This is a genomic window from Rhodococcus sp. NPDC003322, assembly GCF_053589555.1.
The window spans coordinates 456,281-686,966 of the sequence record NZ_JBSFSC010000002.1 but is presented as its reverse complement, the minus strand read 5'-3'; the positions used below and the strand labels follow the sequence as shown (position 1 = coordinate 686,966).

The 230,686-nt window shown below is 68.7% G+C and carries 191 protein-coding genes, 1 tRNA gene and 1 pseudogene (2 of these 193 cut by a window edge); 119 read left to right on the top strand and 74 right to left on the bottom strand.

Annotation, left to right across the window (positions count from 1 at the left end):
• The 5 genes from ACWDUM_RS09500 to ACWDUM_RS09480 all read left to right on the top strand — a co-directional run.
• Positions 1–647, top strand: partial view of an ABC transporter substrate-binding protein gene (locus ACWDUM_RS09500; RefSeq protein ID WP_450114932.1) — the 3' portion only. It extends 634 nt beyond the left edge of the window; the window shows 647 of its 1,281 coding nt (coding positions 635–1,281); the start codon falls outside the window, past its left edge; the stop codon is at positions 645–647.
• A 110-nt stretch (positions 648–757) separates the two neighbouring features.
• Positions 758–1,846, top strand: coding sequence for a carbohydrate ABC transporter permease (locus tag ACWDUM_RS09495; RefSeq protein ID WP_450133780.1), 1,089 nt, complete (start codon positions 758–760; stop codon positions 1,844–1,846).
• Positions 1,843–2,883, top strand: coding sequence for a carbohydrate ABC transporter permease (locus ACWDUM_RS09490; protein WP_450134190.1), 1,041 nt, complete (start codon positions 1,843–1,845; stop codon positions 2,881–2,883). Before ACWDUM_RS09495 ends, ACWDUM_RS09490 begins: the two co-directional genes overlap by 4 nt.
• Entirely contained in the window at positions 2,880–3,083 is a 204-nt protein-coding gene (locus tag ACWDUM_RS09485; protein WP_450114934.1) for a hypothetical protein, read from the top strand. Before ACWDUM_RS09490 ends, ACWDUM_RS09485 begins: the two co-directional genes overlap by 4 nt.
• A gap of 179 nt (positions 3,084–3,262) precedes the next feature.
• The gene (locus tag ACWDUM_RS09480) at positions 3,263–5,467 is read left to right on the top strand and encodes a transglycosylase domain-containing protein (RefSeq protein WP_450133779.1); all 2,205 of its coding nucleotides are present in this window, start codon (positions 3,263–3,265) and stop codon (positions 5,465–5,467) included.
• 102 nt (positions 5,468–5,569) lie between these two features.
• On the opposite strand, the gene ACWDUM_RS09475 is transcribed toward ACWDUM_RS09480, so the two are convergent.
• The 4 genes from ACWDUM_RS09475 to ACWDUM_RS09460 form a co-directional block, all read right to left on the bottom strand.
• Positions 5,570–6,517 (bottom strand): DUF1254 domain-containing protein, encoded by a 948-nt coding sequence (locus tag ACWDUM_RS09475; protein WP_450133778.1) that lies wholly within the window; start codon positions 6,515–6,517, stop codon positions 5,570–5,572.
• Positions 6,518–6,596: 79 nt separating this feature from the next.
• A complete protein-coding gene (locus tag ACWDUM_RS09470; protein ID WP_450133777.1) occupies positions 6,597–7,025 on the bottom strand; it encodes a hypothetical protein in 429 nt (142 codons plus the stop codon).
• Positions 7,026–7,148: 123 nt separating this feature from the next.
• Complete coding sequence (locus ACWDUM_RS09465) at positions 7,149–9,755, bottom strand: LuxR C-terminal-related transcriptional regulator (RefSeq protein WP_450133776.1); 2,607 nt, start codon at positions 9,753–9,755, stop codon at positions 7,149–7,151.
• Positions 9,756–9,899: 144 nt separating this feature from the next.
• Positions 9,900–10,529, bottom strand: coding sequence for a TetR/AcrR family transcriptional regulator (locus ACWDUM_RS09460; protein ID WP_450133775.1), 630 nt, complete (start codon positions 10,527–10,529; stop codon positions 9,900–9,902).
• A 92-nt stretch (positions 10,530–10,621) separates the two neighbouring features.
• Here ACWDUM_RS09460 and ACWDUM_RS09455 point away from each other — a divergent pair, with 92 nt between their 5' ends.
• From ACWDUM_RS09455 to ACWDUM_RS09445, 3 genes are read left to right on the top strand one after another with little or no spacing between them, the layout of a single operon-like run.
• Positions 10,622–11,854 carry an acyl-CoA dehydrogenase family protein gene (locus ACWDUM_RS09455; RefSeq protein ID WP_450133774.1) on the top strand — a complete coding sequence of 411 codons (1,233 nt, stop codon included), beginning with the start codon at positions 10,622–10,624 and terminating at the stop codon, positions 11,852–11,854.
• A complete protein-coding gene (locus ACWDUM_RS09450; RefSeq protein WP_450133773.1) occupies positions 11,851–12,924 on the top strand; it encodes a phosphotransferase family protein in 1,074 nt (357 codons plus the stop codon). The genes ACWDUM_RS09455 and ACWDUM_RS09450 overlap by 4 nt, the downstream gene beginning before the upstream one ends.
• Complete coding sequence (locus ACWDUM_RS09445) at positions 12,924–13,685, top strand: SDR family oxidoreductase (protein ID WP_450133772.1); 762 nt, start codon at positions 12,924–12,926, stop codon at positions 13,683–13,685. Before ACWDUM_RS09450 ends, ACWDUM_RS09445 begins: the two co-directional genes overlap by 1 nt.
• A gap of 39 nt (positions 13,686–13,724) precedes the next feature.
• Here ACWDUM_RS09445 and ACWDUM_RS09440 read toward each other — a convergent pair whose 3' ends face one another.
• Positions 13,725–14,534 carry a TetR/AcrR family transcriptional regulator gene (locus ACWDUM_RS09440; RefSeq protein ID WP_450133771.1) on the bottom strand — a complete coding sequence of 270 codons (810 nt, stop codon included), beginning with the start codon at positions 14,532–14,534 and terminating at the stop codon, positions 13,725–13,727.
• A 105-nt stretch (positions 14,535–14,639) separates the two neighbouring features.
• On the opposite strand from ACWDUM_RS09440, the gene ACWDUM_RS09435 reads away from it, so the two are divergent.
• Positions 14,640–15,647: an ABC transporter permease gene (locus tag ACWDUM_RS09435; RefSeq protein WP_450133770.1), complete on the top strand. Its 1,008-nt coding sequence runs from the start codon at positions 14,640–14,642 to the stop codon at positions 15,645–15,647.
• Between the two features lie 66 nt (positions 15,648–15,713).
• Here the strand turns inward: ACWDUM_RS09435 and ACWDUM_RS09430 are convergent, their stop codons facing one another.
• The 6 genes from ACWDUM_RS09430 to ACWDUM_RS09405 form a co-directional block, all read right to left on the bottom strand.
• Positions 15,714–16,157, bottom strand: coding sequence for a hypothetical protein (locus tag ACWDUM_RS09430; RefSeq protein ID WP_450133769.1), 444 nt, complete (start codon positions 16,155–16,157; stop codon positions 15,714–15,716).
• Positions 16,158–16,244: 87 nt separating this feature from the next.
• Entirely contained in the window at positions 16,245–17,861 is a 1,617-nt protein-coding gene (gene abc-f, locus ACWDUM_RS09425) for a ribosomal protection-like ABC-F family protein (protein ID WP_450133768.1), read from the bottom strand.
• A gap of 309 nt (positions 17,862–18,170) precedes the next feature.
• Positions 18,171–19,265: an inositol-3-phosphate synthase gene (locus ACWDUM_RS09420; protein WP_450114947.1), complete on the bottom strand. Its 1,095-nt coding sequence runs from the start codon at positions 19,263–19,265 to the stop codon at positions 18,171–18,173.
• Positions 19,258–19,818, bottom strand: a complete 561-nt coding sequence (locus tag ACWDUM_RS09415) for a PadR family transcriptional regulator (RefSeq protein WP_450114948.1) — start codon at positions 19,816–19,818, stop codon at positions 19,258–19,260. Before ACWDUM_RS09415 ends, ACWDUM_RS09420 begins: the two co-directional genes overlap by 8 nt.
• A gap of 141 nt (positions 19,819–19,959) precedes the next feature.
• The gene (locus ACWDUM_RS09410) at positions 19,960–20,745 is read right to left on the bottom strand and encodes a DUF1707 SHOCT-like domain-containing protein (RefSeq protein ID WP_450133767.1); all 786 of its coding nucleotides are present in this window, start codon (positions 20,743–20,745) and stop codon (positions 19,960–19,962) included.
• 5 nt (positions 20,746–20,750) lie between these two features.
• On the bottom strand, positions 20,751–21,605 hold the full coding sequence (locus tag ACWDUM_RS09405) for a DUF1707 SHOCT-like domain-containing protein (protein WP_450133766.1): 855 nt from the start codon (positions 21,603–21,605) through the stop codon (positions 20,751–20,753).
• A 146-nt stretch (positions 21,606–21,751) separates the two neighbouring features.
• Here ACWDUM_RS09405 and ACWDUM_RS09400 point away from each other — a divergent pair, with 146 nt between their 5' ends.
• The 3 genes from ACWDUM_RS09400 to ACWDUM_RS09390 all read left to right on the top strand — a co-directional run bounded on the left by ACWDUM_RS09400 (position 21,752) and on the right by ACWDUM_RS09390 (position 26,617).
• The gene (locus ACWDUM_RS09400) at positions 21,752–22,177 is read left to right on the top strand and encodes a DUF5318 domain-containing protein (protein ID WP_450114951.1); all 426 of its coding nucleotides are present in this window, start codon (positions 21,752–21,754) and stop codon (positions 22,175–22,177) included.
• 612 nt (positions 22,178–22,789) lie between these two features.
• Positions 22,790–24,979 (top strand): transglycosylase domain-containing protein, encoded by a 2,190-nt coding sequence (locus ACWDUM_RS09395; RefSeq protein WP_450114990.1) that lies wholly within the window; start codon positions 22,790–22,792, stop codon positions 24,977–24,979.
• A 24-nt stretch (positions 24,980–25,003) separates the two neighbouring features.
• Positions 25,004–26,617: a glycosyltransferase family 87 protein gene (locus ACWDUM_RS09390; protein ID WP_450114991.1), complete on the top strand. Its 1,614-nt coding sequence runs from the start codon at positions 25,004–25,006 to the stop codon at positions 26,615–26,617.
• A gap of 302 nt (positions 26,618–26,919) precedes the next feature.
• Here ACWDUM_RS09390 and ACWDUM_RS09385 read toward each other — a convergent pair whose 3' ends face one another.
• Together ACWDUM_RS09385 and ACWDUM_RS09380 are read right to left on the bottom strand one after the other, a co-directional pair.
• Complete coding sequence (locus ACWDUM_RS09385; protein WP_450133765.1) at positions 26,920–29,268, bottom strand: arylsulfatase; 2,349 nt, start codon at positions 29,266–29,268, stop codon at positions 26,920–26,922.
• Between the two features lie 213 nt (positions 29,269–29,481).
• Positions 29,482–30,849 carry a glycosyltransferase family 87 protein gene (locus ACWDUM_RS09380; protein WP_450133764.1) on the bottom strand — a complete coding sequence of 456 codons (1,368 nt, stop codon included), beginning with the start codon at positions 30,847–30,849 and terminating at the stop codon, positions 29,482–29,484.
• Positions 30,850–31,020: 171 nt separating this feature from the next.
• Here ACWDUM_RS09380 and rpsF point away from each other — a divergent pair, with 171 nt between their 5' ends.
• From rpsF to dnaB, 5 genes are all read left to right on the top strand, one after another.
• Entirely contained in the window at positions 31,021–31,308 is a 288-nt protein-coding gene (gene rpsF, locus ACWDUM_RS09375; protein WP_450114954.1) for a 30S ribosomal protein S6, read from the top strand.
• 85 nt (positions 31,309–31,393) lie between these two features.
• On the top strand, positions 31,394–31,909 hold the full coding sequence (locus tag ACWDUM_RS09370; protein WP_450133763.1) for a single-stranded DNA-binding protein: 516 nt from the start codon (positions 31,394–31,396) through the stop codon (positions 31,907–31,909).
• Between the two features lie 48 nt (positions 31,910–31,957).
• Positions 31,958–32,200: a 30S ribosomal protein S18 gene (gene rpsR, locus ACWDUM_RS09365; protein WP_007537290.1), complete on the top strand. Its 243-nt coding sequence runs from the start codon at positions 31,958–31,960 to the stop codon at positions 32,198–32,200.
• 17 nt (positions 32,201–32,217) lie between these two features.
• Positions 32,218–32,673 (top strand): 50S ribosomal protein L9, encoded by a 456-nt coding sequence (gene rplI, locus ACWDUM_RS09360; protein WP_450114956.1) that lies wholly within the window; start codon positions 32,218–32,220, stop codon positions 32,671–32,673.
• A gap of 558 nt (positions 32,674–33,231) precedes the next feature.
• Positions 33,232–35,475, top strand: coding sequence for a replicative DNA helicase (dnaB, locus tag ACWDUM_RS09355; RefSeq protein ID WP_450133762.1), 2,244 nt, complete (start codon positions 33,232–33,234; stop codon positions 35,473–35,475).
• Positions 35,476–36,120: 645 nt separating this feature from the next.
• On the opposite strand, the gene ACWDUM_RS09350 is transcribed toward dnaB, so the two are convergent.
• Together ACWDUM_RS09350 and ACWDUM_RS09345 are read right to left on the bottom strand one after the other, a co-directional pair.
• Positions 36,121–37,158, bottom strand: coding sequence for a zinc-dependent alcohol dehydrogenase family protein (locus ACWDUM_RS09350; protein WP_450133761.1), 1,038 nt, complete (start codon positions 37,156–37,158; stop codon positions 36,121–36,123).
• A 30-nt stretch (positions 37,159–37,188) separates the two neighbouring features.
• Positions 37,189–38,082, bottom strand: coding sequence for an aldo/keto reductase (locus ACWDUM_RS09345; protein WP_450133760.1), 894 nt, complete (start codon positions 38,080–38,082; stop codon positions 37,189–37,191).
• Between the two features lie 428 nt (positions 38,083–38,510).
• On the opposite strand from ACWDUM_RS09345, the gene ACWDUM_RS09340 reads away from it, so the two are divergent.
• The 3 genes from ACWDUM_RS09340 (at position 38,511) to ACWDUM_RS09330 (ending at position 41,826) form a co-directional block, all read left to right on the top strand.
• Positions 38,511–39,434 carry a helix-turn-helix transcriptional regulator gene (locus ACWDUM_RS09340; protein WP_450133759.1) on the top strand — a complete coding sequence of 308 codons (924 nt, stop codon included), beginning with the start codon at positions 38,511–38,513 and terminating at the stop codon, positions 39,432–39,434.
• A complete protein-coding gene (locus ACWDUM_RS09335; protein WP_450133758.1) occupies positions 39,434–39,835 on the top strand; it encodes a (R)-mandelonitrile lyase in 402 nt (133 codons plus the stop codon). The genes ACWDUM_RS09340 and ACWDUM_RS09335 overlap by 1 nt, the downstream gene beginning before the upstream one ends.
• Positions 39,836–40,350: 515 nt before the next feature.
• On the top strand, positions 40,351–41,826 hold the full coding sequence (locus ACWDUM_RS09330) for a glyceraldehyde-3-phosphate dehydrogenase (protein ID WP_450133757.1): 1,476 nt from the start codon (positions 40,351–40,353) through the stop codon (positions 41,824–41,826).
• Between the two features lie 93 nt (positions 41,827–41,919).
• Here ACWDUM_RS09330 and ACWDUM_RS09325 read toward each other — a convergent pair whose 3' ends face one another.
• Positions 41,920–42,213 (bottom strand): cupin domain-containing protein, encoded by a 294-nt coding sequence (locus ACWDUM_RS09325; RefSeq protein WP_450133756.1) that lies wholly within the window; start codon positions 42,211–42,213, stop codon positions 41,920–41,922.
• 540 nt (positions 42,214–42,753) lie between these two features.
• Positions 42,754–46,026: a protein kinase domain-containing protein gene (locus ACWDUM_RS09320; RefSeq protein WP_450133755.1), complete on the bottom strand. Its 3,273-nt coding sequence runs from the start codon at positions 46,024–46,026 to the stop codon at positions 42,754–42,756.
• 2,023 nt (positions 46,027–48,049) lie between these two features.
• On the opposite strand from ACWDUM_RS09320, the gene ACWDUM_RS09315 reads away from it, so the two are divergent.
• The 7 genes from ACWDUM_RS09315 (at position 48,050) to ACWDUM_RS09285 (ending at position 55,728) form a co-directional block, all read left to right on the top strand.
• Entirely contained in the window at positions 48,050–48,970 is a 921-nt protein-coding gene (locus tag ACWDUM_RS09315) for a helix-turn-helix domain-containing protein (protein ID WP_450133754.1), read from the top strand.
• A 232-nt stretch (positions 48,971–49,202) separates the two neighbouring features.
• Complete coding sequence (gene oxdA / locus ACWDUM_RS09310; protein WP_450133753.1) at positions 49,203–50,264, top strand: aliphatic aldoxime dehydratase; 1,062 nt, start codon at positions 49,203–49,205, stop codon at positions 50,262–50,264.
• A gap of 47 nt (positions 50,265–50,311) precedes the next feature.
• Positions 50,312–51,862, top strand: a complete 1,551-nt coding sequence (locus ACWDUM_RS09305) for an amidase (protein ID WP_450133752.1) — start codon at positions 50,312–50,314, stop codon at positions 51,860–51,862.
• Between the two features lie 57 nt (positions 51,863–51,919).
• Positions 51,920–52,546, top strand: coding sequence for a nitrile hydratase subunit alpha (gene nthA, locus ACWDUM_RS09300; protein WP_450133751.1), 627 nt, complete (start codon positions 51,920–51,922; stop codon positions 52,544–52,546).
• A gap of 53 nt (positions 52,547–52,599) precedes the next feature.
• Positions 52,600–53,253: a nitrile hydratase subunit beta gene (gene nthB, locus ACWDUM_RS09295; protein WP_450133750.1), complete on the top strand. Its 654-nt coding sequence runs from the start codon at positions 52,600–52,602 to the stop codon at positions 53,251–53,253.
• A 102-nt stretch (positions 53,254–53,355) separates the two neighbouring features.
• A complete protein-coding gene (locus ACWDUM_RS09290) occupies positions 53,356–54,612 on the top strand; it encodes a GTP-binding protein (RefSeq protein WP_450133749.1) in 1,257 nt (418 codons plus the stop codon).
• A 246-nt stretch (positions 54,613–54,858) separates the two neighbouring features.
• A complete protein-coding gene (locus ACWDUM_RS09285) occupies positions 54,859–55,728 on the top strand; it encodes an alpha/beta fold hydrolase (protein ID WP_450133748.1) in 870 nt (289 codons plus the stop codon).
• A gap of 704 nt (positions 55,729–56,432) precedes the next feature.
• On the opposite strand, the gene ACWDUM_RS09280 is transcribed toward ACWDUM_RS09285, so the two are convergent.
• From ACWDUM_RS09280 to ACWDUM_RS09270, 3 genes are all read right to left on the bottom strand, one after another.
• Complete coding sequence (locus tag ACWDUM_RS09280) at positions 56,433–57,260, bottom strand: LuxR C-terminal-related transcriptional regulator (RefSeq protein ID WP_450133747.1); 828 nt, start codon at positions 57,258–57,260, stop codon at positions 56,433–56,435.
• A 203-nt stretch (positions 57,261–57,463) separates the two neighbouring features.
• Entirely contained in the window at positions 57,464–58,225 is a 762-nt protein-coding gene (locus tag ACWDUM_RS09275; RefSeq protein WP_450133746.1) for an alpha/beta fold hydrolase, read from the bottom strand.
• On the bottom strand, positions 58,194–58,850 hold the full coding sequence (locus tag ACWDUM_RS09270; RefSeq protein WP_450133745.1) for a TetR/AcrR family transcriptional regulator C-terminal domain-containing protein: 657 nt from the start codon (positions 58,848–58,850) through the stop codon (positions 58,194–58,196). Before ACWDUM_RS09270 ends, ACWDUM_RS09275 begins: the two co-directional genes overlap by 32 nt.
• Positions 58,851–59,067: 217 nt before the next feature.
• Here ACWDUM_RS09270 and ACWDUM_RS09265 point away from each other — a divergent pair, with 217 nt between their 5' ends.
• Positions 59,068–60,219, top strand: a complete 1,152-nt coding sequence (locus ACWDUM_RS09265) for an FAD-dependent oxidoreductase (RefSeq protein WP_450133744.1) — start codon at positions 59,068–59,070, stop codon at positions 60,217–60,219.
• 74 nt (positions 60,220–60,293) lie between these two features.
• Positions 60,294–60,809: a hypothetical protein gene (locus ACWDUM_RS09260; protein WP_450133743.1), complete on the top strand. Its 516-nt coding sequence runs from the start codon at positions 60,294–60,296 to the stop codon at positions 60,807–60,809.
• Positions 60,810–60,902: 93 nt separating this feature from the next.
• Here the strand turns inward: ACWDUM_RS09260 and ACWDUM_RS09255 are convergent, their stop codons facing one another.
• The 4 genes from ACWDUM_RS09255 to ACWDUM_RS09240 form a co-directional block, all read right to left on the bottom strand.
• The gene (locus ACWDUM_RS09255; protein ID WP_450133742.1) at positions 60,903–61,190 is read right to left on the bottom strand and encodes a hypothetical protein; all 288 of its coding nucleotides are present in this window, start codon (positions 61,188–61,190) and stop codon (positions 60,903–60,905) included.
• Between the two features lie 120 nt (positions 61,191–61,310).
• Positions 61,311–63,713, bottom strand: a complete 2,403-nt coding sequence (locus tag ACWDUM_RS09250) for a tyrosine-type recombinase/integrase (RefSeq protein WP_450133741.1) — start codon at positions 63,711–63,713, stop codon at positions 61,311–61,313.
• The gene (locus tag ACWDUM_RS09245; protein ID WP_450133740.1) at positions 63,710–64,981 is read right to left on the bottom strand and encodes a tyrosine-type recombinase/integrase; all 1,272 of its coding nucleotides are present in this window, start codon (positions 64,979–64,981) and stop codon (positions 63,710–63,712) included. The genes ACWDUM_RS09250 and ACWDUM_RS09245 overlap by 4 nt, the downstream gene beginning before the upstream one ends.
• Positions 64,982–65,400: 419 nt before the next feature.
• A complete protein-coding gene (locus ACWDUM_RS09240; RefSeq protein ID WP_450133739.1) occupies positions 65,401–66,909 on the bottom strand; it encodes an aldehyde dehydrogenase family protein in 1,509 nt (502 codons plus the stop codon).
• Positions 66,910–67,186: 277 nt separating this feature from the next.
• Here ACWDUM_RS09240 and ACWDUM_RS09235 point away from each other — a divergent pair, with 277 nt between their 5' ends.
• Positions 67,187–68,176, top strand: a complete 990-nt coding sequence (locus ACWDUM_RS09235) for a helix-turn-helix domain-containing protein (protein WP_450133738.1) — start codon at positions 67,187–67,189, stop codon at positions 68,174–68,176.
• Between the two features lie 28 nt (positions 68,177–68,204).
• Here the strand turns inward: ACWDUM_RS09235 and ACWDUM_RS09230 are convergent, their stop codons facing one another.
• Positions 68,205–69,458: an acyl-CoA dehydrogenase family protein gene (locus tag ACWDUM_RS09230; RefSeq protein ID WP_450133737.1), complete on the bottom strand. Its 1,254-nt coding sequence runs from the start codon at positions 69,456–69,458 to the stop codon at positions 68,205–68,207.
• A 172-nt stretch (positions 69,459–69,630) separates the two neighbouring features.
• Between ACWDUM_RS09230 and ACWDUM_RS09225 the strand changes: the two genes are divergently transcribed.
• Positions 69,631–70,236: a hypothetical protein gene (locus tag ACWDUM_RS09225; protein ID WP_450133736.1), complete on the top strand. Its 606-nt coding sequence runs from the start codon at positions 69,631–69,633 to the stop codon at positions 70,234–70,236.
• 186 nt (positions 70,237–70,422) lie between these two features.
• On the opposite strand, the gene ACWDUM_RS09220 is transcribed toward ACWDUM_RS09225, so the two are convergent.
• A complete protein-coding gene (locus tag ACWDUM_RS09220; RefSeq protein ID WP_450133735.1) occupies positions 70,423–70,887 on the bottom strand; it encodes a PadR family transcriptional regulator in 465 nt (154 codons plus the stop codon).
• A 459-nt stretch (positions 70,888–71,346) separates the two neighbouring features.
• Positions 71,347–72,264: an alpha/beta hydrolase fold domain-containing protein gene (locus ACWDUM_RS09215; protein WP_450133734.1), complete on the bottom strand. Its 918-nt coding sequence runs from the start codon at positions 72,262–72,264 to the stop codon at positions 71,347–71,349.
• A gap of 186 nt (positions 72,265–72,450) precedes the next feature.
• On the opposite strand from ACWDUM_RS09215, the gene ACWDUM_RS09210 reads away from it, so the two are divergent.
• Positions 72,451–72,594: a hypothetical protein gene (locus ACWDUM_RS09210; protein ID WP_450133733.1), complete on the top strand. Its 144-nt coding sequence runs from the start codon at positions 72,451–72,453 to the stop codon at positions 72,592–72,594.
• A gap of 123 nt (positions 72,595–72,717) precedes the next feature.
• Here the strand turns inward: ACWDUM_RS09210 and ACWDUM_RS09205 are convergent, their stop codons facing one another.
• The 3 genes from ACWDUM_RS09205 to ACWDUM_RS09195 form a co-directional block, all read right to left on the bottom strand.
• Positions 72,718–73,479 (bottom strand): SDR family NAD(P)-dependent oxidoreductase, encoded by a 762-nt coding sequence (locus ACWDUM_RS09205; RefSeq protein ID WP_450115290.1) that lies wholly within the window; start codon positions 73,477–73,479, stop codon positions 72,718–72,720.
• Between the two features lie 71 nt (positions 73,480–73,550).
• Positions 73,551–74,735, bottom strand: coding sequence for an acetyl-CoA C-acetyltransferase (locus ACWDUM_RS09200; protein WP_450133732.1), 1,185 nt, complete (start codon positions 74,733–74,735; stop codon positions 73,551–73,553).
• Positions 74,736–74,763: 28 nt separating this feature from the next.
• Positions 74,764–75,903, bottom strand: coding sequence for an acyl-CoA dehydrogenase family protein (locus ACWDUM_RS09195; RefSeq protein WP_450133731.1), 1,140 nt, complete (start codon positions 75,901–75,903; stop codon positions 74,764–74,766).
• Positions 75,904–76,004: 101 nt separating this feature from the next.
• Between ACWDUM_RS09195 and ACWDUM_RS09190 the strand changes: the two genes are divergently transcribed.
• The 3 genes from ACWDUM_RS09190 (at position 76,005) to ACWDUM_RS09180 (ending at position 78,386) form a co-directional block, all read left to right on the top strand.
• Complete coding sequence (locus tag ACWDUM_RS09190; RefSeq protein WP_450133730.1) at positions 76,005–76,583, top strand: TetR/AcrR family transcriptional regulator; 579 nt, start codon at positions 76,005–76,007, stop codon at positions 76,581–76,583.
• A 402-nt stretch (positions 76,584–76,985) separates the two neighbouring features.
• Entirely contained in the window at positions 76,986–77,693 is a 708-nt protein-coding gene (locus ACWDUM_RS09185) for a hypothetical protein (protein WP_450133729.1), read from the top strand.
• A gap of 408 nt (positions 77,694–78,101) precedes the next feature.
• Positions 78,102–78,386, top strand: coding sequence for a hypothetical protein (locus tag ACWDUM_RS09180; RefSeq protein ID WP_450133728.1), 285 nt, complete (start codon positions 78,102–78,104; stop codon positions 78,384–78,386).
• A gap of 21 nt (positions 78,387–78,407) precedes the next feature.
• Here ACWDUM_RS09180 and ACWDUM_RS09175 read toward each other — a convergent pair whose 3' ends face one another.
• From ACWDUM_RS09175 to ACWDUM_RS09145, 7 genes are all read right to left on the bottom strand, one after another.
• A complete protein-coding gene (locus tag ACWDUM_RS09175) occupies positions 78,408–79,361 on the bottom strand; it encodes a DUF808 domain-containing protein (protein ID WP_450115296.1) in 954 nt (317 codons plus the stop codon).
• Positions 79,362–79,464: 103 nt separating this feature from the next.
• Positions 79,465–80,361 carry an STM4011 family radical SAM protein gene (locus ACWDUM_RS09170; RefSeq protein WP_450133727.1) on the bottom strand — a complete coding sequence of 299 codons (897 nt, stop codon included), beginning with the start codon at positions 80,359–80,361 and terminating at the stop codon, positions 79,465–79,467.
• 2 nt (positions 80,362–80,363) lie between these two features.
• Entirely contained in the window at positions 80,364–81,728 is a 1,365-nt protein-coding gene (locus ACWDUM_RS09165; RefSeq protein WP_450133726.1) for an STM4012 family radical SAM protein, read from the bottom strand.
• Positions 81,725–82,594, bottom strand: coding sequence for an STM4013/SEN3800 family hydrolase (locus tag ACWDUM_RS09160; RefSeq protein ID WP_450133725.1), 870 nt, complete (start codon positions 82,592–82,594; stop codon positions 81,725–81,727). The genes ACWDUM_RS09165 and ACWDUM_RS09160 overlap by 4 nt, the downstream gene beginning before the upstream one ends.
• Positions 82,578–83,672 (bottom strand): STM4014 family protein, encoded by a 1,095-nt coding sequence (locus tag ACWDUM_RS09155; RefSeq protein WP_450133724.1) that lies wholly within the window; start codon positions 83,670–83,672, stop codon positions 82,578–82,580. Before ACWDUM_RS09155 ends, ACWDUM_RS09160 begins: the two co-directional genes overlap by 17 nt.
• Positions 83,669–84,616 carry an STM4015 family protein gene (locus tag ACWDUM_RS09150; protein WP_450133723.1) on the bottom strand — a complete coding sequence of 316 codons (948 nt, stop codon included), beginning with the start codon at positions 84,614–84,616 and terminating at the stop codon, positions 83,669–83,671. The genes ACWDUM_RS09155 and ACWDUM_RS09150 overlap by 4 nt, the downstream gene beginning before the upstream one ends.
• A gap of 376 nt (positions 84,617–84,992) precedes the next feature.
• Positions 84,993–86,396, bottom strand: coding sequence for an outer membrane protein assembly factor BamB family protein (locus ACWDUM_RS09145; protein ID WP_450133722.1), 1,404 nt, complete (start codon positions 86,394–86,396; stop codon positions 84,993–84,995).
• A 159-nt stretch (positions 86,397–86,555) separates the two neighbouring features.
• On the opposite strand from ACWDUM_RS09145, the gene ACWDUM_RS09140 reads away from it, so the two are divergent.
• Positions 86,556–87,380 carry a class II glutamine amidotransferase gene (locus ACWDUM_RS09140; RefSeq protein WP_450133721.1) on the top strand — a complete coding sequence of 275 codons (825 nt, stop codon included), beginning with the start codon at positions 86,556–86,558 and terminating at the stop codon, positions 87,378–87,380.
• A gap of 156 nt (positions 87,381–87,536) precedes the next feature.
• Positions 87,537–88,328, top strand: coding sequence for a hypothetical protein (locus ACWDUM_RS09135; protein WP_450133720.1), 792 nt, complete (start codon positions 87,537–87,539; stop codon positions 88,326–88,328).
• Between the two features lie 51 nt (positions 88,329–88,379).
• On the opposite strand, the gene helR is transcribed toward ACWDUM_RS09135, so the two are convergent.
• The gene (helR, locus tag ACWDUM_RS09130) at positions 88,380–90,578 is read right to left on the bottom strand and encodes an RNA polymerase recycling motor ATPase HelR (protein ID WP_450133719.1); all 2,199 of its coding nucleotides are present in this window, start codon (positions 90,576–90,578) and stop codon (positions 88,380–88,382) included.
• A gap of 279 nt (positions 90,579–90,857) precedes the next feature.
• Positions 90,858–91,532, bottom strand: coding sequence for a TetR/AcrR family transcriptional regulator (locus ACWDUM_RS09125; protein ID WP_450133718.1), 675 nt, complete (start codon positions 91,530–91,532; stop codon positions 90,858–90,860).
• Between the two features lie 161 nt (positions 91,533–91,693).
• Between ACWDUM_RS09125 and ACWDUM_RS09120 the strand changes: the two genes are divergently transcribed.
• From ACWDUM_RS09120 to ACWDUM_RS09080, 9 genes are all read left to right on the top strand, one after another.
• Positions 91,694–92,920 carry an oxygenase MpaB family protein gene (locus tag ACWDUM_RS09120; RefSeq protein ID WP_450133717.1) on the top strand — a complete coding sequence of 409 codons (1,227 nt, stop codon included), beginning with the start codon at positions 91,694–91,696 and terminating at the stop codon, positions 92,918–92,920.
• A 184-nt stretch (positions 92,921–93,104) separates the two neighbouring features.
• The gene (locus tag ACWDUM_RS09115) at positions 93,105–93,947 is read left to right on the top strand and encodes a mycofactocin-coupled SDR family oxidoreductase (protein WP_450133716.1); all 843 of its coding nucleotides are present in this window, start codon (positions 93,105–93,107) and stop codon (positions 93,945–93,947) included.
• Between the two features lie 20 nt (positions 93,948–93,967).
• Complete coding sequence (locus ACWDUM_RS09110; RefSeq protein WP_450133715.1) at positions 93,968–95,737, top strand: flavin-containing monooxygenase; 1,770 nt, start codon at positions 93,968–93,970, stop codon at positions 95,735–95,737.
• A gap of 196 nt (positions 95,738–95,933) precedes the next feature.
• Positions 95,934–96,374, top strand: a complete 441-nt coding sequence (locus tag ACWDUM_RS09105; protein WP_450115313.1) for a helix-turn-helix transcriptional regulator — start codon at positions 95,934–95,936, stop codon at positions 96,372–96,374.
• Positions 96,375–96,384: 10 nt separating this feature from the next.
• Complete coding sequence (locus ACWDUM_RS09100; RefSeq protein WP_450133714.1) at positions 96,385–96,795, top strand: VOC family protein; 411 nt, start codon at positions 96,385–96,387, stop codon at positions 96,793–96,795.
• A gap of 1 nt (position 96,796) precedes the next feature.
• Entirely contained in the window at positions 96,797–97,426 is a 630-nt protein-coding gene (locus tag ACWDUM_RS09095; protein WP_450115315.1) for a glyoxalase, read from the top strand.
• Between the two features lie 58 nt (positions 97,427–97,484).
• A complete protein-coding gene (locus tag ACWDUM_RS09090; RefSeq protein WP_450133713.1) occupies positions 97,485–99,944 on the top strand; it encodes an ATP-binding cassette domain-containing protein in 2,460 nt (819 codons plus the stop codon).
• 141 nt (positions 99,945–100,085) lie between these two features.
• Positions 100,086–100,508, top strand: coding sequence for a YciI family protein (locus ACWDUM_RS09085; RefSeq protein WP_450115317.1), 423 nt, complete (start codon positions 100,086–100,088; stop codon positions 100,506–100,508).
• 4 nt (positions 100,509–100,512) lie between these two features.
• Positions 100,513–101,814, top strand: a complete 1,302-nt coding sequence (locus ACWDUM_RS09080; protein ID WP_450133712.1) for an RNA polymerase sigma factor — start codon at positions 100,513–100,515, stop codon at positions 101,812–101,814.
• A 33-nt stretch (positions 101,815–101,847) separates the two neighbouring features.
• Here the strand turns inward: ACWDUM_RS09080 and ACWDUM_RS09075 are convergent, their stop codons facing one another.
• Complete coding sequence (locus tag ACWDUM_RS09075) at positions 101,848–103,065, bottom strand: CoA transferase (protein WP_450133711.1); 1,218 nt, start codon at positions 103,063–103,065, stop codon at positions 101,848–101,850.
• 16 nt (positions 103,066–103,081) lie between these two features.
• The gene (locus ACWDUM_RS09070; protein WP_450133710.1) at positions 103,082–104,083 is read right to left on the bottom strand and encodes a MaoC family dehydratase; all 1,002 of its coding nucleotides are present in this window, start codon (positions 104,081–104,083) and stop codon (positions 103,082–103,084) included.
• A gap of 174 nt (positions 104,084–104,257) precedes the next feature.
• Here ACWDUM_RS09070 and ACWDUM_RS09065 point away from each other — a divergent pair, with 174 nt between their 5' ends.
• The 3 genes from ACWDUM_RS09065 to ACWDUM_RS09055 are packed head-to-tail and all read left to right on the top strand — an operon-like array spanning position 104,258 to position 106,627.
• Entirely contained in the window at positions 104,258–105,424 is a 1,167-nt protein-coding gene (locus tag ACWDUM_RS09065) for an acyl-CoA dehydrogenase family protein (RefSeq protein ID WP_450133709.1), read from the top strand.
• 11 nt (positions 105,425–105,435) lie between these two features.
• The gene (locus ACWDUM_RS09060) at positions 105,436–106,170 is read left to right on the top strand and encodes a GntR family transcriptional regulator (protein ID WP_450115322.1); all 735 of its coding nucleotides are present in this window, start codon (positions 105,436–105,438) and stop codon (positions 106,168–106,170) included.
• 40 nt (positions 106,171–106,210) lie between these two features.
• Positions 106,211–106,627 carry an MmcQ/YjbR family DNA-binding protein gene (locus ACWDUM_RS09055; protein ID WP_450133708.1) on the top strand — a complete coding sequence of 139 codons (417 nt, stop codon included), beginning with the start codon at positions 106,211–106,213 and terminating at the stop codon, positions 106,625–106,627.
• On the opposite strand, the gene ACWDUM_RS09050 is transcribed toward ACWDUM_RS09055, so the two are convergent.
• Positions 106,618–107,292, bottom strand: a complete 675-nt coding sequence (locus ACWDUM_RS09050) for a GntR family transcriptional regulator (RefSeq protein WP_450133707.1) — start codon at positions 107,290–107,292, stop codon at positions 106,618–106,620. The genes ACWDUM_RS09055 and ACWDUM_RS09050 overlap by 10 nt on opposite strands.
• 129 nt (positions 107,293–107,421) lie before the next feature.
• On the opposite strand from ACWDUM_RS09050, the gene ACWDUM_RS09045 reads away from it, so the two are divergent.
• Complete coding sequence (locus ACWDUM_RS09045; RefSeq protein ID WP_450133706.1) at positions 107,422–108,273, top strand: fumarylacetoacetate hydrolase family protein; 852 nt, start codon at positions 107,422–107,424, stop codon at positions 108,271–108,273.
• Between the two features lie 116 nt (positions 108,274–108,389).
• Here the strand turns inward: ACWDUM_RS09045 and ACWDUM_RS09040 are convergent, their stop codons facing one another.
• The gene (locus tag ACWDUM_RS09040; RefSeq protein ID WP_450133705.1) at positions 108,390–109,235 is read right to left on the bottom strand and encodes a transglutaminase-like domain-containing protein; all 846 of its coding nucleotides are present in this window, start codon (positions 109,233–109,235) and stop codon (positions 108,390–108,392) included.
• Between ACWDUM_RS09040 and ACWDUM_RS09035 the strand changes: the two genes are divergently transcribed.
• The 7 genes from ACWDUM_RS09035 (at position 109,230) to ACWDUM_RS09005 (ending at position 117,765) form a co-directional block, all read left to right on the top strand.
• The gene (locus ACWDUM_RS09035; RefSeq protein WP_450133704.1) at positions 109,230–109,706 is read left to right on the top strand and encodes a hypothetical protein; all 477 of its coding nucleotides are present in this window, start codon (positions 109,230–109,232) and stop codon (positions 109,704–109,706) included. The genes ACWDUM_RS09040 and ACWDUM_RS09035 overlap by 6 nt on opposite strands.
• Positions 109,707–109,967: 261 nt before the next feature.
• The gene (locus tag ACWDUM_RS09030; protein ID WP_450133703.1) at positions 109,968–111,671 is read left to right on the top strand and encodes a cutinase family protein; all 1,704 of its coding nucleotides are present in this window, start codon (positions 109,968–109,970) and stop codon (positions 111,669–111,671) included.
• A gap of 250 nt (positions 111,672–111,921) precedes the next feature.
• On the top strand, positions 111,922–113,454 hold the full coding sequence (locus tag ACWDUM_RS09025; RefSeq protein WP_450134189.1) for an FUSC family protein: 1,533 nt from the start codon (positions 111,922–111,924) through the stop codon (positions 113,452–113,454).
• A gap of 114 nt (positions 113,455–113,568) precedes the next feature.
• Positions 113,569–114,309, top strand: a complete 741-nt coding sequence (locus ACWDUM_RS09020; RefSeq protein ID WP_450133702.1) for a class I SAM-dependent DNA methyltransferase — start codon at positions 113,569–113,571, stop codon at positions 114,307–114,309.
• A 66-nt stretch (positions 114,310–114,375) separates the two neighbouring features.
• On the top strand, positions 114,376–115,788 hold the full coding sequence (locus ACWDUM_RS09015; protein ID WP_450133701.1) for an ethanolamine ammonia-lyase subunit EutB: 1,413 nt from the start codon (positions 114,376–114,378) through the stop codon (positions 115,786–115,788).
• Positions 115,785–116,567 (top strand): ethanolamine ammonia-lyase subunit EutC, encoded by a 783-nt coding sequence (eutC, locus tag ACWDUM_RS09010; protein ID WP_450133700.1) that lies wholly within the window; start codon positions 115,785–115,787, stop codon positions 116,565–116,567. Before ACWDUM_RS09015 ends, eutC begins: the two co-directional genes overlap by 4 nt.
• 70 nt (positions 116,568–116,637) lie before the next feature.
• A complete protein-coding gene (locus tag ACWDUM_RS09005) occupies positions 116,638–117,765 on the top strand; it encodes an NDMA-dependent alcohol dehydrogenase (protein WP_450133699.1) in 1,128 nt (375 codons plus the stop codon).
• 60 nt (positions 117,766–117,825) lie between these two features.
• Here ACWDUM_RS09005 and ACWDUM_RS09000 read toward each other — a convergent pair whose 3' ends face one another.
• Positions 117,826–118,407, bottom strand: coding sequence for a TetR/AcrR family transcriptional regulator (locus ACWDUM_RS09000; protein ID WP_450133698.1), 582 nt, complete (start codon positions 118,405–118,407; stop codon positions 117,826–117,828).
• Between the two features lie 72 nt (positions 118,408–118,479).
• Between ACWDUM_RS09000 and ACWDUM_RS08995 the strand changes: the two genes are divergently transcribed.
• Entirely contained in the window at positions 118,480–119,298 is an 819-nt protein-coding gene (locus tag ACWDUM_RS08995) for an acyl-CoA thioesterase (RefSeq protein WP_450133697.1), read from the top strand.
• 103 nt (positions 119,299–119,401) lie between these two features.
• On the opposite strand, the gene mihF is transcribed toward ACWDUM_RS08995, so the two are convergent.
• From mihF to ACWDUM_RS08980, 3 genes are all read right to left on the bottom strand, one after another.
• Complete coding sequence (mihF, locus tag ACWDUM_RS08990; RefSeq protein ID WP_450113206.1) at positions 119,402–119,713, bottom strand: integration host factor, actinobacterial type; 312 nt, start codon at positions 119,711–119,713, stop codon at positions 119,402–119,404.
• Between the two features lie 131 nt (positions 119,714–119,844).
• The gene (locus ACWDUM_RS08985) at positions 119,845–120,624 is read right to left on the bottom strand and encodes an enoyl-CoA hydratase (RefSeq protein WP_450133696.1); all 780 of its coding nucleotides are present in this window, start codon (positions 120,622–120,624) and stop codon (positions 119,845–119,847) included.
• Between the two features lie 193 nt (positions 120,625–120,817).
• Complete coding sequence (locus ACWDUM_RS08980; protein WP_450133695.1) at positions 120,818–120,979, bottom strand: hypothetical protein; 162 nt, start codon at positions 120,977–120,979, stop codon at positions 120,818–120,820.
• Positions 120,980–121,074: 95 nt separating this feature from the next.
• On the opposite strand from ACWDUM_RS08980, the gene pepN reads away from it, so the two are divergent.
• The 6 genes from pepN to ACWDUM_RS08950 all read left to right on the top strand — a co-directional run bounded on the left by pepN (position 121,075) and on the right by ACWDUM_RS08950 (position 130,387).
• Positions 121,075–123,564, top strand: coding sequence for an aminopeptidase N (gene pepN / locus ACWDUM_RS08975; RefSeq protein WP_450133694.1), 2,490 nt, complete (start codon positions 121,075–121,077; stop codon positions 123,562–123,564).
• A gap of 193 nt (positions 123,565–123,757) precedes the next feature.
• Entirely contained in the window at positions 123,758–124,930 is a 1,173-nt protein-coding gene (locus ACWDUM_RS08970; RefSeq protein WP_450133693.1) for an LLM class flavin-dependent oxidoreductase, read from the top strand.
• Entirely contained in the window at positions 124,927–126,141 is a 1,215-nt protein-coding gene (locus ACWDUM_RS08965; RefSeq protein WP_450133692.1) for an SfnB family sulfur acquisition oxidoreductase, read from the top strand. The genes ACWDUM_RS08970 and ACWDUM_RS08965 overlap by 4 nt, the downstream gene beginning before the upstream one ends.
• Before the next feature lie 167 nt (positions 126,142–126,308).
• Complete coding sequence (locus ACWDUM_RS08960; protein ID WP_450133691.1) at positions 126,309–127,523, top strand: acyl-CoA dehydrogenase family protein; 1,215 nt, start codon at positions 126,309–126,311, stop codon at positions 127,521–127,523.
• Positions 127,520–128,932: an LLM class flavin-dependent oxidoreductase gene (locus ACWDUM_RS08955; protein WP_450133690.1), complete on the top strand. Its 1,413-nt coding sequence runs from the start codon at positions 127,520–127,522 to the stop codon at positions 128,930–128,932. The genes ACWDUM_RS08960 and ACWDUM_RS08955 overlap by 4 nt, the downstream gene beginning before the upstream one ends.
• 105 nt (positions 128,933–129,037) lie before the next feature.
• Positions 129,038–130,387, top strand: a complete 1,350-nt coding sequence (locus ACWDUM_RS08950) for a styrene monooxygenase/indole monooxygenase family protein (protein ID WP_450133689.1) — start codon at positions 129,038–129,040, stop codon at positions 130,385–130,387.
• Positions 130,388–130,463: 76 nt separating this feature from the next.
• Here ACWDUM_RS08950 and ACWDUM_RS08945 read toward each other — a convergent pair whose 3' ends face one another.
• The 3 genes from ACWDUM_RS08945 to ACWDUM_RS08935 all read right to left on the bottom strand — a co-directional run bounded on the left by ACWDUM_RS08945 (position 130,464) and on the right by ACWDUM_RS08935 (position 134,694).
• Positions 130,464–133,754: a protein kinase domain-containing protein gene (locus tag ACWDUM_RS08945; RefSeq protein WP_450133688.1), complete on the bottom strand. Its 3,291-nt coding sequence runs from the start codon at positions 133,752–133,754 to the stop codon at positions 130,464–130,466.
• Positions 133,755–134,057: 303 nt separating this feature from the next.
• Positions 134,058–134,186 (bottom strand): hypothetical protein, encoded by a 129-nt coding sequence (locus ACWDUM_RS08940; RefSeq protein ID WP_450133687.1) that lies wholly within the window; start codon positions 134,184–134,186, stop codon positions 134,058–134,060.
• Positions 134,187–134,370: 184 nt separating this feature from the next.
• A complete protein-coding gene (locus ACWDUM_RS08935; RefSeq protein WP_450133686.1) occupies positions 134,371–134,694 on the bottom strand; it encodes a hypothetical protein in 324 nt (107 codons plus the stop codon).
• A 277-nt stretch (positions 134,695–134,971) separates the two neighbouring features.
• Between ACWDUM_RS08935 and sfnG the strand changes: the two genes are divergently transcribed.
• The 4 genes from sfnG (at position 134,972) to ACWDUM_RS08915 (ending at position 138,738) form a co-directional block, all read left to right on the top strand.
• Positions 134,972–136,084 (top strand): dimethylsulfone monooxygenase SfnG, encoded by a 1,113-nt coding sequence (sfnG, locus tag ACWDUM_RS08930; protein ID WP_450133685.1) that lies wholly within the window; start codon positions 134,972–134,974, stop codon positions 136,082–136,084.
• Positions 136,085–136,143: 59 nt separating this feature from the next.
• Positions 136,144–137,331, top strand: coding sequence for a winged helix DNA-binding domain-containing protein (locus ACWDUM_RS08925; protein ID WP_450133684.1), 1,188 nt, complete (start codon positions 136,144–136,146; stop codon positions 137,329–137,331).
• Between the two features lie 27 nt (positions 137,332–137,358).
• Positions 137,359–138,528, top strand: coding sequence for an amidohydrolase family protein (locus ACWDUM_RS08920; protein WP_450133683.1), 1,170 nt, complete (start codon positions 137,359–137,361; stop codon positions 138,526–138,528).
• Positions 138,529–138,665: 137 nt separating this feature from the next.
• A tRNA-His gene (locus ACWDUM_RS08915) sits at positions 138,666–138,738 on the top strand.
• Positions 138,739–138,802: 64 nt separating this feature from the next.
• Here ACWDUM_RS08915 and ACWDUM_RS08910 read toward each other — a convergent pair.
• Positions 138,803–140,281: an alanine/glycine:cation symporter family protein gene (locus tag ACWDUM_RS08910; RefSeq protein ID WP_450133682.1), complete on the bottom strand. Its 1,479-nt coding sequence runs from the start codon at positions 140,279–140,281 to the stop codon at positions 138,803–138,805.
• A gap of 134 nt (positions 140,282–140,415) precedes the next feature.
• On the opposite strand from ACWDUM_RS08910, the gene ACWDUM_RS08905 reads away from it, so the two are divergent.
• The 26 genes and pseudogenes from ACWDUM_RS08905 to ACWDUM_RS08780 all read left to right on the top strand — a co-directional run bounded on the left by ACWDUM_RS08905 (position 140,416) and on the right by ACWDUM_RS08780 (position 172,065).
• Positions 140,416–142,038 (top strand): long-chain fatty acid--CoA ligase, encoded by a 1,623-nt coding sequence (locus ACWDUM_RS08905; protein ID WP_450133681.1) that lies wholly within the window; start codon positions 140,416–140,418, stop codon positions 142,036–142,038.
• Positions 142,039–142,148: 110 nt separating this feature from the next.
• Positions 142,149–142,574, top strand: a complete 426-nt coding sequence (locus tag ACWDUM_RS08900; protein ID WP_450134188.1) for an Rv3143 family two-component system response regulator — start codon at positions 142,149–142,151, stop codon at positions 142,572–142,574.
• A gap of 354 nt (positions 142,575–142,928) precedes the next feature.
• Positions 142,929–143,315 carry an NADH-quinone oxidoreductase subunit A gene (locus ACWDUM_RS08895; protein WP_450113192.1) on the top strand — a complete coding sequence of 129 codons (387 nt, stop codon included), beginning with the start codon at positions 142,929–142,931 and terminating at the stop codon, positions 143,313–143,315.
• 105 nt (positions 143,316–143,420) lie between these two features.
• Positions 143,421–143,975, top strand: coding sequence for a NuoB/complex I 20 kDa subunit family protein (locus tag ACWDUM_RS08890; RefSeq protein WP_450133680.1), 555 nt, complete (start codon positions 143,421–143,423; stop codon positions 143,973–143,975).
• A complete protein-coding gene (locus ACWDUM_RS08885) occupies positions 143,972–144,703 on the top strand; it encodes an NADH-quinone oxidoreductase subunit C (protein WP_450133679.1) in 732 nt (243 codons plus the stop codon). Before ACWDUM_RS08890 ends, ACWDUM_RS08885 begins: the two co-directional genes overlap by 4 nt.
• A complete protein-coding gene (nuoD, locus tag ACWDUM_RS08880) occupies positions 144,703–146,013 on the top strand; it encodes an NADH dehydrogenase (quinone) subunit D (RefSeq protein ID WP_450133678.1) in 1,311 nt (436 codons plus the stop codon). The genes ACWDUM_RS08885 and nuoD overlap by 1 nt, the downstream gene beginning before the upstream one ends.
• Positions 146,010–146,717 (top strand): NADH-quinone oxidoreductase subunit NuoE, encoded by a 708-nt coding sequence (gene nuoE, locus ACWDUM_RS08875; protein ID WP_450133677.1) that lies wholly within the window; start codon positions 146,010–146,012, stop codon positions 146,715–146,717. The genes nuoD and nuoE overlap by 4 nt, the downstream gene beginning before the upstream one ends.
• Positions 146,714–148,051 carry an NADH-quinone oxidoreductase subunit NuoF gene (gene nuoF / locus ACWDUM_RS08870; protein ID WP_450133676.1) on the top strand — a complete coding sequence of 446 codons (1,338 nt, stop codon included), beginning with the start codon at positions 146,714–146,716 and terminating at the stop codon, positions 148,049–148,051. Before nuoE ends, nuoF begins: the two co-directional genes overlap by 4 nt.
• Positions 148,048–150,474 carry an NADH-quinone oxidoreductase subunit G gene (locus ACWDUM_RS08865; RefSeq protein ID WP_450133675.1) on the top strand — a complete coding sequence of 809 codons (2,427 nt, stop codon included), beginning with the start codon at positions 148,048–148,050 and terminating at the stop codon, positions 150,472–150,474. Before nuoF ends, ACWDUM_RS08865 begins: the two co-directional genes overlap by 4 nt.
• On the top strand, positions 150,471–151,763 hold the full coding sequence (gene nuoH / locus ACWDUM_RS08860) for an NADH-quinone oxidoreductase subunit NuoH (protein WP_450133674.1): 1,293 nt from the start codon (positions 150,471–150,473) through the stop codon (positions 151,761–151,763). The genes ACWDUM_RS08865 and nuoH overlap by 4 nt, the downstream gene beginning before the upstream one ends.
• Positions 151,760–152,332, top strand: coding sequence for an NADH-quinone oxidoreductase subunit NuoI (nuoI, locus tag ACWDUM_RS08855; protein ID WP_450113184.1), 573 nt, complete (start codon positions 151,760–151,762; stop codon positions 152,330–152,332). Before nuoH ends, nuoI begins: the two co-directional genes overlap by 4 nt.
• 44 nt (positions 152,333–152,376) lie before the next feature.
• Complete coding sequence (locus tag ACWDUM_RS08850) at positions 152,377–153,183, top strand: NADH-quinone oxidoreductase subunit J (protein ID WP_450134187.1); 807 nt, start codon at positions 152,377–152,379, stop codon at positions 153,181–153,183.
• Positions 153,180–153,479 carry an NADH-quinone oxidoreductase subunit NuoK gene (gene nuoK, locus ACWDUM_RS08845; RefSeq protein ID WP_450113183.1) on the top strand — a complete coding sequence of 100 codons (300 nt, stop codon included), beginning with the start codon at positions 153,180–153,182 and terminating at the stop codon, positions 153,477–153,479. Before ACWDUM_RS08850 ends, nuoK begins: the two co-directional genes overlap by 4 nt.
• Position 153,480: 1 nt before the next feature.
• The gene (gene nuoL, locus ACWDUM_RS08840) at positions 153,481–155,391 is read left to right on the top strand and encodes an NADH-quinone oxidoreductase subunit L (protein ID WP_450133673.1); all 1,911 of its coding nucleotides are present in this window, start codon (positions 153,481–153,483) and stop codon (positions 155,389–155,391) included.
• Positions 155,392–155,393: 2 nt separating this feature from the next.
• Entirely contained in the window at positions 155,394–156,986 is a 1,593-nt protein-coding gene (locus tag ACWDUM_RS08835; RefSeq protein WP_450133672.1) for an NADH-quinone oxidoreductase subunit M, read from the top strand.
• Entirely contained in the window at positions 156,983–158,575 is a 1,593-nt protein-coding gene (nuoN, locus tag ACWDUM_RS08830; RefSeq protein WP_450133671.1) for an NADH-quinone oxidoreductase subunit NuoN, read from the top strand. Before ACWDUM_RS08835 ends, nuoN begins: the two co-directional genes overlap by 4 nt.
• 688 nt (positions 158,576–159,263) lie before the next feature.
• Complete coding sequence (locus tag ACWDUM_RS08825; protein ID WP_450133670.1) at positions 159,264–160,313, top strand: 3-oxoacyl-ACP synthase III family protein; 1,050 nt, start codon at positions 159,264–159,266, stop codon at positions 160,311–160,313.
• Between the two features lies 1 nt (position 160,314).
• On the top strand, positions 160,315–161,208 hold the full coding sequence (locus ACWDUM_RS08820) for a 3-oxoacyl-[acyl-carrier-protein] synthase III C-terminal domain-containing protein (RefSeq protein ID WP_450133669.1): 894 nt from the start codon (positions 160,315–160,317) through the stop codon (positions 161,206–161,208).
• Between the two features lie 37 nt (positions 161,209–161,245).
• Complete coding sequence (locus ACWDUM_RS08815; protein WP_450133668.1) at positions 161,246–162,907, top strand: fatty acid CoA ligase family protein; 1,662 nt, start codon at positions 161,246–161,248, stop codon at positions 162,905–162,907.
• Positions 162,904–163,215, top strand: coding sequence for a hypothetical protein (locus ACWDUM_RS08810; RefSeq protein WP_450133667.1), 312 nt, complete (start codon positions 162,904–162,906; stop codon positions 163,213–163,215). The genes ACWDUM_RS08815 and ACWDUM_RS08810 overlap by 4 nt, the downstream gene beginning before the upstream one ends.
• The gene (locus tag ACWDUM_RS08805) at positions 163,212–164,252 is read left to right on the top strand and encodes an NAD-dependent epimerase/dehydratase family protein (protein WP_450133666.1); all 1,041 of its coding nucleotides are present in this window, start codon (positions 163,212–163,214) and stop codon (positions 164,250–164,252) included. Before ACWDUM_RS08810 ends, ACWDUM_RS08805 begins: the two co-directional genes overlap by 4 nt.
• 37 nt (positions 164,253–164,289) lie before the next feature.
• A complete protein-coding gene (locus ACWDUM_RS08800; protein ID WP_450133665.1) occupies positions 164,290–167,385 on the top strand; it encodes an amino acid adenylation domain-containing protein in 3,096 nt (1,031 codons plus the stop codon).
• On the top strand, positions 167,382–168,101 hold the full coding sequence (locus ACWDUM_RS08795) for a formyltransferase family protein (protein WP_450133664.1): 720 nt from the start codon (positions 167,382–167,384) through the stop codon (positions 168,099–168,101). The genes ACWDUM_RS08800 and ACWDUM_RS08795 overlap by 4 nt, the downstream gene beginning before the upstream one ends.
• Positions 168,098–170,263, top strand: a complete 2,166-nt coding sequence (locus ACWDUM_RS08790; protein ID WP_450133663.1) for an MMPL family transporter — start codon at positions 168,098–168,100, stop codon at positions 170,261–170,263. Before ACWDUM_RS08795 ends, ACWDUM_RS08790 begins: the two co-directional genes overlap by 4 nt.
• A gap of 435 nt (positions 170,264–170,698) precedes the next feature.
• A pseudogene (locus ACWDUM_RS08785) lies at positions 170,699–171,046 on the top strand (transglycosylase family protein); the annotation flags it as partial.
• A 182-nt stretch (positions 171,047–171,228) separates the two neighbouring features.
• Positions 171,229–172,065, top strand: a complete 837-nt coding sequence (locus ACWDUM_RS08780; protein WP_450133662.1) for an NAD-dependent epimerase/dehydratase family protein — start codon at positions 171,229–171,231, stop codon at positions 172,063–172,065.
• A gap of 7 nt (positions 172,066–172,072) precedes the next feature.
• Here ACWDUM_RS08780 and ACWDUM_RS08775 read toward each other — a convergent pair whose 3' ends face one another.
• Both ACWDUM_RS08775 and ACWDUM_RS08770 read right to left on the bottom strand, forming a co-directional pair.
• Complete coding sequence (locus ACWDUM_RS08775) at positions 172,073–172,993, bottom strand: alpha/beta hydrolase (protein WP_450133661.1); 921 nt, start codon at positions 172,991–172,993, stop codon at positions 172,073–172,075.
• A gap of 82 nt (positions 172,994–173,075) precedes the next feature.
• Positions 173,076–174,587, bottom strand: a complete 1,512-nt coding sequence (locus ACWDUM_RS08770) for an acetyl-CoA hydrolase/transferase family protein (protein ID WP_450133660.1) — start codon at positions 174,585–174,587, stop codon at positions 173,076–173,078.
• A 166-nt stretch (positions 174,588–174,753) separates the two neighbouring features.
• Here ACWDUM_RS08770 and ACWDUM_RS08765 point away from each other — a divergent pair, with 166 nt between their 5' ends.
• Positions 174,754–175,221, top strand: coding sequence for an FABP family protein (locus ACWDUM_RS08765; RefSeq protein WP_450133659.1), 468 nt, complete (start codon positions 174,754–174,756; stop codon positions 175,219–175,221).
• A 247-nt stretch (positions 175,222–175,468) separates the two neighbouring features.
• Positions 175,469–176,272, top strand: a complete 804-nt coding sequence (locus ACWDUM_RS08760) for an SDR family oxidoreductase (RefSeq protein WP_450133658.1) — start codon at positions 175,469–175,471, stop codon at positions 176,270–176,272.
• A gap of 22 nt (positions 176,273–176,294) precedes the next feature.
• Here ACWDUM_RS08760 and ACWDUM_RS08755 read toward each other — a convergent pair whose 3' ends face one another.
• Entirely contained in the window at positions 176,295–177,362 is a 1,068-nt protein-coding gene (locus tag ACWDUM_RS08755; protein ID WP_450133657.1) for an MBL fold metallo-hydrolase, read from the bottom strand.
• Between the two features lie 150 nt (positions 177,363–177,512).
• Between ACWDUM_RS08755 and ACWDUM_RS08750 the strand changes: the two genes are divergently transcribed.
• The 3 genes from ACWDUM_RS08750 to ACWDUM_RS08740 are packed head-to-tail and all read left to right on the top strand — an operon-like array spanning position 177,513 to position 181,668.
• On the top strand, positions 177,513–177,917 hold the full coding sequence (locus tag ACWDUM_RS08750; protein ID WP_450133656.1) for a VOC family protein: 405 nt from the start codon (positions 177,513–177,515) through the stop codon (positions 177,915–177,917).
• A gap of 50 nt (positions 177,918–177,967) precedes the next feature.
• A complete protein-coding gene (locus tag ACWDUM_RS08745; protein ID WP_450134186.1) occupies positions 177,968–180,106 on the top strand; it encodes a thiamine pyrophosphate-dependent enzyme in 2,139 nt (712 codons plus the stop codon).
• A 38-nt stretch (positions 180,107–180,144) separates the two neighbouring features.
• Positions 180,145–181,668: a hypothetical protein gene (locus ACWDUM_RS08740; RefSeq protein ID WP_450133655.1), complete on the top strand. Its 1,524-nt coding sequence runs from the start codon at positions 180,145–180,147 to the stop codon at positions 181,666–181,668.
• Between the two features lie 7 nt (positions 181,669–181,675).
• On the opposite strand, the gene ACWDUM_RS08735 is transcribed toward ACWDUM_RS08740, so the two are convergent.
• Positions 181,676–182,359: a rhomboid-like protein gene (locus ACWDUM_RS08735; protein ID WP_450133654.1), complete on the bottom strand. Its 684-nt coding sequence runs from the start codon at positions 182,357–182,359 to the stop codon at positions 181,676–181,678.
• Between the two features lie 34 nt (positions 182,360–182,393).
• Positions 182,394–183,836, bottom strand: coding sequence for an ABC1 kinase family protein (locus tag ACWDUM_RS08730; RefSeq protein WP_450113214.1), 1,443 nt, complete (start codon positions 183,834–183,836; stop codon positions 182,394–182,396).
• A 125-nt stretch (positions 183,837–183,961) separates the two neighbouring features.
• Between ACWDUM_RS08730 and ACWDUM_RS08725 the strand changes: the two genes are divergently transcribed.
• From ACWDUM_RS08725 to ACWDUM_RS08710, 4 genes are all read left to right on the top strand, one after another.
• Positions 183,962–185,416, top strand: a complete 1,455-nt coding sequence (locus tag ACWDUM_RS08725) for a DUF4185 domain-containing protein (RefSeq protein ID WP_450133653.1) — start codon at positions 183,962–183,964, stop codon at positions 185,414–185,416.
• Positions 185,417–185,445: 29 nt separating this feature from the next.
• Complete coding sequence (locus ACWDUM_RS08720) at positions 185,446–185,931, top strand: hypothetical protein (RefSeq protein WP_450133652.1); 486 nt, start codon at positions 185,446–185,448, stop codon at positions 185,929–185,931.
• 414 nt (positions 185,932–186,345) lie between these two features.
• Complete coding sequence (locus tag ACWDUM_RS08715) at positions 186,346–186,792, top strand: hypothetical protein (RefSeq protein ID WP_450133651.1); 447 nt, start codon at positions 186,346–186,348, stop codon at positions 186,790–186,792.
• Between the two features lie 335 nt (positions 186,793–187,127).
• A complete protein-coding gene (locus tag ACWDUM_RS08710; protein ID WP_450133650.1) occupies positions 187,128–187,745 on the top strand; it encodes a hypothetical protein in 618 nt (205 codons plus the stop codon).
• Positions 187,746–187,996: 251 nt separating this feature from the next.
• On the opposite strand, the gene ACWDUM_RS08705 is transcribed toward ACWDUM_RS08710, so the two are convergent.
• From ACWDUM_RS08705 to ACWDUM_RS08685, 5 genes are all read right to left on the bottom strand, one after another.
• On the bottom strand, positions 187,997–188,443 hold the full coding sequence (locus ACWDUM_RS08705) for a hypothetical protein (protein WP_450113146.1): 447 nt from the start codon (positions 188,441–188,443) through the stop codon (positions 187,997–187,999).
• 71 nt (positions 188,444–188,514) lie between these two features.
• The gene (locus ACWDUM_RS08700) at positions 188,515–190,455 is read right to left on the bottom strand and encodes an ABC transporter ATP-binding protein (protein ID WP_450133649.1); all 1,941 of its coding nucleotides are present in this window, start codon (positions 190,453–190,455) and stop codon (positions 188,515–188,517) included.
• Positions 190,452–192,185 carry an ABC transporter ATP-binding protein gene (locus tag ACWDUM_RS08695; RefSeq protein ID WP_450133648.1) on the bottom strand — a complete coding sequence of 578 codons (1,734 nt, stop codon included), beginning with the start codon at positions 192,183–192,185 and terminating at the stop codon, positions 190,452–190,454. Before ACWDUM_RS08695 ends, ACWDUM_RS08700 begins: the two co-directional genes overlap by 4 nt.
• 19 nt (positions 192,186–192,204) lie before the next feature.
• Positions 192,205–194,910 carry a cation-translocating P-type ATPase gene (locus ACWDUM_RS08690; protein ID WP_450133647.1) on the bottom strand — a complete coding sequence of 902 codons (2,706 nt, stop codon included), beginning with the start codon at positions 194,908–194,910 and terminating at the stop codon, positions 192,205–192,207.
• Between the two features lie 106 nt (positions 194,911–195,016).
• Positions 195,017–195,487 (bottom strand): alpha-isopropylmalate synthase regulatory domain-containing protein, encoded by a 471-nt coding sequence (locus ACWDUM_RS08685; RefSeq protein ID WP_450113142.1) that lies wholly within the window; start codon positions 195,485–195,487, stop codon positions 195,017–195,019.
• Positions 195,488–195,788: 301 nt separating this feature from the next.
• Between ACWDUM_RS08685 and ACWDUM_RS08680 the strand changes: the two genes are divergently transcribed.
• From ACWDUM_RS08680 to ACWDUM_RS08670, 3 genes are all read left to right on the top strand, one after another.
• Positions 195,789–196,523, top strand: coding sequence for a hypothetical protein (locus ACWDUM_RS08680; protein ID WP_450133646.1), 735 nt, complete (start codon positions 195,789–195,791; stop codon positions 196,521–196,523).
• A 170-nt stretch (positions 196,524–196,693) separates the two neighbouring features.
• Positions 196,694–197,371 (top strand): hypothetical protein, encoded by a 678-nt coding sequence (locus tag ACWDUM_RS08675; RefSeq protein WP_450133645.1) that lies wholly within the window; start codon positions 196,694–196,696, stop codon positions 197,369–197,371.
• Between the two features lie 504 nt (positions 197,372–197,875).
• Complete coding sequence (locus tag ACWDUM_RS08670) at positions 197,876–198,046, top strand: hypothetical protein (RefSeq protein ID WP_450133644.1); 171 nt, start codon at positions 197,876–197,878, stop codon at positions 198,044–198,046.
• 73 nt (positions 198,047–198,119) lie between these two features.
• Here the strand turns inward: ACWDUM_RS08670 and ACWDUM_RS08665 are convergent, their stop codons facing one another.
• The gene (locus tag ACWDUM_RS08665) at positions 198,120–199,127 is read right to left on the bottom strand and encodes an NAD(P)H-dependent glycerol-3-phosphate dehydrogenase (protein ID WP_450113138.1); all 1,008 of its coding nucleotides are present in this window, start codon (positions 199,125–199,127) and stop codon (positions 198,120–198,122) included.
• 93 nt (positions 199,128–199,220) lie between these two features.
• On the bottom strand, positions 199,221–199,877 hold the full coding sequence (locus ACWDUM_RS08660; RefSeq protein WP_450133643.1) for a YdcF family protein: 657 nt from the start codon (positions 199,875–199,877) through the stop codon (positions 199,221–199,223).
• A gap of 309 nt (positions 199,878–200,186) precedes the next feature.
• Here ACWDUM_RS08660 and ACWDUM_RS08655 point away from each other — a divergent pair, with 309 nt between their 5' ends.
• The gene (locus ACWDUM_RS08655) at positions 200,187–200,852 is read left to right on the top strand and encodes a hypothetical protein (RefSeq protein WP_450133642.1); all 666 of its coding nucleotides are present in this window, start codon (positions 200,187–200,189) and stop codon (positions 200,850–200,852) included.
• 157 nt (positions 200,853–201,009) lie between these two features.
• On the opposite strand, the gene ACWDUM_RS08650 is transcribed toward ACWDUM_RS08655, so the two are convergent.
• Positions 201,010–203,235 carry an MMPL family transporter gene (locus tag ACWDUM_RS08650; RefSeq protein ID WP_450133641.1) on the bottom strand — a complete coding sequence of 742 codons (2,226 nt, stop codon included), beginning with the start codon at positions 203,233–203,235 and terminating at the stop codon, positions 201,010–201,012.
• Between the two features lie 162 nt (positions 203,236–203,397).
• Here ACWDUM_RS08650 and ACWDUM_RS08645 point away from each other — a divergent pair, with 162 nt between their 5' ends.
• Entirely contained in the window at positions 203,398–205,143 is a 1,746-nt protein-coding gene (locus ACWDUM_RS08645) for a cholesterol oxidase substrate-binding domain-containing protein (RefSeq protein ID WP_450133640.1), read from the top strand.
• A gap of 62 nt (positions 205,144–205,205) precedes the next feature.
• On the opposite strand, the gene ACWDUM_RS08640 is transcribed toward ACWDUM_RS08645, so the two are convergent.
• Complete coding sequence (locus tag ACWDUM_RS08640; protein WP_450133639.1) at positions 205,206–205,481, bottom strand: hypothetical protein; 276 nt, start codon at positions 205,479–205,481, stop codon at positions 205,206–205,208.
• Between the two features lie 182 nt (positions 205,482–205,663).
• On the opposite strand from ACWDUM_RS08640, the gene ald reads away from it, so the two are divergent.
• The 3 genes from ald (at position 205,664) to ACWDUM_RS08625 (ending at position 208,332) form a co-directional block, all read left to right on the top strand.
• Positions 205,664–206,764, top strand: coding sequence for an alanine dehydrogenase (gene ald / locus ACWDUM_RS08635; RefSeq protein WP_450133638.1), 1,101 nt, complete (start codon positions 205,664–205,666; stop codon positions 206,762–206,764).
• Positions 206,765–206,839: 75 nt separating this feature from the next.
• Positions 206,840–207,640, top strand: coding sequence for a crotonase/enoyl-CoA hydratase family protein (locus ACWDUM_RS08630; protein WP_450133637.1), 801 nt, complete (start codon positions 206,840–206,842; stop codon positions 207,638–207,640).
• Between the two features lie 80 nt (positions 207,641–207,720).
• A complete protein-coding gene (locus tag ACWDUM_RS08625) occupies positions 207,721–208,332 on the top strand; it encodes a ribonuclease H family protein (RefSeq protein ID WP_450133636.1) in 612 nt (203 codons plus the stop codon).
• A gap of 19 nt (positions 208,333–208,351) precedes the next feature.
• Here the strand turns inward: ACWDUM_RS08625 and ACWDUM_RS08620 are convergent, their stop codons facing one another.
• The 3 genes from ACWDUM_RS08620 to ACWDUM_RS08610 all read right to left on the bottom strand — a co-directional run bounded on the left by ACWDUM_RS08620 (position 208,352) and on the right by ACWDUM_RS08610 (position 211,311).
• Positions 208,352–209,284, bottom strand: coding sequence for an amidohydrolase family protein (locus tag ACWDUM_RS08620; RefSeq protein WP_450133635.1), 933 nt, complete (start codon positions 209,282–209,284; stop codon positions 208,352–208,354).
• A gap of 308 nt (positions 209,285–209,592) precedes the next feature.
• Positions 209,593–210,594, bottom strand: coding sequence for an oxidoreductase (locus ACWDUM_RS08615; protein ID WP_450133634.1), 1,002 nt, complete (start codon positions 210,592–210,594; stop codon positions 209,593–209,595).
• Positions 210,595–210,651: 57 nt separating this feature from the next.
• The gene (locus ACWDUM_RS08610) at positions 210,652–211,311 is read right to left on the bottom strand and encodes a TetR/AcrR family transcriptional regulator (protein ID WP_450133633.1); all 660 of its coding nucleotides are present in this window, start codon (positions 211,309–211,311) and stop codon (positions 210,652–210,654) included.
• A gap of 239 nt (positions 211,312–211,550) precedes the next feature.
• On the opposite strand from ACWDUM_RS08610, the gene ACWDUM_RS08605 reads away from it, so the two are divergent.
• From ACWDUM_RS08605 to ACWDUM_RS08595, 3 genes are all read left to right on the top strand, one after another.
• On the top strand, positions 211,551–213,347 hold the full coding sequence (locus ACWDUM_RS08605; protein WP_450133632.1) for an acyl-CoA dehydrogenase: 1,797 nt from the start codon (positions 211,551–211,553) through the stop codon (positions 213,345–213,347).
• Positions 213,348–213,462: 115 nt separating this feature from the next.
• On the top strand, positions 213,463–215,013 hold the full coding sequence (locus ACWDUM_RS08600; protein WP_450133631.1) for an AMP-binding protein: 1,551 nt from the start codon (positions 213,463–213,465) through the stop codon (positions 215,011–215,013).
• A 124-nt stretch (positions 215,014–215,137) separates the two neighbouring features.
• Positions 215,138–216,604 (top strand): aldehyde dehydrogenase family protein, encoded by a 1,467-nt coding sequence (locus tag ACWDUM_RS08595; protein WP_450113124.1) that lies wholly within the window; start codon positions 215,138–215,140, stop codon positions 216,602–216,604.
• 76 nt (positions 216,605–216,680) lie between these two features.
• Here ACWDUM_RS08595 and ACWDUM_RS08590 read toward each other — a convergent pair whose 3' ends face one another.
• Positions 216,681–220,175, bottom strand: a complete 3,495-nt coding sequence (locus ACWDUM_RS08590; RefSeq protein WP_450133630.1) for an indolepyruvate ferredoxin oxidoreductase family protein — start codon at positions 220,173–220,175, stop codon at positions 216,681–216,683.
• A 159-nt stretch (positions 220,176–220,334) separates the two neighbouring features.
• On the opposite strand from ACWDUM_RS08590, the gene ACWDUM_RS08585 reads away from it, so the two are divergent.
• Complete coding sequence (locus tag ACWDUM_RS08585; RefSeq protein ID WP_450113122.1) at positions 220,335–220,850, top strand: Lrp/AsnC family transcriptional regulator; 516 nt, start codon at positions 220,335–220,337, stop codon at positions 220,848–220,850.
• Here the strand turns inward: ACWDUM_RS08585 and ACWDUM_RS08580 are convergent.
• Positions 220,829–221,233 carry a WhiB family transcriptional regulator gene (locus ACWDUM_RS08580; RefSeq protein WP_450113121.1) on the bottom strand — a complete coding sequence of 135 codons (405 nt, stop codon included), beginning with the start codon at positions 221,231–221,233 and terminating at the stop codon, positions 220,829–220,831. The genes ACWDUM_RS08585 and ACWDUM_RS08580 overlap by 22 nt on opposite strands.
• Positions 221,234–221,408: 175 nt before the next feature.
• On the opposite strand from ACWDUM_RS08580, the gene ACWDUM_RS08575 reads away from it, so the two are divergent.
• Positions 221,409–222,356, top strand: coding sequence for a DNA-3-methyladenine glycosylase family protein (locus ACWDUM_RS08575; RefSeq protein WP_450133629.1), 948 nt, complete (start codon positions 221,409–221,411; stop codon positions 222,354–222,356).
• A gap of 149 nt (positions 222,357–222,505) precedes the next feature.
• Positions 222,506–223,921, top strand: a complete 1,416-nt coding sequence (locus ACWDUM_RS08570; protein WP_450133628.1) for an MFS transporter — start codon at positions 222,506–222,508, stop codon at positions 223,919–223,921.
• Here ACWDUM_RS08570 and ACWDUM_RS08565 read toward each other — a convergent pair.
• The gene (locus ACWDUM_RS08565) at positions 223,809–225,728 is read right to left on the bottom strand and encodes a GAF domain-containing protein (RefSeq protein ID WP_450133627.1); all 1,920 of its coding nucleotides are present in this window, start codon (positions 225,726–225,728) and stop codon (positions 223,809–223,811) included. The two genes, ACWDUM_RS08570 and ACWDUM_RS08565, sit on opposite strands and share 113 nt — an antisense overlap.
• Before the next feature lie 116 nt (positions 225,729–225,844).
• On the opposite strand from ACWDUM_RS08565, the gene ACWDUM_RS08560 reads away from it, so the two are divergent.
• Positions 225,845–227,245, top strand: a complete 1,401-nt coding sequence (locus ACWDUM_RS08560) for an FAD-binding oxidoreductase (RefSeq protein ID WP_450133626.1) — start codon at positions 225,845–225,847, stop codon at positions 227,243–227,245.
• 21 nt (positions 227,246–227,266) lie between these two features.
• Here ACWDUM_RS08560 and ACWDUM_RS08555 read toward each other — a convergent pair whose 3' ends face one another.
• The gene (locus ACWDUM_RS08555) at positions 227,267–227,860 is read right to left on the bottom strand and encodes a helix-turn-helix domain-containing protein (protein ID WP_450113116.1); all 594 of its coding nucleotides are present in this window, start codon (positions 227,858–227,860) and stop codon (positions 227,267–227,269) included.
• A gap of 140 nt (positions 227,861–228,000) precedes the next feature.
• On the opposite strand from ACWDUM_RS08555, the gene ACWDUM_RS08550 reads away from it, so the two are divergent.
• Positions 228,001–229,152 (top strand): lipase family protein, encoded by a 1,152-nt coding sequence (locus tag ACWDUM_RS08550; RefSeq protein ID WP_450113115.1) that lies wholly within the window; start codon positions 228,001–228,003, stop codon positions 229,150–229,152.
• Positions 229,153–229,221: 69 nt separating this feature from the next.
• On the opposite strand, the gene ACWDUM_RS08545 is transcribed toward ACWDUM_RS08550, so the two are convergent.
• Together ACWDUM_RS08545 and ACWDUM_RS08540 are read right to left on the bottom strand one after the other, a co-directional pair.
• A complete protein-coding gene (locus tag ACWDUM_RS08545; RefSeq protein WP_450113112.1) occupies positions 229,222–229,965 on the bottom strand; it encodes an SDR family NAD(P)-dependent oxidoreductase in 744 nt (247 codons plus the stop codon).
• A gap of 42 nt (positions 229,966–230,007) precedes the next feature.
• Positions 230,008–230,686 carry the 3' portion of a 3-oxoacyl-ACP reductase gene (locus ACWDUM_RS08540; RefSeq protein WP_450133625.1) on the bottom strand. The gene runs 245 nt beyond the window's last position, so 679 of the gene's 924 nt are visible here — the last part of the coding sequence; the start codon falls outside the window, past its right edge; the stop codon is at positions 230,008–230,010.

Sequence of the window (230,686 nt, the reverse complement as noted above, 5' to 3'; positions counted from 1 at the left end):
TCATCAACTCGTGGGGCGGTGCGGTCGTCGCCGACGACGGCAAGACCCCCGAGGTCGAGTCGCCCCAGTCGAAGGCCGGCCTGCAGGCCCTGGTCGACGCCTACACCGGCGGCCAGATCGCGAAGCGGTCCACCTCGTTCACCGAGGAGGAGACCAACCTCGCGTTCGTCGGCGGTGAGTCCATGTACGCCTACAACTGGCCGTACATGTACACCAACGCCGAGAAGGACGGCTCCGCGGTGAAGGGCAAGGTCGCGGTCGCGCCGATCGTCGGCCCGGCCGGTGCCGGTGCGTCCACCCTGGGTGGCTACAACGACGGCATCAACGTCTTCTCGCCGCACAAGGCCACGGCCCGCGACTTCATCGCGTTCATCCAGAACGATGAGAACCAGATGGCGTTCGCGGACGCGTCGTTCCCGCCGGTCCTGAAGTCGGTCTACGACGATCCGGCGCTCGTCGCGAAGTACCCGTACCTGCCGGCGCTGAAGGCCGCACTGGAGAACGCGCAGCCGCGTCCGGTCACCCCGTACTACAGCGCGATCTCGAAGGCGATCCAGGACAACGCGACCGCCGCGCTGACCGGCAAGTCGACCGTCGACCAGGCCGCCGCCAACATGTCGGCCGCGATCACCAACGCCGCGAAGTAGTTCACGTGACCGGACCGTCGGGCTCCAGGAGACCTGAACGGTCCGGTCACCCCGGGCGGTCGCGCCGGTTCGGCGGACCCGTCCGAGAAAAGGAAATCAGGTAGTTCACGATGGCCGACTCCGCCGAGCCGAGCGCCCAGAGTGGGGACGCCGTGACCGAAGTGATCGACTTCGGTCGCGGCGCCGCCAGAGCCCCGGGTCGCTCCGCGGGCTCCACTCCTGCGTCGGGTGCCACCCCCACCGACCCGCCGCCGAAGCGTCGACGCGATTGGCGGGCGCTGTACCTGATCGCCCCGACGATGGTGATCCTCGCGATCGTCATCGTGTACCCGGTGGTCAAGGCCATAGTGCTGTCCTTCCAGCGCAATCCCGGCGTCGATCCCGACACGGGACGGTTCGTCAAGGGCGGCTTCGCCGGGTTCGACAACTACCTGCTGTGGCTGACCGGCAACTGCGGCGCCGGTCGCGGTACCTGCCCGCCCGGCACCCTCGGCGCCGACTTCTGGCCCGCCGTCGGGGTCACGTTCCTCTTCGCGGTCGCCATCGTCGGCATCTCGACGCTTCTCGGCCTGTGGATGGCCACGGTCATGAGCCGCAGCTTCGTCGGCCGGTCGTTCCTGCGGGCCAGCGTGCTGATCCCGTGGGCCATCCCGACCGCGGTCACCGCGAAGCTGTGGTTCTTCATCTTCTCCGAGAACGGTGTCGCGAACAGCCTGCTCGGTACCGACATCGCGTGGACCACCGATCCGTGGGCGTCCCGGTTCGCGGTCATCGTCGCGGACGTGTGGAAGACGACCCCGTTCATGGCGCTGCTCATCCTCGCCGGCCTGCAGATGATCCCGCAGGACGTGTACGAGGCCGCCCGTGTCGACGGCGCCACCGCCTGGCAGCGGTTCAAGTCGATCACGCTGCCCCTGGTCAAGCCGGCGCTGATGGTCGCCGTCCTGTTCCGCACCCTCGACGTGTTGCGGATCTACGACCTCCCGGCGATCCTGTCCGGCACGTCGGGGTCGACCCCGGTCACCAGCGTGTCGATCCTCACGGTCGCCGACATCCGGCAGGGCAACCTGCAGAGCGCGTCGGCGCTGTCGACGCTGATCTTCCTCGGAATCTTCGCGGTGGCGTTCCTGATGGTGAAGTTCCTCGGCGCGAACGCCGTGCGCACCCGGGACGAGCAGCGCAAGGGCGGTGATCACTGATGGGTCGGCACAGCGTTCCCGAGGATGCCCACGGACAGGGCGAAGGCGCAGGCGTTCCCGAGGCCTCGGCCCCGTACGAGCGGTTCACGTCCGAGGTCCCGAACGATTCGCTCCAGACCACGGTGATCCCCGCCGTGACCGTGCTCGACGACCCCGCTCCCCCGGAGGAGGCGCTCGCCGAGCCCGCCGACCGTCAGCGACTCCGGCGTCCCGTCGGCCCCGCGGTCCGCAACTACATCGGGGTGATCGTCATCCTGCTGTGGGGCCTGGCCCCGTTCTACTGGATGGTTGTCACCGCCTTCCGGGATCAGGCACACACGTTCGACACCACGCCGTGGCCGACCCACCTCACCCTCGACAACTTCCGCGACGCGCTCGCCACCGACAAGGGCAACGACTTCCTCGGGGCGATCGTCAACAGCCTGATCATCGGCGCGGTGACCACCGCCGTCGCGTTGCTGCTCGGTGTGTTCACCGCGTACGCCCTTGCCCGGATCGACTTCCGTGGCAAATACCTGGTTACCGGCATCATTCTCGGCGCGTCGATGTTCCCGACGGTCGCGCTGGTCACGCCGTTGTTCCAGCTGTTCGGTGACCTCGGGTGGATCGGCCAGTACCAGGCGCTGATCATCCCGAACATCTCGTTCGTGCTGCCGTTGACGATCTACACGCTCACCTCGTTCCTGTCGGACCTGCCGTGGGAACTCGAGGAGGCGGCGCGGATCGACGGTGCCTCGCGCGGACAGGCGTTCCGCCTGGTGATCGTCCCGCTCGCCGCGCCCGCGCTGTTCACGACTGCGATCCTCGCGTTCATCGCCACCTGGAACGAGTTCATGCTCGCCAGCCTGCTGTCGACGGAGAAGACCGAGCCGGTGACCGTGGCGATCGCCAGGTTCGAGGGCCCGGACGCGTTCAGTCAGCCGTACGCGGCGATCATGGCCGCCGGCACGCTGGTGACGATCCCGCTGGTGATCATGGTGCTGATCTTCCAGCGCCGCATCGTCTCCGGCCTGACCGCGGGCGGCGTGAAGTCGTGACCGACGCTCGGCGGCGGGCCCGGCGGCGGCAGCAGCTGGAGATGCTCGTCGGCGTGCTCGGCTTCTTCACCGTGATGGCGTTCGTCGCGGCGGTGGTCGGCATCGTTCGCGGTGAACCGGGGCTGACGCAGTCCCTGGTGCTGCTCGGGTGCCTGATCGGGTTGCTGTCCGCGGTCGCCGCCTGGCGGCGCAACCGCTGATCTGCGCTGCGCGCCGTGAGTCCTCCGGTTCGCCACGGGGCCGGAGGGGCCGACGGCGGCGGGTGCCGAATCGGACACGCTGATCGTTCGGTGATGGACCTCGCGGTCGGGTGATGCCACGATGCGGGAGGGCGGATGTTTGCTGCCCGTCTGCCAGCTGACCCCTCGGGAGCGTACGTGTGAGTCCATCGTCCGGTGCCACCTCGAGTCCGAAAACGCCCCCGGACGAACCGGAGGGGGGCGGTCCGGCGGGTTCGGGTGGCCGCGCGGGCAAGCCTCGCCGCCGTCGCCGGCGGCTGGCGTGGGTGGTGCTGGCGGTGGTGGCCCTGCTCGTCGTGTTGCCCGCGGCGGCCTTCGCGATCGCGTACTCGCGGGCGGTGGTGCCCAGGCCGGCGGACATGCGCACCAACCAGGTGTCCACGATCGTCGCCGCCGACGGCTCGCCGATCACGAAGATCGTTCCCCCCGAGGGAAACCGCACCGAGGTCTCGATCGGCGACATCCCCGAGCCGGTGCGGATGGCGGTGCTCTCGGCGGAGGACCGCAAGTTCTACACCAATCCCGGATTCTCGATCAGCGGCTTCGTCCGCGCGGCCCGCGACAACGTGCTGGGCAAGGACAGCGCCGGTGGCGGGTCGACCATCACCCAGCAGTACGTGAAGAACACCCTGGTCGGCTCCGACCGCAGCGTGGTCCGCAAGATGCGTGAACTGGTGATCTCCTCGAAGATGGCCCGCCAGTGGTCGAAGGACGACATCCTGGCCGCCTACCTGAACACCATCTACTTCGGTCGCGGCGCGTACGGCATCGCCGCGGCGTCGAAGGCGTTCTTCGACAAGCCGGTCGGCGAGCTGACGGTCTCCGAGGGCGCGGTGCTGGCGTCGGTGATCCGCAGCCCGTCCTCGCTCGACCCGGAGAAGAACCCCGAGGCGACCGAGGCGCGATGGAACTACGTGCTCGACGGCATGGTGTCGATGGGTGTGCTCAGCCCCGCCGACCGGTCCGCGCAGGTGTTCCCGGTCGTGGCGCCGCTGGCCAAGCTCGACGACGCGGGCGCGGCTCGCGGACCGGAGGGGCTGATCCGGGCGCGGGTGCTGGCGGAACTGACGGCGTCCGGGATCAGCGAGCAGGAACTGAACACCGAGGGCCTGCAGATCACCACGACGATCGACCCGGCCGCGCAGGCGGCGGCGGTGGACGCGGTCGCCGAGACCCTCGACGGGGAGCCGTCCGAGCTGCGTACCGCGGTCGTCTCGATCGACCCGAGAACCGGTGGCGTGAAGGCGTATTACGGTGGCGCGGACGGTGCGGGCTTCGACTTCGCGCAGGCGCCGTTGCAGACCGGGTCGGCGTTCAAGGTGTTCGGTCTGGCCGCGCTGCTCGAGGAGGGGCGGGGCCTGCAGACGACGTTCAATTCGGCGCCGCTGACGGTCGGCAACGTCACGATCAACAACGTCGAGGGCGAGTCGTGTGGCACGTGCACGATCGCGGAGGCGCTCAAGCGGTCCCTGAACACCAGCTTCTACCGGCTGACCCTCTCCCTGGACGGCGGAGCGCAGAAGATCGCGGACGTCGCGCACGCCGCCGGGATCCCGCTGGAGATCCCGGGCGTCGCGGGCACCACCCTGAGCCAGGACGGCGGGCCGCCCGAGAACGGAATCGTGCTGGGCCAGTACCAGTCCCGGGTGATCGACATGGCGTCCGCGTACGCGACGATGGCCGCGTCGGGGGTGTACCGGGCACCGTACTTCGTGCAGCACGTGGTCACCGCCGACGGGCGGGTGCTGCTCGACCGCGCCCCCGACCCAGGCGAGCAGCGGATCCCGGCGCCGGTCGCGGACAACATCACCCAGGCGATGACCCCGATCGCGTCGTACTCGCGGGGGCACGCGCTCGCGGGCGGGCGGCCGTCGGCGGCGAAGACGGGCACCGCGCAGCTCGGGGACACCGGGATGAACAAGGACGCGTGGATGGTCGGGTACACGCCGTCGCTGTCGACGGCGGTGTGGGTGGGCACCGAGCAGTCGCAGCCGATCGTCACCCAGTGGGGTGGGTCGGTTTACGGGTCGGGCCTGCCCGCGGACATCTGGAAGTCGACGATGGATGGCGCCCTCGACGACACCGACTGGGAGTCGTTCCCGTGGCCGAAGCCGATCGGCGGGCAGGCGGGTGTCCCGGCGTGGTCGGGTGCCACCTCCGGCGGCAGTGCGGCGACGACCGGTGCGGGAGCGCCCTCGCCGGTGCCGGTGGCGGAGCCTGCCCCGGCGCCGGAGGTGGCGTCGCCGCCGCCGATCACCCTCCCGATTCCCGTCCCGGTCGTCCCGCCGCAGCTGCCGCGGTCGGTGGAGATCCTGCCCGGCGTCGTCATCCCCCTCCCCGGCTGACCCCCGTTTCCGCATGAACGGAAGCGTTCGGTCGATCGGATCGACTGAACGTCCCGTTCATGCGGCGCGGTCGGGTCGCCCCGAGGGGCTCCGGCGGCCGGGTCAGGCCTGCGCGGGCACGAGGTCGGGCAGCCGCCAGCTGCCGTCGCGCACCGCCGCCCGCGGCCGGTACAGCCGGACGAGGAAGTTCCATCCGTCCGTGGTCGGGATTGCATTGGGGGTCCCGTTGGGGAAGTCCCCGAACCGCACGGTCACCGAGCCGTCCGGGTTCGGTGCCCCGGTGATGTTGTTGACGCTGTAGGCGCCCTGCGGGTTCTTCTCGAAGAAGCCCTCCGCGTTGTAGACCGAGATCGACCAGAAGCCGTCCACCGGGACGTCCCGCAGGGTGATCTCGTGGTTGCCGCCCGAGGCCTCGGGGACGACGCCGATGTAGGAGGCCTCGTCGCTGGGCAGACCGCCCCAGCCGGCGGCGGTACCGATCAGGTGCCGCACCGGGTCGACCTGATCGGGGCGGCCGAACATCGAGTCGAAGCCGGTGAGCCCGGCGGCCAGCGTCAGCAGCGCCTTCCGGGTGGTGTCCATGCCGCCGGTGTCGTAGTCGGGCATGGCGAAGGGCTGCGCGGAGCCGGCCGTGATCGCGAGGCCGTCCTGCAGGGACGCGACCGCCTGCAGGTCCTCGGGCAGCGCGGGGTCGACGAGCGTCCGCACCGCGACCACGACGTGGCGGGTGCCGAAGTCGGCGGCCCGCAACTCGTGGGTGCCTGCGTCGTGGAAGATCGCACCCACGTAGTGGTCCTGATTGACCACCATCGCCGACATGTAGCGGTCGCCGTGCTCCGGGATGGTCACGGTCGCACCCTCGGCGAGGTCGACGACGGCGAAGCTGTACAGGGTGTCCCGGTTCAGCCGGATCACGGTCTGGTGGTCGATCGACGCGGGCTCGCGGTTGTGCGAGAACGTGTTGATCCCACCGGCGTCGCGTTGCAGGTCCGCGAACATGCGGTCCGTCTCGGCTCGTACGAAGTTGTCGACGCTGACATGTATTGCCATCACTTCACTCCTCTGCGGGCGTTGCCTCATTGTGGTCGGCGTTGTCGTCTCCGGCCCGTTCTGCCGGACCGTGTCGCGTTCAGCAGCCGAGCGAGGCGCCGAGGTTCTGCTGCGCCGCGATGATTGCGTCGATGTCGCCGCTCAACTGCCGGGCGGCCTGGGGGACGGTCAGGTTCGGGTCGAGTCCGGACACCGCCGCGTCGTAGTTCTCCCAGGCGTCGGTGAGCGCGTCGAGGCGGTCCTCCCCGACCGCGTCGACCGCGGAGGTGAGTTCCGCGTACGCGTTGCCGACGGCTCCGCGGGTCTCGGCGATCTCCCCGATCGTGGGGGACGAGTTCAGTTCTGCCTGCGCCTCCGCCACCGAGCCCACGAATGCGGTGTAGGCATCACAGGCTGCGGCGGTGTTCTCGGCCGGTGTTGCGTCGTCGTCACTGCCGCACCCGGCGAAGGTGAGAGTGAGCGCCGTCGCGATGAGCGCGGTCGCGGCGGAACGGGTACTGCGGGACATGCGGGCTCCTGGATAACCAAGTAGTAGCTGACCCGTCACACGCTGCCAGGAGATGACTCGGACCGACAGCGTCCGCACGGGAAATCATCCACAACTGATTACTCGACCGTGTCGGGCATCCGGTCAGACGTGGATGCGCACCGCCTCGCGGCGCGTGGTGACCCCAAGCTTGCGGTAGATCGAGCGCTGGTGGGTGCGGACGGTGTTCACCGACACGTAGAGCTTCGCGGCGATCTCCGCGGAGGTCATCCGCGTGCACAGGAACCCGAAGATCTCACGTTCTCTCGCGGTGAGGGACATGCCGTAGGCAAGCCGCCGTGGCACCTCGGACGTGGGTGGGGCGAGACGGGTGGCGATGAAGTCCTCGTGCCGGGTGCCCCACACGGCGTGCTCCGCGAGGAAGGCACGAAACTGCTTGCTCCCGTTGCCGAACGGGCGTGCTGCGCCTTCCGGCGTGGCGACGTCGAGGGCCTGTTCGAGCTGCCGGTGCGCGCGGTCGCGGTCGCCTCGATCCCACGTCATGCGGGACGCGGTGACAAGCCCACTGGCCCGGACGAAGGACGTCGGCACCCCGCGGATGCGCCGCAGTGCGCCCGCGGCCTCGTCCGGTTTCCCCGCGCGCCGGTAGAGATCGGCGACATGGGCGGTGACCACCGGAAGGTCCCCCACCGTGGACAACGGTTGCACCAGGCGCAGTGCGGTTCCCATGTCACCGGTCATGGCCGCCAGTTCGGCGGCTGCGATGGCGCGGTACGCCGGCCACGGGACACCGTGAACGTCGTCCCGGCTCACGTGGTCCATGTGGTACTCGGCCTCGTCGACCGCGCCGAGATCGTGGGCGGCGGCGACGGTCAGCGCGAAGTACACGCGGGCGAGCGCGGCGTAGGAGCCGTCGTGTCCGCCCGCCAGGGCCAGAGCACGGAAGTGCGCCCGGGCGGCTGCCAGGTCGTTCTGCCAGTAGTCGACGAATCCTCGCGCGAAGTGTTCGATGCCGCCGTCGTAGTGAAACCACTCCGACTGCGGGTCGGGGGCCCTGTCGTCGTCGAGTTCGGCGGCGCGCCGCGCCTGGGTGAGGCGTCCGCTGAACGCGAGCGCGAACGTGAGGTTGGCTCCCGCACGGCGGGCGAGCACATGGTGGCCAGAGGTTCGGGCCTCGTCACGGGCGGACGTCAGGAAGCGCACCGCCGCAGCCGGATCCCGCCGCAGACGCAACTCGACCCATCCGAGCAGGAACAGGCCGTGGGTGTTCGCGTGGTGCGCTGCGGCCCCGGTGCCGAGTGCTGCCCGTACCCGGTCGGCCGCGGCAGCGAGATCGGTCGCGTCGTCGGCGAGGAACAACTCGGCGAACGCGCGGGTCGCGGCGACGTGTGCCGAGTCGTCGTCGCGGGTGGCCGCGCAGGCACGATCGAACAGCAGTGCCGAGCCGGCCGTGTCGCCGAGCACGTCCAGACAGCACGCGCGGACCAAGAGCACCTCCGGAGTGCTGTTCCACTCCGGCGGAAGCGCGAGGCAGCGTGCGTTGAGATTCGCTGCATCCGACTCGATCACCAGCCGGACCCAGTGGTGCCGGATGATCTCCACGGCCCGGTCCGGCGCGCCGGCACGGGTCGCGTGGACCATCGCTTCGATCGGAAACGTCGCCGCGAGCCGCCCGGCGGCAGTCAGGTCGAGTTGCCGCGACCGGCTGTGATTTCGTCGGCGCAGCGCGATTCGGCAGTGTCGGGCGAAGACGTCGTGCCAGCGATAGACGGTGTCGTCGTCCCCGTTGACGTACCGGTCGAGGAACAACCCCCGGCGCACGCACTCCTCGAGCAGCGCCGGGCTCTCGTGGTTTCCGCTCAGGGCCTCGGCCAGATCGGCGTCCAGGCGGGAGCAGGTCGTCGTGGCGAGGACGAAGTCGGCGAGTTCCGGTCGGAGCTGTTGCAGCACCGACTCGACGACGTAGCCGGTCAGGAGATCGTCTGCGGCATCGGGCAGTTGGGCGGATGTCCCGGGGGTGTGCCGGTCGGCGGTGAGCAGCGCCAACCGGACCGCGACCGGCCAGCCACCGCTCTCGGTGTGCGCGACCGCTGCGGTGGATTCCGAGATCCGTTGGCCGGAAACGACTACGGCGCCTGCGATCTCCTCGGGGGTGAAGGCGAGGTCGCGGGCGGTCAGCAGACTCGCGCGCCCGTCGACGACGTGCCGGTTGAACCAGGTGTCGAGTTCGCCGGCGCCGGCGAGGACGAAGCGAAACAGCCTGCCGGACCGTTCGGTCGTGGTCTCCACGACCTCCACCACGTCGGACGGGTCGGCGAACTGGGCGTCGTCGACCACCACGACGATCGGCTCGGTTCGGGTGAGGGCCAACCGTGTGAGCTGGTCGACCACCGTGGCCGGGTCGGGCGTTTCGGTGAGCGATCCGGGGAGGTCGTCGAGGATCGACGGTTGCCGCTCGGCGAGACGCAGCAGCGCCGACACCAGTCCCTCGGTGAACTGGCGACCCTCGAGGTCGTGTCGGGTCAACGACAGCCAGGCCGTCGGTCGTGGGGTGTGGTGTTCCCACGCCGCGAGAGCGGTCGTCTTCCCGTATCCCGGTGGGGCCACGACGAGGGTGATCGGCGAGCGGGCCACGGCCTCGTCGAGGAGCGTGTGCAGTCTCGGTCGTGCCGCGACGTGTGACGCCTGTTCCGGTGGTGCAACGAGAAACCAGGGCGCGCGGCTCCAATGCCCGTGCAGCCGCGTCCCCATGTCGCTGGAGCTTAGCCAACCGCCGCGCCGACGGCCGTGAACCTCGCGTGCGCGGGTCGCATGTCGTGGCTCGCCGGTCGGTGGGACGCCACCCGGGACGGTGGGCCTCGACGTCGAGCGGCGGATCGGACGGGTCCGCCTCGCCTACCCGCGAGGGGACGCCCCGGGCGCGCGGCCGGGGGCCGTGGTGGGGAGGGGCAGCGCCTCGAGCGCCCGGTCGACGACCTCGTCGACGCTGAAGACCGGATCGGTGGTGCGGTCGACGGCGAGGCTCTCGACCATCGACCACCAGGCCCGCAGCAGCATGCGGGTGACCGGGGACGGTTCGGTGCCTGTCGCCTCGAGGGTGCGCTCGACCATGGTGTTCTTCAGGTTCTCGCGGATCTCGTGGATCTGCGGGTCGGAGCCGAAACTACCGTGGAAGAACGACTGGTAGTTCGCGCCGTGCCGGTCGACGAACGAGACGAACGCGTGGACGACGGCCCGCAGCGGCTCCCCCGACGCGTCCTTGGGATCGGCGATCGCGGCGCGCAGCAGGCGTCGGGCGGCCGCGCCCACGACCGCGACGTAGTAGTCCTGCTTGGTCGGGAAGTACCGGAACAGCAGGCTGCGGGAGATGCCCGCCCGCTCGGCGACCTGGTCGATCGACAGCGCGTGGATGGGGCGGGTGGCCAGTTCTTGCAGGCCGATGGCGACGAGTTGCCGCTTGCGTTCCTCCGGGGGGAGTCGCCGCCGCGTGGTGGCGGGCCCGGGAGCCGCGGTTTCGGTCGACACGAGAAGACACCGTCCAGGATCTTGATTGCCGGGCAAGTCTACGTCTAGCCTAACTGAGCAATGCTCAGTTAGGCACCGGTATGGAGGCTGGCATGGATTTCGCCCAGAGCGCGCGGTCGAGGGAGTACCTCGACCGGCTGCGTGAATTCATCGCGACCGAGGTGGCCCCGGTCGAGGCGCGCCTGCGGGCCGAACGGGTGGCACCGTTCGCGCAGCGCGCCGACGTCTCCGGTGCCGCGATGTGGCGGGTCTCCGACGAGTTCCGTGCGCTGCAGGCCAAGGCCCGCGCGCAGGGCCTGTGGAACCTCTTCCTCCCCGACGCGGTTCTCGGCGCCGGGCTGAGCAACGTCGAGTACGCGCCGCTCGCGGAGGAGATGGGTCGCTCCCAGTTCGCCTCCGCGGTCTTCAACTGCGACGCCCCCGACACGGGCAACATGGAGGTGCTCCACCACTACGGCAGTGTCGCGCAGAAGGAACGCTGGCTGAAGCCGTTGCTGGACGGCGAGATCCGCTCGGCCTTCTGCATGACCGAACCCGCCGTCGCATCGTCCGACGCCACCAACATGGCCGCGACCGCCGTGGTCGAGGGTGACGAGGTGGTCCTCAACGGTCGCAAGTGGTGGAGCACCGGCATCGGCAGCCCCGACTGCAGGATCCTGATCTTCATGGGGCTCACCGATCCGGAAGCGCACAGGTACCAACGACATTCGATGGTCCTCGTGCCGATCGACACCCCCGGGGTCAAGGTCGAGCGGATGCTCTCGGCGATGGGCTTCTACGACGAGCCCGGCGGGCACGGCGAGGCGTCGTTCACGAACGTCCGGTTGCCGCTCGATGCGATCATCGCCGGTCCCGGACGGGGATTCGAGATCGCCCAGGGCCGGCTCGGGCCGGGGCGGGTGCACCACTGCATGCGGCTGGTCGGGCTCGCGGAGGCCGCACTCGAACTCGCCATCCGCCGCGGCACCGAACGCGTCGCGTTCGGCAAGCCGCTGATCAACCTCGGCGGCAACCGGGAGCGGGTCGCCGACGCCCGCATCGCCATCAACCAGCTGCGGTTGCTGGTGCTCAACACCGCGTGGCTGCTCGACACGCAGGGCATCGCCGGTGCCCGGTCGGCGGTGTCCGAGATCAAGGTCGCCGCACCCCGGGTGGCGCAGCAGGTGATCGACTTCGCGATCCAGATCCACGGCGGCGGTGGGCTGTCCGACGACTTCCCGCTCGCCGGCGCCTGGACGGCGGCGCGGGCGCTCCGCCTCGCGGACGGCCCGGACGAGGTGCACCAGGGCCTGGTCGCCCGTTTCGAGCTGGGGAAGTACCAGTGACCGGGGGCCTCCCGGACAACGCCCGCACCGTTCGCGACGAGGACGCATTCGACGTCGCAGCGGTTGCGAAGTGGTTGCGTGAAAACGGATCCGGCGATCTCGACGGAGTTCCGGAGGTGCGTCAGTTCGCCGGTGGTGCGTCGAACCTGACCTACCTGCTGCGCTACCCCGACCGCGACCTGGTGCTGCGCCGACCGCCGGCCGGGGCCAAGCCGTCGTCCGGGCACGACATGGTCCGCGAGTACCGCATCCAGTCGCTGCTCGCGCCGGTGTACCCGCATGTGCCTGTGATGGTGGGGCTGTGCACCGATCCGTCGGTGCTTGGCAGCGACTTCTACGTCATGGAGCGCGTCGAGGGTGCGATCCTGCGGTCCGCTCCCCCGGCCGACCTCGGGCTCACCCCCGAGAACACGCGCGAGCTGTGCCTGCGGGTGATCGACCTGCTGATCGAACTGCACGGCGTCGATCCGGCAACGTCGGGCCTCGACGAATTCGGGCGCGGTACAGGCTATGTGGCGCGGCAGGTGGCCGGCTGGACGAAGCGTTACGCCGCCGCGCGCACCGACAACGTCCCCGATTTCGCGCGGGTGACGTCGTGGCTCGCCGACCATCAGCCGGCCGACGTGGCCTCCGCGGTGATCCACGGCGACTTCCGGCTCGACAACGTCGTGCTCGGCGAGGACCTGCGGCCCCGCGCCGTGCTGGACTGGGAACTCGCGACGATCGGCGACCCGCTCATGGATCTGGGTGCGAGCCTGGCGTACTGGGTGCAGGCCGACGACCACCCGATGATGCAGGCCACCAAGCGGCAGCCGTCGGATCTGCCCGGCATGCTGACCCGCCGCGAGATCGTCGAGTACTACGGGCGGCGGACCGGCCTGCCGATCGACAACTGGCCCTACTACGAGGTGTTCGGCCTGTTCCGGCTCGCGGTCATCGCCCAGCAGATCTACTACCGCTACCACCACGGGCAGACCACGAACCCCGCGTTCGAGCACTTCTGGATCGCCGTGGGATACCTGGACACTCGCTGCAACGAACTGATCGACACCATGACGGAGGGCACGTAGTGGGAAACCGCGCGACGCGTTCGAACATCCTCATCACCGGCGCGAGCTCGGGCCTCGGACGCGGCATGGCGCGCGAGTTCGCCGCGCGCGGACGCAACCTCGCCCTCGCCGCGCGCCGCACCGAGCGGCTGGAGGAACTGCGCGACGAACTGCTCGCCGCGCACCCGGGGATCACCGTCGCGATCCGCAGCCTCGACGTCGACGTGCACGAGGACGTGTTCACCGTCTTTCGTGAGTTCGACGAGGAGCTCGGCGGCCTGGACCGGGTGATCGTGAACGCCGGGCTCGGCAAGGGACAACCGTTGGGTACCGGCTACTTCCACGCCAACGCCGCGACCGCCCGCACCAACTTCCTCGGCGCGCTCGCGCAGAGCGAGGCGGCGCTGGAGCTGTTCCGGCCGCGGAACGCCGGGCACCTGGTGCTGATCTCGTCGGTGAGCGCGATGCGGGGCATGCCGCGCAACCTCACGACGTATGCGGCATCGAAGGCCGGGGTCGCGGCGCTCGGTGAGGGCATGCGCGCCGACCTGGCGAAGACCGGCATCGACGTGAGCACCATCTTCCCCGGCTTCATCCGCTCGGAGATCAACGAGAAGGTGAAGAAGGTGCCGTTCATCGTCGACACCGAAACCGGATGCCGCGCACTGGCGGCGGCCATCGAGAAGGAGCCGAACAAGGCATACGTTCCGACCTGGCCGTGGCTGCCGATCTCGATGGCGATGAAAGTGCTGCCGCTGTCGGCGGTCTCCAGAATGGCCTGACCCGTGAGTTCTTCCGGCCCGCACGGGGGCCGGAAGGACTCACCGGTCGGTGCCCACCGCGCGGACGAAGTTGTCGGCGAGGATCGCGCAGGTCTCGTTCAGCCCGGGCATGGTGAGCGCGGGGTGGGACTCGGTGGCCGGCCGCAACAGGACGTGCAGCATCAGCGGCGCCACCATCTGCTGCACCAACAGCACCCGAGGCAGGTCGCGTATCGCGCCGGCCGCGACCAGTTTCTCGAGCCAGGCCAGTACCGAGTTCAGCGGCGAGTGGGGCATCACGTACTCGACCAGTTCGGCCACCATCGGGTCGTGCGGGCGGGCCAGGATCTCGGCGAGGATGGCGGGTGCGATGCGGGGCTCCCGGGTCCACTGCCGGATCATCTGCCGGTAGATCCGGCCCACCGCGGCGCGCAGATCCGTCTGCGGATCGACGTCGGTGCTCAGGTCCAGGGTCGGACCGTAGGCCTGGAAGATGGCCTGCAGCAGTCCCGCCCGGTTCCCGAAGGCCAGATACAGGGTGTACACCGAGCAGTGCGCGGCGCTCGCCACCGCCTCCAGTGTCAACGCGGCCAGGCCGCGTTCGCCGATCAGCCGGGCGCCGGCCTCCATCGCCCGGTCGCGGGCCGGTCGCTGCCCGCCCGGATCGACGCCACTCGCGAGCACCGCCGCGTCGAGGGGGCCGCGGGTGCCGCCGAGCCGGCGCAGCAGCGTGCTGCGCGAGATGCCGGCCCGTTTGGCGATCTCGACCAGCGGCACCGCCCCGACGTCCCGGCCGGTCTCCTCCGCCGCCCGCAGGGCCGCGTCGACGAGCTCGTCGGGCACCCCACCGGCCGCATTCCCTTCCACCACATCCGAACTCTATTTCACCGCCCTCGGATCTCGTTCTGACATTGTGCTTGGTGTAGCTTGTATCCGAGTTTCAAACGGTTCGGATCTCCACGGAAGGTGACGCACATGTCGGATGCAGGGTCGCGGCCAACGCGAAACCCGTGGGCGGTGCTCGCCGCCCTGGTCGTCGGCCTGTCGGCCGTGGTGATCGCGATGCTCGCGGCGTTCGCGCTCCCCAACATCCACGGCGGACCGCACGCCATGCCGCTCGGCGTGACCGGCCCGCAAGCCGCGGTCCAGGCGGTCCAGGAGCGGCTCGACGGCGACTCCTGGGAGGTCACCGCCTACCCGGACCGGGAGGCACTCGCGGACGCGATCCGTGAGCGGTCCGTCGCCGGCGGGATCAGCGTCGGGGCGGACGGCGTCGGGGTGCTCACCGCCGGCGCCGGCGGTGCCACCGCCGCGTCGGCGATCACCGCCGTCGGCACCACCCTCGCCCAGCAACAGCACCTCCAGGTCACGGTGGAGGACCTGGTCCCCTTCCCCGAAGGTGACCCGCGCGGCTCCGGGCTCACCTCCGCCGCCCTGCCCCTCGTCTTCGGCGGGATCATCCCGGCGGTCGCGTTGACCCGATTGTTCCCCGGACGGGCCAACCTGCGGATCCGTCTGATCGGCGTGCTCGGGTTCTCGGTGGTCGCCGGCGCCGCGATCACCGCGTTCCTGCAGTACGGGACCGGCTCGCTGACCGGCAACTACTGGCTCACCGCGGTCGGCCTGGCCCTCGGGGTGGCGGCTCTGGCCTGCACGATGCTCGGGCTGGAGGCGCTGTTCGGCTTCGTCGGTCTCGGGATCGGTGCGGTGGTGATGATGTTCCTGGGAAACCCGCTGTCCGGGATCGGCACCGGTGACCACTGGCTGCCCGACGGCTGGTCCACGCTCGGACAGTTGCTGCCGCCGGGGGCCTCTGGAAGCCTGTTGCGCGCCAACGCCTTCTTCGACGGAGCCGGTGCACTCCGGCCCGTCCTCGTGCTCACCGCATGGACGGTCTTCGGCCTCGCACTCTCGGCCATCGCCGCCCGCCGCGGCGACAAGGCGTCCACGGCGCCGGCCGATGCACTGACCGACCAGCACTGAGTGCGAAAGCGCCTGCGGCGGTGGGTCTCTCCGATGACACCGCCGCCGCGGCGCTTGTCGGTCCCGTTACGACAGCAACGCGTCGACGCTCACCACGGTCAGCGCCACCAGTGCGAACACCTTGACGACCTCCAGTGCGACGTACACGTGGTGGGCGCGGGACCGGGGCAGCTCGCCGCCGGCGAGCACCTTGTTCGATCGTCTCGTCAGCGGCGGCCGCACTCCGAGGACCTGCACCAGCAGCACCACCGTGGCCAGGCCGAGCAGCCACCACATCGCGGCGGTCGGCGGGGTCGGCGAGGCGAGGGCCGCGACCCACAGCACCACGAGGACCACCAGCTCGGTGACGTTGAGGGCGCGGAACACGAGCCGTCCGATGCCCAGACCGATGGGCACCGTCACGCCCGGCGCACGGAACTTGAGCGGCGCCTCGAGGAACGAGATCGCGAACACCGCGCCCAGCCAGAACGCGGGTGCGAGCAGTTGCAGTGACGTCCAGACGGTGTCCATCACGGGGCTCCTCGTGCGGCGTGGTGTGACGGCCGCCGTGCGCCGCCGCCCCGAGCGTAGCCGGGTGACCCGGTCCGGCAGCGCGTTTCAGGGCACCATCGCGAGGCGGTGCCCGCGGAACCGCCGCCGCATCCGTCGATCGTGCGTGACGACCACGACGGCACCGGGGAACGCGTCGAGCGCGGTCTCCAGATCCTCGACCAGCGCAGGTGCCAGGTGATTTGTCGGTTCGTCGAGCAGCAGCAGGTCGGCATCGGAAGTGGACAGCAGCGCCACCTCGAGCCGCCGGCGCTGCCCGAAGGACAGTTCGGCGAGCGGGCGGTGCAGGTCGTCGGGCCGGAACAGTCCGAGCGAGAGCAATTCCGCCTCCACACGGTCCGGATCGCCCGGGCGTTGCCCGGCATACGTCTGGAGCAGCGTCGCCGAGCCGGGCCACCTGCGTGCCCGCTGCCGCAGATACCCGATCCGGGCGGGAGCCAGCACCCGGCCGGTGTCGGGAACGATCTCGCCCGCAATCACATTCAGCAGCGTGGTCTTCCCCGCGCCGTTCGGGCCGGTCACCAGCAGCCGCCCACCTGGGTGCAGTTCCAGTTCCGGCACCCACAGCCGGGAACCGACACGGACGTCGTCGAGACGTACCAGCGGACCGCCGGGTGCCTCGGTGGTCTGCGTGGACAGCGGCGGCGTGAAGCGCAGCCGGTCCGGTGGCGGCGCGACCGCATTCGTCGTCAGTCGTTCGATCCGCTCCTTGGCGTTGCGGATCCGCCCCATCGCACCGTGGTCGCGGCCACGGGCCCGGAATGCCCCGTGCCCGAACCCGGCCTTCTCCTGCTTGCGGGGAATCGCCGCGAGCCGCGACGCATTGGTCTCGACGAGGCGCGCGTTCCGGACGAGTTCGATCCTCCATTCCGCGTGGGCCTGCCGCATGCGTTGTCGCTCAGCCGCTTTCGTGGCGAGGTACCCGTCGTAGCCGTCGCCGTAGCGGCGCACCGCACGGTCGGCGACCTCGACGATCAGCGACGTCAGGCGGTCGAGGAAGTCTCGATCGTGGGTCACGGCGACCACCGTGCCGCGGTGCGCGAGCAGACGCTGCTCCAGCCAGGCGACGGCGGCGTCGTCGAGATCGTTCGTCGGCTCGTCGAGAAGGAGCAGATCGGCGTTCGCCGCGAGGCTCGTGGCCAGCGCGAGCCTGGCCTGCTGCCCGCCCGACAGTGTGTCGAACGGGCGCGCGCGATCGAGGTGCGGCAGGCCCAACGCGTGCAGGCCGGCCGCGACGCGCTCGTCGATCGTGTAGCCGTCGAGGCTTTCGATAAGGGCTGTCGAACGGGTGTATTCGGACATGAGGGCGTCGAGGTCGCCGGGGGCCGGGTGGGCAAGGTCCCGCTCCAGGTCACGGATCCGGGCCTCGAGCGCCCGGACGTCGCAGAGGACGTGATCGATGGCGTCCTGCACGGTCGCGTCCACCGGCAGGCCCAGGGACTGCGCGGCGTACGCGATTCCGCCCGGCGCGACGACACGGACTTCGCCGTTGTCGGGGCTGGTGCGTCCGGCGAACAGCGAGAGCAGCGTGGATTTGCCGGAGCCGTTGTCGCCGACGACGCCGACCTTCGCTCCCGGCGGAATGGTCAGCTCCACGCCGTCGAGGACGAGCCGGTCGCCGAATCGCTTCGAGACCGTCCGGAGGGAGAACTGTGACGCGGGCATGGGTGTGCTCCTTGCGCCCCGGCAGAACCGGAGAGATCGGGGAAAGGTGTCCTCGCGCAATGGACCCCACCGAACGCGGTGGCGGTGGATGCGCGCTCAGGACTCGCCGCGGAGCATGCTCGACGCGACGTCCCGATCTACTGATTCAGAGTGCCCACGAAAGTCACCGTAGCACCGGATGATCCGTGCACCCAGTGATTATCCGGGCCGGTCTCGCCCGGAAACACCTGTGGCGGTGGATGAGTCCGAAGAACTCACCCACCGCCACAGGGGTCGAGCGTGTGTGACGACCACAGGCCGTCGCGAGGGCTACGCCTCGATGATGAAGGCCTCCAGCTCGGCGCGAGCCTTGTCGTCGGCCATCTGGACCGGCGGGGACTTCATCAGGTAGGCGGAGGCAGGGTAGACCGGTCCACCGAGGCCGCGGTCCTTGGCGATCTTCGCGGCGCGGACGGCGTCGATGATGATGCCGGCGGAGTTCGGCGAGTCCCAGACCTCGAGCTTGTACTCGAGGTTCAGCGGGGCGTCACCGAAGGCACGACCCTCGAGGCGGACGTACGCCCACTTGCGGTCGTCGAGCCACTCCACGTAGTCCGAGGGACCGATGTGGACGTTGCGGTCGTGGACCTTGCCTGCGAGCGAACCGGTGAGGTTCGACGTCACGGCCTGCGTCTTCGACACCTTCTTGGACTCCAGGCGCTCACGCTCGAGCATGTTCTTGAAGTCCATGTTGCCGCCGACGTTGAGCTGGTAGGTGCGGTCCAGCACGACACCGCGGTCCTCGAACAGCTTCGCCATGACACGGTGGGTGATGGTGGCGCCGACCTGGGACTTGATGTCGTCGCCGACGATCGGGACGCCGGCGTCCTTGAACTTCGCGGCCCACTCCGGGTCGGAGGCGATGAAGACGGGCAGCGCGTTGACGAACGCCACACCGGCGTCGATGGCGCACTGTGCGTAGAACTTGTCGGCCTCCTCGGAGCCCACCGGCAGGTAGGAGACGAGGACGTCGACCTGGGCGTCCTTGAGGGCCTTGACGACGTCGACGGGCTCGGCGTCGGAGACCTCGATGGTCTGCGAGTAGTACTTGCCGATGCCGTCGAGGGTCGGGCCGCGCTGGACGGGGACGTCGAGCGGCGGGACGTCGGCGATCTTGATGGTGTTGTTCTCGCTGGCGAGGATCGCCTCGGAGAGGTCGAACCCGACCTTCTTGGCGTCGACGTCGAACGCGGCGACGAACTGCACGTCGCGCACGTGGTACTGCCCGAACTTCACGTGCATCAGGCCGGGGACGGTGGAGTTCTCGTCCGCGTCCTTGTAGTAGTGGACGCCCTGGACCAGAGACGAGGCACAGTTCCCCACGCCCACAATGGCCACGCGCACCGCGGTGCTGTTCTCACCCATGGTCGGGTTCTCCTTCTTTCTTGGGTAACGCTGTTGGTGTTTGCTCGGCCGCGATCAACTCGTTGAGCCACCGCACCTCCCGCTCGCTCGACTCGAGTCCGAGCTGATGGAGCTGGCGGGTGTAGCGGTCGAGTGATCCGCTGGCCCGTCCGATCGCGTCGCGGAGCCCCTCTCGGCGCTCCTCTACCTGACGGCGCCGACCTTCGAGGATCCGCATCCGCGCCTCGGCGGGGGTGCGGCTGAAGAAGGCGAGATGCACCCCGAAGCCGTCGTCGGTGTAGTTCTGCGGTCCGGTGTCGGCCACCAGTTCGGTGAACCGCTGCCGGCCCTTGTCGGTCAGTTGGTAGACGCGGCGGGCGCGGCGCTTGACCGTCCCGTCCGGGCCGACGTCCTCGGCGATCAACCCGTCGGCCTGCATGCGGCGCAGCGTCGGGTAGAGCGATCCGTACGAGAAGGCGCGGAACGCGCCCAGGAGGCCGGTCAGCCGCTTGCGCAGCTCGTATCCGTGCATGGGCGACTCGAGGAGCAGCCCGAGAATTGCCAGCTCGAGCATCCGTGTCCCACCTCCCGTCGTCCAAACCTAACCGTGTGATGCGACCTCCAACTATATCGCACCGATATAGTTGGGCACGGCGACACGAGTAGGTGTGACGAAAAGTACGTGCCTCGGATGGGGTGCCGGAGGACGCGTGGGTCAGTCGTCCGCGCGATACACGGAGCGGACCTCGCCGTCGATGCCGGCGGTCAGGTGGCCGGTACGCCCGGACACCTGGTTCGACAGGTGGATCGACACCACCGGATTCCCGTCGCCGTCGTCGACCGACAGGTGCGTCGAGTCCGGCTCCGGGACGCCGAGCGTCTGCGGGGCTCCGAGCAGCAGCCCGCCGACCCTGCGCATGTCCAGGTCGTCGAGGTTGACCGGCACGGTGTCCCGGTCGCGCCCCGGAGAGGTGCCGCTGTCCGAGAGCCCGTCCTCGTCGAAGCGCAGATCCCGCGACATTCCCGGAGCGCCCGGGACGGGGATCTCGATCGACGCGTAGTCGGCGAAGACGGTCATGCCGTCGACCAGCGCGTCGCCGTAGCCGTCGTGCAGCTCGGACACGATCCGGGCCAGACCGGCCGCCGACAGCAGGGTGCCGGGACGCGCGTCGCGCGCCTCGGTGTCGGCGCCGGTGATCCGGGCCGCGACGACGGCACCGCCGACCACGACGACGGCGGCGGCCACGAGTCCGGCGATCCAGCGGCGGGCGTGTTCGGCCCGCGGCACCGGCAACCGGTCCGTCATCTGACCGCGAACCTGCAGGTCGCGGACCAGGCCGTCGAGTTCGGCGAGGGTCCGCGCCCGATCGGACGCGTCCGCCCGCTGCCGGTACTCCTCCGCGGACAGCTGCCCCTCGGCGTAGGCGGTGTCGAGGAGTTCGCGGACACCGGCGCGGTCGCTGTCGCGGGCCCGCAGGCGGGGGGCCGGATTGCTTCGCATCGCGGCTACCGGTCGCCGTAGGACACGCGGGTCCGGTCGCCCTCGGGGGTGAGGGCCAGATATCCGCTCATGCCGGTGTCGTCGTTGCTGACGTAGATCGTCACCTCGGGTCCGTCGTCAGCGCTCATGCTCACGTGGGAGATGGTCCCGTTCGGGACGTGCACGCTCTCTGCGGCCCCGGCCAGGTATCCGGCCAGCGCATCGAGATTCACGGTGGCGAGGTCGAGTCGGGGCAGGTCGGGGTCGCGGCCCGTGTTCGGGCTGCCCGACTTCGCGAATCCGCCCCGGAACGACCAGTCCTGGCTGCGGCGCGGCTCGCCGTCGAACACGCGCTCGGCGATGACGTACTCGTCGTAGAAGGTCACGTCGTCGACCAGGGTGTCACCGAACTTCGCCAGGTAGGCGTCCCGAAACTTCCCGACCCCGGTGGCGGTGAGCGGGTCGATCCGCTCGACCACGATCGGCGCGACATCGGCGTACGGATCCTGCGGGACGGCCGGGGTGTCCGGCGCGGCACGGGCGACGGGGGCCGTCGGCGTCGGCTCGGCGTCGTCGGTGCCGGAGAGCATCACCACCGCGGCGACCGCGGCTGCGGTGACCACGGCGGTGCCGACCGCGAGCGTGCGGACCGGGACCGGACGGCGCGGGGCCGGCCGGGAGATCGTGGTGTGTGCGGGCAGTTGGAGGTCGGCGATGGTGGCGTCGAGGTCGGCCAGCGTTTTCGCGGACATGGCCGCGCGGGTGCGGTCGCGGTGCTCGTCGTCGGTGAGCTGGCCGTCGCCGAGGGCGGCGTCGAGGAGCCCGCAGGTCTGCACCCGATCGGTGTCGCGTGCCCGCAGGGTGGTCTGTCGCTGTGCCACGACGGCAATGATAGGAAGCCGCCCGCCGCTGTGTGGATCGTCACTGCGGTCACACCTGCTCGTCGTCGGCGTTTCCCCCGGCGTGTCGTGGGGAATCGGCAGGACGACCCGAGACCCGACGGTCCTGCCCACGTACTCTGGTCAACGTGCGATTGCAGCGGCAGGTGGTGGACTACGCCCTCCAGCGGCGATCCCTGCTGGCCGAGGTGTTCTCCGGCCGGACCGGGGTCACCGAGGTGTGCGACGCCAGTCCCTACCTGTTGCGGGCCGCGAAGTTCCACGGGCGACCATCGGAGGTGACCTGCCCCATCTGCCGGAAGGAGCAGCTCACCCTCGTCTCGTGGGTGTTCGGCGACAAGCTGGGCCCGGTCTCCGGATCGGCCCGGACGGCGGAGGAACTGGTTCGGCTGGCGGCCTCTCAGGAGGAGTTCTCGGTGCATGTCGTCGAGGTCTGCCGGACGTGCAACTGGAATCACCTGGTGCAGTCGTACGTCCTCGGCTCGGTACCCGCGCCGAAGCGGACCCGAACCCGCTCGACCCGCAGCCCGAGCCGGCGCATGGCGAGTGAGTGAGCCGCACCGACGACCTTGACCGCAGCCCGAACGGCTGAGACCGAGTGACACAGCCGTGTCCAACGCGAGTATCTGGAGAGTCCCCACGTGAGTTCCCCCTACAACGATCCGCAGGGTGGTCGACCCACCGGAGCGCCACGTCCCACCGGCCCGCAGCCGGGTGGGCGGCCTCCGGGGTACTCGCAGCCGAACCAGCCGCCGCCCGGCTACGGCCGTCCGGGACAGCCCGGACAGCCGGGGCCGATGCCGCCGCGCTACGTCACCGGTCCCGGCGGCAGGCCGCAGCCCCAGCCGGGCCAGCCCCAGCCGGGCCAGCCCCAGCCGGGCCAGCCCCAGCCGGGCCAGCCGCGGCCCGGTCAGCCGTATCCCCCGCAGGGCGCCCCGCGGCCACAGCCGCAGCGGCCCGCCGCGCCCCGTTCCGGGCAGCCGAACCCCGCACAGCCCAATGCGGCGGCGCAGGCCCGTCCCCTCGCCCAGCCCCGCCCGTCCACACCGTCGCGCCCCACCCAGGCGGGCAGCGGCGGTGGCCGTCCCCCGGCGGGCCCGCCGCCGACCGGCCGCTCCGGCGGATCCGGTGGCACCGGCGGGCAGCCACCCCAACCCCCGAAGAAGATGAAGTCGAAACGCTGGAAGATCGTCCGCCGCACCCTCTACAGCCTCGTCGCGCTCGGCATGGTCGTGCCGCTGCTCGCGTTCATGGTCGCCTACGTCACCCAGGACGTCCCGCGCCCCGGTGACATGAAGACCAACCAGGTCGCCACGATCTACGCCAGCGACGGCAACACGGTGCTGAGCACGATCGTGCCGCCCGAGGGCAACCGGACCGACGTCTCCATCGACCAGATCCCCAAGCACGTGCGCGACGCCGTGCTCGCGGCGGAGGATCGCGACTTCTACTCCAACCCCGGCTTCTCGATCAGCGGCTTCGCCCGCGCCGCACGCGACAACGTGCTCGGCAAGGACAGCGCCGGCGGCGGTTCGACGATCACGCAGCAGTACGTCAAGAACGCGATGGTCGGATCCGAGCGGTCGATCACCCGCAAGATGCGGGAGCTGGTGATCTCCGCGAAGATGGCGCAGCAGTGGTCGAAGGACGACATCCTCGCCGCCTACCTGAACACCATCCCGTTCGGGCGCGGCGTGTTCGGCATCGCGGCCGCCTCGCAGGCGTACTTCGACAAGCCCATCGAGGAGCTCACTGTGGAGGAGGGCGCGGTCCTGGCCGCGACCATCCAGCAGCCGTACGGCCTGGACCCGTCCACCAACCCGACCGGCGCCGAAACCCGCTGGGGCTACGTCCTCGACGGCATGGTCGGCGCCAAGACGCTCGACTCCGGGCAGCGCTCGGGGATGGTGTACCCGCACGTCGTCCCGCTGTCCGAGGTGGACACCGGCGCCGTCGGCAGCGGCCCGGCCGGCCTGATCCGCAACCAGGTGGTCAAGGAACTCGAGGCCAACGGCATCAACGAGCAGGTCCTCAACACCGAGGGCCTGCAGATCACCACCACCATCGACGACCAGGCGCAGCAGGCCGCGGTGGACGCCGTCACCACCAACATGGAGGGTGAGAACGAGGAACTGCGGACCGCGGTCGTCTCGATCGACCCGAAGACCGGTGGCGTCAAGGCCTACTACGGCGGCGCCGAGGGGTCGGGCTACGACTTCGCGCAGGCCGGCCTGCAGACCGGCTCGTCGTTCAAGGTGTTCGGTCTGGCGTCGGCGCTGAACGAGGGCATCCCGCTGTCGAAGATGTACGACAGCAGCTCGCTGACCCTCGGCGGCGTCACCATCACCAACGTCGAGGGCGAGTCCTGCGGCACCTGCACCATCGCCGAGGCGCTCAAGCGGTCGCTGAACACCAGCTTCTACCGGCAGATGCTCTCGATCGAGAACGGCCCGGAGAAGATCGCCGAGATCGCGCACAAGGCGGGCATCCCGGAGGACATCCCGGGTGTCGCGGGCACCAGCCTGCAGGAGTCGAACGGCAAGTCCGAAAACGGCATCGTGCTCGGCCAGTACCAGTCCCGCGTCATCGACATGGCGTCGTCGTACGCGACGCTCGCCGCGTCCGGTGTGTACCGCACGCCGCACTTCGTCCAGAAGGTCGTCACCGCGGACGGCACGGTGCTGCTCGACCGGGGCGGCGCCTCCGTCGGTGAGGCCCGGCTCAAGCCGGCCGTCGCGGACAACGTGACCGCCGCGATGCAGCCGATCGCCGCCTACTCGCGGGGCCACGGCCTCGCCGGCGGCCGCCCGTCGGCGGCGAAGACCGGCACCGCGCAGCTCGGGGACACCGGGCAGAACAAGGACGCCTGGATGGTCGGCTACACGCCCTCGCTGGCGACCGCGGTCTGGGTGGGCACCGAACAGGGCCTGCCGCTGCAGAACTCGTGGGGCGGCCTGATGTACGGCTCGGGTCTGCCGTCGGACATCTGGAAGGCGACGATGGACGGTGCGCTCGAGGGCACCGACGTCGAGTCGTTCCCGACGCCGGACGCGATCGGCGGGCAGGCCGGTGTGCCCGCGTACACCGCGCCGTACACCCCGCCGAAGACCACCGCCGCTCCCCCGTCGAGCACGTCCGTGCCGCAGCTCACGCTGCCGCCCATGGAGGTCACGCAGACGCCGGTGGAGATCCTGCCGGGCGTCACCATCCCGATCCCCGGCCTCAAGCCGGCGCCCACCACCCAGGCACCCGCGGCGACGACCGCCGGTCCGCTGCCCGGGCAGCCGACCACAGGGGAGGACGAGGTCGCGCAACCGGGCGCGCGGCAGGCCGTGCCGCGGGGACAGGGCGGCTAGCCGGTCGGTAACGTCGCGTCGGTGGTGGAGGACTCAGGGGACAGCACAGCGGAGGGTGCGGCGGACCGGGCGTTGGGATCGCCGGCCGTGCTCGCGGACGACCGGCGGTCCGCGGACCGGGACCTGCCCGGCCGCACCGACCCGCTGACCGCGCAGGCGTCGTCGGTGCTCGGCGGGCCGGTGGGCCGCCGGGCCCTGATCGGGCGGCAGCGGTTCTGGACCCCGCTGCGGGTGATCCTGCTGCTGGCGGTGATCTTCCTCGGCCTTGGCTGGTCGACGAAGGCGGCGTGCATCCAGCAGGCCCCGAACGGGCCGGACGGCGCGCTCGGACTGGACTGGAGCGGCAGCCGTCAGTACACCGCGCTGTGCTACTCGGACACCGTGCCGTTGTACGGGGCCGAACGCCTCGACGAGGGTGCGTTCCCGTACAAGAAGTCCTGGGAGGAACCGGCTCCCGACGGGTCGGTGCAGACCCGGTACATGGAGTACCCGGTGCTGGCCGGGTTGTACCAGTACGCGTCGATGACGGTCGCGAAGGCGTGGCACGCGACGCCGTGGCTGCCCGGGGCGCTGCAGGTCGTGCTCTACTTCAACGTCGTCGCGTTCGGCCTGGCGCTGGCCTGGCTGGTGACGGTGTGGTCGACGGTGCTGCTGGCAGGCCGCCGGGTCTGGGACGCGGCGCTCGTCGCGGTCTCGCCGCTGGTGGTGGTGCACGCGTTCACCAATTTCGATCCCCTGGCAACGGCGTTCGCGGGTACCGGACTGCTCGCCTGGGCGCGGCGGCGGCCGGTCCTGGCCGGGGTGCTGCTCGGGCTGGGCGGCGCCACCAAGCTGTACCCGCTGATGCTGCTCGGTCCCCTACTGGTGCTGTGCCTGCGCGCCGGTCGGCTCCGCGACTGGTGGCGCGCGACGGCCGCGGCCGCGGCGGCGTGGCTGCTTGTGAATCTGCCGATCGCGCTGGCCTTCCCGAACGGGTGGCGCGAGTTCTTCCGGCTCAACTCCGAGCGCGGCGCCGACCCGGATTCGTTGTACAACGTGGTCTCCTCGTTCACCGGGTGGGCCGGATTCGACGGCGTGCTTGCCCGCGGTGAGAGCCCGACGATCCTGAACACGGTGTCGCTGCTGCTGTTCGTGGCGGTGTGCGTCGGCGTCGGGTGGATCGCGTTGACGGCGCCGCGCAGGCCGCGGGTCGCGCAACTGTGCTTCCTGGTCGTCGCCGGGTTCCTGTTGACCAACAAGGTGTGGAGCCCGCAGTACTCGCTGTGGCTGGTGCCGCTGGCGGTGCTGGCGCTGCCGCACCGCCGGATCCTGTTGGCGTGGATGACGATCGACGCCCTGGTGTGGGTGCCGAGGATGTACTACTACCTCGGCGTCGGCAACAAGGGGCTGCCCGAGCAGTGGTTCACCGCCACCGTCGTGGTCCGGGACCTGGCGGTGCTCGCCCTCTGCGCCATGATCGTTCGGCAGATCTACCGGCCCGCGGAGGACCTGGTGCGCGGTGCCGGGGTGGACGACCCGGTCGGCGGCGTCCTCGACGGCGCACCCGACGCGCCGCCGCACTGGTTGCCGCGGTGGCTGCGTCCGAGGACCACGTCGATCGCCTGGTCGGTCGCGGGCCCGCAGGCCGTCGCGCGCTGACCCGACCTCTCCTGCCTTCGCGGCGATCCGTCCGGGCCGCGCGTTCGAGGCGCGACACGGATGTTCAATCCACGCGGCTTCGCCACGTCGTTGTTAGTGTTTAACGCTCAATCACTGCTACAAAGGAAAGGAGGTGTACACGAATGCTTCTCGGAACTCTCGGGCTGGCCGTCAACGGCCTGCTGGAACTGCTGGGCGGTGTGCTGGGCGGTCTGCTCGGCGGCCTCGGCAGCGTCCTCTGACGACATGCGTCGAATCGAGCCCCCGCCGAAACCCCGACCCTCGGCGGGGGCTCGTTCGGGTCAGTCGGTGAGGAACCAGCCTCGCACCGTTGCCTCGTGGTCGAGATACCGCTCGCCGGAGACGTCGACGACGACCTTGTCGATGGTGCCGCCCGTGAACGGGAACGGCGACCGGTAGTCGGGGGTCACGGGCGATGCGCTGTCGCGGCCGGCGCAGATGCCGTCCCCGACGGCACAGAACGGGCCGGGTTGGGTGACGAGGTGGTCGGTGGCGACCCGCTGGTCGTCGAGGTACAGGTTGAGGGTGCCCGAGAATCCGGGCATGGCCGGGTCCGTGTTCTTCCCTTCGGCGACGAATTCGGCTGTGCAGATGTGTCTTCCGGGTTCGATGGGCCGGTCGGCGACCACTTCCTGCAGGTGTGTACCCACCCAGTTGAACGTGTAGTGCAGCCGGTTGTCCTTGACGTACAGGCTGTGACCGCCCGCCGTCCCGCCGTGCGCGTACAACACCCCCTCTGCGTCGGGGGCGGCGACATCGACGCCCGCGGCGATCGTGAACGAGCGGCCGACGATCGAGACGCCGGCCGGCTCCGGCACGTCCGCGCTGCCGGGGTAGTAGACGTACTGGTCCCGGGCGACGCCGGCCCGCGGCCGGTCGGCGAGGATCTGTTCGAGGGTGTTGCGGTCGTCGAGCGGGAGGCCGTTGTAGCGGCCCGCGTAGTAGAACCACATCCCCTTGAGCGCTTCGAGCCGATCGGGTTCGTCGGCCGCGAGGTCGGTGGACTGGGACCGGTCCAGATCCAGGTGGTAAAGCTCCCAGCGGTCGTGGTCGAAGTGGCCCCAGCCCGACAGCGGCGGATGCTGGGAGCAGGCGAGCCACCCGTCGTGGTAGATCGAACGCTGGCCGAGCATGGTGTAGAACTGCGTCCGTTTCCCGGGCACTCCGGGATCGGTGAGTGACGCCGCGAAGCTCTCGCCCTCGATCGGAATCTGTGTGTGGCCCTTCAATGTTTCCGGCGGATCGATGTCGAGCAGCTCGTACAGGGTGGGAACGACGTCGACGGCGTGCACGTACTGCTGCCGTGGTTGTTCCTGTGCCGGGATCTTCGCCGGCCACGACACCAGGCACATGTCGGCGACGCCGCCCTCGTAACCGGCCCACCGCTTCCAGTACGGGAACGGGGTGTCGAACGCCCACGCCCAACCGGTGTTGTAGTGGTTGTACGACACCGGCCCGCCGAGTTCGTCGATGTGCGGCAAGGTCTCCTCGGCGGAGTCGAGCATCCCGTTGAAGAAGCGCCACTCGTTGAACGACCCGTTGGGCCCGCCCTCCCCGCTGGCGCCGTTGTCGGAGATCACGACCACGATCGTGTTGTCGAGCTGCCCCGACTCCTCGAGATGGTCGATCACCCGGCCGATCTGGTCGTCGGCGTAGGAGATGTACCCGGCGAACACCTCGGCCATGCGGATGAACAGGCGTCGCTCGTCGTCGGTGAGCGAGTCCCACGGGCGGACGGTGTCGAGCATCGGCCACGGCTGTCCGTCGGGTCCCGTGGCGTCCGGCTCGCCGTGCGGGTTGATCGGCGAGAGCTCGGTGTCCTCGGGGAGCAGGCCGAGTTCCTTCTGGCGCTGCAGGATTCGAGGTCGGATGGCCTCGTAGCCCTCGTCGAACACGCCCCGATACCGGTCGGCCCACTCGGCGAACACGTGGTGCGGGGCGTGCCCGGCCTGCGGGGCGAGATACAGCAGGAACGGCTTCTCGGGTTCGATCACCTTGGCGTCGCGGATGAACTGAATCGACCTGTCCGCCAGGTCTTTCGACAGGTGGTATCCGTCCTCCGGGGTGCCGGGGGCGTCGATGGGGTGGTTGTCGTACACGAGGTCGGGGTACCAACTGCTCGACTCGCCGCCGAGGTATCCGTAGAAGCGTTCGAACCCGCGGCCGAGCGGCCACCGGCCCTTGAACGCCGACATCCCGGTCTCGTCTCCCGGCGTCAGATGCCATTTGCCGACGCAGTAGGTGTTCCAGCCGTGCTCGGCGAGCACCTCCGACAGCAGGCCGCTCTCGAACGGGATCCGGGTGGAGAATCCCGGGTACCCGGCGCTGAGCTCCGCGACCGTCGCCATCCCGTTGGTGGTCGCGTTGCGGCCCGTCAGCAGCGAGGCCCGCGTCGGGGAGCACAGCGCGGTGGTGTGGAAGTTCGCGTACCGCACCCCTCGTTCGGCGATGCGCCGCATGGTCGGGGTCGCCACCGGCCCGCCGAACACGTCCATCGTGCCGTACCCGACGTCGTCCCAGACGATCATCAGCACGTTCGGTGCACCCTCCGGCGCCCGGGGCGCGAGAAAGGGCTCCCAGTCCGGCTCGGAGTCGCGAATGTCGATGTTGATCTTGCCCCGATAGGCCATGGCGGCGCTCCTCGGTCGGCTGACGCGTGGCCCGACGACCGCGGTACCCCCGCTTGGGGCACACCTCGGCACGCTCGGGCCGTGGACGTCCAAGTCGCGTACACCGTCGAAGTGGGGCACCGCGAATCCGAGCCTATCGCCGCCCCCGGAGCCGCGACAGTGTGAACCTCACGTCGAGGGTATCGAATGACCGCCGCCGCCTGGGGGATTCGGTCATCCGGTGCGCGCGGTGGTCGTGGGGGTCGGCTCGGCGTCGGGAACGGGCTCGGCCACGGGGGTACGGGGCCGGGCCCGCAGGAAGAGGACGTAGAACACGACCAGCAGCGCGGCGCGACCCCAGACACCGATCTCGACGAACACCTCCTCGGTGGAGGCGTCCGCGCCGGCGCCGAGCGCGGCGAAGTACCGGAACACGCCGACACCCATCGCCAGGTCGGCGAGCAGGTAGGCGCCGACCAGCGTCCACGGCACCCGCAGCAGCACCAGGAACGGGATCAGCCACAACGTGTACTGCGGCGAATGCACCTTGTGCAGCAACATGAATCCGCACAGCATCGCGGCGCTGACCGCCACCCACGGGTAAGTGCCCTCCCGCCGGTGGCGCCGCCACCCCAGCCACACCGCCACGGCGAACGCGGCGAAGATCAACAGCGGCGACGCCACCGACACGAAGTGGGCGTAGTCGCTGTCCGGGCCCTCCCCCGAGGTGAACAGGTGCCGAACTCCCCAGTACCACACCGAATTCGTGGTGATGTCCGCCTGGCGGTCCGACTGGAACGCGAACGATGCGAGCCACCCCTGCCACCCCAGCGCGGCGAACGGCAGGTTGATCGCCACCGTCGTCGCGATCGCGGCGCCGGCGACGGCGAGCGCTCCCTTCGGGTCGTACCGGCCGGGCACCGTCGCCGGCAGTTCCCGTCCGCCGATGCCGCCGGTGAACACGTACGCCATCAGCGGCAGCACGAACGCGCCCGGATAGATCTTCAGGCAGAACCCGATCGCCAGCAGCACCGCCGCCAGGGCGCCCCGGGTCCGCAGCGGCACCCGGTCGAATACGGCGACCACGAACACCGCGGCGGTGGCCGCGGCGACCACGGGCAGTTCCCAGTTGTGGAAGGCGTACAGCACCAGCGGCGGTCCCGCCGACCACAGCAGCGCCGACCACCCGGCCAGCCTGCCCAGCATCCACGCGGTCGCGAGCCCGAACGGCGTCAGGATCAGCGCCGAATGCAGCAGGAACTCGGCGTCGGTGTGCGAGCCGACGCCGCCGAGCCACATCAGCAGCCCGCTGAGCACCGGATACTCCACCGTGCCGCCGGTGAGGACCCCCGTGTCGGTGATGCCGCCGGTCAGGTAGGGGAAGACGTGGTTGTCGATGTCGCGGCCGATCCACAGGAACTGGATGTCCGAGTAGCAGACGGACGAGTCCTTGATCCGGTCGAAGACCAGGCTGCGGCCGAGGGCGTCGAACGGGGCGCCGGCGCAGCGCGCCTTGTTCAGGTAGGCCAGGGCCAGCGTCAGGCCGCACACCAGGGTCACGGCGACGGTCGTGGTGGTGCTGGCCCGGGCCGGTGTCCGCATGCGCCCCACCCTAGGTGCCCGGGCGCCGGGACTCGGTTCCGCCGCGTCCGGGGGTGCGATTTCGCAGGTCAGGGGCACCTCGTGTACCCTGCAAAGGTTGCTGACGCAACGACCCTCCTGTCACGGAACGTCCGTGACCGTTTCACAGTCCATAGGAGGTGATGAGGTCTTATGCGTCATTACGAACTGATGGTCATTCTCGACCCCAGCCTGGACGAGCGCACTGTCGCCCCGTCGCTGGATACGTTCCTCAATGTTGTCCGCAAGGACGGCGGCTCCGTCGACAACGTCGACATCTGGGGCAAGCGTCGCCTCGCCTACGAGATCGCCAAGCACAGCGAAGGCATCTACGCGGTGATCGATCTGAAGGCGACCCCGGACACGGTCAACGAGCTGGATCGCCAGCTCGGCCTGAACGAGTCGGTGCTGCGCACCAAGGTTCTGCGCCACAACAAGTGATCCTGTCCGCGCCGGGCCCGACGGCTGTCGTATCGACGCCCTAGGCTCGGGGCATCTGGATTCCACACACTGCAGGAGGAACCACATGGCAGGCGACACCGTGATCACCGTCGTCGGGAACCTGACGGCCGATCCCGAGCTCCGCTTCACCCCCGCGGGTGCCGCGGTCGCGAACTTCACCGTCGCGTCCACGCCCCGCACGTTCGACCGCCAGAGCAACGAGTGGAAGGACGGCGAAGCGCTGTTCCTCCGCTGCAACATCTGGCGTGAGGCAGCGGAGAACGTCGCGGAGTCGCTGACTCGCGGTTCGCGGGTGATCGTGCAGGGCCGGCTCAAGCAGCGGTCCTACGAGACCCGTGAGGGCGAGAAGCGCACTGTCGTGGAGCTCGAGGTCGACGAGATCGGCCCCTCGCTCCGGTACGCCACGGCCAAGGTCAACAAGGCCAACCGCGGTGGCGGTGGCGGCGGTGGCGGCTTCGGTTCCTCGGGCGGCGCGGGCGGTGGACGCCCCGCGGCCGGGCCGGCCGACGACCCGTGGGGCAGCGCCCCGCAGGCGTCCGGTTCCTTCGGTGGCGGTGGAAACGACGAACCGCCGTTCTGACCCTCCGGGGTCGGACGCGATGAACATTGAGAAGTACGGAGAAGGACAATGCCGAAGCCGCCGTTGCGCGACAAGGTGATGAAGAAGAAGGTCTGCACCTTCTGCAAGGAAAAGAACGTGCAGATCGACTACAAGGACACGACGCTGCTGCGTAAGTACGTCAGCGACCGCGGCAAGATCCGCGCGCGCCGTGTCACCGGCAACTGCGTCCAGCACCAGCGGGACGTCGCGGTTGCCGTGAAGAACTCGCGTGAGGTGGCCCTGCTTCCTTACGTCTCTACGGCTCGCTAAGGAAAGGGAGGGAAGACATGAAGCTGATCCTCACTGCTGACGTGGACAACCTCGGTGCGCCCGGCGACACCGTGGAGGTCAAGGACGGCTACGGCCGCAACTACCTGCTGCCCCGCGGCCTGGCGATCGTCGCCACCCGTGGCGCCGAGAAGCAGGTCGAGGGCATCCGTCGTGCCCAGGAGGCCCGCGCGGTGCGCGGCCTGGACCACGCCAAGGAGCTCAAGGCCGCCATCGAGGGCATCGAGGGCATCTCGCTGTCCGTCAAGACGGCCGGCGACTCGGGCAAGCTGTTCGGTTCGGTTACGGCCGCCGACGTTGCCGGCGCCATCAAGGCCGCGGGTGGCCCCGTGGTCGACAAGCGGATCGTCGAGCTGCCGAAGGCCCACATCAAGGCCGTCGGCAAGCACCTGGTGCTGATCAACCTGCACCCGGACGTGACCGCCAAGTTCCACCTGAACGTGGTTGCCGGCTAGTCCGTCACCCGTTCGACAGCAGGGCCCCGCAGACCCCGGTCTGCGGGGCCCTGCTGTTTGTAATTCAGGCTCGGTTTCACGCGAAACCGGCAGGTGTACGGGGTTGTGACAGACACCTAAACGAGCGTCCGACAGGTGTTATCTGTCACTGTGTGCCATTTCACGTTGCGAAAGGGAGTGAAATGCGCAACACGCCCGACCTCCGATCGGCGACGACACGCCGGACGAGTCTTCCTCCACAGGTGTGTGAACAGAAAAATGCGATCTGACCTGCAGTCTTGGGATGTGTGATCTTCGTTATCCTCATGTTGTCCCCAGGTGGTGAACAACCCGTTGCTGGCGATTCCACAATTCATCCACAGCTGTGTACACAAGCCGTGTTGATCCGGGCGGTCGCTGTGCATAACGTCGTCGCGGGCGTGTCCGCGAGGCGGTCCGGGACGGGTCTTCCGGCCCGACCGGAGAACCGTGTCGGTGTGGGCGCGTATCTATTTCGTATGGTGCCGGTTGCACGTCTTCTGCAGCGGGCTCGTACTTGCGGGAGAGGACGGTTATCGCGTGGCGGTTGTCGACGATCGTGGGCACTCGGACTACCCGGAGCCGGACGAGCCGCCCCGGGAGGACTTCGGGCGCCAGCCCCCGCAGGACATGACCGCGGAGCAGTCCGTGCTCGGCGGCATGCTGCTGAGCAAGGACGCGATCGCGGACGTGCTCGAGAAGCTGCGCCCCGGCGACTTCTACCGGCCTGCCCATCAGAGCGTGTACGACGCGATCCTGGACCTGTACTCGCGCGGTGAGCCCGCCGACCCGGTCACCGTCGCCGCCGAACTCGAGCGCAAGGGTGAGCTGCGCCGCATCGGCGGTGCGCCCTACCTCGTGACGCTCACCCAGGCGGTGCCCACAGCGGCGAACGCCGGGTACTACGCCGAGATCGTCGCGGAGAAGTCGATCCTGCGACGGCTGGTCGAGGCGGGCACCCGCATCGTCCAGTACGGGTACGCCGGCGCCGACGGTCAGGATGCCTCGGAGGTCGTCGACCGCGCCCAGGCCGAGCTGTACGACGTCACCGAGCGCCGCACCGCCGAGGACTTCGTGATCCTCGAGGAACTGCTGCAGCCGACGATGGACGAGATCGACTCCATCGCCAGCCGCGGCGGCATCTCGCTCGGTGTCCCCACCGGCTTCAGCGAGCTCGACGAGATCACCAACGGCCTGCACCCGGGACAGATGATCATCGTCGCGGCCCGACCCGGCGTCGGCAAGGCGCTCGCCCTCGACACTCCCCTGCCCACCCCGACCGGCTGGACCACGATGGGCGAGGTCGCCGTCGGCGACCGGCTCGTCGACGCGCACGGCAGGCCCACCACCGTCGTCGCCGCGACCGAGGTGATGACGGGCCGGCCCTGCTACGAGGTCGAGTTCTCCGACGGCACCGTCCTCGTCGCCGACGAGCAGCACCAGTGGCTGACGGAGGTCGACGGGGCCGCCGCCGTGCGGATCACCGGCGACATCGCCGCCACCGCCGACGCGGGGCACGTCGTGGCCAACACGCGGGCGTTGCAGCTGCCGCACGAGGAGCTGCCGGTGCCGCCGTACTCGCTCGGCGCCTGGCTCGGCGACGGGACCGTCGCCGCGTCGGCGGTCGATCCCGAGGTGGTCATGCGGATCGAGGCCGAGGACGACGCGGACCTCACCGCGATCGGCGACGGCGGCGAGCACCGGATTCCGCCGCGCTACCAGCGCGCGTCCGAGCCGCAGCGGCGCACGCTGCTGGCCGGTGTGCTGGACACGGTCGCGGACGTCGAAGCGGACGGCACCGTGCGGGTGTCCGCGCCGAACGCCGACTTCGCCGCCGACCTCGCCGAGCTGCTCGCGGGCCTGGGCTACGAGTCCCGGGTCGACGGCGCGACGGTGACCTTCGCGACCGAGGACGACGTGTTCGGTGGGCCGCGGAAGGCGCTGCTGCACAAGAAACTTCGCGGACATCACGCGGCGCGGTGTGGGATCCGCCGGATCGTCGCCGTCCGCCGCGTCGACAGTGTCCCGGTGCGGTGCGTCGAGGTCGACAACGCCGAGCACCTGTACCTCGCCGGCCACGCCATGGTGCCGACGCACAACTCCACGATCGGCATGGACTTCATGCGCTCGTGCTCGATCAAGCACGGCATGGGCAGCGTCCTGTTCTCACTGGAGATGAGCAAGACCGAGATCGTCATGCGTCTGCTGTCCGCGGAGGCGAAGATCAAGCTGTCGGACATGCGGTCCGGCAAGATGACCGACGACGACTGGACCCGCCTGGCGCGGCGCATGAGCGAGATCAGCGAGGCGCCGCTCTACATCGACGACTCCCCCAACCTGACGATGATGGAGATCCGCGCAAAAGCACGGCGGCTCAAGCAGAAACACGACATCAAGCTCGTCGTCCTCGACTACCTCCAGCTGATGACGTCCGGCAAGAAGGTCGAGTCCCGGCAGCAGGAGGTCTCCGAATTCTCGCGTAGCCTCAAGCTTCTCGCGAAGGAGCTCGAGGTCCCGGTCGTCGCGATCTGTCAGCTCAACCGTGGCCCCGAGCAGCGTACCGACAAGCGCCCCCAGGTCTCCGACCTCCGCGAGTCCGGCTCCCTCGAGCAGGACGCCGACATGGTCATGCTGCTGCACCGCCCCGACGCCTTCGAACGCGACGACCCCCGCGGCGGCGAGGCCGACATCATCCTCGGCAAGCACCGAGGCGGTCCGACGGCCACGATTACCGTTGCGCACCAACTGCATTACTCCCGCTTCGTGGACATGGCGCGGGGGTAGGGGACGGCGACAGGAGGTGTAGGTTCTGCATCTAGCTGGCCATTTCCGGACCTATATGTCTTGCACTTGTCATGAATCCAGGCTGGTCGCGTTTCGGAAAGGCGCAGGCACCGAGTGTCAACCGAGTTTGGACTTCTTCCGGATTCGAAGGCAACTTCCGCGCTGCACGGGCGATGAGCGCGATTACTCAGCACCACCGAGCGCCGAACGCTCTGCCAGACAACGGCGTGCCTGACGGGCAGTCATCGAACCGACACGGAGGACAACGAACCGGCGGCACCTGAGTGCCTACTTCTCAGGCTGGCTTGATCTCGCGCTGGTACGCAGCCCATTTCGTCCGGGCTCGATTCGTAGTGAAGCAGGCCCGTTCAACTCGATGAGCAGAATCGGAATCGCCTCGTTGTGTACCCGTATGTGACGCAGTATGAGCGCGATCGCGCTGCGGACGTCTGGCTTCTCCCTGGCGGCCAAGCCGACTGCTCCGAGTATCGACACCCCCTTCCGTCCGCCATCTTGACTGCTGCGAAGTTCATGCAGGCCGTTGTCAGCCCGAGGGGACTGTGTGGGAGACATCGTCGTTCACCTGAGCTAGGCGGGGACAGCCCCGGAGGTGAGGTGCACGGTGCACTTCACCTCCGGGTCGGGTCACGGTCGGACGAGCACCTTGAGTGCCTCGCGGGAGTCCATCAGCCGGTATGCCTCGGCGACGTCGTCGAGAGTGGTCTCGGCGTCGAAGACCTGCCCCGGATCGATCTCGCCGCTGAGCACCTGCGGGATGGCGGCCTCGATATAGGCGCGGACCGGCGCGGGGCCGCCGTTGAGGGTGACGTTCTTGCCGAACAGTGACCCGAATCCGATCGGTGCGTCCTCGTACTGGGGTACTCCGACGCGGGAGATCACGCCGCCGGGCCGGACGACGCCATAGGCCTGCTCGTAGGCGGGCATGTGCCCGACGGCCTCGAGCACGACGTGCGAGCCCTCGCCGCCGGTGAGTTCGAGGACCTTGGCGATGCCCTCCTCTCCACGCTCGGGGACCACGTCGGTGGCGCCGAAGCGGCGCCCCAGGTCGGTGCGGTCCGGGTGCCGTCCCATGAGGATGATCTTCTCGGCACCAAGCTGTTTCGCGGCGAGCACGGCGGACAAGCCGACCGCGCCGTCACCGATCACGGTGACGGTCTTGCCCGGGCCGACGTTGCCCATGTGCGCAGCGTGGTACCCGGTGAGGTAGACGTCCGACAGGGTCAGCAGCGACGGCAACAGCTTCTCGTCGACGTCGGATGGGATGGGAACGAGGGTGCCGGACGCCTGCGGGACACGGACCTTCTCCGCCTGCGCACCGCCGACACCGTTCGCTCCGTACCAGCCGCCATGTCGGCAGGCGGTGTGGAAGCCCTCCTCGCAGAACGGACAGGTGTTGTCGGCGAACGCAAACGGGGAGATGACCAGGTCTCCCTGCTTCAGACCGGTCACCGCATCGCCGACTTCCTCGACGACACCGATGAATTCGTGCCCCATCGGGGACCCCTCGTCACCGGCCGGCATCGAGTGGTAGGGGTGCAGGTCGGACCCGCACACGCAGGTGAGGGTGACGCGGACGATCGCGTCGGTCGGCTCGAGGATGGTGGGGTCGGGTACCTCCTCCACCCGCACGTCACCGGCGCCGTACATGAATGTTGCTCGCATGAAGAAGGTTTCCTGTTCTGGTGGATCTGGTCAGGCTTCGGGGATGGCGAGGCCGAAGTTCTCGAGCGTGATCGCCTCGGGCTCGGGGCCGCCGCGGACACCGGTGTCGAGGGCGTCGATCGCGGCCAGCTCGGTGTCGGTGAGTACGAAGTCGGTGACGTCGAAGTTCTCGGTGATGCGTCGCGGGGTGACCGATTTGGGGATGGCGGAGCGGCCCTGCTGCAGGTGCCAGCGCAGCATCACCTGAGCGGCGGACTTGCCGTGCGCGTCGCCGATCGCGCGGAGCGTCGGGTCGTCGAGGGTGCTGCCGCTGTGGCCGTCGCGGTAGAAGGTGATGCCGCCGATCGGCGACCAGGCCTGGGTGAGGATGCCGTGCTCGGCGTCGGCGGCGAGCACGTCGGGCTGCCGGAAGTAGGGGTGCACCTCGACCTGGTTGACGGCGGGAACCACGGCGGCCGCCCCGAGCAGCCGGTCGAGGTGGTCGGGCATGAAGTTGCTGACACCGATCGATCGGACCCTGCCGTCGGCGAGCAGTGTCTCGAGCGCCCGGTAGGCCTCGACGGTGAGATCGAACCGGGTCGGGAGCGGCTGGTGCAGGATCAGCAGATCGATCTGGTCCACGCCGAGCTTGCCGGCACCCTTGTCGAACGCGTGCAGGGTCGCGTCGTAGCCGTAGTCACTGATCCAGACCTTGGTCTCGATGAAGAGGTCGGAGCGGTCCAGTCCGGACCGGCGGATCGCCGCACCGACTTCACGCTCGTTGCCGTAGGCGGCGGCGGTGTCGATGTGTCGGTATCCGGTACGCAGCGCGGACTCCACGGCGGTGATCGTCTCGGCCGGGGGTGTCTGGTAGACGCCGTAGCCGAGGGCGGGCATGGTGACGCCGTTGTTCAGCGTCAGGGTGGGGACGGGATTCACAGGCATGCCTTCCACGGTAGGAACGGTGGGCGGAATCAGGGAGGGTCTGCTGTTACCTCGTTCGCGGGAAGTTCGCCGCGCCGGGCATGACGAGCCCGACGGCGGCCGCGAGCGCCCCCTCCATCAGTGCCACCGAGGCAAGCATGGCCGCCGGGTACGAGTCCGTTGCGGCGAGGACAAGGCTCGGTCCGAGTGCTCCGCCGAGTTGGTGGACCGAGTTCAGGACGCCGGGTGCGGGTGAAGTACACGACGAGGATGATCGCGAGGATCGAGGACGAGCGTGGTGAGCCGCTCGCCGTCGTGCCGCGCGGTGGCATGCGGGTGTGGGTCATGACGTCCAGGCAGAGCCCGGTTGCGCTGCTCGGGGAGTGCCGGTCGTGCCCGGTACTGCCAGTACCTCCCATGTGCGGTGCTCCGGTCGTACCGTCGAAGGCATGGATCTGAAGGCGGAGACGGGTGAGTTCCTCGCCTCGAGGCGTGCCCGGATCACACCTGACAAGGCGGGACTGCCGGCATACGGCGGGAACCGCCGGGTGCCGGGACTTCGACGCGAGGAGGTGGCGATGCTCGCCGGGGTGAGCGTCGACTACTACACCCGGCTCGAGCGCGGCAATCTCAGCGGTGTGTCCGAGTCGGTGCTCGAGGCGTTGGCGGAGGCGTTGCAGCTCGACGAGGCGGAACGCGGCCACCTGTTCGACCTCGCGCGGGCCGCGAACGCGTCCGGGGCCGCACGGTCCCGGGCGCGCCGGAAGTCACCGGCGACGCTGCGCCCCGTCGTGCAGCGAATCCTCGACTCGATGGAGGGGCTGCCCGCGTTCGTGCGCAACGGTCGGCTCGATGTGTTGGGGGCGAACTTGCTGGGCCGTGCGCTGTACGCGCCGATGTACGACTCGCCGGAGAGGATCGCACACCAGCCCGTGAACACCGCGCGGTTCCACTTCCTGGACGGCGATGCGGCCCAACAGTTCTGGGGAGAGCGGTGGGAGAAGACGGCGCACGACGCCGTCGCCATCCTGCGTGCCGAGGCAGGGAAGAACCCCTACGACAAGGAGCTCATCGCTCTCGTCGGGGAACTGTCCACGCGCAGTGAGGATTTCCGCCGGATGTGGGCGTCGCACGACGTGCGCTACCACCGCAGCGGAACGAAGGTCTTCCACCATCCGGCGGTGGGGCGGCTCGAACTCGCCTACGAGGCGCTGGAACTTCCCGCGGACGCAGGTCTGCAACTCAACGTCTACACCGCCCTGCCCGGGTCGCCGTCCGATGACGGACTCAAGCTCCTCACCTCGTGGGCGGCCACGACGCTGGCAGCAGCCCCGGCCACGGTCGAGTCAACCGAATCTCGAAAGGTCAACTGATGCAGAAGCTGTCGAAACCTGCCACGATCAAGAACCCGCCCGAGCAGTTCACCGGGGACGTGTGGCTCGACCCGATTGCGGTACCGCAGGACGGGGATCAGCGGATGGTTGTTGCCCGTGTGCGGTTCGCGCCGGGTGCCCGCACGGCATGGCACTCGCACGCGCGTGGACAGACACTGCATGTGACGTCGGGCATGGCCCTGGTGCAGTCCCGAGGCGGCGACGTCGTCGAGGTGCATCCTGGCGAGACGGTGTACTGCCCTCCCGGGGAGGAGCACTGGCACGGTGCCACCCCCGACGACTTCATGGAGCACCTCGCGATGCTCGAGAACGCCGATGACCCGGACGCCACCACGACATGGCTCGACCACGTCACCGACAGGGAATACCTGCGCCGCTGAACCTGGGTCGGGGGCGGTGTGACACCAACAATCGAGTGGACGCGGAGGCTGCCCCGCACCTCTGGTTCCCTATGTTGTTCCGCCGCCGTCCGTCCCTCTGCTCCCTGCCCTGTCCACTGGACGAGCCGGCGAGGTGGTCGATGTTGGGCTCCACGTACCCGGAAGGGCTACGAGTTCGTCGCCGATGGACGACTTGAGCCGGACGGGGGCAAGGTTCAGCAGGCGTTGCATTGCTGCCCTCACAACCGAGGTGTAGCCCGGATGAAGCGGCACAGAACCCGGGGCTGTCCTTCCCGTGAGGCGACCGGGTCCACGCCCGCGGGACGGTTTCGGTGACCGACTTGTCGACCCGAAGGAGTGCTTCCATATGCTTGGTGTCGCGCACGTCGTAATCGGCGTCCGTCGCGGACTGTTCCACCGATTCAGAACGCTGACCGGCGAGTGACGTGCGTCTCGTCTGGGGCTGCATCCAACCCACGGACGTGTCACACGAGCCGGAAAGGCAGAGGAGCGCAGTGAGCACACCGGAATTGGCACAGTGGAACTCCGAGGAGGCTCTTGCGGAAGCAATGATCCCGATCATCGGCGGCCTACACCGCACGCACTCGGTGACCATCCTGCTTCACAGCCGCTCCCTGGTGAACAAGTCGGTCATCAAGATCATGCGAACCCATCGTTTCGCCCGGCAGATCGAAGGCGAGGAGCTGTCCGTCGAGGAGACCTTCCCCTTCCTCGAGGCACTGACACACCTCGATCTCCGGCCGTCCAAGATCGATCTCGGACTGCTGGTGATGGCGTACCGCGCCAACGGCAACGGAGCGTCGATCCCGGAGTTCGTTGCACAGAGCCTTGCCGAACTGGTCAGCACCACGCCGACGTCTCCGCAGCCGCAGGATGTGATCCTCTACGGATTCGGACGTATCGGTCGACTCGTGGCTCGGTTGCTCATCGAGAAGGCCGGCTCGGGTAACGGACTGAACCTGCGTGCCGTGGTGGTCCGGAAGGGCGGCAGTGACGACCTGATCAAGCGTGCCTCGCTGCTGCGTCGTGACTCTGTCCACGGGCAGTTCAACGGCACGATCAAGGTCGACACCGAGAACAACACCCTGATCGCCAACGGCAACGTCATCAAGTTCATCTACAGCAACGATCCGACGAGCGTCGACTACACCGAGTACGGCATCGACAACGCCATCCTGATCGACAACACCGGGATCTGGCGCGACCGCGACGGGCTGGCGAAGCACCTCCGCCCGGGTGTGGCCAAGGTGGTGCTCACCGCACCCGGAAAGGGTGACGTCCCCAACATCGTGCACGGTGTCAATCACCGCGACCTCGACCCGACCGAGCGCATCGTGTCGTGCGCATCCTGCACCACCAATGCCATCGTCCCGCCGCTGAAGGCCATGGACGACGAGTTCGGCGTTGTGCGAGGCCACGTCGAGACCGTGCACTCCTTCACCAACGACCAGAACCTGCTGGACAACTACCACAAGGCCGACCGGCGTGGCCGATCGGCGCCCTTCAACCTCGTGCTCACCGAGACCGGTGCCGCATCGGCGGTCGCGAAGGCGCTTCCCGAGCTGAAGGCAAAGATCACCGGCAACTCGATCCGCGTACCCACCCCGGACGTCTCCGTCGCGATCCTCAACCTTCAGCTCACTCGTGAGACCACCAAAGATGAAGTGCTCGAACATCTTCGTCAGGAATCGCTGACAGGCGCGCTGAGTCGGAACCTCGACTACACCGCTGCGACCGACGCCGTGTCCAGCGACTTCATCGGATCACGCGCGGCGTGCATCATCGATGCGAACGCGGCGATCGTCGACGGCGACACCGCCATTCTCTACGTCTGGTACGACAACGAGTTCGGCTACTCGTGCCAGGTTGTGCGCACCGTCCAGTACCTCTCGGGTGTGGAGTACCCCATCTATCCCACGGCGGACTCCGCTGCCGCTGAGCCGGTCGGTGTGCCTGCCACTGCACAGTGACATCGGCCCCGCGAGGGGGCGGCCCCTCGCGGGGGCGGCTCCCCGCGAGGGGGCGTCTGTGGGGTCTGTGGTGGCGGGGAGAGGTTGTGGTCTTCACGTCCGGTATTCGTCGTCGGTGACGTGGCCGAGCCAGGTCACCACTCGACCGTCGGTGTCGGCTTTCTGGATGGCCAGGTGTGCCATGAAGTGGTCCGGTTGTGGCGCGCCGTGCCAGTGCACTTCGTTCGGTTCGATGCTGACGACGTCGCCCGGTCGGATCTCCTGGGCTTGTCCGCCGTGGCGGTCCACGAGGCCGATGCCGTCGGTCACGTGCAGCGTTTGGCCCTTGGGATGGGTGTGCCAGGGCGTGCGGGCACCGGGCGTGAGTCGGACATGGGCGCACCCCACCGCGGACCGATCGTCAGGATTGCGAACACCGTCGATGTAACTGCTCCGGTGAACCACTCTGCGGGTCCGACGGCAGTGCGACCATCACTTTTCGTCAACTTCATAGTTTCGGGTGTCGCCCTGAATAGTGGCAAGCCTCGACTGCGATGCTGCTGTTCGACCCTCGGCTCCGGATGACTCGGTGTCGCGGGCGCGGTGTTCCGCGCTCCAGGAGGCGAGGAGCCGGAGTCGTTCGGCTGAGGGGGAGTCGGGTTCGGCGGTGTAGATCAGCATTACGTGGCCGGGTTCGACGGGCTCGGCGCACATTCCGTGATCGAGGCGGTCGGACACCCGGCCGCCGCTAATGGGTTGCTGATGGCATTGGAACGGACTTCCTTCCCTGCCGCCTGGTTCGATGCCGATGACGCGTCGCCCACGTTGAACGCAAGGCATGCTTCCCGCGGTAAGCGGAGGGCGGCGTGATCCGCCGTCGCTGAAGTCGGGACTCGTACGAGCTTCTTGGAACACGTGAGTGACAAAAACCCTAGTGCGGGCTTCATCTCAATGTTGTCGGTGCTCGACAACCCACGCCGCGATCTGGGCCCGCGAGGTGAAGCCCAGTTTGGTCAAGATGTGCTCTACATGGCCGTCGACGGTGCGTTGGGAGATGACCAGATTGGAGGCGATCGTCCTGTTGGTCAGCCCCTCGGCGACGAGGTCGGCCACCTGCCGTTCCCGCTTTGTCAGCTCCGGCAACGGTTCCGCGGTCGGCGAGGCGGACTCGGGGCCCTGGCCGAGAGCGTAGGCGATGGCGGCGTCGAGATCGAGCGACTGGCCTTCGCGGTGTGCGGCTTCGAACGCCCGCTGGCCAAGGGCTCTGCGGGTGGATCGTTCACACTCGTCGTGATCGACGATCAGATTCGGGAACACCACCGAGGAGGCGTCCGTCACCTGACCCATAGCCTGTGCGGCGCTCAGGAGCACGGCAGCACGCAGGGCGTCGTCCTCGGCGGATGCGATCCACGCCATGGCCTCAATGCACTGTGCGGCGAGGAACGCGTCTTTCCGAGGGCGGACGAGGGCAAGTGCCTCCTGCAGCAGCCGAAGCGCACGGTCGCGGTCGCCCTGGCGCCACAGGTCGACCCCGGCGGCCCACAGTGCGTGTGACCGAAACACCGATTCGCCGTGGGATTCTGTGAGTGCGAGAACCTTCTCATGACATTTGAGGGCCCCGGTGGTGTCCTCATTCAGTCCGTAAGCCCACCCAAGTGCGATCAGTGCCCATACTTGCGCAATGAGATCGCCATGTGCGGCGAAAATGTCGTGAATGCCCTTCAAATGTTCGCTCGCGCGGCCGACTTCGCCGCTGAAAAGCTCTTGGTGTCCCCAGGTGAATTCTGCGAATGCACGAGTAAGTGGGTCCGTGGACTGTTCGATGAGCGCCTTGGCTTCGGTGACCAGGGCAGCCGCCGCAGCAAGATCTCCCTGGACCATCGCCATCACGCAATCGCGGTACATGGCCCTTGCACGTACCAAGGGTGCGGGCGCAGGACGGAGGGTGCGGGCGCGGGCGGTCCAGTGCCGTCCCTCGCCGAGTCTGCCGAGCGCGAGCCAGAACGGTTGCAGCGCCGTCGCGAAGGTCAATGCATCATCGGACCCCGCACTGTCGGTGAGGGCAAAATCGAGAGCCTCTCGGAGGTTGGGTTGCTCGCGGTCCAGGCGGTCGATCCAGTCGAGCTGCCGGGCACTGATCCACCCGGCCTCCGCGTCGAGCGCCAGCTGCCTGTACCAGTGCAGATGCCGGTTCGTCAGGTTCGACAACTCGCCGGATTCCCGCGCCTTCTCACGGCCGTAGTCGCGCAGGGTTTCGAGCATCCGGAACCGCACCGCGGTTCCCGACTCCTCCCGGATCAGGATGGACTTGTCGACCAGGGCGGCCAGCACGTCGATCAGATCGTCTGATTCCAAGTCGCTCCGGCACACCTGTTCGACGGCATCGAGTTCGCAGCCGCCGGCGAACACCGACAACTGCACCCAGAGCTGCTGCTCGGTCGGGGTGCACAACTCGTAACTCCAGTCGACACACAGACGCAGCGCCTGCTGACGGGTCGGCGCGTGCCGGCTGCCGCGCGCGAGCAGCGTGAAGCGGTCGGTGAGCCGCTGCAGGATCTGATCTGGAGACAGGGCCCGCAACCGCGCGGCCGCGAGTTCGACGGCCAGCGGTAGCCCGTCCACGCGAGCGCAGATCCCCGCGACGGTGGCCGCGTTGCCGGAGTTGAGTTCGAATCCCGGCAGTGCGGCGGCGGCGCGTTCGACGAACAAGCTGACCGCGTCATATCGGAGCATTCCTTGCAGCTGCGGTTCGCGGTCCGGATCGGGAAGCGTCAGCGGAGGCACCCTCAGCACCGCTTCACCTTCGATGTTCAAGGCCTCGCGGCTGGTGGCAAGGATCCGCAGACCCGGGCAGGCAGACAACAGCGTCGCGGCCAGCAACGCCGCCGCGTCGACCACCTGTTCGCAGTTGTCCAACACCAGCAGCAACTTCCCCGTCGCCAGGAAATCCACCAGGACCTCCCGCAGCGGCCGCGTCGACCGCGAGCGCAGCCCCAGCACGTCGGCGACCACCCCCTCGAGCAGGGCCCCGTCGCGCAAGTCCCCCAGCGTGACCAGCCACACCCCGTTCGCGAATGCCCGCCGCCTGTTCGACGCAACCTGCAACGCCAGCCGTGTCTTGCCCACTCCGCCGATCCCGGTCAACGTCACCAACCGGGAAACCGACAGCAGCCGCTTCGTCTCCGCCAGCTCGGCGCGGCGGCCGACGAACGTGGACAGCTCCGCCGGAAGATTCCCCTTCACGCCCGTCGAGGGACCGGCAGGTGAGCGGCCGGTGGTCAGGGGCACTGCCGGACCACCAACGTGGTCCCGGGCCTCCGGTTCTGCTCGCAGTGCCATCTGGTCGACCGGGAACCCGCTGTTCGCCTGCAGTCGTTGAAGCTGTTCGCCGAGGGCACCGGCAGTCGGCCTCTCGTCAGGTGTGCGAGCCATGGCGTGCTCGATAACCGCAGCCACACCGTTGTCGACACCGCTCACGCGAAGGTCGGGCACAGGCTCCGTGGTGATCCGCAGGAACTGCGCCACCACCTGCTCCCCGCTGCGACGCTCGAAGGCGGCGTGCCCGGTCAGCGCGGCGAAAAGAGTGGCGCCGAGCCCGTACACATCCGCGGCGGGCGTCGGCGGATCCCCACCGAGCACCTCCGGTGCAGTGAACGCCGGGGACCCGCTGACCGTCCCGGTCGCGGTCTCGAACCCACCGGTGATGTGCGCGATACCGAAATCCGCCAGGAGTGGCTCGCCGTAGTCGGTGAGCAGGATGTTCGCGGGCTTGACATCGCGGTGAACGACACCGGCCCGATGCGCGGTCTCGAGTGCCCCGGCCATCTTCACCCCCACCCGCAGCACCTCCGCCGCGCTGAGCGGACCATGAAGCCGGATCCGATCGTCGAGGGATCCCTGCGGGTAGTACGGCATCACCAGGTAAGGCCGACCCGAATCCGTGATCCCGACCTGCAACGCCCTCGCGATATTCGGGTGGCCGGTCAGCCGGCCCATCGCCTTCTGCTCCCGGAAGAACCGCTCCCTGTTCTCGTCGTCCAGCTCGGCGGTGAGCACCTTCACCGCCACCATCCGCTCCAGCACCGTCTGAATGCAGCGATACACCGCACCGAAACCACCGCGACCGATCTCCTCGGCCTCATCGAAACCGACTGCACGCAACTCGTCCTCGACCGCCACGGCGACGTCACGTTGGGTTCGGAACGGATCACTGTCGGTCATCAGGTACGCACTTTCCGCCCACGCGGCACCCCGGGTCGGCATGCCCACAACTCCGGACGATCTCCTCCAGGATATCGCCACGCCGGACGGCGGCATCCGATGCAATGCCGCCATCGCCACCGCGGTCGAGATCAGGGTGTCATCGCCCAACAACGCACGCAGGAGTGCTCATCATCAGCGTGCGGTATCCCGAATTGGGGGAGGATCGTGACGGTCTGAGTGTGCGGCTGGGGCGAAAAACCGTACGCGCATTCTGTCGTTCACGGACTTCCGTCGCCGTCGGGACTCGGGTGTCGTCGATCTCGGCACGGCGACCGCGTCCCGGGAACGCTTCGTGTCGACGTTTCACGGAGTAGCCCACCTCCGTCGCCGTCGCCGTCGCCGTCGCCGTCGCGAGTATGTGGCGTAGAAGGGCCGCGACCACTGAGGGGCGGCGGCGGTCCGACCATCTTGTGTGCAGGTGGTTGCGTGGCCGTCGAAGCGACTGCACCCGCGGTCTGCTCCGGCGGCCCCTTGCATCGGCCACGCACCCACATTTCTCGGATGTTCCTTGCACGTGCCCGAAGGCTCCGGCCCCGTCACAGTTCAAACATCGTACGAAGTAGGAGGCGATCGCGACCTTTCCGGTTCGGTGCCGATGGCGCTAGCGTGGGGTGCGCGTTCCCCAGGACCGCTCACACGGAGTGTTGTGGCATGGAACGGAAGATGCCAGCGCTTCAGCGTGGATGTGGTGGCGGCGCAGAGTCTCGCGGCGGCTGCGCAGATACTCCGCCTCCGCTCTGTCCGCTCCATTCACTGCTGTTGGGCTCGGCGGTGTTCGAGCGCAACAGTCACCCGGGCGGGGAGTGGTCTCGCTGCGCAGTGCTCGCGCCCACCTGGCGGACCTGCCATCCATCCTGCAGAACGGGGGCTGCGGTCTCATCGCAGTCGATGAGGATCCGCTCGTACACCAACTGCAATGGAGCGGTGGGTTGGAAGTAGCGCCCGCCAACGGTCTCGACTGTTTGCAGCGGGACGCGCAGGATCCGGTACTGACACCGGGCCAGCGCCACAACCGTGTCGGATCCGATCACCCCAACCCCACCGGATAGTCGGTATCGACCAACCACGTGCTCCCGCAGCAATTCCCGCACTGGACGCTCGGCCTGCGTGTGAGCGCCGGACCGGCGTCAACCGCCTCCGAATCAGGCAGGGAGCTGCCCCCATTTGCTGCGAGGTATCCAATAGGGCTACACCGGCGACGCGATGGCGCTGAACCAGCGATCCAGGAAGTGGCGGCGGCGAGTAGGTTGCCGGCCGCCGACCGACTGCGTTGCATGCGTAGGAAAGCATCTGGACGGGAGTCGCATCAGCGGTGAGATCAGTGATTGGAATCTGTTCATCGGCAACATTATTGGATCTCCTTGTCATGGCAACGCGAGCGAGGACGGTCTCTCATGTGTACGTCTCCAAGGGCGAACCGTTTTGTAGCAATATCTTCCGAGCAACCCACGACGGATCATACTGCGCACGAATAGATCTGAGCATTCTGGCGATGGGCGCCCGCGGTCAACACCGCAGGATTCTTGGATGTTGACTACGGGCCACCGCACGGCATCGCGAGCGTGCCGTCAGCTAAGGCCGAGGGGCGTCTATCGGGGACCGTTGCTCGGCATCGGTGAAGTGCAGTGCTTTCGCACCGCGGCGGCGAGCACGGCCGGGTCGACGCTGAGTTTCCGAAACGTATGGACGACCGGTCGGCAGGTTCGACCTGACCGGTCGGTTCCTTGGGCCGTGTCGGCTCCGGTGCCGGCTGGGTGGGTTCCGGCGTCTCTCGAAGCCGTTAAGACCAAGCCACGCAGGCGGTTCGGATGTCGTCGCGACCGTAGGGGCGGCGCCATGAAGCTTTGCGCCCCGACATCTACCGGTAGCCCGATGAGCGCCCTATACTGCGACTCGGGTCGAACCATGCATTCACGCTTCATTCGTCATACGAACATTCGAGGTACCCATGACTACCGAGTGCGATCCAAGCAACCCGGAAGTGGCAAACGAAGCATCCCAGTGGTCATCGCTATTACGTAACCACTTTGTCGCACTCAGCTTATCTGGTATTGATCGCGATTCGCAGTTTACCGGAAAGGTGCAAACATTTGAACTTTCGCATCTAAGGGTATCGAGAGTTCAATCAACCGAGCAGCGCATCACTCGCAGCGACATCCTCATCAACTCTGACTGCGCCGACTATCTTCAAATTGGAATGGTTCGACGCGGACGAGCTCAAGTTTCACAAAACGGACGTGAATGCCAGTTGGAACCTGGAGATTTCGTCTTCTATGAAACCGCTTGCCCCTTCGACTGGAGAGTGAACGGAAGCTCCAGTGACGGCCTTTGGGATTTGGAAGTTTTTACGTGGCCACGGCGATCTTTGTCCTTCACCGACACTGAGGTGGGCCGCCTGACGGCACTGGCATTCAAAGGGAGTGACGGAACATCTGGATTGCTTGGCCGATTTCTGCATGATCTTGCCGCCACCGGCGTCGGGACCAGTAGTCCAATCGTCGACGAGGTCGGAGATCTAGTGAGCGCAGTTCTGCGCACCGCGATAGCGCCGGAGCAATGCACACAAGCCGACTACCTATTCCGGTCGGCCACATCATATATCGACACCAACCTCGGCGACTCGTCGATGTCGCCCACCACAATTGCTGCGGGAATGAACGTATCAGTGCGGCACCTTCATAGAGTCTTTGCGGAACACGGAGCGACTGTCGCAGGGTTCGTGCGAAATCGACGTATCGAGCAATGCCGCCGAGAGATTGCCGGCGAACTGGGCCCGGGATTGACCATCAGTCGTGTGGCCCGGAAGTGGGGTTTCAACGACCTGTCTCTGTTCAGTCGGACATTCAAAAAGGCATACGGAATGAGTCCGCTCCAGTACAAGATCGCGGTCGGTGGACGTTGACTGATCCAATCACTCAAGGGCCACCGGGAGACAGCCGCCGAGAATTGTTCTCGGCGCCGTTGGTCAGTCCCTTCGCCATTCCGAACAGCCGCCCGTTCCCACTGTCGGCACGCATATCCAAGTAGGCGTCACGCATAGACAACTCAGACGCCGAGCCGCGCGATAGTTTGTGTCTCATCCCACAGGACCTGCCCGATTAGCAGGCCCTTACGACAGATGAGGAGTCGCGCAGATGGAATCTGCGATCAGTGAGCACCTCCGGTGCCCCCGTACGTTGAGTCGACGCGTTCCCGACTCTTACGAGCCGGCGTTCCCGCTGTGGGTGGGTCGGCACGACCATACGCTCCAGCAGGTTGCGATGGGGTTCTTCGGTGTTCAGTTCCGCGGCGAGGAGAGTCGCGCGAAAGCGCTGAGCGCCCTTCGTCAGATCGTCACCACCTTCGGGATCGAAGATGGTCCGCTGAACTACGACTTGACGCACCACGTTGACGCTGAAGGCTACGAAAACCTGATGGCTGCGGGCTACTGGAGGGACAACGCCGCTTACGACCGATGGGCGCGCTGCTCGGAGGTGGCCAATTGGTGGGAGTCCGAGGACCGTCTGACCGATGGTCTCGGCTTCTTCCGGGAGACCCTGAAGCCTCGTGACGAACAGATCGAGACGCTGTACACATTCCAGGACAGTGTTCCCCCGGGAGTCGGATCCGTCATGGATTCGATCAGCGGGGACATTATGGAGCATGGTTACTGGGGATCCATGAGGGACCGAATCCCGGTCTCTCAGACCGACTGGATGGAGCCGTCAGGTGCGCTAAAAGTAGTTGCCGGCGATCCAGCCTGGGGTGGGCGGGTAACCATCCAGGGGCACGACAACCTGACGCTCATCAGGTCCGGACAGGACTGGTCGGAAACTGTAGGCGACGAGCGATCGTTGTACCTGGACAAGCTTCAGCCAGTCCTTGTGGCAGGCATGGATTTTCTCCGTGACAACGGCCCCGAGGTGGGCTGTTACAGCAACCGTTTCGTACGAAACATTGATCTGGACGGCGAGTTCCTCGACGTGACGTACAACTTGGGTCACTGGACAGGACTCGACAAGCTCGAGCGTTGGTCGGAATCACACGCCACACATCTCCGGATCTTCAGCGATTTCGTCAAGATCGCCACCGACCTAGGCAATTTGCGATTCCACCACGAGGTTTCGGTCTTCGATGCGGGCGATCAGTGCTACGAGTACATCAACTGCCACCCGCAGACGGGCATGCTGCGTGATGCAGCACTCCTCACGCCCTGAGCGCGCTCGGCGTATCTAGCCAGAAGATCATTTTCAAGGAGTCCTCCATGACAGTCATTCGCCCGACCCCAGACGAGATTGATAGTGCTGCAGTGTATTACGGCATGAGTCTCGATGAATCAAGCCGAGAGGAGTTCGCTGGCCTCATCGACGGCGCACTGGCTTCCTACGATGTGGTCGACGACCTGTACGCGCAAGCGACAACGCCCGCACCCGAGCGGTCGTACACGAGGCCAGCGCCCGGAGAAAACGGCTTGGGCGCATGGTATGTGAAGACAAACATCACGTCGGCCGTCGAAGGACCCCTGTCTGGGCGCCAGGTTGCCGTGAAGGACAACGTCGCGGTGGCCGGTGTTCCGATGATGAACGGGTCACGGTCGTTGGAAGGGTTCGTGCCGTCGCGTGACGCGACAGTCGTGACGCGACTGCTCGAGGCCGGAGCGACCATTGCCGGAAAGGCGGTCTGCGAAGACCTCTGCTTCTCCGGCTCCAGTTTCACACCCGCCACTGGCCCGGTACGCAATCCGTGGGACCGTGGCCGCGAGGCAGGCGGATCATCGGGAGGCAGTGCCGCTCTCGTTGCCAACGGCGATGTCGATCTCGCGATCGGTGGCGACCAGGGTGGATCCATTCGGATCCCGGCCGCGTTCTGCGGTGTGGTCGGCCACAAGCCGACTTTCGGCCTCGTGCCCTACACGGGCGCGTTTCCGATCGAGCGAACCATTGATCATCTCGGTCCCATTACCCGTTCCGTTTCGGACGCGGCGCTTATGCTGTCCGTCCTTGCCGGCGGCGACGGCAACGACCCTCGCCAGCGCGATGACCTGGTTGTCGACGACTATCTGACCCACCTGGGCTCCGGGGTGGATGGGATGCGTATCGGTGTTGTCGCCGAAGGTTTCGGCCACGCGAACTCGCACCCGGGCGTCGACGAGATGGTCCGGGCCGCGGCGCAGAGGTTCGCGGAAGCAGGAGCCACCGTAGAGTCGGTCAGTATTCCTTGGCACCATCACGCATTTCACGTATGGAATGTGGTCGCGACCGACGGTGGCGCCTATCAGATGCTTGACGGCAACGGCTACGGAATGGGCGTCGACGGATTCTACGATCCCGAGCAAATGGCGTACTTCGGTCGCCGCAGAATCGAGTACGCGGATGACGTTTCCGAGACCGTCAAGTTCGTTGCCTTGTGTGGCCATCATGGTGTCAACACACTGAAGGGCGCAAGTTACGCCAAGGCGCGCAACCTTGTCCCGGCGGCGCGCGCTGCCTACGACGCCGCGCTGGAACTGTTCGACGTCTTGGTCATGCCCACGATCCCATACTTGGCTACGGAATTTCCGTCACCCGATGCCGACCGCGCCACTTATGTGTCCAAGGCGCTCGGAATGATCGCCAACACCGCTCCCTTCGACGTGACAGGCCACCCTGCCCTGTCGGTTCCGGCTGGCCTCGTCGATGAGCTCCCGGTCGGAATGATGATCATCGGCAAGCACTTCGACGACGCCACAGTTCTACGCGTCGGACACGCATTCGAAGAGATCCGCGGCCAGTTTCCTGCTCCGGCAGACGCCAGTGAACTCGTGTCGGCGCCCTAGCCGAGCGCTCACTTCCGTCGATCCAAGAGTTGTCAGCCCCAACAAGAAGGTGAACACATGTCCATTCTGATCGAACATGACCAGCACACCGGCGTCCCGGGTGTACCCGAGCAGGCCCCCGCGCGGGACCGTGCATGGGCACTGTACGAGGCGCTCAAGGGCAAGGGGCACATACCCGAAGGGTACGTGGAGGGGTGGAAGAAGACCTTCGAAGAGGACTTCTCGCCTCGGAGGGGCGCCGAGATCGTTGCACGCGCTTGGACGGATCCCGACTTCCGTGAGCGTCTGCTGACCGACGGTACCGCAGCGGTCGGCGAGTACGGGTATCTCGGTCCTCAGGGCGAGTACATCGTCGCCCTCGAAGACACTCCGACGCTCAAGAATGTCATCGTCTGTTCGCTCTGCTCGTGCACTGCTTGGCCGATCCTCGGACTGCCCCCGACCTGGTACAAGGACTTCGAGTACCGGTCCCGAGTCATCCGCGAACCGCGCAACGTGCTCGCAGAGATGGGGACCATCCTTCCTGAAGGCGTAGACATCCGCGTCGTCGACACCACTGCCGAAACTCGGTATCTGGTGATCCCGGTGCGTCCGGCCGGCACGGAAGGGTGGACCGCGGAGCGGCTGCAGAGCATCGTGACCAAGGACTGCCTGATCGGTGTGGCGGTCCCCCAGGTTCCGTAGCAGTCACGAAAACGATACCCAGGCAACATAATTCTGAATCTAAGGACCAGAAAATGGATGGAGTTCACGACCTCGGAGGCAAGCAGGGCTTCGGTGAGGTCAACCACAAGATCAATGAGTATGAGGGCGGGAAGACGTACTCGAACCCGTTTCATCACGATTGGGAGCATCTGCCCTACAGCGTGATGTTTGCCGCCGTTGCTGAAATGGGCGCATTCAGTGTCGACGAGGTACGCCACGTCGTCGAGCGCATCGCCCCGGTGCATTACCTCGCGACCCCGTACTACGAACGCTATGTCATCGGTGTCGCCACGCTCTTGGTTGAAAAGGGCTTCCTGACTCACGCGGAACTCGAAGCACTGGCAGGCGGACCGTTCCCGCTGGCGTTGCCGCTCACCTCTCCCGGGCGCCCGGCCCGTACCGACAGGCAGGAGTTCAGCGTCGGCGACAAGGTTCGTGTGCGTGACGAGTTCTTCGCCGGCCACATTCGGATGCCGGCCTACTGTCGCGGCCGAACCGGCGTGGTTCGCCACCGCACCGCGGATGCGTGGCCGTTCCCGGACTCGATCGGTCACGGACGCACCGACGGAGGTGCCGAACCGACGTACAACGTCGAGTTCACCGGTAAGGAACTCTTCGGCGAAGACACGGACGCGGCAAGCATCATGGTCGACCTGTTCGAGGGGTACCTGGAGCCCGCCTCCTGAAACCGCCCACCAGAGATCGGTGGCGAGTACCGCCGCGCACTGCGTACCCGCCACCGATCTCCAACCATGCACTTCCACAGACCCGCTAGGGATACACCCAAAATGGCTGACAGCAGGCTCCCCGTCACAGTGCTTTCCGGCTTCCTCGGGGCAGGCAAGACCACTCTCCTCAACCAAATCCTTCGCAACCGTGAAGGGCGCCGTGTCGCGGTCATCGTCAATGACATGAGCGAGATCAACGTTGACAGCGCTGAAGTCGAGCGTGAGATCTCGCTGAACCGCTCGCAGGAAAAGTTGGTCGAGATGACCAACGGCTGCATCTGCTGCACGCTGCGCGAGGATCTTCTCGCCGAGATCAGCAGACTGGCCATGGATGGGCGATTTGACTACCTGCTGGTCGAATCTTCCGGCATCTCCGAGCCCCTCCCGGTGGCCGAGACCTTCACGTTCATCGACACCGACGGCCAGGCATTGGCGGATCGCGCGCGACTCGACACCATGGTCACCGTCGTCGACGGGTACAGCTTCCTGCACGACTACCGAACGGGTGGTGCAGTCGACGCCGAGGCACCCGACGACCAGCGCGACATCTCCGACCTGTTGGTCGACCAGATCGAGTTTGCCGATGTCATCCTGGTCAGCAAGACAGATCTCATCTCCAGCGGCCAACTCATAGAGCTCGAAGCCGTACTCCGGACTCTCAACCCGATCGCCCGTATCCTCCCGATGTCACACGGTGATATTCCGCTCGACGCGATCCTGAACACCGGGCTGTTCACACTGGAGAAGGCCGCTCAGGCACCGGGATGGTTGCAGGAACTGCGCGGCGCACACCTGCCTGAAACCGAGGAGTACGGAATCGGTTCGACCGTCTACCGCGAGCGCGCGCCATTCCATCCGCAGCGACTTCACGATCTCCTTACCGCCCCATGGACCAACGGGAATCTGCTGCGCGCCAAGGGGTACTTCTGGAATGCCGCTCGCTACACCGAGATCGGCAGCATTTCTCAGGCCGGCCACATCATCCGACACGGGTATGTGGGCCGCTGGTGGAAGTTTCTTCCAGATAGCTATTGGCCCGAAGACGACTACCGCCGCAACGGTATTCGTGAAAAATGGGAAGAAACTGTGGGTGACTGTCGCCAGGAACTTGTCTTCATCGGTCAGGGAATCGATTCCGACATGCTTCGGGAGGATCTCGATGCATGCCTGCTGACCACCGAGGAAATCGAAGCAGGACCTGACGTCTGGACCCGATGGCCGGATCCCCTCGGTGCTGGATACGCAGACTCTGTCGCCAGTCCCACCGCCCAAACCCACCTGTCGAATCCCCTCCTCGCAAACCCAGTGGCCAGGTGACGCGCAAGTACTTGATGCAAAGCCACCTCGGTACAGTCGGGCGGGGGTCGACTGACAGTAGCTACGCCGCCTGCACGAGTCGCCATCCAAAGAACATCTCGCTGGAATCAGCTATGGACCAGCAGATTTGATCTGTCCTCGCACCATCTCAAGTCACGAGGCCTGGGCGGAGCAAACGCTCGTGTCCATCGAGGACGCGGAACCCTCAGAGCTGACAACCGCTTGCTCAAGCGTAGGAAAGAGTAGATGAACGCTTCTATTGCCCATGCCACCCATCGCTACCTGGACGTAGACGGAGTCCGGGTCTTCTACCGTGAGTCGGTTCCCAACCGGGCCGATGCGCCTGTGTTGCTTCTGCTCCATGGCTTTCCATCTGGGTCGCACCAGTTCCGCCGTCTCATCGATGTCCTGGGCTCACAGTATCGGCTCATCGCACCGGACTATCCTGGCTTTGGCCATACCCATGCGCCGAATGGCTTCGTCTATTCGTTCGACAGGCTCGCCGATACGGTCGAAGGGCTTATTCAGCAGTTGGGCATTGACCGTTTCGCGATGTATGTCTTCGACTTCGGCGCACCTGTCGGCTTTCGTCTTGCCGAGCGCCATCCTGAGTGGATCTCCGGTCTGATCGTGCAGAACGGCAACGCGTACGAAGATGGGCTTCCTGACGAAACCCGGGAGCTTCTCACATTGACTTCGGAATCCCCTGGGGCCGAGGACATCCTCAGTGGTCTATTCACTGTCGCTGGCACCCGCACCCAGTACCTGGCTGGTGTGAAGGACCCTGACACCATCGCACCCGACGGCTGGACGCTCGACCAGCACTTTCTGGATCTTCCGGGTCGCAAGGATGCCCAAATGGCGCTTTTCTTCGACTACCACACCAACTTGGAGCGTTACAGCTGCTGGCAGGCATGGTTGCGCAGTTCCAATCCACCCACCCTCATCACGTGGGGCCGTAACGACCCCTACTTCTCCGAGCCCGGCGCTCGGGCCTACTTGCGCGACGTACCAGAGGCGGAACTCCACCTGCTCGATACGGGTCACTTTGCGCTGGAGACTCATTTGCCGCAGGTCGCGTCGACCATCGCCGGCTTCCTGGACCGCATCTGGTAGCAGACGACCACTCTCGTCTCTCGACCTGGATCTCGGATCCGTCCGCTAGGAAGTCCATAGGGTGCACTTGCCGTATATGCGCGGTCCAGCCCTAGATGTGATGCCCAGGGAGGTTGTTCCGTCCCTCGCGGCGAGTCGACCTGACAGGTGAAGGCCTCCGGTTGTGGAGTGGAGCTGTCCAGGAACCGCTTCACAACCAGGAGGCCTTCGTGTCTCACGCTGACGCGGGCGCTGACAAGTCGATCGGGATGGACATTGACTGAGAGTGGGGCGCTCGGATGAAGCAACGCCGCGCCCATCACAAGGCCGATCACGCCGGCGAGCACGCGAAGCCACGTGGGCACGGGCATCGACATGATGACAATCGCCACGAAAAGCAATTGTGATCGTGAACCACGAAACAAGCGATACAGCAGTACCCACTCGTGTCATTCCGGTATCGGCAAGGACCGTTCGAGTATGTGCTGCACGCCTGCGCCAAATTGCACGCTCACGAACAGCAGAGCGCCCAGGCCAAACAACGTGACGGCAGCCTGTGTACCACCTTCGTCTCTGGGGGATGAACTGGATTCCTGAGACGTGGAACGAGGCTCGATTGTCCTCGTGCACATTGTGGTCGTTGGTTGTCATCGTTCTCCTCATCAATCCAACGTCCCTGCGAGGACTTGTAAGTAGATGGGGCCCTTATCCTGCGATATGGAGATTCAAGGCAGAAGCATGAGCTTCCGCGCGGCAATTACTGCCTCGTAGCGTGATCTGGAATCGAGCTTGCTCATGGCACTTCGCAGATAGCTCTTCACTGTCTCGGTGCTCAGGGACAGTCGACGGGCTGTTTCCTTGTTGGTGCAACCACGTGCGACATGTGCCAGCACGTCGATCTCGCGGGGACTCAAGTGCACTTCAGAGCCCCCTACTTTCCGGTCCTGTCGAAGAGAGGCGAGATGTTCAGAGAGTCGGTGCAGATGTGATCGAACAGTCGGATCAGCAACCAGATGAGCAAGTGATCGAAGTTCGGCATGGATGTCACGGAGTTGCTCGACCGTTGCGTTGACCGGTTCCGAGGGTTCGAGTGTCCTGAGCATTCTGAGCCGTCGATCGACCTCGTCGCGGATCGCGATCTCTGTACCGATCCGCCGGGCTGCTCCGAGAGCGCCCCTTGTAATGAGGTCGTCGAACTTGATGTTCTCGCGGCTTGCGACGTAGAGGACGGCTCGGGTCTTTGCTTGGACCACGACCGGTACAGCAAGGATGGCGCGCAGACCCTCGGCTACGACTGGACGGTCGTAATGGTGGGTGATTCTGGTCGAGCGACTGTAGTCGCTGACCGCTGCCGGCATCCGACTTGCTACTACCCGCCCACCGAGGCCTGTGCCAGGTGGGACCTTCAATTCCCGCAGCAGATGAGTTCGGGTTCCGATGAACTCGCTCAACTGCAGGACATCGTCGTGAACCTCACCAGCAAAAGTGACCGCGCCATTCGCAGCGAGAGTGCGGAGTTCCTTGCCGAGCGCATCACGGTCTCGAGGCCGCATAAGGGTGGGTTCATTTACCGGACTACGGCTCGGGTCAGTGGATGCGCGGTGCAACGTCGAAGGATGACCACGGAGGACAGGCCGCAGCGATCATGCTCAGGATGGCAATGGTGGGGCCGCCGAGGCACCCTCCAAAGAGGATCGCGGCGAGCCACACGGCCCCGCTGAGTCCGGAGGTGAGCAGAACAGACGCGCCAGCGGTGTCACCGTTCGAGGAAGGTGAGGATGTGAGGGAGGGTTCGCTCGGGATGGTCAAAGGCGGGCACATGACCACCCTCCGGGATAACGGTGAGGGTGGCGCCTGGGATCAGTTCAGCGAACTGGCTCCCCGCGCGCGGGGAGATGATCTGGTCGTCCGCACCCCAGATCACCAGCGTGTCCGCGGTGATGCGCGGCAGGCGTGCGGGCAGGGCGGGGTCGGTTAGCCCGTATGCGGTGAGCAGATCAACCATGGTGCTCATCCGTTCCGCCCACTCGGAGCCCGGGGGGAAATCGGGAAAGGTCGGCGCGTGATCGGGCAGGCCGCTGGCATCCATGAGAACTAGATGCGAGATGCGGTGTCCGCGGTCGCGCAGAGCGATCTCCGCCGCCAACCATCCGCCCATGGAGCTTCCCACCACCCGAAGATCGTGCAGATCGAGGTCGTCAATGAGGTCGAGGTACATTTCCGCGAGACGGCTCACTCCGACAAACCAGTCGGGGCGGGATGTCCCCGCCCAGCCCGGATGGGTGGGCTGCAGCACCCGGTAGCTGTCTTTGAAGGCGTCCCGGATGGTCTGGACGCTCTCCGGGCCCCCGCCTCCGTGCAGCAGCAAGATCGGTGCCCCAGAGCCGTCCTCGTCAAGCTCAAAGCTCACGTCCGGGTACGGGTGGAAGGTTGTCTTCAAAGTGTGCTCCATCGGTTGAACGGTGATCAAAGCGAGAAGGTCGACGTCAGCGATCGTCGACGGCGAGAATGCCGTCAAGTAGGACGTCGACGATCCATCTATTGCGCTCGGATGGCTCGTCGCGGAAAAAAACATCCACCCCGACGCGGACCAGGTTTGGGTGGCGGGACGGGTCGGCGGCGGTGAGAGTCGCCTTCAGATCGTCCAGATTCTGACCCGAGTCCTGCGCCCTCCCACCACGTTCTGCCGCCAATGCGGTGGCATGCTGCAAAAGCAGATCGACCGACCGGGCCGCGACCTCGTCCTCGACGCCAGCGGCATGCAGCAACTGCATCAGCAGCTCCACCAGGTCAAGGTAGTGCGGCCCGTCAGGCCAGACCAGCATTGCCGACTTTGCGAGCTCGGGAAACTGAGTGAGCAAGGATGCATACTCGCCCAGGAGTCGATGTATGCGCTCTCGCCATGACTCTGGAGGCTCCCAGGAAACATCCAGATCGGCCAGGACCTCATCGAGTAGAAGAGCGTTGAGCTCAGTGATGTTTCGGATGTAGACGTACAGCGACGCCGGGCCCGTATCCAGCCGCTGAGCCAGCAGACGCAATGTGAGCTTCGGGCCCTCGGAGTCTCGGACGATATCCATCGCCGCATGGACGATGCCCTCCCGTGTGAGCGCCGGTTTGGCCGGCCGCTCACGCCGACCCACCACACTTCGACCCCTCTGCGCGCTTCTGCGAGGGGGTGTCACGGGCAAAGAATCGCCGTCAGGGGTCGGGGAGGAGATATCGGATGCCACGAGCATCACAGTATCACGAACTTGATCGTAACGAACATGTTCGTTACGGTTGAGCTAGTGGACGCCCGAGGAGGAATTCAGGTCAGATACGGCCGGGGTTCGTAGGGCACTGTGGACGGGAGGCGTTATGGCTGAGCATTACCCCATCGTCATCATCGGCGGCGGACTAGGGGGTCTGGTCGCCGCTCGTGTTCTCCACATCAACGGAACGGATGTGCCCCTGTTCGACCTCGAGACCGACCGCTACGCTCGCACCCAGGGCGGGATGCTGGACATCCACGACCACAACGGTCAGCTCGCCATCCGCGCCGCCAACCTGTGGGATCAGTTCACTCCACTGGTGAACATCGGAGGAGACGCTACCCGCGTCTCCGATCATCACGGAACGGTGCTGCACGACGACGCCGGCGACGGGGAAGACACCACCCGACCCGAGATCGACCGCGGCCAGCTTCGCGACATGCTCATCGACTCCCTACCGCCCGACGCGATTCGGTGGGGCCACAAGCTCACCAGCATCTACCGCGTCGGAGACCGCTGGAACCTGCAATTTGACGGCGGTCGTACCGTGACGGCGGATCTGGTCATCGGCGCCGACGGCGCCTGGTCCAAAACCCGCCCGCTGCTGACCGACGCCACCCCGGAATACTCCGGAGTCTCCTTCATCGAAGCCGACCTCTGGGACGCCGACGCCACCCACCCCGCGGAGGCGGCCGCGGTGGGTGATGGGATGCTGTTCGCCCTGCGGGGAAGTGCGGGGTTCCTCGCACACAAGGAGACCGACGGCAGCCTGCACGTCTACCTCGGGTTCCGAAACGCAGACTGGATCGACGAACTCGACGTCACCGACACCGCCGCAGCGAAAGATGTGGTCCTGTCCCACCTCGAGGACTGGGACGATGCCCTGCGGGGTCTGATCGCCCACGCCGACACCCCGCTCATTCCGCGGCGCATCAACGTCCTCCCCGTAGGACTGCGCTGGGACCGTGTACCCGGGGTCACCCTGCTCGGCGACGCCGCCCACGTGATGAGCCCATTCGCAGGAGAAGGCGCCAACCTCGCCATGTACGACGGAGCCCAGCTCGCGCAGGCCCTGCTTCGTCACCCCGAGGACACCGAACATGCCCTCCTCGAATACGAGTCGGACATGTTCACCCGCGCCGCCGAAGCCACCTCACAGTCCGCGCAGGGGCTGGACGTCATCTTCGCCGAGGACTCCCCGCAGAGCCTGATCGCGATGTTCTCGCAGATGGGCCCCGACAGCGAGCACACCGACTGACGCCGCCCCCCAGCCTTAGTCAGTCCCCAAGTGAAATGGGCTCCTTCTTCTTCCCCGCCACGACTCCTCCTGGAATGGAACCAGCCCAGAGCTCCAGTAGCAGCGCGGACGTCTTCGTATCCGGTGCGGTCATCGCCGCGGTCTTGGGTGCGGTTATCAACATTGCTCTGGCCGTGTACAAGGACAGAGCGGAAAAGCGAGCGCGTTTGCGCGAGACGTTCGCCGGAGCATGCGAGGCCGCGATGCAGTACAAGGAGTTCCCGTATGCCATCCGCCGGCGTCGTGCCGACGAACCAGCGGCGGAACGAGTGCGGCTGTCGGAGGAGATGCGTGCCGTGCAGGCCAAGCTGTCGTACTACGAAGTCTGGACCGAAGGGGAATCCGAGAAGGTCGGCGTGGCGTACAAAGACCTCGTCAAGAACCTACGGGGTTTGGCGGGAAGCAACGAAGCGTGGAAAGCAGATCCGATCCGAGACGACGCCGACATGAACACTTCCTCGAGTGTCATCGATCTATCTGCTCTCAAGCCGTATGAGCAGGCATACGTGGAGGCGGTGCGCACTCACTTCAAGCCATTCTCCCTTCGTTGATCGGTGGTTTCGCTATGGCGACGTAAAGGAGTCCTGTTGGGACACCCTATGCAGAGGGATCCTCGTCCATCCGTCTTGTGAGACGGCAGGAGGTCATTGGCGTGACTCGGTTCTGCGGCGTGGAACGAGTTGCGCAGCAGCAGCAATTGCGGCTGCGCCGGTTCCCAGTGCGATGAGGGTGGCGGTGGGTGGGATGAGGTCGAATGTCGGTGGCGCGTTGTAGACCCCTGGCCAGGTGAGATCGAGCGAGGAGGGAGGCGGTGTGTCCGCGTCGACGGCGGCAGCCTCGACGACAGGCGGTGAGGTGGTCATCAAATGTGCTGATACGAATCCGGTGAGTGCGCCGGCCGCCGCGAGGGTGATCCAGGCGGCGGCAGTCACGACACGATGGGAGAGCGGCCGTGGGACTTGTCCTTCATGGCGGTGACGCTATCGCGGGCACCAACTTGGGTTGGGCCAACTCAGACGTGTACGTGTGCCCACGTTGCTCGCCGGGTTTGGTCAGCTCCTCCCTGTCCCAGTCGGAATACCCAGCGGCACAGGCCCTATCAATTTTCGCTCGGCCGAACGGTCGAGCGCTGCGAGTTTGCGGACTGCTGCGTCCCTGCTGGTTTCGAGTCCTTGGATCTCACCGAGCCAGCCGTTTGTTCGTGCTTCGTCGATGCGTTCGCGGAGGTTGGCGATGATGGCGATAAGTCGCGGGCGGGCTTGTGGGTCAACACGAAGCATCGGGCAGCGGATGCAGGCGTGCTCGTGATTACAGGGCGATCCGTAGGGGCGCCCGCAAGTGCCGAGTTCGAGTTTCCGGGCGGCGAAGTGTTGCTCGAACTCTGTCCACTCTGTAGCGGTGGGCTCGCGGTACTCGGCGGCTGGGCGCAGTTCGCGTCGCCGATCGAGGAATCGACGGTAGGACCGGATCAGATCGTCCTGGAACACCGCCAGATAGGACTGGGTTGTGGTGATGCTGGCATGGCCGAGGATCCGGGCGGCCAGATGGACCGGCAGCCCACCCGTCACGGCTTCGGTGGCGAACATGCGCCGGAAGTCGTGCGCGGTCATCCGTAGTGGCCCTCCGTCGACGCCGCGGATATCAGCGTGCTCGAGCGCCGATTGCAGCAGCCGATTGACACTCGCCTGGCTGATCACCGTACGGCGGTGGTTCCTCCTCCGCTGGAACAGAAACGGCAGGTCCGCGCTCTCCTCAAGTTCGTATCTGTCGATGCGGGAGATCAGGGCGATTGAGCCGTCGTTGTCGTCGCGCAGGCGAGAGATGACGGTAGCGAGGACACTAGCGAGCTCGGGACTGACCAGCAGGATTCGTTCCTCGTTGCTCTTCGATGGCACCACTTGCAGCAACGGAAGGTGCTCACCGGTGTCCGGGAGTCGGTAGGAGGTCAGCGCCAGCTGCGTGATCTCGACGAGTTCTTCGACCCTGACTCCGGTGTGGCGCAGGGTCTCGACGATCGCCCACGACCAGAATGCCTCGTCCTCGAGGTAGGTGAGGTCGAACATGCGCCCGTCCGACAGGTCCTCGAGAACCACGACGGGATGACGACTGCGACGCAACCCACGAGGTTCGCCCCTAGGTCGGTTGGGTCCACATCGACGGTACTGCCTATCCCGAAACTTGAACACGGCGTTGACCTCGGTGCGCAGGGCGGCCGACAGCAGTTCTGCGAATAGTGTTCGGCGATCGTCTACCGCGTCGGCGAGCTCGATCAGCCGAGGTAGTCGTTCGCGCACCCGCTGATGCATGCGAGCGGTCACCCGCTGCTTGTTCTTGGTGTATCCGTCGGTCTCTGCGCGGCTGACCGGGCAAGGCACAGCCCACTGCGCCCAGGAGGGATCCTGCAGTGCCCATTGGCTGATGTCGAGATAGAACGCACGGATCGGAACGAAGATGCCGAGCTGGTCCAGTCGAGGCCGGGTTGTTCCATCGGACCGGACGACAGTCTGGACGCGCTCCTTCCATGCGCTTGCCTGCTGAGCCGATAGGGCGAGGGTGTCGATGCCGGGGTTGTGAGTTTCGATGTCCACCCAGAACTTCGACAGAGTCCGACCAAGGTTGTCGAAGGACGCGTAGTCGAGTTGAGGACGGCGCTCCGACAGGTAGCGAATGATGACGTCGCGAATCGGGCGACAGGCGATGGGATAGCGGTCGACGATCTCGGCTGCGGTGCGCTGGCCCTTCATGCGTGCGATCGTCAGGGGGACGTCCGGGATCTGTGCGATGCCTCGCACCAGGTCCCAGGCCACGTGGACACCTGACGGCGGTTTGTTCTCGACTCGACTCCGGTAGGAGTCGTAGAAGTTGAAGAAGTCCTGCGGCTCCAGTTGGTCGAGGTCACGGCCACTGCTGAGCACGATTGCCGACAGGACGGCCGTAGCGATGCTGCGCTGGTACCGGGATACCTCCATCGCGGCGGCGTTGTCGACCGCCGCTGCGAAGAGTTCCGGGCAATGGGCGATACGGGCGCGGCGGTACAGATCCTTGGGGTTGTACGTGCGGAGGAACCAGTGGCTGGGAAGCACGATCCGCGACAGCACGAGGGCGGCTACCCCAGACTGCACCAGGATGCGCTGATAGGCCGGGGCACGCCGAGGCGTGCCGGCGTCGACGTGCTCGAACCAGGCGATGTTGTCGTCGCAGCCGGCCTCGGTCCAGCGCTCCTGCCATCCGTTCCCGCGGTGACCGGCAAGCCACCCCAGAATTGCTTGCGCTCCGATCAGCGCCTGTTTGTGCTGTGTGTCGTTCCGGTCCGGCCAATCGGCGACCGACGTGAGGATGTCGAGCACTTCGGCGATCGACGCGTCGTCGTGCGGCCCCCTGTGCAAGGCGATCTCGTCACGCGGGCCCTCGGAGGCATCTTGGACTGTCCGCCACACGTCGGTCTCCGTGCTCATCGAACCTCCCTTCCGAAGAGGATCTTCAAGTCCTCGGCGGCATAACCACTCTCAGCTACAGAAGGTGTGGCTTCCTGATCTCGACGATGGGTGAGATGGTGCAGCACGCGTCGAGCGACGGCGACCTCGTCCTCGTACAAGTAGGTTTGGGCGGTCGTCTCGAGGTTCCGGTGGCCGAGGATTGTCTGAACGTCGCGCAAGGTCAGGCTGGGATCACGGGACATCCGCAGGGCCGCGGTATGGCGGAGGTCGTGCATGGACCAGTTCGTGTGCAGCCGAGTGTTGATCCGACGGAACACGGCGCGTAGTGCCTCGTAGTTCAGTGGCTGGTGCGCGGGCCCGGATCCGTTGTCTCGTCGCCGCAGCGTCACCCAGATCGCCGCGGTTGGTTGCGGTTCGTTGAGGTACAGGCGAAGCCAAACCAGGGATTCCGAACTGGTCGGCAGCCACTGCTCGGCTCGGCTTCCCTTCCGAACCACGCGAACGAGTTGATCGCCCCAGTTGATGTCGGGCTGTCTGAGACCGAGGAGTTCCGATGCCCGGGCCCCGGTTGAGACGGCCATCGAGAGAAGAGCGCGGTCGCGGTGCGATCCCAATGCTGCGAACACGTCGTTCCACTGCTCGTCGGACAGGCTCCGAGGATGTTTGCGCGCAACTTTCGGGTTGTAGCGCAGGGGATCACCGACAAATCTGGTCAGCGGATCGTGGTGTGTGTTGCGGCGGCCGGTCACCGGTTGGAAGGGGTTGATCAGCGGTCCCTCACCGCGATCGATCCAGTACTCGTAGAAGCTACGGATGACCGCATTTCCATGCCGCACCGTTGCAGGTGTGTAGGAGTCGTCGAGATAGGGCTTGCGGGTGATCGGATTGACCGTTCCCGCGGTTGCCGAAGACATCGTCCTGGGATGGCGTCGAGGCTTTGTCGCGCGATTGAGCAGTAGCACGAAATCACGGGCGTCGTCGGGGGTTACTCGATCCCATGGACGATTCAGGACCACCAGCCACCGCCACCACCGAAGGAGAGCAAACGCGTAGCTGCGGACACTCAGTGGACGGTTTCGGACGACGAAGTCTGAGAGAAATTGTTGGACCGGGAGTACCGGTTCTCTCGCATCGTCCACAACCAGCCACGGAACTGGCCCTTTCGCTGGTTCGACCCGGCCCCACCGGGGCAGCCCCGTGTCCGAGCCGCCGTTGAACTGCGTCACTTCGACCCCTTCCTCGCATATCCAGTTGAAGTCAGGTGTGTCTACCGCCGTGGTTGTCACGCACGGGCGATACTCTGCGGCGTGTCCTCCCGTAGTCCGGTCAACAGGCTTGTGTCGTCACCTCGTGTTACTGGTCCCTTGGGTAGCCTGGCTGGACTCAGATGGATGTAGGCGCGATAGAGCCAACGCCTGGATTTGCTTCACAGTCTCCGAACTGAGTGGCCCTCGTCGCGCTTTCACCGTGACGAGGGCAAGTACGCGGTTCCAGTACTTGTGACCCTTCAGGCCGAAACGGACCCAGATCTCCTCGACTGGCGGTCCTCCATAGGGCAACCACTCGACGGCGAGGTTGACGACAAGATCGTCCTCGATCCGGCTTCTCGGAGAAGTCATCTGGCTACTACGTGATGGGTGCATGCCGTTGGTCGCAGACTCCAGAGGCAGGGGCCACACGCGGCCCCTGCCTCTGGGTGGAACTGCTATCCCTTCTTCAGAATTACGGTCTTGTTCTCGGTGTACGCGTCGAGAGCGGACGAACCGTGTTCGCGACCCCACCCGGACTGCTTGTAGCCGCCGAACGGTAGGGCGGGATCGAGGATGTGGTAACTGTTGACCCACACGGTTCCGGCCTTGAACTTCGCCGCTACGCTGTGTGCCTTTGCAACGTCAGAGGTCCAGACGCCGGCAGCAAGGCCGTAGTCGGTGTCATTGGCGGCACGAATCACGTCGTCGACGTCGTCAAAGGGCGAGACCGTAACGACGGGTCCGAAGATCTCCTCCTTGACCACACGCATCGTGGGCTTGGTGTCGACCAGCACTGTGGGTTCGACGAAGTAGCCCGCCTCGCCCTTGCGCCCGCCACCGGTGACTGCGGTGGCACCCTCGCTGCGGCCAATGTCGAGGTAACCGAGCACACGGTCAAGCTGCTCTTGCGAGACGAGGGGCCCGATCTGGGTATCCGGAGCCAGGCTATCTCCAACGTTGAGTTGCTTTGCCGCGTCAGTGATCCCGGCGACAACCCGGTCATACACCGACGACTGAACAAAGAGCCGGGATCCGGCTTCGCAAGCTTCGCCCTGATTGAAGAAGATCGCGTTCGCAGCCCCGGCGATCGCGGCATCGATGTCCGCATCAGCGAAGATCACATTCGGTGACTTACCACCAAGTTCGAGAGTGACCTTCTTGAGGTTTCCCTGGGCCGCAGCAATGATCTTCTTGCCCACCTCCGTGGATCCAGTGAACGAGACCTTGTCGACTCCGGGGTGTGCAGTGAGCGCCGCCCCAACTTGGTCGCCGTATCCGTGCACGATGTTGACGACGCCGGGGGGGACCCCTGCCTCGAGCAGCACTTCCCCGAGCAGCGCCGCGGTGAGCGGAGTCTGTTCGGCCGGCTTCAGGACTACGGTATTACCCGCGGCCAGGGCTGGGGCGAGCTTCCAGGCAGCCAGCATCAGCGGGAAGTTCCAGGCGACAATCGCGGCCACCACGCCAACCGGCTCACGGACGGTGTAGGCGAAATAGTCCCCGGGCGTCGCCACTGCCGAGACCGGGATGGTGGTTCCTTCGAGTTTGGTGGGCCAGCCCGCGAAGTAGCGAAACCAATCGACGGTCAGAGGGACGTCAACGAGCCGGGCGTAGGAGGCGGGCTTTCCGCTGTCAAGAGCCTCGAGGATGGCAAATTCCTCGAGCCGTTCCTCAAGGAGATCAGCGACTTTCCACATGATCTTGCCTCGCTGAGACGGACTCAGCCGGCTCCACGGCCCGTCGAGCGCACTTCGCGCAGCCGCGACAGCCCGGTCGACATCGACAGGGGATCCCAGGGCGATCTGGGCCAACGAAGTCCCGTTGGATGGGTTAGGGGTGGTGAATAGCTCCCCGGATGCAGACATTTCCTGCCTGCCATTGATCAGGTTCAGCACCGGGCTCGCCAGGAAAGACGAAACTGCCGGCAGCTGGAATTCGGATGAAATTACTGAACTCGCAGACATTCCCTGCTCCTCTACTTCTTGTTGCCGGACGGATGCGGCAAGCATGATAAATGCAACGGTTGGCGGCGAATTCTATTAATTGGATACCACGCCATCAACCGTCCACGGATTTCTAAAACCGTGAGATAATCATTCGCTCAACGATGTGATAATGCACCCAAATTCACCGTTGGAGTGCGTGAACTCATTGCATTTCCCCTACCTCTTGACAACGTCGACGGATGCGTCGACTGTGTGGTCAGTGCTGAACCACGCATTGTGATTTCGGAGGAATACCGTGCCTTACTGGTCGACTTCTGGCCTGGACGTCAAGGATCAGGCCCGTTACTGGGGCGACGTCATCTGTGAGGCATTCACCCCACTCACCCCAGTACGCGGGCAAGCGCAGATTGATCACAGCGCGACCCCGGCCGGCGTACCGGGCTGGGTGCGGTCCGAACCGCTGACCCACACCAACAGCGCTGAGATCGCCTCCTGCACTCAGTTGTTGACACACGGCCCCGCTGAGATTCGGCGCGCTCCCATCGATGCGCTCTTCGTCAACTTGCAGCTTGCTGGGACCTGCTACGGGGAGCAGGATGACAGGCGGTGTGTTGTCCGGCCGGGCAGTTTCGCGGTCTTCGACACAACCCGCCCTTACACGCTGGAGTTCCGCGAGCCACCCGAGCAAGACAGTTGGCGGGTGTTGTCTTTCCGGATTCCGCAGGAACATCGGTTGTCGGCGATTCGTGTCGACGATGCCATGTCTCGCGCCATCGACACGGCCACCGGTCCCGGTTCCGTCGTCGGAACGATGATGAATGTGCTTTGGCGAGATCGGCCCATCCTCGATGCCGACGCATTGCAAACACTCGAAACAGCCTTCACTGACGTCCTTTCCGCGGTTGCGTCGACGTATGCGGGGCGCAGCGTACGGGTGGACGAGGACCGGGGAGATTCTGCCGTGCGCCGGATCGTTCAGCACTACATTCGCACCGCACTTCCACTGGGGCGAGTCACCGCCGAGGCCGCTGCTCGAGAAGCATCGATCTCTGTGAGGACTCTGCACCGGGTGTTCCAGTCGGTCGGTACAACCTTCTCCGCCTGCGTCCGAGACGAGCGCCTTCGAGGAGCGATGAGCGATCTTCAGACCGCACCGAGCGAAGTCACGCTGGGAAAGATCGCTGCACGATGGGGATTTTGTGACAGTTCTCATCTGACGCGTACTTTCCAGCGCAACCTCGGTTGCACACCATCGCAATATCGTGAGGCGAATCGCTCGTCATGAACCCATGGCGAGGGCTGTCAGCCGCACCCTAGCTCGACACGATTCCCGCTGCGGACTGCATCGGGTCGTAGTCATGCCGCTTGATCAGTGCGTGGAGCTGGCGGCGTCGGACACCCATGTTGCCGCCGTCATAGACGGGGAAGCAGAGCACGTCCTCCATGATCGCTGCGATCGGAGTTTGATCGCCGTAAGCATTCACTCCCACCACTCGCATGGCGTCGTACACCGTCTGTACTGACAGCTCGGATGCGAACACCTTGACCATGTGTCCGATTTCCTCGTCCTCGGCGCCGGTCTTGTCGTACAGGTCGCATCCCTTCCACGTGAAGTACCGTGCTGCCTCGATCCGAGTCTTGATATCCACCAACATGTAACCGACATTCTGGTATTCGATGATTGGCACCGGCCCGGACCGCTTGTCGGTCTTACAGAAGTCCAGCGCGTACTCGAAAGCTGCCCGCATCCGCCCGACGCACGCCGCACCGATGATCACCGATGACCAGTTGAAGGTCCTTCGAGCGATTTCCATCCCATCGCCAGGCGCGCCAATGATGTTGCCGGCCGGAACCCTGACATCGGTGAAGGTGATCCTCGGAGACGCGGTTGCGCGGTGCCCCATAGTGTCGATGAATGACTCGACCTTCACACCAGGAGCATTGCCCGGGACGACGATGACCGCGGCCGACTCCTTCGGAGGCAGGCTCGGGTCGGTTCGGCACAGGACGGAAATCAAGTCCCCGCCCTTAGCATCCCAGCCCGATCCATTGGTAGTGAAATGCTTGTCGCCGTTGATAACCCATTCGTCGCCATCCAGCCGGGCGAAAGTCTGGATGCCCACCGAGGAGTCCGTGGAGTCCAGGTTTGCGGCACCATGCGTCTCGGTGAATGCCCACGCTGCCAGCAACGGCTGATCACCCGCGAACGGTGGCAGGAAGCGAGCCTTCTGCTCCTCTGTGCCGAAGTCGATGATCGGCTTCAGCCCAAGCCCCGTAGCAAGCAACGCGCTCGGCACATTGATATCAACAACCGTCATTTCTTCGGCAGCGATGGAGAAGTCGAGGGCGGACATCGCCGTTCCTCCGTACTCGACGGGCAACAACGCCTTCAGGAATCCTGCATCAACCATCTCCTGGTAGAAGGGTTTGATGGCAGCGAACCGCTGCTCGGGAGCGGGGTACGGTGCGATTACGCCTTCGACCAAGGAGAGCCGCTCCTCAGCGAACGATCGCGCTGCCTTCTGTAGAACCGCTTGCTCGGGGCTCAAGTCGAAGTCGATAGCCATTTGGTCATAACCTCCATCGTGGATTGCTGTGACGCCCGGCACATCCGGATATCGGGTCCCAATAGTGGCCTTTGCAGTGGTCGTAGGTCTTGGACTGATGCGTCGCACCTTTGGACGGTTGCGTCAACGTTTCGTACGGACACCGTGGCCGGAGTCATTGCGTGAGCGGCCCGTGGGTCACACCGGTGGCGAGAGCCTGTGGCCGAAGCTTGGCTCCACCACTTCGATAGCCTCCCCGCGTGGATCCACCCCCAAACCCCGCAAGTTGCGGGTGGACGGCGTCGAGACCCACATCGTCAGCTCTCGGGTGTACGCGGAGACCGAGGGGCCGTCGACCGGGCTCCGTACACGACCCCGCCTCGGTTTCCATGAGCTGGGCTCCCGTCTGCGCGAGCGTGGCCACCTGACCGGCGAGCTCGACCACTTCTTCCTCGCGCAGCTGAAGCTCTTCGACCTCCTCGACGGCGCCTTCTCGCAGCGCCTGGTGGACGCGAAGATCAAGGGTCGCCGGGCCGCGTTCGACCGCTTCGACCGTCGCGAGATCAGCCCCGACTACTTCCTCATGGACGGCGAGCCGTGGGCCGACCCGGCCGCGATCGAGGCCGCCGCCCCCGACGACTCCGACGGTGTGCTCCAGGGCATCGGCTCGAGCCGCGGCGTCGCGGTCGGTACCGCCCGCGTGATCCGCGACCTCAAGGAGATCGGTCGTGTGCAGGAGGGTGACATCCTCGTCACGAACAGCACCGACCCGGCCTGGACTCCTGTGCCGAGCGCCTGACGCTTCCGTGTTACCGAGTTGCGGGGCCCGAGATTGTTCTCAGGCCCCGCCGTTCGGCATTTGTGGTCCAATGTCAATGGGGTGGTCGCCGACCTGTCCGAATACCCTCTCTCATCGAATGATCACTGGGGCAAGGTATTCCGACATTCTGGCGTTCGATGCGGAGTCATCGCATCGTGTCGGGGACTACTCGGAGGTCTCGGGGCCGTCCTCGCTGCCCGCGGTGTGCTCGTCGGCGAGGATGCGGTAGATCGCGCGCCGCGCCTCGGTCAGCACGTCGGCCGTGGCCTGCGCCTGCTCGGCGGTGCCGGCGAAGGCCGCCTGCCGGACTGCGCCGGTGAGCTGGTGCATCAGGTCGCGCAGTTCCTGGGTGGGGCGTCCGACGCCGGCCCGGATCTCGTCCCACGGGGTGCCCAGCGCGTCGCGGTGCTCGCTGACGTAGGTGGTGCCCGCCTCGGTGAGCCGGGCGTTCTTCCGGCCGGCGACCTTCTCGATGAGGACGAGTCCCTCGTCCTCGAGCTGGGCGAGTGCGGGGTAGACCGAGCCGGGGCTGGGCTTCCACACGCCGTTGCTTCGCTCGGCGATCTGTTGGATCAATTCGTACCCGTGCATCTCGCCCTCGGCGAGCAGCACCAGCACTGCGGTCCGCACGTCGCCGCGCCGTCCTCGGCCACCGCGGCCTCGGCCGCGGCCGAGGCCGACCCGCTCGTTCTCCGGCCCGCGTCCGCCGCGGCGGCCGCGGGGGAACTCACCTCGGGGGCCGCGGTCGCACCGCGGCCCGTGGTCGCCGTGGGGACCGAAGTCCCCTCCTCGGCCGTGGCCGCCGCCCTGCCCGCTGCGTCGGCCGTGGCCGCCGGCCTCGGGTCCGCCGTTCCGGCGTCCGTGCTCGCGGCCGGTTCGTCCCGGGCGGTCGTGGCGTCCTCGACCGCTGATCTCGTGTCGGTTGAAATCCTGGATGTTCTCCATGGTGGTTGTTGCCTCTCGTTGATGTTCGTGGATGTCGGTGGCGAGGTCGCTTTCCGACTCTCAGCTCTTCCGATGGCTCAACGATATATCGGCAATAGTTCGAAAGCAAGCATGACGTGCGTCACCCTGACGTTCGCTGCGTCTCTACGGCTGGGTGATTCGCTCGAGCAGCCATGAGTTGATGCCGCCGAGCGCCGTCCTGGCCATGGTCGTGGGGTGGCCGGTGAACCCGTGGGGTGCCTCGGGATAGATCCGGAGTTCGACCTCGTTACCGGCGGCGGAGAGCCGGCCTGCCATCGCGAGGTTGTCTTCCAGCAACACGTCTTTGCTCCCGACCACCAGCAGTGCCGGGGGAAGTCCGTGGAGGTCGCCGTAGACGGGGGAGATGTCTGGGGTGGTGCGGTCTGCCACGTGACCGGCGTAGGCATGGATGAAGTACTCGTCTGCGATCCGACGTCCGGCGGGGGTCTGCGCGCTCAAGTCGTAGGTGCCGAATTGGAGTGCGGCGCCGGTGAACCCGTCGACGGCGCCTCTGTCCCTCAGCCGGAGCAGGGTTGCCAGCGCGAGTGTCGCTCCAGCCGAGCGCCCGCCGATGGCCAGTCGGGAGGATCCGAAGCGGGCCTGTGTGTGTTCGACGAGCCAGAGTGCCGCCGTCTCACAGTCGTCGGGTGCGGCCGGCCACGGGTGCTCCGGTGCCAGCCGGTAGTCGACGCTGACGACGGCGATGCGGAGAGCATCGGCGAGCTCACGGTTCCGGACGTCGTCCCGCGCTGCGGAGTCCATGTAGAAGCCGCCGCCGTGGATGTCGAGGTAGACGCCCCGCACGCGCCCGTCGGTGGGTGTGCAGATCCGTACCGGCACCCGAGCTCCCGCGGCTGTGACCACCTCCTCAAACGCCGGGGGGTCGGCGGGCGAGGGCGCGGACCTCGCCGCGCGCACCTCCCACAACTCCTCGAGAGTGCTGGGGCCGCGGCCGGCCGGCCGCGAGGCGTAGAAGTCGCGAGCCTCATCGACCTGCTCCGCAGGCACGTCGGCCGACAGCACATCCAGCGCGAACCGCACGCGTCCTCCTCATTTCTCGGGCCCGGAACGCAGACGCTGTCGCCGCGCCGCTTTCGGCATTCTCAAACCCTTTGGCGGCAGACGATATCGGGCTCGTCACGCGGTTGCCCGCCGGAGATCCTGTAACGGATCGTTGCTCGCGGGCGACGATTTTGGTGAATCGCAAACGAATGGGGAGGAAATCGAATGGGTTCTGCTGTTGACACCTTGGAGTGGATCCGCGAGGGGTACCTGGCCGGTGATCCACTGCGATCGGCGCTCTTCGTCGGGGCGTCGTTCATCACGATGCCGCTACAGCTGCTCGCAACGCTGCTGGGTCGGCCTTTCTGAGCAGCTCAACTCTCGGACCACGTAAGCCGCTCTTCCCCGGGGCCGGTTCCAGGCCCGGGGAAGAGCGGCAGGTGGTTTTGTGGCCGGATCCCGGACGCACCGGCCCGGGTCGCGGAGTATGCGCTACTTCGGTGCCATGCGGATGGCGCCGTCGAGCCGGATGGTTTCCCCGTTGAGCATGGGGTTGTCGATGATGTGGGCGGCCAGTGCGGCGTACTCGGTGGCCTTGCCCAGTCGGGAGGGGTGGGGGACCTGTTCGCCGAGCGAACGCTGGGCCTCTTCCGGCAGTCCGGCCATCATCGGGGTTTCGAAGATTCCCGGGGCGATGGTGACGACGCGGATGAGGTGGCGGGCGAACTCCCGGGCGAGGGGGAGTGTCAGGGCCGCGACACCGCCCTTGGAAGCGGCGTAGGCGGGCTGGCCGATCTGGCCGTCGAACGCGGCGACGGAGGCGGTGTCGATGATGACGCCGCGCTCACCGTCGATCGGTTCGGTGGCCGAGATCTTCTCCGCGGCAAGGCGAATCACGTTGAACGTGCCGACCAGGTTGATGCGGACGACGCGCTCGAAATCCTCGAGCGGCAGTGCGCCGTTCCGGCCGAGAACCTTGCCGGGGGTGGCGACGCCGGCGCAGTTCACGGCGACCCGCAGGTCGCCCAGGCCGGCCGCGAAGTCGACGGCCTTGGCGATGTCGTCGGCGGAGGTGACGTCGGCGGCGACGAAGTGCGCGCCGTCGCCGATCTCGGCGGCGGCGTCGTGGCCGCTGGAGGTGGGGAGGTCGATCAGGACGACCTGGGCTCCGCGCGCGTGCAGTTCGCGTGCGGTGGCGTTGCCCAGGCCGGACGCGCCGCCGGTGACGATCGCGACGGCTCCGTCGATGTTCATGGTGCTCCTCTGATGTGGATGCGTGTGCGCGCTCCTGTCACGGAGAGCGCTGTGCCCGAGGTGGTTCGGTGTCAGCGGACGTGCAGGATGAGGGCGTCGCCCTGGCCACCGCCGCCGCAGAGTGCGACCGCGCCGGTGCCGCCGCCGCGGCGGCGGAGTTCGAGCGCGAGGTGCAGGGCGATGCGGGCACCGGACATGCCGAGCGGATGGCCGAGCGCGATCGCGCCGCCGTTGACGTTGACACGCTGCGGGTCGAGTCCGAGCTCACGGGCGGAGGCGACGCCGACCGCGGCGAACGCCTCGTTGATCTCGACGAGATCGAGATCGGTCGGGGCGATGCCCTCCCGCTCGCACGCCTTCGCGATGGCGCGGGACGGCTGCGACTGCAGTGTCGAGTCGGGCCCGGCGACCACGCCGTGGGCGCCGATCTCCGCGATCCAGCTCAGCCCGAGCTCCTCGGCCTTGGCCTTGCTCATCACGACGACCGCGGCCGCGCCGTCGGAGATCTGCGACGCCGACCCGGCGGTCACGGTGCCGTCCTTCGCGAACGCGGGCGGCAGCTTCGACAGGGTCTCGGTGGTGGTGTCGGGGCGGATGCCCTCGTCGGTGCTGAACAGGATCGGGTCGCCCTTGCGCTGCGGGATCTCCACGGGCACGACCTCGTCGTCGAACAGGCCGTCCTTCCACGCGCGGGCGGCGTTCTGGTGGGATGCCGCGGAGAACGCGTCCTGCTCCTCGCGGGAGACCGCCCGCTCGTCGATGTTGGCGTACTCGGTGAGATTGCCCATGCCCTGATCGGTGAAGATGTCGTGCAGGCCGTCGAACGCCATGTGATCGCGCATCGTGACGTCGCCGTACTTGAACCCGGTGCGGCTCTTCTCGAGCAGGTGCGGTGCCTGGCTCATCGACTCCTGGCCGCCGGCGACGACGACGTCGAACTCCCCGGCGCGGATCAGCTGGTCGGCCATCGCGATCGCGGTGACACCCGACAGGCAGACCTTGTTGATGGTCAGGGCCGGAACATCCATCGGGATACCGGCTTTGACCGCGGCCTGCCGCGCGGGGATCTGGCCGGCACCGGCGGTGAGGACCTGGCCCATGATGACGTAGTCGACCTGATCCGGGGACACGCCGGCCTTGTCGAGCGCGCCCTTGATGGCGATGCCGCCGAGGTCGGCGCCGGAGAAGTCCTTCAACGATCCAAGGAGGCGACCCATCGGGGTGCGGGCGCCGGCAACGATCACAGAGGTGGGCATGGGTCTCTTTCGGTGGGTGGAGAGAGGGTCAGCCGGCGAGGTGGCGGCTGATCACGAGGCGCTGAATCTGGTTGGTGCCCTCGAAGATCTGGGTGATCTTCGCTTCGCGCATGTACCGCTCGACGCGGAAGTCGCGAGTGTAGCCGTAGCCGCCGAGCACCTGGACGGCGTCGGTCGTCACCTTCATCGCGGCGTCGGTGGCGACGAGTTTGGCGACCGAGGCGTTGCGGGAGTAGGGCAGTCCGGCGTCGCGCCGGCGGGCCGCGTCGAGATAGGTGGCGCGAGCCGAGTCGACGGCGGCGGCCATGTCGGCGAGCAGGAATCCGAGGCCCTGGTGGTCGATGATCTTGCGGCCGAACGTCGTCCGTTCCCGGGCGTAGGCGACCGCTTCGTCGAGGGCGGCCTGGGCGAGCCCGACCGCGACGGCGGCAATGCCGAGGCGACCGGAATCGAGCGCGCTGAACGCGATCTGCAGGCCCTGGCCCTCGGCGCCGATGCGCCGCTCGGTGGGCACGAAGGCGTCGTCGTAGTGGGCGGAGGTGGTGGGCACCGCGTGCAGGCCCATCTTCTCCTCGGGCTTGCCGAAGCTCAGGCCCTCGGTGTCCTTCGGGACGAGGAAACACGAGATGCCCTTCGAGCCCTCGCCGGTGCGGGCGAACAGGTTGTAGAAGTCGGCGATCCCGCCGTGGGTGATCCACGCCTTGGCGCCGTTGACCCGGTATCCGCCGTCGGTCGCGGTGGCCTTGCACGCGAGGGCCGCGGCATCGGATCCGGCCTGCGGCTCGGAGAGGCTGTAGGCGCCGATCGTGTTGCCGCCGAGCATCTCCGGAAGCCACTGCTGCTTCTGCTCGTCGGTGCCGAACGCCATCAGTGGATGACAGGCCAGGCTGTGGACGCTGACCGCCACCGCGACCGAGGCCCAGCGGGCGGCGATCTCCTCGAGCACCTGCAGGTACACCTCGTAGGGCTGGCCCCCGCCGCCCCACTCCTCCGGGTACGGCAGGCTCAGCAGTCCCGCCTCGCCGAGCGTCGCGAACACGCCCTCGGGGTAGGTCTCGGTCTTCTCGTGTTCGTCGACGATCGGTGTCAGGACCTTGTCGGCGACGTCGCGGGTGAGCTGGATCAGATCCCGCGCCTCGTCGGTGGGCAGCAGGCGGTCGACGGCCACGGCTTCTCCTCGCAGATGACACGGAAGGTAGTACTGAATTACGGAGCACAGTACTGCTCACTCGAGGGTACTGCAAGCGGTCCGGCAGTACTATCCACCGTATGGAGACCCGCTCGTCCTTCGCGACTGCACGACGCACAGAACTGTTCGACGCCCTGGTCGAGCTGTTTCTCGCCGAGGGCTTCGCGCATCTGACGCTCGACGCGATCGCGGCCCGGCTGAAGTGCTCGAAGTCCACCCTCTACACCCTGGCCGGGAGCAAGGAACAGCTGGTCACCGCCGCGACGGTGCACTACTTCAAGCGTGCGACCGAGCGCATCGAGGCGAGCGTGGCCGGGACCGCCGGCCCCCGCGAACGCATCGCCGCATACCTGACCGCGGTCGGCGAGGCCCTCGCGGACGCGTCGGACCAGTTCATGGCCGACCTGGACGCGCTCGCCCCCGCCCGTGAGGTGTACGAACGCAACACCCGCATCGCGGCCCGCCGTGTGCACGAGCTGATCAGCGACGGCGTCGCGACCGGCGACTTCCGGCGGGTGCACGCCGCATTCGCCGCGGACCTCGCCGCGACGATGATGGTGCGGATCCAGCAGGGTGGCGTCCGGGCAGACACCGGGCTCGACGACGCGAGCGCCTACCGCGAACTCGCCTCCATCCTCACTGCCGGCGTCAGCGCCTGACCGACCGGGAGCTGCGCGAGTCGCCGGGGCCGGACGCCGTCACATCTTCGGCGAGCCCACGCCGACCGCCGGTGCGATGGCGTCCCGACCTCTCGGGCGAAGGCGACCGGCCCGTGCCGATTCGGCGAGGACAGCCGCCAGAACTCTGCCGGAAGCGGTGGGCGATCGCGTCGAGGCTCTCGTCCCTGCGGACGCCACGGTCGAGGCATTCCCACAACGTCATCGCGTCGCAGGTGCTGGTCGGCATTCCCTGGCCGTAGATCGGGTTGAAGCTGCACAGACCGTCGCCGAGCACGATCAGTCCACCCGGGAAGCGGTGCATCCGTTCGTAATACCGGCGGGTGTTGGCTCGGAACCTCCATCGGGTCATGGTCGCGCGACACGGATATCTACGATGGGCAGGTGGCGCGGACGACACGGGACGCAACCCTCCCTCAGGTGGTGACCTATGACGGACTGCCCGCGTCCGCGGGCGGTGCGCACTCGCTTCGCGCCAAGCATCCTCACGAGGCATTCCGGCGTCTGCAGGGTTTCGTCGACGCCTGCGCCGAACCGGTGTCGCCATCGTGGGCGTTCGAGGTCGCTGCGGGCGGAGCGCCCGCGGTGACCGAACAGCTGGTGGCGGTCGCCACCGAGCGTTTCGGCGGACCCCGCTACCGCGCCCGAACCCACTCGAAGTGGAACGTTTCACCCGAATCCGTGAACCACGCGCTCGATGCGCTCGTCGTCGTCGGACCCGACGCGGTAACGACCCACGGGCGTTCCCTGGCCGCGCTGACCTACCGCACACCCGTGCGCCTCGTCGATCCGGACGCCCGCGCCCCGTATCCCGACATCACCCCCGACGCGTTCGGGGGTTTCGCCGTGGACGGGTACGGACGGCTGCTGGGCGGCTCGGGCATCCGCGCAACCCTCGGTACCGCGGCTTCCTCGCTCTCCCTGTGGCTCAACCTGCCCGCCGACGAACGGCTGTCGCCAGGTGCTCGCCATCTGCAGGACCATCTCCCGTTCCGGCTGTCCGCGAAGCACTGGCGCCTGTGGCGCCCCACCCGGAGCGGCGACTCGTACCGCGCCACCAGAATTCCCTCGCCCGTGCACGATCGGGCCTGAACCACCGACACATCCGACGTGGGGTCCTGCCCGCCCGTTGCATTCGCCGTTGTGAGCGGTTGCGGCCGGCGCCGACATGGCGCCTGGCATTCGGCCGATCGGCCGGTGCTCGGCGGCTACGCTGGCATACGGCAGGGTCGGGGCGGATCCCACGGTGGGAGGGCAGCCATGCACCGGACAGCTATTCCTCGTCTGCTCGTCGCCGGAGCCGTTGCGTTCGGGTCCGTCCTGGTGTCGTCCCTCGGCCTGGCCGCCGCGTCGGCGAACCCACCTCCGGGCCCACCGGCATCGACGACGGCCTTTCAGATCCCGGTCACGTTCCTGTCTGGCTGCGGCGTCGGGTTCAGGTGCTACGTTCCGCCGCTGGTGTCCCTGACCCCGTCGGCGACGACAGGTCCGCCTGGTGAGGTGACCTTTCGGCTGGCGCGCCCGACGACGTACGTGATCGACTCGTACGACTGCATCGGCGTGACCGTGAACTGGCGGAACCTGACGACCGGGGCCACCGGCTCCGCCGAGGTCCGACGCGTCCCGCTCGACTACCGCGGCCCGATCGCGCCGGAGGACTGGTGTCGGTACACCCCTGCGACGGTGTACACCGGCGCCGGCGTGGTCGTCGCGACCGCGTCCTCCTACCGGACCGGGGACCACGTCCCCGTCAGCCCGGGGGCCGCCGTCTTCCAGGTCCCTTAGGTTCAGGTCTCCACAGACCGGTCAGTGCGCCGCGTCCTTCTTCTTCCGCTTCGGAATCAGGTGCATGACCAGCACGACGATCGCGCCGACGACGAGTCCGACGAGGGCGGACGCCACGGTCCCCGCGGTCCAGGACAGCACGCCGCCGAAGCCGCCGTGCACGAGATCGCCGAACCAGTGCTCGAGATCGTGGAGGCGATCGGCGGGCCAGTGGAATCCGGCCTCGCCGACGTTGACGATGAGGATGTGGCCGCCGACCCACAGCATCGCGGCGATACCGACGACGGTGAGCGTCGCCATCACCTTCGGCATCGCGGCGACGAGGCCGCGACCGATCCGCTGACTGAACGTCGACTTGCGCTGCGCGAGCGCGAGGCCGACATCGTCCATCTTCACGATCAGGGCGACGACGCCGTATACCAGGATGGTGATGAGGATCGCGACGACGATGAGCACCAACAGGCGGGTGAGGAACGGTTCGTCCTCGACCGACGACAGGGATATCACCATGATCTCGGCGGACAGGATCAGGTCGGTGCGGATCGCGCCGCTGACCATCGTCTTCTCGTGCTCGGGCCCGCCCTGCGCCTCGGCCGTGCCCTCGTCCTCGTGATGACCGCCGGTGAGTGCCTCGTAGACCTTCTCGGCGCCCTCGTAGCACAGGAACGTGCCGCCGGCGATCAGCAGGTACGGCAGGGCCTGGGGAAGGAACTGGCTCAGGAGCATCGCCACCGGCAGGATGATCAGCAGCTTGTTGCGGATCGACCCGATCGCGATCTTGCGGATGATGGGCAGTTCGCGTTGGGGGGAGAAGCCGTGCACGTAGCGGGGCGTGACGGCGGTGTCGTCGACGACCACGCCCGCTGCCTTGACGCTGGCCTTGCCGGCCGCCGCTCCGATGTCGTCGAGCGACGCCGCGGCCGCTTTCGCGATCGCTGCGACGTCGTCCAACAGGGCGACGAGACCACCAGCCACGGGAACCTCCCAGTTCGGATGTGCAGAGCCGGTCGAAACCACACGGTCGCGGGCCGACACCGAACGGTACCGAACCTGTGGACACCGCTGCCCGGCCGACCAGTCAGCGAGGTGCGGGCGCGTCGGGGAGCGGCAACCACACCGGCTCCGCCGACAACCAGACCGGCTCCGCCGGGATCCGTTCCAGCACGCCGCCCGCGAAGACGTCGTACAGCGGAAGCTGCTCGGCGTGCACGTACCCGATGTGGCAGTCGCACACGTCCAATGGACAGGGCCGCGGCCGCAACGCCTGCTCGAAGGTGCCGTCGTAGAGGTTGCCGATCTCCTCGGGGACGAAATGGCAGCGCCGGACGGTGCCGCCGCCGTCGACGGACACCACCGAGTCCCCGGTACGGCACGCACGCCCGCGCGTCCGGTGCGGATGCCGGCTGAACTCGAAGAGCGGGTCGATCCCGGCCCAGTCGGCCGCGTCGGCGTCGGTGTATTTGTGTCCCTCGGCGGCGTTGACCCACAGGTAGACCGAACCGGGCAGGTCGGCACGCAGCCGACGGGCGGCCGCCAGATGTTCCGGCAGTCCCACGACACCGACACTGAACCGCACGCCGAGCGCGGTGAGCTCGGTGGTCTTCGCGAGGAACCGGTCGTGCGGGGTCTGCCCGGGGTGATACGTGCACCACAGCGCGACCGCGTCGCGGTCGGCGTCGGCGAGCCAGCCGGTGCGGCAGCTGAGGTTGGTCTGGATCGCCACCCGGCGAACGTGCGGCAGCCGGGACAGTTCCACCAACGCCCGCCGGTACCAGGACCGGACCAGGCCCTCGCCCCACGGGGTGAACAGGATCGACAGCTCCCGGTCCTGGCCTGCCACCCACGCGCAGAAGCGCTCCAGTGCGGCGCGGTCGGCTCGCAACTGCTCGGGGGTGTCCCGACGTTTGGCGAACGGGCAGTACGGACAGTCGTAGTCGCACGAGGCCAGGGGACCCCGGTACAGGAGGGTCAGCACCGTCAGCGGCCCTCGTACTCGGCCATCGCGGCCCGCACCTGCGGGGAGAACAACTCCGGCCCGAGGGCGTCGGAGTACGCCAGGCCCAGTGGGGTCAGCCGGAGCCGGTCCCCGTCGGCGTCGAGCCATCCACGGTCGAGCCACCCGTGCAGCTCGGCGCCGAAATGCTCGTGCGGGTCGGACCCGAATCGGGAGCGGTAGTCCGCCAACGGTATTCCCGACACCTGCAGTACCGACTGCAGCAGGTGCCGTCGTCGGGACTCGTCCTCGGTCATCGTGTGGCCCACCACGGCGCGGCGGAAGTTGTCGACGGTGCCCGACACGTAGTCGTCGATGATGGCCCTCACCTCGTGCGCACCGACCGCGTAGTCGAACGAGTAGTGCAGCGCTCTCGTATATGACCTTGCGCCACAGCCGAGTCCGATCATGCCGTCGGTCTGGCAGGCGTAGTCGTTCGGACCGAGATCCGGTGCGTCGGCGCGCCGGAACATGCGCATCGACTCCTGGACGTAGCCCGCCGAGAGCAGGTGGTCACGGCCGCGGCGGTAGAGGTCCAGTCGGTGGGCGTCCCAGTCCGGGTCCGGGCCGCCGCCGCGGCGCGCCAGTCCGGTCAGCGGTCGCACGTAGAGCGGGTACAGGTACAACTCCTCCGGACGCCAGGCCAGCGCGGCATCGAGGGAGGCGGCCCAGGATTCTGGTGTCTGGCCGTCGATCCCGTAGATCAGATCGATGTTCAGGACCGCGATCGCGGCGTCCCGGACCCGCTGCAGGGCAGCGTCGACGTCCGCGCGGCGTTGCGGGCGGACCGCCGCCCGAGCCTCGGTGTCGTCGAAGCTCTGCACGCCGAGGCTGAGCCGGGTGACACCGCGCTCGGCGAGCACCGCGAGCCGGTCGGCGGTGGCCGTCGACGGTGACGCCTCCACCGACAGCGGGATCGCCCGCAGGTCGGCGCCCATGCCTTCGGCGATGTCGCACAGCCGGTTCAGTTCCGCCGCGGTCAGGTAGGTGGGGGTTCCGCCGCCGAACGCCGCGGTCGCGAACTGCGCCTGCGGTGCCAGGGCCTCGCGCACCGCCTGCGCCTGCCGCTCCAGGGCGTCGAGGTATCGGGTGGTCAGCTCGTCCGGTGCGCCGACCCGGGTGAAGAGGTTGCAGAAGCCGCAGCGCACCTCGCAGAACGGCACGTGCAGGTACAGCGACAGCGCGTCCTGAGGTTCGTTCGCCCACAGTTCGGTCAGGGCCGGGCGCGGGTGCAGCGGCCGATACGCCGTCTTGTGCGGGTACGCGTACACGTAGTTCTGGTACGGCGGAAGGTAATCCGCGGTGACGGTGTCCGGCGACACCGGAAGGGGCAGGTCGACGGCGGTCATCTCGGTCCCTCGAGGAAGAAGTGGGCGTAGGGCACCGTCCACACCACGGGGTGTCCCAGGCGATGCCCCGTGTATCCGTCCTCGCCGTACGTGGTGCCGTGGTCGGAGCACACGATCGCGAAGCAGCGGCGCCGGCTCGACACGGCGGCGAACAGCCGTCCGATGTGCCGATCCACGTACTCCAGCGCGGCCGCGTGCGTTGCCCGGGTGTCCCCGTGATCCGCAGTGGCTCCCTCGCTGAAGAACCAATTCGGTTGGTGCAGAGCGGATACGTTGACGAAAAGGAACAGTCGACGGTCGGCGGGAAGCCGGTCCACGACTCGCGCGGCCAGATCCACCTGAGCCTCGAACGACGTGGGTGACGTCACCCCGAGTTCGGGAGACCAGTGCGCCTCGTCGAACAGGTCGGGCAGCACCGAACCCAGCGCACCCCGGCGGTTGAAGAAGCCGACACCGCCGATGCAGACGGTGTGGTAGCCGGCGGCCGCGAGACCTTCGACCAGGTTCGATTCGGCGAATACGAAGGTCCCGGCGGCAGTGGACTCGCTCCCGCCGAATTCCGCCGCGAACAGGCGCGGGTGCGGCCCCTGTCCCACCGGAGTGGGGAGGAATCCCGCGAACATCGCCTGGTGCGAGGCGTAGGTGAAGCTGCCGGGGGCATGGCGCTGCTCCCACCGGCCGCCGGGCAGATGCCGTGCCAGGTTCGGGATCCGCCCCGCGGCCGCGAGCTCGCAGGCCACGTCGTAGCGCAGGGTGTCCAGCGTGATCAGCAGGATGTCGTCCGAGCCGACGACGGCGTTCATGTCGGGCTGCGGCGCAGTCGATTCCGGGTGTGCGGCGATCACCGTGTCAGGCTGCGGCATCATCGGCCCATCCTTCGATCGCGGCCAGTTGCGCCCCGTACGTGTCGAGGCCGTCGGCGCGACCCGGGAGCCCGCTCAGGCCCGGGAGCAGGTCACCGAAGGCATTGACCTCACCCACCGCCGCACCGCGCCAGTCCGCGGAGGGCAGCAGGTCCACCCCCACACACAGGGTGCGCGGGAACCGGGCGGCGGCGCGTTCCGCGACGCCGAGTGCCTGTTCCCAGCCGAACCCCGACGAGTCGAATCCTGCTCTCGCGGAGTCCAGGTCGCCGCGCTGCCCGCCCAGGTGCAGATTGGTCATCGGGTGCGCGCTGGTGCGGAGCACCGCGTGTGTGGCGCGCCCGGCCACGACCACTATTCGCAGGTCCGCGGCGCGGCCCCGCAGCGACGGTTTCGGCAGCCACGCCTCGATGTGCAGGTTTTCTCCGGCCAGAGCGTCCACGAGGGCGCCGACCTCGGCCTCTCCACCGAGTCGGCGCACGCGCAGGGAGTTGTAGACCCCGTCGGCGGCGATCTCCACGCTGCTGCGGGCCTGCACCCGGCCGCCCGACGCGGTTTCCACCGCGACCACCCCGGCCGCGGAGGATCCGTGCGCGGGTTTGACGAAGAACCGTCGCAGCCCGGCGGCCGCGGCCGACTCCCGCACCTCCGGCCAGTTCCGCGGGGCCGACGCGGCGCCGCCCGAGGTGGGGGAAATCGGCACCGGGACATCGCCGTCCGCGAGGACGGCGTGGCACCGCCGCTTGTCGAACAGCACGGCCAGATCATCCGGGTCGGTCAGCGGTCGCCCGCCACGCAGGGTTCCGACCGCGGCGAGCAGCGACGCGTACCACCGGGGGCCGTCGGCGATGCGAGTCGGGTCGCCGGGTCCGCGGAGCAGTGCGTCCACGTCCGGATCCTCGCCCGGCGAGTCGAGTCGCACCAACTCGTCGGGGTCGAACCGAGCGCCGCCCTCACCGAGCACCGCACGCCAGGGCACCACCCGCGGGGTCGGCATGCCGCCGCGGGCCGCGGCGTCCAGCAGCATCGTGACGCGACGGTTGTCCGGGTTGCCCACGACCGCCAGGCGTGGACCGCTCATTCGCCGACCGCGACCGACCGGTAGATCGTTCCGTCGTACTCGTCCTCGTCGGCGTTCCCGGCGTCGAGATCCAGCCGCACGCCCGACGGCTCGAGTGCCGCCCGCAGGCGGTCCCGCATGCCGTCGCTCAGGTAGTTGTGATGCAGGTCGAGCGATTCGAGGTGGGTGAGCGACTGTCCGCCGAGCAGCGCCTCGGCACCCGCGTCCAGCAGCACACCCTTGGACAGATCCAGGGTGCGCAGCCGCGGGACGATCGGCGCGGTGGCCACCGCCGCCGCAATCGCGTCCTGCTCGTCACTGTTGGAGAGCGCGAGACGGGTCAACCTCGGGAGCTTCTCGCCGGCGAGGATCGGGGCGAGGTCCTCGGCGGTGGCGTCGGCCCCGTACTCCTCTGTCCCCAGCCACAATTCCAGGTCTGTCAGGGCCGGCAGGTCCGAGGCCGCCACCGCCCGGACCACGTCGGCGGGCAGGCCGCCCGACTCGATCGTCAGGCTGCGCAGGTTCTCGTGCCGGACCGGGCTCAGCGCCAGTTGCGTGCCGCCGCGCACGCCCAGGCGCTCCAGCCGGGGAAACGCGGTCAGCAGGGCGGTGACGTCCGACTGCACGATCCACGAGATCTCGCAGTCCTCGCTGGTCATGTCGCCGATGAACAGGGCCCGCAGCGAGGGGAGTTCGGCGGCCGCGGCGACGAGAGCAGCGACGACGTCGGCCGAACTGCTGTCGTAGGGGTCGGACCAGCCGCCGACGACGATGGCTTGCACGCTGGACGGATCGACCGCTGCCCGGAACTTCGCGAACGCCTCCGGCCACTCGAGGGGCGCCTCATAGGTGGGAACGGAGATCCGCCAGGCGACCGGGCCCGCGGTGGGGATGGTCGGGGCGGTGTCAATGGGGAACTCCGCGACCGGAAGGCCGTGGAACTCGTTCTGCAGCTCGCTGATCACCGGGGCGCTCCTGGTCTCGGGTGGGTTCGACGGGCATTATGCCCGACTTCGGAGGATCGAGATGAACCCCCGTCGGGGTAACCCGGCAGGGGGCCGAAAGTCACATCTGGGGTGCAGATCAACGCGCACTGCCTCTGAAACCCGTAGTCGCGCAAGTGGACAACGAGCTGCTAGTCGTCATCCTTCTCCTCCACGACACGAGCCAGGCCTCTCCGTTGCGGAATCACCGTCGTCTGCACCGTAGTGACTGTGTCCGACAGCATCGAGAGTGGGCGCCAGGGGAGCGAGCGCGGCGCGGAGCCGGTCGGGTAGCCCGCCCGACACCTGGACCAGGCCGGTGGCGGTGGTGGCCTGCAGTGACGCCGCCGCAGCGCGGCTACCTCCAGATGGCGATGTGATCCAGCCACGACACCATCAGGCTGCCGGCCGCACCCGAGACGTGAACCTGCCGGGGGTCGACGCCGTCCGGTAGCGGAAGCGACCACATGATCGTCCCGTCGCTCGCGCGGATCGAATGAGTGCCCGTGTAGTCGCCGAACACGAAGTACTCGCCGTCGGTCGCCCCGCCGCGGATCCAGTAGGCGTCCTCCCACGGCGTTTGCCACAACTGATCGCCGGACGCCAGGTCGAGGCCCGTGATCGTCTTCGACACCGGGGAGGTGACCACCGCGGTACCGCCGACGACCGCTGCCAGCGCGGTGTCCCTCCCCGCGGATTCCTCCTTCACCAGAGCCGAACTGCGCCAGAGTTCGTCGCCGGTCGCGGGATCGTATGCGCCGTCACCGAGGAACATCGGCGGTGTCACCGACGGCTTGCTTGGGTACATCTGCGGGGAGTACGCGGGGATCGGGACCGCGCGGACGAGCGAGCCGTCGGCTGCGAGGAGGTCCTGCGTGCCGACCGACCCGGACCGTGCGCCACGAGCGGCGAGATACAGGCCGTCCCCGACCGGCTGGAGTGAATCGCCGGCGAACGTGAACGGCTCGGCCCCGGACGCAAGGTCGAAGACCGTATAGACGTACTGGGGATCTCCCGGGCCCCGTTCCTGCGCGATGATCGCGCCGGTGGCCGGTACCGCGTACACCGATGCGTTCTCACCGAGATCGTCGAAGGTGCGCCGGAAGTTCGCAGTGAGGTTGGTGACGGTACCGCTGGTCAGTACCGGCTTGGCGGATGCACCGTCGGTCACGGACCCCGAAACGTAGACGGTGTCGCCCACCACCTGGGCGCCGTTCAGATCGAAGTCGGTCCCGAGCTCGGCAAGCAGGGTTCCTGAGGTGGTGTCCACGAATGCGATCCGGCGCCGCTCCCAGCAGGCGATGACCGGCGCCTCGACCTTCTGGGTGCACTGGCTGACATCGCCCACTCGCGTCTTCCACGCGGGTGATCCATCGGCGGGGCGGACTCCCACGAGGGTGATCGCACCGACCGGGCGGCCGGACTGCCCCGCGACCTCCGGAAGCGGGTAGGCGGTCGCAGCGATCAGAATGCCGCCGGCGTCGAGGAGTCCGCCGTAACCGTAGTGGGAATCGAGCTGGTACGGCATCTGCAGCAGGACGTCTCCGGGGTTGTCGGTGAGCCGTCCGACGTCGAGTGTCCACGCGTGTTGCGGCGGGTCACCGAGGGGAGTGTCGATCACATCGTGCTCGGCATCGGCGCGCGGCGCGTTCTCGACCGGGGAGCGGTCCGAGAGCAGGCCGGTGACGATCGCCCCGATCGCAACGACGAGTGTGAGACCGAGCGTGACGAGTTTCCAGTGTTCCCTCACTGCTGAGCTCATCGACCGACGGTAGCCGACGACGGGGTACCCGCTGTCCGCGGATGCGGCGGCGGAAAAGTGATTCGCTGCAGCCCGCGTTGCGTGGTCTCGGTATCGGTGAACGAGAAGGTGTTGACACACCCCGCTCGGTGGGCGTTTGAATGGAGTATGTGCAGGTGGATGGCGTACTCCGGCGATCCGATTCTCGTCGAGGACCTGCTCTTCCGGCCGGTCCATTCGCTCATCGACCAGAGCCTGCACTCGCAGATGGGGGCGACGACCACGAATGGTGACGGGTTCGGGATCGGCTGGTATGGGGAGGGCGCCAGGCCTGCGGTGTTCAAGTGTGTCGAGCCGGCGTGGAACGAACGCAATCTCAAGGAGATCTCTCACCAGATCCGGACGCCGCTGCTGTTCGCCCACGTGCGGGCGTCGACGGGATCCGCCGTGCAGCGCAGCAACTGCCATCCCTTCCGCCGGGACAACTGGTTGTGGATGCACAACGGGGAACTGCGCGGCTTCGCCGAGATGAAGCGCGACCTGGCGATGGCGGTGGACCCGGCGCTCTTCCCCGCGATCGAAGGGTCGACCGACTCCGAGATGCTGTTCTTCCTCGCGCTGACGTTCGGCCTCACCGACGATCCGTTCTCCGCGGTCGCCAGGGCGGTCGGATATGTCGAGGATGTCGGCGCCCGGTGCGGTGTCGAGGACCCGGTGCAGGCGACGATCGCCACCACGGACGGTGTCTCGGTGTGGGTGTTCCGGTACTCGACCGAGCAGCGGACGCGGTCGCTGTTCTACTCCACCGCGATCGAGAAGGTCCGAGCTCTCCACCCGGAGGTGGAGGTGTTGCGCCACTACGGCGACGACACCAGGTTCGTGGTGTCCGAACCGCTCCGTGACCTCGAAGGCCTGTGGCAGGAGGTGCCCGAGGCGCACGCCGGGGTCATCCGGTCCGGCCGCGACGAGTTCCGGCCGTTTCAGCCCGTGGCACCCGCCCGCTGAGCGGCTGCTGCGGTCAGCTCACCAGGGTCCGCCGGCGTGAGGCATTCGGGCCTGGTTCGGCGACATCGCCGCCCGGTCACTCCTTCTGCCACGGAAAAGGGCGTGTGGGAAAGGAGTGTGTGGGAGCATCCCGTGACGAAATTGGAGGGGTGACCCATGGGCCGCAAGATCATTCGAAAGGCGGGCATCGTCGCGACCACGCTGGTCGCGGCCACCGCGCTGAGCGGCTGCCTTGCCCCCGACACCCCTCCCGGCTGGTCCAGCTACACCATCGAGAAGGGCGCGCACACCGCGGTGGTGGGCCGCCCGGCCGGCGTGTCCGGGCCCCTGGCGGGATTGGTGAGCCCCGGCGGGGCGTCGCGCACCTACGACTTCATCCTGACCCCCACCGCGGAGTACGTCCTCACCTCGCCGACCCAGCCCGAGGACCAGTTCGACTGGAACAAGCTGCCCGGTTTCTCGGATTGCGGTGACATCGATCTGGCGCGCAACGGTGCCATGTTCGGCTGGCGGTGGCGCACCGACACGGCGCCGCGGGTACTCGAACTCGTGCCCTACGCCAACGCCGACGGCGTGCATCAGTACCCGGACGTCGCGCTGGTGACCCTCTCCCACGACGACCTCGCGGCCAACGAGCCCCTGCGGTACTCGATCCAGATCGACGGCTCCGTATACCGTTTCGCCATCGACGGCACCATCCGGGGTCGCGAGATCCACGAGACGGCAACGCTTTCCCGCTCCTGCCCCGACAACCCGACCAGCACCGCCAAGTGGTTCGCCGGTTTCTACTTCGGAGGCACGTCGACCGCCCCGTCGAAGATCTACGGCTACGTGCGCGAGCCCGCCGACGGAGCGGCCTCCGGCGGGGAGGGTGGGACCGGGTCCGCCGGCTCTGCGGACCCGGGCGTCGGAAGTGCCGAAGTCGGTTCGAGCCTGCTACGCCAGTAGTCCGCCCCGCCCGTCCGGTCGTGACCCGGCGAGTCCGTCACCCGAGTTCCGTCAGGGTGAGCCGATTGCGGCGAGGCCGGTCAGGGACTGCGGTAGTGGTCCCCGGTGTAGGACGCCGAGACGTTGGGTGGCGCGCGTCAGGGCGACGTAGAGTTCCGCCGCGCCACGGGGTCCGGCGAGGATCCGTTCCGGCTCGACCACCAGGACGGCGTCGAACTCGAGGCCCTTCGTCTCCGCAGCTGACACCGCGCCGGGCACTCCCGGTGGTCCGATCACGATGCTGGTTCCTTCGCGGCCGGTCTCGTCGCGGATGAACTCCTCGATGGCGGTGGGCAGTTCGTCCGCCGTGGCGCGCTTGGACCAAGGCGCGACGCCGCACGCGCGGACCGATTCAGGGGGCTGGACGCCGGGTGCGAACTCGGCGAGCAGTGCGGCTGCGACGGTCATGATCTCCGCCGGGGTGCGGTAGTTCACCGACAGTGACCGGTAGACCCAGCGGCCGGGCACGTACGGGTCCATCATCGTGGCCCACGAGGTCGCTCCGGCGGCGGACCGGCGTTGGGCGAGATCACCGACCACCGTGAAGGACTTGCCCGGACATCGTCGCATCAGCACCCGCCAGTCCATTTCGGACAGTTCCTGGGCCTCGTCGACCACGACGTGCCGGTACGTCCAGTCCCGGTCCGCGGCAGCGCGTTCGGCCAGCTCCCGGGTGTCGCGCTCGAGGAAGCGCTCCGCCAGACCTTCGGCGTCCAGCACGTCGGTGGCGAACAATCGGAGGTCGTCGTCCTCCATGTGATCGGCGCGGCCGACCAGGCCGTCCAACACGCGTGCGGCGTATTCGGTCCGGGCTCTCCGCTCGCGCTCCTCGGCCGGGTCGACCGTCTTCTCTCGGCCCAGCATGTCGGCCAGTTCGTCGAGCAGGGGCACGTCCGACACCGTCCACGCGTCGCCGTCCGCCCGCCACAGTGACCGGTCGGCACCCGCCGCCTGCAGTCGATCCGTGGACGAGAACAACTGTGCCAGAAGTGTTTCCGGAGAGAGTGTCGGCCAGAGCTCGTCGAGTGCGGCGGCAAACCCGTCGTTGTCCGCGAGCTCGGCGACCAGCTCCGCCCGTAGCTGTTCCCAGGCGCCGCTGTCCTTCCGGGACAGCCACCCCCGCCCGATGCGGCCGATGGCGCGCTCGGTGAGCACGTACGTGACGATCTCGCCGAACACCGCGCGGGCCTCGTTGTGCGGCAAGCCGCTCGCGCGCGCCTCCTCCCGGGCCCACTCCGCGGTCTCGGCGTCGATCCGCAGCGCGACGCCCGACAGCTCGATCGGCAGCGGATCCTCCGGAAGTCGCTGCCGGTCGGCGATCGCCGCCGCCAGCACCTCCAGGATCGCCAGCGAGCCCTTGAACCGGGCGGCGTCGGGGACGTCCTCGGCGGTGACGTGCAGGCCGGGAACCAGGTCGCCGGTGGTCGTGAACACGACATTGGTCTCGCCCAGCGACGGGAGCACGCGGCCGATGTGGTTGAGGAACGCCGGGTTGGGGCCGACCACGAGGACTCCGTGGTGTTCGATCTGCTTCCGCTGGGTGTAGAGCAGATACGCGACGCGGTGCAGCGCCACCACGGTCTTGCCGGTGCCCGGCCCGCCCTCGATGACCAGCACGCCGGGGTGGTCGAGTCGGATGATCTCGTCCTGTTCGGCCTGGATGGTCGCCACGATGTCGTGCATCCCGTCGCCGCGCGGCGCGTTGACCGCCGCGAGCAGGGCGGCGTCGCCCCGGCCGCCGCGCTCGCCGCCGTCGGGGCGGCCGAGGACCTCGTCGGTGAAGTCGACGACCTGCCGCCCGCGGCTGTGGAGCTGACGGCGCCGTCTCATGCCTTCCGGGTTCGCGGCGGTGGCGACGTAGAACGCGCGTGCGGCAGGCGCCCGCCAGTCGAGCAGCAGTGGCTCGAACTCGTTGGCGTCGTCGAAGATGCCGATCCGGCCGATGTAGGACCGTTCCCCCGAGGTGGCGTCCAACCGGCCGAAGCACAGTCCGTTGTCGGCCACATCCAGTCGCTTCGCCTCCGCGGCCAGCGCCCGCACCTCGTCGTCGCGGGCCACGAGTGTCCCGCCGTTCGTGAGGTCGACCGGTCCCCGCAACGCCGCGCCGTACCTGTTCTTCACTCGTGCGCGCTCGGCGTCGAGCCGTGTGTAGAGCCCGGCGACGTAGCCCTGCTCGGACCGCAATTCCTCGTCGTATCCCTGAGTTGTCACTCGCCCCCACTTTCGCTGCTTCGACGATCCCGCTCTCACTCGGACACGTCGGCCTGTCTCGCCCGACCGTGCCGAGTGCGCACCGTCGGCACCGGTCGTGGCGGTATCGACGGTCGGTCGTCCTCGGTTAGGTCAGCGATTCTGCGGCACAACCGGGGCCTTGCCGCAAGCCCCCCGGTGCGCTATATGTTGAAAGTGGAAGGGAGTTGGTACTCCCTGGTCTCGTCCCCGGATCCACCAGTCACACGGCAGTGCGTGCTTGATTGCGGATGTTCGACGTCAGGCCGACGCGGTCGGCGGCTCCAGCATGGGCACGAGGAATTGCCTTGCCACCATGGATAATTGGCTCTCGTCGTCGAGGTCGATGATGCGACTGGGCATGGTGAGGAACGACGCCGACACTCGAACCATCATCTCCGCCACCAGGTTTGTGTCCAGATCGGGTGACACGTTGCCCGCGCGCTGCTCACGGTGGAGCTGGCCCGTGACGAACTGTTGCACCGCGGCGAGCGTTCCGCCGTCGCCGCCGACGACGGAACCGGCAAGTGCCGGTTCCGTCTCGATGAGTCCGCCGATCAGGGGGTTGCTCCGAATGGCGCGCAGAGAGCTCACGAAGCCGAGCACGACTCGATCGGCGGCGGTCCGTGCCTGTGCGATGTCGTCGAGGAATCGGGTGAAGTAGCGGCGGAACTCCCGGAGGACGACCTGGTCGACCAGCGCGTCCTTGGTCTCGAACTTCCGGTAGATCGTGATCCGGGACATGCCGGCCCGCTTGGCCACCTCGTCCATGGATGAACGTTGGATCCCCATCCGGCAGAACTGCTCGTAGGCGGCGTCGAGGAGGCGCGTTCGAGTGTGGTCGCCGTCGTCGGCCTGCTCGACGGCGTCGGAGTACGCCCGTTCGAGCAGGGACTTCGCGTTCGCGGCGACGGGCGCGGACGACGTGGGTTTCACGATCACCTCCTGAAAGTGCCGACGCTACGCCTCGTTTCACCGAGCCTTCGCCGACCGGACATGTTGTGACGTCCGCCACAACATGCTAGACAATGTTACAGAGTTACAGCGCATGTTTCATTGCATCATCAATCATTCAGGCGTTGGACGGGGGAGCCGAGATGGAGTACCTGAGCAGGAGAAACCTACTGAAGGCCGGCGGGGCGCTTGGCGCGCTCGGCGCATTCGCGATGGCCGCACCGGCCAGCGCACAACCGTGGAGGTGGTCACCGGCCGGCTCGGTGGTGGGCGCGGGCAGTGGGGCGGACCCGCGGCAGGTCTGGGACACCGAGGCCGATCCCCTCGTGGCCTCGCTCCTCGACCGCGGTGACGTGCCGAAGGTGAACGAACTCCTGCGGAAGTGGACCCGGAACGGGCAACCGCTGCCGGACGGCCTGCCCGCCGATCTGCGCGACTTCATGGAACGGGCGCGGCAGCTCCCGGCCTGGACGGATCAGGGCAAGCTCGCCACCGCGGTGAAGTTCAACGAGAAGCGCGGGCTCTATCTCGGCGTCCTGTACGGCTTCGCCAGCGGGATGATGAGCACTGTCATCCCCAAGGAGGCGCGTGCGGTCTACTACTCCCAGGGCGGCGCGGACATGAAGGACCGCATCTCCAAGACCGCAAAACTGGGTTACGACATCGGGTCTCGTAACGCGTACCAGCCCGATGGCTCGATGATCGTGACCGCCGTCAAGACCCGCCTCGTCCACGCCGCGGTGCGCCACCTGCTTCCGCAGTCCCCGCACTGGGTCGGCGCCGCACCCGAGGACATTCCGATCAGCCAGCACGACATGATGGTCACCTGGCACAGCCTGCCCACCACCGTCATGCGGACCCTGCGGAAGTGGAAGGTGCCGATTCCCGCCGCCGAGGCCGATGCCTTCCTGCACTCCTGGCAGGTCAGCGCGCACATGCTCGGCATCGAGGACCAGTACATCCCCGGCTCGTGGGATCAGGCCGAGTCCCAGGCGACCCAGGTGCTCGATCCGGTGCTCGCCCCGACCCCCGAGGGGATCAAGCTGGCGGACATCCTCCTCGACCTCGGCTCGGGGCTCGATGCCACGCTGCTGAGCAGGCCCATCCTGGGTGCGCTGACCCGGTTCACTCTCGGCAATCAGATCTCCGACTGGCTGCGGATCCCTCGGGAGCCGGTGTGGGGGCCCCTGCTGGACGTGGCGTGGCCGCCGTTCATCGCGGTACGGGAGGGGCTGCTCCCGCTCCCTCTCGCCCCGCAGGCGTACTGGACCTTCGACGAACTGCTCCGCCAGTTCGTGCTGGTCTACATGGCGGAACTGAAGCCCATCAGCATCGAGATCCCGCAGGCCAACAACCCGCACTACAACTGACCCGTTCGCCGTCGAACCGCCTCCGGGGTAAGCGATTCTGCGACCGGGGCGGCCTCGCGGCCCGGCCGGCCCGGTGGGTGTGATGCCGGTCGCCCTCGGATCCCACTGGCCGGGACGGCGAGGCGGCTGCAGGTGTGACCGTCGTTACTTTTCGGCCAACACGTTGGCGATCGAAAGGAGCGGCATGGCCGGGCGGGTAGCGGGGAAGGTGGCCTTTGTCACCGGTGCGGCACGGGGGCAGGGGCGCAGTCACGCGCTCAGGCTCGCGGAGGAGGGTGCGGACATCATCGCCCTCGACCTGGCCGAGGGCATCGACACCGTCACCCCGTTCTATCCGGCCGCGACCGAGGACGATCTCGCCGAGACCGCCCGCGGGGTCGAGCACCTGGGGCGCCGCATCGTCACGGGGAAGGTCGACGTCCGTGACTTCGAGGGCGTCTCCGGTTTCCTCGACCGCGGTGTGGCCGAGCTGGGCCGCGTCGACATCGTGGTGGCCAATGCCGGCATCTTCATCAGTGGTGAACCGGCACACCGGATCACGGAGGCCGAGTGGGACGACGTGCTCGACGTCAACCTCAAGGGCGTGTGGCACACGTGCAAGGCCGCGGTCCCGCACCTGATCGAGCAGGGCGACGGGGGATCGATCGTCATCACCAGTTCGACGGCCGGGATCAAGGGCACGCGGAATGCCGGCGCCTATGCGGCCAGCAAGCACGCAGTGGTCGGGCTGATGCGCACCCTCGTCAACGAACTCGGCGGGTATCGCATCCGGACGAACACCGTCCACCCGGGCGCAACGGACACCGACATGATCATGAACGACCGCTGCTTCAACCTCTTTCTGCCCGGCGTCGACCATCCGACGAAGGAACAGGTGGCTCCGCTGTTCGCCGGAGCGAACGCGATCCCCGTTCCCTGGGCGGATCCGATCGACGTCTCCAATGCCGTGCTCTTCCTGGCCTCGGACGAGGCGCGCTACGTGACCGGAACCCAGCTCAGGGTCGACGCCGGGTTCACCACCCGCTGAGAACGCACGGAAGAGTGAACATGACAACACAATTGGATTCCCTCGCGGTCGACACGGTTGCCGATGCGGCGCAGGAGTGGCTGTCCCGGTTCGCGGACCTGCTCCGCACAGGAGTCGGTACGGAGGCGTTACTGCATCCCGACCTGTGGTGGCGCGACCTGCTCGCCTTCTCCGGCGACCTGCGCAGCCTGCACGGCGGCACGCGGATCGACACCCTGCTCGCGTCCGCGGTCGGCCAGCAGGTGCACGGTGAGCGGCTGGATCCGGTGGCGCCCCCGGCAGAGGTGCCTAGCGGTTCGGGCGCGCCGACGATCCAGCTGCTGTTCCGGTTCGACACTCGGCTCGGCCACGTCCGTGGCGTGGCCCGGCTCGTTCGCGAGGACGGCGGCTGGCGGGCGCGGAACATCCTGACCTCGCTCGACTCCCTGGCGGGCCACGAACCGGCGATCGGCGAGCGGCGGCCCGAGGGCACGCCGGCCGCGGGGGAGGAGCCGGAGTACTGGGCGGCGCGCCGGACCCGCGAACTCGACTGCCGCGACGGGGATCCGGACGTCCTGGTGATCGGTGCCGGGCACTCGGGTCTGGCGCTGGCCGCCGAACTCGGGGCGCTCGGTGTCCGGACCCTGCTGGTGGACCGGGCGGAGCGGGTCGGGGACAACTGGCGCGGCCGATACGACTCGCTGGTGCTGCACGACCCGGTCTGGTCGAACCACCTGCCGCTGATGCCGTTCCCGCCGAACTGGCCGGTGTTCACGCCCAAGGACAAGATGGGCGACTGGCTCGAGATCTATTCCCGTGCCATGGAACTCAACGTGTGGAACCGAACCCGGATCGCGGCGGCGGTCTTCGACCCGGCCGAACGCCGCTGGACCGTCGAGGTGGACCGCGACGGCACCCGGCGCACCCTGCGCCCGCGACACGTGGTGCTCGCCACCGGGCTCAGCGGCACCGAACCGGTGATGCCCACGTTCGAGGGAGCCGACCGGTTCGCCGGGGAGCTGCTGCACTCGAGCGGGTACCGGACCGAGCCGGCGCGGCGTGGCACCCGCACGGTGGTCATCGGCACCGGCAACAGCGGCCACGACATCGCGCAGGACCTGCACGAGTCGGGTGCGCACGTGACGCTGGTGCAGCGCGGGCCGACACACGTGGTGAGCGCGCGATCCATGTACCAGGGCGACGGGATCCGCAACGCGGAACACAAGCGGACCGACATCGGCGACCTGATCGCCGCCTCCTCGGCGCGTCGCGATCCGCAGTACCTGGCGGGGCTGCGCGCGTGGGTGAACATGCTCGCCGACGCGGACCGGGAACTGCTCGACGCGTTGACCGCCCGCGGGTTCGACCACAACGGCGGCCCGGACGGCACCGGCGCCTCGACGCTGTTCCTGACCCGCAACGGCGGCTACTACATCGACGTGGGTGCCGCGCCCCTGGTCGCGGACGGCCGGATCGGCCTGGTCTCCGGGGCGATCGAACGGCTCGACACCGACGGCCTCGTCATGTCGGACGGCACCCGTGTACCGGCCGACACCATCGTCTGCGCGACCGGGTTCCGCGGCATCCTCGACACCGCCCGCCGCGTTCTCGGCGATTCCGTCGCCGACGCCTGCGGACCGGTCTGGGATCTCGACGACGAGGGCGAACTGCGGTCGGTGTGGCGGCGGTCCGGTCACGACCGGTTCTGGATCCACGGCGGAAACCTGGCGCTGGTCCGCACCTACGGCAGGTACCTGGCGTTGCAGATCAAGGCCGACCTGGCCGGGATCGAACTGCCCGCGCTCGGCTGACCGCTCCGCATCACGGGCGTATTGCCGCGCTGCCGAGAGTTGCGTCTGCGCAAGTGAATTCGCAACCTTCGCCCGCGCGCGCCGCTCGATTCGGTCCCGGAGGTCCTCGACCGGGACCGGATCGGGCGGCGTCGACGGACGGGCCGGATGCGGGTCGCGCTGGACAACTCCGGTGGGAGGCGGAACGATCGCGGGGGTGACCAGCAGACCCGACGAAGCGCAGTATCTGCGCGACCTCGCCCGGCTGCGCCGGGTGCGAGACCGGATCGACCGCGAGTACGCGCAGCCGCTGGACGTGGAGGCGCTGGCCCGCGACGCGCACATGTCGGCCGGGCACCTCAGTCGCCAGTTCCGCCGCGCGTACGGCGAGCCGCCGTACGCCTATCTGATGACACGGCGCATCGAGCGCGCGATGGCGCTGCTGCGTCGCGGTGACCTCAGCGTCACCGAGGTCTGCTTCGCCGTCGGCTGCTCGTCGCTGGGCACGTTCAGCACCCGTTTCACCGAGCTCGTCGGTGTCCCGCCCAGCGTCTACCGGGAGCAGGAGCGCTCCGCGGCGGAGATGCCGTCGTGCGTCACGAAGCAGGTCACCAGACCGATCAGGAATCGAGAAGCGTCCACCGCGAGCCGCGCATAGCGTGATCGCCATGAACATCACCATTCACTCCGCCTTCCTCCCGCACAACGACCGCGACGCCGCCCTGGGCTTCTACCGCGACATCCTCGGTTTCGAGGTCCGCAAGGAGGTCGGCTACAACGACATGTACTGGATCACCGTCGGCCACCCGGACCAGCCCGACACCTCCCTGGTCCTGCACCCGCCGGCCGCCGACCCCGGCATCACCGACGACGAGCGCCGCATGATCACCGAGATGATGGCCAAGGGGACGTACGCGATCCTCACCCTCGCCACCCCCGACCTCGACGCCACCTTCGCGAAGCTGGAGGCGAACGGCGCGGACATCGTCCAGGAGCCCATCGAACAGCCCTACGGCATCCGCGACTGCGCCGTGCGGGATCCCGCGGGCAACCTGCTTCGCATCAACGAGGTGAACTGACATGGCAACCACCCAGTCACAGACGATCATCAAGTCCCTCACCCTCGAGGTTCCCGATCCGGCGGCCGCCGAGGCGTTCTACGCCGCCCTCGGTGTCGGCGACCATGTGGCGGTTCGTGCCGCCGAGACCCCGACGACCGGTTTCCGCGGGTACACGCTGTCGCTCGTGGTGTCCCAGCCGAGCAACGTCGACGCATACGTCGCCGCTGCCCTCGACGGAGGCGCGACGGAACTGAAGCCGGCCCGGAAGAGCATGTGGGGGTACGGCGGTGCGGTACAGGCACCGGACGGCGCGATCTGGACGATCGCCAGTTCGTCGAAGAAAGACGTGGGACCGGCGGCCCGGCAGTTCGAGGAACTCGTCCTGCTACTCGGGGTGGAGGACGTCAAGGCGAGCAAGCAGTTCTACGTCGACCGCGGACTGGTGGTGCAGAAGAGCTTCGGCCGCAAGTACGTTCAGTTCGAGCCCTCGCCCGCCGGCGTCACTCTGGCACTGAACGGGCGCCGGGCGTTGGCGAAGAACGCGGGGGTGTCCCCGGAGGGCAGCGGCTCGCACCGGATCGCCGTCGGCAGTACCGCCGGGCCGTTCACCGACCCGGACGGGTTCGCGTGGGAGACCGCCGCGGGATGACGGTGGCTTCGGGTAGACAGGAAGGTCGACCGCACCGAACGCGACAGAGGGAGACACGATGACCAAGGCCGCGAGCACGACGTCACCGCCGTCACACGCCGCCGACAGCCACGATCTGATCCGCGTGCACGGTGCGCGGGAGAACAACCTCAAGAACGTCAGCGTCGAGCTGCCGAAGCGGCGGCTGACGGTGTTCACCGGTGTGTCCGGCTCGGGCAAGAGTTCGCTGGTGTTCTCCACGATCGCCGCGGAGTCGCAGCGGATGATCAACGAGACCTACAGCGCGTTCGTGCAGGGCTTCATGCCGACCCTGGCGCGGCCGGACGTCGACGTGCTCGAGGGCCTGACGACGGCGATCATCGTCGACCAGGAGCGGATGGGTGCCAACCCGCGTTCCACTGTCGGCACCGCGACCGACGCGAACGCGATGCTGCGCATCCTGTTCAGCCGGCTGGGGAAGCCCCACATCGGCTCGCAGCAGGCGTTCTCGTTCAACGTCGCGTCGGTCAGCGGGGCGGGGGCGATCTCGGTGGAGAAGGGCGGCCGGACCGTCAAGGAGCGTCGCAGCTTCAGCGTCACCGGGGGTATGTGCCCGCGCTGCGAGGGCATGGGCAAGGTCTCCGACTTCGACCTGACCGCGCTGTACGACGACAGCAAGTCGCTGAACGAGGGTGCGCTGACCATCCCCGGCTACAGCATGGAGGGATGGTACGGCCGCATCTACCGGGGCTGCGGCTTCTTCGACCCCGACAAGCCGATCGCCAAGTTCACCAAGAAGCAGTTGAACGATCTGCTGTACAAGGAACCGACCAAGGTCAAGGTCGACGGTGTCAACGTGACATTCGAGGGCCTGATCCCGAAGATCCAGAAGTCGTTCCTGTCCAAGGACCGTGAGGCGATGCAGCCGCACATCCGGGCGTTCGTCGACCGCGCGATCACGTTCCAGACCTGCCCCGACTGCGAGGGCACCCGGCTGAGCGCGGAGGCGAGGTCGTCGAAGATCGGCGGAGTCAGCATCGCCGACGTCTGTGCCATGCAGATCAGCGATCTCGCCGAGTGGGTGCGCGGCCTCGACGAGCCGTCGGCCGCGCCGCTGCTCAAGTCGCTCGGGGAGACGCTCGACTCGTTCGTCGAGATCGGGCTCGGCTACCTCAGCCTCGACCGTCCTGCCGGCACGCTGTCCGGGGGAGAGGCGCAGCGCACCAAGCTCATCCGGCATCTCGGGTCCTCTCTCACCGACGTCACCTATGTCTTCGACGAGCCGACCATCGGCCTGCACCCGCACGACATCGCGCGGATGAACGACCTGCTGCTGCAGCTGCGGGACAAGGGCAACACCGTGCTGGTCGTCGAGCACAAGCCCGAGGCGATCGCCATCGCCGACCACGTCGTCGACCTCGGCCCGCGGGCAGGCACCGAGGGCGGTGAGATCGTGTTCGAGGGCACCGTGGACGACCTGCGGTCGAGCGGCACCCTCACCGGCAAGCACCTGGACGATCGGGCGTCGCTCAAGACGACGGTGCGTACCTCCACCGGTGCGCTCGAGGTACGCGGCGCCGACACCCACAACCTTCGCGGCGTCGACGTGGACATCCCGCTGGGCGTGCTCGCGGTGGTGACCGGTGTGGCCGGTTCGGGCAAGAGCTCCCTGATCGACGGTTCGGTCTCCAAGAGGGAGGGCGTGGTGTCGATCGACCAGGGGGCGATCAAGGGTTCCCGGCGCAGCAACCCCGCCACCTACACCGGACTCCTCGACCACATCCGTAAGGCATTCGCGAAGGCCAACGGCGTCAAGCCCGGGCTGTTCAGCGCCAACTCCGAGGGTGCGTGCCCCAACTGCAACGGCGCCGGCGTGGTCTACTCCGACCTGGCGATGATGGGCGGGGTCTCCGCCCCCTGCGAGGTGTGCGAGGGCAAGCGCTTCCAGGCCGAGGTGCTCGACTACACGTTCGGAGGCAGGGACATCGCCGAGGTGCTCGGGATGTCGGTCGCGCAGGCCGAGGAGTTCTTCAGCGGCAGGAGGACGACCGAGCATCGCAGCGACGAAGGAGCGAGGAGCGGAGGGAGGACGGGCCGCGCAGAAGGCGCTTCGGGCGAGGCGAAGATACCGGCCGCGCACAAGATTCTCGCGCGCCTGGCGGACGTGGGCCTCGGGTACATCAAGATCGGTCAGCCGCTGACCACGCTGTCCGGTGGCGAGCGGCAGCGCCTCAAGCTCGCCACCCACATGGGGGAGAAGGGGGACGTCTACATCCTCGACGAGCCGACCACCGGTTTGCACCTCGCCGACGTCGAGAACCTGCTCGGCCTGCTCGACCGGCTCGTCGACTCGGGCAAGTCGGTCATCGTCATCGAGCACCACCAGGCGGTCATGGCGCACGCCGACTGGATCATCGACCTCGGCCCGGGCGCCGGACACGACGGCGGGCGCATCGTCTTCGAGGGCACCCCCGCCGACCTCGTCGCCGGCCGCTCCACCCTGACCGGCAAGCACCTCGCGGAGTACGTCGGCGCCTGATCGGGACGTCGGGTGCGCACCGGGTGCCGGTGCGCACCCGAGCGTCGAAAGTTTTTTTCGGGGCCTGTCGATCCGCCCGCTGTTCGTTCGACGTCCCGGATGAGAGGGTCGATTCGCGACCTGAGAACGAAGGAGCGAACCATGAAGTACATGCTCATCATGCGTGTGACCGACGAGGCGATCGAGGCATCGAAGGACATCCCGTTCGAGCAGATCATCGAGGACATGGGCCGGTTCAACGAGTCGATGATGAAGGCCGGGGTGTTGCTGAGCGGCGAGGGCCTCTCCGACGCGGAGGAGGGGTTCGTCGTCGACTTCTCCGGGGACACCCCGCTGGTCACCGACGGCCCCTACGGGGAGACGAAGGAGCTGTTCAACGGTTTCTGGATCCTCGAGGTCGCGTCCAAGGAGGAGGCCGCCGAGTGGGCCAAGCGGGCACCGCTCGGGCCGGGAACGAAGCTCGAGGTGCGCCGCGTGACCGGCCCCGAGGACTTTCCCCAGGACAACGAGTGGATCCAGAAGGAAGAGGGCTGGCGCGAGGAACTCGAGGGCCGCAAGGCGTGACCGAATGAGCGATGCCCCGATGGAGCGCCGCCCGGACCCGGTGGAGTCCGCGCGGCGCTCGGTCGCGGCCGTCTGGCGGATCGAGTCGGCGCGCATCGTCGCCACACTCACCCGGATGGTCGGCGACTTCGCCCGCGCCGAGGACCTCGCACAGGACGCGCTCGCCGACGCGCTCGCGCAGTGGCCCGAGTCCGGGATCCCCGCGAACCCCGGCGCGTGGCTGACCGCCGTCGCGAAACGCAAGGCCATCGACGGCTGGCGCCGACAGGAGCGGTACGACGAGCGGCTCGCCGCCATCGCCCGCGATCTCGAAGCGGAGGAGACCCGCGCGACGGACGTGGCAGCCGAATTGCCCTGGGACCCGGACCGGATCGACGACGACGTGCTCCGGCTCGTGTTCGTCTCGTGCCATCCGGTGCTCTCGCGGGAGGCCCGCGTCGCGCTGACGCTGAAGGTGGTCGGCGGCCTGTCCAGCGAGGAGATCGCGCGGGCGTTCCTGGTGCCGACGTCGACGGTGCAGCAGCGGATCGTGCGGGCCAAGAAGACGCTCACGGCGGCGAAGGTGCCGTTCGCGGTGCCGGACCGGTCCGAGTTCGGTGACCGGCTCGGCGCGGTCCTCGGGGTGCTGTACCTCGTGTTCAACGAGGGTCACGCGGCGAGCGCGGGGGACGAGTGGATTCGCCCCGACCTGTGCCGGGAGGCGCTGCGGCTCGGACGGGTGCTCGCCGAACTGGTGCCCTCGGAGCCGGAGTCGCACGGCCTCGTCGCGCTCATGGAACTGACCGCGGCGCGTTTCCCGGCGCGACTGGATGCGCACGGCGACCCGGTCCTGCTCGCCGATCAGGATCGGCGCCGCTGGGACCGTGGCGCCATCGTGCGCGGACGCGCGGCCCTGGCCCGTGCCGACGCGCTCGGCCGCGGCCGCGGTGCCTACTCGTTGCAGGCGGCGATCGCGGAGTGCCACGCCGTCGCCGCCTCCGTCGACGAGACCGACTGGGAGCGAATCGTTCTGCTGTACGAGGCGCTGGGACGCCTCGCCCCGTCACCCGTCGTCGACCTCAACCGTGCCGCGGCGGTCGCTATGGCCACCGGGCCCGGCGCGGCACTCGAGATCGTCGACGGCCTCGTTGCCGACGGCCGCCTCGCCGGGTACCGGCTGCTGCCCGCGACCCGTGCGGAGCTGCTCGTCCGCCTGGGCCGGAACGCGGAGGCGCGGGCCGAGTTCGAGGCGGCAGCCCGGCTCACCGGCAACGCCCGCGAGCGAAAGCTGCTGTCGGAGAGGGCCGCGTCGCTGCAGGTCGACTGACCGCGGCACCGCTGCCGGTGGGCCGGTTCCGCGTCACGGCGCCTGGATCACGCCCGAGGCGCGCAGCCGGGCGACCTCGTCCGCGCTGCATCCGAGCAGGTCCGTCAGCAGGGCGGCGGAGTCGTCACCCACCGCGGGTGCGGGCCCGGTGGCGTAGTGCTCCCCGTCGAACGCCGCGGGATGCCCGGCCGCGAGATAGGTGCCGATCCGTGGTTGCTCCAGCTGCTCGAACAGCGGATTGCGATCCAGCTCGCCGCCGGTCGCCACCTCCGTGAAGGTGCGGTAGCGCCGGTGCAGCACCGAGGTCGTCGCGAGCAGTCCGGAGATCTCGTCCGCGGTGCGGTCGGCGAACCAGGCCCGGAGCAGTGCGGTGATCACCTCACGATGGCGGAAACGGTCTGCCTCCGTGGAGAAGTCGGCGCCCAGTGCCTTCTCCACGGCGGCGACGGCGTCCGCGGTTCCCGTCACGGACAGCAGATCACGGAAATGCCGCGAGGTCAGGGCGACGACCATGAAGCGGGCGCCGTCGGCGGTGACGAAATCGACTCCGTACGTGCCGTACACGAAGTTGCCGGTGCTCTCGCGGCCCCCGCCGGTGACCTGCGGTTCGGTCAGGTACCCGAGCGTGCCGGCGGTCGCGAGCGCGACGTCCTCCAGGGTGAGGGTGATGCGTGCTCCCGTGCCCGTCCGATCGCGTTTGCGTGCCGCCGCCGCGATCGCCAGGGCGGCGTACAGCCCGCACGCCATGTCCCAGGCCGGGAGCACGTGATTGACCACCCCGGCGTGGTCGAGGGGCCCGGTGATCTGCGGGAAGCCGATCCCGGCGTTGACGGTGTAGTCGACGCCGGGGGTGCCGTCGCGGTTGCCGAGCAGTTCGAGGGTGATCACGTCGGGGCGCAGTGACGCGAGGGTCTCGTGGCTCATCCAGCTGCGGCCGCCCGCGTTGGTCACCAGGATCCCGCCCTCGGAACCCGGCGCTGTGACCAGGCGCTGGATCAGCTCCTGCCCCTGCTCGCTGCGCATGTCGCATGCGAGGGAACGTTTTCCGCGGTTGAGTCCGGTCCAGTAGATGGATTCGCCGTCGTCGGTGAGCGGCCAGCGGTGGTAGTCGGCGGCGCCGCCGATCGGGTCGACGCGGATCACCTCGGCGCCGAGCTGGGACAGGGTCAGTCCGCACAGCGGGGAGGCGACGAAGCTCGACACCTCGACCACACGGAGGCCCGAAAGCGGCCGGTTCGCGGTGGTGTTCACGAAAGTTCCTCTCGCGTCAGGCCATCAGGGCGGTGAAGTGCCAGTCGAGCACCGGTCGTGGCTCGTCGGTGTCGTGCGCGTGGACCAGTGACCGGAGTTCGAGTACCCCGGCCCGCGAATCCGGGAGCGCGGTCGCGGACAGGACGTGGAGTTCGCTGGTCAGCGTGTCGCCCTCGTGCACCGGACCGGTGTGATCGCACGACTGCCAGCCCAGCACCGTCACCAGGTTCGGCAGGGCCCGTGTCGCCTGGCTCAGGGCGAGGCCGATCGTGTGCCCGCCGTACACCAGCCGGCCCGCCTGCCCGACCCGCTCGTCGTGGTGGGTGGCCGCGATGTTGAGTGTCAGGCGCGCGAGTTCCGGTGCGCTGGAGACGACGTCGCCGCTGCTGGTCCGGACGAGCCCGGCCAGCTCGGGGGTGAAGTGCCGTCCCGGCACCCGGTCGCGGTACACCGCGAGGTCCCAGCCGTCCGGTGCCCGGTGGTCGCGTCCGGCGTCCGACCCGATCTGCGCGAGGTCGTCCGCGTGCACCACCCGGCCCGGGTCGGCGTCCGGTCCGAGCGGGAGCATCGCGCACCGGTGGAAGTCCAGGACGGTACGGCCCTCCTGGTCGGTGGTCCGCATGCGCAGGGCTGCCAGCCCGGTCGGTGCGCGGCCGGGTTTCGCGGTGTTCTCGCGCAGGCCGACGACCTCGGTGCGGGTGTGCAGGGTGTCCCCGAGGTGGGGGAAGCGGTGCAGGCGCAGGCCGCGGTAGAAGAGGTTCGCCTTGACGTGATGGGTGACCAGCGTCGACTGGCCGATCGCCAGGTCACACACCAGTCCGGGGTGCGCCACCGGGGCCGGCGATCCGGTGACGGCGGCCGACAGGTGGGCGTCGAGCGGCATCCGCAGCCGGTCACCGAGGATCGCCTGGTGGGAGGCCGCGAGTCCGCCGGTGAGGGTGACGGCCGGGGCGTCGTCGAAGACCTGCCCGACTGCGAGGTCGTCGAAGTACGGTCCGCCGACCGCGACGGCGGTCACCGCGCGCTCCGGAAGGTCATGGTCACGGGTTCGTCCCTCTCGTTCGACATTTGTCCGGCCAAATTCTCGCAATCGTTAGTACCGTACCGAGGGTGTTTGAGGCAATGCCTTGACTCGGCTCGGAATGGCGCGCAAATATGGCCGTACAAATTGGGCGGACCGCAGGACGGATTCATGACTTCTTCGAACGCGTACAACCTCGATGCCGAGGAGGCATTCCTGGTCGAGACGGTGCGGGCCTTCGTCGATCGCGACGTCAAACCCACCGTGCAGGAGGTCGAGCACGCGAACGAGTACCCCGAGAAGTGGATCGAGCAGATGAAGCGCATCGGCATCTACGGGCTCGCGGTACCGGAGGAGTACGGCGGCTCCCCGGTGTCGATGCCCTGCTACGCGCGGGTCACCGAGGAACTGGCGCGGGGCTGGATGAGCCTGGCCGGCGCGATGGGTGGCCACACCGTCGTCGCGAAGCTGCTCACCCTGTTCGGAACGGAGGAGCAGAAGCGGCAGTATCTGCCGCGGATGGCCACCGGCGAGGTCCGCGCGACGATGGCGCTCACCGAGCCCGGCGGCGGATCGGACCTGCAGAACATGGCCACCACCGCGAAGGCGGACGGGCACGACCTGGTGATCACAGGCGCCAAGACGTGGATCTCCAACGCCCGCCGGTCCGGCCTGATCGCGCTGCTGTGCAAGACGGATCCGAAGGCGCAGCCACGGCACTCGGGGATCTCGATCGTCCTCGTCGAACACGGCCCGGGACTGACGGTCTCGCGGGATCTGCCCAAGCTCGGGTACAAGGGCGTCGAGAGCTGCGAGCTGGCGTTCGACAACTACCGGATCCCGGCGACGGCCATCCTCGGGGGCGAGCCCGGCAAGGGCTTCGGTCAGATGATGAAGGGTCTGGAGACCGGCCGGATCCAGGTCGCGTGCCGCGCTCTCGGGGTCGCCGCCGCGGCGCTGGAGGATTCGCTCGCCTACGCGCAGCAGCGGGAGAGCTTCGGCAAACCGATCTGGAAGCACCAGTCGATCGGCAACTACCTGGCCGACATGGCGACCAAGCTGACCGCCGCCCGCCAGCTCACCCGGTATGCGGCCGAGAAGTACGACGCCGGGGACCGTTGCGACATGGAGGCGGGCATGGCCAAGCTGTACGCGTCGGAGGTCGCGATGGAGATCGCCCTGAACGCGGTGCGCATCCACGGCGGCTACGGCTACTCCACCGAGTACGACGTGGAGCGGTATTTCCGGGACGCGCCGCTGATGATCGTCGGCGAGGGCACCAACGAGATCCAGCGCAACGTCATCGCCGGGCAGTTGGTGGCGCGCGGCGGGATCTAGAATGAACCGCGATGAATGATTCGGGGCCGGCGTACCGGGTGCTGTCGGACAGGTTGCGGCGTGAGATCGCGTCGGGTCGGTACCGGGGCGGCGTCCGGCTGCCCACGGAATCGGAACTGTCCCAGGAACACAACCTCAGCAGGCAGACGGTGCGCCGCGCATTCCAGGACCTGGTCGCCGAGGGCATCGTCTACCGCGTGCCCGGACGCGGGACCTTCGCGACCGAGCCGGACGGACGGTACCTGCGGCAGCTCGGGTCCATCGAGGACCTGATGAACCTGTCCGCCGACACCACCATGGAGGTGCTCGAACCGCTCCGCCGCCGGGTGGACATCGAGACCGCCAGCCGCCTGCGTCTGGACACGGACGTGGTGTACCGCATGATGTTTCGCAGGCTTCACGACGGGATTCCGTTCGTCGTCACCACCGTCTCGCTGCCCGAACGCATTGCCCGTCTGGTGATCGACGCACCGGAACTGCAGCCGGGAGCCTCCAGTGCGTGGACCATCATCGGCCTGCTCGAACCTCTCCTCTCCAGCCCGATTGTCGAAGCCGCGCAGTCGATCACGGTGGCGCCCGCGCCACCCGCGGTGGCCGGGCAACTGGACTGCGCCGACGGGCACCCGATGCTGCGGGTCGACCGCCTCTACAGCGACGGTGACGGGCTGGCCGACGAACTCGCCGTCAGCTACTTCCTGCCCGAGCACTACACCTACCGGGTCACCCTGCGGCGCACCGGGCACTGAGCGTGCCCGAAGTCTTCCGATCCGGCGTAGGCTGCCGGCCATGTCGGCACGGCGCCGCGCACGCATCGAGGACGTGCACGAGTTGGCCTCGGCGATGCCGCATGTCACCGTCGAGCACGGCCCGCGGGGGAATCCGATCTACCAGGTCGGCGGAAAGTCGTTCGTCTTCTTCCGAACTCCGCGACCCGACGCGGTCGATCCCGCATCCGGCGCGCGCTACACCGACGTCATCGTGGTCTGGGTGCCGTCAGAGTCGGACAAGCTTGCGCTCGTGCAGGATCCGCGATCCCCGTTCTTCACCACCGCGCATTTCGACGGACATCCGTCGGTCCTGGTCCGGGCCGGCCGGATCGGCGAGCTGACCCGCCGCGAACTCGCCGAGGTGATCGAGGACGCGTGGCTCTCCCGTGCCTCCGCCCGGCGACGCGCCGACTGGTTGGCGGCACATCAGGCCTGAGCGCTGCCGGCGACGGGTCGGAGCGCGGCGGAGGTCCGCTCGATGTGCGTGGCCAGCCGTTCGGCGGCGAGGTCGGCATCCCGGGCGAGGGCGGCGTCGACGAGTCCGCGGTGCTCGGCGGCCACGTCACGGCCGGGATCGTCGCCGAGGTGCCCCGACCAGTGCCGGTACAGCGCGGCGGACTCGCGCAGCGAGAGCGCGACCTCGAGCAGGCGGGAGTTGCCGCAGCCGTCGAGCAGGGCGCGGTGGAAACGTTCGTGGGCGTCGTCCCACTCGGGGTTCGCCTCGCCGTCCGGGGTGGCCGGGGGCGTCGCCGCGAGCAGGTGGTGGGCGGCGACGACTGCGGATTCCCAGTGCACGTCTCCGCGCTCGACGGCGCGGCGGAACACCAGGGACTCGAGTTCCCGGCGCGCCTCGGTGAGTTCGTCGAGGTCCGTCAGGGACAGCGTGACGACGCGAAAGCCCTGTTGCGGCAGGGAGATCGCGAGCCCCTGTTCGGCGAGTCGGGTCAGGGCCTCGCGGACCACCGACTGGCTCACCGAGTACTTCTCGGTGAGCTCCACGAACCGCAGCCGCTGTCCGGGCTGCAGCCGTCCGCGCATGATGTCGGCCCTGATCTGCTCGTACACCGCGCCCGCGCGGGTCGTCGGACTGGCGGTTCCCATGGCACGACCCTAGCGGCTCACGTCATTCCCGAGAAATAACGTTATTTTATTGCTTTGTCGACCATCTGGGTGCAGGATGGTGCCACGCCGCAGGACCGCGCGGCGACCACTGCACCGAGGAGACGTGTCATGCGGGTTGCGAACATCGACGGACGACTGGCCCTGGCCGTGGCCGGCGGACACATCGACGTCGAGGCGGCCAGCGGCGGCCGGTTCGGCGCCGACCCGCAGGCCGTCTACGAGGACTGGGCCGCCTTCGTCGAGTGGGCCGCGACCGTCGACGCCGCCGCGCACCCGCGCATCGCGGTCACCGAACGCACGGTGTGGGGTGCGCCCGTCCCCCGGCCGCGTCAGGTGTTCGCGATCGGCCTCAACTACGCCGAGCACGCCGCGGAGTCCAACATCGCGCTGCCGCCGGTGCCCGCCGTGTTCACCAAGTTCCCCACCTCGATCACCGGCCACGAGCAGCCGGTCGCCCTGCCCACCGAGACCGTGGACTGGGAGGTCGAGATGGTCGCCGTCATCGGCACCCGCTGCGACCACGTCGGCGAGGCGGACGCCTGGGACCACATCGCGGGAGTTGCCGTCGGACAGGACATCTCCGAGCGGACGCTGCAGCTCAAGGGTGCGGCCCCGCAGTTCTCGCTCGCCAAGTCCTTCCGCGGGTTCGCGCCGATCGGACCGGAACTGGTCACCGTCGACGAACTGCCCGACCGGGACAACCTGGAGATCGGCTGTGCCCTCGACGACGGGGAGGTACTGCAGAAGGGCCGCACCTCCGAGATGATCTTCACGATCCCGGAGTTGGTGGCGCACCTGTCGTCGGTGTGCCCGCTGCTGCCCGGCGACGTCATCTTCACCGGCACCCCCGACGGAGTCGGCATGGCCCGCACCCCGCAGCGTTTCCTGGCCCCGGGCCAGACCCTGGTCAGCTGGATCGAGGGGGTCGGCACCCTCCGAAATCCCCTGATCGCGGGTTGACGGGTTCCGGCATCGCCGCCGGCGGCGGCGCGAGCCGCCGTCCATCGACGAGCAATCGTCCGATCATGCGGCTCGGCCGGTGTCGGAGCCGGGATTCTCTGCTGGTGCGCGCCGGGTCAGAGCTCGGTTGGGAGGCCGGTGTCATAGAGCGACAGCACATTTGTGGTGCTGCGGAGTGCGTCGACCACGCACCGTGCCGGTGAGGTGAACAGCTTCGGATAGTCGACCTCCCCCCGGGAGCGGTCAACCCGCCAGGCGAGTTGTTCCGATTCGAGCGAGAACTGCGCATCGACACCGTCCTTGTTGCCGCGTGGATCCTGGCGATGCCAGGCGCCGTTGAGGTGGACCGCCACCAGCCCGTGCAGGACATGTCCATCTCCGTGAGCGAGACGCTGGTAGCACAGGCCGGTCGGAATGCCTTCCGCTCGCAAGAGCGCCGTCAGCAAGTGCGACTTTGCGTAGCAGAGCCCCACGCGCTGCGCGAGAACCTCACCGGCGGTCAGCGTCACCCGTGGGTCCTGGACGTCGTATGAGTGCGCCACCTCGTCTCGCACCCATTCGAATGCAGCCTTGGTGAATGAGATGTCGCTGCCTGCCTGCTGCCGCACCGTCAGTGCAAGCTCCTGGACGGCTCGGTCCTGCGGATCGATGAACTCGTCACCGCCCAGATAGGCTTCGGGAGGCGCTGTTTCGAGTACTACTTCGATGGTGGTCATGTCGAGAACATTGTGCGGGCCGTGCGGAGCAGTCAAATCCTTTTGACGAGGCATTGCGAGAGTGAACGACGCTCCTTGGAAAAACTGTGCCTGCTGCACCGGCTCCACCGAATCCACTTCCGCCGCAGTGTGATTGTGGACGAAGGTCGCCAAGGGTCCGGGATCACGGGCGGCGGGGGCGGGGGATAGCAGGCCCGCGTCCGTGCCGCTGAACTCGGCGTCGCCGACCGGGTCACCTTCGTGCACTCCGACGCCTCCGGCTTCGTCGCGGGCGAGCCGGTCGATCTCGCCGCATGCGTCGGTGCCACCTGGATCGGAGGCGGCGTGGCCGGCACCGTCGAGCTGCTGAGCAAGAGTCTCCGTCCCGGCGGCCTGATGCTGATCGGTGAGCCGTACTGGCGTCACGAAGTGCCCGACCAGGAAACCGCCAGAGCCTGCGGTGCCAGTGGCAAGGACGACTTCCTCGTGCTGCCGGAGCTGATCGAGCAATTCGGCGATCTCGGGTTCGACGTCGTGGAAATGGTGCTGGCCGATCAGGACAGCTGGGACCGGTACCAGGCGGCGCAGTGGCTCAACCTCCGCCGTTGGCTCGACGACAATCCTGACGACGAGTTGGCCGCCGAGGTGCGGGCCGAGCTCACCACCGAACCCGCCCGCTACACGCGGTACCAGCGTGAATATCTCGGCTGGGGAGTTTTCGCACTGATGGGCCGCTGACAGTCCGACGAGCGCGGGTCCGGGCAACGTGCTTGCCCGGACCCGCGGTCGATCACCAGGTCGAGCAGGCCTGGCACAAGCGGCCGGCGGACCGAAGCGAGCGCGGCGGCAGGTGGACTCACAGCGGGTTCACAGGGCGGACATGCCGGGCGTCGCCGTAACATTCGGGTCGTCCGGTGCGACACCCCTCTTGACGTGACGTGAGCGCATGGCACGGGGTGGTCCGCGCGTCGTCCGAGAGTTACGGAGTGGGGAGCGGACATGACAATTCGTGGATTCATCGCGCGGCATCGCGTCGCCAGAACCGCGGCCGCCCCGGTGGCGCTCGGCGTCGCCGCGGCCATCACCGCCTGGTGGGCGTTCGCGCCGCCGACGACCACGATCGACACCGAGCTGACGGCGTCCACGACGGAGTGCCACGACATGGTCACCGTGTCGATCGCCGGCCGCAACGACACCCCGGGGGACACGGTCCCCAGGCTCGTCGACGCGAACGGCGCCGCGCTGCCCGCCGCCCTGTCCTCCGACTACAGCAGCCACTGGGTGGACCCGGTCGTCAACGCGCCGAACGCGATCAACACGCCGCTCAACCCGCAGGCGTACGCGTCGGTGTACATCGCCTACCCCGCGAACATGGACAACTACGAGTCCGCGGTCCAGACCGGCGTCGCCAACACCGAGACCGTGATGCGGGAGATCCGCAAGTCCTGCCCGAACACCCGCTTCTCCGTCGTCGGCTACAGCGAGGGCGCCGATGTCGCCCGCCGGGTCGCGCAGAACATCGGCCACCAGGACGGGACCGACGGCTACGAGATCGTCGACCCCGCGAACGTCGTCGGGGTCGTGATCTTCGCCGACGCCGGCCGTGCCGCCGAACAGGGCCCGTTCCCGGGCGCACAGAACCCGTTCAGCAACCCGGACGGGTTCGACACCGTGTACCAGACCGGCACCACACCCGCCTCGGGTGCGGGCGCGGTGACCGGTACCGGTGGCGCCGACTTCGGCGCGCTCGCGGGCAAGGTCGCATCGTTCTGTTCCGACGGCGACCTCACCTGCGCTGCGCCGCAGAACATCTCGCTGCTGCAGCTGGTGGTCAACGTCGGTCGGCAGCTGAACATCGACAGCCTCGAGAAGGACGGCCTGACCCCGGCGACCGGGCAGGACGTCGCCGTCACCCTCGGCAAGATCGGGTTCGACGCGTTCAACGTGATTCGCTCGCAGCCGAATTGGATGCAGAGCGACCAGACGTTCCTCGATGTGCTGCTGCAGGTGTCGGATCCGGCGTACGACCCGAGCAAGGCCACCACAACGCTGCCCGTCGAGTCGGTCGCCGACTCCATCGATGCCGAGAAGATGTCGCCGCTCGCGTACCTGCCGCAGAAGCTCTTCAACGAGGTCGTCAACCTGATCGTCACCAACCAGAACACCATCCCGGTGGTGCTCAGCGACCCGTACCAACTCACCCTCGGTCCGGACACCGGTCATCACTTCGACTACTGGCGCGACTCCGCCGACGGAAAGCCGCTGACCTCCGCCGAGTACGCCGCGCAGTGGCTCACCAAACTCGCGGAGCAGGCGCGGGACGGGGTGCCGCTGCCGACCACCACCACGACCGCTCCGACCACGACCGCGCCGACCACGACGGCTCCGACCACGAAGTCCTCGGCGCCGACGACGAGCGCAGCCACCAAGGCGACGGCCACCACCCCGTCGACGCAGTCGGCGATCCCGGCCGGTGGGGCCGCGGCCGACCCGGTCCTCGCCGAGAGCGTGCAGGGCCCGGATGCCGTCGCGGCGACGCCGGAGCCGACCGCGGGCGCCACGGCCACGGACGCCCCGACCGGCGCCGCGACGACGGATCCGGCGACGACGACCGACAGCGCGGCCCCGAGCTCGGCGTCGACGGCCGCGGCCACGTCGTCGGCCTTGGTGACGACGACTCCGGCCGCGCAGCCCACCCGCTGACGCCGGAGCTCTCCCGCACGCATGAACGGAACCGTTCAGTCGACCTGATCGACCGAACGGTTCCGTTCATGCCGTCGGGCGGGGTGCTGTCGGGGGTTGCGGGAGCGTGACGTGCGCCTCATCGGGCGGGTGTGGATTCGAGTGCCGGCCTGCCCACTTCCTAACCTGAATGGTTGTGTCGGGAGAATCGGGAATGCAGGTGGCGACCATCGACCTGCCTGTCCCCACTCCCGCCTCCCCGTTGTCGGCGATGCTGGCCGTGCCGCGTCAGGGCCGTCGGTGGCCGGGCGTCGCGCGCGCGGCGGTAACGGTGGCGGTGCCCGGTCTCACGGGCGTCGCCCTCGGCGCCGGGCCGGTCGCCGCGGTCGCCACCCTCGGTGCGTTCGCCGTCGTCTACGGCGAGGGCCGGCCGTACCGGGTGCGCTGGCGGATGGTGGCGATCGTCGGTGCCGTGCTGGTCGCGTTGGCAGGGACCGGTGCGGTCGTCGGGTCGGCGGTGCACCACGCCGCGACCGCGGGCGGCTCCGCGCTGTGGCCGATGGTGTTGGTGGCGACCATGACGGTCGTGGTGGCGTCGTGCGCGTTCGTCGTCGACGCGCTCCGACTCGGCGCCCCCGGCGCGTTCCTGCTGCTGTTGTCCCTGGAGATCGCGTCCGCACTCCCGGCAGCCGGGGTGTCCGTCGCGGAGACCGTGGCGTGGACGGCGATCGGTGCGGGCACCGCGCTCGTCGTCGCGATGTCCGGAGTCCTGGTCCGCCCGCGCACACCTGAGCGGGCCGCGGTCGCCGCCGCGGTGCGCGCGGTCGACGCCGTGCTGGAGGACAACTCGCCGACGAACCGGCGGGCGGCGGTGCACGATCTGCATGCGGCGTGGCAGTGCCTGCACGACGCCGGGCTCGCCGGCTCGGACGATCCACTGACGCGGACGCTGCGGGCGGCGCACGCGCGGTGCGCGGCGGTCGTGCACGATGCCCCGCACGACGAGGCCACCCCCGAGGACGACCTGCATCCGCAGACGCCGCTGCGCCGCCCGTCGGTCCGCTACCGCCTCGCCCGGGCCGCGCACCCCCGGGGGCGTTCGGCGACCGTCGTGGCACGGCTGCTCGTCGCCTGTCCGGCGGCAGGGGCGATCGCCGTCGTGTTGGGGGTGGGCCGACCGGACTGGGCGGTGATCACCGCCGCGATGATCCTGCACCAGGGCCCCGACCGGATCCTCGGCACCTACCGTGCGGCCCATCGATTCGTCGGCACCGTCCTCGGGCTCGGGTTGCTCGCGGGCCTGTCGCTGTTCGACCTGCGCGGGGCAGCGCTGGTCGTGGTGCTCGCATTGACGATGGCGGGTATCGAGGCGTTCCTGGTGCGCAACTACGGTCTCGCGATGGTGTTCATCACCCCGCTCGCGATGATCCTCGGCGTCCTCGGGGCCCCGGGCGATCTGGTCGGGGTCTCTCGGGACCGGTTCCTCGAAACCGTCGTCGGGGTCGTTGTCGCCCCGGCCGTGATGTGGGGGGTGCTGCCCCGCGCCCACCGCCGGATCCTCGCCGACGCGGACGCGCAGGTCGCCGACACCATCGCCCGGATCACCCGCGCGGCCGACGACCGGGAGCAACCCGAGCTGCGTCGCGACCTCGAGTTCGACCTGCATGCGTCGACGACGGCGGCGATCACCGCCGCCCACACCGAGCCGGACTGGACTCGCGACCGCTGGCCCGGGCATCGCCGACTGCACGAGCACGGCTATCGGATCCTGACCTCACCGCATCGGTCCGCCGCGGACACGTAGGCGGTCCGTCGGGGACTCGCGGTGACCCTCCGACATTCTGCGCTTCCCCGCGGACCGGCCGGTGGGGAGCGAGAATCGGGCTGTCGTTGGCTACCCGAACGAATGAGGTGTTCGATGCAGAGTCAGTTCGATGAACTTGCCGATCTGTACGAGGACATGGCCGGCTGGCCTTTCCGCCGGTTCCTGGAGATTCCCAACTTCCTCGCCGCCCTCGGTGATCTTGCCGGCCGTGACGTCCTCGACTTCGGTTGTGGGAACGGCATGTACGCCCGGCTGCTGAAGGAGCAGGGCGCACGCCGGGTCGTCGGCTACGACGTCTCGGATGGCATGCTCGAGTATGCGAGGGCCCGAGAAGTGGAGAACCCACTGGGCATCGAGTTCGCCTCCGATCTCGGCGACGACCTCGCCGGTCGGTTCGACCTGGTTCTGGCCGTATACGTGTTGCCGTACGCCACCACCCGGCAGGAACTCCATGCGATGTGCGCGCAGATGGCGAAACCGTTGCGGCCGGGCGGCCGCCTCGTCACCCTTCCCATTCATCCCGACTACGTGCGAGACCCCGCATACTACGAGCGATTCGGATTCCGGCTGACGCCGATCGGTCCGGATGTCGACGGCGGTGAGGTACAACTCGACCTGTTCGGTCCGGGTGGTGCGGGGGACGAGGACACCGTCACCGCCTACGTCTGGACGAAGGACAGCATCGACGAGGCGATGCACGCCGCCGGTTTCGCACTCACCCAGTGGGTCGACTACGGGCGTTACCGGTCGGCCGCCGCAGATGCCGAGGCGGAGCTGCTCCGTGCGTACTGGGAGCGCCCACACGCCGCGATCGTGAACTGCCGCCTAGGCTGACGTCACGATCTCGTCGGGCTCGGGTCGTATCGAGGCACCGGGCACAACGCGGGAGGTGACGGTGCGATGACGGTGTATCGCCAGCAGTTGGCCGGCGTGACGTACGAGTTCGCGGGACTGGTGGATCTGCTGGCGAAGGCGACGCCGCTGCGGTCGGGTGACGAGCTGGCGGGATGCGCGGCGTCGTCGGATGCCGAGCGGGCCGCGGCGCAGTGGGCGCTGGCCGAGGTCCCGCTGGCCACCTTCCTCGCCGAGACCGTGGTCCCCTACGAGACCGACGAGGTCACCCGGCTGATCCTCGACGGCCACGACACGGCCGCGTTCGCGCCGGTCGCGCACCTGACGGTCGGCGGCCTGCGCGACCACCTGCTCGCGACCGCCGCCACGCCCGATTCCGCGGTTGCTCTCGGCGCGCTCGCCTCGGGATTGACTCCCGAAATGGTCGCGGCCACAAGCAAGATCATGCGCAATCAGGACCTGATCGCCGTGTCCCGCGCGTTGACGGTGACGAGTGCGTTCCGGACCACGATCGGGTTGCCGGGGCGGCTCGCGACGCGGCTGCAGCCGAATCATCCGGTCGACGATCCGCGTGGCGTCGCGGCCGCGACGCTCGACGGGTTGTTGATGGGGTGCGGCGACGCGGTGATCGGTATCAACCCGGCCGGTGACTCCCCGCACGCCGTCGCGGATCTGCTGCACCTGCTCGACGACGTGCGCACCCGGTTCGACATCCCCACCCAGTCGTGCGTGCTCACCCACGTCACCACGACGATCGACCTGATCGAGCGCGGCGCGCCGGTCGATCTGGTGTTCCAGTCCATCGCAGGCACCGAGGGCGCCAACCGAGGCTTCGGTGTCGACCTGGCGGTGCTCCGGGAGGGCGACGAGGCCGGGCGGTCGCTGCGCCGCGGCACCGTCGGCGACAACGTCATGTATCTCGAGACGGGGCAGGGCTCGGCGCTGTCGTCCGGGACCCACCTCGGCACCGGCGGCAGGCCCGTCGACCAGCAGACCCTCGAGGCCCGCGCCTACGCGGTGGCACGCGAGCTGAAACCGTTGCTGGTCAACACCGTTGTGGGCTTCATCGGCCCCGAGTACCTGTACGACGGCAAGCAGATCATCCGCGCCGGGCTCGAGGACCAGTTCTGCGGGAAGCTGCTCGGCCTGCCGATGGGCGTGGACGTCTGCTACACCAATCACGCCGAGGCCGACCAGGACGACATGGACACGCTGCTGACGTTGCTTGCGGTGGCGGGCACCGCGTTCGTGATCACGGTGCCCGGCGCCGACGACGTGATGCTCGGCTACCAGTCGCTCTCGTTCCACGACGTGCTCTACGCGCGGCAGATCGCGAACCTGCGACCGGCACCGGAGTTCGAGGAGTGGCTGCGTCGTCAGGGCATGGCCGACGCGGCCGGGCGGGTGCTGCCGGTCGATGTGGCCGCGTCCCCGCTGCGGGCGCTCGGTGGTGTGTCGTGACCGACCACCTCGGCGGTGCCGAGACCGATTACTGGGCGCTGCTCCGCACGTACACGCAGGCGCGGATCGGGTTGGGGCGCACCGGTAATGCGCTGCCCACTCGCCGGCACCTCGAGTTCGTCGCCGCGCATGCCGCGGCGCGCGACGCGGTGCACCTGCCGTTGGACGTGGCGTGGGTGTCCGACCGGTTGCGCGCCCTCGGGTTCGGCGAACCGCTGTCGGTCGCCAGCGCCGCGCCGGATCGCGCCACCTACCTGCGCCGCCCCGACCTGGGGCGGGTACCCGGCGAGCCGATCGTCGCGCCGTCGGGTGGTCCCTACGACCTCGGGATCGCCCTGTGCGACGGGTTGTCCTCGACCGCGCTGAGCGCGCACGGACCGGACCTGGCCGCCGCGATCGTCGCCGCGCTGCCGGGACTGACGGTCGCGCCGCCGGTGATCGCCACCCAGGCCCGGGTGGCACTCGGCGATCACATCGGGGAGGCGCTCGGTGTCACGACCATGCTGGTGCTGATCGGGGAGCGTCCCGGCCTGTCCGTCGCGGACAGCGTCGGTGTCTACCTCACCCACCACCCGCGACCGGGCCGCAGCGACGCCCAGCGCAACTGCGTGTCCAACGTCCACCCGCCCGACGGGCTGGGCTACGAGCACGCCGCGCGGGTGGTCGCCGCGCTGGTCGACGGCGCGCGGCGACTCGGCGCGTCCGGGGTGGCGCTGAAGGACACCTCGCGGGACCCGGCCCTCACCGACGGAGTTCGGGAGGGCCGATCCGGCGATTAGCCGGACACCCGTCTGTATACGTGTCTAGGCTGGCATTCCCGACTGTCGACGAGAGCAGGTGTGTGCAGCGATGAAGACCAAAGGCGCGTTGATCTGGGAATTCAATCAGCCGTGGTCGATCGAGGAGATCGAGATCGGCGACCCCCGCAAGGGGGAGGTCAAGGTACAGATGGAAGCGTCGGGCATGTGCCACTCGGACCACCACCTGGTCACCGGTGGCATCCCGATGGCCGGCTTCCCGGTGCTGGGCGGTCACGAGGGTGCAGGCATCGTCACCGAGGTCGGCGAGGGTGTCGAGGACCTCGCCCCGGGCGACCACGTCGTGCTCTCGTTCATCCCGTCGTGCGGCAAGTGTCCGTCGTGTCAGGCAGGCCTGCGCAACCTGTGCGACCTGGGGGCGATGCTGCTCGGTGGCGCGTCGGTCAGCGACGGCTCGTACCGGATCCAGGCCAGGGGGCAGAACGTCTACCCGATGACCCTGCTCGGCACGTTCTCCCCGTACATGGTGGTGCACCAGAGTTCGGTGGTGAAGATCGATCCGTCGATCCCGTTCGAGGTGGCGTGCCTCGTCGGTTGCGGTGTCACCACCGGCTACGGGTCGGCCACCCACACCGCGCAGATCAAGCCGGGCGAGGACGTCACGATCGTCGGCCTCGGCGGCGTCGGCATCTCGGCGCTGCAGGGCGCGGTGAACTCCGGTGCCCGCCACATCTTCGCCATCGACCCGGTGGAGTGGAAGCGCGAGCAGGCGCTGAAGTTCGGTGCCACCCAGGCGTTCGCGAGTGTGGAGGAGGCGGCAGGCGCGATCGCCGAGACCACCGCAGGTGGCATGTCCAAGAAGACCATCGTCACCGTCGGCGAGGTGCACGGCGAGGACGTCGACCTGTGGATGGGCATCACCTCGAAGGCCGGCACCGTGGTGCTGACCGCGATGGGCAGCCTGCTCGACAACAAGGTCACGCTCAACCTGTCGATGCTGACCCTGCTGCAGAAGAACCTGCAGGGCAGCATCTTCGGCGGCGCCAACCCGCACTACGACATTCCGCAGCTGCTGTCGATGTACAAGGTCGGCAAGCTCAACCTCGACGACATGGTCACCCGCCAGTACCGACTGGAGCAGATCAACGACGGATACCGGGACATGTTGGAGGGACGCAACATTCGCGGCATCATTCGCTACACCGACGCGGACCGCTGATCCGCGGGGTGCCGTCGGACGGGCGTTCCGGCGGCACCCCGATACTTCCGGAAGGGAGTGTCACGGTGCCAGCACCGTCCGGCACAGGGATTCGAGTTCGTCGACGGTCGCGTCCAGGGGCGTCGAGCTGCCCTGTGCCTGCGCCAGCATCAACGCGCCCTCGAGCGCCCCGATGATCAGCACGGCGAGCGACGCCGCCCGCGCGGGTTCGGCGCCCTCGCCGACGAGTTTCGCGGCGATCGCGTCGCACCAGGTGCCGAACGCGGTGCCGGCGATCTCCCTGGCGCCGGGCTCGGTGCCCAGCGCCGCCGCCGCGATCGGGCATCCCGACGCGTAGCCGCTGGATTCGAGGCCGCGGCCCCAGATGTCGACCAGGGTGCGGATGGCTTCGACGGTGTCGTGGGCGTCGAGGATCCGGCCGATCCTGTCGTCGATCCAGTCGGCCGCGGAGCGGGTCGCGTCCTCAACGAGCTGCGCCTTGCCGCGCGGGAAGTGATGGTAGATCGACCCGCGAGGGGCGCCGCTGTGCGACAGGACGTCGGCGAACGACGTCGCGGCAACACCGCGTTCGCGCATCAGGGTGATGGCGCTGTCGATCATCGCGGCCCGGGGGCCGGTGGTGGGGTCCTGTCGTCTCGGCACTGCTCGCCCTTCTCGTTCGCTCCTGTTCTATGTAGGGTGTCATACATAGTTTCCGATCGCCAGGAGTTTGACGTGACACGGACCGCCAACCCGACCCATCAGTTCGACGCCGCCCTCGACCTCGTCGCCGAGGCCGACGGCACCTTCACCGGCCGGACCGCGGCCGAGTACGCCAACATGGTCGGCCCGTTCGGTGGCGTCACCGCGGCCACGCTGCTCGCCGCCGCGCTGCGGCATCCGGAACGGCTCGGCGACCCGGTCTCGCTCACCGTCAACTTCGCAGGCCCAGTCGCCGACGGCCCGTTCACCATCGACGCGCGCCCCACACGCACCAACAACTCCACGCAGCACTGGTCGATCGAGATGACCCAGGACGGCGTCGTCGCCACCACCGCGACCGCGGTGTTCGCCGTTCGCCGCGACGGCTGGTCGTCGACCGAGATCACCCCACCCGTCGCCCCGGCGGCGGAGGAGGTCGAGCCCGCACCTGCGCTCGACTTCATCCGGTGGATCGGCAACTACGAGATGCGGTTCGTCGAGGGTGGCCTGGACAGCGTCGGAACCGAGCGGGACGACTCGACATCCACCCTGTGGGTTCGGGACCAGCCCGCGCGGCCGCTCGACTTCCCCGCCCTCACCGCGCTGTGCGACGTCTTCTTCCCGCGCGTGTTCCTCCGCCGCGGCCAGATGAGCCCGGCCGGCACGGTCTCTCTGACCGTGTACTTCCACGCCGACGCGGACACCCTCACTGCGCACGGCGAGGACGCGGTGCTCGCGACCGCCCGCGCCCAGCACTTCGGCAGGGGCTACTTCGACCAGTCCGGCGAACTGTGGGGCAAGGGCGGTGCGCTGCTCGCCACCACCCACCAGCTGGTGTACTTCAAGGCCTGACCCGGTCGCGCCGACCGGCACACCGGAAAGGGTGCGCCGCCCCCGAAACGCACCACTGCCCGGCGTCCGAGTGGACGCCGGGCAGTGGTGGGAAGTCGTCGGCTCAGGCCAGCTTGGCCAGCAGGTCGGCCCGCTGACGGGCACCGAGGCCGGCCACGCGGCGGGTCTCCGCGATGCCGACGGACTCGGCGATGTCGCGAGCCTTCACCTTGCCGACCTTCGGCAGGGACTCGAGCAGGTACAGCACCTTCGTCTTGCCGACGAGTTCGTCGGTGTCGGCCTTGTCGAGGACCTCGACCAGGCTGATCTTGCCGGACTTGAGGTCCTCCCTCAGTTCGGCGCGAGCCTTCCGGGATGCGGCCGCCTTCTCCAGGGCGGCGGCGCGCTGTTCGGGGGTCAGGGTGGGCAATGCCATGAGATGTGCCTTTCTCGCGGTTCCCGGGGGAGAACCCCAGGCTGTTCCCGGGGGAGAACCCCAGGCTAGAGCGGCGGCGACCGTGAATCACGGTACCCGGCGCTCCCGCGTGTCGTGATGCGCGGACTGGGTCACTTACCGTGCCACACCGGGGTCCGTTTCTCCAGGAAGGCCGTCATTCCCTCCTGAGCATCGCAGGTCACGGCGTTGGTGGCCATGGTCTCCGTCATCGCGGTGTAGGCCTGGTCCTGCGGCAGGTCGATCTGCCGGTAGAACGCCTGCTTGCCGATCTGCAGCGTCAGCGGGCTGGCGCCGGTGATCCTCGTGGCCAGGGCCCGGACCTGCGCGTCGAGTTCCTCGGGGGCGACGACGAGGTTCACCAGACCCCAGTCCGCCGCGGTGTGGGCGTCGATGGTGTCGCCGGTCAGCAGCATCTGCATCGCCCGTTTGCGTCCGACGGCGCGGCTGAGCGCGACCATCGGGGTCGAACAGAACAGCCCGATCCGCACGCCCGGCGTCCCGAACACCGCGGTCTCGGACGCGACCACCAGGTCGCAGGACGCCGCGAGCTGGCAGCCGGCCGCGATCGCCGGGCCCTGGACGGCGGCGATCACCGGCTGCGGGATCTGCTGGACGGTGTCCATCATCTCGACGCACGCATCGAAGATCTCCCGCTCCTCGTCGAGGGTGCGGTCGACCATCTCCGACAGGTCGTGCCCGGCGGAGAACACCGGTCCGTCCGCGGCGATGACGACGGCCCGTACCGTTGCGTCCGCGGACAGCTCGGTCAGTGCCGCGGTGACCTGACGCATCGTGCTGGTGGCCAACGGGTTTCGCTGCTTCGGCCGGTTCAGGGTGATGGTGCCGATGCCGGTCTCGGCGTCGACTTCGGTCCGGACTGCGTCGTCCATGGCGCACCTCTTTCGCGATCTGTCGGTCGAGTTCGATGCTACGACCGCGCCGCCGCCACGCGATGCCCCCGGAAAGGGGCAGCGCTCAGGTTCGCGGGGTGTCCCCGGTGGCGACGTGCATGACGCTCCCACTCCGCGATCGCAGGTGGTTGTCGATGCCACGTCGCCCGCGATCCCGAGGCGTTCCCGCCGATCAGCGGCCGAACAGTCCGCGCAGGAAGCCGCCGGACGAGGCCGGCCGTTCGCAGGTGCAGCGCTTGTCGGCGGGGACGTGGCGCATGACCTCGTCGACGTGGTTGCCGCAACCCTTCCAGGTGGTCTTGCCGCAGTTGGGGCAGGGGGTGGGCTGGCACATGGTGGTGTCCTCTCGGTCCGGTTCCCGATCGATAATACCCATAGGGGTATATGTGCGCCCGGTCTCGCTGCCGATCACCTGGCAGGATCGACACCGTGAGCACCGCGAACCTGACCCGTGCCGAGACCGCAGCCCGCGCCGCCGCGGTCACCGTCCGCTCCTACCGCGTGGATCTGGACCTGTCGTCCGCCCCGGATCACGACCGACCCGGCTTCCTGACGGTCACGACGGTGGAGTTCGACGCCACCGCCGACCAGACCTGGCTCGACTTCATCGGACCGTCGGTCGACTCGGTCACCGTCAACGGGGAGCCCGCCGAGGTCGAGTACGACGGAGCCCGCATCGCCCTGCGCGGGCTGGCCGCGTCGAACACCGTCGTGGTCCGGGCGACCGGCGCCTACAGCCGGTCGGGTGAGGGGCTGCACCGCTTCCTCGATCCGGTCGACGGGCAGACCTACCTCTACACCCAGTACGAGCCTGCCGACGCCCGTCGGGTCTTCGCCTGCTTCGAACAGCCGAACATGAAGGCGCCGTTCACCTTCGCCGTGACCGCGCCACCGGGGTGGGAGGTGATCTCGAACCGCCCCGCCGCGCTGTGGGAGGAGTCCGACGAGCGGCGGTTCGTGGAATTCTCGCCGACCCTGCCGATCTCCACCTACATCACGGCGGTCGTCGCCGGACCGTACCATCGCGTCGACTCCGTCTGGAGCTCAGGCGATCTCACCGTTCCGCTGGGGGTGCTGTGCCGGGCCTCGCTGGCGCGACACCTCGACGCCGACACCGTGCTGGAGGTCACCCGGCAGGGGCTCGACTTCTTCCACGAACAGTTCGACTACCCGTATCCGTGGGGCAAGTACGACCAGGTGTTCGTGCCCGAGTACAACCTCGGCGCGATGGAAAACCCCGGCTGTGTGACGTTCACCGAGGCGTACGTCTTCCGCGGTGCCGCGACGGCCGCCCAGTACGAGGGCCGGGCCAACACCATCCTGCACGAGATGGCGCACATGTGGTTCGGCGACCTGGTGACGATGCAGTGGTGGGACGACCTGTGGCTCAAGGAGTCCTTCGCCGACTACATGGGCGCACTCGCCGGCGCCGAGGCCACGCAGTGGACCGACGCGTGGGTGGCGTTCGCGAATCGGCGCAAGGCGTGGGCGTATTCGCAGGACCAGCTGCCGACCACCCATCCGATCGTCGCCGACATCGTCGACCTCGAGGCGGCGAAGCTGAACTTCGACGGCATCACCTACGCCAAGGGGGCGAGCGTCCTCAAGCAGCTCGTCGCCCACGTCGGCCGGGAAGCGTTCTTCGAAGGGGCGCGCCGCTACTTCCGGGCCCACGCGTTCGGCAACACCACCCTCGCGGACCTGCTCGCGGAACTGTCCGCGACATCCGGCCGTGACCTGCAGGCCTGGGCGAGCGCCTGGCTGCAGACGAGCGGGGTGTCGACGTTGACGCTCGAGCGACGGCACAAGCGGTACGAGATCGTGCAGACCGATCCGCGACCGCACACCCTCGGCATCGGGCTCTACGACTTCGACGAATCCGGATCGCTCGTGCTCACCGAACGACTGAGTGTCGACATCAGCGGCGCGAGAACGCCCGTCGACCTGACCGAGACCCCGCTGGTGCTCCTCAACGACGGCGATCAGACCTACGCCAAGGTCCGGCTCGGTGGGTTCTCCCTCCGCACGGTCGAGGCCTCGCTGGACCGCATCGTCGACCCACTGGCCCGCGGCCTGGTGTGGTCGGCGTTGTGGAACGCCACCCGGGACGGGGTCCTCGATCCCGGGCGTTACCTGGCGATGGCCCGGGCATTCGCGCCGGCCGAGACCAACATGGCGTTGCTGACCGCGACGCTGGCGAACGCCGCGTACGCGGTCGGCCACTACGTGCCCACCGCGGACCGGGACCGGTGGCGCGGTGACTGGCTCGAATCATGCTGGGCGGCACTGCAGGCGGCAGATCCCGGATCCGGTTCGCAGCTGGCGTGGGCACGTGCGGTCGCCGCCGCCGCGATGGTCGACGGTCGACGGGCCGCCGACATTCGCGCCACGCTCGACGGCACCGCCCCCGCGCCGAGCGGGCTGGCCCTGGACCCCGACCTGCGGTGGTCGCTGTGGACGGCGCTGTCCGCCACCGGGCACGCCGAGGCCGCCGACCTGGACGCCGAACTGGCCCGCGACGACACCGCGTCCGGGCGCACCGCGCATGTCCGCGCGCTGGCGGCCCGCCCCGACGTCGAGGTCAAGGCACAGGCGTGGACCCGGGCACTGACCGACACGACCCTCACCAACGACCATCTCGACGCGACCATCGGCGGCTTCCGGGCCGGGGACCGGCGTGACCTCGTCGCCCGCTTCGACGACGAGTACTTCGCGGTGATCACCGGCATCTGGGCGGACCGCAGCATCGAGATCGCCAAGCGCATCGTCGTCGGCCTGTTCCCCGCGTCCGAGACCCTCGACGCGGTCGACGCCTGGCTCGCCGCTCATGCCGATGCACCGGCGGCGTTGCGGCGCCTCGTGGTCGAACAGCGCGACCACCTGGCGCGAGACCTGCGGGTGCGGGCGGCGCGGCACTGAGCGCACCAGCGCTGCGGCACTGAGCGCACCCGCGCTCACCACCCGTGCACACCCCCGTTGGCGCGTGCACACATCCGATCGGCGTGCAGAACCGCGGCGCGCTCGCGAACCGATGTGTGCACCGCGCGGGGATTGGAATCGTCCCGATCGCAACCATGGTCGTCGCCGCTTCTCGTCCCTAACCTTCAGGGTCATGTCTTTGGCGTTCCACTGGTTCCTGCCCACTTACGGCGACAGCCGGCTCATCGTCGGCGGGGGCCACGGCACGCCCGCCGGCGCCGCAGGGGGTGATCGGCGGGCGAGCATCGGCTATCTGTCGTCGATCGCCCGTGCGGCGGAGGACTTCGGGTTCACCGGTGCGCTCACCCCGACCGGAGCCTGGTGCGAGGACGCCTTCCTGACCACCGCGATGGTCGCCAGGGAGTCGGAGCGCCTGGCGTTCCTCGTCGCCTTTCGCCCGGGACTGGTCAGTCCCACGCTGGCCGCGCAGATGGCGGCGACGTTCTCCCTGCACGCGCCGGGCCGGATCCTGCTCAACGTCGTCACCGGTGGTGAGGCGCACGAGCAGCGGGCCTACGGCGACCACCTCGGCAAGGACGACCGCTACGCCCGCGCCGACGAGTTCCTCTCCATCGTGCGGCGACTGTGGTCGGGCGAGACGGTCACCCACCACGGTGAGCACCTCCGCGTCGACGAGGCGGCGCTGGCGACGCTGCCGAATCCGGTGCCGCCGCTGTACTTCGGTGGCTCGTCCGCCGCGGCGGGCCCGGTCGCCGCCGAGCACTCCGACGTCTATCTCACCTGGGGTGAGCCGCCTGCGGCGGTCGCGGAGAAGATCGCGTGGATCCGCGACCTCGCGGCGACCCGTGGTCGACCGGTCCGGTTCGGTATCCGGTTGCACGTGATCACCCGCGACACCGCGGCGCAGGCGTGGGCGCAGGCCGACAAACTGGTCGCTGCACTCGGTCCGGACACCGTCGAATCCGCGCAGGCCGGGCTCGCCCGCAGCGAGTCCGAGGGGCAGCGCCGCATGCTCGCCCTGCACGAGGCCAACCGGCGCAGCGGCGACTGGCGCGACGCCCGCAATCTCGAAGTGGCACCGAACCTGTGGAGCGGTGTCGGGTTGGTTCGCGGCGGCGCTGGCACCGCCCTCGTCGGCAGCCACACCGAGGTCGCCGACCGGATCGCCGAGTACGCGGCGCTCGGCATTGACGAGTTCGTGCTCTCCGGCTACCCCCACCTCGAGGAGCTGTACTGGTTCGGCGAGGGGGTGCTGCCGATCCTGCGCGAGCGCGGCCTGTTCACCAGCGGTCCCGGTGCGGCCGGGGCCGGGAACGTGCCCTTCCTCGCGGCCGGTGCGTCGTGACCGTCGCGCCCGCGGCCGGCCGGATCACCGGAGTCGACGAGGCCCTGCGCGTCGCGGCAGGGCTGGCGGACCAGTTCGCCGTCGACGCCGCCCGTCGGGACATCGAGAGGGAACTACCTCACGACCAGATCCGGCAGCTCACCGCATCCGGATTGCTCGCGGTGACGGTCCCGCGCCAGTTCGGTGGTGTCGACGCGCCCTTCGAAGTGGTCGCCGAGATCTTCCGGCTGCTCTCGGCTGCGGATCCAAGCATCGGCCAGATTCCGCAGTCCCACTTCACCTTTCTCGAGGCGCTGCGAACGCAGGGCGGCAACGAGCAGCAGCGATTCTTCTACGGCGAGGTGCTCGCCGGGGCGTTGCTCGCGAACGCGCAGAGCGAACGCGGGCCGCACCCGATCAATGTCGACACCACGGTGCTCCGTCGGCGGGGGACCGACTACGTCCTGTCCGGGCGCAAGTTCTACAGCACAGGTGCGCTGTTTGCGGACTGGATCATGGTGCGGGCCAGCTTGTTCGACGGACCCGGCAGCCCCGATGCCGCGACCGGGAAGGCCATCGCGTTCGTGCCCCGCGACGCCGACGGGGTGACGGTCGTCGACGACTGGGACGGCATGGGGCAGCGCACCACCGCCAGCGGCACCGTCACCCTCGACGACGTCGTGGTCCCGGCGTCCTCGGTGGTGCCGTACACGCCGGTGTTCGCCGGCCCCACCACCTACGGCGCGCAGGCCCAACTAGTGCACGCCGCGATCGACGTCGGAATCGCGACCGGAGCCCTCGCCGAGGCGACCGTACAGGCCGGCAAGGCCCGACCCCACTTCGAGGCGAATGTCGAGCGGGCGGTGGACGATCCGCTCCTGGTGCAGCTGGCAGGGGAGGTGACCGTGACGGTGCGGGCGGCCCAGGCGCTGCTCTCGGTCGCGGCACGTTCGGTGGACGCCGCGAGGGCGAATCCGAGCGCGGAACGAACGGCGGCCGCGTCGATCGACGTCGCGACGGCGAAGGTGGCGGCGGCGCGTGCGGCGGTGGAATCCGCGAACGTGCTGTTCGAGCTCGGCGGCACACGCAGCGCGTCCGGTGCGGCGAACCTGTCGCGGTACTGGCGCGACGCCCGTACCCACACCCTGCACGACGCCACCCGGTGGAAGCTCCAGCACATCGGCCGCTGGACGCTCTCCGGCACCCACCCGCCGCGACACGGCGTGATCTGACCCTCCGGCTGAAGGTGCCCTTCGTGCGGTTGATCCGCTCGAACGGCACCTTCAGCCGTTCCTTTTTCCGGGGCTGGGGAGGGTTCGATTCACGGCGAGTACAACGGGTGCGACTTCGCTGCGGGTGGCCAAGGGTTGGGGGCACACAGCGGAAGGGGAACACAGTCGTGAGCAGTGCAACGATCGAGCCGGCGGTGACGGACCGGGAACTGAGGGAAGTGTTCGCGCCGATCTTCGAACGGATCGGGGAGGGCGCGGCCCTGCGCGAGCGTGACCGCCGACTGCCGTTCGAGCAGGTCGAGTGGCTGCGCCAGGCGCGCTTCGGTGCGCTGCGGGTGCCGGTGGAGCACGGTGGTTTCGGTGTCTCGGTGCGGCAGCTGTTCGATCTGCTGATCGATCTGGCGACCGCGGAATCGAATCTGCCACAGGCACTTCGGGTGCACTGGAGCTTCGTCGAGGATCAGCGTCTCGCCGGCGACGACCGGGCCCGGCGCTGGCTGCACGCCGCCGCCGCCGGAACGCTCGTCGGCAACGCGATCACGGAGCCGGGAGTGGGTGCCGCGGACCGTTACCGGACCACCCTCACCCGTCGTGGGGAGGGGTGGGCACTCGACGGCGTGAAGTACTACAGCACCGGCAGCCTGTACGCGGACCACATCCTCGTCGCCGCCGACCGGGACGGCGAGCGGGTCTCCGTCCTGGTCGACGCCGCGCAGGACGGCGTCACCCGGAGTGACGACTGGGACGGGTTCGGGCAGCGGCTGACAGCCAGTGGAACAACGACATTCGAGAACGTCGCGGTGCCGGAGGACCGAATCCTCGGACCCGGGTACGGCGCGCCGGGCCGCACCTATGCGACGTCCTACCTCCAGTTGGTGCAACTCGCCGTGCTTGCCGGTATCGCCACGCGCGCCGAGACCGACACGATCGACTGGGTGCGCGGGCGCACCCGCACGTTCACCCATGCCGCCGCGGACCTGCCCCGCCACGATCCGCTCGTGCAGCAGGTGATCGGCCGGGTCTCGGCCGCCGCGTACGGCGCCCGGGCCGCAGTCCTCGCCGTCGCGGACGAACTCGACATCCTCCTCGACGCCGGCGGCCAGGACCCCGAGCTGCTCGACCGTGCCGAGGCCGCGGCCGCCAAGGCGCAGTCGGTGGTGATCGGCCTGGTACTCGACGCCACCACGGAGTTGTTCGAGGTCGGCGGAGCCTCCATCGGCGCGGCACCGCTCGGACTGGATCGGCACTGGCGCAACGCCCGAGTCATCTCCGCGCACAATCCGCTCATCTACAAGCAGCAGGCCGTCGGCGCGCATCTGCTCAACGGGGACCCGTTGCCGTATGCGTGGAGCGCGGGTCGCAGGCCGGGGGTGTCGGCATGACCCGCCAGATCCGCTTCAATGCGTTCGACATGAACTGCGTCGCCCACCAGTCGCCCGGACTGTGGCGCCACCCGCAGGACCAGTCGCACCGGTACACCGACCTGCGCTACTGGACCGAACTGGCGAGACTGCTGGAGCGGGGCCTGTTCGACGGCCTGTTCATCGCCGACGTGCTCGGCACCTACGACGTGTACGGGGGCACCGACGAGGCCGCGCTGCGGCAGGGGGCGCAGATTCCGGTCGCGGACCCGCTGCTGCTGGTCTCGGCGATGGCCGCCGCCACCGAGCACCTGGGGTTCGGGATCACCACCGGCACCGGATTCGAGCACCCCTACCCGTTCGCCCGCAGGCTCTCGACCCTCGACCACCTCACCCGCGGACGCATCGGGTGGAACGTCGTCACCGGCTATCTGCCCTCCGCGGCACGCAACTTCGGCGCCGACGACCAACTCGACCACGACGACCGGTACGACCATGCCGACGAGTACCTCGAGGTCCTCTACAAACTGTGGGAGGGCTCGTGGGAGGACGACGCGGTGGTCCGCGACACCGCCGCCGGGGTATACGTCGACCCGGAGAAGGTGCACCACATCGGGCACCGCGGAACGCATTTCACGGTTCCCGGCATCCATCTGTCCGAGCCGTCGCCGCAGCGGTCCCCGGTGATCTACCAGGCCGGGGCCTCGCCGCGTGGGGTCCGGTTCGCGGCGGAGAACGCCGAGGCGATCTTCATCGGAGGCCCGTCGAAGTGGGTCCTCAAGGACACCGTCGCGCGGATCCGGCGCTCCCTCGCCGATGCGGGCCGGGACCCGTACTCGGCGCGGATCTACGCCCTGTCGACGATCATCACCGACGCTACCGACGAGGCCGCCGCCGCGAAGCACGAGGAGTACAAGCGGTACGCGAGTGTGGAAGGCGCACTGGTGTTCACGTCCGGATGGATGGGTATCGACCTGTCCCGATACGACCTGGACGAACCGATCGGCAATGTGGAGTCGAACGCCATCCGTTCCGCAGTCGCCGCGTTCCAGGAGGCCGACGACGACGGCCGGGAGTGGAGAGTCCGCGACATCGCGGAGTGGGCCGGCATCGGCGGGCTCGGGCCTCGCTTCGTCGGGTCCGGGGACACCGTTGCCGCCACCCTGCAGGAATGGGTGGACGAGACGGACGTGGACGGGTTCAACCTGGCCTACGCGATCACGCCGGGTTCCTTCGAGGACGTCGTCACACACGTCGTGCCCGCACTGCAGGCCCGCGGCGCGTACCCGGCGATCTACCGGGAGGGAACGTTGCGCCACAAGCTGTTCGGCCAGGGCGACCGGCTGCCGGACAACCACCGCGGCGCGCGGTACCGGCTCGGCGGCGACCTGTCCACCGTCACCGAGCGATTCAACGCGTACGTCGGCTGAGCCGACCGCGCACGACCGTCGGCTGAGCCGACCGCGCACGACCGTCGGCTGAGCCGACCGCGCACGACCTCTGCCGACCCAACATCAACTGCACCAGGAGATCTCATGGCACGCACCGCAGCAATCGTCGGGGCGGGGCTGGCGGGAACCACCGCCGCGCTCGGCCTGCAGAACATCGGCTTCGACGTCACCCTCTACAGCGACCGCGACCGGGACTCGTTGCGCAACGACGTCCCCGCAACGGGAACCGCCGTCTACTTCGGCAAGTCGCAGGAGTCGGACTCGGAGATAATCGAGGACCTCTACGCCGACGGCCCGCACTCGACCGGAATGAGCGCCCGCCTCCACACCGGGGTCGGCGACACCTACGGCGAGGTTCTCGAGTTCGACCCCGACTTCCGGTACATCGCCAGGGGCGTGGACGTTCGGCTGCGCGCCGACGACCGGTTGGGCCGATTCCTCGAGCGGGGCGGACGATTCGAGGTCCGCGCGATCGACATCGACGGACTCGACGCCATCGCGGCCGAGCACGATCTCACGCTCGTCGCCACCGGCAAGGGCGGGCTGTCGGGCCTGTTTCCCGTCGACACCGACCGGACCGTCTACACCGAGCCGCAGCGGCACCTGCTGATGGTGACGTTGCAGGGACTGGATCAGGGGCCGGACACCTGGGGCCACCGTGGCGGCGGCGCTCACAACCAGTTCAACCTGCACACCGACTTCGGCGAGGCCTGGTTCGGGCCGTACCTGCACAAGGACGCCGGGCAGGCGTGGAGCTTCCTCGGGTTCGCGAAACCGGGATCGCCGTGGGTGGAGAAGTTCGCCTCCGTGACCGATGTCCACAGTGCGCGTCGGGTGGTGATCGACCTGTACCGCGAGTACTTCCCGAAGGACGCCGCCGAGGTCGAACAGCTGCGCGTGATCGAGGCGGACCCGCACTCGTGGCTGCGGGGCGCGGTCACCCCGACGGTGCGCCGCGCCGTCGGCCGTACCGCGGGTGGTCACGTCGTGGCGGCAATCGGCGACACCGCGATCTCGTTCGACCCGGTCGCCGGCCAGGGCGCGCAGAACACCGTCGTCCAGATCGCCGCGCTCGTCGCGGCGGTCCGGGACCACGAGGGCGCCTTCACCGAGGAGTGGCTCACCGAGCAGTTCGACCGGCACTGGAACACCCGCGGGCATGCCGCGGCGGAGGTCACCCGCCTGTTCTTGGGCGATCCGAAGTACGCCGAGTACGCCGACCTGTTCTTCCCCGCGGCGACGGTGAGCGAACCGGTGGCCGCATCGCTGTTCCGGTTCCTGTCCGAGCCGGACGCGCTGGTCGCGCTGAAAAGTAGGGAGGACGTGCTCGCCTACATCGGTGAGGCGGCGGGCGAGCCGGCCGAGGACGTGCTGGCGCGCTTCGCGCCGACCTCCGGTTTCGCGGCCACGCCGCGCGGCAGGGTGTCGGTCTGACCCGGGACCTCCCGGTCCACCCCGCGGCCGAAGGGCAGCAGATCGTTCCTGGTCCCGGGAGGACGCGCTCCTCTGGTCAGTGTTGTCGGTGTTCGACCGTCCAGGCCGCGATCTGTGCCCGGGAGGTGAAGCCCAGCTTGGTCAGAATGTGCTCGACGTGTCCGTCGACGGTGCGTTGGGAGATGACCAGGCGGGCGGCGATCGCCTTGTTGGTCAGCCCCTCGGCGACGAGGTCGGCAACCTGCCGTTCCCGCTTGGTCAGCTCGGTCGAGGTGCCGGGGGTGGTCGGTGCCGTGGTGGGTTCCTCGCCGAGGGCGTAGGCGATGGCGGCGTCGAGATCGAGCGAGCCGCCTTCGCGGTGCGCGGCCTGGAACGCCTGCTGACCGAGCGCCCGGCGCGCGGTCCGCTCGTATTCATCGTGATGGACGAGTAGATGCGGGACCATCACGGTGGAGGTGCCCGCCGTCTGCCCGAGGACCTGCGCGGCACCCAGCAGCACCGCGGCGCGCCGTGCGCTGCCCGCGTCGACCGTGATCCAGGCCAGCGCCTCGAGACACTGCGCGGCCAGCAACGGGTCCTTCCTCTGCCGGATCAGGACGAGTGCCTGCTGCAGCAGTCGCAGCGCACTGTCACGATCACCCTGGCGCCATGCGGCGACCGCGGAGGCCCACAGCGCGTACGACCGATACACCGATTCGCCGTGGGACTCGGTGATCGCGAGGATCTTCTCGTGACACTCGAGTGCACTCGCCGTGTCCTGTCGGAGTTCGTGCGCCCATCCGAGGGTGAGGAGCACGCATACCTGTGTATAGAGATCACCCCGCGCGGCGAACTCGTCGAGGGCGCGGTCCAGGCGCGCGCACGCGGTGGTGAGGTCACCGATGAAGAGCTCATGGCCGCCCTCGATGAATTCGGCGTACGCGTGCACGACCGGGTCCGGGGTCTGTTCGGCGAGGGCTCGGGCCTCGGTGGCCAGTGCGGCTCCCGCGGCGAGGTCTCCCTGGAGCTCGGCCAGTGCCATATCCCGGAACGACGCCATCGCCCGCACCGCGGGCACACCAAGCGGCCGGATCGCGAGGGCGCGGTCGAGCCAGTACCGTCCCTCGCCCAGCTGTCCGCGTGCAAGCCAGAACGGCTGCAGGGCACCCGCGAAGGACAAGACACCGTCGGATCCCGAGTCGTCGGTGAGGGCGAATTCGAGAGCCTCGCGGAGGTTGGGTTGTTCGCGGTCGAGACGGTCGATCCAGTCGAGCTGCCTTGCACTGATCCACCCGGCCTCCGCGCCCTGCGCCAATTGCCGGCACCAGTGCAGGTGCCGCCGTCGCAGGTCCGGCAACTCGCCGGATTCGTGCGCCTTCTCGCGGCCGTAGTCGCGCAGGGTTTCGAGCATTCGGAACCGCGCCACGGTGCCCGACTGCCCCCGGATGAGGATGGACTTGTCGACCAGGGCGGTCAGGACGTCGATCAGGGCGCCGTCCTCCTCGTCCCACGGGCACACCTGTTCGGCGGCATCGAGTTCGACGCCGCCGGCGAACACCGACAACTGCGCCCAGAGCCGCTGCTCGGCCGGGGTGCACAATTCGTGACTCCAGTCGACACACAGGCGCAGCGTCTGCTGCCGGGTCGGCGCGCCCCGGCCGCCGCGCGCGAGCAGCGTGAAACGGTCGGTCAGCCGCGCCAGGATCTGCTCCGGTGAGAGCACCCGCAGCCGGGCCGCCGCGAGCTCGATCGGCAGTGGCAGCCCGTCCAGGCGGGCACAGATCCTCGCGACGGTGGCCACGTTGTCGGTGGTGAGCTCGAATCCCGGCAGTGCGGCTTCGGCGCGGTCGGTGAACAGGCTGACCGCGTCATAAGCGCGGACTTCTTGCAGCGACGGCTCGCGGTCCGGATCGGGGACGGTCAGGGGAGGCACCCGCAGTACCGCCTCCCCTCCGATGCCCAGGGCCTCGCGGCTGGTGGCGAGGATGCGTAGTTTCGGGCAGGCGGCCAGCAGCGTCCCCGACAGCTGCGCCGCCGCATCGACCACCTGCTCACAGTTGTCGAGGACCAGCAGCAGCTCCCGCGGCGCCAGGAAATCCACCAGAACCTCCCGCAGCGGCCGCGTCGACTGCGGACGCAGCCCCAGCACGGCAGCGACCACCCCCTCCACCAGGGCCCCGTCACGCAACTCGCCCAACGTGATCAGCCACACCCCGTCCGCGAAGGACCGCCGCGCGCCCGTGGCGACCCGCAATGCCAGCCGCGTCTTGCCCACCCCGCCGATCCCCGTCAACGTGACCAGTCGGGACGACCCAAGCAGCCGCTTCGCCTCGGTCAGCTCGCTACGGCGGCCGACGAACGTCGACAACTCCGTCGGGAGATTCCCCTTCTCGCCCGCCGCGTCCCGGGAGGACGGGCGGATGGGCGAGCGACCGGTGGTCAGCGGCATCGGCGCCGGCGGACCGCCCGTCTGCTGTCCGGTGTCCGGTTCGGCGCGCAGCGCCATCTCGTCGACCGGGAGCCCGCTGCGGGCCTGCACCTGTTGAAGCTGTTCCGCGAGGGCGGTCACCGTGGGCCGCTCGTCCGGTGCGTGGGCCATGGCCTGCTCGATCGCCGCCGCCACGTCGTTGTCGATGCCGTTTTCGCGAAGGTCGGGGACCGGCGCGGTGGTGATCCGCAGGAACTGGGCGACCACCTGTTCGCCGCTGCGGCGCTCGAACGCGGCGTGTCCGGTCAGGGCGGCGAACAGCGTGGCGCCGAGCCCGTACACGTCCGCGGAGGGTGTCGGTGGGTCCCCGGCGAGCACCTCCGGGGCGGTGAATGCCGGAGACCCGGTGATCGTGCCGGTCGTGGTCTCGAACCCGCCGGTGATGTGGGCGATGCCGAAGTCCGTCAGGAGTGGCTCGCCGTAGTCGGTGAGCAGGATGTTCGCGGGCTTGACGTCGCGGTGCAGTATCCCGGCCCGGTGCGCGGTCGCCAGCGCTCCGGCCATCTTCACCCCCAGCCGCAGCACCTCCGGCACGGTGAGCGGGCCGTGCCGTCGGATCCGGGTGTCGAGGGAGCCCTGCGGGTAGTACGGCATCACCAGATACGGCCGGCCGCTGTCGGTGGTCCCGACCTGCAGTACCCCCGCGATGTTCGGGTGCCCGGTCAGCCGGCCCATCGCCCGCTGTTCCCGGAGGAACCGCCCGAGGTTCTCCTCGTCCAACGTGGCGGTGAGCACCTTCACCGCAACGGTCCGCTCGAGAACTGTTTGCGTGCAGCGGTACACCACGCCGAAGCCGCCGTGCCCGATCTCCTCGGCCTCGTCGAAACCGGCCGCACCCAGCTCACTGTCGACCGTCGGGGACGCGTCACGTCGGGTTCGGAACGGATCGCTGTCGGTCATCGGGTACGTGCTCTCCGCCGCCCCGCGGCCCCCGACACTCCGGGCGGACATGCTCACAACTCGGGTGGTACCCGTTCAGAATATGCCCGCTCAGCCGTGGGGCCCTGACCCTGAGCACTTCACGCCAGCGCCTCGACCGCGCCCGCTCGGTGGCCCGGCGCGCGTCCGGCGGCTCGATCGCATGGCGCAATGCAGCCGCGTCGGGGATCCCACTCGATCCCCGACGCGGCTGCTTCGACAGTGGTCGCGGCAATGACACACGACCTCCGATCGAGCGCGGCTCCGCCGGTCCTGCCGTGTCGGTCAGCTGAACGCAGCCAGCGCGCCGATCAATCCGAGTGCCGCTCCCACGCCGCCGATGACGGTGCCGAGGCCGCTGACGACCGGTTGAATCTGCTTGATGAGCTTGAGGTCGGACTCAGAGGAACCCATTCTTTTCTCCCTTGGTGATTTCCATCGGCGTGGTGCCGTGGTCGTGGTGCCTCGGCAAGGTCGAGGCTTGTCCGGCAGGCCGGCATTTCGCGTACCTGCCGCGGTTCGTGGCGCCCGCCGCCCGTCGGTGCGGCACCGCCATCTGTGACGGCGCCTCGTCGGGCCGGCCGGCGTGACGGTCGCGCTACTCGTTGGCGGCCGCGGAGGAACGGAACCGCGCAGTTCTGTCCAGCGCTTGCCACGCGAGGTCGTAGCGTTTGACGGCTACTTCGTCGGCGTCCCCCAGCAGTGCGTCCAGCAGGGAACGCGGATCGCACCGCCAGGCGTGCGCGGCGTTCGCGACGACGAGGTTGGTGAACAGGCCCGACCAGGCCAGCGCACGCACCCAGTCGCCGATCTCACCGCGGTGGATACGTTCGACGGCGTCGTCGACGAAACCGTCCGCGACGAAATCGCGGGCGAACATCGCGGTGACGTAGTCGCTGCAGGTGAGCAGGTGGTCCTTCATCGGTGCGGGCACCTTCCTCTGAATTCGATACAAAGGGGTCCGCACGGCCGACGGGCGCCGCGAACGATGTCGGAGCATCGACTACCGGCTTCGGAATGTGCGGTGGATCACATCCTGTGTCGCTGTGGAGCCGGTGACATGCGGGAAACTACCTACGTCCATACCTGTTCTTCCGGCCCGAGTGCCCTGCAGCTGCGTCGGGCAGGCGCATCGCCGTTGCAATCCCGGTGATCGCAACGGTGGGGCTCGGCCGGTGGCGCGGCTTCAATCGGTAGCCATGTCAACCGAACGCATCGCCGACCAGACCACGTTCGCCTACTGGGTGCCCAATGTCAGCGGTGGCCTTGTCACCTCGGACATCGAGCAGCGAACCAGCTGGGACTACGAGTACAACGTCAAGCTCGCCCGCACCGCCGAGAACAACGGCTTCGAGTACGCCCTGAGTCAGGTCCGCTACGAGGCCAGCTACGGCGCCGAGTTCCAGCACGAGTCGACCAGCTTCAGCCTCGCGCTGCTGCTGGCCACCGAGCGGCTGAAGGTGATCGCGGCGGTGCATCCGGGCCTGTGGCAGCCGGCCGTGCTGGCGAAGCTCGGCGCCACCGCCGACCAGCTGTCCGGCGGCCGGTTCGCGGTGAACGTCGTCAGCGGCTGGTTCAAGGACGAGTTCACCCACCTCGGCGAGCCGTGGCTCGAACACGACGAGCGCTACCGGCGCAGCGCCGAGTTCCTGCAGGTGCTCCGCAAGATCTGGACCGAGGACGACGTCGACTTTCGCGGCGACTTCTACCGGATCCACGACTTCACCCTCAAGCCGAAGCCGGTGAACACGCCCGAGCGGCCGAATCCCGAACTCTTCCAGGGCGGCAACTCCACTGCCGCGATCGCCAACGGTGGCCGCTATGCGGACTGGTACTTCAGCAACGGCAAGGACTACGACGGCATCACCGCGCAGATCGACGAACTGCGCGACGTGGCCCGCGCCCACAAGCGTGAGACGAAGGTCGGCCTCAACGGCTTCATCATCGCCCGCGACACCGAGAGGGAAGCCCGCGACACTCTCCGCGAGATCATCGAGAAGGCGAACAAGTCGGCTGTCGAGGGCTTCCGCAGCGCGGTCCAGCAGGCCGGTGCGTCGACCGGCGACCAGAAGGGCATGTGGGCGGACTCGACCTTCGAGGACCTGGTGCAGTACAACGACGGTTTCCGCACCCAGCTGATCGGTACACCGGAGCAGATCGCGGAGCGCATCGTCGAGTACCGGCGTCGCGGCGTCGACCTGATCCTGGCGGGCTTCCTGCACTTCCAGGAGGAGGTCGAGTACTTCGGCGCCAAGGTGCTGCCGCTGGTGCGGGAGCTGGAATCGGCCGATCGGGAGCCCGCGGCCGTCTGACGCCCTGGCGGAATCCGTGTCCGGGCCGGACTGTCCGACCGTCGCGGCACAATGGGCGCGTGTCCACCCATTCCCTTCGGTCCGTCGACCCCGCACAGCGCCGTGCGCGGCTCGCTCGCCGTCACCGCCTCGCGCCCGGAGCGGGCGCCGCCGATGTGGTCGATGCCGCCCGCAGCCTGGTCTGCCTGCACGGAACCGACCCGGCGACGATCTACCTGTCCGCCCGAGCACGCGTGGACGGGATGACGGTCCCCGACCTGGACCGCGCGCTCTACGAGGACCGGTCGCTGGTCAAGCACCTGGCGATGCGGCGCACCCTGTTCGTGTTCCCGCGGGCGGCACTGCCGTTCGTTCAGGCCGGTGCGAGCAACCGGGTCGCCGACAACGAACGCCGTCGCCTCGTGCGGGAAGTGGAGAAGGCGGGGCTGTTCGACGACGGGGAGGCATGGCTGCGGGAAGCCGGCGACGCGGTGCTCGATGCGCTGTCTGGCGGTGAACCGTTGTCGTACACGACGCTTCGCGAGAAGCTCCCGCTGTTGAACGGCTCCATGTCCTACGGTGAGGGCAAGAGTTGGGGTGGCCAGGTGTCGATCGGGCCGCGGGTGCTCACCGTCCTGTCCGCGGAGGGCCGGATCGTGCGCGCGACGAACGACGGGCCGTGGAGGGTGTCCCGGAACCGTTGGGCCATCACCGAATCGTGGCTGGGTGACCCGATCGAGACCGTGACCGATGCGGAGGGAGCCGCCTGGCTGGTCGCAGAGTGGCTGCGCGCGTTCGGGCCCGGCACCGAAGCCGACCTGAAATGGTGGCTCGGCTCGACACTGACCGTGGTTCGAAAGGCGTTGTCCGCGTTGGATCTCGTCGAGGTCGACCTCGACGGGCAGGTCGGATACCTGATGGCCGACGACGCGGAACCGGTCGAGCCGGTCGAGCCATGGGCCGCCCTGCTGCCGGGTCTGGACCCGACGACGATGGGCTGGCGCGAACGGGACTGGTACCTCGGCCCTCACAAGGAACCGTTGTTCGACTCGAACGGCAACGCCGGCCCCACGGCCTGGTGGGACGGGAGAATCGTCGGCGGCTGGTGGCAGGACGACGCCGGCCGGGTGGTGGTCCACCTTCTCGAGGACGTCGATCCCGCCGCGCGGCGAGCGCTCGATGCAGAGGCCGAGGCCCTGACCGAGTGGCTGGGCGGGGTCCGCGTGATGCTGCGATTCCCGTCGCCGCTGGCAAAGCAGTACGCCTGAGGTGACGATGCGGCGCAGAATGCAGGGATGACCCCTGCCGATGCCTCGGTGACGGAGATGGTGGACTCGGCCGACCTGGTCGACCACCACTGTCACGGCGTCGTGGTCGAGGACCTCGACCGGGCCGGGTTCGAGGCGCTGCTCTGCGAGGCGGACGCGCCGGGGCCGTGGCACGGCAGCCTGTTCGACACCCGCGTCGGGTTCGCGGTGCGGCACCTGTGCGCACCACGGCTCGATCTTCCCGCCGGGGTCCCGGCCGACGACTACCTGTTACGACGGGCGGAACTCGGCTCCGACGAGGTGTCGAGAAGGCTGCTGCGCGGAACCGGGATCGGCGACTTCCTGGTCGACACCGGGTATTCGGCGCAACGACTGACCACACCTGGTGAACTGGCGGCGCTCACCGACGGGACGGCCCGTGAGGTCGTCCGGCTCGAAACCGTCGCCGAGCAGGTGATCGGGCCGACGACGGCGGCGGGATTCGCCGATGCGTGCCGCGATCGGCTGGAGCTCGCCGTCGAGGGCGGTGCAATCGCGTTCAAATCGATTGCCGCATATCGTGTCGGGCTCGACCTCGCGCCGGAGCGTCCGACCGGGGCGGAGGTCGCGGCCGCTGCCGGACGGTGGGCGGGTGCGATCGACCGCGGGGCCCCGGTCCGGCTGGCCGACGAGACCCTCACCCGGTTCCTCGTCTGGAGCGCAGTCGAACTCGGTCTGCCGATCCAGTTCCACACCGGCTACGGGGATGTGGACGCCGAGCTGGGACGCGGCGATCCGCTGCTGCTGACCCCGCTGCTCCGGGCCACGTCTGGTCTGGGTGTGCCGCTCATGTTGCTGCACACCTATCCGTTCCACCGCCACGCCGGGTACCTGGCGCAGGTGTTCGACCACGTCTTCGTCGACGTCGGGCTCGCGATGCAGAACGTCGGCGGCCGCGGCGGGCGGGTGCTTGCCGAGCTGACCGAACTCGCGCCCTTCGGTTCGATCCTGTTCTCCACCGACGGCTACGGTCTGCCCGAACTGTTCCACATCAGTACCGCGTACTTCCGGCGTGCGCTGGCCGAGGTGCTCGGTGCCGGAATTGACGACGGATCATGGTCTTTCGCCGATGCCGAACGTATCGCGGCGATGATCGGAGCCGGAAACGCGCGGCGGGCGTATCGGCTTCGGGCGCAGTCGGCCTCGTCTCACTGGTGAGGCCGACCACGCCGCCCGTGGCGGCGGTCGCTGCCCGGGCCAGGTGTGGGGCCCGCCGGAAAATCGGTGGCACCAGCCGCCATACAGCCGCTAACGTCCCGGGTGTCCGCATCGTTCGTCTGATCGAGCGGACCAACCCTGCTGTAGCTCAAGTGGCCAGAGCGCCGGTTTGTGGTACCGGAGAACGCGGTTCGAGTCCGCGCAGTGGGACCGACGGGCGCGGCCCCGACCACAAGGGGCCGCGGCACGCCGGACCGGTTGTCGGGGCCGCCGATCAGCCGTTGCGGGCCACCTCGACAGCTCCCGGCGTGTGCCACACCGAGTCGGGCAGCTCGCCGGGCAGGTCGGGGTTGTCGCGGTCCGTGAACACCGGGTCCCGGCCGGCGCTCGTCTGCCGGTCGTAGTCGCGGAAGGCGCCGAACGCCCACTTGCCGAGCAGGACGATCGCGACCAGGTTGGTGATCGCCATCAGGGCCATTGCGACGTCGGCGACCGCCCACACCGCGGACAGTGCCAGCACCGAACCGATTCCCACGGAGGTGAGGACGACGAGGCGGAAGGCGAACAGCGTCCGCGGTCCCGCGCCGAGGAAGTACATGTTGACCTCGGCATACGAGTAGTTGCCCAGCACCGAGGAGAAGGCGAAGACGAACACCAGCACCGTCATCAGCCACACCGACCACGAGCCCAGTTCGTGCTCGACCGCGGACTGTGTCAACGACGCCCCCACCGCCGAGCCGGTGGTACCCGGGTCGTACACCTCCGGTCCCGCCATCAGGATGATCATCGCGGTGGCGGTGCACACGATCATGGTGTCGACGAAGACCCCGAGCGACTGCACGAATCCCTGCTTCACCGGGTGGGACACGGTCGCGGTCGCCGCCGTGTTCGGCGCGCTGCCCATCCCGGCCTCGTTGGAGAACAGGCCGCGTTTGACGCCGTTGAGCAGGGCGGCCGCCACGCCGCCGGCAACACCCGCGGCGGCCTCACCGATGCCGAACGCGCCGCCGACGATCATTCCGATGACCTCGGGGACGCGGCCGATGTTCATGACGATGATGACGACGGCGAGCAGGGCGTACAGGCCGGCCATGATCGGCAACACCACTTCCGCCACCTTCGCGACGCGCCGGATGCCGCCGAACAGGACCGGCGCCGCGAGCAGCATCAGCACCACGGCAGTCCACTTCTGGTCGACGGTGTGTGCCTGCGAGAGGACGTCGGCAATCGTGTTGGCCTGCACCATGTTGAACGCGATACCGAAGGTGACGACGAGCAGTACCGCGAACAGGATGCCGCCGGCACGCGAGCGCAGTCCACGTTGAATGTAGTAGGCGGGTCCGCCGCGGAAAGCGCCGTCGGGGCCACGCACCTTGAACATCTGCGCCAGGGTCGCCTCGACGGCGGCGGTGGCCATGCCGATGAGGGCGACGCACCACATCCAGAACACCGCACCCGGCCCGCCGAGCGTCAACGCGATCGCCACGCCGGCGATGTTGCCGGTGCCGACCCTCGATGCCAGCCCCACGCAGAACGCCTGGAACGACGAGATCCCGCCCTCGGCGCCCGAGCGGGACGAGCCGAGCTGACGGATCATCGCGGGGAACCGGCGGAACTGGATGCCGCGGGTTCGGATCGTGAAGTAGAGGCCGGCTCCGACCAGCAGATAGATGAGGACGTACGTGTACAGCACGTTGCTCAACGGGTCGATGAACCGCTCCTGGATGAAGTCCATTCCGTACAGATAGGGCACCGCGCGAGATCAGTCCAGGTGACCCGCCGTGGTCCCGGCGACGGGACGGTTCGTGACGCAAGCGATGGGCCGCGTGCGGCGAGTGTGTGCGGTAGGTCACAATGGGCGCGAACCGATCAATTGAGGAGCGATTCATGTTGAGCACGATGCAAGACGCCCCGCTGTCGATCGCCCAGCTGCTACGGCACGGCAGCACGGTGCACGGCAGCGCGGAGGTCGTGACCTGGACCGACGCCGGTGCGCGTCGGCGCAGCTACGCCGAGGTGGGCCGCCGGTGTGCGGCGCTCGCACACGCGCTGCGCGGGCTGGGCGTCACCGGCGATCAGCGGGTCGCGACGTTCATGTGGAACAACGCCGAGCACCTCGAGGCGTACCTGGCGGTCCCGTCGATGGGCGCGGTGCTGCACACGCTCAACATCCGGCTGTTCCCGGAGCAGCTGGTGCATGTGGCCAACCATGCGGAGGACCACGTGATCATCGTCGACGCGACGCTGATCCCGCTCCTGGCCCCGCAGCTGCCGCAGCTCTCGACGGTCAAGCACGTGATCGTCACCGGTGAGACCACCGCCGGACTGGAGGCACCGGACGGGGTGCAGGTCCACACGTACGAGGCGCTGATCTCCGGGCAGCCGACGGAGTTCGACTGGCCGGAGCTGGACGAGCGGTCCGCGGCCGCCATGTGTTACACCTCCGGCACCACCGGTGACCCGAAAGGCGTTGTGTACTCACACCGTTCGATCTACCTGCATTCGATGCAGGTGTGCATGACGGACGGTCCGGCGCTGAGGCAGGGTGACCGGGCGCTGGCCGTGGTGCCGCAGTTCCACGCGATGTCCTGGGGGCTGCCGTACGCGGCGTTCATGATCGGAGCCTCGCTGATCATGCCGGACCGGTTCCTGCAGCCGGCGCCGCTGGCCGAACTGATCGCCGCCGAGCGTCCGACATACGCGGCCGCGGTCCCGACGATCTGGCAGGGGCTGCACCTGCACCTGGAGGAGCACCCGCAGGACATCTCCTTCATGAAGGACGTCCTGATCGGCGGGTCCGCCGTGCCGCCGGCGCTCATGCACGTGTTCGAGAACGAGTACGACGTGCAGGTGCTGCATGCGTGGGGCATGACCGAGACCTCGCCGCTCGGGTCGGTGGCGCGTCCGCCCGCGGGCACCGAGGGCGACGAGCGCTGGCGGTACCGGTACACCCAGGGCAGGTTCCCGGCGTCGGTGCAGGCGCGCCTCGTCGACGACGTCGGGGGCGTGGTCCCGAACGACGGCACCGCCATCGGTGAACTCGAGGTGCGCGGGCCTTGGATCACCGGGTCCTACTATGGGGTCGACGCGCCGGATAAGTTCGACGACGGCTGGCTGCGCACCGGCGACGTCGGGTCGATCACCCCGGACGGGTACCTCACCCTCACCGACCGCACCAAGGACATCATCAAGTCCGGTGGCGAATGGATCTCGTCGGTGGACCTGGAGAACGCCGTGATGGGGCATCCGGACGTCCTCGAGGCCGCCGTCATCGGCATCCCCGACGAGAAGTGGGACGAGCGACCGCTGGTGGCCGTTGTGCTGCGGGAGGGGACGCCGACCACGATCGACGCACTGCGCGAGTACCTTTCGGGCAAGGTCGCCAAGTGGCAGGTCCCCGAGAACTGGACCGTGATCTCCGAGGTGCCGAAGACCAGCGTCGGCAAGTTCGACAAGAAGCGGCTGCGGACGCAGTTCCAGGACGGCGGCCTCGACATCACCCGAATCTGACATCACGCCCGAACCGGATCTCGCCGGAATCCGACCGAGAATCCGCGGTACGCGCGGGCCGCGCCTGAACGGGCGCGGCCCGCTTCGCGCGTAGCATCCCCCACGTGTCCGTGCCGCCAGCGCAGTCCGGAGGCGTCCCGCGCGGCGCCCCGCACCTCCGGGTGCTCGTCTACAGCGACGACGTGAACACACGCAGGCAGGTCGTGACGGCACTCGGCCCCCGTCCGCACCCCGATCTTCCGGAGATCGAATGCGTCGAGGTCGCCACGGCCCCGGTGGTGGTGCAGCACCTGGACGCCGGCGGGGTGGACCTGGCGATCCTCGATGGCGAAGCCACTCCCACCGGTGGCATGGGCCTGGCCAAGCAACTCAAGGACGAGATCGACCACTGTCCGCCGATCCTGGTGCTGACCGGTCGCGCGGACGACGCCTGGCTGGCGCGGTGGTCGCGCGCCGAGGCGAGTGTCCCGCACCCGATCGACCCGATCCGGCTCACCGGGGAGGTCGTCGCGCTGCTCCGCGCGCGACTGGGCTGACGATCGCTGCTGCTGCGCGCAGCCTGTGCCGGCGGTCCCCGGACCGCATCCGCCACGCACCTCCACCGGCCCCGGAGTGTCGTGGCTCACACGCGCGAGCGGCCGGGGGTATGTTCGGCTCCAAGGAGAGGACGTGACCGGGTCACGTGTCCGGTCGCCCAGCTCCGAGCGTTGCAGTGCAGCTCGTGCAATGGATGCGTCGGACCAGGGGAGCGGTCATGAGGCGGATCGGGCAGGACGGACGGCAGGGTCGGCGGGACGCCGACCGTTGTCCGGCTGCCGTCCGCGTGTCCGCTCTCCGCCTCGGGGGCGAGGTCCGACGGACACTCCCGCAGGGAGGGGAGGCCGGTCTCGGTGAACGTGTACATCCCGATCCTGGTGCTCGGCGCGATCGCGGTCGTGTTCGCGCTGTTCTCGGTCCTGGTGGCGTCGATCGTCGGGCCGCGCCGCCGGAACCGGGCGAAACTCCAGGCGTACGAGTGCGGTATCGAACCGACGTCACAACCGGACCGGCACGGCAGCGGCATCGGTGGGGCGTCCGGGCAGCGGATCCCGGTGAAGTACTACCTGACCGCGATGCTGTTCATCATCTTCGACATCGAGATCGTCTTCCTGTACCCGTGGGCGGTGTACTTCGACGCGCTCGGCACGTTCGGTCTGGCGGCCATGGCGCTGTTCGTGTTCAACGTGTCGGTCGCCTACGCCTACGAGTGGCGACGAGGCGGCCTCACCTGGGACTGACCGCACCCCGGCCGCCGACGTCGGTCGGATGGCGCTGCGGCGCAGTCGGATCGGTTCGTTCGGGAAATCGTTCGGGAAACCGGACGGAGAGCTGAGGCGAGGATCATGGGTCTCGAGGAGAAGCTGCCGAGCGGGTTCCTGCTGACGACGGTCGAGTCGATCGCGGGATACGCGCGCAAGGGATCGCTGTGGCCGGCCACGTTCGGCCTCGCCTGCTGTGCCATCGAGATGATGGCCACCAGTGCCGGGCGGTACGACATCGCCAGGTTCGGAATGGAGGCGTTCCGCGCCTCGCCCCGGCAGGCCGATCTGATGATCGTGGCCGGCCGGGTCAGTCAGAAGATGGGCCCGGTGCTGCGCCAGGTGTACGACCAGATGGTCGAACCGAAATGGGTTCTGGCCATGGGCGTCTGTGCCTCCTCCGGGGGCATGTTCAACAACTACGCGATCGTGCAGGGTGTCGACCACCTCGTTCCCGTCGACATCTACCTCCCCGGCTGTCCCCCACGACCGGAGATGCTGCTGAACGCGATCATCAAGCTGCACGAGAAGATTCAGCAGATGCCGCTCGGTGTGAACCGGAAGGAAGCGGTGCGGGCAGCGGAGGCGGCGGCGCTGGCCGCGACCCCGACGATCGAGATGAGGGGGCTGCTGCGGTGAGTTCGGACTTCGACTCAGAGGCGACGACCGGACCGGAGGGCAGTCCGCCCCCGGACGAGGCGGCGGTGCCCGACGTGATCGACGTCCGGCAGGGCATGTTCGGTGTCCGCGGCACCGGCGACACCTCCGGATACGGTCGGCTGCAGCGTCCGGTCACCCTGCCTCCCAGCACGACTCGACCGTTCGGGGGATGGTTCGACGAGGTCGCGGACGAGCTCGACGCGACGCTGACGGCGGCCGGTGTGGCACCGGCGGACGCGATAGAGAAGGTCGTGGTGTTCCGCGACGAGCTCACCTTCCACGTCCGTGCCTCACACCTGCCTGCGGTCGCACGGGCGCTGCGTGACGCCCCCGCCCTGCGGTTCGAGCTGTGCCTCGGGGTCAGCGGTGTGCACTATCCGCAGGACAGTGGCCGGGAACTGCACGCGGTGTACCCGCTGCTGTCGATCACCTGGGGTCGCCGCATCCGGCTCGAGGTCGCGGTTCCGGACGCCCATCCGTACGTGCCGTCCCTGTATTCGATCTACCCCACCAACGACTGGCACGAGCGGGAGACCTACGACTTCTTCGGAATCGTGTTCGACGGTCATCCCGCACTGACGCGGATCGAGATGCCCGACGACTGGGTGGGGCACCCGCAGCGCAAGGACTACCCGCTCGGCGGCATTCCCGTCGAGTACAAGGGCGCGCAGATCCCGCCACCCGACCAGCGGAGGGCGTACAGCTGATGAGCGACGTGAGCAGCGATCCCGCGGGCACCGTCTACAGTGCCGGCGGACAGGACTGGGACGAGATCGTCGGGGCGGCAGCCCAATCCGGAGACGAGCGGATCGTGGTGAACATGGGTCCGCAGCACCCCTCCACGCACGGCGTGCTGCGCCTGATCCTGGAGATCGAGGGCGAGACCGTCACCGAGGCACGGTGCGGAATCGGATACCTGCACACCGGAATCGAGAAGAACCTCGAGTACCGCAGCTGGACGCAGGGAGTCACCTTCGTCACCCGGATGGACTACCTGTCGCCGTTCTTCAACGAGACCGCCTACTGCCTGGCGCTGGAGAAGCTGCTCGGCATCACCGACCTGATTCCCGAGCGCGCCACCGTGATCCGGGTGCTGCTGATGGAACTGAACCGGATCTCCTCGCATCTGGTGGCACTGGCGACCGGCGGCATGGAGCTCGGCGCGGTGACCGCGATGCTGTTCGGGTTCCGCGAGCGGGAGCTGATCCTGGACGTGTTCGAGAAGATGACCGGCCTGCGGATGAACCACGCCTTCATCCGGCCCGGCGGGCTCGCCCAGGACGTTTCCGACGCGGCGCTCGCCGCGGCACGTGAACTGCTCACGATCCTGCCGAACCGCCTGCGGGACATGGAACTCATGCTCAACGAGAACCCGATCTGGAAGGCCCGCACCCAGGGCATCGGCTACCTCGACCTGACCGGGTGCATGGCCCTCGGTATGACCGGTCCGATCCTGCGTGCCACCGGACTTCCCCACGACCTGAGGCGTTCGGAGCCGTACTGCGGATACGAAACCTACGACTTCGACGTCGTCACCGACACGGGCAGTGACTGCTACGGGCGGTACCTGATCCGGGTCCGGGAGATGCGCGAGTCGCTGAGGATCGCGCAGCAGTGCCTAGACCGGTTGCGGCCCGGACCGGTGATGATCGACGACAAGAAGATCGCCTGGCCCGCGGACCTGGCGCTGGGTCCGGACGGGCTCGGCAACTCGCCCGAACACATCGAGCACATCATGGGGACCTCGATGGAGGCGCTGATCCACCACTTCAAACTCGTCACCGAGGGCTTCCGGGTGCCCGCCGGGCAGGTGTACGTCGCCGTCGAGTCCCCGCGCGGCGAACTGGGCGTGCACATGGTCAGCGACGGCGGAAGCAGGCCGTACCGGGTGCACTACCGTGACCCCTCGTTCACGAATCTGCAAGCGGTGTCGGCGATGTGCGAGGGCGGCATGGTCGCCGACGTGATCGCCTCGGTGGCCAGCATCGACCCCGTCATGGGCGGAGTGGACCGATGACCGCGCCGCACGGCTACCCGCCGCAGGTCCGGGCGCGGCTCGAGGTGGACGCCAAGGAGATCCTCGCGCGCTACCCGCAGTCCCGTTCGGCACTGCTGCCGCTGCTGCACCTGGTGCAGTCCGAGGACGGCTGTGTCACTCGCGCCGGTGTCGAATTCTGCGCCGGGCAGCTCGATCTCACCGCCGCGGAAGTGTCCGCGGTCGCGACGTTCTACTCCATGTACCGACGCACTCCCACCGGCGACTACCTGGTCGGGGTGTGCACGAACACGCTGTGCGCGATCATGGGCGGTGACGCGATCCTCGACCGGCTGCGCACCCACCTGGGCGTCGAACCGGGCCAGAGCACCGACGACGGCGTCGTCACCCTCGAACACGTCGAGTGCAACGCCGCCTGCGACTACGCCCCGGTGGTGATGGTCAACTGGGAGTTCTTCGACAACCAGACCCCGGAGTCGGCAACCGACCTGGTCGACACGCTGCGGGCCGGTGGTCGGGTGACCCCGGTCAGGGGCGCCCCGCCGTGCACGTTCCGGGAGACCGAGCGGATCCTTGCCGGATTCCCCGACCCCCGGCCCGCGGCCGTGGACGCCGGCGTGGCCGGAGAGGCCACCGTCGCGGGGCTCCGGATCGCCCGCCAACGCGGCCTGAGCGCACCGGAACCCGGCCCGTGCGGCACCGAGCGGGAGGGGGAGTCGTCGTGACCCTGACCCCGGTCCTGAGCCGCTACTGGGACGAGCCACGGTCGTGGACGCTGGAGACCTACCTCCGCCACGACGGCTACCGCGGACTGCGTGCCGCCCTGGCTCAGGAGCCGGATGCGGTGATCGACACGGTCAAGGCATCGGGCCTCCGCGGGCGCGGCGGCGCCGGATTCCCCACCGGGACCAAATGGTCGTTCATCCCGCAGGGCTCGGCGGGCGCGGGCGCCCAGAACGGGACAACTGCCGGTGACAAGCCGCACTACCTGGTGGTCAACGCCGACGAGTCCGAGCCGGGTACCTGCAAGGACATGCCGCTCATGCTGGCCACGCCGCACGCTCTGATCGAGGGTGTCGTCATCGCCGCCTACGCGATCCGGGCCCGGCACGCCTTCATCTACGTCCGCGGTGAGGTGGTGCCGGTGCTGCGGCGGCTGCAGTCCGCGGTCGCCGAGGCGTACGCGGCAGGGTATCTGGGACGCGACATCCTCGGCAGCGGTTTCGACCTCGACGTGGTGGTGCACGCCGGTGCAGGCGCCTACATCTGCGGTGAGGAGACCGCGCTTCTCGACTCGCTCGAGGGCCGCCGTGGGCAACCCCGGCTGCGGCCCCCGTTTCCCGCGGTCGCGGGCCTCTACGCCAGCCCCACGGTGGTCAACAACGTCGAGTCGATCGCCAGCGTGCCTCCGATCCTGCTGCACGGCGCCGACTGGTTCCGGTCCATGGGCGGTGAGAAGTCGCCGGGATTCACGTTGTACTCGCTGTCCGGGCATGTCACCCGGCCCGGCCAGTACGAGGCGCCGCTCGGGGTGACGCTGCGGGAACTGCTCGAGTACGCGGGCGGCGTGCGGGCCGGGCACCGGCTCAAGTTCTGGACCCCCGGCGGTTCCTCCACACCGATCTTCACCGAGCAGCACCTCGACGTGGCCCTCGACTACGAAGGTGTCGCCGGTGCCGGCTCCATGCTCGGCACGAAGGCGCTGCAGATCTTCGACGAGACCACCTGCGTGGTGCGCGCGGTCCTGAGGTGGACGCAGTTCTACGCCCACGAGTCGTGCGGCAAGTGCACCCCGTGTCGGGAGGGCACCTACTGGCTGGTGCAGGTGATGGAACGGATGGAAGCCGGCCAGGGCACCGCCGCCGACCTGGAGACGCTGCTGGACATCGCCGACGGGATCGCCGGAAAGTCGTTCTGCGCGTTGGGGGACGCCGCCGCCAGCCCGATCAACTCCTCGCTGAAGTACTTCCGTGACGAGTACCTCGCGCACTTCCGACGTGGCGGTTGTCCGTTCGATCCGGCACGGTCCGCGCTGACCGAGGGAGTGGGGGCTCGATGAGCGTGAGCGAGAACGTCTCCGCGCCCGCCGATCTGGTGACGGTTTCCATCGACGGAGCCGAGGTCCGGGTCCCCAAGGGCACCTTGGTGATCCGGGCGGCCGAACTCGTCGGGGTCCAGATCCCGCGGTTCTGCGACCATCCCCTGCTCGACCCCGTCGGTGCCTGCCGGCAGTGCCTCGTCGAGGTGGAACTGCCGGGCCGCGAGCCGGGATCGCCGCCGGTCCGGTTGCCGAAGCCGATGGCGTCCTGCACCACCGTTGTCTCCGACGGCATGACCGTGTACACCCAGCTCACCTCGCCGGCGGCCGACAGGGCGCAGCGCGGAGTGATGGAACTGCTGCTGATCAACCATCCCCTGGACTGCCCGGTGTGCGACAAGGGCGGCGAATGCCCACTGCAGAACCAGGCGATGTCCAACGGCCGCAGCGAATCCCGATTCGACGGCACCAAGCGCACCTACCCGAAACCGATACCCCTGTCCAGCGAGGTGCTGCTGGACCGGGAACGCTGCGTCCTGTGCGCCCGTTGCACCCGGTTCTCTCAGCAGATCGCCGGTGATCCGTTCATCGAACTGCTCGAACGCGGCGCGTTGCAGCAGGTCGGGATCGGTGAGGGCGAACCGTTCGAGTCGTACTTCTCCGGCAACACGGTGCAGATCTGCCCGGTCGGCGCGCTGACCGGAGCCTCCTACCGGTTCCGGGCCCGCCCCTTCGACCTGGTGTCGACGCCGAGCGTGTGCGAGCACTGCTCCTCCGGGTGCGCCCAGCGGACCGACCACCGGCGCGGCACCGTCCTCCGTCGCCTCGCCGGCGACGACCCTGAGGTCAACGAGGAGTGGAACTGCGACAAGGGCCGGTGGGCGTTCACCTACGCAACCGCCTCCGACAGGCTGACCACTCCGCTGGTGCGCGGGCCCGACGGGCAACTGGCGCCGACGTCCTGGTCGCAGGCCCTCGCTGTCGCCGCCCGCGGGTTGCGAGAGGGCGGTGCGGTCGGGGTGCTGACCGGCGGCCGGGTCACCGTCGAGGACGCGTACGCCTACGCGAAGTTCGCACGGGTCGCTCTCGGCACCAACGACGTCGACTTCCGCATTCGACCGCATTCCGACGAGGAGACGCGCTTCCTCGGTGCACACGTCGCGGGCCGCCGGATGGACGTCACCTACGCCGACGTCGAACGTGCACCCGTCGTCGTGCTGGTGGCATTCGAACCGGAGGAGGAGTCGCCGATCGTGTTCCTCCGTCTGCGCAAGGCGGTGCGCCGCAACGGGTTGGCGGTGTACTCGATCGCGCCCTACGCGAGCCGCGGCCTGCAGAAGCTGTCCGGACACCTGCTGCAGACCGGTCCCGGCGGCGAGGTCGACGCGCTCCACGCGCTGCGCGGCAACGACCTGCTCAAGGCTCCGGGGGCGTTGATCCTCGTCGGTGAACGCGCGGCCGGGCCGGCGGGGGCACTCACGGCGGCAAGCGAACTCGCCGATCTCACCGGTGCCCGACTGGCGTGGATCCCGCGCCGTGCCGGCGAACGGGGCGCACTGGAATCCGGTGCCCTGCCGAACCTGCTGCCCGGCGCCCACCCCGTTGCCGACGCGACGGCCCGGCACCGGGTCGCGGCGCGCTGGAATGTCGACGACCTCCCGTCCGTACCGGGCCGTGACACCGCGGGCATCCTCGACGCCGCCCGGGCCGGGACGTTGGGTGCCCTGCTGGTCGGCGGCGTCGAGCTCGACGACCTCCCCGACCCCGGTGCCGCCCGCACCGCGGTCGAGGCCGCCGGCTTCGTGGTCTCGCTCGAACTGCGACGCAGCGCGGTCACCGACCTCGCCGACGTGGTGTTCCCGGTCGCGCCGGTGGCGGAGAAGGACGGCACCTTCGTCGACTGGGAGGGACGCGACCGCCCGTTCGCGGCGGCCCTCACCGGGATCGGTGCCATGCCGGATCACCGGGTGCTGCATGCCCTCTCGACAGAGATGGGGGAACCGATCGGGCTGCCCGACGCGGCCACCGCCCGCGCGGAGATCGGTGTGATCGGACGGTGGGACGGCGAACCGGTCGCAGCCCCCACCACCGCCCCGGCACACCACCGCCTGCCCGGTCCGGGCCAGGCGGTGCTCGCCGGGTGGCGCCAACTCCTCGACGCGGGCCGGCTACAGGACGGTGAACCGCACCTCGCCGGCACCGCACACGTCCCGGTCGCGCGACTCTCCGCGGGCACCGCCGTCGAGATCGGTTGCCGGGACGGCGACTCGATCACCGTCAACACCGATCGGGGCGCGGTCACCCTGCCCGTCGTCGTCACCGACATGCCGGAGCGGGTGGTGTGGCTGCCGCTCAACTCGCCGGGCAGCGCGGTCCACCGCGACCTCGGTGTCACGGTCGGCGCGCTGGTGCGGATCCGGCCCGCGGTCGGGGGTTTGCGATGACCACCGCACCGATCCTCGCCGCCGGCACCGACCTCTCCGCGTTCGGGCGCGATCCGTGGTGGCTGGTGGTCGCGAAGGCGGTGGCCATCTTCGCGTTCCTGATCCTGACGCCGCTGATCGCGCTGCTCGTCGAACGCAAGGTGATGGCGTGGATGCAGATGCGCGTCGGACCCAACCGCGTCGGCCCCCGCGGCACCCTCCAATCCCTCGCCGACGGCATCAAACTCGCACTCAAGGAGGGCATCGTCCCGGCCGGAGTGGACAGGCCGGTGTACCTGCTCGCACCGATCATCGCCGTCGTCCCGGCGATCATGGCTTTCGCGGTGATCCCGTTCGGTCCGGAGGTGTCGATCCTCGGCCACCGAACACCGCTGCAGCTCACCGACCTTCAGGTCGCGGTCCTGTACGTCCTCGCGGTCACGTCCGTCGGCGTGTACGGCATCGTGCTCGCCGGATGGGCGTCGGGTTCCACCTACCCGCTGCTCGGCGGCCTGCGGTCGACCGCGCAGGTGATCTCCTACGAGGTGGCGATGGGGTTGTCGTTCGCCGCGGTGTTCCTCGACGCGGGCACGATGAGCACCTCGGGGATCGTGTCGTCCCAGTTCGGCACGTGGTACGTGTTCCTCCTGCTGCCGTCGTTCCTCATCTACGTGACATCGATGGTGGGGGAGACGAACCGGGCGCCGTTCGACCTGCCCGAGGCGGAGGGCGAACTGGTCGGCGGATTCCACACCGAGTACTCGTCGCTGCGGTTCGCGATGTTCATGCTGGCCGAGTACATCAACATGGTCACCGTCTCCGCGCTGGCCACCACACTGTTCCTCGGCGGCTGGCACGCGCCCTGGCCCATCAGCCTCTGGGACGGGGCGAACTCGGGCTGGTGGCCGGTGCTGTGGTTCGTCGCGAAGGTGTGGGGTTTCCTCTTCGTGTTCATCTGGCTGCGCGCGACGCTGCCGCGGCTGCGCTACGACCAGTTCATGAACCTCGGCTGGAAGGTGCTGATCCCGGCGTCGCTGCTGTGGGTGATGCTGGTCGCCGCCGCGCGGGCACTGCGGCTCGAGGGGTACGACGCGGCGACCGTCACGATCGTGGTCGCCGGGGTGATCGTCACCCTGGCGCTGCTCGCCGTGCTGTGGCGGACGCTGCGCAGTCGCAGGAGCGCCGCGGCGGCGGCCCCACCATCCCCGCCGCAGCCCGCGTTCGACCCGATGGCCGGCGGGTTCCCCGTGCCGCCGCTGCCGGGCCAGACACTGCCCGAGTTCGACCGTGCCGCGGGAGGTCCCCGATGACCAGGTTCCTCGATTCCCTCGCCGGATTCGGCGTCACCTTCTCGACGATGTTCAAGAAGCCGAACACCGAGTTCTATCCCGAACAGAAGCCCGCGACCGCGCCCGGCTACCACGGTCGGCATCAGCTCAACCGTCATTCCGACGGGCTCGAGAAGTGCATCGGCTGCGAACTGTGCGCGTGGGCGTGCCCCGCCGACGCCATCTACGTCGAGGGCGCGGACAACACCGAGGAGGAACGATTCTCGCCCGGTGAGCGCTACGGCCGGGTGTACCAGATCAACTACCTCCGGTGCATCGGCTGCGGGCTGTGCGTCGAGGCATGCCCGACCCGCGCGCTCACCATGACGAACGCGTACGAGGAACTCGTCGACGACAACCGCGCCGACCTGATCTTCGGCAAGGACCGGCTGCTCGCCCCCCTGCAGCCCGGCATGACGGCTCCGCCACATCCGATGGCGCCCGGCGCCACGGACGAGGACTACTACCGCGGCACCGTCACCGGGGCCACCGCGGGCGGCACCGACGATTCCGCCGCGAGCGGCACCGACGAGACCGAGGCGCAGTCGTGACCCCGGCCGCCCTCGCCCAGCCGCTGACCCACACCACCGAGATCATGGCGGAGCCGCTGACGCGCACCTCTGGCGCCGAGGCGGTGCAGTTCTGGATCCTCGGCACCGTGTGCGTGCTCGGCGCGCTGGGGGTGGTGTGCGCGACGAAGGCCGTGTACTCGGCGATCTTCCTGGCGATGACGATGATCATCCTGGCGTTCTTCTACATCGCCCAGGACGCACTGTTCCTCGGTGTCGTTCAGATCGTCGTCTACACCGGCGCGGTGATGATGCTGTTCCTGTTCGTACTGATGCTGATCGGTGTCGACTCATCCGACTCGCTGGTGGAAACCATTCGCGGACAGCGGGTCGCGGCCGCAGTGGCGGGGCTCGGATTCGGGGTGCTGCTGATCGGCGGGATCGGCAGTGTCACCGTTGGCGCATTCGCGGGGCTGCCCGACGCGAACGCCGCCCCCGGCGGCGGTCTCGGCAACGTGCCGGGCCTGGCGGAGCTGATCTTTCTGCGCTACGTCTGGGCGTTCGAACTGACCGGCGGACTGCTGATCGTCGCAACCATCGGCGCGATGGTGCTCGCGCACCGCGAGCGCCTCGAACCGAGACCGGACCAGAAGTCCATGTCGGAGCAGCGGTTCCGCGACGGTGGCCAGGTCACACCGCCGCCGAGTCCCGGCGTCTATGCCCGGCACAACGCGGTCGACATGGCGGCCCTGCTGCCGGACGGGTCACCCGCTCCGGGATCGGTCAGCGGCGTCCTCACCCCGCGGCACGGTGAGCGAGGCGCACCGGGCAAGCGGGAGGCGGCGCCCAGCAGCGTGTGGGGCCAGGGCGGCGAGAAGGAGGGAGAACTGTGAACCCGGAGAACTACCTGTACCTGTCTGCGCTGCTGTTCACCATCGGTGGTGCCGGGGTGCTGTTGCGCCGCAACGCCATCGTGGTGTTCATGTGCATCGAGCTGATGCTCAACGCGACCAACCTCGCGTTCGTCACCTTCGCCCGCATGCACGGCAATCTCGACGGGCACGTCATCGCGTTCTTCACGATGGTGGTCGCCGCCGCAGAGGTCGTCGTCGGACTGGCGATCATCATGGCCATCTTCCGCACCCGCCGGTCGGCCTCGGTCGACGTAGCCAACCTCCTGAAGTTCTGAAATGGCAGGGGGAATCTGGCTACTCATCGCCCTGCCGGCCGCCGGTGCCGCAATTCTGCTGCTCGCGGGCCGCCGCAGCGACCGGTGGGGGCACCTGCTCGGCTGCGCGACCGCGATCGCGTCCTTCGCGGTGGCGGTCGCGCTCTTCGTCGGCATGCTCGGGCGCGACACGGACGACCGCGCCGTCCACGAAACCCTGTTCAGCTGGGTGCCGGTCGCCGGGCTTCAGGTGGACTTCGGGCTCCAGCTCGACCAGCTGTCCGTGTGTTTCGCGCTGCTCATCACCGGTGTCGGCTCCCTGATTCATGTCTACTCGGTCGGGTACATGGCTGCCGATCCCGGCCGACGCCGGTTCTTCGCGTACCTCAACCTGTTCCTCGCGGCGATGCTGCTGCTGGTGCTGGCCGACAACTACCTGGGCCTGTACTTCGGTTGGGAGGGTGTGGGCCTGGCGTCGTACCTGCTGATCGGATTCTGGCACCACAAGCCGGCCGCGGCGGCGGCCGCGAAGAAGGCGTTCGTCGTCAACCGGGTCGGCGACACCGGTCTCGCGATCGCGCTGATGATCATGTTCGCGACCTTCGGAACCGTGTCGTATTCGGGGGTTTTCGCCGGTGTCGGTGACGCGGGCGAGGGGACCGTCACCGCGCTCGGGCTGATGCTGCTGCTGGCCGCGTGCGGTAAGTCCGCTCAGGTACCGCTGCAGTCGTGGCTGGGGGACGCGATGGAAGGCCCGACTCCGGTGTCGGCGCTGATCCACGCCGCCACGATGGTGACCGCGGGCGTCTACCTGATCACCCGCTCGAACGCGATCTTCGACCTGGCCCCCGCCGCCCGAGCGGGCGTGGTGATCGTCGGCGCGGTGACCCTGCTGTTCGGCGCGATCATCGGCTGCGCGAAGGACGACATCAAGAAGGCGCTCGCCGCGTCGACGATGAGCCAGATCGGTTACATGGTGCTCGCGGCCGGTCTCGGCCCGGCGGGGTACGCATTCGCGATCATGCACCTGCTCACCCACGGCTTCTTCAAGGCCGGACTGTTCCTCGGCGCCGGGTCGGTCATGCACGCAATGAACGACGAGGTGAACATGCGTCGCTACGGCGGATTACGCGTCGTCATGCCGATCACGTTCGCGACCTTCGGGCTCGGCTACCTGGCGATCATCGGGATTCCGCCGTTCGCCGGCTTCTTCTCGAAGGACAAGATCATCGAGGTCGCGTTCGGTGCGGGCGGCGCGGAGGGCGTGCTGCTGGGCGGTGCGGCACTGCTCGGTGCGGGGATCACCGCGTTCTACATGACCCGGGTGATGCTGATGACGTTCTTCGGGAAGCGGCGATGGGAGGCGGGAGCGGAGCCTGCGGAGCGACCAGGAGTCACAGTCGCTCATCCCCACGAGGCGCCCGCCGTGATGACGTGGCCGATGATCCTGATCGCGATCGGCTCGGTGTGCTCCGGGTTCCTGCTGGCTTCCGGTGACGCTCTGGTGAACTGGCTCGCCCCGGTCGTCGGTGAACACCACGACGAGCTGCCGGTGCCGGTGTGGACGATCACCGTGACCACCCTGGCCGTCGTGCTGGCGGGGATCGCGGTCGCGGTTCGGCAGTACGCGGGGGTGCGGATACCCACCGAGGCACCGGAAGGGGTGTCGGCGTTGACGGTTGCCGCGCGCCGCGATCTCTACGGCGACGCCGTCAACGAGGCGGTCTTCATGCGACCCGGGGACGGGCTCACCCGGGCACTGGCGACGGTCGACGACCGTGGCGTCGACGGTGCCGTCACCGGGGTCGCCGCGGGTGTCGCCGGGCTGTCGACGCGAGTCCGCAAGCTGCAGAACGGTTTCGTACGGACCTATGCAACCTACATGTTCCTGGGTGCGGCCGCGACGGTCGCGATGCTGGCGTTGGTGAGGTGATCGTGGACGACTTCGCATGGCTGAGCGCACTGTGGTTGACGCCCCTCGTCGGTGCCGGGGTGGTGGCCTGCCTCCCGACCCGCAGCCGGGACTCGGCCCGTTGGGTCGCGTTCGCCGCCTCGCTGGTGGTGCTGGGACTCGCGATGGTTGTCGCGGTCGGGTTCGATCCCGGCGGCGACCGCTTCCAGTTCGTCGAATCCCACTCGTGGATACCCGCGTTCGGAACCCGCTACGAACTCGGCCTCGACGGCATCGCCCTGGTGCTGGTGCTGCTCACCGCCGTGCTGGTGCCGGTCCTGCTGCTCGCGGGCTGGAAGGACGGTACCGGGGAGACCGGCGGCTCCCAGGCGGGCCGCGGTCGGCGGCCGGTGCACGCCCACGTCGCGCTGGTCCTCATCGTCGAGGCAATGGTGCTGATGTCGTTCCTCGCCCTCGACATCCTGCTGTTCTACGTCTTCTTCGAGGCGATGCTCATCCCGATGTACTTCCTGATCGGGGGTTTCGGCGATGCACGGGGGCCCAGGGCAGCGGTGAAGTTCCTGCTGTACAACCTCTTCGGGGGACTGATCATGCTCGCCGCGGTGATCGGCCTCTACGCGGTGACGGCGGGGGAGTCGAGCCCGTTCGAGTCCGGCACCTTCGACTTCCGCGCGATCGCCGACGCGGTGTCGAGCGGAACCCTGACGATGGACGCACCGGTCGCGAACGCGCTGTTCCTCGGCTTCATGTTCGCGTTCGCGGTGAAGGCGCCGCTGTGGCCGCTGCACACCTGGCTGCCGGATGCCGCCGTGCACTCCACCCCGTCCACCGCGGTGCTGATGATGGCGGTGGTGGACAAGGTCGGCACCTTCGGCATGCTGCGGTACTGCGTACACCTGTTCCCCGACGCCACGGCCACATTCGCGCCCCTGATCGTCACCCTCGCGGTGATCGGCATCGTGTACGGCGCGCTCGTCGCGATCGGTCAGACCGACATCATGAGGCTGATCGCGTACACCTCCATCTCCCACTTCGGGTTCATCGTGCTCGGTGTGTTCGCGCTGACCAGCCAGTCCCAGGGGGGCTCGACGCTGTACATGGTGAACCACGGCCTCTCCACCGCGGCGCTGATGCTGGTGGCAGGGTTCCTGATCGCCCGCCGCGGGTCGCGTGCAATCGGTGATTACGGTGGCGTGCAGACCAGCGCACCGGTGCTCGCCGGCACGTTCCTCGTCGCAGGCCTGGCGACCCTGTCGCTGCCCGGGCTGGCCCCGTTCATCAGCGAATTCCTGGTGCTGATCGGCACGTTCACCCGGTACCCGGCGGTCGCGGTGATCGCGACGAGTGCGCTGGTGCTCTCGGCGGTCTACATCCTGTGGCTGTATCAACGGGTGATGACGGGCCCCGTGCGGCACCGGGTCGCGGACCTGGTGCCGCGGGAGATCGCCGTGGTGGCGCCGCTCGTCGTGCTGTTGCTGGTGCTCGGCTTCTATCCGAAGCCCGCTCTCGACGCAATCACCCCGGCGGTCACCGACACCCTGACCGCGGTGCACCAGCACGATCCGGCACCGACTGCCGGGGTGGTCGAGGCAGAGCAGGGAGGTGGGCAGCGGTGATTTCCCCGGAGCGTACGGCGGTCCTGGCTCAGACGACGCTGCCCGTCCCCGACATCGAGTACGGCAAGCTCGCGCCGATGCTGATCGTGTTCGCCGTGGCGGTCCTCGGGGTGATCGTCGAGGCGTTCGCGCCGGTCCGGGCGCGGTATGGCGGTCACCTCGTGCTCGGCCTCGGCGGCCTCACCGCCGCGTTCGTGGCGGTGGTGCTGCTACGCGACACCCGGGGTACCGCCGTGGCAGGTGCGGTCGTGATCGACGGACCGACCCTCTTCCTGCAGGGCTCGATTCTGCTGGTTGCGATCCTGTCCGTGCTGCTCATCGCGGAGCGCGGACTGGACCGCAGCGGCGTCCGGTCCGACCCGGCGGCCGATGCTGTCGCGGACGCGTTCACGCCGCAGGCGTCCGTGGTGCCGGGCAGCGTCGCCGAGAGGGAGGCGACGAAGGCGGGCGTCACCCGCACCGAGGTGTTCCCGTTGACCCTGTTCGCGGTTGGCGGCATGCTGCTGTTCCCGGCGTCGGGTGACCTGCTCACCATGTTCGTGGCACTCGAGGTGCTCTCGCTGCCGCTGTACCTGCTGTGTGGCCTGGCCCGCCGACAGCGAGTGCTGTCGCAGGAGGCCGCGCTGAAATACTTTCTGCTGGGTGCGTTCTCGTCGGCATTCTTCCTGTACGGCGTCGCCTTCCTGTACGGGGAGGCGGGCACGGTACGGCTGTCGGGCATCGCGGAGTCCACCCGTTCGGGCGGTACCGCGCTGGCCCTGATCGGCACTGGCCTGCTGTCGGTGGGGCTGCTGTTCAAGGTCGGCGCGGTCCCCTTCCACACCTGGGTGCCCGACGTCTACCAGGGTGCACCCACCCCGATCACCGCGTTCATGGCCGCGGCCACCAAGATCGCGGCGTTCGGGGCGATGTTGCGGATCTTCTACGTGGCGCTGCCCGGGCTGCGGGACGACTGGCGGCCGCTGTTGTGGGCGGTGGCCATCCTGACGATGGTCTTCGGGTCCGTGCTGGCGGTGACCCAGACCGACGTCAAGCGGATGCTCGCCTACTCGTCGATCGCGCACGCCGGGTTCATCCTCACCGGTGTGGTCGCGGCGGACCGGGCCGGGTTGTCCGCGACGTTGTTCTACCTGGTGGCGTACGGGTTCGGCACCGTCGCGGCCTTCGCGATCGTCGGCCTGGTCCGGGGGCCGGCGGGGGAGGCGACACACATGTCGCAGTGGGCCGGATTGGGGCACCGCTCGCCATTGATCGCGGGCACCTTCGCGCTGCTGCTGCTCTCGTTCGCCGGGATCCCGCTGACCGCCGGATTCACCAGCAAGTTCGCCGTGTTCTCGGCCGCGGCCGGGACAGGGGCGGTGCCACTGGTGGTCGTCGGTGTGGTGTGCAGCGCCATCGCGGCCTTCTTCTACGTGCGGGTGATCGTGCTGATGTTCTTCTCGGATCCCCCGGCTGTGCGGCCCGAGGTGGTCGTGCCGAGCCCGCTGACGACGATCGCGGTCGCGATCGGTGCGGCGGTGACCGTGTTGCTCGGGATCGTGCCCCAGCCGGTGCTGGATCTGGCGGAAAGGGCAGCCGCATTCCTCTGACGCCCGGCGTCGGTGCGTTGCTGACGCCCGGCGTCGGTGCGTTGCTGTTGCGGTGCGTCGGCGTGTCCCGCTTGTGAGTGCCGGTCGAGCCGAAACCGTCATGACGCGAGCGTCATTCACCTTCCTTCGGATCGTCGGCTCCGTTCGGGCGGATTTGTTACTCGCGGGTAAGTTTGTCCGACGTCACCACACCACAGAGGCTCGTTGATCTCAAGGCCGAGCGGACCAATTGTGACCTGATTCATATCGGGGCGCGGTTTGGATGGGTTGGCGTCCAACATGATTCAAGAAGCAACCACTTTGCCGATGCGAAGCCCGTGGGGAGTGTGGGGCGTGTCGCGCGGCGAAAGATCCTGGTGGTCGACCGTATCGGCGAGGCGAGGAGCGGCCCCGGCTGTTGCTGCGCGGTGCCGCGGCCCGGAGCGCCGGGACGATATGTCTGTAACTATCTGTTGATAGACAAATCCCAGGGTTCTCGGCCGTTGCGCTCCGCAGGACTCGGCGCGCGCTGTACATTCCCTCACACAGCCTCGTCCCGGTGTGGCATTCGCTGCGTGGTGCTCGGGGCCGATCGATCGTTGTTGGCGCGCGTGATGTCGAAACATATTTGGGGACTTGATAATTACGCGAAATCGGGACTCTGCATGCAGGGCACCGGCCGAGCGTGGGACCGACCGGAGGAGCTGTGGTGATCCATTCACGATTCGAGGCGATCGGCGCTCACCTGCCGAGCGCCGTACTGACCACCGAGGAGTTGATGGGTCGGCTCGCCGAACCCCCGTCGTTCAATTTCGAGGCGGTGACCGGGGTCCGGGAGCGTCGGGTCCGCTCCACCGACCCCGAGGACTTCGAGGACTCCTTCGCCCTCGCGACGAAGGCGGCACGCGACTGCCTGGCGAGGTCCCGCTACGCCGCCGCCGACCTCGACGCGATCATCTCGGTGTCGATCACCCGGAGCAAGGAGGAGTCGAAGATCTACTTCGAGCCGTCCTTCGCCTCCATGATCGCCAAGGAGCTCGGCGCCACCCGGGCCATTCACTTCGACCTGTCGAATGCGTGCGCCGGCATGCTCAGCGGCACCTACATCCTCGACCGCATGATCCGGTCCGGCGCCGTGCGCAACGGCATGGTGGTCAGCGGTGAGGCGATCACCCCGATCGCCGAGACGGCGGTCGAGGAGATCGTCGGGGGCTACCACCCGCAGTTCGCCTCCCTCTCGGTCGGCGACTCGGGCTGTGCGGTCGTCCTCGATCGGTCCGAGGGTGAGGACGACCGGATCCACTACGTCGAGCTGATGACCGCGTCCGAATACGCGGACGCCTGCCTCGGGATGCCGTCCGACCGGACGGGAGGCGTCGCGCTCTACACCGACAACCGGCGCATGCACAACGAGAGCCGCTTCATGCTGTGGACCGACACCCAGCGCAATCACCTTGCCGCGCAGGGGCGAACCTTTGCCGACGAGGAGTTCGACTACATCATCCACCACCAGTTCGGCGCGTCGGCCGTCACGGCGCTGAACGCACTCGGCGAACGGGAGTTCGGTACCGCGATGCCCGAATCGCTCAACGTCGTCGAGAAGTACGGCAACACCTCGACCACCAGTCACTTCATCGTCCTGCACGACCAGCTGGGACAGAAGCGGATTCCTGCGGGATCGAAGGTCCTGATGGTTCCCGCCGCGTCCGGCATCGTCACCGGTTTCCTGTCCGCCACGATCTCGTCCCTGGAGGTATGACATGGGCGTCGTCATCACCGCAACCGGTGTCAGCCACGGCGCCGACACCGCCGGCATCATCGTCAACTCCGCCCGCGCCGCACGGGCGGCACTCACGGCCGCCGACGCGCCGCCCGACTCCGTCGGGGTGCTGATCAACACCGGCATCTACCGCGACTCGAACATGGTCGAACCCGCCATGAGCGCGCTCATCCAGAAGGAGGCCGGCATCGGCCTCGAGTACGGGGAGCACGACCCGCGGTCGTTCTCCTTCGACCTGATGAACGGGGCATGCGGCGTCCTGAATGCCGTCCAGGTCGCGTCGGCGTTGCTCGGCACGGGCAGCACCGGCCGAGTCCTGGTCGTCGCGGGCGACACCCACCCGTCCCTCGCCGGCCCGGACGCTCCGGCCGACTTCCCCTACGCCACTGCGGGCGCCGCGCTGCTCCTCGAGCTCGCGGAGGGGCCGGACGGCTTCGGCTCGGTTCACGTCGAGCTCGCCGACGGACCGGCCGCCGTCGAGGGCTTCGTCGACACCGCGACGATGGGGACCACCGGGCGATCCGCGATGACCGTCCGGCGCAGCGACGACTTCGAGCGCCGCCTCCTCGATGTCGCGGTCGCGGCCGGCTCCCGCGCGCTGACCGGTGACGCCGACCCGGACACGACGGTGCTGATCGCCTCTCGGCCGACGCCCGGGTTCCGCGCGGAACTGTCCGCCAAGCTCGGCATCCGGGTTCTCGACGACGGAACCGGTGACCACGTCACCGGTGACACCCACACCGCGACGCTCCCGCTCGCCTACCACCACGCGGCGGCTTCCGGCCGGCTCGACGGCGTTCGCCACGTGCTGATGGTCGCTGCAGGCGCCGGCCCCAGTGCCGCCGCCGCGCTGTACCGGATCCCCGGGTGGTGATGGGCGTGGGCCTCGTGATCCGGGGAGGCGTGCGCCGATGAACGCACCCACCGACACCGGATGGGTCGACCGGCTGCGGGAACACGCCCGGCGTCGTCCCGCGGCGCCGGCGGTCACATACGCGGACACCGCCGAGCGCGACGTGATGCCGGTGTACACCGACATCACGTTCGCCGAACTCGACGCCTGGTCCGACGCCCTCGCCCAGCGGTTCACCGACGACGGCATCGGGGCAGGAACCCGGACCGTCGTGCTGGTCAACCCCGGTCCCGAGCTGTACGCGGTGCTGTTCGGTCTGTTCAAGGCAGGCGCGGTGCCGGTGGTCATCGACCCCGGGATGGGGCTGCGCCCGATGCTGCGCTGCCTGGCCGCGGTCGACGCCCAGGCGTTCATCGGGATCCCGCAGGCGCACGCCGTGCGGGTGCTGTTCCGCCGCGCCTTCCGAGGGGTGGAGGCGCGGGTGACGGTCGGCCGCCGCTGGTTCTGGGGCGGCCGCACCCTCACCCAGCTCGGCCGGACCCCGGCCGGTCGGGTGCGCCGCACCACGGCGCCCGATGCCGACGTGACGGCGATGATCGCCTTCACCACCGGCTCCACCGGCCCGGCGAAGGCGGTCGAACTCACCCACGGCAACCTCGCCGCGATGCTCGAGCGGACCCAGGCACTGACCGGGGTCACCGACGAGGAGACGGCTCTGGTGACCCTGCCGATGTTCGGTGTCCTCTACCTGCTCCTCGGGACCAGAATCGTGCTGCCCCCACTGATTCCGAGCCGGGTCGGGGCCACCGACCCGGAGCATGTCGTGGACGCCGTCAACCGGTTCGGGGTGCACACGCTGTTCGCCTCGCCCGCGGTCCTGGCACCGCTGCTCGCGCACAGCCGGGACCGCCGGACCGCCCTGCCGACCGTCCGCGCGGTCTTCTCCGGGGGCGCCCCGGTGCCCGACGCGGTGGTCACCGGGCTGCGCGAGATCCTGCCCGCCACCGCGGAGGTGCACGCGGGATACGGTGCGACCGAGGTGATCCCGATGTCGTCGATCGAATCCCGCGAGCTCGCCGACGGCCTCGTTGATCTCGCCCGCGCGGGTGCCGGGACATGCATCGGGCGGCCCGACGCCGGTGTCGAGGTCCGGCTGGTCGCGGTCACCGACGAACCGATCCGGCGGTGGGACCAGACCGAGGAGCCGCGGGACGGGGTCGGCGAGATCGTCGTGGCCGGCCCGAACGTCAGCCGCCGCTACCACTGGCCCGACGCGGCCAACCTGGTCGGCAAGATCGCCGACGGTGATCGCATCTGGCACCGCACCGGGGACGTCGGACGGATCGACGAGAATGGTCGAATCTGGTTCTGCGGTCGCAAATCCCAGCGAGTGCAGACGGATGGCATCACGTTCCATCCGGTCCAGGTCGAACAGATCTTCAACGCCGTCGACGGGGTCGGCCGGACCGCACTCGTCGGCGTCGGCACCCGCCCCGCGCAGCGTCCGGTGCTGTGCGTGGAACTGCTGCCCGGTGCCGAACCCGCAGTGGTGGTGGACGCACTGCGCACCCACGGCGCGCGGTTCCCGCTCACCGCGACGATCGACACCTTCCTGGTCCATCCGGGGTTTCCCGTCGACATTCGGCACAACGCGAAGATCGGCCGCGAAAAGCTCGCGGACTGGGCGGGAAAACGGCTTCGGAAGGAGCGCCGCCGATGAAGAGCCCTCTGCTCCGGGTGATTCCGGTCCTCGGCTGGCTGTACCTCGCATACGGGGCGCTCGGGACCGCGGCCGGTTCACCGCTGCGACACCCGGCCGCGCGGGCCGCCTGGTGGATCGACGCCTTCCTCAGCGTCGTCGTGCACGCCGCGCAGATACCCGCTGCGCTCCGCGCCGACCGGGGACGCCGTTCCCCGGCCGCCACCGCCGCCCTGACGATGGCATTCGGGATGACTTGGTGGAAGACCCAGCCCGCCGAACCGGGAGGCCCTGTACCGGGAGGCCCAGTCGAGGAGAAGGCTCCGTGAAGGTACTCGTCACCGGTGCATCCGGATTCCTCGGCGGTCGCCTCGCTCGCCGCCTCGTCGACGACGGCGAGCACGACGTGTCGATCCTGGTGCGGCGCACCAGCAATCTCGCCGACCTCGGCGACACCTCACAGATGCGGATCGTCCACGGCGACCTCACCGACCCCGACTCGCTCGTCGCCGCGACGCGCGGAATCGACATCGTCTTCCACAGCGCCGCCCGCGTCGACGAGCGCGGCGTGCGCGCCCAGTTCGTGCGCGAGAACACCACCGCCACGGAGGTGCTGCTCACCGCGGCCCGGGACAGCGGGGTGCAGCGGTTCTTGTTCATCTCCAGCCCCAGTGCCCTGATGAGCTACGACGGCGGCGACCAGATCGAGATCGACGAGACCGTCCCGTATCCGACCCGATTCCTGAACCTGTATTCCGAGACCAAGGCGGCCGCCGAACGGGCGGTCCTCGCCGCCGACGCCGACGGGTTCACCACCTGCGCGCTTCGCCCGCGCGCGATCTGGGGCCCCGGTGACCGCTCCGGCCCGATCGTCCGGCTGCTCGGCCGGGCCCAGGCGGGCACGCTGCCGAACCTGTCCGGGGGCCGCGACGTCTACGCCTCGCTGTGTCACGTCGACAACATCGTCGACGCCTGCGTCAAGGCCGCCGCCTCGGACCGCGTGGGCGGCCGGGCCTACTTCGTCGCCGACGCCGAGGTCACCAACATCTGGCCGTACATGGCCGAGGTGGCACGGCAGTTCGGCTTCGTCATGCCCGAGCGGGAAGCGAACCTCCGGGTGGTCACGGCGGCAGTGCGAGTGCTCGACCTGGTGTGGAAGATCCCGTACCTGGCGATCCGGTACTCGCCGCCGCTGTCGATGTACGTGCTGGCCCTGATGACCCGCTCGTCGACCTTCGACACCGCAGCCGCCGAACGCGACTTCGGATACGCGCCGGTGATCGACCGGGCTCGGGGCATGGCCGAGTTCCGGGCCTGGGTGAACGACCAGGGTGGCCTCGCCGAACTGACCCGCGACCTGAAGTAGCCGCTCGATCTGCCGTGACAACCGCCGAAGGACTGCCGTGACATCGACCATCCCCACGTTCGAGCGCCCCGTCTCCGCCACCGAGCGGTTGTACCTGGCGACGCGGCCGCTCGCCGCGCCGTTCGCAATCCAGTTGGTGGTCACCGGTTCCGGCGACCTCGACCAGGACGAGCTGACCGCGGCGGTCACCCGGGCCTGCGTCGCGTGCCCGGGTGCGCGACTGCGCCGGGACGGCGACCGGTGGGTCGACTCCGGTGTTCCCGCACGGGTGACGGTGGTCGACGGTGGCGTCGACTTCGACGCCCTCGACGACGACCCGGTGCTCACTCGTGACCTCGGCGCCGACGGTCGGGCCACCACCGAGGTGGTGCTGGTGCGCGGCGGCGGTGCCGCCCTGACACCCGGCGGCGGTGCCGCCTTCACGCGCGGCGGCGGTGCCGCCCTCACACCCGGCGGCGCCACCACCACGGTCGTCTTCCGCGCGTTCCACGGCGTCATGGACGCCCGCGGGCTCTGGTTGTGGGCGGCCGACGTCTTCCGGGTGCTGCATGGTCAGGACCCGATCGGTGCCCCGGATCCCACCGCCGACCACGACCTCGTCGGCAGGCTCGGAAGCCCCGGCAAGCCGACCACCCTGCTGCCCAGCTATCGGTCGCCGCTGGGCGCGTCCGGCCCGGTGCCACGCGAGCGCCCGTTCCTGTGGCGACACCGGACGGTGCCCGGGACCGCCGCCGCGGCGGTCGCCCGGATCTCGGCGGTGCTGGCCGATGCGGCCGGAGCGACGATCCGGATCATGGTCCCGGTCGACCTGCGCCGGCACGACCCCGCCCTGCGTTCGACCGCGAACCTCGCGCTGCCCCTGTTCCTCGACGTCGCACCGGGTGAGTCGTGGTCGCAGGTGCACGCGCAGATCCTCACCCGCATGGCCGGGCGCAGCGAGCTGAACGAGATGGACAACGGCGGGCTGGCCCGGCTTCCCGCGTCCCTGACCCGCGCGGTCCTGCGGGGCGTGCACCGGCTCGGTGCCCGCACCAACCGGAACCTGGTGTCCGCCATCGTGTCCCATGCCGGTCAGGTGTCCACCGCCGAGCTGTCCTGCCCCGGTTTCACAGCCACCGGGGTGCGCGCGATTCCGGTGCACACGGGGCTGGTGCCGGTATCGTTCGTCGTGCTCGAGTGCGACGGCACCACCGAGATCACCGTGTCCTGCCGGTCCGGTGCCGGGGTCGACGAGCGCCTGACCGCCCTCCTCGACGCGGTCGCCGCGGAGTTGACGGGCACGGGCGATGTGGGCGAACCGGTCCTCACCCCGGCCGTGCCCGCCGCGCCGGCCGCCGCGGGCACCGACACGGCGGACGAGCGGTTCCGCCTGCACGCACGCTCCGTGCCGGACGCGGTCGCGGTCAGTGGCCCCGACGGGGAGTGCACCTACCGGGACCTCGACGCGCGCGCCGACGCGATCGCCGCCGCTCTCCGCGACCACGGCGTCACCCCGGGCGCTGTCGTCGCGATCCTCGCCGGGCGCACCCTCCTCGGTGTGGCGGGCCAGCTCGGGATCCTGCGGGCCGGCGCCGCGTTCCTGCCGCTCGATCCGAAGCACCCCGCGGAACGGCTGTCGTCGGTGGTCGCCGACTCGGGTGCCACCCTTCTGCTCGCCGAGCGCGTGCACGCCGGTGCCGTCCCGTCCGCCGTCCCGGTCGTGCTTCTCGACGACCTGCCCGAGCGGGTGGAACATCTTGTGCGCGTGCCGATTCGCGGTGACGACGTCGCGTTCGTGACCTACACCTCCGGTTCGACCGGCCGGCCCAAGGGCGTCCTGGTGCCGCACGCCGGCGTCGTCAACTTCGTCGACTCGGCCACCGACTGGTACCGGCTCGGGCCGCAGACCCGGTTCGCGCACCACCACACCCCGGCCGCCGACATGGCCTGCGCGGCGTTCTTCGGTGCCCTCCTGACCGGGGGCACCGTCACGCTCGTACCCGAGGACACCTCGCACCTGTCCCTCCGGTCGATGCTGTGCGAGTCCGGGGCCAACACCTTCCTGTTCACCCCGAGCCTGCTCGAGGTGGTGACGCGGCTCGACATCGACCCGCCCACGCCGCGCACCGTCATCATCGGCGGGGAACAGTTGCCGCCGGCCCTGGCGGCACGCGCCCGACGCTTCTTCGGCGCGGACGCGCGGCTGCTGAACAGTTACGGGCCAACGGAACTGAGCATCGTGTGCACCTCCCACGTGATCGGGGAGGACCCGGACCCGGATGCGGTGTCGGTCCCGATCGGCGCGCCGGCGGCGGGCACGGACGCCTATCTGCTCGACGCCCGCCGTCTGCCGGTGCCCGCAGGCGAGATCGGCGAACTGTACTTCTCCGGCCCCCAGGTGGCGCGCGGCTACCTCGGTCGCCCCGAACTGACCGCGGAACGGTTCGTCCTGCTGCCCGGCGGCGTACGTGCCTATCGCACCGGCGATCTCGCCCGGGTCCTGCCGGGTGGTGACCTGGACTTCGCCGGTCGCGTCGACGAACAGGTCAAGGTGCGCGGGAACCGGGTCGAGCCGGGCGAGGTGCGGGCCGTGCTCGAGGGGTGCCCCGGCGTCGATCGTGCGGCAGTGGTCGGCCGACGCGGGCAGCACGGCAACGTCCTGGCCGCGTACGTGATCGCGTCGGACGGGCTCGAGGAGACCGCGGTGCGGGACTTTCTGGCCGAGCGTCTGCCCGCGTACATGGTTCCCGCCGTGATCCGGCAGGTCGACGAGCTGCCGCTGACCGCGAACGGCAAACTCGACGTGTCCCGGCTGCCGGACGTCGACGCCCCCGCGCCGGGGGGACCGCCGCAGCAGCCCGCGGAGAACGAGCCGGGCGACGAACGCGACCCGGACCTGGACCGCATCGCCGCCATCTGGGTGAAGGTGTTGTCCGTCGACCGCGCGGTCGTGACGCCCGACGCGGACTTCTTCGCGCTCGGCGGCGACTCCCTGGCCTCCCTCGAGATGCTCTCGCAGGTGTCGCGGACCGTCGTCGGTGCCGCGGGGGAGGCCAGGTTCGTCGCCCGGCTCGACGGACTGGTGCAGCGGATGACGCTCGCCCACGTGCACGCGGCCGCGACCGCTGCGCGCGACGGCCGGGATCCGTCGTGATCTTCATCGGCGGCGGCGCGCTGCTGTGGCGGGCGGTGCGCAGCGCGCAGGCATGCGGACACCGGGTGGATCTGGTCTGCATCGGACCCGACGAGGCGGCGCCCGACGGCGTCCCGGTGCTGCGCGGCACCGACGTCAACGCGCAGGCCACCGCCCTGGTGGCGGCCTGTACCGACGGGGTGGTGTGGTCGATCAACAACCCGACCATCCTGCGGGCGCCGATCGTGGAATCCGGTCTGCGGATCCACAACATCCACAACGGACCCCTCCCCGGCTACCGAGGGCTCCCCGAGATCGCGATCGTGCACGCACTGCTGGCCGGGGAAACCCGTTACGGTGCAACGCTTCACGTCGTCGAACTGGGGATCGACACCGGTGGCGTCCTCGCCGTCGAGGAGTTCGAGATCGGTGTCGACGACACCTTCCAGGACGTGATGATGGCCGGCCTGCGCGCCTGCCACACGGTGTTCGAACGCAACCTGTCCGCCGTCGTCGAGGGCACGCTCACGCCGCTGCCCGCCTCCGGGGCCCGGCCCGGCTACCACGGCCGCCGCGATCTCGCGGGCCTCGCGGCGCATCGCGACAACCCCCGATACCCGCGCGCCGCCGCCCTCGGCGTCTTCGCGCCGCACTATCCCGAACTCGCCGCGGCGCTGGCCGCGGGTGAAGCGGTCGACCCGGGACGGGTCGGCACCGCCGAGGAGGCCCGGGCGTGACCCGATGGGCGGCGGTCGTCCTGCGGTGGCCGTGGCTCGTCCTGCTCCTCACCGTGGGCGTCGTCGCCGTCGCGGGCACCTGGGGTTCCGCCGTCCACGACAGGCTCGGTGCCGGCGGGTACGCCGATCCCGGAAGCGAGTCCGCCCACGTCGAGGCACTCGTCGACGACCTGTTCGGCCGTCAGAGCCCGGATGTCGTCGCCGTCTACACCGCCCCGGCGGGTTCCACGCTCGACCAGATCGCACCGCAGGTCCAGGCCCGGCTCGACACCATCGAGGACGGCCTGCTCGACCGGCCCGTCGTGACCCCGTGGAACACCCCCGCGGCGGCGCCGTACCTGCGCTCGGCCGACGGCACCCGGGCGTTGGCGCTGGTCTTCGCGGCGGGTGACGAGAACCAGCGGCTGGCCTCGTACCCCGCCGTCGCGGAGCATCTGACCGTTCCCGGGGTGCCGACCGAGCTGACCGGGTTCGCGGCGGTGGCCGACGAGATCAACAGCCGGTCGGCGCAGGACCTGCTGCGCGCCGAATCGTTGTCGCTGCCGATCACGCTGGTCGTGCTGGTCCTGGTGTTCGGCGGTCTCGTGGCCGCCGCCCTGCCCGTCGCCGTCGGCGTGCTCGCCATCCTCGGTGCCCTCGCGTGCCTGCGGGTGGCCACGTCGTTCACCGAGGTGAACGTGTTCGCGGTCAACGTCGTCACCCTGCTCAGCCTCGGCCTGGCGATCGACTACGGGCTGTTCGTCGTCAGCCGCTACCGCGAGGAACTGGCTGCTCAGCGCGACATCGGCGCCGACGCCGACCCCGCTGCCGCGCTCACTCGCACCCTTGCCACCGCCGGGCGCACCGTCGGGTTCTCCGCCCTGCTCCTGGTCTTCGCGTTCGCGGGCACCCTCGTCTTCCCGCAGGCGACGCTCCGGTCGCTCGGACTGGGCGCGATGTCCGCGGTCGCCGTTGCGGCGACGATGTCGCTCACCGTCCTGCCCGCCGCCCTCGCGCTGCTCGGGCCCCGCGTCGGCGCGGGAAGCTGGCGCCGGGACGCCTTCGACCGGGGACAGGCGCGTGCCGAGCGGTTCTGGGGGCGCGTCACCCGCGCCGTTCTCGCCCGGCGCCTGCTCGTCGCCACCTCGATCACCGCCCTGCTGCTGGTACTGGCCACGCCGGTGCTTGGCATCAAGCTCACCGACATCGACCACACCGCACTGCCCGCGGACCACCCGGCCCGCACCACGGTCGAACGGGTCGCCGCGGAGTTCCCGGCCGTGGGCAGCGGCGTCGTCGCCGTGGTCCGGGGTGACGACGGCCGGCCGCCCTCCCCGGTGGTGGTCGACGGGCTGCGCCGCCAGATCGCCGCCGTCGGCGACGTCGCGGGTGTCGTCGTGGCCGGAACGCGGGACGACGTCACCGTCCTCAGGGCGCAGCTGGAGGTACCGGACCGGTCGCAACCGGCGATGGCGGTGCTCGACGAGATCCGGGCGATCGAGGTGCCGGACGGCGCCCGGATGATGCTCGGCGGGCAGACCGCCCTCACCGCCGACGGGGTCGACGCGATCGTGGACCGGTTCCCGGTGATGGTCGCGATCATGGCGCTGGCCACCTTCACGCTGCTGCTGATCGGGTTCGGATCCGTCCTCCTGCCGATCAAGGCGGTGCTCGTCGCGGCGCTGAGCCTGGGGGCGACCTTCGGGATCCTGACCTGGGTGTTCCAGCACGGTCACCTGGCGGGCCTGCTCGGCGTCAGCACCGGGCCGCTCGCCGCGGGAATGACGGTGCTCGTCGTCGCGGTCGTGTTCGGCCTGTCCACCGACTACGAGGTGTTCCTGATCTCCCGCATGGTCGAGGAGCACCGTCGCGGAGCCGACACCGACGGAGCCGTCCTCGCGGGCGCGGCACGCACCGGCCGGGTCGTCACGGCGGCCGCCGCGCTGCTGATCCTCGTCACCGGCGCGTTCACCCTGTCCGCGCTCACTCCGATGCGATTCCTCGGCGTCGGCATGATCATCGCGCTGGTCATCGACGCCACCCTCGTCCGGATGCTGCTCGTCCCGGCGCTGGTCGCGCTGATGGGCCGCGCGAACTGGTGGGGGCCGGGGGCGCTGCGGCGACGCACCCAGGATCCACCCTCGGGACGGTCGCCCGTCGCGGCCGCCGACGCGGAACGGTGAACCAGCTCACGTGACCGTTCCGAGACCGCATTCGTGCTCTTGTGCTTGAGTTCGCAAGCTTCGAGGGCCCGAAACAGGGCCCGACAGTGTGATCTGCCTCACAATTACGTAACGATAACGAACGACTTTGCGAAACATCACGAAACGGGCTCATCCTGGGAGAATCAGGTGTAAGAAACCCCGATTCGGGGCGTCCGGCAGGGCCTGTGACGCCGAAAACCCATGGTTTGCAAGGTTCCTCGTCCTCCGTATCGTCGGTGACGGCTCAGAGATCAAGAGCCGCTGCCGGACCGCCGCCGAGCCTGCCCCTGCGGATCCGGCCCGAGTACCAGAACCCCCTGGGGCAACGACGAGGCCCATCGCGCACCGAATGCGGTCGCTCCACAACGTCCACCGGACGCCTCGTCGAACGCGGCCCGTGAAAGGAACATCTCGATGACCACCACCCGTATTCAGACCACCACCTCCAAGGCGAAGAAGGCCCTCGGCTGGGTGGCCGTGACGGGCGCGCTCGTCGCCGTCCCGATGGGACTCGCTTCCGGCACCGCAAGCGCTGCCGGCCACAACTGGGATGCCGTTGCGCAGTGCGAGAGCGGCGGCAACTGGAACACCAACACCGGCAACGGATTCTCCGGCGGCCTGCAGTTCACGCAGAGCACCTGGGCCGCCTACGGAGGGTCGGGTCAGGCGCACAACGCCAGCAAGGCCGAGCAGATCGCCGTGGCCGAGAACGTGCTCGCGGGCCAGGGCCCCGGCGCGTGGCCCGTGTGCGGTCAGTACCTCTGAGCCGCAACACAAGTGACTCCATGACGTACCGCTGACGGCGGCGCGCGAAACGGTCGTCTCCCTCACTCCACGAGTGGGGGCGACGGCCGTTTCTGTTGTCCGGTAACGGGCAACATGATTCGATGAGCAGACCGTGCCCCGGTAGGCGGGGTCGGTCGCCGCACAGTCGAGGAGTGTCGATGCGAATCTTCGTGGCCGGTGCAGCAGGCGTCATCGGGCGAGTGCTCGTTCCCGAGCTGATTGCGGCCGGGCACGAAGTGTGGGGAACCACTCGCCATGCCGAATCCGCTGCCTGGCTCGAATCAACGGGGGCGCATCCGGTTTCGTTGGACATCTACGACACGCCCGCAGTGGAGTCGGCGGTGGCGGATGCGGCGCCGGACGCGATCGTGCACCAGCTGACCGCGTTGTCGGAGTCCGACCGCGCGGCCAACGCCCGGATCCGCACGGTCGCGACCCGCACCCTCGTCGATGCGGCGCGGTTACACGGTGTCACCCGGATGGTCGCGCAGTCCATCTCGTTCGTGTACCCACCCGGAGTCGAGCCGGCCACCGAGGCCGACCCGATCGACCCGGCGCGGACCGTGACCCTCGACGGGGTCCGGGCGCTCGAGTCCGCGGTCGGCGAACTCCCCGGGGGCGTCGTGCTGCGATACGGCACCCTGTACGGCCCCGGAACCTGGTACGCCCACGACGGGATGATGGCCGAGAAGGCACGTGCCGGGGACCTGCCCACCGGGGACGAGGTCAGCTGTTTCCTGCACGTGCAGGACGCGGCCGCCGCCGTGCTGGCCGCGCTCGACTGGCCGCCCGGCATCGTCAACGTCGTCGACGACGACCCTGCGCCCGCCGACATCTGGGTGCCCGCATACGCGCGTTCGGTCGGGGCGCCCGCCCCGACCACGCAGACCGCCGCGGGCATCGGCCGCCCGGTGTCGAACGCCCGGGCCCGCGCACTCGGCTGGACCCCGCGGTACCACAGCTGGCGGGACGGATTCGTCACCGCCAATCGCTGACCGCGGGTCAGGAACGGCTGCGTTCGGCGTCGCCCAGAGCCGCGGCCAACGCTCTCATCTGTTCGTTCCGGTAGGCGCGGGAGATGGCCGACCGGCCCTCGATCAGGTCGAATCCGTGGTAGGCGCCGGGGACCACGTGCAGCGTGCACGGCACTCCGTCGTCGTTCAGGCGCGCGGCGTAGGCGATGTCCTCGTCGTGGAACAGGTCGTGCGTGCCGACCCCGATCCACGCCGGGGGCAGGCCGACGAGGTCCTCGTACCGTGCGGGAGCGGCGAGTGGTGGCACCTCACCGCCTGCGGCCGGCCCCAGGTAGGAGCGCCAACCGTAGCGGTTGCTGGCGGCGCTCCACACGCGCAGTGATCGCTCGTCGACGTCTGTTCGCTCCGTGGTCCGGTCGTCGAGCATCGGGTAGGACAGCAGTTGGAACGCTGGTTCGATCTCACCGCGGTCCCGGGCCAGCAGTGCCAGCGCCGCGGCCAGGCCGCCGCCGGCGCTCTCGCCGGCGATCGCGATCCGGGTGGCGTCGACGTCCGGTTGGTCGGCGAGCCAACGCAACCCGGCGTAGCAGTCCTCCAGCGGCGTCGGGAACGGGTGTTGTGGTGCCAGCCGGTACTCCACCGAGGCGGCAACGGCGCCCAGCCGTCCGGAAACCTTGCGGCACAGGTGATCACCCATCGCCGCGCTGCCGATCAGGTAGCCCCCGCCGTGGATGAACAGCAGGCCCGGCGCCGGTCGGGGCACCGACTTCGGCCGGAACACGCGGACGGTGACGTTCTCGTCGACGTGGACGATCTCACCGCCGCGCGGAGGCACCGCCCCCGCCCGCTGCGTGAGCCACCGGATCGGGCCCGCGGTGCGCGGGGTGACCACGGTGCGCGGCAGGAACCGCGCGAACCGCAGCGCGGGATCGAAAGTGTTCTCGGACATCGGCCCCCGTCCTTCCGTCCCGACCGCTCGAGACGATCGGAATGGTAGAGGACGGGCGGACTCTCCGGGAGGCTCCCGGCTGCTAGGGCAGCATCGACCCCGTCGCGTTGAACCGCTCGTGGAACGAGAACGCCTCGCCAAGCAGGTGCGGGGTGTGCCCGACGCCGGGCTGCGCCTGCGCCCGCGCGAGGTAGTCGTGCAGCGCCGGACGGAAGCTCGGGTGGGCGCAGTGGTCGATGATCACCTGCGCGCGCTTGCGGGGGGACAGGCCACGCAGATCCGCCAGACCCTGCTCGGTGACGAGCACCTGGACGTCGTGCTCGGTGTGGTCGACGTGCGGGACCATCGGCACGATCGAGGAGATCGCGCCGCCCTTCGCGGTGGACGGGCTCAGGAACAGCGACATGTATCCGTTGCGGGCGAAGTCGCCGGACCCGCCGATGCCGTTCATGATCTTCGTGCCCATCACGTGGGTGGAGTTCACGTTGCCGTAGATGTCGGCCTCGAGCATCCCGTTCATCGCGATGATCCCGAGCCGGCGCACCACCTCGGGATGGTTGCTGATCTCCTGCGGGCGCAGCGTGATGTGCTTGCGGTAGAAGTCGATGTTGTCGGTCAGCTCCGCCAGACCCTTCGCGGACAGCGCCAGCGAGGTCGCGGACGCGTGCGCCACCGCGCCGTCCTTGATCAGCCGCAGCATCGAGTCCTGGATGACCTCCGAGTAGCAAGTCAGGTTCTTGTATCCGCCGCGGTCGAGGCCGCCGAGAACAGCGTTCGCCACGTTGCCGATGCCGGCCTGCAAAGGCAGCAGCGTGTCGGCGGGCAGCCGGCCCGCCTTGACCTCGTGGGCGAAGAAGTCGAGGACGTGCCCGGCGATCGCGAGGCTCACGTCGTCGGGCTCGGTCAGTTCACTGGCGCTGTCGGGCACGTTCGTCTCGACCACCGCGACCACCTTCGCCGGATCCACCCGGAAGGTCGGCTGCCCGATCCGGTCCTCGACGTGGGTGAGCTCCAACGGCTTGCGGTGCGGGGGCAGGGCGGTGCCGTAGTAGACGTCGTGCATGCCCTCCATCGCCTCCGGCACCCACGAGTTCACCTCGAGGATGATCCGGTCGGCGACGTCGAGCCAGGTCTTGTTGTTGCCGATCGATGCGGACGGGATCAGCTCACCGGACTCGGTGATGCCGGAAACCTCGACGACCGCCACGTCGACGTTGCCGTAGTAGCCCTCCCACACCTGCTGGGCGACGTGCGAGAGGTGGATGTCGACGTAGTCCATCCGGCCTTCGTTGATCTTGCGGCGGGCGGTCGGCTCCGACTGGTACGGCATCCGCAGCGCGATGCCGTCGATCTCGGCGAGCTCCCGCTCGGTCGCGGAGGACACCGACGCGCCCGTGAGCAGGTTGATGGTGAAGTTCGAGCCCTCGCCGCGTACGGCGTGGATCCGCTCGGCCAGCGCGGGAATGACGACCTTCGGGGTGCCGGCAGAGGCGAAACCGCTGATCGCGACGGTGTCACCCGGATGAATCTGCTGCACCGCGGCTGCCGCCGAAGTCACTTTTTGGGCGAAGGTGGAGTTGTGGATCCTGCTCACGCTCTGCTCGTTCCCGCTTGGTTGGTGACGCACTAGCAGAACTGAATGTTATCGGCATGTCGATAGTCCACTGAGTGGTGGCCCACCTCACGTCGGCGCGGACGGTCAGGCACAATGCCGACGACAGCGGGCGTCGAACCCGGATGCGAAGGCGCGGAGGTGTCGGATGGACGGGCGGAACGATCCGCTGGGTGACCTGGGTGTTTTCGCTGGAACGTGGGTCGGCGGCGGTGACGGTCACTACCCGACCATCGACGACTTCTCCTACGAGGAGGAGATCGAGTTCACGGCGACGCCGGGCAAGCCGTTCCTCGCGTACCGGTCCCGGACCTGGTCACCGGGACGGCAGCGACCGATGCACACCGAGAACGGCTATCTGCGGCTCGCCGACGGGGCCGTCGAGCTGCTGGTCAGCCAGCCGACCGGCTTTGTCGAGATCCAGCGCGGCGAGCTGACCGGCGGGGTGCTTGATCTGACGCCCGTCTCCCTCGCCGCGTCGCCCGACGCCAAACCCGTGCACGAGATCCGCCGCAGGATCGTCGTCGCCGGCGACGTCCTGTCCTACGACCTGTGGATGGCGCACGCCGACACCCCGCTCACCCACCACCTGAAGGCGGAGCTCACCCGGGCGTGACACCGACGCCGCGCCGCTCGGCCGCTCTCGGTATTGACGCGCGGACGGGCTGATCCGGCGAACCGCCCGCTGGATGGGACGACCCCCGTGCCTGCCGCGGGCTGCGCACCTAGCGTGACGAGGGCGGACCCGGCGATCCCGCCACCCGCTGCACACACAGCCGCTACCTTCGACCGGCGGCTGTGAGCGGTCCGTCCGCCGAGGCGCGCGGATTCGAGTGCGTCACCTGCATCGCGAAGGGAACACCATGGGTACCTACGTCCTCACGGGCAGCGCATCGGGGATCGGTGCGGCCACCAAGGCCCGGCTCGAGTCCGATGGTCATCGGGTGATCGGGGTCGACGTCCGGTCGGCCGAGGTCACCGTCGACCTCCGCACTGCCGCCGGCCGGGCCGAGGCGATCGAGCAGGTCACGAGCCTCGCCGGCAGCTCGATCGACGGCTTCGTCCCGTTCGCCGGGCTCGCCGCGGCCGCCGGTCGCCCCGCCGCCGACCTCATCTCCGTCAACTATTTCGGCGCGATCGAATTGCTCGAGGGGCTGCGCCCGCTGCTTGCCGCGGCCGCGCGGCCGTCCGTGGTGCTGATCAGCTCGAACTCGACGACCAGCCAGCCCGGATGGCCGGTCGAACTGGCCGACGCCTGCCTGGCCGGTGACGAGGCGAAGGCCGTGGAGATCGCGGACGGGTTCGGCGAGCTCGCCGGACTGCAGACCTACCCGGCGACCAAGGCTGCGCTCGCCTGGTACGCGCGGACGAAGTCGGCCGAGTACATGGCGGACGGGATCCGGCTCAACGCCGTCGCCCCCGGCTTCGTCGACACCCCGATGACGCAGGCCGGGCTGCAGGACCCGGGGATCGGGCCCGCCATGGAGCAGTTCCTCGCGACCATCCCCGCCGGGCGCGGCGGCACCCCGGAGGAGGTCGCGGCACTGGTGGCGTTCCTGCTCGGGCCCGAGTCGACCTACTTCGTCGGTTCGGTGGTGTTCGTCGACGGCGGCACCGACGCCGCCTTCCGCGGCCGCGACTGGCCGAAGGCGTGGGAGCTCGGCTAGAGCACGCACGCCCGGGGCCGGTTCACCTCGACGGCAGGTCGAACGTCAGCAGCGAGGGCTGCAGATAGTCCGCGGGGTCGACGAGCAGGCGCAGTTCGGGTGGATTCGGCAGGCTCTCCAGCGCCTGCCGCAGCCGTGGTTCGTAGGCGGCGGCCGGTGCGGAGACCGGTGCGAGCCAGTTGTCGTGGTGGGTGGGGACGAAGATGGACGGTCGCAGTGCCCGGATGTAGTCGAGCGGGTCGCCGAGCCCGTTCGTGTACTGGTTGTAGCCCTGGATCGAGCCGATCTGGACCGAGGACGCGGGCAGCTCCCGCAGGATGTCGAGGACGTGCGGTGCGTCGGTGAGGATCGGACCGGAACTGTCGTGCCAGGTGAGCACGAAGTCGCCGATTTCGAACTGGTAGAGCAACGATCCGCCCTCGGCGTCGCCCAGGTGCGCGCCCAGGTGCTCGATGTCCTGGAGGGTCGGCGGATGTTCGAGAGTCGGGCTGAAGTCGGGCGCGAGGACGAGCGGTGCCTGCTCACCCCGCTGCGGCCGCAGCGCGGAGTGCAGGTGCCGGACGGCGCGGACGGTGACGCCGGGCAGCGTGAATTCGGCTCGATCGGAGTTCAGGGGATGGGTCCGAAGCGTTGACGCGGCCTGTTGTCCGATATGGCGGCAATGCTCCTCGGTTCCGACAACGGTTGCCCCGCAAAGGGATGCGATCTCGGCCGCGTCCGCGGCATGGTCGAAGTGCCCGTGCCCGACAAGGATGTGGCTCGGCATCAACGCGGCCAGCTCGGTGGGGCTGGTCGGCACATACGTCGAGAACTCGCCCCTGGGCACCCAGGCGTCGAGGAGGACGACGTTGCCTGCGATGGCCATCGCGAAACTCGTGACACCGAACCACGAGAGGATCGCCTTGGACGGATCCACCTCGCCGGTGCCCGCATCGACATTCGCGACGCCGAAGAACCGCTGACGTGCGGCGACGGTCGGGCTCGCACCCGCAGGCACCGACGCCGACGCGTTCGGCGCCACCAGGGCGGACACCGCGGCAGCGGCGGCCCCCACCACGAAGGTCCGGCGGCTGACTGGGGTCGATGACATCGTCGCAGTCTATGGTGGCGGCCCTCGCGCGATGGGCACCGAACCGGGATCGGACCGCCGCGATGAGTTTTCGTGACCGTGTCGGTCTGTACTTCCGACAGTCACACCCCGAGGATGGAAATCAGTCCTCCACACGAAACGGAGCCCCCGATGTCCCGCATGCTCTTCCCCAATCTGCCGGTCGGTGACGTCTCCGCGACGCGGAAGTTCTTCGACGGCCTCGGCTTCGAGTTCAACGAGCAGTTCTGCGACGAACAGACCGCGTGCATGGTGATCAACGACCAGACGATGGTGATGCTGCTGGAGGAGCCGCGGTTCCGTGACTTCATCGCCGACGACATCTGCGACACCGCCAAGGCCCGCGAGGTGCTGCTGTGCGTGTCCGCGGAGAGCCGCGACGAGGTGGACAGCCTCGTCGAGCGGGCCATCGCGGCAGGTGGAACCCCGTGGATGGAACCGCAGGACCACGGCTTCATGTACGGCCGGGCGTTCCGCGACCTCGACGGGCACGTCTGGGAGGTCATGTGGATGGACGCGCAGGTCCCCCAGGGCTGAGCGCTCCCGACGACCCCGTCGGCGCCCACTTCGCCGCCGCCGTCCGCACCATGACGGCGGCGCCCGGTGCGGCGCCGGCGGGGTTCGTGCGTTCCGGCTCGGAGCTGACGGTCGAGCGGTGCCTCGATCTGTTCGACGCGCAACTCACCAGCAGGCACCTCGATCTGGCCGCGCGCCGGCTGCGCGCGGCGGGACACGGCTTCTACACGATCGGCTCGGCCGGGCACGAGGGCAACGCGGCGGTCGCGGCCGCGCTGCGACCCACGGATCCGGCTCTGCTGCACTACCGTTCGGGGGCGTTCTTCCTGGAGCGGGCCCGGCAGGTCGGTGGCCGGGACCCGGTTCGGGACGTGCTGCTCGGTGTCGTCGCCGCCGCGGCCGACCCGATCGCCGGCGGCAGGCACAAGGTGTTCGGTCGTCACGACCTGTCGATCATCCCGCAAACCTCCACCATCGCCTCGCATCTGCCGCGGGCGGTGGGGTTGGCGTTCGCGATCGAGCGCGCGAACCGGCTGGGGGTGGAGTCGGGGTGGCCTGCGGACGCGGTCACCGTCTGCAGCTTCGGGGACGCCTCCGCGAACCACTCGACCGCGGTCGGGGCGATCAACACCGCGGCGAACCTCGGGTACCGCGAGTTGCCGCTCGCGCTGCTGTTCGTCTGCGAGGACAACGGGTTGGGCATCAGTGTGCCCACCGCTCCCGGCTGGATCGCCGCCGCGTATTCCGGACGCGCCGGTCTCGAGTACTTCGCCGCCGACGGCTGCGACCTCGCGGACGCCTGGGACGTCGCCGCCCGCGCGTCGAATTGGGTACGGACACAACGACGACCGGCCTTCCTGCACCTGAGTGTCGTCCGGCTGCTCGGGCACGCTGGCTCGGATGTCGAGTCCGCGTACCGCACGCCCGCCGCGATCGCGGCGGACCTCGACCGGGATCCGCTGATCGCGACCGCGCGGCTGCTCGTCGCCGCCGGCGCGCTGACGTCCGAGCAGGTGCTCGACCGGTACGTGCGGGTGGGGGACCGGGTGGAGGGCGCCGCGCACGCCGTGACCTCCGCCGCGCCGCTGCGCACCAGGGCGGAGGTCACGGCGCCGCTCTCCGCCCCGGCGCCCGCGGTGGTCGCCGGACACGTGCGGCACGTGCGTGAATCGGCCGACACGGCAACGGGATCGCGGGAACCGCTGACCGTCGCCCGCGCGTTGAACCGGGCACTGGCCGACGTGCTGGCCGCCGAGCCCGGCGCGATCGTGTTCGGCGAGGACGTCGGCCGCAAGGGTGGGGTGTACGGGTTGACGCGGGGTCTCGCCGACCGGTTCGGCGCCGCCCGGGTGTTCGACACCCTCCTCGACGAGCAGGCCGTCCTCGGTCTCGCCGCCGGCGCCGGGCTCGCGGGCCTGCTGCCGATCCCGGAGATCCAGTACCTCGCGTACCTGCACAATGCGGAGGACCAGATCCGTGGCGAGGCAGCGACATTGGGCTTCTTCTCGGCGGGGCAGTACCGCAACCCGATGGTGGTGCGGGTGGCGGGCTACGGCTACCAGGAGGGCTTCGGCGGACACTTCCACAACGACGACGCGGTTGCGGTGCTGCGGGACGTGCCCGGAATCGTGGTCGCCTCCCCGGCCCGGCCCGACGACGCGGCGGCAATGCTGCACACCTGCGTCGCCGCCGCGCGCACCACCGGCGCCGTGTGCGTTCTCCTCGAACCGATCGCCCGCTACCACACCCGGGACCTACACGACCCCGGCGACGACGGGTGGCTGGCCGGATATCCCGCGGTGGGGGAGCACGTGCCGATCGGCGCGGCCCGCGCCTACGGGGACGGGGCCGACCTGACCGTCGTCACCTTCGGCAACGGCCTGTACCTGAGCCTGCGGGCGGCCCGGCGACTCGAGCGCCGCGGGATCCGGGCCCGGGTGCTGGACCTGCGTTGGCTGGCACCGCTGCCGGTGGGCGACCTGCTGCGCGAGGCGGCGGCGACGGGCCGGGTGCTCGTCGCGGACGAGACCCGCGCGTCCGGCGGCGTGTCCGAGGGCGTGCTGGCCGCACTCGTCGACGGCGGGTTCACCGGGGCGATGGCCCGGGTCGCCAGCGCCGACAGCTTCGTCCCGCTCGGCGACGCGGCCCGGCTGGTGCTGCTCTCGGAACACGAGATCGAGGCGGCCGCGATCGAGTTGGTGCGGCGATAGCCCGCCGGGACCGACCGGTCCGTGGCAGGATCCACGCCATGTTGGACAGCCGACCAATTTCGCGTGTGGTGGCCCTGCTCGCCACGGTGACGGCGTGCGCGTTGTCCGTCCCCGCGGCGTCGGCGCAGTCGGCAGGCCCGGCCCCGGCGGCCGCGCTCGTCGCCGGCGCCACCAGGGAACTGCCCGCCGACTTCTTCGGGCTCAACGGTGCCCGCATCATCTCCCCCGAGAACGCCGCACAGTGGCACGATCCGGTGTTCCGGCAGGCGCTCGCCGGTGTGGGCGCCGGCCTGATCCGCGTCCAGGGCGGCACGACCTCCCAGTGGATCGACTGGCGCACCGGGCTGTTCGACGAGCGGGACGGCAGCCAGTTCGCCGGCCGCAACGCCGGGCGCGCGCCGTTGCTGCTCACCGACTGGGCGGACATCGTGGCGCAGACCGGGGCCACCCCGATCTTCGACCTCAACGTGCTCACCTCCACCGTCGACGAGCAGATCGCGATGCTGCACGAGGCGCGTCGGCTCGGGATGACCGTGCGCTTCGTCGAACTCGGCAACGAACTGTGGGATCCCGGCCCGTACTACAAGCAGGTCTATCCCACCGGCGCCGACTACGCGCGGGCGATGAACGGGTGGATCACCGCGCTGCGGGGCGAGTTCCCCGACATCGAGATCGCGGTGTCGGGTGCGGACGACTCCTCCGCGGTCACCGCGATCCTCGGCGACCGGTTGCAGACCTGGAATGCCGGGCTGTACGCGAACATCCGCGGCGCCGACGCCGTCGCGATCCACCCGTACTGGGTGCCGGACCCCATCCAGGCGGACGTCGCCTCCACCGCGGCCGGCGGACTGGCCGCATGGGCAGCCTTCACCACCCGGGTGCTGCCCGCGGTGCCAGCCGAGATGGACGTGTGGATCACCGAGTACAACCAGATCAACCTTCCGCTCAGCGAGATCCCCGGATTCCCACAGGAACTGGTGCACGGCGTCCCTCAGACCTGGGCGGTCGGCCTCGGCGTCGCGGGCTTCGCGCTGGCGAGCATGCAGGAACCGCGGGTGACGATGTCCGTCGTGCATGCCGCCCTGGACGGGCTGCCCGCGGCCGCGAACCGGGCCGCGAACGGCAACGAGGAGATCCACGCCGTCCTCGCGGACGGGTCCGGCAACTCCGTCGAGTTCGGCCGCACCGCGATCCACGAGGCGCTGACCCCGATCCACGAACGGGCCCGTGGTGGCGGCCCGGTACGGGGCCTGCGGACCGAGTCCGTCCCGGAACCGACCGCCGTGCTCGCGTCGCCGGCCGGCGTCACACGGACCCCGGCAGTCGTCGGCACCGAGTTCGTCGGCGAGCGGCCGGGCGCGTTCCTGCTGAACCTGAGCGACCGGCCGGTGCCGGTGGCGCTGCCCGCGCCGCTCGCGACCGCGACCGCGGACACCGTCTCCGCGCCGCCACTGAGCAACCCGGCCTTCACGCCGTCCGACACCCTCACCCGCACCACTGCGGACGTCACCGGGGAGGCGGTACTGCCGCCGTACTCACTGACCGAACTGTCCGCGCGCTGAGACGGACTCAGCCCGCCGGCTGGGGACGCCGAACCATCGCGCGGGCGGCCGCCACCGGATCCCACACTCCCGGCCGGGTGACGGTGAGTGGATAGCAGGCGAACCCGAGCAGCGCCGCGGTCAGGTGCCCTACATCGGTGAACGTCTGATTCACGAATACCGGCACCGCGAAGAAGACCACCACCCCCAGGGCGTACGCATACCGCCACGGCGTCGCGATCCGGTAGGTGAGCACCCCCACCACACCGGCAAGGGCGTAGCTGACACCCACGTCGAGGGTGTTCACGGCCGAGACGGGCGCGTCACCGTGCCGGATCGCCCAGTACAGGACCCCCTCGCTGAGGTAGGTGGCGCCGACGTGCGCGATCACGCACACCGTCACCCAGCGCAGCGTCCCCAGCCAGCGTTCGGCCGGCACATGGAAGATGTTGTAGAGCAACAGGTAGGAGATCCACGGGCCGCCCGCGAGCCAGAAGGCGCTGGTCACCAGAACCCGCAGAGGGTCCTCTCGCAGGTGGTGCAGGTTCGTGGACCGGTCGCCGAGCACCTCCTGCAGCACATGCTCGGGCAGGTACCGCGCGACGACCGTCGTCACCAGCAGGATCGCCAGCCAGATGAACGTGCCCGGGGCGCGGCGAATGTACGCCCACACCGCGGACGCCGACTGACGGAGCCGATCCCGGACGGCCATGGTCTCCAGTGTGACCCCAGACCCCGACCGTTCGTCAGTCCTCCGGGAGAGTGACCCCGAGTTCCTCGGCGCGCCGCGCCACCTCGTCGGGGAAGACGTTGCGGAACAGGTACAGGTCGCTGCCCATCACCCACCCCGGCGCCATCCGCGTCGCGTACCGCTCGAAATAGCCGAGTTGCTTGCCGAACAGGACCAGTTCCTCCGGGCTCGCGACACCCCACTGCTTGCCGATGCTCACCAGCGCCACGATCAGCGAACTCAGCTTCAGCTCACCGAGGTCGTTCGAGAAGACCGGCGCCAGAGCAGCCCCGACCTGGGCACCGATCTCCGCGTCGGTGGCATCGACGTCGGCGGTGTAGCCGAGAGAACGGATCCCGCGGGCAACCCGTGAATAGTCGCCGTCGAGCAGGGTGGCGTGAAACATGTCCCGCAGGATCGCCCGCCACGTCTCCGGCAGCTCGCCGACGATGCCGAAGTCGAGCAACGCGATCCGGCCGTCGTCGAGGAGCCACAGGTTGCCCGCATGAACGTCGCCGTGGAACGGGCCGTGCAGCGTGATCGCCTCGATCCACGCCTTGACCCCGCGACGGATCAGGAGGCGCGTGTCGAGCCCGGTGGCCGCGTCGTCGCCGCCGGCGGCCGATCCGGTGCCGGCACCGCCGGTGGTCGGCTCGATGCGGTCGAACGGAATCCCGTGCATCCGTTCCATGCAGATGACGTGCGGGCCGCAGTACGGCCAGTACACCTCGGGCGCCGTCACCCATTTGTTGTCGCCGAACGCCCACAGCGCGTCCCGGAACCGGGTCTGACGGTCCGCCTCGACGGCACTGTTGAGCTCGGTCATCGTCGCGTTGTGCAGGTCGCGGATGATCGCGGTCGCGTTCGCGATCCGGAAGAACTCGTGCAGCCGCTCGAGCTGCCGGGCACCCCAGTACGCGGTACGCAGGTCAAGCAGCATCCGATGGTGGATGCCCGGGCGCTGCACCTTGATCACCGCCTCCCTGCCGTCCGGCAGGACGCAGGCGTGCACCTGGGCGACCGACGCGGCCGCCAGCGGTCGGTCGTCGAACTCCGCGAACAACTCGGTGACCGGGAGGCCGAGGTCCGCCTCGATCACCGAGCGGGCCACGGTCGCCGGCACCGGCGGCACGTCGTCGAGACAGCGTAGACACGCGTTCGCCAGGGGTGCCGGGAACATCCCCGACGACGAAGCCATCAGCTGCCCGAGCTTGACGAAGGTCGGCCCGAGGAACTCGAACCCGTTGACCACGCCCTCGGACGCCGCATCTGCCCACCCCATTCCGCGGCGGGTGAACGGCTTGGTCACGGTCGCGTACAGGGCGCAGGCGAGCAGCACGACCCCGACCACCAGCGCCCGCCACAGCTGCGCCGGACCGAACCGGTCCAACTCGGGCACGTGGACGGACAGTGCGTCCGCGGGCGGCCCCGACGAATACGGGCCGACCGGGTGGGGCAGGGGTTCGGTCACGTTCACCTCGCTTCGGGTCCAGCCCGACACACTAGGCGGGCGACACGCGTACGTCGATGCCTGTTCGGCGGTTGGTGCCCGGATCGGGCACCCTGACACCCGAGGAGGTGCCGATGTCGAAGCGGGTTTCGGTGATCGCGGCGGTGTTCGCGGTGGTCGCGGCGGGCGGAATGGTCGGGGGCGGGTCCGTCGCGGGCGCGGAACCGGTGGTCGGGACGGGGCCGTGCGCGTCCGATCCGCCGGTCACGCACGAGTCGGTGATCCCGAAGAAGCTCGACATCCCGATCCCGTACCCGTGGGTCGAACCGGTGCCCTACCCGGCACCGGAGCCCGCCCCCGTGCGGATCGATCCGGAGCCGCTGCCCGCGGACCCGTGCCAGAACCCGTGCCCGGACCTGACAGACGTCCCGGATCCGCCGGGCGGCCTGTCGAGTGCGATCGGGCTGCCGGAGATCGGCCTCGACTTCAATCCGTTCATCTTCGGGATCCCGGTGCCCGGACCCGATCAAGGCCCGCAGCCCGAACCGCCGGTGGAGGTGCACCCGCCGACCGAGACCGCGCCGCGGGCACCGCAGCGCCCCGCCCCACAGGTGCGGAACGTCAGCATGGTCGCGAAGGTCACCGGCGCGAGCTCCACCAACCGCACCGACAAGCGCTGGCAGGTCAACGGCACCGACCTCGGAATCATGTGGGAGAGCGAACCCGGAAAGGTGGCCGTCGCGTTCGGGGACACCGTCGGCCGCGGCTTCCACCCGCCGGGCGGGCAGGGGGAGGACTGGCGCAGCAACGTCCTCGGGTTCAGCACCGACGGGGAGTTGTCCGACGGCCTGACCATCGACACCTTCGTGCAGGACAGCCGGTGCCACGCCGCGGAGGTGCTCAGCAGCCGCAAGAAGGACAACGTGGAGATCACCACGATCCCCACGTCCGGCTTCGCGATCGGCTCGCGCCAGTACATGAGCTACATGTCGATCCGCACCTGGAACAGCATCCCCGCCACCTGGTTCACCAACCACGGCGGCATTGCGTACTCCGATGACGGCGGCCAGACCTGGACCAAGGATCCGTATGCCCGGTGGGACAACATTTTCGGGGTGTCCCAGTTCCAGGTCGCGGCGATGGTGCCGCAGGGCGGGTACGTGTACATGTTCGGCACCCCCAACACCCGGCTCGGTGAGGTCGGCCTGGCCCGGGTGCCCGAGGACCAGGTGCTGAACAAGTCCGCCTACCAGTACTGGAGCAACGGGAACTGGACCGCGGTCGGGGGCCCGCACGCGGCGACCCCGATCATCCGTGGCACCGCCGGCGAACTGTCCGTCGACTACGACGACGCCCGCGGCGTCTGGCGCATCGGCTATCTCGACACGCTGCGTACGGGCATCACCATGCGTGAGTCCGACGCGCCTCAGGGCACCTGGTCGGAGCCCGTGCGGATGGTGGGCGTCGAGTCGTACCCCGAGTTGTACGGTGGGTTCATTCATCCGTGGTCGACCGCCGAGGACCTGTACTTCACGATCTCGACGTGGTCCGACTACAACGTCTACCTGATGCGCGCAGAGCTGGACTGACTCGGCGCCCCGACCCGAGGAGTACCGCCGTGCAGCAGTGGCCTGCGGACTGGCCGCGTCCCGCGAAGGACATCGCTACCGGCACGTCCGACGCTGCCGCCGCGGCGACGGCCGGTGACGCCGAGGCGTACGCCGACGCCGTCGACCGGTTGCTCACCGCGGATCCCGATCAGGTGCGGTCGGTCCATTCGGCGATGGTCCGGGAGTTGCTCGAGGACACTCACGCCGACGGGTTGACGGGCGAGGCGGTGCAGGACGTGCTCGAACGCTGCGCCCGCGCCGCCGCGGTGTGGTTGCCGACCCTCGACGTCAGCGCGCTCGCGGTCGTGCTCACCGGATCGCTCGGCCTCACCGACTACGACGAGGACACCGTCCGCGTCGGCTGGCACGTCGTCCTGCGGCACGCGCTGCTGGTGATCGCGGACCTGCTCGCCGTCGCGCAGGCGCCGGTGGACGGTTACCTGCGTCGCGCGATCGGCGAGATCGCCCGCGCCGAGACCGTCGAAATGCCCTGACAAGCGGCCTGTCTCGGCTGCCGGATGGGCCGACACCTAGGCGCGGTCCCGTTCCCTGTCGCGGCGTCGGTCACGGCTCGAGAACCATGCCGCTGCGCCCAGCACAGGAAGCGCGATGACGAGTGCGGAACTTCCGCGGTTGGATGGTTGGTCTCGGCGGTGGCTCCGAACTACTTCCTCCTTATCGTCGGGCGTGCGATCGCAGGGTTCCTTGTACCGGTGTTGTTCCTGAGCTACTCGCTGATTCGCGACGTTGGATCCTGGTCGCGGTCAGCTTCGGCCCGGCCTGGAGCTGAACCAGCAGTTCCACGCTCGGATTCCTGGTCGGTGGCCTGGCGTTGCTCGTCGGTTGGTACATCTCCGCGCGCGGTGCGTGAGCCGCTGGTAGATCTCGACGTCCTCAGGGAACGGGGTGTGTACCTGACGACGCTCGGCGCCGGCCTCGCCTACGGCACCACCGGTCTCTTCACGATCCTGCTTCCGAAGCTGGTGATGACTCCCGCAGTGCTGGTCCTCGGCTACGGGTTCGGTGTCATCCCTGAGGGATTCGCGATGTTCCAAGCCTCGCTCAGCGCAATGATCGTGCATTCGCGCTGCCTCGCCGCGTCAAGCAGGTGGAAGTTCCGGAGGCGGCTATCGAGAGGATCGACGACGCTGTCCTCGTATCCGAGACGGGGGTGGCTGCCCGACGAGAAGCAGCCGCAGACGAACGGCGCCGCGCACCGAATCATGTTCAAGAACAATCTCACTCGTGCGATCAGCAACGTCCTCGGCGGACGATGGCTGATCAGCTACCGCAAACTGACCCGACTGCGTGAGGTCACGGCGCCGTCGTTCCACGACTCCCGGCAGTCGCTGTGAACACGCTGTTCGCGAATCGGCACACTGAGCGGCACGGTTCTCCGCTGTCGGGCACGCATGCAGTCATGGTTGTTTGAAACGCAAAAATGCTCTGTACCAGAATGTTTCAAACTCATCCGGGATTCGTGGGCGCTGGGTACGCTGGCGCCGCGCGCATTCGGGGGTGGCGACGAATCGCCGAACCGGGGCGTCGCGACAGCCTTCCTCTCGAATGGAGTTTGTGTATGTCTGTTTCCACGATGCGGCGGTGTGCCTCCGTGGTACTGGCTTCGGCGATGGTGGCCGGAGGTGTCGCGTTCGGGTCCGGGGCTGCGAGTGCAGCAGGTGTCACCGGGATGGCATCCCACTACTCCCGCTTCGAGAACCTCCTGGTCACCAGGGGGGCGGCGAGCCGAACGGTCACGACCGCCCAGGGTGTTCATGATGCGGAGTCGCCTCACGTCTATGCGGGTCAGGAGTTGACGATCGGCACCACGTTCATCATGGCGGCTCCACCTGCCTACGACCCCGCGGACCGTCATGAGGAACGGGTGATCACCCGCATTGCCGATCACGTGTATGCCGGCCTCGAGTACGTTCCGGGCACCGCAAAGGTCGAGCTGGTTCGGAGTGGAGTCGTCACGGGCCTGGTCCGGACGGTTCAGGACGTCGTGCCCGAGCTCGGGGACGGGACGGTCTCGGTGACAGCGCCTGAGGGTGGCTGGCACGTCTACTCCACCAGCAAGAATGGGTCCCACTACGATTCCCAGACGGTGAACTTCACCGCGAAGTACCGGGTGCCGGACAATGTCCCGGACGGTACCCGCTACCCGACCGGCATCACGTTCGAGGTGGACGGACACGAAGGCAGTGTGGGGTGGCCGCGTCTCGATTGGGACGTCGTCGTCGGGGCGCCGCCGGACCCCACATCCACCGGGTCGGCGGACCTCACCTTCGGTAGCAGCAGCGGGTAGGGCTACCCGCAGGGCAACCTGGAGTAGGTCGACCCGTGACCCGTGGCCCTGTGCGTGATCACTACCCCTAGCAGGGTGAGGTCACGCACAGGCGGGTCAGCCGTGTAGCAGGTCGGCGCCGAAGCCGATCGCCCAGTGGCGCTGGCCGTCGTGTTCGCACAGCAGGAAGGTCGTCGGTGCGATCCGCGGCGATGTGCAGCTGGTGGAACCGGAGGATCTCCATCTGGAACCGGGCGATCGCCGTGCCATGACTACGAGATGGCCTGCTTCACGAGCGCGTGCAGCCTCTCCTCCACAGCATCGGTCACGGCGACGACGGCGAACGACGTCGGCCACATGTCGCCGTCGTCGAGGTTGGCCTTCTCGTCGAAGTTGACCGTCGGATACCGCGTGTCGAACTTGGACTTGGGCTGCACGAACATGACCACCTTGTCGTCGGCGTCCGCATAGGCCGGGAACCCGTAGAACGTTTTCGGCCGCAGTGCGGGAGCTTCCTCGGCGACGATCCGATGGAACGCCGTCGCGACCTCGCGGTCGATCCCCGCGAGCGCGTCGATCGCGTCGACGCACGCCTCGAGCTCGCGGGCCTGCTTCGCGGCACCCTTGAGGCCCTTCGTCGAGCGCAACTCGTCGGCACGCTGCTTCATCGCGGCCTTCTCGTCGGAGGAGAATCCCGAACCTTCACTGGTTGTGTTCATGAGAATCACGCTACGTCGGGACGGCGCCGCCCGCTTCTCGAATCCTGATCGGTCCGCGGTGCCAGCGCCGCTCAGCCGCCGTGCACAGGTACGGCCTCCGGCTCCTCCTCGATCGGCCCCGTGAACTGGCTGACGTACAGGTCGCGGTAGGCGCCGCGGGCGGCGAGCAGTTCGTCGTGGGTGCCCTGCTCGACGATGTGGCCGTCCTCCATGACGACGATGACGTCGGCGTCGCGGATCGTCGAAAGCCGGTGCGCGATGACGAAACTCGTCCGGTCGGTGCGCAGGTTCGCCATCGCCTTCTGGATGAGCAGTTCGGTTCGGGTGTCCACGGAGCTCGTCGCCTCGTCGAGGATGAGGACGACGGGCTTGGCGAGGAACGCGCGGGCGATCGTGATGAGCTGTCGCTCACCGGCGCTCACTCCGCCACCCTCGTCGTCGAGGACGGTGTCGTACCCGTCGGGCAGGGTGCGCACGAAATGCTCGACGTGGCTGAGTTCCGCGGCCTCCATCACCTCCTCGCGAGTGGCGGACGGGTCACCGTAGGCGATGTTCTCGTAGATGGTGCCGCCGAACAGCCACGAATCCTGCAACACCATGCCGGTGCGCTCGCGGAGGTCGTCGCGGGTCATCTCCTGCGAGTCGACGCCGTCGACGCGGATCGTCCCGGTGTCGACGTCGTAGAACCGCATGATGAGGTTCACCAGGGTCGTCTTGCCCGCGCCGGTCGGTCCGACGATGGCGACCATGTGTCCGGGTTCGGCCACCAGCGTGAGGTTCTCGATGAGCGGCTTCTCGGGTACGTACCTGAACGAGACGTCCTCGAATTCGATGCGCCCGCAGTTGGTCTGCGGTGTCATCGGATGCGTCGGGTCGGGTGTCTGCTCGTCGGCGTCGAGGATGTCGAAGATCCGTTCCGCGGACGCAACGCCGCTCTGCAGGAGGTTGAACATGGCGCCGATCTGCGCGAGTGGCTGGGTGAACTGACGCGAGTACTGGATGAACGCCTGCACCGACCCGAGGCTGAGCGCGCCGGATGCGACCTGCAGTCCGCCGACGACGGCGACCGCCACGTAGTTCAGGTTGCCGAGGAACATGATCGCGGGCTGCACCAGGCCCGAGATGAACTGGGCCCGCCAACTCGACTGGTAGAGCTTGTCGTTGCGTTCGTCGAACTCGTCCTCGACCTCACGTTGGCGGCCGAACGCCTGCAGGAGTTCGTGTCCCGTGAAGGCCTCCTCGACCTGTGCATTGAGCTTGCCGGTCGACGACCACTGCGCGGAGAAGTGCGGTTTGGACCTGCGCGCGATCAGCATCGTCGCGACGAGGGCCAGCGGGATCGTCACCAGCGAGATGAGCGCCAGCAGCGGCGAGATCGAGAACATCATCACGAGGATCGCGATGACGGTGAGCACCGAGTTCAGCAGCTGGGAAATGGTCTGCTGCAAGCTCTGCGAGAGGTTGTCGAGGTCGTTGGTGACCCGGCTGAGGAGGTCTCCGCGGGGGATCGTGTCGTAGTACCGCAGCGGGAGCCGGTGCAGCTTCGCCTCCACATCGGCGCGCAGTCGCCGAATCGTTCCGACGACGACGATGTTGAGGAGGTAGGCGCCGATCCACGACAGCAGTGCCGACCCCACGTACAGGGCGAGGACGATCAGCAGGACCCGCCCGACGGCGGTGAAGTCGACCCCGACTCCGGGGATCACGTCCATCGAACTCACCATGTCCGCGTACGTGTCCTGGCCCTGCGTGCGGAGCCCCGCGACCGCCTGGTCCTTCGTGACGCCCGCCGGAAGGGTCTGTCCGATGACGCCGTCGAAGATGAGGTCGGTGGCGTGGCCGAGTACCCGCGGGGCGATCGCGGTGAGAACGACAGCCCCGACGATGGTCAGCAGGACGGTGACCATGAAGCCGCGGTAGGTGAGCAGCAGGTGCACCAGGCGTTTCATCGACGGTCCGAACGACCGTGCCTTCCGGACCGGCGCCGTCATCGGTCCCCGCGGGCCCGTCACGACAGCTCCGCGATCGCGAGCTGGGACTGGACGATCTCGGCGTACGTCGGACAGTCCGTGATCAGATCGTCGTGTCTCCCGAGGCCGACGATGCGCCCGCGGTCGAGGACGACGATCTGGTCGGCGTCCATGATCGTCGAGACACGTTGCGCGACGATGATCACCGCGGCCGTCATCGTCTCGGGTCGTAGTGCCGATCTCAGGCGGGCGTCGGTGGAGAGGTCGAGTGCGGAGAAGGAGTCGTCGAACAGGTAGATCGCCGGCCGGCGGACCACAGCCCGTGCGATCGCGAGGCGCTGACGCTGACCGCCCGAGACGGTGGTGCCGCCCTGGGCGATCGGGGTGTCCAACCCTTCGGGCATCGCCCGGACGAATTCGTCGGCCTGGGCGATGCGCAGCGCCTCCCAGACCTCGTCGTCCGTCGCGTCCGGTTTCCCGTGCCGCACATTGGAGGCGACGGTCCCCGAGAACAGATACGCCCGCTGGGGCACCAGGCCGATCACGGAACGCAGGGCGTCGGGGTCGAGGCGGCGGACGTCGGTGCCGCCGACCGCAACAGAACCGGCGGTGGCGTCGATCAGGCGCGGCACCAGTCCGATCAGCGTCGTCTTGCCCGATCCGGTCGACCCGACGATCGCCGTCGTGGTGCCGGGCTCGACACGGAAGGTCATGTCCTGCAGCACCGGAGTGTCGGCGCCTGGATACCGGAACTCCGCCCCCCGGAACTCCACGACACCGGGATTGCCGGCGAACCCGAGCGGGGCGACGGGGCGCACCACCGACGACTCCGTGTCGAGCACCTCCGAGATCCGCTCCGCGCACACCGCCGCGCGCGGCGCCATCATCGCGAGGAACGACGCCATCATCACCGACATCAGGATCTGCATGACATAGCTGATCATCGCGGTGAGTGCGCCGATCTCCACGCTGCCGTCGGCGACCTTGTGCCCACCGACCCAGATGATCGCGACGATGGTCACGTTCGTGATGAGCATGACGACGGGGAACATCAGCGCCATCATGCGACCGACGCTCAGGCTGGCGTCGGCGAGGGAGTCGTTGGCGACGGCGAACCGGCGCATCTCGTGGCGTTCCCGGACGAACGCGCGCACCACCCGGATGCCCGTGATCTGCTCGCGCATGACTCGGTTCACGTTGTCCAGACGTGCCTGCATCGCCCGGAATCCGGGGATCATCACCCGGATGATCAGGGCCATCACGATTCCGAGGACAGGGACCGCCACGACCAGGATCCATGCCAGGCCGGGTGCCACGTGGAGACCCATGACGATCCCACCGATGCACATGATCGGTGCCATCACCAGGATCGCCGCCCCCATCACCAGCAGCAGCTGAATCTGCTGGACGTCGTTCGTGGACCGGGTGATCAGCGAGGGAGCGCCGAACGTGCCGACCTCGCGGGCCGAGAAGGTGTTCACGCGGTGCAGCAGGTCGTGCCGGAGGTCGCGGCCGACGCCGAGTGCGCCTCGGGCGCCGAAGAACTGGGCGATCACCATGCAGAGCACCTGCACGGAGGCGACCACGAGCATCCAGCCGCCGATGCGCAGGATGTACTCGGTGTCGCCCTTCGCGACGCCGTTGTCGATGATGTCGGCGTTGAGCGTCGGCAGGTACAGCATCGCGGCGGTGGCGATGAACTGCAGGACCACCACCGCGGCGACGTACCGTCGATAGCGCGACAGGTACGTGACGATCAGATTGGTCAGCATGTCCGGGTTCCCCTTCCGGTCACTTCCACACCGCTCGCACGACGGCCTTGCGGATCTCCTCGATCACGACGATCGACGATGCCACCGCGATGGCGAACAGCCACTGGCTCCCCGTCAACGACGTGGTGTCGAACAGGTCCTGGAGGAAGGCGACGTTGACGACCGCGACGTGCAGGACGACGACCCCTGCCAGTGCGACCCAGATGGTGTGGTTCGTGAAGGTCTGCATCGAGAAGATGCTGCCCCTGTCCGAGCGCACGTTGAGCAGGTTGAAGACCTGATAGAAGACGAATGTCGTGAACGCGAGTGTCGTTGCGAACAGCGGATTGTCGGCACTCTCGGGAAAGACGTCATCGGCGAACACGAGGACGAGGATGGTGCCGGTGGCCATCGCGACACCGAGGGTGAGGATCCGGAGCAGACGGTTGCGGGTGAGGAGCCGCTCGTCGGGTGGGCGCGGCTTCTCCTTCATGATGTCCGGGTCGGTCGGATCGACACCGAGGGCGAGGGCGGGCGGGCCGTCCATGATGATGTTGACCCACAGGATCTGCAGCGCGGTGAACGGTGCGCCCCCTGCGATCCCGAAAACGCCCGCGGTGAGGAAGATCAGCACGAAACCCCAGGCCGTCGTGAGCTGGAACTTCACGAACTTGAGGATGTTCGCGTAGATCCCGCGTCCCTCGCGGACCGCCGCGACGATCGTGGCGAAGTTGTCGTCGGTGAGGATCATCTTCGCCGCGCTCTTGGACACGTCGGTTCCCGTGATGCCCATGGCGATTCCGATGTCGGCCTGCTTGAGGGCGGGAGCGTCGTTGACGCCGTCGCCGGTCATCGCGACGATGTGGCCCTCCGCCTGCAGCGCCTCGACGTAGCGGATCTTGTGTTCCGGGGCGACTCGGGCAAGAACACCGAGATGTCCTGCGCGGGAACGCAATGTCTCGGAGTCGATCCGGTCGAGGTCGGCGCCGGAGAGGGCGTCGCCGACGATGCCGAGGTCGCCTGCGATCGCCGACGCCGTCGTCAGGTGGTCGCCGGTGATCATGTGGACCTCGATGCCCGCGGTGTGCGCGATCTCGATGGCGTCGCGCGCCTCCGGTCGCGGCGGGTCGACGATGCCGACGACGGCGTAGACGGTGAGGTCGTCGACGGCGTCCTGCAGTGCCTGCGCATCCTCGGGCAGGGCGTCGAGGGTGCGGCCCGCGATCATGAGGGTGCGCAGGCCGTCCCGCGCGAGATCGTCGACCGCCGTGAGGATCGTGGTGCGGTCCGCTTCGGTGATGAGGCGGTCGGTGTCACCCTCACGCAGGCGGGTCGCGCGAGTCAGCAGCACACCCGCGGCGCCCTTGGCGTAACAGCGGATCCGGTCGACCCCTTCCGGTGTCCGCGTGGCATGAAATGTCGCCATGAACTTGTACTCGGAGTCGAACGGGACCTCCGCCAGTCGCGGGTGGCTCTTGCGCGCCCCCTGGACGTCGATGCCACCCTTCTCGGCGAGCACCACCAGCGCGCCCTCTGTCGGATCACCGACCAGTGCGGCGTCCCGAACCGACGCGTCGTTGCACAGCGCCATCGCGAGAAAGCCACGTCGCAGGTCGGGGAAGGGGAGCTCGCCGTCGCTGAGGAAGTGGCCGTCCGTCGAATAGCCCTCGCCGGTGACGCGGAAACTCTGCCCTGCTGCCTCCAGCCGCCGGACGGTCATCTCGTTGAGGGTGAGCGTCCCGGTCTTGTCGGTGGCGATTTGCGTCGTGCTGCCGAGGGTTTCGACGGCCGCCAACTGTTTGACGATCGCGCCCCGTTTCGCGAGCCGCGAGGCGCCCATCGCGAGGGTGAATGCGACGACCGCCGTCAACCCCTCCGGGATGGTGGCGACGGCGAGCGACACCGCCGTCAGCAGCAGATCCGACCACGACTCGCCGCGCGCGAGGCCGAGCGCGAAGACGATCACGACGACCACGAGCGCGATCCCGGTGAGCAGCGTCGCCAGCTGGTCGATGCGCCGCTGCAACGGTGTCTTGTCGGTGCCCGCGGTGCCCAGCAGGGTGGCGATCGCACCGATCTGGGTGTTCATGCCGGTCCCGGTCACCGCCATCGCCGCGCGTCCGCGCGTCACCTCGGTGTTCATGAACAGGGTGTTCGTGCGGTCGCCGATCGGCAGGTCTGGATCGTCGAGCGCGTCGACGGTCTTGTCGACCGGCTGCGATTCGCCGGTGAGCGCGGATTCGGCAACCTGCAGTCGGGCCGCGTCGACCACGCGCCCGTCTGCGGGGACCGCGTCCCCCGCCTCCAGCAGCACGATGTCCCCGGGGACGAGCTCGGTTCGGGGCACGAGTTGTTCGCGTCCGTCGCGGCGGACCCGCGACTGCGAGACGGACATGTCGCGCAGGGCCTGCAGGCTGTCCTCCGCCCTGGTCTCCTGCACGTAGTTGAGCACCGTGTTCAGGGTGATCACGGCGAGGATGACGACGGGCGTCTCCCACTCCTTGGAGACGAGTGCACTGATCGCCGCCGCGACCACGAGGACGAGGGTCATCTTGTCCGCGAGCAGCCGAATGATCTTGCGCAGCGCCGACTCTCCGGCCTCCTCCTGCAGCACGTTCTCGCCGTACTCGGCGCGGCGTCGGCTGACCTCGGTGTCGGACAGGCCCCGGTCGACGTCGACTCCCAGCGATGCGAGGAGGTCCTGCGCGGTGGCGGTGTGGACGCCGCCGGGCGTGGTCGCGGTCATGCGTGCTCCTGCCGAAATGCCTACACGGGTGGGTCGGAGGGTGCAGGTTTCACTGTAGGAGCGGGGGAGTCGAGGCGCAGGAGGAGCGATGCGCGGCGCGTCGCCGTCAGCCGTGCAGCAGGTTCGCGCCCGCGATCATCGCCTCGATCGACGACTCCGTCGGGTCGGCGCCGAACCCGATCGCCCAGTGCCGGTGACCGTCGTGCTCACACAGCAGGACGGTCGCGATCCGGTCGGCCGCGATGTGCAACTGATGGAAGGAGAGGATCTCCATCTGGAAGCCGGCGTCGTAGAGCATCGTGGTCAGCGCGGACACCGGGCCGGACGCGATCGTGGAAGCCTGTGCGATGGTGTCACCGATGCCGAGGGTGGCCTTGAATTCGCTGGTCCCGGCACCGAGCGGGGTCACCGACCAACTACCGAAGCGGATCGGACCGTTCGACGGCGAGTAGGTGGCGAGGAAGGTGCGCCAGCTCATGCCCGCGCAGTCCGCGCGCATCTCCCGGGGCAGCGGCATCCCGAATCGTGCCGAGAACGGGTCGGCGATGGGGTGGGTGGTGTTCGCGGTGGCATTCATGGGGGTGGTCTTCCTGAATGGAAAGGGAGGACCAACGCGTAGCTCAACGACCCGCAGCGAGGGGTCGGTCCGATTCAGACCCCGCTACGGCGGCGAACTACGAGAATGCGCGTCATAGCGCCCCACCTTAGGTATGCGAAGCGTTTCGTGCAACCCGCGCGCGGGCCGATCATCGGAATGATTTCCCCGAAAACGGACCTCGAGTTGGACGCTTGACCTATAAAGGGTGCGCGTGACGGGCGAATGGCCGAACGGACGGCAACTGGTCGCGTATCCGAGTGACATCTACTGGAGGATCTGCATGTCCCGTACTTCCCTTCGCCGCACCGCGTCCGCCCTGGCCGCGACCGCCCTGATCGCCGGCGGCCTCGCTGTCGGTGCAGGTCCCGCTGCTGCCGTCGGCTCGTCCGATCTGGGCAGCTCCAGCGAGGGCGCGGCTGCCCCCGTCGAGCAGAAGCCGACCTCGGCGACCGCCGAGACCAGCAACCTGCGCATCACCAAGTCCGTCGTCGGCGACGGCACCGTCGTCCCCGGTGGGCAGGTCACCTACCGGACCACGGTCTCGGTGCCGAGCGGCCTGGACCGCGGGATCACCAAGATCTCCGATATCCACCCGGCCGGGTTCAAGTACGTCGACGGCAGCGCGAAGCTCACCGCGTGGTACCTCGTCGGCGGTACGCAGACGTCGTCGGTCACCCCCACGGTGGCCGACGACGAGAACCGCGTCACCGCCGCGAACCTGCCGCTCGGCTGGATCGCCTCCTCCGCGGGCGCGAGCATCACCCTCGAGGTGACCTACGAGGTGCCGGCGGACGCCACGCCCGGGACCGCCCTCGACAGCGGTGCGTCCTTCGACGTGCTGACCTTCGCGAGCACCCAGAAGTTCGATCCGATGGGCGTGTGGGTCACCGTGCGTAACCCCAACCTCGGTGAGGCCGTCGGCTCCGCCGAACTGGGCCTCGGCTCGTCCGATGGCGAGGACCCCGCAGCCTTCGTCACCGGCCTCCTCGGCGGCGTGATCGGCAACGGCAGCTAGCTCCGGTTCCGCAACGCGAGGGCCGCCCGGGAAACCCGGGCGGCCCTCGTTCGTGTTGAACGCAATTATCAACGGCCGCAATTGTTTTGATACGTCAGTCGGATTGGTGTGGATGACCATAGGATCCGATGCGATCGGGGCGGAGCGCGCCCTGTCGTGAGCCGTGAGGGGTGGAGATGATTCGTTCGGTTGTGGGTCGGGTGGTGGCGTCGGTCGCGGCGACGGCGCTGGCGGTCGGCGTGGGTGTCGTGGCCGGTGCCGGCACCGCGTCGGCTTCAGGAATATTCGATATGGGCGTATCACTCCAGCATGAGACGGTGGAGAATATTCTCGTCGAGAGGTACGCGTGGGGGAAGCCCACCGGCACGATCGCGAAGGGCACAATGGTTCGTGCCGGAGACGAGATCGTCTTCACGACCTCATTCCGGCTGGTCGGCGAGCCGGATGAGCGGCTGGTCACAAGGATCACCGAGCACGGCCCGGACGGGTTCGAGTACGTCCCGGGGAGCGCCACACTCACGGCTGCGGATGCCGCCGGCGTGGACTACAGCGAAACCGTCACGCCCGAGGTGGGTGCGGACGGCATCACGTGGAGGGCGCCCGGTGCCGGATGGTCGCTCGGCAACGTCAATATCAGTGTCAGGTATCGCGCCCCGCAGTTCGTGATTCCCTCCTGGGTGAACGGCGGAGGGGTCACCTTCGACGTGGCCGGGCTGGGGGAGAATCTGGGCTGGCCGAACCTGGGTCCGTCGGTGCAGGTCTACTTGCCGGAGAGTGTCGACCCCTCGGGTTCGTCCTCGCAGATCGGCGGACTCGGTTCCGCGATGCTCGGCAGCTCCGCCAGTTGACGGCTGCCGATCCGATCGTGGGCCGCCCGGGAATTCCGGGCGGCCCTCGTTTGTGTTGAACTCAATGATGCACGGCAGCAATAGTTTTGAAATCTCCGGTGGGTTGGCGCCGGTGACTCCGGGATTCGGTGCGGCCGGGGGACCATGCCCCGTCATGACCTCGCATTCTGTATGTCACGTATCGCGCCCCGCTACTCACGATCCCCTCCCAGGTGGACGGAGGTGGGGTCACCTTCGACGTGGCCGGTCTCGGGGAAGATCTGGGGTCGCCGAGCATGGGACTGCCGGTGGACATCGGCGTGCCGAGCGTTGTCGACCCCTTCGTTTCTTCGCGAAACGCCTTCGGTAGCTGACGGCTGCTGATCCAACCGTGGGTCGCCCGAGTGCTTCGGGCGACCCTCGTTTGCGTTGAACGCAATTATGAATGGCCACAATTGTTTTGAATCGACGAAGGCTGGTGTGTGGGGGCTCTACCGTGCTCCGCAGAAGATACCGACGGGCACCGTGCTCGGTACCGGAGTGACCTTCGACGTCGCCGGACACGAGGGCAGTGTGGGGTGGCCGGACATGGGCAAGGTCACCATAGTGGCAGATCCGGACCCGTTCGGTCTCGGATCGCTGTTCGACCCGTTCGGCAGCAGCGGCGGCAAGGGCTACCCGCAGGGCAACCTGTAGCCAGACGACGACGCTGCACGAAGCCTCGACGAAGGGCCTCCGGGATCGATTGTTGCCGACGGCCCTTCGCCGATCAGGCCAGGTCGTCCTCGTCCCCGGCGGCGACCTGCCGCAGCCCGCGGTACGCCTCCTCGGGGGTCCGGCGTCCGGCGATGACGGCCTCGACCTCGGCCGCGATCGGCATCTCCACATCGTGGTCGCGGGCCAGTTCCATCACCGTCGGCGCGGTCTTCACTCCTTCGGCGACCTGTCCGAGTTCGGCGACGGCTTGTTCGGTCGTCAGTCCCTTGGCAAGGTACTCGCCGACCCGCCGGTTGCGCGAGGACGGACTGATGCAGGTGGCTATCAGGTCGCCCACCCCGGTCAGGCCCGCAAAGGTGCGCGGGTGGGCGCCCATGGCCTCGCCGAGCCGGATCATCTCCGCGAGTCCCCGGGCGAGCACCATGGCGCGGGTGTTGTCGCCGACACCGAGCCCGTCGGCCATGCCCGCCGCGATCGCGACGATGTTCTTGAGGATGCCGCCGAGTTCGCAACCGAGGACGTCGGTGTTGCGGTACACGCGGAACACCGGGGACGCGAACAGCGGCTGCAGCGCCTCGGCCACGCGTTCGTCCTGCATCGCGACGACCGTGGCCGCGGCCTTGCCGTCGAGGATCTCCTTGGCGAGGTTCGGTCCGGCCATCAGCCCGACCGGATGACCGGGCAGGCATTCGGCGATCACCTCGGTGGGCCGCTTCCGTGTCCCGGGCTCGAGGCCTTTCGCCAGTGAGAGCACCGGCACCCAGGCCCGCAGGTCGTTGGTGATCTCGCTCAGCGTGGCCCGGACCGCGTGCGAGGGCACGCCCACGACGAGGACGTCGGCCTCGTGCGCGGCCTCGACGATGTCGGCGGTGGCCCGCAGGCCCTTCGGCAGTGGCCGGTCGCCGAGGTAGCGGGTGTTGCGGTGCGCGCGGTTGATCTCGTCGGCGACGTCGGGTTCCCTGGCCCACACCAGGGTCGGGGTGTTGCGCGTGGCCAGCGACGCCACCGTCGTCCCCCACGATCCGGCGCCCAACACGACCACCTGGACCGGCCGGGCCATCAGCGACCACCGCACGCGTTGGCAATCATCGTTCCAGGCTCCCACCGGGATCACGGCGGCGCGGGTGATTGATCGAATCGAGACCGGACCGGGTCAGAACGGTGCCACGACCCCCGCGATGGGGATCCGGCCCGCGACGGCCGTGCGGAAGTCCACCATCGCCCGCTGGAGGTGGTCGGGAGAGGTGACGACAACTGCGCTCGTGGCACCTCGCTGGGCGAGGATGCCGTTGGTGTTGCGGGCGTTCTCGACCGTCGATCGCGAGGTGTTCTCCTCGGTGATCCGGAACCAGGGAATACCGTTCGCTATCAGCCACGCCCGCATCGCGCCGGCCTCGGTGACGCCGGACTGCGGTACGCCGCCGCTGACGACGATCGGCGAGAGCGGGTACCGCCTGGCGACCTGGAGCGCCGCCTGCAACCGGGAGACGAGCACCGGGCGCATCGTCCCGTCCGGGTACAGACCCGCTCCGAGCACGACAATGTTCGTGCCCAACTGGTTCAGGTCGAGGACGACGGGGAACTGGGTCGTCAGGGTCTCCATCCGGGTGCAGCCGACGATCGTGTCGCGGACCGGACTCTGGCAGCCGCCGACGGTGGACAGGACGCCGTTGATCAGGGTGGTGGGGGTGATGTCGGCCTGCGCGGTGGCCGGGGCGACGGCGGAGACGACTGCGGCGGTGGCGGCAGTGGAGACGAGCGCGGTGAGGGCGAGACGTCGGACCCGGGCGATACGTGAACGCGGCGGCATGACACTCCTTTTCGTGTGGAAGGTTCCCCGACAGGTGGTGGTCACCGTGATCGAGTGTGCCCCAGCGCACACGATTTCGCACGGAGTACGAGAAGTGTGTCGGGGGTTGATCGACCGGATCCTTCGGCAACTGACGATCGCCGATTCGATCGTGAGCCGGGCGGAGAGTCCGGGTGGACCTGGCTAGCGTTGACCGCAATGATGCCTGGCCGCAATGAATCTGAATCCTCCGTGGGTGAGCGCTGGTGACTCTAGGATCCCGTGCGGTCGGAGCGAACCTCGCCCCGTCGTGAACCGTGAGGGGTGGAGATGATTCGTTCGGTTGTGGGTCGGGTGGCGGCGTCGGTGGCGGCGACGGCGCTGGCGGTCGGTGTCGGTGTGGTGGCAGGGGCCGGCACCTCGTCAGCCATCTACATCGCTCCCCAGCAAGGCGGGGCGGTGACGAAGTCGGTGGAGAACATCGACGTCAGCAGATATGCCGTGGGCGAGCCCTACGGCCTGGGCGGCGGCGCCGCGCAGGTCAGTATCGGCGGTGAGGTCACGTTCGTGACCAGTTTCCGGGTCAAGTCGGGGGAAGAGCGGCTCGTCACCAGGATTACCGAGCACGCTCCGGCCGGATTCGAGTACGTTCCGGGCAGCGCCACGTTCGGGTACTACGATGCCGCCGGCGTGGTCCGGAACGAACCCGTCACGCCGGAGGTGGGCGCTGGGACCCTCACGTGGAGGGCGCCCGCGGCCGGGTGGTCGACCGACGGGATTTCTCTCTCCGTCACGTATCGCGTTCCGCTGTTCACGATTCCCTCCATCGTCGAGGGCGGCGGGGTGACCTTCGACGTCGCGGGACTGGGGGAGAACGTGGGGTGGCCGACCATGGGGCCGGACGTGAACGTCAACCTGCCGAGCAATATCGACTTCATGGGTTCGACGTCGGGGCTCGGAGCACTCGGTTCCACGGCGCTCGGCTCCGCCAACTGACTGCCGGCGCTTCGATCGCGGGCCCCCGGCATTCGCCGGGGGCCCGCGAGTCGACGAACGCAATTGCCCACGGCCGCAACAGGTGAAGTCTCCGTGAGTCGGCGCCGGCGGTGCGTGGACTCGGGCACGCGCGGCGTGCCTCGAGAGCGGCGCCAGGTCAGCCTTCGCCGCGGGACAATGCGGAGGGCCACCAGATCGTCCGGCCGATGTCGTGGGAGAGCGCGGGCACCAGCACGCTGCGGACGACGATGGTGTCGAGGAGGACACCGAACGCGACCGCGAACCCGACCTCGGCGAGGAACACCAGCGGCAGCACCCCGAGCACCGCGAAGGTCGCGGCGAGCACGATGCCGGCCGACGTGATGACCCCGCCGGTGACGGCCAGGCCGCGCAGGACCCCGGCCCGGGTGCCGTGACGTTGGGCCTCCTCGCGCACCCGCGTCATCAGGAAGATGTTGTAGTCGATGCCCAGCGCGACCAGGAACACGAACGCGAACAGCGGGAACGAGGGGTCGGCTCCGGCGAAGTGGAAGACGTGCGTGAAGAAGAATCCGCACACGCCGAGCGTCGCCGCGAACGAGAGCACCACGGTCGCAATGAGAATCACCGGTGCCAGCAGGGCGCGAAGCAGTAGGGCCAGAACCACGAAGATGACCGCCAGGACGATCGGGATGATCACGTTGCGGTCCCGCACCGAGGCGGCCTGCACGTCCGCGGTGGCGGCGGTGCTGCCGCCGACCAGGGCGTCGGCGCCCGGCATCGCGTGCACGGCGTCCCGCAGCCGGTCCACGGTCGCGAGCGCCTCCGGTGAGTCGTAGGAGTCCGCTAGCGTCGCGTTCACCACGGTGCGCCCGTCGATCGGCTGGACGGTCAGAATCGGTGGGGGACAGCCGGCCTGGGGTGCGGAACCGGCGCCGGCGCCGAGTTTGGCGAGCTCTGCCAGCTTGGCGTAGTCGATCTGCAGGCACACCGATCCCGGCGCGGTCGAGACGCCGGGGGTGGCGGCCGCCGCGGCCATGACCGCGTCCACCTGATCCGCGTTGGTGACGATCACCGCGGGCGCTCCGGTTCCGGGATCGAAGTGGGTGTCGTAGATCTGCTGCCCGGTGACGGCGTCGGGGGTGTTGGTGAAGTTCTCGGCGGAGGTCAGGCCGCTGGTGTGCAGGCTGCCGATCCCGACGGCGAACAGGACGACGAGCAGGGCGGTGGCGCCGACCCAGGCCGGGCGGTCGCGCCGCCCGACCGCGGCGGCGATCCGTCCCCACCAGCCGTGGGTGGCGAGGTCGGCGGCGTGGTCGACGTGCGGAATCCGTGGCCAGAACACCCAGCGGCCGACCAGGGCCAGGAACACCGGCAGGAACGTCATCATGACCACGTAGGTGCAGCCGATGCCGATCGCCGCGACCGGCCCGAGGCCCTTGTTCGAGTTCAGTTCGGAGAAGCCCAGACACAGCAGACCGAGAACCACGGTGAGGGCGGACGCGGTGATCGCCGGGGCGGATTCGCGCCAGGCCCGGATCATCGCGTCGAACCGATTCGGGAAGTGGTGCAGTTCCTCCCGGTAGCGGGAGATCAGCAGCAGCGCGTAGTCGGTGCCTGCGCCCAGCACGAGGACCATCAGGATGCCCTGACTCTGTCCGGTGAGCGTCAGTACCTCCGCCTTCGCGAGGAGATAGATCAGCATCGATGACAGCCCCAGCGCGAGGCCGGCCGAGACCAGGGGGAAGAACCACAGCACCGGGGACCGGTAGACGACGAGCAGGATCGCGATCACCACCAGCACCGCCGCGAACAGCAGTGTGCTGTCGAGCCCCTCGAACGCGTCGATGAATGCCACGAGCAGTCCGCCGGGACCGGCGGGCAGCACCTCGAGTTCGGCGGTCGCCGCGGCCTTCGCGGCGTCCATGACCTCCTGTTCGGTGGCCGCGAGTTGGTCGCCGGTGACATCGGTGCCGTCCTTCTTGGCGACCAGCGGGACGTACTGGGCGGCGGTGGTGCCGTCGGCCGAATACTGGGTCGGGGTCATCCCGGCCGCGTCGACGCCGTCCACCCCGGCGACCGCCTCGCCGGCGCGCGCGATCGAGGCCCGGTCCTCCGGGGTGAGTGGTCCGTCCCGGTGGTAGACCACGAACCCGGGGATGGTCTGCACGGTGACGAAGGCCGCCGCCTGGTTCGCGGCGATGGTGGACTCGGCGGACTCCGGCAGGAACGCGGCGTTGTCGTTCTTCTGGACCTCGGTCAGCTTGCCCTGGTAGGCGCCGCCCGCCCCGCCCACGAGGAAGACGAGCACGGCGAGCACCAGGACGGCGAGGACGGGCCACCCGCGGCGCGGGGCCGGCGGCGGGTACCGGGCGGGTTCGGTGTCGAGGTCCACGTCGGTCATCGGGTCCCTGGCATCTTTCGGTTCGGAATGCGCGGTTCGGGCTCCACCAATGCGGTCCAGTACACCACGCACGGGCGGCCTTCCGCGCGGTCGTCGAGGCGGCCGATCGGATCGGACCAATTTCGATGCCACCGGCCTCGAATGTGTTCTAAGTTGTCCCGCATGACTGCTCAGGAACTCTCCCGGCGGGGTTTCCTCGCCGCCGCGGCGGCGGGGGCCGCCGCGTTGACAACCCTCGGCTGGACACCTGCGTACGCGCTCTCGTCGAGCGATGCCCGGGTCACGCTCCCGCCGCTGCCCGCCTTCCCGGAGGGCATCCCCCTCTCGCAGCAGGGCTACGAGAACTGGGTGAAGGAGATCGTCTTCGACCAGGTGTGGACCTGTGCCCCCTCGACCGCGGAGGACGTCGTGCGGGTGGCCAACTGGGCGCACGCCAACGGCTACCGGCTGCGTCCGCGCGGCACCATGCACGGGTGGAGCCCGCTGACCCTGGTGCCGGGGCAGAACGTCGACAAGGTTGTTCTGGTCGACACCCTGAGCCACCTCAACCACGTCGTGGTCAACACGTCCGCTGAGCCGGGGCGCTCGACGGTCACCGCCGGCGGCGGGGCGATGCTCATGGCCGTGCTGACCGAGCTGGAGAAGCACGGTCTGGGCTGGGCGAACTCGCCGGCCATCGGCGAGCTGTCGATCGCGGGCATCCTCGCGATCGACGCGCACGGGGCCACCCTGCCCGCGGACGGGGAGACGGCGCTCCCCGGCGCCTCGTTCGGATCGATCAGCAACCTCATCACGAAGCTGACCGCGGTGGTGTGGGACACCGGGCGCGGCGAGTACGTGCTGCGCGAGTTCACCCGGGCGGATTCGGGCATCCGGCCGCTGCTCACCCACCTCGGCCGCACCTTCGTCACCGAGGTGACCCTGCAGGCCGGACCGAACTACCGGCTGCGGTGCGAGTCGTCCACGGACATTCCGTGGCGTGAGCTGTTCGCGCCCGCCGGATCCGCGGGCCGGACCTTCGAGAGCTTCGTGGCGAAGTCGGGCCGGGTGGAGGCGATCTGGTTCCCGTTCACCGACACCCCGTACCTCAAGGTGTGGACCCCGACCCCCACCAAGCCGTCGAAGTCACGGGAGGTGACCGGGCCCTACAACTATCCGTACTCCGACTCGCTGCCGAAGCCGGTCACGGATCTGCTCGGACAGATCGTCAACGGCGCCGGTGCGCTGACCCCGCTGTTCGGTCAGACCCAACTGGCCACCTTCAAGGCCGGTCTGGCCACCACCAACGGCGCCGACCTGTGGGGCTGGTCCAAGGATGTTCAGTTCTACCTGCGGGCCACGACATTGCGGATGACGGCCGGTGGCGGCGTGGTGATCACCAAGCGCTCCAACATCGCCCGGGTCATCAACGAGTTCGTCACCTGGCACAACAAGCGGCAGCAGGAGCTCAAGGCGAAGGGGAAGTACCCGATCAACGGCCCGTTCGAGGTGCGGCTGTGCGGCCTCGACGATCAGTCCGAGGTGACGGTGGAAACCGCCGGCCCGCCGACGATCTCGGCCTTGCGTCCGCGTCCGGACCATCCGGAGTGGGACACCGCGATCTGGATGAATGTGGTCGGCGTCCCGGGCACCCCGGGCATGGCCGCGTACTTCCGGGAGATGGAGCGCTTCATGCGCGAGAACTACAGCGGTGACTACGCCACGTTCCGCCCCGAGTGGGCCAAGGGCTGGGCCTTCACCGACAAGGCCGCGTTCGTCGACGCCGAGACCATCGGCACGGTCATCCCGCAGACCTATCGTGCCGGGGTGCCGTCCGGGGACAACTGGGATTCCGCGCGCGCGGCGTTCAACGAGTACGACCCGCACCGGATCTTCACGAATCCCCTCCTGGATCAACTGCTTCCGTAGCTTCCAGGGGTCGCCGCCTCCGAAGTCGCCCGGGCTCGCAGGGTGACTTCGGGGGCGGGATGCTATCGAGCGCGCCTGTGCACGAGCGAAGCGGTCCGGCCCGCCGGCCGGCCGGTCAGCCCGCACAGCGTCGCCACCTGTCCGATGGTGAGGGTCTCGCCGTCGTGCATCGCCAGGGCGAATCGCCCGTCGGCACGGACCCGCACCGCGACGGCCGTCTCGCTGCGGCCCGCGTCGTCCGCCCGATCCAGCAGGTACTCGTCGCCGCCCGCCGGGGCCGGCGTCACCGCCCGGACCGCACCGCGTGCGAATGCCTCTTCGATGAGACCGTCGATCATGACGCTGACTCCTCACGTGTCGGGCACCCTGCCCGCCGCGAGTGTATTAGGTACGCCTAACCTAATGTCAAGCGGGTGTGCAGGGGATTTCTCCGGCGTTCCGGCGTGGGCGCGGAAGAAAATCCATACTGGAAGTGACGCCGATCGCGTCGCCCTGCCCCACCGAACTCGAGGTGATCGCCATGAGGATCGGAATTCCACGCGAGCTCAAGAACCATGAGTACCGAGTCGCCATCACACCTGCCGGGGTCCACGAACTGGTCGGTCGCGGGCATCGGGTGCTCGTCGAGTCCGGCGCCGGTGCCGGCTCGTCGCTGCCCGACGACGACTACCGCGTCGCGGGCGCCCAGGTGGTGCCCACCGCCGCCGACGTCTGGGCCGATGCAGACCTGCTGCTGAAGGTGAAAGAACCTATCGCCGAGGAGTATTCGCGGCTGCGGGCGGGGCAGGTGCTGTTCGCCTACCTGCACCTGGCGGCGTCCCGGGAGTGCACCGACGCGCTGCTCGCCGCGCGGACGACCACGATCGCCTACGAGACGGTCCGGACCCCGGACGGATCGCTGCCGCTGCTGGCGCCGATGAGTGAGGTCGCCGGCCGGCTCGCCCCGCAGGTCGGCGCCTACCACCTGATGGCCCACGCCGATGGTCGGGGCGTCCTGATGGGCGGGGTCCCCGGCGTGCGGCCGGCCGATGTGGTCGTGCTCGGCGGCGGCGTCGCCGGGCGGAACGCGACCGCGATCGCGGTCGGGATGCGAGCCGACGTCACCGTGCTCGACGTCAACCCGGCCCGGCTGCGGGAGATCGACGACGGCTACCGGGGCCGGGTGCGTACCGTCGCGTCAAACGGCTACGAACTCGAACGCGCGGTCCTCGGTGCCGACCTGGTGATCGGTGCGGTGCTGATCCCCGGTGCGCGCGCCCCGAAGCTGGTGTCGAACGAGTTGGTGTCACGGATGCGCCGGGGTTCGGTCCTGGTGGACATCGCAGTCGACCAGGGCGGCTGCTTCGAGGACACCCACCCGACCACGCACGACGCCCCCACGTTCCGGGTGCACGACTCGGTGTTCTACTGCGTCGCCAACATGCCCGGCGCGGTGCCCCGGACGTCGACGTTCGCGCTGACGAACGCCACCCTGCCGTACGTGGTGGCGCTGGCCGATCAGGGTTGGCGCCGGGCGACCGCCGCGGACCCGGCACTCGCGGCGGGCCTGACCACCCACGACGGTGCCGTGCTCTCCGCCGGTGTCGCCGAGGCCCACGGTTACCTCGTGCAGGCGGCGTAGCCGCTCGTGCGTGGATCCGGGGTCCCGGGACCCGCAGAACGCGCACGAGCACCGGAGGTGCCTAGGGTTGGGCGCATGAGCGACGCGATCGAGATCCGGCGGGACGGCGACATCGTCACCTGGACACTGAACCGGCCGGAAACCCGCAACGTCATCTCCGAGCCGGACATGGTGGCGGCATTCGAGGAGGCCATCGCCGCCGTCAACGCCGACCGCGCCGTGCGGGTGGTGGTGCTCGCGGCGAACGGTCCCGCGTTCTCCTCCGGCGGCAACGTCAAGCACATGCGGGACAAGGCCGGCATGTTCGGCGGGGCGCCGGCCGAACTGCGGGACGGCTACCGGCAGGGCATCCAGCGCATCCCGAAGGCGTTGTACCACTGCGAGGTTCCGGTGATCGCGGCCGTCGGCGGCCCGGCGGTCGGTGCGGGCTGCGATCTGGCACTCATGTGCGACATGCGGGTCGCGTCCACCGCGGCGAAATTCGCGGAGAGTTTCGTCAAGCTCGGCATCATCCCCGGCGACGGCGGCGCATGGCTGCTGCCGCGCGCGGTCGGGCTGGCACGGGCCGCGGAGATGGCGTTCACCGGCGACGCGATCGACGCGGAGACCGCACTCGACTGGGGCCTGGTGTCGCGCGTCGTCGACCCCGACGACCTGCTTCCGACCGCGCACGCGCTGGCGGCCCGGGTGGCGGCGAACCCGCCGCAGGCGCTGCGGATGACCAAGAAGCTGCTTCGCGAGGGCCAGCACCAGAGCCTCGAGTCGCTGCTCGAACTGTCGGCGGCGATGCAGGCGTTGGCCCACAGCACCCGCGACCATCAGGAGGCGGTGGCGGCGATGCTGGAGAAGCGTCCGCCGCGGTTCATCGGCGAGTAGGTGTCGCGGTCGCGGGCGGAGGGTGGGAGATTGGCCACCTCCGCCCCGTTTGTCGGTCGTTCACCGTAGAGTGTGCAACCGTGATCATCGTCAGTACGGACGGCTCCTGCCTGCGGAATCCGGGCGGCGCGATCGGCTGGGCCTGGGTGAATCATCACGGCCCCAGCCGGTCGGGTGGCGAACGGTCGGGCACCAACCAGATCGCCGAGTTGCGGGCGCTGCTCGAGGCCATCCTGGCGCATCCCGGTGACGAGCCGATGCTGATCGAATCCGACTCGCAGTACGCGATCAAGTGCGCGTCCGAGTGGGTGACCGGGTGGAAGCGGAAGGGGTGGCGCACCTCCTCCGGCGACCCGGTCAAGAACGTCGACCTGATCCGGGACATCGACCAGGCGCTGGCGGAGCGGTCCGGTCCGGTTCGCTTCCGCTGGGTTCGCGGACATGTCGGCAACCACTACAACGAGGAAGCCGACCGACTGGCCGGTGAGGCCGCTCGCGCGGTCGCGGCCAAGGCGGCGCACACACCTTCCCGCCCCGCCGCCGTGCACACCGCGACCGCCGCTGCCGCGACCACCGGGTCGCCGGCGAAGAAGACCCGCCAGGTGCGGCGGGCGCCGGCCCGGGTCGCCGAGCCCGAGCCCGCGCTGTTCGACCTGCCCGCCGCCGACTCGAAGGAACTGACCCTCTTCTGACTCGGGATCGGGCCTGCTGTCAGAGACCGAAGACGCGGGCGGCGTTGTCGTGGCAGACGCCGCGCAGCCACGCCTCCCCGAGGTCGAGACGAGCGACGGCGTCGAGCGCATGCACGTACGGGTAGGGGATGTTCGGGAAGTCGCTGCCGAACAGGATCCGGTCTCCGAGGTCGCGCAGCCGTCGTGAATCGGCCGGGTCGGACGGTGCCATGTCGCCGATGAAGTCGGTGAAGGCCATCGTGGTGTCGAGCAGCACCGACTCGTACCGGCCCGCCAGGTCCAGGAACGCGTTGTACTCCGGCATCCCCATGTGCGCGATGATCAGCGGCAGCCGCGGGTACCGGGCCATCAGTGTCTCGATCCGGTCCGGCCCGGTGAACCGTCCCGGTGCCGGGCCGGAGCCGCAGTGGATGACGATCGGTACTCCGGCGTCCTGGATCTGCCCCCACACCTCGTCGAGCAGCGGATCGTTCGGGTCGTAGTCGCCGACCTGGATGTGCGACTTGAAAACCCGGGTGCCTGCAGCGAGCGCGTCGGCCACGTAGCCGGGGGCGCTCGGCTCGGGGTAGAAGGTGCTGGTGTGCAGGCAGTCGGGGTTGCGGGCGGCGAACTCGACGGCCCACTGGTTCAGCCACGCGGCCATGTCCGGCCGGTGCGGGTAGATCATCGACGTGAACGCGTGCACCCCGTACGACCGCAGCCGGTCCAGCCGGACGTCCTCGTCGTGGCGGTACTGGATCGGCCAGACCACCCCGGTCAGCGGACCGGCGGAGTCGAAGTACGCCCACACCTTGTCCATCACGCGTTTGGGCATGAAGTGGGTGTGGACGTCGATGATGCTGTCCAGTCCGTGGTCCGCGCGGAACCGGGTGACCGCCTCAACGTCGGCGTGCCGGTCGTCGTCCCGGGTCGCCTGCCCGGGACCGCTGGCCGCTTCGGGGATCTCGCACATGCCCCCACCCTGTCATGTTGCTGCCAACGTCCTTCGCCCGGTCGACATCGCGGCCGGTCGTCAATAGCGTGGCGGATGGTCAGGTCTTCTCGGGCCGGACGCAGTCACGACGAAAGGACGCTCATGCTCACCACCGCGATCAACTGGATCCTCGGCTCGGTCGGGACCGTCGCCGCGGGCAGCAGCGGCTACCAGATTCCGCCGGGGACCCTGCCGTTCGGCAGCTGACGCGCTCCTCGCCTGCCGAGTGAACGCTTCCGTTCACTCGGCAGGGGGAGGTCGCTCAGGGGACTGGTTGTGTGTGGGCGTCAGAAGCCGTCCGCGACGCGGACGACGGTGCGGCCGGACCGGCCGCCGGCGCGGATCACGTCGAGCACCGCGGCGACGTCCCGAACCGGAACCTCCCGGGTGAGCGCGTCCAGGTGCCGCGGCCGCAGGTCGGTCGCGATGCGCTCCCACAGGGCGCGGCGCCGGTCGATCGGCAGCTGCACCGAGTCGATGCCGAGCAGGTCGACGCCGCGCAGGATGAACGGCATCACGGTGGTGTGCAGCGCGGCGCCGCCGGTGAGGCCGCTGGCCGCGACCGCTCCGCCGTACCTGACCGTGCTCAGCACGTCGGCCAGCGTCGCCCCGCCGACGCAGTCCACCGCCGCCGCCCACTCCGCCTTTCCGAGGGCCCGCGGTTTGGCGGCCGGATCCGCGGGCAGCCGGCCGATCACCCGGGCCGCTCCGAGTGACGTCAGCAACTCGTGGGCCTCCGGCTTCCCGGTGGACGCGACCACCTCGAATCCGGCCGCCGCGAGCAGGTCGACGCTGACGCTGCCGACGCCACCCGACGCGCCGGTCACCAGCACCGGCCCGTCGCCCGGCGTCAGTCCCCGGTCCATCAGCGCCTGCACGCTCATCGCGGCGGTGAACCCGGCGGTCCCGACCGTCGCGGCCTCCCGCGGCGTCAGCGTCGACAGCTTCACCACCCAGTCCGCGGGAACCCGGGCGTACTCGGCGTAGCCGCCGTGCCGGGCGGTGCCGATGTCGTAGCCGTGCGCGACGACCCGGTCGCCCGGAGCGAAGTCGGGGGAGTCTGAGGCGACGACCTCGCCGGCGATGTCGATGCCTGGCACGATCGGGTACTCCCGGACGACGCCGCCGCGCGGGGTGACGGCGAGCGCGTCCTTGAAGTTCACACTCGAGAAGTCCACGCGGATCAGGACCTCGCCGGCGGGCAGCGAGGTCTCGTCGAGGGTTTCGGGGGTCAGGGTGATCGCCCCGTCGGCTTCGCGGGCGACGAGAGCGGAGAAGGTGAGGGTCACGCCGAGAACACTAGGACGTGTCCGGCGATCCGTCCCGGCGCCGGCCGGGATCGGTCCTCATGCCTCCGGTCGCACCCCGAGCATCGCCGCGGCCAGGTCGGCGTACTGCGCGGCAAGGAGTTCCGGGTCGGTGTTGCGGCCCGGCTGGTACCACCGGGCCACGTCGATGCCCATCGACAGGATCGCCCGAGCCGCGGTGGCGACCGCGGGCACGACGAAGTCCCCGCTGTCGACGCCGGCCTGGATCTCCTGTCGCACGAACCGTTCTGTGTCCCGCCGGATCTCGGCGACCTCCGCGTAGTGCTCCGCGGTGAGCGCCGCGATCTCGTACTGGGCGACGCGGCAGTAGGTGTGGTACTGGACGTGCCACGAGGTGAAGGCCCGCACCAGTGCCCGCATGCGTTCCGTCGGGGTCGACCCCTCGGCGGCCGCGGCGCGGATGGCGTCGAGGACGCCGAGGTGCCCGGCATGGCTGACCGCGTAGAGCACGGCTTCCTTGGATTTGAAGTGCACGTACAGCGCGGCCGGGCTCAGCCCTGCGCCCTCGGAGATGTGCCGGGTGGTGGTGGCGTGGTAGCCGCGTTCGGCGAATGCCTGGACCGCGGAGCCGATCAGCCGGCGGGCGACCTCGGAGCCGACGTCCGGGAACAGTGCGGCGAGCTCGGTGCCGAGGGCGGGTTCGTCGACCTCGGTCGTGGTCGACGACGGCTTGCTCATCTCGGGCCTCTCGTGTGCAGGGGTGCCTGGTGCCTTGACATCATGCACCATCACCGGTCTACTAAGTGAGCGCTTAGTAATCCCGTTTCTCCCGAGAGGTGACGCGATGAGCAACATCTCGTTCGATTTCGCCGGCCGGACCGTCGTGGTCACCGGGGCCGCCCCCGGCGTCGCGATGTGACCGGCGGCGAACCGCCTGATTCGGAGCTGCCGCAGCCACTTTCCGGAAGGATGTACTCATGACCACCGCCCCGCTGTCACGTCGCGACCTCGACTTCCTGCTCTACGAGTGGCTCGACGTGACCACGCTGACCGAGCGCAAGCGCTTCGCCGAACATTCGAGGGAGACCTTCGACGCGGTGCTCGACCTGAGCGCCGAGATGGCGATCAAGCACTTCGCCCCGCACAACAAGAAGGCGGACGCCAACGAGCCGCACATGCTGCCCGACGGCACGGTGGAGATGATCCCCGAGGTCGCCGAGGCGCTCCGGATCTTCGGCGAGGCGGGTCTGATCGCCGGGCAGTTCGACGAGTCGTTCGGCGGCATGCAGCTGCCTGCGGTGCTCGCCCGCGCGTCGATGGCCTGGTTCCAGGCGGCCAACGCCGCCACTTCGTCGTACCCGTTCCTGACCATCGGCAATGCGAATCTCATTGTCGCGCACGGCAGCCAGGAGCAGATCGACACCTACGTCCGGCCGATGCTCGAGGGTCGGTTCTTCGGCACCATGTGCCTCTCGGAGCCGCAGGCCGGATCCTCGCTGGCCGACGTCACCACCCGGGCGGTCCGCCAGGACGACGGCACCTACCGGCTCACCGGAACCAAGATGTGGATCTCCGGTGGCGATCACGAACTCACCGAGAACATCGTGCACCTGGTGCTGGCCAAGGTCCCGGGCGGACCGGCCGGCGTCAAGGGCATCTCGCTGTTCGTGGTCCCGAAGAAGCTGGTGAACGCGGACGGTTCGCTCGGGGAGCGCAACGACGTCACCCTGGTCGGGCTGAACCACAAGATGGGCAACCGCGGCACCACCAACACGCTGCTGAACTTCGGCGACGGCACCCACACTCCCGGCGGTGAGGCCGGCGCGGTCGGCTACCTGGTCGGCGAGGAGAACAAGGGCCTGTCCTACATGTTCCACATGATGAACGAGGCCCGGATCGGTGTCGGTTTCCTCGCCATCTCGCTCGGCTACGCCGGCTACCTGCAGTCGGTGGAGTACGCCGCGACCCGCACCCAGGGCCGCGCCGCCGACGACAAGGACCCGACGTCACCGCCGGTACCGATCAACCGGCACGCGGATGTGCGCCGAATGCTGTTGGCGCAGAAGGCGTACGTCGAGGGTGCGATGGCGCTCGGGCTGTACTGCAGCAAGCTGTTCGACGACCAGGAAACCGCCGAGGGTGAAGAGGCCACACGGGCGGCACTGCTGCTCGACACCCTCACCCCGATCGTCAAGAGCTGGCCCTCGCAGTGGTGTCTCGAGGCCAACAGCCTGGCCATCCAGGTGCACGGCGGCTACGGCTACACCCGCGACTACGACGTCGAGCAGTTCTACCGGGACAACCGGCTCAACCCGATCCACGAGGGCACCCACGGCATCCAGGGACTCGACCTGCTCGGCCGCAAGGTGACCATGCGGGGCGGAGCCGGGCTGGCGCTGCTGGCCGAGACGGTGCGCGCGACGATCGCTCGGGCCGACGCCGTCGGCGGGGCGGCAGCCGAGTATGCGGTGCAGCTCGGCGCCGTGCTCGACCGCGTCGTGGCGACCACCGGGAAGCTCTGGGGCACCGGTGATCCCGCGGTCGCGCTGGCCAACTCCTCCGCCTATCTGGAGGCATTCGGGCACATGGTCGTGGCCTGGATCTGGCTCGAGCAGCTGCTCGCGGCCGACGGCAGGAGCGGCGACTTCTACGAGGGCAAGCGCGCCGCGGCCCGGTACTTCTTCCGCTACGAACTGCCGAAGACCGGCCCGCAACTGGACCTGCTCGACAGTCTGGACCGGACGCTGCTGGACGTGGACCCCGCCTGGCTGTGATCGCCGTCCGATCGGTGACCGGTCCTGGCGGACACCGCTCACGGAAATCGCCCGTGCGGACGACCTCCTGAGGTATGAACGACGAGAACTGACGTTCACTTCAGGAGGTCGTTTCGTGTACGTGGGGAACTTCGCCGCCACCACGCCGGACAAGCCGGCGATCATCCGTCCCGCCACCGGCGAACAGCTGACCTACCGCGAGCTGGACGAACGCTCCATCCGGCTGGCGAAGTACCTGCGCGCCGCCGGCGCACGGCGCGGGGACCACCTCGCGCTGATCTCCGGCAACGACCTGCGCGTGATGGAGGTGTACTGGGCCGCGCTGCGGTCCGGGCTCTACATCACCGTGGTCAACTGGCACCTGACGCCGGCCGAGGCGGCGTACGTCGTCGACGACTGCGGCGCGTCGATCCTGGTGGTCTCCGCGGACTCCGCCACCGCGATCGACGTGGCGCCGGGCGCATTCCCGAAGGTCACCCACCGCCTGGTGTTCGGGGGTGCACTGGACGGGTTCGAGGACTACGAGCAGGCGTTGTCGCGGTACGACGCGTCCCCTCTCGACGACCAGCCGCGCGGTCAGGACATGCTGTACTCGTCCGGCACCACCGGCCGACCGAAGGGCATCAAGCCCAGGCTCTCCGGTGGGCAGGTACACGACACGATGGACCCGTACACCGCGGTGTTCGCGCCGCTGTACGGATTCGGCCCGGACACCGTGTACCTCTGCCCGGCGCCGCTGTATCACGCAGCGCCGCTGCGGTTCTGCGGCACCATCACCTCGGTGGGTGGAACGGTGGTCCTGATGGACCGGTTCGACGCGGAGCGGTCCCTCGCCCTGATCGAGCGGTACGGCGTCACGCACAGTCAGTGGGTACCGACGATGTTCGTCCGGATGCTCAAGCTGCCACCCGAGATCCGGGACCGGTACGACGTGTCGAGCATGAAGGCCGCCGTGCACGCCGCGGCGCCCTGCCCGCCGGAGGTGAAGCGGGCGATGATCGACTGGTGGGGGCCGGTGATCCACGAGTACTACGCCTCCACCGAGGGATCCGGTGCCACGTTCATCGACAGCGCGCAGGCGCTGGAGAAGCCCGGATCGGTCGGCCGGGACGGGGCGCTCGGCATCGTCCACATCTGCGACGAACTCGGGGTCGAGGTGCCGGCCGGACAGGCCGGCACCGTCTGGTGGGAGCGCGACGAGCGCCCGTTCGAGTACCACAACGCGCCCGCCAAGACCGAGGAGGCTACGCATCCCGCGCACCCCACGTGGACCACCAGCGGCGATATCGGACACCTCGACGAGGACCGGTTCCTCTATCTCACCGATCGGGCCGCGTTCACCATCATCTCCGGCGGCGTGAACATCTACCCGCAGGAATCGGAGAACGTTCTGACCCTGCATCCCAAGGTGTTCGACGCCGCCGTCATCGGGGTCCCGAACGAGGAGATGGGGGAGGAGGTCAAGGCCGTCGTGCAGCTCGCGGCCGGTGTCGAGCCGGGTCCCGAGATCGAACGCGAACTGCTCGACCACGTCCGTGACCGGGTCGCGCACTACAAGGCCCCGGTCAGCATCGACTTCACCGACGACCTGCCCCGCACGCCCACCGGCAAGCTGGTCAAGCACCGGCTGAGGGCGCGCTACCTGTCCGCGCCGCCGACCGGCTGACCGCACGGTGAAGAAGCCAAATATTCATTGATGGAAATGCGGTTCTCGCTGTAGTAACCTTGTTACTGGCTCGACGGCACCTCTGCCCACCCGACAGCGACACGTGAACCGAAGGCGACCCGCGATGACCTCCACACCGATCCTGACCGACGTGATCGACGACCTCCGCAACCGTCGGGGAACCGGCGAGACGGTCCCGATCATCGACCCGGCGACCGAGGAGCAGATCGCCGAGTTCGCCGACGGCGGCGCGGACGCCGTCGACGAGGCCGTCGGGCGCGCCCGCAGTTCGTTCGACTCCGGTGTCTGGCAGGGCCTTCCGGGCAGCGAGCGGGCGAAGGTCCTGTGGCGCGTCGCCGATCTCATGGACGAGAGCGCGGACGACCTCGCGGAGCTCGACTCGGTCAACACCGGCATGCCGTACGTCCAGGCCCGGTCGATCACGACCACGTGCGCCGAGGTCTTCCGGTACTACGCGGGGTGGTGCACGAAACTCGACGGTATCGCGCATGACGTCCACATGGCCGGTGGTATCACCGGCGCGCACTCGAACATGCACGGGTACACGCTCAAGGAACCCTACGGCGTCGTCGGCCTCATCTTCCCGTGGAACGGACCGCTGTTCAACGCCGCCGCCAAGATCGCGCCCGCACTCGCCGCCGGGTGCAGCAGCGTCGTCAAACCCGCCGAGGAGACACCGTTCTCGGCGGTCCTCCTGGACCGGATCCTCACCCGCGCCGGCGTCCCGGACGGGGTGGTCAATCTCGTGACCGGGAACGGTCACACGGCAGGCAAGGCGCTCAGCGAGCACCCCGACGTCGAGAAGATCGCCTTCACCGGGTCCACCGAGGTCGGCAAGCAGATCGTCCAGGCGTCCGCGGGGAACCTCAAACGTGTCATGCTCGAACTGGGCGGCAAGTCCCCGGTCCTCATCTACGACGACGCCGACCTCGACATGGCGATCCTGGCGGCCTCGATGGGGATCTTCATCCACTCCGGTCAGGGCTGCATCTGCGGGTCGCGGGTGTTCGTCCAGCGAGGCGTGTACGACCGCGTCCTCGAGGGCATGTCGACGATCGCGCACTCACTCCAACTCGGCGGCCCGAAGGACGAGGGTTCGCACATCGGGCCGCTCATCAGCCGAAAGCAACTCGACCGCGTCATGGGGTTCATCGACGGCGGCCGCAGCGACGGCGTCGAGGTCGTCGCGGGGGGCCACCGGCTCGACCGGCCAGGGTACTTCGTCCACCCGACGATCGTCACCGACGTCGACCCGGCGATGAGGTTGTACCAGCAGGAGATCTTCGGACCGGTCGTGGCGGTGCTGCCGTTCGACGACGATGACGAAGTGGTCGCGCTCGCGAACGACTCCGACTACGGACTCGCGGCCACGGTGTGGACCAAGGACGGTGCCCGTGCCCACCGCCTCGCGAAGCGCCTGCAGTCCGGCACCGTGACCCTCAACTGCCAGATGGTCTTCGACCACGCGATGCCGTTCGGCGGATACAAGCAGTCCGGCTGGGGCTACGAGTGGGGTCGCGCGGGTATCGAGAGCTACCTCCAGACCAAGACCGTGTTCACGCAACTCTGAGAGCGGTCGGTCACCCCGGGCCGAGGGCGGTCCGCAGCTCTCGTGACTCCTGCGGCCCACCCTGCGCTGTTGGGGATCAGTGCAGCAGCTCGGCCAGCCGGGCCCGGTAGGTCTCGACGTTCGCCAGCTTGACGGACTCGTAGCCGCGGACCAGGTCCGGCAGCCCCGCGATCTCGACGGCCCGGTCGTACGAGTCTGCGGTCAGCGTGGCCGCCAGCTCGTGCACCGTCGCGGTGTAGTGGGCGAGCAGTTCCCGCTCGACCTTCCGGACGTGGGCGTAACCGAACGGGTCGAGCTTCGTTCCGCGCAGAACCTTGCCCTTGGCCAGCAGCTTCAGTGCCACATGGGACTTCGGTCGAAGACCGATCTTCTTGCTGCGTCCCAGGGCGCGCAGGGCGGGCGGGTGCAGCTTGTACGTGAGATTGCTGCCACCGGGGACCTGGGACTCGACTTCCGCGACGAACGCGGGATCGACCAGCAGTCGGGCGACCTCGTACTCGTCCTTGTAGGCGGTGAACTTGTACAGGCCACGCGCGACGGCCTCGCTGAAGTCGGTGCGGTCGGTGACGGCGCGTTCGGCCGCCCACGCGGACTGCACCGTCTCGACGTACCGGCGGGCGACCTTCTCGGACTGGAAGCCGACGAGCTGAGCGGCGCGCAGTTCCACCAGACGCCGGACCTCGCCGTCTAGGGTGCTGCCGGACAGCAGGTGTGCGGGCACCGGCTTCGGTGTGCGGTGCGCGGGCTGCGTCGCGTCCCGGAATGCGACCGGATCGGTGATCGCCGCGCGGCCCCACCGGAAGGCGGCGATGTTGGTGTCGACGGCCACCCCGTTGATGCCGATGGCCTCCTCGATCGAGTCGGCCGGCAGGCGCAGGCCACCGGACTGGACGGCCGCACCGATGAGCAGGAAGTTCGCGGCGGCGGTGCTGCCGAACAATTCCTGCGCGGCGGCGAGCGCGTCGAATGCGGTCAGCGACGCCGACACCGAACCCAGCCGGTCCAACAGGGCTTCCTCGTCCGGGTGGTGAACGCTCTTGTCGTACAACATGTCCCCGGTCGGGGTCCGGCTCGTCGAGGCGATGACCGCCGTGCTCGCGGGGTCGCCGTAGCCGAGGTTCTTCGCGTCGGCGGCGGTGAGCAGGTCGAACGCGATGATGGCGTCGGCGCTGCCCGGGGTGAGCCGGTTCGACGGCTCGAGTGCCCCGGTGGAGAAGCGTAGGTGGGAGACCACCGGACCCGCCTTCTGGCTCAACCCGATCTGGTCGAGGGACTCGACCTCGTAGCCGGCGCGCAGCGCGGCCGTGGCCAGCACCTGGTTGACGGTGACGATTCCCGTACCGCCGATGCCCACGAGGAAGACGTTCCGGGTTCCGGTCGGTTCAGGGACGCTCGGCGCGTCGACGGGGGGCGGCTCGGGGCGGGTCCGCTTGGCGGTCTTGGTCTTTCCCGGCACCTGCTCGACGGTGACGAACGAGGGGCAGTCTCCGTCCAGGCAGCTGTAGTCCGTGTTGCAGGACGTCTGGTCGATCCGGGTCTTGCGCCCGAACTCGGTATCGACCGGCTGCACGGACAGGCAGTTGGACTTGGTGCCGCAGTCGCCGCAGCCCTCGCACACCGCCTCGTTGATCACGACGCGGGTGGTGCGGACCGGGAGCGTGCCGCGCTTGCGCTGCCTACGTGCGTCGGCGGCGCAGTGCTGGTCGTAGATCAGCACCGTGACACCCTCGATGTCTCGCAGCAGCCGCTGCGCCTCGTCGAGGCGGTCCCGGTGCCAGAGCAGGGTGCCCGTGGCGAGCTGCTTCTTCTTGTGCCGTTCGGGTTCGTCGGCGCAGATGACGATCTTCCTGACGCCCTCGGTGGTGAGCTTGTGGGTCAGTTGCGCGACGGTGAGCATGCCCTCGGCGTCCTGGGCGCCGGTCATCGCGACGACCTCGTTGTAGAGCAGCTTGTAGGTGATGTTGACGCCGGCCGCGACACACGCCTGGACCGCGAGCTGGCCGGAGTGGAAGAAGGTGCCGTCCCCGATGTTCTGGAACAGGTGCGGGATGTCGGTGAACGGGGCCTGGCCGATCCACTGGCTTCCCTCGCCGCCCATCTGGGTGAGCCCGGTGACCTTGCTGTCCTCCCGGTTCGAGATGGTGACCATGGTGTGGCAGCCGATGCCGCCGCCGCCGATGGAGCCCTCGGGCAGGGCGGTGGACCGGTTGTGCGGGCAGCCGCTGCAGAAGTACGGGGTTCGCTTGGTGGGCAGTACCTCCAGCGAGAGCTGCGGCGGCAGTGGCCTCTTCAGCTCCACGACGTCGCGGAGCACCCGCCGCAGCGGTCCGAGCAGCCGCCCGGCGGTCAGTTCCCCGTCGACCGGCATCAGCGGCCGTCCGCCGTCGTCCCGTTTGCCGACGATGCGCGGGGTGTCCTCGGTGCCGTAGAGGATCTCGCGGATCTGCGTCTCGACGAACGCGGTCTTGTCCTCGACCACCACGAGCCGTTCGAGGCCTGCGGCGAATTCGCGCACCCGGTCGGGCCCGAGTGGGGTTGGCATCCCGATGCGCAGCAACCGGATTCCGACGCGGTGCATCGCCTGCTCGTCGACGCCGAGGTCCAGCAGGGCCTGCCGGAGCGCGTCGAAGGTGGTGCCGGTGGCGGCGAACCCGATTCGCGCGGACCGGGGATCGACCTCGATGACGTCCAGGTCGTTGACGGCGCCGTAGGCGCGCACCACCTCCGCGCGCGGTCCGTACAGGTCGGCCTCGGCGATCACGCTGTCCGTCGGGACCGCCATCGGGCGCTGACGGTAGGTGAACGGCCGTCCCTCCCATTCGATCTCGGGGACGGTGATGTCGAGTTCCGACACCGAGCCGTCGACTGCCCATGCGCCGTCGGCGAGGTCCGCGACGATCTTCAGTGCGACGATGCACCCGGATGCGCGGGACAGTGCGATCCCGTGCATGCCCATCGTCACCAGTTCGGCGGCGTTGCGCGGGAACAGGACCGGGATGCCGAGTGCGGCGAGGGAACGTTCGCTGACGGCCGGGACGGTGGACGACTTCGACGCCGGGTCGTCGCCGACGAGCAGCAGCATGCCACCCCGGCCACTGACGCCGTACATGTTGGCGTGCCGCAGCGCGTCGGTCGCGCGGTCCACACCGGGCCCCTTGCCGTACCAGACGCCGACGACGCCGTCGTGGGTGGCGGTGCCGCCGAACGCGGCCAGGTCGGCCTGGCTGCCCCACACGGAGGTGGCGGCGAGCTCCTCGTTCAGGCCCGGGACGAAGGTGATGTCGTGCTCGGCGAGCACGGTCGGCATACCGTGCAGCATCTTGTCGACGCCGCCGAGGGGGCTGCCCTGGTAGCCCGAGACGAACGTCGCGACGCGGCGCCCGGCGCGCAGGTCGCGCATGTGCTGCTCGACGAGCAGGCGTGCGATCGCCTGGACGCCGGTCAGCAGGACCGGGCCGGCGCCGGGACGGTAGCGGTCGTCGAGGTCGTAGGACGTCGCGACGGAGGTGCCGGCGTTGACGGTGGCACCGGTGTCAACGGATGTACTGGGGCGATCGGCAAGTTCGGTCATCGCTGGCACCCTGTCCTTCGGCACTGGATCGTCACTGCCGAAATATCGGTCGTTCGGTGCAGCAATAGTCGGCTGAGGTGCCAGCAGCGTCAACAGTTGAAGTAATAGCGTGGCATCATGATCAGTTGTGACCCGCATCACCCGCTGGAGGTCAGCATCGTGATCAGCATCGACAAACTCGACGCGGCCCTGCTGCAGCTGCTCGGCGACGACCCGCGCGCGCAGATCATGGACCTGGCCACCCGACTGGGCGTCTCCCGCAACACGATCGCCTCCCGGATGCGGCGCCTCGAGGAGACCGGTGTGGTCACCGGCTACCGACCCGAGGTCGACCTGCCGACACTCGGATTGCCGGTGCAGGCGTTCGTCGGTGCGGAAACCGTGCAGGGGCGGATCCAGGCGGTGATCGAGGACCTGCGTGAGGTCCCGGAGGTGCTCGAAGTCCACACCACCACCGGCCGTGAGGACCTGCTGATCCGCATCGCGGCCCCGTCGCACGAGGAGCTGCTGCATGTGCTCGAACGGATCCTTGGAGTCGACGGCGTCGCGCACACCTCGACCACTCTTGCCCTGACCACCCCGATCAAGTACCGCACCCAGCCCCTGGTCGACCACATCACCCGCGAGGCGGGGCACGGCCGGTCCGCGGCGACCTACCGGGACGCGGCGGACTGAAGCAGCGAATCCTCGGGTACCGCCGCATCATTCGGGAGAAGGTGGATGAGGCGGGCCGGGGCGGTTCGGAACCCTTCGCGCCCCACGGCGATCGGTTCGGACCCCGGGCGGTTCGAGGTCGCGATCCGGGTCAGCACCGCCTGCCGGTCCGAGCCCTCGACATGGGCCAGGTCGACGCCGGCCCGGATGCCGTGCCGGTCGTCGCAGACGCGGGCGTCGTCCGCGCACTGCGCGCGCACCGGGCAGCCGACGCACAACGCCGCGACCCGGGTGGTCGACTCCCGGGAGGCGCGGAGCGGCGGAAACCACCAGGTTTCAGGTGTTTCCGCGCAGTGCCGTTCCGGGTCGAGATACCACGCCTTGCCGCGTAGTCCCTTGTTCACAGTGCCACCTCGTTCACGCCTTCGATCCACCCCGCGCCCTCGCAGGCCTCGGCATCCACTTTCCGGCACCGGCGATCCCGGCGAAAGGGTCGAACGTCCCGGGTTGGACGCCGAATCGCATGACCTCCGCCACTGCGCGCCCGGCCGCGCCCGGGGCGGGCCTATCGTTGGGGCCATGACCGTCCCCGCCGCCGCGTCCGGCGAGGCCGACGCGCCGCTGGACACCGTCCACCGCAGCGACCGGCCCCTGCTGCTGACCGCGTCGCTGGCCACGCTCGGTCGTGGGCGCGGGGACCCCTGCCATCGGGTCACGCCGGACGGCGCGCTGTGGCGGACGACGCTGATGCCGACCGGTCCGGTCACCTACCGGCTCACCCAGCAGGACGCGACGTCCGTGCGGTGCCGGGCCTGGGGCGACGGGGCCGCCGAGTTCACGCGCACCCTCCCGGATCTGCTCGGGGAACGCGACGCGGCAACGGATTTCGCGCCCGAGCATCCGAAGTTGACGGAAGCGCACCGGCGGCTGCCGGGACTGCGGATTCCGCGCACGGGGCGCGTCTTCGAGGTGCTGGTGCCGACGATCCTGGAACAGAAGGTGCACGGGGTCGCGGCCCGTGCGTCGTGGCGTCGGCTCGTCACCGCGTACGGCGCCGTCGCTCCCGGGCCTGCGCCGGCAGGGATGAGGGTGCCGCCCCCGGCCGAGGTGTGGCGCCGTATCCCGTCCTGGGAGTACCACCGGGCCGGCGTCGACCCGAAACGGTCCCGCACGATCGTCACCGCCGCCGCCGTCGCGGGCAGGCTCGAGGAGACCGTCGCGATGACGCCGGCGCAGGCGCAGGCGCGGTTGCGGGCGGTGCCGGGGATCGGGGTGTGGACGGCGGCGGAGGTGGCCCAGCGGGCCCTCGGCGACGTCGACGCGCTGTCCGTGGGTGACTTCCACCTCGCCGCGATGGTCGGCTGGTCGCTGCTCGGGCGCCCGCTCGACGACCCCGGCATGGTCGCCTACCTCGAACCGCTGCGGCCGCACCGCTACCGCGCGATCCGCCTGCTCGAGGTCAGCGGGCAGGCCGTCAAACCCAAGTTCGGACCCCGGACCGCGGTCACCGATCACCGCCGCCACTGACCCGCCGAGGCGGGAGTGGACCCGATCTCCACACCGACGCGGAAACTGTGGAGGGTTTCTCCGTGGTGGGCGTCGCGGTGGCTTCGTAGGGTTCCCCACGGTCACGGGTGATGTCCGCTTCCCCGTCGCGTTCTCCAGGAGCCACACCCATGACGACCGCCGCCGCCCCGGCTGCAGGGCACGCCGACACCGCGCTCGAACAGCGCGTGGTGCGCAAGGTCGCGCGCCGCCTGATCCCGTTCCTCGCGGTGCTGTACTTCGTCAACTACCTCGACCGCACCAACATCGGGTTCGCCAAGCTCACCATGAGCGAGGAACTCGGCATGACCGCGACGATGTTCGGCCTCGCGTCCGGCCTGTTCTTCGTCGGCTACCTGATCTTCGAGGTGCCGTCCAACCTGGCGCTGCACCGCTTCGGTGCCCGGATGTGGATCGCCCGCATCATGTTCACCTGGGGCATCCTCGCCGCCGCGATGGCTTTCGTGCCCAACGTCGGCAGCCTGTACGTGGTGCGCATCCTGCTCGGCATCGCCGAGGCCGGTTTCTTCCCCGGCGTACTGCTGTACCTGACGTTCTGGTTCCCCGCGAAGTACCGGGTGCGGCTGATGGGCATCTTCCTGCTGACGCTGCCCGCGTCGTCGGCGATCGGCGCCCCGCTCTCGACCGCGATCATGCAGTTCGGCGACGGCCTGTTCGGACTCTCCGGCTGGCGGCTGATGTACCTCGTCGAGGGGCTGCCCGCGGTGCTGCTCGCGCTCGTCACCTGGTTCTACCTCACCGACAAGCCGCACCAGGCGAAGTGGCTCGACGACGAGGAACGCGACTGGCTGGTGCGGACCATGGAGGCCGAGAAGGCGTCCACGGCGGACGAACACGGCACCCCGGTGTGGAAGACGCTGCGCAACCCGCGGGTGATCGCGCTCGGCATCGTGTACTTCGGCGTCACCTACGGCCTCTACGCGCTGAGCTTCTTCCTGCCGACGATCGTGGCCGGCTTCAAGGAAACCTTCGACACCGACTTCACGGTGTTCGAGACCGGGCTGATCGTCGCCGTGCCGTTCGTGATCGGCGGCATCGCGATGGTGCTGTGGAGCCGGCACTCCGATCGCACCGGCGAACGGGTCTGGCACGTCGCTGCGCCCGCCCTGCTCGCCGCCGTCTCCATCCCGGTCGCGTTGTACCTGAACTCGCCGTTCGCGGTGATGGCCGTCGTCTCGCTGACCGCGATCGGCGTGCTGTGCGCGATCCCCGTGTTCTGGTACCTGCCGACCACGTTCCTGTCCGGGGTCGCGGCCGCCGCGGGCATCGCCATGATCAACTCGATCGGCAACCTGTCCGGGTTCGGCGCCCCCTACGTCACCGGCTGGCTCACCGACCTGACCGGCAGCGCCAAGGCCGGCCTCTGGGTGGTCGGCGCTGTGCTTCTGCTCGCCGCCGTCCTCGTCGTCACGCTCAGTCGTCGTGACGCGGTGGCTGCCCGGCGAGACGCTGCGCACCCGCTCGGAGCCGAAGCAGCAGCTGCAGGTCCAGTGCCAGATCCGGGTCACGCCACTGCTTCCCGATGAGCCGGTCGATCGACTCGAGCCGCTGGTAGAGGGTGTTGGCGTGGATCCCGAGGTCCGCTGCCGTCGCCGCGTGCCTGCGGTTGTGTTCCAGATAGGACGCGAGGGTGTCGGGTAGCGGCACCCCGCGCTGCTCCTGCTCGCGTATCAGCGGGCCCAGCATCTGCTCGGTCACCGCGGCCAGCTCCTCACGGCCCGTGCGGCTGAGCAGGATCCGGTAGATCCCCAGCCGGGACGCGGGTGCGATCTGCGAGCCGCGGCCCAACGTCTCGAGCACGTCCACCGTCTGCTGCGCCTGCGTGTACGCCCGCGCCAGCGCCTGCCCTCCGCGGGCCGGGTCGGACACCCCGACCGTCGGGTCGGTCTCGGGCTGCGCCCAGCGCTCGAGCACCCCGTCGGGGTCTAGACCGGGGACCACGGCGATCACCCGCGAACCGTGCTCGGCGACAACGGTTCCCGACGGCAACCCCATCTCCTCGATCCGGGCACGGGTGCGGGCGACATCGGTCTCCGGGCGCGCCACCACCACCGTGTACGGGCGGTCCGGGTTCACCCCGGCCAGCCGGAACTGCTGCTCGACCTCGGCCGGTGTCGGGGCGGGCCGGGTGATCAGATCCACGAGCAGCGCGTCGCGGGCGCGGCGGCCGGCCTCGGTGGCCGCCCGTTCCCCGACCAACGCCAACGCGATCGCCGGTGCCGCGCGCTCGAGGATCAGCATCACCGGGTCCCCGGGGTCGGTGGGCGCGAGGAGCAGCAGCACGCCGAGCCGGTCCCCGGAGGCCCGGACCTCGCGTCCCACCAGCGTGCGGCCGCCGGCGGCGGTCGCGGCGGCGGCCTGCTCCGTTGCCGCGCCGAGGCTGCTCGCGCCGGATACCGGCGAGCCGGATGCGGCCGAGTCGAGGGCGGCGAACACCGCCTCGACCGCGTCGGCGTCCAGTGCGGCGGGCCGTTCGCCGGGTTGCGTCACGAAGTACGCCGGGCAGCCCACCGACGCGGACACCTCGGCGACCAGGTCACGGACCCCTCCGCCGCGCAGGACCACCTGGGTCAGCGCCCGGTCCCAGCGCAGGGTCCGCTCCAGCAGGTCGGTGCGGCGGGCGAGCTCGGCGTTCGCGGTCTCGAGCTGGGCGACGGTCTCCTTCGAGCGGACCATCGTACGGGCGTTGTCGATCGCCACCGCGGCGTGCGCGGCCAGCGCGGACAGCAGCATCACCTCGTCGTCGCTGAACGACCGCTCCTGCCGCTTGCAGGCGCACACCGCGCCGAGCAGGGTGCCGCCGCGCCGCAACGGCACCGCGAGCAGGCCGCGCATGTTCTCGGCCCGGGCGGCGACGTCGGCCGGTCCGGTGTGCGGGAACGTCGGGTCGGCGCGGTAGTCGGGTGTCCAGGCGGGCGCGTCCTGGGTCATCACCCGCCCCATCAGCCCCTCGGTCCGGGACAGCGACAGCCCGATCAGCTGGGAGGTGTAGGCACCGCTTGCGACCTCGATCACCAGGTCGTCGCCGTGGAGCAGGCCGATGTAGACCAGGTCGACGCCGAGCAGCCTCCGCGCCTGCGCCGCGATCTCCGTCAGCAGGGTCGACGGGTCGTGCAGGGTGGTCAGCTGGGCGGCGATGTCGTTGAGGGCGGCGAGTTCGGTGGCCCGCTGCCTGCGCTGCTCGAGCAGCAGATGCAGCCGGAACGCGGCCTGGGTGTCGTGTTCGATCGCGGCCGGGTGCTCGGGCTCCGCGGCGAGCAGCCGGTCGCGGTGTGCGATCAGTTGGTCCGGGGTCGCGTCGTCGAGGAGCAGGTGCAACCAGTCGTCCCGCATCGCGCCTCTCATTTCTTCGTCGACCGAACCGTATGGAGACATCATCCACCAGTCTGCGTGGACCACGGAGATTCGGTCCGTCGATTCGGCTTCGTCACCGGACTAGCGTCGAGAGCATGACTGTCGACGCCACCTCGATCCGCATCACCGAGCTCGCGGACGAGTTGACGTCCGCGATTCCCGCCGACCGGGTCGTCACGGACCCCGATGTGATCGAGCCGTACCTGCACGACGAGGCCGAGTGGGCGCCGTACGGCACCCCGCTGCTCGTGGTCCGGCCGCGCACCGCGCAGGAGGTGCAGGTCGTGGTTCGCGCCTGCATCGCGCGGGGTGTGCCGATCGTCAGCCGCGGCGCGGGCACCGGACTCTCCGGTGGGGCCAACGCGACCGACGGCTGCGTGATCATCTCCTTCGACAAGATGAACGCGGTCAAGGAGATCAACCCACTCGAACGGCTCGCCGTGGTCGAACCGGGCGTGGTCAACGACGACCTGCGCGCCGCGTGCGCGAAGGAGGGGCTCTGGTACCCGCCGGACCCGTCCAGCGCCGCGTGGTCGACGATCGGCGGCAACGTGTCCACCAACGCCGGTGGCCTGTGCTGCGTCAAGTACGGCGTCACCCGCGACTACGTGCTCGGCATGCAGGTCGTCACCGGAACCGGTGAGCTGGTTCGGCTCGGGCGGCGCACCGCGAAGGGGGTCGCAGGCTACGACCTCGCCGGCCTGATGGTCGGCGCGGAGGGCACCCTCGGCGTGATCACCGAGATCACCGTCAAACTGCGCCCCCTGCAGGAACCGCAGCGCACCATCGTCGGCTACTTCGACTCCACCGTTGACGCCGGACGCGCGGTGCGGGCGGTCGCCGAGGACGGGTTGACCCCGTCCGCGCTGGAGCTGATCGACCGGCAGTGCCTCGTCGCCGTCGACGCCTGGAAGAACATGGGTCTGTCCGCGGACGCGAACGTGCTGCTACTCGGGAGGATCGACACGCCAGGCGCCGTCGGGGACGCAGAGGCCGAGCGGATGCTCGCCTGTTTCGATCGTGCCGGTGCGACGTGGAGCGCGCAGTCCACCAACCAGCAGGAGGCGGACGCGCTGTTCCTCGCCCGCAGGCTCGCGTATCCGGCTATGGAGCGTCTCGGTCCCGTGCTCACCGAGGACATCTGTGTCCCGAAAGCCGTTGTGCCGGAGATGCTCGAACGCATCGAGGAGATCGGGCGGCGGCACGAGACGACGATCGCGTCCATCGCGCACGCCGGGGACGGGAACCTGCATCCGCTGCTGATCACCCCCCGCGACGACGACGCCGCCCGGATTCGCGCCCAGGCCGCCTTCGCCGAGATCATCGACGCGGCAATCGAATACGGTGGCACCGTCACCGGTGAGCACGGTATCGGCCTGCTCAAGATGGACGGTCTGGCGCAGGAACTCGATCCCTTCGTGATGGACATGCACCACGCGGTCAAGCTGGCCCTCGATCCGCACGGAATCATGAACCCGGGCAAGGTCATCCGGTAGGCGGCTACGCCGGACAGGCGCCTACGGCGCCTGGAGCAGTGCGAGGGTCGTGCTGATCAGTTCGTGCTCGAGATAGGTCAGGGCCTGTGCGCTCTCGCCCTCGCGCTCCCAGGCGGCCAGCGCGGCGATGACGTACCGCGCCATCAGCGCCACCCGCCGGGTGCGGGCCGGGTACTCGAGGTGGGTCAGCGTGTCGGCGATGTCGATGAACAGGTTGTGCACCACCGTCATCGCCTCGGCGCGCGGCTGTCGTGCCACGGCCGCGTCGTCGAGGGTGAAGATGTCCAGGGCGATCGTGGCGAGCCACTGCTCGTTGAACCGGGCCCAGTAGCTCGGCTGGTGGCGGCCGAGTTCGGCGACCAACGGCCGCACGTAGGCCTCGACCATCGTCGGCAGGTCGTAGTCGCCGCGGTCGACCGCGCCGGCGATGATCACCGCGCGATCGATGCTCACCGGTTCGGTGTGGCGCTGCCAGACGGCTTCGAGCAGTCCCTGCCACGACCCGAAGTGATAGCTGACGGCCGAGTTGTTCTTGTGTCCGGCGGCCTTGACGACCTCGGCGACGCGGACTCCGTGCAGGCCACGCTCGGCGACGAGCCGCTCGGCGGCGTCCACGAGCGAGTCCCTACCCCTTGACGGCTGCGCTTTCGGCACGGTACTAAGAAACCCTTCTTAAACGTTTGCGAGGCGTGGGCCTCGTTGCAATCTTTTCCGGAGGCATCATGCGCCAGGCTCGACCCACTGTTCCGTTCCGCATGATAGGGGGACTGGCAGTCGCCGCGGTGGTCCTGAGTGGCTGCTCGTCGAGCGACACCGACGATTCCCCGGCCGCCCCGAAGCCCGGCGACCTGCTCTCCACGGCGCCGCTCACCAACGCCGCCGCGCTGCCCAGTGCCGCCCGAAACGAACTGGTCACCTACGCGTCGGAGAACGGCGACGGCAAGCCGATCGTCGTCTCCGGGACGATCGCGATCCCGTCCGGCACCGCCCCCGAGGGCGGCTGGCCGGTGGTCAGCTGGGCGCACGGCACGACCGGTATCGCGGACACATGTGCTCCCTCGGGCGACACCGTCGACGGTGCCGCGCACGACTACGTCTCGCGCACCGCGCCCTCGCTGGACCGGTGGCTGCAGCAGGGCTACGCGGTGGTCCGCACCGACTACGAGGGCATGGGCACCCCCGGCGACCACACCTACCTGAACGCGCAGTCCGAGGTGAACGCGATGACCGACCTCGTGCTGGCCGCCCGCCATCTCGACGATTCGGTCGGGGACAAGTGGATTGCGGTGGGGCACAGCCAGGGTGGTGCCGCCGCGGTGAGCGCGTCGGATCTGGGCACGCAGCGGGCGCCGGAGCTCGACCTGGTCGGCGCGGTCTCGCTGGCCCCCGGCAGCGGACTGAGTCAGACCCCGCAGTACATCAAGGGCGGCAACCAGGCGGTGGCACCCATCCTCGCGTTCCTGCCGATCACCCTGCTCGGCGCGGCGGCCGCGGACCCGGCCGTGGTGCCCGACGAGATCGTCACGCCCGCAGCCGAACCGCTGCTGAAGGCGGCGCGGACCGGCTGCATGGCCGACGTGCGGGCCGCGATCGGTGACATCCAGGTCAACTCGGTGATCCGGCCGGACGCCGATCTGGGTCCGTGGACCGACTACCTGAAGAAGCAGGAACCGGAGAACGCAACGCCGGCGGTGCCGCTGTTGGTGCTGCAGGGCACGGCGGACGTCCTCGTGGCGGCCCCGCAGACGGACGGGCTCGTGAAGACGCTGTGCGGCAAGGGCGCTCCGGTCCAGTACAAGAAGTACGAGGGCGCCGACCACCGCGCCGTCATGGATGCCTCCTTCGACGACGCCGAAGCCTTCGCCTCGGCGGTACTTGCGGGCGACGAGGTCCAGCCGAGCTGCTGATTCTCGACAACGAAAACGGGCCCCTGCGTGAGCAGGGGCCCGTTTTCGTCCGGATCGGCGCGGCTGCGCTCAGCGCAGCTTGATGCTGCCGCCGTCGACCATCAGGGTCTGGCCGGTCATGTAGCTCGCGTCCGCGCTGGCGAGGAACACCGCGACCCGGCCGATGTCGGACTCGGGGTCACCGAACCGGTGCAGCGGGGTCTTCGCCAGCAGCACTTCCTCGACGCCGGGGTTGGCCTCGATGTACGCCTTGACACCCTCGGTCGCCGCCAGCGGCGAGATGATGTTGACGTTGACGTTGTCGACCGCCCACTCGTTGGCGGCGACCCGGCTGATCGCTCGGATGGCCTCCTTCGCGGCGGCGTACGACCCCTGGGTCACCTGGCCCTCGATGCCGGCGCCGGACGCGAAGTTGATCACCGATCCCTGGTTCGCGGCCAGCTGGGCGTGCGCGGCCTTCATCAGCCAGAACGTCGGGTAGAACCCGGTCCCGAACGACAGGTCGAGCATCTCCTGGGTGGTCTCGAGCAGCGGCGCCTGCCGGGACGCGTGCGCGTTGTTGACCAGGACGTCGACCTTGCCGAACGCCTCGATCGCGGCCGCGACGATCGCGGCCGCGTTCTCCTCCTTGGAGATGTCGGCGTTCAGGAACTTCCCGGCCCCGCCGAGTTCGTTCTCCAGTGCCGCACCGGCGTCGTCGTTGATGTCGACGAACAGGACCTTCGCGCCCTCCTTGGTGAACGCCCGGACGATGCCACGACCGATGCCGCCGGCACCGCCCGTGACGATCGCGACCTTGTCCGCAAGCCTCATGTCACGCTCCTTCGAAGTCGAGCCGAGATTGACTGGGGTTGATCAGTCGACGGCCAGCGCGGGCTTCTCCAGCTCCGCGACGCTGTACGCAGAGTACGTGTCGTACTTCCCGCGACCGGTGAAGTAGGACGAGAGCTGCTGATCGAGCTCCTCGACGGTGAACGCGGAACCGGCTGCGTCGAAACGGTTCTCCACCTTCGGCGAATCCATCAGCGCGACCATCTTGCCGTACACGACGAACACCTGACCGGTGATCTCGTGGGAGGCGGGGGAGGCCAGGTAGGCGACCAGGGTGCCGACGCGCTCGGGCGCGAGCGGGTCGAGCCCGGTGGCGGCGTCGTCGGCGTCACCGAATGCCTCGGCGGTCATCGCGGTCCGCGCGCGCGGGCAGATCGCATTGGCGGTGACGCCGTAGCGGGCCAGGCCCTGGGAGGTGGACAGGGTCAGCGCGGTGATGCCGGCCTTTGCGGCGGAGTAGTTCGGCTGTCCGGCGGAGCCGAACAGGAACGCCTCGGAGGAGGTGTTGACGACGCGGCCGTAGACGGGGGCGCCGGACTCCTTGCTCAGGTTCCGCCAGTACTGGGCGGCGGCGACCGAGGTGGCGGCGTGGCCCTTGAGGTGGACGCGGAGGACGTCGTCCCAGTCCGACTCGGTCAGGTTGAAGATCATCTTGTCGCGCAGGATGCCGGCGTTGTTGACCAGGATGTCGAAGGAGCCGAAG

Coding starts and splice junctions, on each gene's coding strand:
- ACWDUM_RS09495 (WP_450133780.1), top strand. CDS start 758: ATGGCCGACTCCGCCGAGCCGAGCGCCCAGAGTGGGGACGCCGTGACC.
- ACWDUM_RS09475 (WP_450133778.1), bottom strand. CDS start 6,517: ATGGCAATACATGTCAGCGTCGACAACTTCGTACGAGCCGAGACGGAC.
- ACWDUM_RS09470 (WP_450133777.1), bottom strand. CDS start 7,025: ATGTCCCGCAGTACCCGTTCCGCCGCGACCGCGCTCATCGCGACGGCG.
- ACWDUM_RS09465 (WP_450133776.1), bottom strand. CDS start 9,755: ATGGGGACGCGGCTGCACGGGCATTGGAGCCGCGCGCCCTGGTTTCTC.
- ACWDUM_RS09455 (WP_450133774.1), top strand. CDS start 10,622: ATGGATTTCGCCCAGAGCGCGCGGTCGAGGGAGTACCTCGACCGGCTG.
- ACWDUM_RS09435 (WP_450133770.1), top strand. CDS start 14,640: ATGTCGGATGCAGGGTCGCGGCCAACGCGAAACCCGTGGGCGGTGCTC.
- ACWDUM_RS09430 (WP_450133769.1), bottom strand. CDS start 16,157: ATGGACACCGTCTGGACGTCACTGCAACTGCTCGCACCCGCGTTCTGG.
- abc-f (WP_450133768.1), bottom strand. CDS start 17,861: ATGCCCGCGTCACAGTTCTCCCTCCGGACGGTCTCGAAGCGATTCGGC.
- ACWDUM_RS09420 (WP_450114947.1), bottom strand. CDS start 19,265: ATGGGTGAGAACAGCACCGCGGTGCGCGTGGCCATTGTGGGCGTGGGG.
- ACWDUM_RS09415 (WP_450114948.1), bottom strand. CDS start 19,818: ATGCTCGAGCTGGCAATTCTCGGGCTGCTCCTCGAGTCGCCCATGCAC.
- ACWDUM_RS09410 (WP_450133767.1), bottom strand. CDS start 20,745: ATGCGAAGCAATCCGGCCCCCCGCCTGCGGGCCCGCGACAGCGACCGC.
- ACWDUM_RS09395 (WP_450114990.1), top strand. CDS start 22,790: ATGAAGTCGAAACGCTGGAAGATCGTCCGCCGCACCCTCTACAGCCTC.
- ACWDUM_RS09385 (WP_450133765.1), bottom strand. CDS start 29,268: ATGGCCTATCGGGGCAAGATCAACATCGACATTCGCGACTCCGAGCCG.
- ACWDUM_RS09380 (WP_450133764.1), bottom strand. CDS start 30,849: ATGCGGACACCGGCCCGGGCCAGCACCACCACGACCGTCGCCGTGACC.
- rpsF (WP_450114954.1), top strand. CDS start 31,021: ATGCGTCATTACGAACTGATGGTCATTCTCGACCCCAGCCTGGACGAG.
- ACWDUM_RS09370 (WP_450133763.1), top strand. CDS start 31,394: ATGGCAGGCGACACCGTGATCACCGTCGTCGGGAACCTGACGGCCGAT.
- rpsR (WP_007537290.1), top strand. CDS start 31,958: ATGCCGAAGCCGCCGTTGCGCGACAAGGTGATGAAGAAGAAGGTCTGC.
- rplI (WP_450114956.1), top strand. CDS start 32,218: ATGAAGCTGATCCTCACTGCTGACGTGGACAACCTCGGTGCGCCCGGC.
- ACWDUM_RS09350 (WP_450133761.1), bottom strand. CDS start 37,158: ATGCGAGCAACATTCATGTACGGCGCCGGTGACGTGCGGGTGGAGGAG.
- ACWDUM_RS09345 (WP_450133760.1), bottom strand. CDS start 38,082: ATGCCTGTGAATCCCGTCCCCACCCTGACGCTGAACAACGGCGTCACC.
- ACWDUM_RS09340 (WP_450133759.1), top strand. CDS start 38,511: ATGGATCTGAAGGCGGAGACGGGTGAGTTCCTCGCCTCGAGGCGTGCC.
- ACWDUM_RS09335 (WP_450133758.1), top strand. CDS start 39,434: ATGCAGAAGCTGTCGAAACCTGCCACGATCAAGAACCCGCCCGAGCAG.
- ACWDUM_RS09320 (WP_450133755.1), bottom strand. CDS start 46,026: ATGACCGACAGTGATCCGTTCCGAACCCAACGTGACGTCGCCGTGGCG.
- oxdA (WP_450133753.1), top strand. CDS start 49,203: ATGGAATCTGCGATCAGTGAGCACCTCCGGTGCCCCCGTACGTTGAGT.
- ACWDUM_RS09305 (WP_450133752.1), top strand. CDS start 50,312: ATGACAGTCATTCGCCCGACCCCAGACGAGATTGATAGTGCTGCAGTG.
- nthA (WP_450133751.1), top strand. CDS start 51,920: ATGTCCATTCTGATCGAACATGACCAGCACACCGGCGTCCCGGGTGTA.
- nthB (WP_450133750.1), top strand. CDS start 52,600: ATGGATGGAGTTCACGACCTCGGAGGCAAGCAGGGCTTCGGTGAGGTC.
- ACWDUM_RS09290 (WP_450133749.1), top strand. CDS start 53,356: ATGGCTGACAGCAGGCTCCCCGTCACAGTGCTTTCCGGCTTCCTCGGG.
- ACWDUM_RS09285 (WP_450133748.1), top strand. CDS start 54,859: ATGAACGCTTCTATTGCCCATGCCACCCATCGCTACCTGGACGTAGAC.
- ACWDUM_RS09280 (WP_450133747.1), bottom strand. CDS start 57,260: ATGCGGCCTCGAGACCGTGATGCGCTCGGCAAGGAACTCCGCACTCTC.
- ACWDUM_RS09265 (WP_450133744.1), top strand. CDS start 59,068: ATGGCTGAGCATTACCCCATCGTCATCATCGGCGGCGGACTAGGGGGT.
- ACWDUM_RS09260 (WP_450133743.1), top strand. CDS start 60,294: ATGGAACCAGCCCAGAGCTCCAGTAGCAGCGCGGACGTCTTCGTATCC.
- ACWDUM_RS09250 (WP_450133741.1), bottom strand. CDS start 63,713: ATGAGCACGGAGACCGACGTGTGGCGGACAGTCCAAGATGCCTCCGAG.
- ACWDUM_RS09240 (WP_450133739.1), bottom strand. CDS start 66,909: ATGTCTGCGAGTTCAGTAATTTCATCCGAATTCCAGCTGCCGGCAGTT.
- ACWDUM_RS09230 (WP_450133737.1), bottom strand. CDS start 69,458: ATGGCTATCGACTTCGACTTGAGCCCCGAGCAAGCGGTTCTACAGAAG.
- ACWDUM_RS09210 (WP_450133733.1), top strand. CDS start 72,451: ATGGGTTCTGCTGTTGACACCTTGGAGTGGATCCGCGAGGGGTACCTG.
- ACWDUM_RS09205 (WP_450115290.1), bottom strand. CDS start 73,479: ATGAACATCGACGGAGCCGTCGCGATCGTCACCGGCGGCGCGTCCGGC.
- ACWDUM_RS09200 (WP_450133732.1), bottom strand. CDS start 74,735: ATGCCCACCTCTGTGATCGTTGCCGGCGCCCGCACCCCGATGGGTCGC.
- ACWDUM_RS09190 (WP_450133730.1), top strand. CDS start 76,005: ATGGAGACCCGCTCGTCCTTCGCGACTGCACGACGCACAGAACTGTTC.
- ACWDUM_RS09165 (WP_450133726.1), bottom strand. CDS start 81,728: ATGACCGCCGTCGACCTGCCCCTTCCGGTGTCGCCGGACACCGTCACC.
- ACWDUM_RS09160 (WP_450133725.1), bottom strand. CDS start 82,594: ATGATGCCGCAGCCTGACACGGTGATCGCCGCACACCCGGAATCGACT.
- ACWDUM_RS09155 (WP_450133724.1), bottom strand. CDS start 83,672: ATGAGCGGTCCACGCCTGGCGGTCGTGGGCAACCCGGACAACCGTCGC.
- ACWDUM_RS09145 (WP_450133722.1), bottom strand. CDS start 86,396: ATGAGCTCAGCAGTGAGGGAACACTGGAAACTCGTCACGCTCGGTCTC.
- ACWDUM_RS09140 (WP_450133721.1), top strand. CDS start 86,556: ATGGCGTACTCCGGCGATCCGATTCTCGTCGAGGACCTGCTCTTCCGG.
- ACWDUM_RS09135 (WP_450133720.1), top strand. CDS start 87,537: ATGGGCCGCAAGATCATTCGAAAGGCGGGCATCGTCGCGACCACGCTG.
- ACWDUM_RS09120 (WP_450133717.1), top strand. CDS start 91,694: ATGGAGTACCTGAGCAGGAGAAACCTACTGAAGGCCGGCGGGGCGCTT.
- ACWDUM_RS09115 (WP_450133716.1), top strand. CDS start 93,105: ATGGCCGGGCGGGTAGCGGGGAAGGTGGCCTTTGTCACCGGTGCGGCA.
- ACWDUM_RS09110 (WP_450133715.1), top strand. CDS start 93,968: ATGACAACACAATTGGATTCCCTCGCGGTCGACACGGTTGCCGATGCG.
- ACWDUM_RS09100 (WP_450133714.1), top strand. CDS start 96,385: ATGAACATCACCATTCACTCCGCCTTCCTCCCGCACAACGACCGCGAC.
- ACWDUM_RS09095 (WP_450115315.1), top strand. CDS start 96,797: ATGGCAACCACCCAGTCACAGACGATCATCAAGTCCCTCACCCTCGAG.
- ACWDUM_RS09090 (WP_450133713.1), top strand. CDS start 97,485: ATGACCAAGGCCGCGAGCACGACGTCACCGCCGTCACACGCCGCCGAC.
- ACWDUM_RS09085 (WP_450115317.1), top strand. CDS start 100,086: ATGAAGTACATGCTCATCATGCGTGTGACCGACGAGGCGATCGAGGCA.
- ACWDUM_RS09080 (WP_450133712.1), top strand. CDS start 100,513: ATGAGCGATGCCCCGATGGAGCGCCGCCCGGACCCGGTGGAGTCCGCG.
- ACWDUM_RS09065 (WP_450133709.1), top strand. CDS start 104,258: ATGACTTCTTCGAACGCGTACAACCTCGATGCCGAGGAGGCATTCCTG.
- ACWDUM_RS09060 (WP_450115322.1), top strand. CDS start 105,436: ATGAATGATTCGGGGCCGGCGTACCGGGTGCTGTCGGACAGGTTGCGG.
- ACWDUM_RS09055 (WP_450133708.1), top strand. CDS start 106,211: ATGTCGGCACGGCGCCGCGCACGCATCGAGGACGTGCACGAGTTGGCC.
- ACWDUM_RS09050 (WP_450133707.1), bottom strand. CDS start 107,292: ATGGGAACCGCCAGTCCGACGACCCGCGCGGGCGCGGTGTACGAGCAG.
- ACWDUM_RS09045 (WP_450133706.1), top strand. CDS start 107,422: ATGCGGGTTGCGAACATCGACGGACGACTGGCCCTGGCCGTGGCCGGC.
- ACWDUM_RS09030 (WP_450133703.1), top strand. CDS start 109,968: ATGACAATTCGTGGATTCATCGCGCGGCATCGCGTCGCCAGAACCGCG.
- ACWDUM_RS09025 (WP_450134189.1), top strand. CDS start 111,922: ATGCTGGCCGTGCCGCGTCAGGGCCGTCGGTGGCCGGGCGTCGCGCGC.
- ACWDUM_RS09020 (WP_450133702.1), top strand. CDS start 113,569: ATGCAGAGTCAGTTCGATGAACTTGCCGATCTGTACGAGGACATGGCC.
- ACWDUM_RS09015 (WP_450133701.1), top strand. CDS start 114,376: ATGACGGTGTATCGCCAGCAGTTGGCCGGCGTGACGTACGAGTTCGCG.
- ACWDUM_RS09005 (WP_450133699.1), top strand. CDS start 116,638: ATGAAGACCAAAGGCGCGTTGATCTGGGAATTCAATCAGCCGTGGTCG.
- mihF (WP_450113206.1), bottom strand. CDS start 119,713: ATGGCATTGCCCACCCTGACCCCCGAACAGCGCGCCGCCGCCCTGGAG.
- ACWDUM_RS08985 (WP_450133696.1), bottom strand. CDS start 120,624: ATGGACGACGCAGTCCGGACCGAAGTCGACGCCGAGACCGGCATCGGC.
- ACWDUM_RS08980 (WP_450133695.1), bottom strand. CDS start 120,979: ATGTGCCAGCCCACCCCCTGCCCCAACTGCGGCAAGACCACCTGGAAG.
- ACWDUM_RS08970 (WP_450133693.1), top strand. CDS start 123,758: ATGTCTTTGGCGTTCCACTGGTTCCTGCCCACTTACGGCGACAGCCGG.
- ACWDUM_RS08955 (WP_450133690.1), top strand. CDS start 127,520: ATGACCCGCCAGATCCGCTTCAATGCGTTCGACATGAACTGCGTCGCC.
- ACWDUM_RS08950 (WP_450133689.1), top strand. CDS start 129,038: ATGGCACGCACCGCAGCAATCGTCGGGGCGGGGCTGGCGGGAACCACC.
- ACWDUM_RS08945 (WP_450133688.1), bottom strand. CDS start 133,754: ATGACCGACAGCGATCCGTTCCGAACCCGACGTGACGCGTCCCCGACG.
- ACWDUM_RS08940 (WP_450133687.1), bottom strand. CDS start 134,186: ATGGGTTCCTCTGAGTCCGACCTCAAGCTCATCAAGCAGATTCAACCG.
- ACWDUM_RS08935 (WP_450133686.1), bottom strand. CDS start 134,694: ATGAAGGACCACCTGCTCACCTGCAGCGACTACGTCACCGCGATGTTC.
- sfnG (WP_450133685.1), top strand. CDS start 134,972: ATGTCAACCGAACGCATCGCCGACCAGACCACGTTCGCCTACTGGGTG.
- ACWDUM_RS08920 (WP_450133683.1), top strand. CDS start 137,359: ATGACCCCTGCCGATGCCTCGGTGACGGAGATGGTGGACTCGGCCGAC.
- ACWDUM_RS08905 (WP_450133681.1), top strand. CDS start 140,416: ATGTTGAGCACGATGCAAGACGCCCCGCTGTCGATCGCCCAGCTGCTA.
- ACWDUM_RS08890 (WP_450133680.1), top strand. CDS start 143,421: ATGGGTCTCGAGGAGAAGCTGCCGAGCGGGTTCCTGCTGACGACGGTC.
- nuoD (WP_450133678.1), top strand. CDS start 144,703: ATGAGCGACGTGAGCAGCGATCCCGCGGGCACCGTCTACAGTGCCGGC.
- nuoE (WP_450133677.1), top strand. CDS start 146,010: ATGACCGCGCCGCACGGCTACCCGCCGCAGGTCCGGGCGCGGCTCGAG.
- ACWDUM_RS08865 (WP_450133675.1), top strand. CDS start 148,048: ATGAGCGTGAGCGAGAACGTCTCCGCGCCCGCCGATCTGGTGACGGTT.
- nuoH (WP_450133674.1), top strand. CDS start 150,471: ATGACCACCGCACCGATCCTCGCCGCCGGCACCGACCTCTCCGCGTTC.
- nuoI (WP_450113184.1), top strand. CDS start 151,760: ATGACCAGGTTCCTCGATTCCCTCGCCGGATTCGGCGTCACCTTCTCG.
- ACWDUM_RS08850 (WP_450134187.1), top strand. CDS start 152,377: ATGGCGGAGCCGCTGACGCGCACCTCTGGCGCCGAGGCGGTGCAGTTC.
- nuoL (WP_450133673.1), top strand. CDS start 153,481: ATGGCAGGGGGAATCTGGCTACTCATCGCCCTGCCGGCCGCCGGTGCC.
- ACWDUM_RS08820 (WP_450133669.1), top strand. CDS start 160,315: ATGGGCGTCGTCATCACCGCAACCGGTGTCAGCCACGGCGCCGACACC.
- ACWDUM_RS08815 (WP_450133668.1), top strand. CDS start 161,246: ATGAACGCACCCACCGACACCGGATGGGTCGACCGGCTGCGGGAACAC.
- ACWDUM_RS08810 (WP_450133667.1), top strand. CDS start 162,904: ATGAAGAGCCCTCTGCTCCGGGTGATTCCGGTCCTCGGCTGGCTGTAC.
- ACWDUM_RS08780 (WP_450133662.1), top strand. CDS start 171,229: ATGCGAATCTTCGTGGCCGGTGCAGCAGGCGTCATCGGGCGAGTGCTC.
- ACWDUM_RS08775 (WP_450133661.1), bottom strand. CDS start 172,993: ATGTCCGAGAACACTTTCGATCCCGCGCTGCGGTTCGCGCGGTTCCTG.
- ACWDUM_RS08765 (WP_450133659.1), top strand. CDS start 174,754: ATGGACGGGCGGAACGATCCGCTGGGTGACCTGGGTGTTTTCGCTGGA.
- ACWDUM_RS08760 (WP_450133658.1), top strand. CDS start 175,469: ATGGGTACCTACGTCCTCACGGGCAGCGCATCGGGGATCGGTGCGGCC.
- ACWDUM_RS08755 (WP_450133657.1), bottom strand. CDS start 177,362: ATGTCATCGACCCCAGTCAGCCGCCGGACCTTCGTGGTGGGGGCCGCC.
- ACWDUM_RS08750 (WP_450133656.1), top strand. CDS start 177,513: ATGTCCCGCATGCTCTTCCCCAATCTGCCGGTCGGTGACGTCTCCGCG.
- ACWDUM_RS08745 (WP_450134186.1), top strand. CDS start 177,968: ATGACGGCGGCGCCCGGTGCGGCGCCGGCGGGGTTCGTGCGTTCCGGC.
- ACWDUM_RS08740 (WP_450133655.1), top strand. CDS start 180,145: ATGTTGGACAGCCGACCAATTTCGCGTGTGGTGGCCCTGCTCGCCACG.
- ACWDUM_RS08735 (WP_450133654.1), bottom strand. CDS start 182,359: ATGGCCGTCCGGGATCGGCTCCGTCAGTCGGCGTCCGCGGTGTGGGCG.
- ACWDUM_RS08725 (WP_450133653.1), top strand. CDS start 183,962: ATGTCGAAGCGGGTTTCGGTGATCGCGGCGGTGTTCGCGGTGGTCGCG.
- ACWDUM_RS08710 (WP_450133650.1), top strand. CDS start 187,128: ATGGCATCCCACTACTCCCGCTTCGAGAACCTCCTGGTCACCAGGGGG.
- ACWDUM_RS08705 (WP_450113146.1), bottom strand. CDS start 188,443: ATGAACACAACCAGTGAAGGTTCGGGATTCTCCTCCGACGAGAAGGCC.
- ACWDUM_RS08695 (WP_450133648.1), bottom strand. CDS start 192,185: ATGCTGACCAATCTGATCGTCACGTACCTGTCGCGCTATCGACGGTAC.
- ACWDUM_RS08690 (WP_450133647.1), bottom strand. CDS start 194,910: ATGACCGCGACCACGCCCGGCGGCGTCCACACCGCCACCGCGCAGGAC.
- ACWDUM_RS08685 (WP_450113142.1), bottom strand. CDS start 195,487: ATGAATGCCACCGCGAACACCACCCACCCCATCGCCGACCCGTTCTCG.
- ACWDUM_RS08680 (WP_450133646.1), top strand. CDS start 195,789: ATGTCCCGTACTTCCCTTCGCCGCACCGCGTCCGCCCTGGCCGCGACC.
- ACWDUM_RS08665 (WP_450113138.1), bottom strand. CDS start 199,127: ATGGCCCGGCCGGTCCAGGTGGTCGTGTTGGGCGCCGGATCGTGGGGG.
- ACWDUM_RS08660 (WP_450133643.1), bottom strand. CDS start 199,877: ATGCCGCCGCGTTCACGTATCGCCCGGGTCCGACGTCTCGCCCTCACC.
- ACWDUM_RS08655 (WP_450133642.1), top strand. CDS start 200,187: ATGATTCGTTCGGTTGTGGGTCGGGTGGCGGCGTCGGTGGCGGCGACG.
- ACWDUM_RS08650 (WP_450133641.1), bottom strand. CDS start 203,235: ATGACCGACGTGGACCTCGACACCGAACCCGCCCGGTACCCGCCGCCG.
- ACWDUM_RS08645 (WP_450133640.1), top strand. CDS start 203,398: ATGACTGCTCAGGAACTCTCCCGGCGGGGTTTCCTCGCCGCCGCGGCG.
- ACWDUM_RS08640 (WP_450133639.1), bottom strand. CDS start 205,481: ATGATCGACGGTCTCATCGAAGAGGCATTCGCACGCGGTGCGGTCCGG.
- ald (WP_450133638.1), top strand. CDS start 205,664: ATGAGGATCGGAATTCCACGCGAGCTCAAGAACCATGAGTACCGAGTC.
- ACWDUM_RS08630 (WP_450133637.1), top strand. CDS start 206,840: ATGAGCGACGCGATCGAGATCCGGCGGGACGGCGACATCGTCACCTGG.
- ACWDUM_RS08620 (WP_450133635.1), bottom strand. CDS start 209,284: ATGTGCGAGATCCCCGAAGCGGCCAGCGGTCCCGGGCAGGCGACCCGG.
- ACWDUM_RS08610 (WP_450133633.1), bottom strand. CDS start 211,311: ATGAGCAAGCCGTCGTCGACCACGACCGAGGTCGACGAACCCGCCCTC.
- ACWDUM_RS08605 (WP_450133632.1), top strand. CDS start 211,551: ATGACCACCGCCCCGCTGTCACGTCGCGACCTCGACTTCCTGCTCTAC.
- ACWDUM_RS08595 (WP_450113124.1), top strand. CDS start 215,138: ATGACCTCCACACCGATCCTGACCGACGTGATCGACGACCTCCGCAAC.
- ACWDUM_RS08590 (WP_450133630.1), bottom strand. CDS start 220,175: ATGACCGAACTTGCCGATCGCCCCAGTACATCCGTTGACACCGGTGCC.
- ACWDUM_RS08575 (WP_450133629.1), top strand. CDS start 221,409: ATGACCGTCCCCGCCGCCGCGTCCGGCGAGGCCGACGCGCCGCTGGAC.
- ACWDUM_RS08570 (WP_450133628.1), top strand. CDS start 222,506: ATGACGACCGCCGCCGCCCCGGCTGCAGGGCACGCCGACACCGCGCTC.
- ACWDUM_RS08565 (WP_450133627.1), bottom strand. CDS start 225,728: ATGCGGGACGACTGGTTGCACCTGCTCCTCGACGACGCGACCCCGGAC.
- ACWDUM_RS08560 (WP_450133626.1), top strand. CDS start 225,845: ATGACTGTCGACGCCACCTCGATCCGCATCACCGAGCTCGCGGACGAG.
- ACWDUM_RS08550 (WP_450113115.1), top strand. CDS start 228,001: ATGATAGGGGGACTGGCAGTCGCCGCGGTGGTCCTGAGTGGCTGCTCG.
- ACWDUM_RS08545 (WP_450113112.1), bottom strand. CDS start 229,965: ATGAGGCTTGCGGACAAGGTCGCGATCGTCACGGGCGGTGCCGGCGGC.